The following is a 224,846-nucleotide window of genomic DNA, read 5'->3' on the forward strand; positions in this document are numbered from 1 at the left end:
CAGCAACTCCTCGCTGGTTGCGCCGTCGTCGGGGAAGATGCTGATGCCAATACTGGTGGTCATGACCATGCGCCGCCCGGCCAACTCGATGGGCTCTTTCATTTTCTGCATGATGCGCTGGGCCATATGCCGTGCTTCGTCGCGATGGTGAATGCTGATGAGGATGCAGAATTCGTCACCGCCGAAACGGGCGACCACATCGTTGTGGCTGCGCACCGAGCTTTTGATATGGCTGGCCAGCACGGTAAGCAATTGATCGCCGGCGTCATGGCCGAGGCTGTCGTTGATGCGCTTGAAGTGATCGATATCCAGGAAAATCACCGCCAGCATGCCTTCGTCCATGGTTTTTTCCGCCAGTTTCTCTGCGAAAATCTGGTTGAATCCACGGCGGTTGAGCAGGCTGGTCAAAGCGTCGTAATGGGCTACTTTCTGCAGGGACACCCGTGCCTGGTCCAGTTCGCTGAGCAATGCATTGACTCGGCGCAGATCGCGTTCCTTCTGTTCCAGTTTCTTGTCCGCCAGGGCGGCGCTGATGCTGCTGCCCACCACCAGCAGTGTGATGACGGCGACCGACAGGCCCAACTGCATCGGGTTATTGTCGATGGGCAGCGACGGAACAACGCCTGTGGGCACCAGCAACTGCATGGCGGCCATGGCCGTGAAATGCATGCTGATAATGCCCGCCCCGAGCACCAGGCTGGCGCCATACTTAAGCAGTTGGTGAAACCTCCCGCTGCCGTTACGCAGGTGATGGGACAACAACAATGCTGCGAGGCTGGCGCTGATGGCGATCATCACTGATAACACAAACAGTCCAGACTGAAAGTACACCTGTGCGTCAGAGCGCATCGCCGATATGCCGACGTAATGCATCAAGGCAATGCCCAGCCCCATCCACACGGACGCCCGCAGGTACTGGCGAAAATGCAGTTGCGCATGACTGAGGGTTTGCATGGCGAACAACGAGGCGATCATTGCGATCAGCAACGAGGCAAAGGTGATCATCAACTCGTAATGAATGATGATTGGTGCCTGGAAGGCCAGCATGCTGATGAAGTGGGTCGACCAGATCCCCCCCGCCAGGCAGCTGGCACCGACCCAACGCCAGCGTCGCTGGGACAGGGGATTGTCGACGTGGCCGACGCGTTCGGCCATCTCCAGGGTACCGAAGCTCGCCGCGCAGGCGACCAGATAAGCCAGTAGCACCAGAAAGGGGTTATGACTGCAATTGAGTAATAAATGCCCGTTCTCTGGAAGGTCGGTAAAAAAATGCAAACCAAGCCATTCCATAGCATATCCCGTCACAGAGTCGTTGCCTGACAATGAGCTTGAGTATAGAGAGAGTGGGAGGGTTGCAAGGCGTAATGGCAAAATGATACTGATCTTTTTGCGATGAGTTTATAAGCAACTAGAACCAAATGAACGGGATGACGTGAGGCGCTCGGGGCGGCAGCCCCATGGAGTGATATCAGACTTACGAATCATTACAGACAATCCCGGCGAGGCTGACTAGATTGCAGGTTCCGGGCTCAGGATGCGTCTGGCATTGCGGCTCATATAACAATAAAGAGACGGACCCATGCAGAACTCGACCCAAGCGGCGAATGCCTGGCGCATTCTGTTCCTGCTGTTCCTGGCGAACCTGTTCAATTTCTTCGATCGCACCATCCCGGCGATTATCATCGAACCGATTCGCATGGAATGGCACCTCAGTGACTTCCAACTCGGCATCATCGGTACCGCGTTCACCATCGTCTACGCCATTGCTGGCCTGCCGCTGGGACGCATGGCCGACACTGGTTCGCGCAGCAAGCTGATGGGCTGGGGCCTGGCGGCCTGGAGCGGGCTAACGGCGGTCAATGGCATGGTTGGCAGTTTCTGGACCTTCCTGCTGGTGCGCATGGGTATCGGCATTGGTGAAGCCAGCTACGCTCCGGCTGCCAACTCGCTGATTGGCGACTTGTTTCCGCCGCACCGCCGGGCGAGGGCCATGGGCATTTTCATGCTGGGCCTGCCGTTGGGCCTGTTGCTGGCGTTCTTTACCATCGGCGCGATGGTCAAGGCTTTCGACAGCTGGCGCGCGCCGTTCTTTATTGCCGCCGTGCCGGGGCTGATCCTCGCGGTGTTCATGTTCTACATCAAGGAACCCAAGCGAGGCGCCGCGGAAGCCGTGCAAGTCTCCCAGGAAAAGGTCGATCGGCCGATCCGTCGGGTGCTGGCGATACCGACCTTTCTCTGGCTGGTAATGGCCGGGCTGTGTTTCAACTTTGCTACCTACGCGTGCAACTCGTTCCTGGTGCCGATGCTGCAGCGCTACTTTCTGATGCCATTGCAGGAAGCGGCTGTCGCCACTGGGGTGATTGTCGGTGTGACCGGGTTGTTTGGTCTGACACTGGGTGGTTGGGTGGCCGACAAGATTCACCAACGTATCCCCAATGGGCGGCTGTTGTTCGCCGCCTTCAGCCTGATTATTTCGACGGTGTGTACGGCCTGGGCTCTGCACGCGGGGCGTATCGAGATTGGCGTGTTTGTTGCGGTGTTCAGCGTTGGCTGGCTGTTTGCCTATAACTTCTACACATGCGTCTACACCGCGATCCAGGACGTGGTGGAACCGCGTCTGCGGGCCACGGCCATGGCGCTGTTTTTTGCCGGGTTGTATTTGTTGGGTGGTGGCATGGGGCCGGTGGTGGTGGGTGGTCTGTCTGATCACTTTGCCCATACGGCGATGTACGCGGCGGGTGCTGAACAAATGAACGAAGCCTTTAAAGCCGTGGGCCTGCACGACGCTATGTATCTGATTCCGGTCGCGCTGTTTTTGACCATGCTGTTTCTGTTTCAGGCATCGCGGTGTTTTGTGAAGGATGCCCAGCGGATGAGGGATGGGTTGGGGGTGGTGGAGGTCGCGAGCCCGGCGGTCACGGCTTGATGAACTCAGATCAAAAGAAGGCCCGCATTGCGCGGGCCTTCTTGTTCAGCAGGGCAGGGCGGTAATCAACCCGCCACCAACACCCGAATCGCTTCCAGTCGCAGCGCCGCCTTGTCGAGCATGGCCAGGCCTTGCTCACGTTGCTGACGCAGGGCAATCAGCTCGCTGTCGCGCACGGTCGGGTTGACCGCTTGCAGGGCGGTCAGGCGTGCCAGTTCTTCGTCGGTGTCGGCGGCCAGACGGCGCTGGGCCTCGGCTACGCGCTCGGCGTGACGCGGGGCGATCTTCTCTTCACCGGCATTGATCCGTGGCGTCAGTTGATCGCGCTGGGCCTGTACGAACTTGTTGGCGCTGGCCCGTGGCACGCTTTCCAACTGATCGTTCAAGGTCTCGAATGACACCCGGCCTGACAGGTCATTGCCGTTGGCATCCAGCAGGCAGCGCAGCGCCGCCGGTGGCAGGTAGCGGCCCAGTTGCAGCGAACGCGGGGCAACCACTTCGCTGACGTAGAGCAGTTCCAGCAACACGGTGCCTGGCTTGAGGGCCTTGTTCTTGATCATCGCCACGGCGGTATTGCCCATGGAACCGGACAGTACCAAGTCCATGCCACCCTGGACCATCGGGTGTTCCCAGGTGATGAACTGCATGTCTTCGCGCGACAGCGCCTGGTTGCGGTCGTAGGTGATGGTCACGCCTTCGTCGTCACCCAGGGGGAAGCTGGCATCGAGCATTTTTTCGCTGGGCTTGAGGATCAGCGCGTTTTCCGAATGGTCTTCGCTGTCGATACCGAAGGCGTCGAACAGGGTTTCCATGTAGATCGGCAGGGCGAACTGGTCGTCCTGTTCCAGGATGTCTTCCACCAGCGCATCACCTTCGCCGGCGCCACCGGAGTTCAGCTCCAGCAAACGGTCGCGACCGGTGTGCAGCTCGGCTTCCAGGCGCACGCGCTCGGTGCGGGCTTCGTCGATCAGCCCTTGCCACTCGTCGTCATCGGCGTTTTCCAACAGCGGCAGCAGGCGCGGGCCAAACTGATGCTGCAAGGCGTTGCCGGTCGGGCAGGTGTTGAGGAAGGCGTTTAGCGCTTCGTGGTACCACTGGAACAGCCGCTGTTGGGGGCTGGTTTCCAGGTACGGGACATGCAGCTCGATTACATGCTTCTGGCCGATCCGGTCCAGACGGCCGATCCGCTGTTCCAGCAGGTCGGGGTGGGACGGCAGGTCGAAGAGCACCAGGTGGTGGGAGAACTGGAAGTTGCGGCCTTCACTGCCGATTTCCGAACAGATCAGTACCTGGGCACCGAACTCTTCATCAGCAAAGTAGGCAGCAGCGCGATCCCGTTCGAGGATGTTCATGCCCTCGTGGAACACCGTGGCCGGGATGCCGGAGCGTACGCGCAGGGCGTCTTCCAGGTCCATGGCGGTTTCGGCGTGGGCGCAGATCACCAGGACCTTGGTGCGCTTGAGCATTTTCAACTGATCGATCAGCCATTCGACCCGAGGGTCGAAGCGCCACCAGCGTTGTTCTTCCTCAACGTCCGGCAGGGCCTGGAAGCTGACTTCCGGGTACAGCTCGGCATGTTCGCCCAGCGGCAGTTCGAGGTATTCGTCCGGGCATGGCAGCGGGTAGGCATGCAGCTTGCGCTCCGGGAAACCCTGCACGGCGGCGCGAGTGTTGCGAAACAGCACGCGGCCGGTGCCGTGGCGGTCCAGCAGTTCGCGGACCAGGCGGGCACTGGCTTCGGTGTCGCCATCGTTGACGGCGGTCAGCAGGGCTTCGCCTTCGTTGCCGAGGAAGCTCTGGATGGTCTTGTGCGCAGTTGGCGAGAGACGGCCCTTGTCCAACAGCTCCTGGACGGCTTCGGCTACAGGGCGATAATTTTCGCTCTCTGCGCGAAAAGCGTGCAGGTCGTGGAAACGGTTTGGGTCCAGCAGGCGCAGACGGGCGAAGTGACTGTCCTGGCCCAGTTGTTCCGGGGTGGCCGTGAGCAGCAGCACGCCAGGAATGACTTCGGCAAGTTGCTCGACCAGCACGTATTCAGGGCTGGCATTTTCTTCGTGCCAGACCAGGTGGTGGGCTTCGTCTACTACCAGCAAGTCCCAGCCAGCGGCGAACAGTGCGTCCTGGGCTTTCTCGTCGTCTACCAGCCATTCCAAGGCTACCAGCGCGAGCTGGGTGTCTTCGAACGGGTTGGCGGCATCGCTTTCGATAAAGCGCTCTTCGTCGAACAGCGCCACTTGCAGGTTGAAGCGGCGGCGCATTTCTACCAGCCACTGGTGCTGCAGGTTTTCCGGCACCAGGATCAGCACGCGATTGGCACGACCGGACAGCAACTGGCGATGGATCACCAGGCCGGCTTCGATGGTCTTGCCCAGGCCTACTTCGTCTGCCAGCAAAACCCGGGGCGCGATACGGTCGGCCACTTCGCGGGCAATGTGCAGTTGGTGCGCAATCGGCTGCGCACGCACGCCGCCCAGGCCCCAGAGTGAGGATTGCAACTGGCGACTGGTGTGCTCCAAGGTGTTGTAGCGCAGGGAGAACCAGGCCAGTGGGTCGATCTGCCCGGCGAACAGACGGTCGCTGGCCAGGCGAAACTGGATAAAGTTCGACAGTTGGGTTTCTGGCAGGGTAACGACTTCGTTCTGCCCATTGAGGCCGTGATAGACCAGCAGGCCGTCGACGTCGTCGACTTCGCGCACGGTCATTTTCCAGTCTTCGAAATGGGTGATGGTGTCACCCGGCGAAAACCTCACGCGAGTGAGGGGCGCATTCCGTAGCGCATACTGGCGGGTCTCGCCAGTGGCCGGATAGAGCACGGTCAGCAAGCGACCGTCCTGTGCCAGAACGGTGCCTAACCCTAGCTCTGCTTCGCTGTCACTAATCCAGCGTTGCCCCGGTTGATACTGCTGCGCCATGCTGCCTGACTCCCACCGTGAAAAAGCCGACTATTCTAACGGAACAAGGCTCCCAGACCAAAAGGAATAGGAGCAGCTTCACGCTTTAAGCTACAAGCGGCAAGAAAAAGGGCGGTGCGTTTATCAGATAGATGACGATTGGTTCACACGTTGGCGACTCCAGATTCAAGTCGTCGTCCCGGCAGCCGACAGTCTGCTGACAGGAGACCAAAAATTATGCTGCCACCCATCTTGCCCTTGAGTGTTGTGCCGGTTACATCGCAACTCGACCCGGTGCGTCCAAAACCCGATATTCCGCCGGTAGTACCAGTGCAGCCGGGTTCTAACGAAAGTACTATCGACCTGAAGAAGCGCGATGCGGAGCAGTCGACCCTGCTGCTGCGCGAAGAGCAGCGGCGTCAGCAGGAACAGCAAAAGCGCCGGCGTGAGGCCGATGATGATCCCGAACAGCACTTGGCCATTCCTGGTGATGAACTCAATGCCGATAACACCGTGCCCGTGGCGCCGCTGATCGAAGATGCGCCCCGGCAAGGGTTGTGGGTGGATGTCGAGGTTTAAATGCGTAGCGACACATATTTTGTTTGCCGGTTATTTGCCGCAAGGCGGGCCAGGACGCATTATTGAACCCTTCCAGCCACCACGTAAGCCAAGCCATGAGTGATGACGACAAGCTGATCGACCTGAATGCCGAACGGGCCAAACGTGTCCACGACCTCAATGACAAGCGCCTGAATGAAGTACGCCAGGCCTTCGAGCAGGCCATGCCGATGCTCCTGGGCAAGGCAAAACCAAAGAAAAAGCAGAAAAACAAACCGAAAAAGCGTTGAAGAGCCCTACATCTATTGATGTAGGTCAGTTATTTCCCTTCTTTACGCCCCGTTGCAGGCGACATTGATCCTCGTCAATTTATCCCCCCGTCTTCTTGGTTAACTTAGCCCTATCGCAACAGGGCAAGAGCAGGAGGCCAGTCATGTTTTTCGATAATGTGGTGTTTGCCGGAGTGCTGACTGTAGGCCTCATGGTGTTGTTCTTCGTAGGATTTGGATTTTTTATCTGGAAAGACGCCAATAAGCGTAAAAAACCATAGGTTTTTCTGGATTACATGAGCACGCAAGGCATTTTGGGCGACTTCGGTCGCCCTTTTTTTTCGCCTGAAATAATCATTCCCAGGCCCCGCGTCGCGTCAATCACGGGCATAAAAAAAGGTGCGAACCTTGCGGATCGCACCTTTTTTATTACTGGCCGATTATCAGCTGCCGAGGGCCTTGGACGCCAGCCAGAACAGGCCGGCCGACAAGCCCACCGTTGCTGGCAGGGTCAGTATCCACGCCATCAGGATGGTTTTCACCGTCCCGCTTTGCAGGCCGCTCTTGTTGGCAACCATGGTGCCCGCTACGCCCGAGGACAGGACGTGAGTGGTGGACACCGGCAGGCTGAAGATGTTGGCCAGGCCAATCATGCTCGCGGTGGTGATCTGCGCCGACATGCCTTGGGCATAGGTCATGCCCTGCTTGCCAATCTTCTCACCGATGGTCAGCACCACACGTTTCCAGCCGACCATGGTGCCCAGGCCCAGGGCCAGGGCTACCGCCAGGATCACCCAGAACGGTGCGTATTCGGTAGTGGCTGTCAGGTCTTTGCGCAGTTTGTCCAGGTCGGACTTCTCGCGGGGATTGAGGCCAGGCAGCTTGCCGACTTTCTTCGCAGTGTCGTCCAGGCACAGCAGGTAGCGACGCACCTCAATGCGGTGCTCTGCGGTCAGCGAATGGTAGTCGGAGACACCCTTCAATGTGCCGAGAAGGGCAGTGATAGTCGGTTCGGTCTGCTGTGGGTTGCAACGGAACTTGCCAGGCAGGTCGTCTTTGACGCTCTTGCCCAGGGCGAGGAAGTCGCCGAGGGTTTCCTGGTTGCGCTGGTAGAACTGATTGAGGTGCAGGGTGGCGTCGCGGGTGCGCTCGATCTGGTAGGTGGTGCTGCCCAGGTCGAGTACGAACTGCGCGGGCACGATACCAATCAGCACCAGCATAATTAGGCCGATACCCTTCTGACCGTCATTGGAACCGTGTACGAAACTCACGGCCATGGCGGAAATTACCAGCACTAGGCGGTTCCAGAAAGGCGGGTGCTTCTTGTCGTCGATCTTGCGGCGCTGGTCCGGCGTCTTGTGCATCTTGGACAGCGGGCGCCACCATTTCAGGATGATCAGCACCAGGGCTGCGACCAGGAAGCCGGCTATGGGCGAGGCCACCAGTGATGCGCCGATATCGATCGCCTTCTGCCAGTTGACCCCGTCAGCCAGTGGGATGTCGTTGATCAGGGCGTTGGCCAGGCCGACACCGAGGATCGAACCGATCAGCGTGTGGGAGCTGGACGCAGGGATCCCGAAATACCAGGTACCCAGGTTCCAGGTGATCGCCGCTGCCAACAAGGAGAACACCATGGCCAGGCCATGGCCGGTGTTCACATTGATCAGCAGTTCCACCGGCAGCAAGTGCACGATGGCATAGGCGACGCCTACCCCGCCGAGCAACACGCCGAGGAAGTTGAACAACCCGGAAAAGAACACGGCCAGGTGCGGCGGCATGGCTTTGGTATAGATGACTGTGGCAACCGCGTTAGCGGTGTCATGAAAGCCATTGATGAACTCGAAGGCGAGGACAAAGGCCAGGGCGAGCAATAGGCTCACAAGAACCCAAGCATCCAGTCCGCTGAATAAATCGATCATGAAGGTTTTCTGACCCGGTCGTAAGGGGGCGCGATTATGCCAGAAAACCTTGGTAATCGATGCACTAGCTGCTCATCGGTAACATTCTTCAACGAAAAAGGTTGTGGGCAGGGCGCGCATCCCAGTCATTCCGGGGGTATGGCAAGTCACTGATTTATAAAGAGTAGGGCTGATGAGGTGGGGTGCGACAACGATGGTGGGGTGTCTGAAACAATCGTATGAAATTTCGGTAAGGCAGGCAGAAGGGGCGCCAGGATGGCTTTGCGCAGGTATGTGATTGGCGTCAGATGCACTGGCATGGACCGGGGAGCCCCCTGCCAACAGTGCGTTGGCAGGCGGAGGCAACCCTTGGCGACTCAGCACGAGCGGCTTAAGGCTCTTCGGCTTTGAGGTCCTTTTCAATCTTTTGAATTTCCTGGGCAAAAGCCTGATCGAGCAGACTTGCTCGTTTGCGCCATGGTTTGCGCTCAGGTTCTGGCTGGGCGGCGTAGGTGGTGACTTCCCCGCCGTAAACATCCTTGTAACGTTGTTCCTGGCGCTCAAGTTCCGCGCGCAGTTCGTCTTTCGTCACATTGATACCTTATTGAGTTGAGTTTAATTCCGGTGAAACGCGATGCGTGGAAGACGTCCATGGCATTACCTTCAAAGGGTACCGATAAAGCTGCTCGGTTTTTGAAGGTATACACAATAGATCACTTCTTTATTGCATGCGGCCACGGCACCGGAGAAGAACAGCTGCCGTAGCAACAGTTTTCTTTCAAGTCACAAGCAATTGGCAGGCATTTTAAATGGATGACAGGCACTTGCGACAAGGCACGGGCAAAGCATAGGGGAGGCTCAGCGAGATCTGAAATCGTTCTTGACGCTGGGCCGACCTCCTCACATAGCTCATTATAGCGATGCATTTGAATAACACTATCGCCAACAAGTTAAAAATCGTCAACTTGGCCTGCAGGTTTTTTCCCGAGAGTAGTGTCGAACTTTTGGCGTCACACTTGCTAAATATTCTACAAGTGCCAGTTGAGCTCAAAATATTGTTCGGCGTATAGCGGATTCAATGAGTCGATGCAGTGACCTTCATTCAAACGGGTGGACAGGGAGCATCACAAGCAGGCCGGGAAATTGCGATAATCGCATGCCTGTCCGATAATCGCCCAATGTTGCCGGCCTCGCCTTGTGTATCCGTTGCCAGACGGCTTGTAATAGCGGTTGAAAATAAGAGAAGGGACCAGAAATGAACGATCAATTGCGCAACTCCTTCGCATCAGTGGCGCCGCCGATCGTTGCGTCACCGGCCAAGCGTATCCAGGCGTTTACCGGTGATCCGGATTTCATGACCTCCCTGGCTCGCGGCTTGGCGGTGGTGCAGGCATTCCAGGAGCGCAAGCGCCACCTGACCATCGCGCAGATCAGCCATCGCACGGAAATTCCCCGCGCCGCCGTGCGCCGTTGCCTGCATACCCTGATCAAGCTCGGCTACGCCACCACCGACGGGCGTACCTATTCACTGCTGCCCAAGGTCCTGACCCTGGGCCATGCCTATTTGTCGTCCACACCCTTGGCGGTTTCTGCCCAGCCGTACCTGGACCGCATGAGCGAGCAACTCCACGAAGCCTGCAACATGGCCACCCTGGAAGGTGATGACATCCTTTATATCGCCCGCTCGGCCACCACCCAGCGCCTGATCTCCGTGGACCTTTCGGTGGGCGGGCGTCTTCCGGCCTATTGCACGTCCATGGGCCGGATACTGCTGGCGGCCCTCGACGATGTCTCGTTGCAGGACTATCTGGATCACGCCGACCTGCAAATCAAGACCAGTCGCACCCTGGCCACGCCCCAGGCGTTGCTCGAATGCCTGCAACAAGTGCGGCAACAGGGCTGGTGCATCGTCGACCAGGAGCTGGAGCAGGGCCTGCGCTCCATCGCCGTGCCGGTGTATGACGCCTCAGGCCAAGTGCTCGCTGCGCTCAACGTCAGCACCCATGCCGCACGGGTCAGCCGCAGTGAGCTGGAGCAACGTTTTCTGCCTAGCATGCTTAGCGCCAGCCAGGAGTTGAGTGCCCAGCTGTTTGCTTAAGCTGTTCGGTGACCGCACAGATCCCGGTTTGATGAATTGACGGTGTTTCCCCTGGCTCATTAATGTCGCGGCAGCGCAATTGACCGCAACGGCGCCTGCCGTCCAAGTCCCTGTGCCGCCCAATAATAATGACGAGATAACCCTCGTTCCCCCGCCCATAGGTGTGGAATAAAAATAATGAATCAGCCTTCGCCTTCTGTCGGGACTTGCCTGGATGTGCAGTCCTTCATCAACTCCCAGCCACTGTCGCGCTATCAGTGGCGTGTAGTGATCCTTTGTTTCCTGATTGTGTTTCTCGACGGCCTCGACACCGCGGCCATGGGTTTTATCGCCCCCGCGTTGTCCCAGGATTGGGGCATCGACCGTGCCAGCCTCGGCCCGGTGATGAGTGCCGCGTTGATCGGTATGGTGTTTGGCGCCCTGGGTTCTGGCCCCTTGGCCGACCGCTTTGGCCGCAAAGTGGTGTTGGTCGGCGCAGTGTTGGTGTTTGGCGCCTTTAGCCTGGCGTCGGCCTATAGCTCCAACGTTGATCAATTGCTGGTGCTGCGATTTCTTACCGGTCTTGGCCTGGGCGCTGGCATGCCAAATGCCACAACCTTGCTGTCCGAATACACCCCGGAGCGCCACAAGTCGCTGCTGGTGACCAGCATGTTCTGCGGTTTCAACCTGGGGATGGCCGGTGGCGGGTTTATCTCGGCCAAGCTGATCCCCGCGTTCGGCTGGCACAGTCTGCTGCTGATCGGTGGCATCTTGCCGTTGATTCTGGTGGTGGTGTTGCTGGTGTGGCTGCCGGAGTCGGCGCGTTACCTGGTGGTGCGCAATCGTGGCACCGACAAGGTGCGCAAGACCCTGGCGCCCATCGAACCGACCATTGTCGCCCAGGCCTCAAGCTTCAGCGTCCCCGAGCAGAAAACCGTCAAGGCACGCAACGTGTTTGCGGTGATTTTCTCAGGCACTTACAGCGCTGGCACCTTGCTGCTGTGGCTCACGTACTTCATGGGCCTGGTGATTGTGTACCTGCTGACCAGTTGGTTGCCCACACTGATGCGTGACAGCGGTGCCAGCATGGAGCAGGCCGCGTTTATCGGTGCCTTGTTCCAGTTTGGTGGTGTGCTCAGCGCTGTGGGCGTGGGTTGGGCGATGGATCGGTTCAATCCCCACAAGGTCATCGGTATCTTCTACCTGTTGGCCGGGGTGTTTGCCTACGCAGTCGGGCAGAGCCTGGGCAATATCACGGTGTTGGCGACGCTGGTGTTGATCGCCGGGATGTGTGTCAACGGTGCCCAGTCTGCCATGCCGTCCCTGGCCGCACGCTTCTACCCGACCCAAGGGCGCGCCACCGGTGTGTCGTGGATGCTGGGCATTGGTCGCTTCGGCGCGATTCTCGGTGCATGGATGGGCGCAACATTGCTTGGCCTGGGCTGGAACTTCGAACAAGTGCTGACAGCACTGGTGATCCCGGCTGCGCTGGCCGCGAGTGCGGTGGTGATCAAGGGCATGGTCAGCCATGCGGATGCGACCTGAGCGCAACCGATAGCTAGACAACAATCCGTTCGATAATCGAACACTCAGTCGATTATCGGATTGTTTGGCACATTTCCCCGGCTTAATCTTCAAGCACTTCGGCGCCGCCCTCAGCGCCTTTTTCGATCAACACCGGGAGCCCACCCCCATGGCTGAAATCCTCACCCTGCACGATGCGGTGAAGCAGTTCGTCAACGACGGCGATACCGTCGCGCTCGAAGGCTTTACCCACCTGATCCCTACGGCGGCAGGCCATGAAATCATTCGTCAGGGCAAGAAAGACCTGACGCTGGTACGAATGACGCCCGATTTGATCTACGACCAACTGATCGGTGCCGGCTGCGCGCGCAGGCTGATTTTCTCCTGGGGCGGCAATCCCGGTGTGGGTTCCCTGCATCGCCTGCGGGACGCGGTGGAGAAACAGTGGCCGCAGCCGTTGGAGATCGAAGAACACAGTCACGCCGACCTGGCCAATGCCTACGTCGCCGGAGCATCTGGCCTGCCGTTTGCGGTACTGCGAGCCTACGCAGGCTCTGACCTGCCCAAGGTCAACCCGCTGATCAAGACCGTGACCTGCCCGTTTACTGGTGAAGTGCTGGCGGCGGTGCCGGCGGTGCGCCCGGACATCACCGTGATCCACGCACAAAAGGCTGATCGCAAGGGCAACGTGCTGTTGTGGGGCATTCTCGGGGTGCAGAAAGAAGCGGCCCTGGCGGCCAAACGTTGCATTGTCACCGTCGAAGAAATCGTCGATGACCTCAATGCGCCGATGAACGCCTGTGTGCTGCCAACCTGGGCCCTGACTGCCGTTTGCCACGTACCCGGCGGCGCGCATCCGTCCTACGCCCTCGGTTACACCGAACGCGACAACCGTTTCTATCAAGCCTGGGACCCAATCGCCCGGGACCGTGGGACCTTTACCGCCTGGATTGACGAATACATTCACGGCACTGCCGATTTCAGCGAATTCCAGGCCAAGCTGGCCACCGCGCAGGAGGCCAAGTGATGGCTTACTCGACCAACGAAATGATGACCGTCGCCGCCGCCCGCCGCCTGAAGAACGGTTCGGTGTGCTTCGTCGGCATCGGCCTGCCCTCCAAGGCTGCCAACCTGGCTCGCCTGACCTCTTCGCCAGACGTGGTGCTGATCTACGAATCTGGCCCGATTGGCGCCAAGCCGTCGGTACTGCCACTGTCCATCGGTGACGGTGAGCTGGCGGAAACTGCCGACACCGTCGTGCCTACCGGTGAGATTTTTCGCTACTGGCTGCAGGGCGGGCGCATCGACGTCGGCTTTCTCGGTGCGGCCCAAGTCGATCGTTTCGGCAACATCAACACCACTGTGGTTGGTGATTATCACCAGCCCAAGGTTCGCCTTCCGGGTGCCGGCGGCGCGCCGGAGATTGCCGGTTCCGCCAAGAGCGTGCTGATCATCCTCAAGCAGTCGGCGCGTTCGTTTGTCGACAAACTGGACTTCATCACTTCGGTGGGCCACGGCGAGGGCGGCGATTCCCGTAAACGCCTCGGCCTGCCAGGCGCGGGTCCGGTCGGGATTATTACCGACCTGTGCATCATGGAGCCGGAGGAGGGCACTCACGAGTTTGTGGTCACCGCGCTGCACCCTGGCGTGACCCGCGAGCAAGTGGTCGCGGCCACGGGTTGGGCAATTCGCTTTGCTGAGCCGCTCAGTACCAGCGCTGAACCCACCGACATCGAACTGACCGCCCTGCGTGATCTTGAAGCCCGCACCGCCGTCGCCCATGGCCAAACCCCAGGAGAAGCCTGATGCGCGACGTATTTATCTGTGACGCCATTCGTACTCCCATCGGCCGTTTTGGCGGTGGCCTGTCCACCGTGCGTGCCGATGACCTGGCGGCGGTGCCGATCAAGGCGCTGATGGAACGCAACCCGTCCGTGGATTGGAACGCCGTCGACGAAGTATTTTTCGGCTGCGCGAACCAGGCCGGTGAAGACAACCGCAACGTGGCGCGCATGGCCTTGTTGCTGGCCGGCCTGCCGGAGAGCATTCCCGGCGTGACCCTCAATCGCCTGTGCGCTTCGGGCATGGACGCCATCGGCACCGCGTTTCGCGCCATTGCCAGTGGCGAGATGGAGCTGGCGATTGCCGGCGGCGTCGAGTCGATGTCCCGCGCACCGTTTGTGATGGGCAAGGCCGATGCGGCCTTCTCGCGCAACATGAAACTGGAAGACACCACCATTGGCTGGCGCTTTATCAACCCGTTGATGAAGGCTCAGTACGGCGTCGATGCGATGCCGCAGACCGCCGATAATGTCGCCGACGACTATAAGGTTTCTCGTGCCGACCAGGACGCCTTCGCCCTGCGCAGCCAGCAACGTACCGCAGCGGCTCAAACCGCTGGGTTCTTTGCTGAAGAAATCGTTCCGGTACACGTCGCCCATAAAAAAGGCGAAACCGTGGTCGAGCAGGACGAGCATCCACGGGCTGATACCACCCTGGAAGCCTTGACCAAACTAAAGCCGGTCAATGGCCCGGACAAAACGGTTACTGCCGGCAACGCGTCGGGCGTCAACGATGGCGCCGCCGCGCTGATCCTGGCTTCTGCCGAAGCGGTGAAAAAACACGGCTTGACCGCCCGCGCCCGCGTGCTGGGCATGGCCAGCGCCGGTGTTGCTCCTCGTGTGATGGGCATCGGCCCGGTGCCAGCGGTCCGCAAACTGGTGGAGCGCCTGGGTTTGGCTGTCAGCGACTTTGATGTGATTGAGCTCAACGAGGCCTTCGCCAGCCAAGGCCTGGCGGTGTTGCGTGAGCTGGGCCTGGCGGACGACGCGCCTCAGGTCAACCCCAACGGCGGCGCTATAGCGCTCGGCCATCCGCTGGGCATGAGCGGTGCGCGCCTGGTACTGACGGCGCTCCATCACCTGGAAAAAACCGGCGGCCACAAAGGCCTGGCGACCATGTGTGTCGGCGTCGGCCAAGGCCTGGCCCTGGCCATCGAACGCGTTGAATAACAATAAAGAGGATTGCTCCATGAGTGACAAGCCCGGTTACCGGCGCCCGCAAGCGGGTACTCAGCCTGATTACCTGCACCCGGCCTACCAGTCGACGAACCTGCGTTCGCCGTCCAAGCCGTTGGTGTTTCTGCCCCATTCCCTGTCGGAAATTACTGGCCCGACCATCGACGCCGAACTCGTTAACGAGAAAGACAACGACCTGACCGCCCAGCACGCCGGTGAACCCCAGGGCGAGCGCATCATCATTCACGGGCGAGTGCTCGATGAAAACGGCCTGCCGGTGCCGGGCATCCTCGTGGAAATCTGGCAGGCCAACGCGGCCGGCCGCTACAACCACGAACGCGACGTGCACGACGCGCCCCTGGACCCGAACTTCACCGGCACCGGTCGCACCGTCACCGACGCCGATGGCTGGTACCAGTTCCAGACCATCAAGCCCGGCGCCTACCCGTGGGGCAACCACCACAACGCCTGGCGCCCGGCGCACATTCACTTCTCGTTGTTTGGCCCCAGTGTGCTGACGCGCCTGGTGACCCAGATGTATTTCCCCGGCGACCCGTTGCTGGCCTACGACCCGATCTACAACTGCGTCCCGGACACGTCTGCCAAGGAACGCCTGATCGCCAGCTTTGACCTGGAAAAAACCATTCCTTCCTATGCCCTCGGTTACCGCTGGGACATCGTCCTGCGCGGCCGCGACGCCACGCCGATGGAGAAATGAGATGACCCTCAATGCGACCACGTCCCACACCGTTGGGCCCTATTACCACATCGGCCTGACCTGGCTGAACCGCGAAGACCTCGCCAATGCCCAAACCCTGGGCGAGCGCGTGGCGATCACCGGACGTGTGGTGGATGGCAACGGTGATGTCGTCAACGACGCCATGCTGGAAGTATGGCAAGCCAACGCCGCCGGAAAATATGACCACCCTGAAGATGAACAGGACAAGCCCCTGGACGCCAATTTCGAAGGGTTTGGCCGGGTGCCGGTAGATGCGCAAGGGCGCTTTCGGTTCAGCACCATCAAGCCGGGCAGCGTGCCGGGCTTGAAGGGTACGACACAGGCGCCGCATCTGGTGGTGTTGGTGTTTGCCCGTGGCTTGGTCAAGCACTTGCTGACGCGGATTTACTTTGATGGTGAGACGGCGAATGGCAACGATCCGTTGCTGGCCTGTGTGCCAGAAGAGCGGCGGGGCACCTTGATTGCCAAGGCTGATGCTCCGGGTGTGTATCAGTGGAATGTGATTTTGCAGGGCACAGACGAAGAGACGGTGTTCTTCGATTATTGAGTTCCTGTAGGAGCGAGCTTGCTCGCGAAGATCGTCAACGATAACGCGGGTTTTCTGGATAAACGCGGTGTCCTTGAGTTCTTCGCGAGCAAGCTCGCTCCTACAGGGATGAGGCCGGCCCAGGCAACCCATATCCCAGCGTCTGCTTGCGGAACGAGTTTGTTGCAAAGTATGTCTAGACTTCAAGCCGTTCCCAACGAGTGAAAAAAACATGACAACAACCACAAGTCACTACACCGGAGAAGAACGCCGCAAACGGATTTTTGCAATTGTCGGGGCTTCCTCCGGCAACCTGGTCGAATGGTTCGACTTCTACGTCTATGCCTTCTGCGCCATCTACTTCGCCCCGGCATTTTTTCCGTCGGACGACCCCACTGTGCAACTGCTCAACACCGCCGGTGTATTTGCCGCCGGCTTCCTGATGCGCCCGATCGGTGGCTGGCTATTCGGCCGGGTGGCCGACAAGCACGGGCGCAAGAACTCGATGATGATCTCGGTGCTGATGATGTGCGCCGGCTCCCTGGTCATCGCCTTTTTGCCAACCTATAAGGACATCGGCGCCTGGGCACCTGCCTTGCTGTTGGCGGCGCGATTGTTTCAGGGCCTGTCGGTGGGCGGCGAATACGGCACCACCGCGACCTACATGAGCGAAGTAGCCCTCAAGGGCCAGCGCGGTTTCTTCGCCTCGTTCCAGTACGTGACCCTGATCGGCGGGCAGTTGCTGGCGGTGTCGGTAGTGGTGATCCTGCAACAACTGCTTACCGAAGATGAACTGCGGGCCTGGGGCTGGCGGATACCGTTCGTGATCGGTGCCATCGCGGCGGTGATCTCGCTGTTGCTGCGCCGCTCCCTGAAAGAAACCAGCAGCAAGGAAATGCGGGAAAACAAGGACGCTGGCAGCATTGCCGCGCTGTTCCGTGACCACAAGGCGGCGTTTATCACCGTGCTCGGCTACACCGCCGGCGGCTCGCTGATTTTCTACACCTTCACCACGTACATGCAGAAGTACCTGGTGAATACCGCCGGCATGCACGCCAAGACCGCCAGCTACATCATGACCGGCGCATTGTTCCTCTATATGTGCATGCAGCCCTTGTTCGGCATGCTCTCGGACAAGATTGGCCGGCGTAATTCCATGCTGTGGTTCGGCGCCCTCGGTACGCTGTGCACGGTGCCGATCCTGATGACCCTGAAGACCGTTACCAATCCGTTCCTGGCCTTTGTGCTGATCACCCTGGCCCTGGCGATCGTCAGTTTCTACACCTCTATCAGTGGCCTGGTGAAAGCGGAAATGTTCCCGCCACAAGTGCGCGCCTTGGGTGTTGGCCTGGCTTACGCGGTGGCCAACGCGATCTTCGGCGGCTCGGCGGAATACGTCGCCTTGGGCCTGAAATCCATTGGCCTGGAAAATACCTTCTATTGGTACGTTACCGGCATGATGGCGGTGGCGTTTCTGTTCAGCTTGCGCCTGCCCAAACAGGCGGCGTACTTGCACCACGATCTGTAACCGGTTGGCGCGCGCCCGTTGCGGGCGTGCGCGACCTAGGGATGGTTTATGACGACGCGCACGAGCAATCAATTGTTCGACGCTTATTTCACGGCCGACAGCATGGCCGAGGTGTTCTGTGATCAGGGCCGGCTGCAGGGCATGCTCGACTTTGAAGCTGCGCTGGCCCGGGCCGAGGCCCAGGTCGGGTTGATCCCTCAAGCGGCGGTCGCACCCATTGCCCAGGCCTGCCTGGCATCTCTCTACGACACGGTGGCGCTGGGCGAGGCGATTGCCACGGCGGGTAACTCGGCGATTCCACTGGTCAAGGCCTTGGGCAAGCAGATTGCTCAAGACGACGGCGGTGCCGAGCGTTATGTGCACTTGGGCGCCACCAGTCAGGATGTGATGGACACCGGCCTGGTGCTGCAACTGCGCCGCGCCGTGGAACTGATCGAAAACGATTTGGCACGGTTGGGGGAAACCCTCGCCGTGCAGGCCCAGCGATATGCGGCCACACCGTTGGCGGGCCGCACCTGGTTGCAACACGCGACGCCCGTCACCCTAGGCATGAAAATCGCCGGCTGGCTTGGCGCGGTGACCCGCAGTCGACAACGACTGACGCAACTCAAACCGCGTTTGCTGGTGCTGCAATTTGGCGGCGCCTCTGGAACCCTTGCGGCGTTGGGTGACCAGGCCATGCCTGTAGCGTTGGCACTGGCCGTCGAGTTGCAGCTGACCTTGCCGGAGCAACCCTGGCACTCCCAGCGTGATCGCCTGGTGGAATTTGCCGCCGTGCTCGGTTTGATCGCCGGTAGCCTCGGCAAACTGGGCCGTGATATCAGCCTGCTGATGCAGACCGAGGCGGCGGAAGTATTCGAACCGTCGGCGCCGGGCAAGGGTGGCTCCTCTACTATGCCCCACAAGCGCAATCCGGTGGGTGCGGCCGTGCTTATCAGCGCCGCGACCCGCGTTCCCGGCCTGGTGGCGACGATGTTCAGCGCCATGCCCCAGGAGCACGAGCGCAGCCTGGGCCTGTGGCACGCCGAATGGGAAACCTTGCCTGAGATTTGCCGGTTGGTATCTGGCGCCTTGCATCAGGCCTTGCTAGTCAGCGAAGGCCTGGAAGTGGACGCCGAGCGCATGTCCCGTAACCTCGACCTGACCCAGGGGCTGGTGCTGGCCGAAGCGGTGAGCATCGTCCTTGCCCAGCGCCTGGGCCGCGAAACCGCCCATCATTTGTTGGAACAGTGCTGCAAACGTGCCGTCGCCCAGCGACGCCATCTGCGTGCGGTGCTGGCGGATGAGCCGCAAGTCACCACCGAATTATCGGCCGCTGAACTCGATCACCTACTGGACCCGGCGCACTACCTGGGCCAGGCACATACCTGGGTCGATCGCGCTGTGGCCGAACATGTTGCATTGACTGCTTGAGGAGGCTGCTGTGGGATTTGTACAACTCGCCGATGGCGAACTGAACTACCAACTCGATGGCCCCGACGATGCTCCGGTGCTGGTGCTGTCCAACTCCCTGGGCACTGACCTGCATATGTGGGATGCGCAGATACCGGCCTTTACCCAATATTTTCGAGTGCTGCGTTTCGATACCCGTGGGCACGGCAAATCCCTGGTCACCGAAGGGCCTTACAGCATCGAGCAACTGGGGCGAGACGTGTTGGCTCTGCTGGACTCACTGCACATTGACCGCGCGCATTTTTGCGGGCTGTCCATGGGCGGCCTGATCGGCCAGTGGTTGGGCATCAATGCCGGCCAGCGTTTGCGGCGGCTGGTGGTGTGCAATACAGCAGCGAAGATCGGCGAACCGGCAGTGTGGAACCCACGGATTGAAATGGTCCTGCGCGACGGTGCGGCAGCGATGGTTGCCTTGCGTGATGCGTCGATTGCCCGCTGGTTCACTGCCGATTTTGCCCAAGCCAACCCTTATCAGGCCAAGCTGATCACCGACATGCTGGCAGCGACATCACCGCAGGGTTATGCGGCCAATTGCGCTGCGGTGCGCGATGCCGATTTTCGAGAGCAGTTGTCGTCGATCAAGGTGCCGACCCTGGTAATCGCCGGGACTGAAGACGCCGTCACGCCACCGGCCGGTGGGCACTTTATCCAGGCTCATGTGCAGGGCGCCGAATACGCCGAATTCTATGCTGCGCACCTGTCCAATGTGCAGGCTGGCGCCGCGTTCAGCGACCGGGTGCTGGAATTTCTGTTAGCCCACTGAGGAGTTTTTTGTGGACGAGAAACAACGCTATGCCGACGGTCTGCAAGTGCGTCGCGAAGTGCTCGGCGACGCCCACGTCGACCGCAGTCTGGATGCCCTGACCGAGTTCAATTCGGAGTTCCAGGAAATGATTACCCGCCACGCCTGGGGTGATATCTGGACCCGTCCGGGTTTGCCTCGGCACACCCGAAGCCTGATCACTATCGCCATGCTGATCGGCATGAACCGCAGTGAGGAACTGAAACTGCACTTGCGTGCGGCAGCCAGCAATGGCGTGACCCGTGCCGAGATCAAGGAGGTGCTGATGCAGAGCGCGATCTACTGTGGGATTCCGGCGGCCAATGCGACCTTTCACCTGGCAGAGTCGGTGTGGGATGAGTTGGGTGTTGAGTCGCGGCAACTGTAGGAGCTGTCGAGCCCAGGCGAGGCTGCGATAGCGGTGGGTCAGGCACCCTCAATGTTGGCTGTGCTGACGCCATCGCAGCCTCGCCTGGGCTCGACAGCTCCTACGTTGGCTTGCTTGCTTAACTCAGAAGGAATCAGCGTTCCACAGCCAATTCCACACGCCTGGAAAATGCACCGCGTCGCTGGCATCACCCACTGTGCGAGCCATGGCGGCGCGTTGCAGTGTCGGGCGATCCGTGTAGAACGGCTCGGCAGCTGTCTTAAGGCCTGTGACTCGGGCGCTGTCCATCAGGATCTGCAGGTATTCCTGCAGATGCCGCGCGGTGTAGCGGTTGATGTCGTGAAAGGTCACCACCACCGGTATCACACCGTCCACTGTCGGCAACTGCCCCAGGGCGATCCGCTCGCGTACTTGCGACAGTTGCCGTAGCAGGTTGGCCCGCCGCTGCGGGCTGCCATTGAACCCCCAGATCTTGCCGTCATTGGCGCTCAGGTCCGTCAGCAGGATGTGCAAACCCTGTTTCTGATAGGCCGCGAAGGTGCGGCTGTCGTAGTTCCAGAAGGGCGGACGTACCAGCGATGGCGGTGCCCCAGTGATCGACTCAAGGGTTGCCGCGCCCAGGCTGAGGGACTGTTCCAGTTCTTCGGAGTCAAGGAGGCGGTGATTGGTGTGCCAGGCAGTGGCGGTGTGGAAACCCAGGATATGCCCGTCAGCGTGCTCGCGTTCCATGGTTTTACGACCACGCGCGCTGCCGCCGGACCGAGACGCCTCGGTCTGCAAAAAGAAGATCGCCTTGATCCCCGGTTGTACCGGGTTGCTGGCCAGGTCCGCGAGCACCGAACGGCTCGGGTTGTCGAAGCCCGAGGCGCTGGGGCCGTCATCGAAGGTCAGCAAAAAGCGGATCGGCGCCTGGGCACGCAGGTTGTGTTCAGTCTGCGGCGTCAGGGCAATGGGAGGGCCGATGCAGCCGCCCAGGCTCAATGCCAGGGCAAGTACGGCTGAGGCGATGGCAAGGGATTTCATGGTGTGGACCGTGCTCGAATGAAGGCCGCCGCTGATTTGGATCAGCCGCGGCAGGCGCGCACCATACAGCAAGGTTGTCGCGTGTTTACAGCAGACTTAGCGGATAGCTGACGATCAACCGGTTTTCATCAAATTCATTGTTGCTGTAGTCCCGACGCATGCTGGAATTGCGCCAGCGCACATTGAGGTTTTTCAACGTACCGCTCTGCACCGTGTAGGCCAGTTCGCTTTCCCGTCCCCATTCCTTGCCGTCGGTCACGGTGGCGGTGTGCACATTGCTGCCGCTGATGTAGCGGTTCATCACGGTCAGGCCTGGCACGCCAAGGGCGACGAAGTTGTAGTCGTGGCGCACCTGCCAGGATTTTTCCTGGGCGTTGTCGTAGCTGGCGTTGAAACTGTCGTTGGCCAGGGTGCCGCCGCTGGTGCCATTGACCCGCATCCAGGCGCTGTCGCCGGTAAGTTTTTGCAGGCCGACGTAGAAGGTGTTGCCGCCGTACTTGGCCGAGAACATCCCGGACCAGGTCTTGTTGTCCAGGTTGCCGGCACGGGCGCTGCCGTCTTCCTTGCCGTAGAAGAATCCGAGGTTGGCCCCCAGGGTCCAGCCGCCCAGGGGTTGGCTGTGGATCAGATTGAGGTACTGCTGGCTGTAGATATCCTTGAGTTGGGCATTCCACACGCCGACCTGCGTGCGTTTGTCGTTGAAGGCATATTCGCCGCCCTGGAAGCTGAACCGGTGGGAGGTGAAGGCGGTTTTTCCGAACATTGACATGTCGGTCATGCTGCTGTCGTCACGCGGGCTATTGGCGCGGAACTGGCCGCCGTAGAGGGTCAGGCCGTCGATTTCCTTGGAGGTGATCTGCCCTCCGCGCAGGGTTTGCGGCAGTGAGCGGCCGTCATCCGAGCGCAGGATCGGCAGCACCGGCATCCATTCGCCTACCTTCACCTCAGTCTTCGAGATGCGCGCCTTGAATGCTACGCCCAGGCGCCCGAAGTCATCGGCGGGCCGCCCATCGTGATCCAGTGGCAACAGTTGCGTGCCCCCGGTGCCACGTCCGCCATCGAGCTTCACCGAATACAAACCGAGCACGTCCACGCCAAAACCAACGGTGCCCTGGGTGAAGCCGGACTTGGCATCGAGGATGAAACTCTGGGTCCACTCCTGCGCACCGCCCTGGGCCTTGGTCGGGTTGGTGAAGTTACGGTTGAGGAAGAAATTACGCAGGTTGAGGTTGGCGCTGGCGTCTTCCAGAAAGCCGTGTTCTTCGGCCAGGGCCGGGAGGGCGAGGCTGGCGACGGCGGTGGCCAACAGTAGTTTGCGGGCGTGGAGGGTGCTCATGAAGTCGGGTCTCTCTAATTGTTAGGGATGAAACAAGGCAACGCCGCAACCTGGGGTCGCAGACAAAAAACGCGCTGGGAAAAGTCGGTGGAGCGATATCAGCCGGAGCGGACAGTCATGGTGGCCTACCTGTTGTTATTGGTTTTGCAGGTGCCAGCAATGGTGCGGGGGAGCGGTGGGGGGATTCAATCGGGTGGGGCGGGTTTTGGGCGGTGATCGAACGGAAGTCGTTGGAATGGTTTTTAGGGTGGCTTGACCACAATGTCCTCATTGCGCAAAGCAAAAAGCCCACCAAAAGGTGGGCTTCGTTTTAACTAGGTGCTATCAGAACAACTTCAACTTCGGCGCTTCTTCTTTCAACGGCTCACTCTTCGCCGTTTGTTCACTCCAGCCGCCACCGAGAGCCTTATACAACGTTACTTCGCTGGTCAGCTGCGCCAGGCGGTCGGTGATCAGCGATTGCTGGGCACTGAACAGCTGGCGCTGGGCGTCGAGGAAGGTCAGGTTGCTGTCGACACCAATGCGGTAGCGACGCTCGGCCAGACGGTAGTAGTCCTGGTTGGCGGTGACGAAGTCACGCTGGGCCTGCAACTGTTGGTTGTAGGTTTCACGTGCCGCCAGGCCATCAGAGACTTCCTGGAACGCGGTCTGGATCGACTTCTCGTAGTTCGCGACGTTGATCTCTTTCTGGATTTTCGAGTAATCCAGGCTGGCGCGCAGGCTGCCGGCGTTGAAGATCGGAATGTTGATCTGCGGTGCGAACGACCAGGTCCCCGAACCGCCCTTGAACAGTCCACCGAGATCCGGGCTCAGGGTGCCGGCATTGGCGGTCAGGCTGATGCTCGGGAAGAACGCAGCCCGTGCCGCACCGATGTTGGCGTTGGCGGCCTTGAGGTTGTACTCGGCCTGCAGGATGTCGGGACGACGTTGCAGCAGGTCCGAAGGCAGGCCTGCCGGTACTTCGCTCAACAGGTCGTCAGCCAATGGCTTGCTGACGAGGTTCGCCGGCAGGCCGGTGCCCAGCAGCAGGGTCAGGCTATTTTCGTCCTGGGCCACTTGGCGGGTGTAGCGCGCCAGTTGTACCCGGGCGTTTTCTACCGAGGTGCGCGACTGGCTCAGGTCCAGGGCCGAAGCCACACCGACTTCGTTGCTGCGGGAGGTGAGCTTGTAGCTCTCCTCGAACGCGCCGAGGGTGTCCTGGGTCAGTTTCAGCAGTTCCTTGTCGGCCTGCCAGGTCAGGTAGGCATTGGCCACGCTGGCCACCAGGCTGATCTGGGTTGTACGACGGGCTTCTTCGGTGGCGAAGTACTTCTGCAGCGCTTCTTCGCTCAGGCTGCGAACTCGACCGAACAGGTCCAGCTCGTAGGAACTGATGCCCAGGGTTGCCGAATACGAACTGGTGATGCCCGCTTCGCCAGTTTGCGAGGCCCGTGCTGGAACCCGCTGGCGGCTGCCGCTGCCATTGGCCGAAACCGCCGGGAACAGGTCGGCGCGCTGGATGCGGTACTGCGCGGCATAGGCGTCGATGTTCAGGGCCGCGACACGCAGGTCACGGTTGTTCACCAGCGCGGTCTGGATCAGCTGTTGCAGGGCAGGATCATGGAAAAACTGTTTCCAGCCCTGTTCGGCAGCGGCCTGGCTCGGCGCCTGGGCCGACGAATACGCCGGCCCTTGCGGGAACTGTGCGGCCACCGGCGCTTCGGGGCGCTGGTAGTCAGGTATCAGCGAGCAGCCACTGAGCACGAATGCCGTAACTGCCAGGGAAAGTAGCGACTTGCTCATTGGCCAGCCTCTTTAGAAGTTTGCGTAGTGTCAGTCTTTTTCCGACTGCCGATGGCTGACACGGTTACGAAGAACAGTGGCACCCAGAAGATCGCCAGGACAGTGGCGGTGATCATACCGCCAATTACCCCGGTACCGATGGCGTGTTGGCTGCCTGAACCGGCACCCGTGGAGATCGCCAGCGGCAGTACGCCGAGGACGAACGCCATGGAGGTCATGATGATCGGTCGCAGGCGCATCCGGGAGGCTTCGATAGCCGCCTCGACGATGCCTTTGCCTTGTTCGTGGAGTTCTTTGGCAAACTCGACAATCAAGATGGCGTTTTTCGCCGCCAGGCCCACCGTCACCAATAGCCCCACCTGGAAGAATACGTCGTTGGACAGCCCCCGCATGCTGGTTGCCATCAGTGCGCCGATAACCCCCAGCGGTACTACCAGTACCACTGCGATCGGGATCGACCAACTTTCGTACAGTGCAGCCAGGCAGAGGAACACTACCAGCAGCGACAGGGCATACAACGCAGGTGCCTGGGAGCCGGATAGACGTTCTTCATAAGACAGGCCGGTCCAGGCATAGCCGACACCCGCCGGCAGTTGCTTGGCGATACGCTCGACTTCCGCCATCGCGTCACCGGTACTGTAGCCCGGTGCCGGTGTACCGAGGATTTCCATCGCCGCTACACCGTTATAGCGCGAGAGTTTCGGTGAGCCGAAAATCCATTGGCCCGAGGCAATGGCCGACAACGGCACCATCTTCCCGGAGTCGCTGCGCACGTACCATTTGTTCAGGTCTTCAGGGGACATCCGGCCAGCGGCCTCACCCTGGATATAGACCTTCTTCACCCGACCACGGTCGATGAAGTCGTTGATGTAGCTACCACCCAGGGCAATCGACAGGGTCTGGTTGATGCTCGCCAGGCTGATGCCCTGGGCGCTGGCCTTCTCGTCGTCAACGGTCAGCTCATACTGCGGCTCATCGTTTACGCCGTTGGGACGTACGCCTGCAAGAATCTTGCTTTGCGAGGCCAGGCCGAGGAACTGGTTGCGTGCCGCCATCAACTTGTCGTGGCCGACGCCGCCCTGATCCTGCAGGAATACGTCGAAACCGGTGGCGTTACCCAACTCCAGTACCGACGGTGGCACGATGGCAAACACCATGGCGTCCTTGAAGGTTTGGGAGAAGTAGCCCTGGGCACGCTTGGCCACTTCGAACACCGACATCGATGCGTCGCGCTCATCCCATGACTTGAGCATGACGAACGCCAGGCCCGAGCTTTGGCCACGACCGGCAAAGTTGAAGCCGTTCACGGTGAACACCGACTTCACGGCCTTGCCTTCGCCAGGTTCGCCTTCCTTGTCGAGCAACAGGTAGGCACGCATGTCGTCGATGACGGTCTGGGTACGCTCGGCTGAAGAACCGACTGGCGTCTGCACCTGGGCAAAGATCACACCCTGGTCTTCCTCGGGCAGGAACGCGCTCGGAATACGGGTGAACAACCAGATCATGCCGGCGAGGATGAGAATGTAGACCAGGAACGATGGAAACTTGTGCTTGATCATGTTGCCGACGCCGCGCTCGTAGCTCAGTACGCCACGGTCGAAGGTACGGTTGAACCAGCCAAAGAAGCCGCTCTTGGGCTGGCCGTGTTTTTCCGGATCGATCGGCTTGAGCATGGTGGCGCACAAGGCCGGGGTGAAGATCAGGGCAACCAGTACCGACAACGCCATCGCCGAGACAATGGTGATGGAGAACTGTTTGTAGATCACACCAGTGGAGCCGCCGAAGAAGGCCATGGGCAGCAGTACCGCCGACAGCACCAGGGCAATACCCACCAGGGCGCCCTGGATCTGGCCCATGGACTTGACCGTCGCCTCCTTGGGCGACAGGTGTTCTTCGGCCATTACCCGCTCAACGTTCTCCACCACCACGATCGCATCGTCCACCAATAGACCGATGGCCAGGATCATGCCGAACATGGTCAGGGTGTTGATGGTGAAACCGAAGGCTGCGAGGATCCCGAAGGTACCCAGCAATACCACCGGCACCGTCATCGTGGTGATGATGGTGGCGCGGAAGTTTTGCAGGAACAGGAACATCACCAGGAACACCAGGACGATCGCCTCGACCAGGGTATCGACTACACCAGAGATCGATTCTGTCACCACAGGGGTGGTGTCATACGGGACCACGGCTTTCATGCCTGGCGGGAAGAACGGTTCCAGGGATGCAACCGTGGTGCGAATGGCCTTGGCGGTGTCCAGGGCGTTAGCGCCGGACGCCAGTTTGATCGCTATGCCGGAAGCCGGCTTGCCGTTGAACTGCGCACTGATGCTGTAGTTCTGGCCGCCCAGTTCAACACGAGCAACATCGCCCAGGCGAACCTGGGAGCCGTCGGAGTTAACGCGCAGCAGGATCTTTTCGAACTGCTCGGCGCTTTGCAGACGGGTCTTGCCGATGATGGTGGCGTTCAGTTGCGTGCCGGGCAGGGCAGGCAGGCCGCCCAGTTGACCGGTGGCCACCTGTACGTTCTGCGCCTGGACGGCGTTGCTGACATCCACTGGAGTCATCTTGAAGTTGTTCAGCTTGGCCGGGTCCAGCCAGATACGCATGGCGTACTGGGAGCCGAAGACCTGGAAGTCGCCCACGCCAGACGTCCGGGAAATCGGGTCCTGGATGTTGGAAACGATGTAGTTGGAGAGGTCGTCCTTGGTCATGCTGCCGTCTTCCGACACCAGACCGACCACCATCAGGAAGTTCTTCACCGACTTGGTTACACGGATACCCTGCTGCTGCACTTCTTGCGGCAGCAAAGGTGTCGCCAGGTTCAGCTTGTTCTGCACCTGAACCTGGGCGATGTCCGGGTTGGTACCCTGGTTGAACGTCGCGGTGATGGTCATGCTGCCGTCGGAGTTACTGTCCGAGGAGACATAGCGCAGGTTGTCGATACCGTTGAGCTGTTGCTCGATGACCTGCACCACGGTGTCCTGCACGGTTTGTGCAGAAGCGCCTGGGTAGGTGACCTGGATGTCGATCGCTGTTGGAGCGATAGCCGGGTACTGGTTGATGGGCAGCTTGAGGATCGATAGAGCGCCGACCAACATGATCACCAGGGCAATTACCCAGGCGAAAATGGGACGGTCGATAAAAAATTTCGACATGAATTACTCCCCTTTGCCAGCAGCGGCAGCAGGAGCAGCAGCAGTACCGGCGGCCGTGGCGTTTTTGGCGTCCGTGACCTTGACCTCGATGCCCGGCTTGATGAACTGCAAGCCTTCGGTGATCACGCGGTCACCGGCATTCAAGCCCTTTTCCACCAGCCAGTAGGCGCCGGCGGTACGGTTGGCGACCAGTACACGCTGTTCAACCTTATTGTCCTGGTTGACCACCAACGCGGTCGGGATGCCCCGCAGGTCACGGGTCACGCCTTGCTGCGGTGCCAGGATGGCCTTGCTGTTCACACCGGCCTGCAGTTGTGCGTGGACAAACATGCCCGGCAGCAGGGTGTGGTCAGGGTTAGGGAACACTGCGCGCAGGGTCACGGAACCGGTGCTTTCGTCCACCGAGACTTCGGAGAACTCCAGCTTGCCTTCCAGGCCGTAGTTGCTGCCGTCTTCCAGGGTCAACTTGACCTTGGCAGCGTTGTCACCGGCTTTCTCCAACTGACCGCTTTCCATGTCGCGACGCAGTTTCAGCAGCTCGGTGGAAGATTGCGTGACGTCGACGTAGATCGGGTCCAGTTGCTGGATCACTGCCATGGCGTCGGTCTGGCCGTTGCTGACCAGTGCGCCTTCGGTGACCGAAGAACGACCGATACGCCCGGAGATCGGGGCAAATACCTTGGTGTAGCGCACGTTGATCTGGGCCGATTGCAGGCTGGCTTCCGATTGCATGCGGTTGGAAACGGCAGTGTCGTACTCCTGGCGGCTGACCGCCTGCTCGTTGACCAATAGCTTGTAGCGGTCGGCAATCGATTTGGTCTGCGACAGGCTGGCCTGGGCGCTTTTGAGGGTGGCCTCATAGACCGACGGATCGATCTGATAGAGCTGCTGGCCTTCCTTGACGTCGCCGCCTTCCTTGAACAGACGCTTGAGAATGATGCCGTTGACCTGAGGCCGAACTTCCGCGATGCGGTAAGCCGTGGTGCGGCCCGGTAGTTCGGACGTCAGGGTGAAGGCTTGCGGTTGAATAGTGACCACGCCGACCTGAGGGGTTTGAGCGGGTGGAGCCGCCTCTTCCTTTTTACATCCGCTGAGCAGCGATGCCAGGGCGACGGCAGTGACCAGGGCGGTAACAGCTGGCTTAAGTTGCATGAAGATCCTCGGGTCAGGTACGCAGGATGCGCACAAGAAGTGTGGAAGGGTAAAAAACAGGCACTGAGTGGATAAGTAGCTTGCTACGCAATATACTTACGTTCATGGTTGTTTGTAAACTCTTGACAGGTTTCCCGGATTCGTCACAACTCTCCGTTGAAAGCCTCGATTCTAGTACGTTCGGCACCCATGACGGTGTTGTCCCATAATTATTCAGATGGTCGTTGTCGACCACCCCAAGTGTCCTGATTGAGGTTTTACTGCCATGGTTCGTCGTACCAAAGAGGAAGCTCAGGAAACGCGCAGCCAGATACTTGAGGCCGCCGAGCAGGCTTTTTACGAGCGCGGGGTTGCGCGAACCACGCTGGCGGATATCGCGGCGCTGGCAGGTGTGACGCGTGGTGCCATCTACTGGCACTTTAGCAACAAGGCCGACCTGGTGCAGGCGATGCTCGATACCCTGCATGAGCCGCTGGATGAAATGGCCAGGGCCAGCGAGAGCGAGGATGAAGTTGACCCGCTGGGCTGTATGCGCAAGTTGTTGATTCATCTGTTCCATCAAGTGGCCCTGGACCCGAAGACCCGGCGCATTAATGAGATTTTGTTTCATAAGTGCGAATTCACCGATGAAATGTGTGATCTGCGCCGTCAGCGTCAGACGGCCAGCCTGGAGTGCAACCTGCGCATCGGCCTGGCCCTGCGTAACGCGGTCCATCGCGGGCAACTTCCGGAGAATCTCGACACCGTACGCGCCGCGGTGTGCATGCATGCCTATATCGACGGAATCCTTGGCCAGTGGCTGCTGGTGCCTGACAGCTTTCAGTTGCACCAGGAGGCTGAGCGTTGGGTCGATATCGCGTTGGACATGCTACGTTTGAGCCCTAGCCTGCGCGATTAAGACAAAATGCGTAATTGCGTCCAGTTGTGTCAACAGTAAAGAACAGGGCGGGTCAATCGTCTCTTTGCCTGATTTTGTGGAATGACTTTATATATGGGCTGGCGCAGGGTTGATAGGAAGTCGACTAAGTATTTTGTAGCGATATTGTTGCAAGGCTGTGAAGGAATGTTTCCCGTCGCTCTGTGAGCGAGCTTGCTCGCGAAGGTCGTTAACGATAACGGACGTGCAAAAAAGCCCCGGCTCTCACAAACCGGGGCTTTTGCGCTTTAGCGGATCAGAGCGCCAGAGTCGGGTAGTCGATGTAACCGACCGGGCCCTTGGCGTAGAAGGTTTCCGGATGCGCTTCGTTTAGTGGTGCATCGGCCTTCAGGCGAGCCGGCAGGTCCGGGTTGGCGATGAACGGTACGCCGAAAGCCACCGCATCCGCTTTGCCTGAGGCCAGCCAGGCATTGGCGCTGTCCTTGGTGAAGCGTTCGTTGGCGATGTACGGGCCGCCGAACGCTGCTTTCAGTTGTGGGCCCAGGCTGTCGCCGGCTTCTTTTTCACGGGAGCAGATAAATGCGATGCCGCGTTTGCCCAGTTCCTTCGCCACGTAGGTGAAGGTCTGCGACAGGTTCTCGTCGCCCATATCATGGGAATCAGCACGCGGTGCCAAGTGCACCCCCACACGGCCGGCGCCCCAGACTTCAATCACTGCATCAGTTACTTCCAGCATCAGCCGTGCACGGTTTTCCAGGGAGCCGCCGTAGTTGTCGGTGCGCTGGTTGGTGCTGCTTTGCAGGAACTGGTCGAGCAGGTAGCCGTTGGCGCCGTGGACTTCCACGCCGTCAAAACCAGCGGCCTTGGCGTTTTCGGCACCGACGCGATAGGCGTCGACGATATCGGCAATTTCAGCGGTTTCCAGAGCGCGTGGCGTCGGGTAATCGGCCAGCGGACGCACCAGGCTGACGTGACCTTCTGGCTTGATCGCACTTGGTGCGACCGGTGTTTCACCGTTCAGGTACGACTCGTGGGAGATCCGGCCAACGTGCCACAGTTGCAGGAAGATCTTGCCGCCTGCGCCGTGAACGGCCTTGGTGATGTTGGACCAGCCGCGAACCTGGTCGTTGGACCAGATGCCCGGCGTGTCCGGGTAACCCACGCCCATCGGCGTCACCGAGGTGGCTTCGCTGAGGATCAGCCCGGCGGAGGCCCGTTGTACGTAGTATTCAGCCATCAGCGCATTGGGAACGCGGCCTTCATCGGCACGGCAGCGGGTCAGTGGCGCCATGATGATGCGGTTGGACAGTTCCAGGTCGCCCAGTTTGATTGGATCGAAAATAGTCGTCATGGGATACACCCTTCTCTTTAGTGATCAGTTGGTAGCAGGGGCCAGGTCGGCATCGCCGCCCTGACGGAAAGTAATCAGCGTTACCAGCAGCGCCAGCACCGCGAGGGCGGCTGCGGCCAAGGGCACGCTGGTCAGGCCAAAGCCATGGGCGATGACGCTGCCGCCGACCCAGGCGCCGAGGGCGTTGCCGATGTTGAAAGCGCCGATGTTCAGGGTCGACACCAGGTTTGGCGCGGCCTTGCCGAAGGTCACCACGTTGATCTGCAGCGCCGGCACGGCGGCAAACGAAGCGGTGGCCCAGAGGAACAGGGTGATTTCAGTCGGGATCAACGCGACGCTGGTCCAGGTCAGTACGGTGGAGATCACCGCCATGCTGATGAACACGCCGATCAGGGTGGCTGCCAGGCGCTTGTCCGCCAGCTTGCCGCCGATGATGTTGCCCACGGTCAGTCCCAGGCCAATCAGCAGCAGGGTCCAGGTCACGCCTTTGGGCGAAACCCCGGTGACATCACCCAGCAACGGTGCGACGTAGGTAAAGAGGGTGAACATTGACGCTGAAAACAGCGCGGTCATGGTCAGGGACAACCAGATGCCAGCGCCCTTGAGGGCCTTGAGTTCAGCACGCATGTCGAGTTTTTCCTCGTCACGCTTGGCCGGCAGAAAGCGGATCAGACCGATCAGCGCGATCACACCAATTACCGTCACGGCGAAGAAGGTCGAGCGCCAGCCGGCTTCCTGGCCCAGTGCGGTACCCAGCGGCACGCCGAGGACGTTGGCCAGGGTCAGGCCGGTGAACATCAGGGCCACGGCCGAGGCACGTTTGTTGGCTGGCACTAGGTTGGCCGCTACTACAGAACCGATACCAAAGAAGGCACCGTGGCACAGTGCGGTCACGACACGGGCAAACATCAGCACGTTGTAATCGCTGGCCAGGGCGCAGAGCAGGTTGCCGATGATGAAAATGCCCATTAACGCTACCAGCGCGGCCTTGCGTGGCAACTTGGCAGTAGCCAGTGCCATGAAAGGTGCGCCGATGGCCACGCCCAGGGCGTAACCGGTCACCAGCCAGCCGGCGCCGGGAATCGACACACCCAAGTCGGCCGCTACATCAGGCAGCAGGCCCATGATGACGAACTCGGTGGTGCCAATGGCAAAGGCGCTTAAGGCCAGTATGAGTAGCGAGAGAGGCATTGTCGGGTCCTGTTACAGCGGGGGGCTGAGTTCTTCGGTGATGGCTTGGATGACGGCTTGAATCACGTCTTCATTGCGTCGGAAAAAGTGCCACTGGCCGGCTTTCTGGCTGGAGATCAGTCCTGCCCGTTGCAGGGTGGCCAGGTGCGCCGAGACGGTGGACTGCGAGAGGCCGCAACGCTGGTCGATTTGTCCGGCGCAAATGCCGTACTCGTGGTTGTGCAGTTGTTCGGGGAATTGCACTTTCGGGTCTTTCAGCCAGTTGAGAATGTCTCGTCGTACTGGGTGCGCCAGGGCTTTTATTATTTCGTCGAGGTCAATGGACATGGCAGTGCTCGGGTTTTGTAAAACGTTATATCGCGATGAGGCGAACTTTAAATCGTTATATCACGATATACAAATATGTTTTTGGTCTTACTGAAGGCCAAATCGATATATCGGGTTATAACGATGCGTTGATGGCAGTGCTAAACTGCTCGGCATGAATTATCTCGCACATCTGCACCTTGGCGGCCAACTTCCTGCGCAACTGCTGGGCAGCCTCTATGGCGACTTCGTCAAAGGGCGCCTGCAAGGCCAGTTCAGCCCGCAAATCGAGTCGGCCATTGCACTGCATCGCAGCATTGACCGGTTTACCGACAGTCATCCGCTGATAGGGGCGGCGTTGTCGCGCTTCAGCCAGACCCGGCGACGCTATGCCGGTATCGTCCTCGACGTGTTTTTCGATCACTGCCTGGCGCGGGATTGGGCGTTGTACGCCGATCAACCCCTGGAGCACTTTACCACCGAGGTTTACCGGGTACTGGCCGCCGAGCCGCAATTGCCGGGGCGGCTGGCGCAAATTGCACCGTATATGGCGGCGGATGACTGGTTGGGCTCCTACCGCGAATTTGCGGTGATGGAGCAGGTGCTGCGGGGGATTTCCCGGCGCCTGACACGGCCCGAGGAACTGGGCCATGCCATGCAGGAATTACGGCTGTTGTATGAGCCGTTGAGTGAGGACTTCCGGGTGTTTTATCCCCAGTTGCAGGTGTTTGCCGCAGAGCACACTGTTTAGGCGGCGACCAATTCCCCCGCTCGCCGTGGTTTGGCCGGTTGTACCACCTCGCCAAACAACGCCTTCTGCACCGCCTGCTGCGCCTGGAACGCCAGCGCCGCCCGTTCCTGACCGGCACAGGCAATCGGCTTGAGCAGATGAATTTCCACATCGCCCTGGTCATTGCCGAACAGGCGTATCAGGTGCGACAGCAAATCATCGTCGCCAATAAAGGGGGCGAGTGGATCAATCTGCCCATCGCGCAGATAACGAATCGCCACTGGCTGCAGTGCCACGTCGGCATCAATGGCACTGGCCAGCAGCCGCCCATGAAAGGTGCGCAGGGCGCGGCCGTCGGTGGTGGTGCCTTCCGGGAACATCAGCAGCGGGTGCTTTTGCTCCAGATGCCGGGTCATTTGTTTGCGGACCAACTGGCTGTCGCCTGAACCACGGCGGATAAACAGGCTGCCCGCTTTTGCCGCCAGCCAACCCGCCACCGGCCAGGTGCGCACTTCGGCCTTGGACAGGAACGACAGCGGCGCCACCATGCCCAGCAAAGGAATGTCGGTCCAGGACACATGGTTGCTGACCCACAACATTGGCTGTTGCGGCAACTCACCCTGAATGGTGACACGAAAGGGCAGGGCATTACCCAGCCGCGCCATGAAAAACCGCGACCAGCGCTGACGCCGGACCATGGAATTGGCCACCCCCAGGCGCTCGAACAGGCCAAACACGCTGGCCATCGTCAAACCCAGCGCCACCACCAGCAGCACGCGGGCAATCCGCCCGTACACCCGAAGTCGGCCCATCACATGGCGGCCTTGAAGTGGCGGGCATAACGCGGGCACAACTCGTCGCGCTTGAGCAGGATAAATACGTCGGCCACCTGGAAATCCTCGTCCCAGCACGGTTCGCCGCAAATCTTCGCTCCCAGGCGCATATAAGCCTTGAGCAATGGCGGCATTTCAGCGATGACGTTGGACGGCAAGTCCATTGTTGGCAGCGGTTTTTTCGGCTCGGCCCGCAGGTGTTCGTTGCACAGATAGCGCTCGCGCAGGCGCTGCATGATCGCGTGGGCCTGGATGCCGCCGTCTTGCATCGGAATGCTCGCGCAGCCCATCAGGTAGCTGTAGCCACCCTGGTTGAGGACTTCGGCCAACTCGCCCCAGAGCACGGCGATGGTGCCGCCGTTGCGATAGGCCGGGTCGACACACGTGCGACCGATTTCCAGGATCGGCCCCTGCAAGTGGCGCAGGCCGTGGAGGCTGAACTCTTCTTCACTGTAGAACCGGCCCAAGGTGCTGGCGGCCTGGTGATCCAGCAGGCGAGTAGTGGCCACCAGTCGACCGCTGTTCAAGTCCCGCACGCCGATGTGGCTGCAGTGAACATCATAGTCATCCATGTCCAGACCCAGTTCAGCGCCTTTGAGCTTGGCATTGAACTCGCCGCTGAATACGTTGAAACGCAAGGCCTGGGCTTCCTGCAACGCCTGGGCGCCGATCAGGCGTTCGGCTTGCAGACGGCGTTCATTGCCGGTGTCGCTGATGCGGGCGATCTGAGTCATGGCGAGTCTCCAGGTGCCGGCCAGGGTTGCGGCCAGTCGACTTTGTTGTGCAAAGTCAGGCTATGTAACCCCGGTGTCATCTCCATGAAGTTACGGTGACGCTTAGATGACAGGGCTCTGGCCACGATTCTGATGGGGGGCTGTTGGGAGCATGGGTATCTATGTGACTGAGTACATATCCGTTACCGCAGCAACGGCGGCTTGGGGTTACGCCCTTATGGCGTGTCACTTTTTGGAAGAGCCCGGAATGCCGGCCCAGCCAAAAGTAACCAAAAGGGAACGGGCCCTACCTATCGGCGCCTCGCCTAGGCTCGGCGTGTTATCACTCCGGTTTTATGGGCAGACAGATCAAGAGCCAGCGCCCATCTGCTTTTCTGTGAGCGAGCTTGCTCGCAAAGAACCCTCGGGCTCCGAGGTGATTCAGGATGCCTGTGTCATCGTTAACGACCATCGCGAGCAAGCTAGCTCTTACAGGTGGCATGGGATCCGCTCTTGCTTCTCACCACTCAGGTCGGCTACCAGGCCGCCGTGCTCTTGCTTTTGATTTTGATCTAAGGCGCCCCGTTAACCACGATGGCAATGCCGGAGAGAGGGCATGCCGAGCCTAAGTGAGGCACCAAGTGGTGGGGCAAGAGCGTTTTGCTTACTTTTGCGCTCTTCAAAAGTGAGCCGCTGTAAGAGCGGAACCTTAGGCAGCCATTACCGCAGCAACGGATACACACACACAGTCCCCCCCAACTGGCCTGACGCAAAACCGTCATTTACCTCCGCTAGGCTCGCGGGTTCGAATGCCCCCCCCTGAGTCCCCGACCATGTTCAAAGGCCTGTTGTGCGCCGCCCTGTTGTTCGCCGTCACGGCTCACGCCGAAACCTGGCCTCTCAAAGACTGGTCCCAAGGCCCCCAACTCGCCGGCCCGGCCTCCCGTGCCCTCGACGACTACGCCTTCCCTCCGCGTGACGACACCACCCGCAAGGGCATCCGCACCGACGCACTGCTGGTCATTCGTGACGGTGAAGTGATCTACGAACGTTACGCAGCGCCCACCACGACAACGACCCCGCACCTGACCTGGTCCATCAGCAAAAGCCTGATGGCCACAGTGCTGGGCGTGGCCTATGGCGATAATCGCTTCAAATTGACCGACCCGGCCGCGCGTTTTTACCCGCCGATGAAACAGCATCCGGCTGTGACCATGGCCGACCTGCTGCACTGGGCCTCGGGCCTGGATTGGCAGGAAGACTATGAGTACGCACCGCTGAAGTCCTCGGTGGTTGCGATGCTCTACACCCGTGGCCGCGCCGACATGGCGACGTTCACCGCCGCCACCGGTACCTTCAGCGCGCCGGGTCAGGCCTTCCGTTACTCCAGCGGTGACAGCAACCTGCTGTCCGCCGCATTAAAAGGCATGCTCGGTCACAAGGCCTATGTCGATTACCCGTGGACCGCGCTGTTCGACCCCTTGGGCATCCGCAACGCCACTTGGGAAAGCGACGCCGACGAAACCTTTGTCGCCTCGTCCTACGCCTACCTCACCGCACGGGACCTGGCTCGGATCGGTCTGTTGATGGCGCGCGGCGGCCGTTGGCGTGAACGCCAGTTGCTGCCCCAGGAATGGCTAGCCTTCAACCGCCAGCCCTTTGACAAGTACACGCCCGGCCAGGACGAAGCCGTCCCCGGCGGTCACTGGTGGCTCAATCGCGAAGTCCAGGGCGCCGCGAGGCCTTGGCCGGATGCTCCCGCTGATACCTTAGCGGCCCTGGGTCACTGGGGGCAGGCGCTGTACGTGATGCCCGACGAACACCTGGTGATCGTGCGCTACGGTGACGACCGCGACGGCAGCTATCGCCATAACGAATTACTCAAACGTGTGCTCGCCGCCGTGGCCCAACAGGTGCAACCATGATTCGCCGTCGTCCGTTCAGCAGCCTGATGATCGTGCTCATGCTGGCCCTGTTGGGCTGGGTTTGGCACGAACGGGCCAACCTGCAAGCCTTCCCGGACATCATCGCGGCCTACACCGCCAAGGAGTACTGCTCCTGCCGTTATGTGCAAGGCAACCCGGCCGAGTATTGCCAGGGTTATGTAAAGCAATACGTGCCCACCAGCGCCTTCGTCGACAACACCGAAAAGCGCTTGGTCATCGTCAGCGGACTGGGCCGAACCCACAGCGCCCAATGGCTGGACGAACGCCAGGGTTGCCGACTGACACCTTGATGTTCCACAGGGTGGAACCACCTTTGATTGTCCTCGCGTGCCCATCGCGGTTATCTGACGGTGTGCCACGAACGCGCTGCTGCGCGCCGCGAAAAAGAACGGGAACACCCGCCTGCGAGGAGAATGACCATGAGCCCACACCAGCACATTCTGGATTGGCTGAGCGATGTCGCCAGCGACCTGCACGCTGTGCGCCAGGACATCCACGCGCACCCCGAATTGGGCTTTGAAGAAAACCGCACCTCGGCCCTCGTAGCGCAATCCCTTAGAGACTGGGGCTTTGAGGTCCACACTGGCATCGGCCAGACCGGCGTGGTCGGTGTGCTGCGCAACGGTAGCAGCTCGCGAAAACTGGGGATTCGCGCCGACATGGATGCACTGCCGATCATCGAAAACACCGGCGTCGCCTACAGCAGCCAACACAGCGGTTGCATGCACGCCTGCGGTCACGACGGCCACACCACCATGCTGCTGGGAGCCGCTCGTTACCTGGCCGCGACCCGTCAGTTCGACGGCACCCTGAACCTGATTTTCCAGCCCGCCGAAGAAGGCCAGGGCGGCGCCGAAGCGATGCTCTCCGACGGTTTGCTGGAGCGTTTTCCCTGCGATGCGCTGTTCGGCATGCACAATATGCCGGGCCTGCCCGCCGGCCATCTGGGCCTGCGGGTCGGGCCGATGATGGCGTCCCAGGACCTGCTGACCGTGACTCTCGAAGGTGTCGGCGGCCATGGCTCCATGCCGCACCTGACGGTGGACCCGCTGGTGGCGGCGGCCAGTATGGTCATGGCCCTGCAGACGGTGGTGTCGCGCAATATCAATGCCCAGGAAGCCGCAGTGGTAACGGTTGGCGCCTTGCAAGCGGGCCAGGCAGCCAACGTGATTCCCCAGCAAGCGGTGCTGCGCCTGAGCCTGCGGGCCCTTAACGCGCCGGTGCGCGAGCAAATGCTGGAGCGGGTCAAGGCGATCATCCTGACCCAGGCCGCCAGTTTTGGCTGTACTGCACAGATCGAACACCGCCCGGCCTACCCGGTGCTGGTCAACCACCCCGAGGAAACTGAATTCGCCCGCCAGGTCGGCGTCGCCTTGCTCGGCGAAGCCGCCGTCGACGCCAATACCCCCAAACTGATGGGCAGCGAAGACTTTGCCTGGATGCTGCAACGCTGCCCCGGCAGTTACCTGTTCATCGGCAACGGCGTGTCGCGGCCGATGGTTCACAACCCAGCCTATGACTTCAACGACGACATCCTGCTGACAGGCGCCGCCTACTGGGGCGCGCTGGCCGAGAGCTGGCTCAAGCCTGCCTGACGAAACATTTTTTTCTGCCGCTGGACCTTTCCCCAACAGGTTGAATGGAGTGTTCTCATGCAGACTTCAATAAAAAGTGTGTCCCGTACCCGGCAAGTGGTCGCGGCGGTGATCGGCAACGCTCTGGAATGGTACGACTTCATCGTCTACGGCTTTCTGGCCAGCATCATCGCTCGGCAGTTTTTCCCCTCTGGCGATGAATACGCGTCGTTATTGATGGCCCTGGCCACCTTCGGCGTCGGCTTCTTCATGCGCCCGGTGGGTGGGGTTCTGCTGGGCATGTATTCGGACCGCAAAGGTCGCAAGGCGGCGATGCAACTGATCATCCGCCTGATGACGGTGTCCATCGCGTTGATTGCCTTTGCGCCCAACTACGCCGCTATCGGCATGGGCGCGCCGCTGCTGATCGTCGTGGCGCGCATGCTCCAGGGTTTTGCCACGGGCGGCGAATATGCCAGTGCCACGGCGTTCCTGGTGGAAAGCGCACCGGCCCATCGCAAGGGTTTGTATGGCTCCTGGCAGTTGGTGGGGCAGTGCATGGCAGTGTTTGGCGGCGCGGCGATGGTGGCGCTGGTCACCCACTTCTTTTCTCCCGAAGCCCTCGACCTGTGGGGCTGGCGCTTGCCATTCATTTTTGGTCTGCTGATTGGCCCGGTGGGCTTGTGGATTCGCCGGCACATGGAAGACCCCGAAGAATTTATCGAGGCGCGCAAACAGGCCCGAGGCCCGGCGCCGACGCTGATGCAAGTCATCCGCGATCACCGTCGCAGCATTCTGGTGTCCATGGGCCTGGCGTGCGGGGCGACGGTGTCGTTCTACGTGGTACTGGTGAACATGCCGACGTTTGCCCACAAGAACCTTGGCCTGCCGCTGGATCAGGTGCTGATGGTGCAGATGTTCGCTGTGGCGCTGATGACCGTGGTCATTCCGCTGTCCGGCCTGCTCTCGGATCGGCTCGGACGTCGACCGGTATTGATGGCCTTCACCCTGGCGTTTTTTGTGATGGTCTATCCGCTGTATGTATGGGTCGCGGCGGCGCCGTCCATCGAGCGGTTGCTGGTGATGCAAGTGATGCTGTGCACGGCCATTGGCGGCTTTTTCGGCCCGGCGCCGACGGCCCTGGCCGAGCAGTTTCCTATTGAAGTGCGTTCCACCGGTGTGTCGGTGGCCTACAACGTGGCCGTGATGGTGTTTGGTGGCTTTGCGCCGCTGATCGTGACTTGGCTAAGCAAGGTCCTGGGCACTCCGGTGGCACCGGCGTTTTATGTGCTGTTCGCTTGCGTCCTGACACTGCTGGGCACTTACTGCATGCATGAGGCACCACGGGCTTCGAGACCGGTGCCATTCTCCAGCGAGGTCAAACCTTGAGTCCTGAGATTGTTGAACTGGATGCTGTGCAACTGTCACGGGCGATCCATGCCCGACAAGTGTCCTGCCATGAAGTGATGCAAGCGTACCTGGCGCAGATCGAACGCTTCAATCCGGCGGTCAATGCGCTGGTTTCATTGCGTTCCCACGAGGATGTGCTGGCCGAGGCTCAGGCCTGTGACCGGGAGCTGGACAAGGGCCAATCCCGTGGCTGGATGCACGGCATGCCCCAGGCGATCAAGGACCTGGCGGCCACCAAGGGCTTGCGCACCACCCTCGGCTCGCCGCTGTTTGCCGACCAAGTACCCACTGAAGATGCGATCAGCGTGGCGCGGGTGCGGGCCAGCGGCGCGATCATTATCGGCAAGACCAATGTCCCGGAATTCGGCCTGGGTTCGCAGACCTACAACACGCTGTTTGGCACCACTGGCAACGCCTACGACCCGACGCTTGTGGCGGGTGGCAGCAGCGGCGGGGCAGCAGTCGCCCTGGCGCTGCGCATGCTGCCTGTGGCCGATGGCAGCGACATGATGGGATCGCTGCGCAACCCGGCGGCGTTCAATAACGTGTTTGGTTTGCGCCCATCCCAGGGCCGCGTGCCCCATGGGCCGGCGCCAGAGTTGTTTGTCCAGCAACTGGCCACTGAAGGCCCGATGGGCCGCAGCGTGGCGGACGTGGCGCAGTTGTTGAGCACCCAGGCGGGCTACGACCCTCGGGTGCCGCTGTCCCTCAAGGATGATCCGGCAATATTTGGCCAACCCTTGCAGCGCGACTTCAAGGGGGCGCGCCTGGGCTGGCTGGGGGACTACAACGGCTATTTGCCGATGGAAGACGGCGTGCTGGATTTGTGCGAGTCGGCCCTTGGCGATTTCACTGCACTGGGTTGTGCTGTCGAAAACTGCCAGCCGGATTTTGCGATGGAGCGGTTGTGGCAGACCTGGCTGGTGCATCGCCACTGGCTGGTGCAGGGCAGCCTGGGCGCCGCTTATGCTGATCCGCAAAAGCGTCGTTTGCTCAAGCCCGAAGCGCAATGGGAAGTAGAGGGCGGCCTGCTCCTGAGTGCGGCGCAGGTGTACCAGGCGTCGGTCAATCGCAGCGACTGGTACCGCGCCCTCGGCAAATTGTTCGACCGTTACGACTTTCTGCTGTTGCCCACCGCCCAAGTGTTCCCTTTCGATGCACAACAACCTTGGCCGCGCATCGTTGGCGGGCGTGAAATGGACACCTATCACCGCTGGATGGAGGTGGTGATCGGCCCGACCCTGGCCGGTCTGCCGAGCATGAGCGTGCCGGTGGGGTTCAATCCCCGGGGCCTGCCCATGGGCCTGCAAATCATCGGCCCCGCCCAGGCAGATCGGGCGGTATTGCAGCTGGCTTATGCCCATGAACAGCTGACGCATTGGGTGCAACGGCGTCCTCCAGCCTGCCTGGTCTCGACCGGCTGAGTCGCAGTGGGCCTGTATCTTGCTGTGAAAAAAGATCATCCGCAGGCTAAAGGAGATCGACCTATGGGCAGCAACGCCGACACGGGCACCGTGCGTTCAGTGGAGCGGGCGCTGGCAATCATCGAATTGCTTGGCGAGCATCAGGCGCTGGGGCTGGAAGAGTTGCATTACCTGACCCACCTGCCCAAGGCCACGGTGTCGCGGATGTTGCTGACCTTGCAGGAACAGGGCTGGATTTTCCGTGGCTTGAGCGACCGGCGTTATCGCTTGAGCGCCCAGCGTTTGTTTGGTGATACCCAGCAACGCTTCAAGCGCCACCTGGTGGAAAGCGCGGCGCCCTGGCTGCTGGATCTCAGCGAGCGCACCGGGCTGGTGGTGGACTTGTCTAGCTTCGATGGCGAGCGCCTGGAGGTGATGGAGAGCGCGATCCCCACGGTGTTACGCAAGCTCTATCCGAACAACTGCCAGATCGTTGGCCAGCATGCCAGCCTGTTTCACTCGGCGATGGGCAAGGCGTGTCTGGCGCAACTGTCACACGATGAAGTGCAGCGCCTGGCTGGCCGTGATCAGGTGGCGGCGGATGAGCAGTACCGCGCTTGCGAGCAATCCCAGCATCAGGGCTTTGGCCAGCGCACCGAAGGTCATTGGGAATACCCGGTGCGCCTGCCGTTCCTGATTCGCGCCGTGGCCTTGCCGGTGCGCGCCGATGGCCGGCTGGTGGGCAGCATGGCGCTGCACTGGCCGATGCACCAGGCGCCGGTGGAGCGGGTGTTGAGTTTGCACCTGGCCAGCCTGGCATCGACGGTTCGGAATGTGCAGCAGGCGCTCTGTCTGTAGGAGCAAGCTCGCTCCTACACGGGGTCTTTGCTACTGTTCGCTCAGGTTTTTCGCCCCACGAGTCCTTATGTCCAACACGTCCCTGTTCAAACCCTTCGCCTTCTTGCTGCTGGCCGGTGCCGCTGTGCCTGCCCACGCCGACTGGTACCTGGACAACGAATCCTCACGTCTGTCGTTTGTCACCACCAAGAACACCAACATTGCTGAAGTCCACCGCTTCCTGGTGCTGCACGGCAAGGTCGACAGCAACGGCGCGGCGCAGCTTGAGGTTGAGTTGGAGTCGGTCAACAGCGGCATTCCCCTGCGTGACGAGCGCATGCGCAATGAGTTGTTCGAGATCAAGACCTTTCCCGACGCGCTGATCAGCGCCCAGATCAATCTGCAACCGATCAACGACCTGGCCGCCGGCGCGCAACTGGAACTGCGCCTGCCACTGTCGGTGACGTTGCACGGCAAGACCCAGACCTACGACAGCGAACTGCTGGCGACCCGCCTCGATGACCGGCGTTTCCAGGTGGTGACCCTGGAACCGCTGGTGCTCCACGCCGAAGATTTCGACCTGCTGCCAGGGGTAGCCGCCTTGCGTAAAGCGGCTGGCCTGGAAGCGATCAGCCTGTCGGTGCCGGTGGGTGCGGTGCTGATTTTCACGGCGCGTTGACATGAGCGGCGCGGTGTTCCCCTGGCGCAGCGCCAACCGTTTCGAGTTGTTGATCGACGGCCCCAATTTTTTCCCGCAGATGCTGGTGGGTATTGCCCGCGCCGAACAACAGGTGGAGCTGGAGCTGTACCTGGTGGAGGCGGGCGCTTGCGCCGAGGCCATGGTCCAGGCACTGGTCCAGGCAGCAGAACGCGGCGTACGAGTGCGTTGCCTGTTCGATGATTATGGCAGCCTGGCATTTACCCTTAGCCTGCGTCGGCGCTTGATCGATGCCGGTGTAGAGCTGCGTTTCTACAATCGCCTGAGTTGGCGCCGTTGGGTGCGCAACTTCTACCGCGATCACCGCAAATTGCTGTTGATCGACCAGACCATCGCCGTCGTTGGCGGTACGGGTGTGACCGACGAATTTTGGACGCCGGGGCAAGATACCTGCGACTGGCACGAGGTGATGGTGCAAATCACTGGCCCCCTGGTGCTGGACTGGCAGGCGTTGTTCGACCGGCAATGGCTAGCCAACGATGACCGCACCGCCTGGAAGCCTGCGACCAACTTTGGCCTGCCGCGTTTGCCCAAGGTGCCGGCCACCGGGGATGGTCTGGGCCGGGTGGCTTACGCTGACGCCCGTCAACATCGCGATATCCTGCAATCGTTAATCCGCGCGCTGAACAGCGGCCAGCAGCGCATCTGGCTGGCCACGCCGTACTTCCTGCCCACCTGGAGCGTGCGTCGTTCCCTGCGCCGAGCGGCGGGGCGTGGTGTCGATGTGCGTTTGCTGCTCACTGGGCCGCGTACCGATCACCCGTCGGTGCGCTACGCCGGGCACCGTTACTACCCGCGTCTGCTCAGGTCTGGGGTGAAGATCTTCGAATACCAGCCGTGCTTCCTGCACCTGAAGATGGTGCTGGTGGATGACTGGGTGAGTATCGGCTCGTGTAACTTCGATCACTGGAACCTGCGCTTCAACCTGGAAGCCAACCTGGAAGCGCTGGACCCTGCGTTGACGCTGGCGGTGGCGGGCAGTTTCGAGCGCGACTTTGCCCAGAGCCAGGCGGTGAGCCTGGAGGCATGGAAGGCGCGGCCGTTATGGCGACGGGTCAAGCAGCGGGTGTGGGGTTGGATTGACCGCTTGGTGGTCAATTTGCTGGACCGAAGAGGCTAAGAAACTGTTGTAGTGAGAAGGCTTATTGTGGCGGGCGGGCAAGCCCGCCCGCCACAAGGGAACACATCACTTTCTCTCTGTTAGAGCAATTCAAAGCTCTGTTGCTTCACATCCTGCGAGTCCAGCCCGATCTGCACATTGAACTCGCCCGGTTCTGCGGCGAATTTCAGCTGGGTGTTGTAGAACTTCAAGTCTTCCTCGGTGATGGTGAAGTGCACAACGCGCTCTTCCCCAGCCTTGAGCATGATCTTCTGGAAGTTCTTCAACTCCTTGATCGGGCGAATCATCGAGCCGGCCACATCCCGGATATACAACTGCACCACGGTTTCGCCATCCACCTTGCCGGTGTTTTGCACCGTCACGCTGGCGTCGAGCTTGCCGGTCTTGTTCAGGGTGGTGGACGACAGCGCCATGTCCGACAGGCTGAAGTTGGTGTAGCTCAGGCCATAACCGAACGGGAACAGCGGCCCGGTGGTGTCATCGAAGTACTGCGAGGTGTAGTTGCCCGGTTTGCCCGGCGTAAACGGCCGACCAATGCTCAGGTGGTTGTAGTAGGTGGGAATCTGCCCTACCGAGCGCGGGAAGGTGATTGGCAGCTTGCCCGAGGGGTTGTAGTCGCCGAACAGCACGTCGGCAATGGCGTTACCGCCTTCGGTACCGGCGAACCAGGTTTCCAGGATCGCGTCAGCCTGTTGGTTCTCTTCGAGAATCGATAGCGGACGGCCATTCATCAGCACCAATACCAGCGGTTTGCCGGTGGCTTTCAAGGCCTTGATCAGGTCCCGCTGGCTTTGCGGGATGTTCAGGTCGGTGCGGCTGGACGATTCGTGGGACATGCCACGGGACTCGCCCACGGCCGCAACGACAACGTCAGCCTGCTTGGCGGCCTTGACCGCTTCGTCGATCATCACCTGCGCCGAGCGCGGGTCGTCCACCACTTCCGGGGCGTCGAAGTTGAGGAAGTTCAGGTAGTCGACCACCGCTTTGTCAGCAGTGATGTTGGCGCCTCTGGCGTAGATCACCTTGCCTTTTTCGCCGATGACGGCGTTCATGCCGTCCAGCAGTGTCACCGATTGCGCGGGTTTGCCGGCGGCGGCCCAACTGCCCATCATGTCGATCGGCGCCTTGGCCAGCGGGCCCACCAGGGCGATAGTGGCGGATTTTTTCAGCGGCAGGGTGTCGTTCTGATTTTTCAGCAACACCAGGCTGCGGCGGGCTACGTCACGGGCTTCGGCGCGGTGCAGACGGCTTTCGGCGTAGGTGTCGACCGGGTCATCCTCGGCCTTGCCGATACGCAGGTACGGGTCGGCGAACAGGCCCATGTCGTACTTGGCGCCGAGCACTTCGCGCACAGCGTTGTCGATGTCGCTTTGTTCGATCTCGCCGGACTTCAGCAAAACGGGCAATTCCTTGCCGTAGAGCTGGTCGTTCATGCTCATGTGGATACCAGCCTTGATCGCCAGTTTGGCCGCTTCGCGACCGTCTTTCGCCACGCCGTGCTTGATCAGTTCGAAGATGGCGCCGTGATCGCTCACGGCCAGGCCCTTGAAGCCCCACTCCTTGCGCAGCAGGTCGTTCATCAACCAGGTGTTGGCGGTGGCGGGCACGCCGTTGATGGAGTTCAGGGCCACCATCACGCTGCCGGCACCGGCCTTGATCGCTGCGTGGTAGGGCGGCAGGTAATCCTGGTACATCTTCACCGGGCTCATGTCGACCACGTTGTAGTCGCGACCGCCTTCCACCGCGCCGTACAGGGCGAAGTGCTTGACGCTGGCCATGATGCTGTCGGCCTTGGCGGCACTGGTGCCCTGGAAGGCCTTGACCATCACCTCGGCAATGCGCGACACCAGGTAGGTGTCTTCGCCAAAACCTTCGGAAGTGCGGCCCCAGCGCGGGTCGCGGGAGATGTCGACCATCGGCGCGAAGGTGATGTCGAGGCTGTCGGCGGAGGCTTCCTGGGCAGCAACGCGCCCGGAGCGGCCAATAGCGTCCATGTCCCAGCTGGAAGCGAGGGCCAGGCTGATGGGGAAAATGGTCCGGTGGCCGTGGATCACGTCATAGGCGAAGAACATCGGGATCTTCAAGCGGCTGCGCATGGCTGCGTCCTGCATCGGACGGTTTTCCGGACGGGTGATCGAATTGAAAGTGCCACCGATGTTGCCCGCGGCGATTTCCTTGCGAATCATTTCCCGAGGCATTTCCGGGCCGATGCTGATCAGGCGCAACTGGCCGATCTTTTCATCGAGGGTCATCTGTTTCATCAGGTCGCTGACGAAGGCGTCCTTGTCCTTGAGCGCAGCGGGCTTTGTCTCGGCAAATACGGGGTGACTGGCTAGAGTGGCAACAAGGCCGAGCAAACACAGCTTCTTCATGGATATCCTTTTTTTGACTCGCTGTGCAGAGCTGACTGGGAGCGCTGCTCGGCCAAAATGTGGGGAGCGTCTATTGTTGTTCGGGTGTTGTTCAGATAAATGCAGCACACTTCTGAACACTTATACGCGCTGGGCATCTTTTAGCTGATTGGCTCGATGCAATCCAGTGGTGGCGGATTATGCCCCAAGCGCGTGATGAAAGGGTTAGTCGTCAAATTCCATAGGGTCGGCAGGAGAAACACCATGCAAGCAGCACAAGGTTTTCGATGGGGCTGGAAAGCCGCGGCATTGCTACTGATCAGCACGGTGCTGAGCGGTTGCGGCATCAACAAGATTCCCACTCTGGACGAACAGGCCAAGGCCGCCTGGGCCCAGGTGCAGAACCAGTATCAACGGCGCGCTGACCTGATCCCCAACCTGGTGGCAGTGGTCAAGGGCTACGCCGCCCATGAGCAGGACACCCTCACCGCCGTGATTGAAGCGCGGGCCAAGGCCACCTCGATCCAGGTCGATGCCAGCACCCTCGACAACCCGGAAAAACTCAAGCAGTTCCAGCAAGCCCAGGATGGTTTGAGCGGCGCCCTCAGCCGTTTGATGGTGGTGTCCGAGCGTTATCCGGACCTGAAGGCCAACCAGAACTTCCTGGCCCTGCAATCGCAGCTTGAAGGCACGGAAAACCGTATCAGCGTGGCCCGTCGCGACTTTATTGCTGCTGTGCAGGCCTACAACACCGAGATCCGTACCTTCCCCGGTCGCCTGTGGCACAGCGTGATGTACAGCGACTTGCCGATTCGCGCGAACTTCGAAGCTACCAGTGCCGATGCCGATAAAGCGCCGCAAGTGAAGTTCTGATCAGGCTTCAATGAGGTGTAGATGCGTGTACTAAGGATAGGCCTGGCGCTGTGGCTCCTGGCATGTGTGACCACCGCCCAGGCGGCGCTGACGTTTCCGGCGCTGACCGGGCGGGTGGTGGACAGCGCCCAGATGATCGACCCGGCGGTGCGCGAGCAACTGACCCAGCAATTGCAGGCGCTGGAGCAAACCAGCGGCGACCAGATCGTGGTCGTCACGGTGCCCGACCTGCAAGGCGTGCCTATTGAAGACTACGGTTATCAATTGGGACGCCACTGGGGCATTGGCCAGAAGGGCAAGGACAACGGCGCGCTGTTGATCGTTGCCCGGGATGAGCGCCAGTTGCGCATCGAAGTCGGCTACGGCCTGGAAGGCGTGCTCACCGATGCGCAGTCCTGGGTAATCATCAATCAGGTGATTGCTCCGGCGTTCAAGACCGGCAATTTCAGCAAGGGCATCAGTGACGGTGTCGCGGCAATGCTGCAGGTGGTGGGCGGCGACCCGCTGGCTGTGCCGGCCCACGTGGCGGACGCCAACTTTGCCAAGGACAATCCGGTGTTCTCCATCGGCTTGTTCATTATGCTGCTGGTGGTGTTGTGGCTGTGCAACCGCATGGGGCTGCCGGTAGGCGCGATCCTGCTGGCGATCCTTAGCAGCAGTGGACGTGGCGGCGGTGGCGGCGGCGGAGGGTTCCGAGGCGGCGGCGGTGGTTTCGGCGGTGGCGGGGCCTCGGGCGGCTGGTAATGACAATAACTAAAGAGCATCTACAACCATGGCATTACTGAGTGAACACGAGCAACGCCAGGTCGCCGAAGCGATTGCCAAGGTCGAGCAACAGACCGACGCGGAGCTGGTGACCGTACTGGCGGCCCGCGCCGACGACTATGCCTATATCCCGCTGTTGTGGGCCAGCCTGGTGGCGTTGGTGGTGCCGGGTATCGTGCATTACCTGTCCGGCTGGCTGACCATGCACACCTTGCTGCTGGCGCAATGGGCGACGTTCATCGTGCTGTGCCTGATCTTTCGCTTGCCGAAGATCACCACCCGGCTGATCCCTCGCTCGGTGCGTCATTGGCGGGCGTCGAACCTGGCACGACGGCAGTTCCTGGAGCAGAACCTGCACCACACCCTGGGCCGCACTGGCGTGCTGATCTTTGTCAGCGAGGCCGAGCGTTATGTGGAGATCCTGGTGGATGACGGCATTTCCAAACGCCTGGATAACAGCAGTTGGGACGCCATCGTCAGCGCCTTTACCCAACAGGTGAAACAAGGCCAGACCTTGGCCGGGTTTATCGCCTGTATTGAAGCCTGCGGGGAATTGCTCAAGGTGCATGTGCCAGTGACGCAGACGCGTAATGAGTTGCCCAATCGGTTGGTGGTGTTGGAGTAGCAACTGATCGTTCCCACTTTGTGGGAACGATCATCGGCGGTGTGTCACCGACCATTGGTCAAATAACCCCGTGCCCTAAAGCCCCATCCCCCCTAAAATGCCCGGCATTCCCAGCCCGAGGCGTTTTTGTTCATGTCTGTCACCGCTAAACCTGCCAGCCCCGCGCCGGATCATCACGCGCAGTTCCTTGAACTGCTGACCGCGAGCCTTGAGCAAAACGCCTTTATCAAACTGGTGCTGGCCAAGTACGTCGGTGAAGAAGCCGAGCTGCAACGGCTGATCATCAAGCAACTGACGGTCAAGGATCAGCCTTGCCTGTCCTTCGTCTACCGCTACAAGACCCGCGACATCACCAAGAACTTCTCCCTTGAAGAGGGCGTAGCGACGATTGCCGAGCTGTTGCCGGCCTCGTTCAAGAACGCGCACCTGCTGTCGGTCACCGACGAAGCCCAGCTGGAATACAGCAAGAAGAACAAAAGCTCGCTGTTCAAAAGTAAACCGCAACAGCTGCGCGAAGCACCGTCCGCCGAGCACAACCGCGAGAAAAACCGCTTCCTCGACCTGAGCCGGCCGTTCCTCGCCGACCTGGGCGTGACCAACGCCAAACACGAGCTGATCCCGGCGATGTCGCGCAAGTGGAAGCAGATCAACAAGTTCATCGAGGTGTTCAGCCATGCGCTGACCACGTCACCGTTGCAGCTGGATCAGCCAGTGCGGGTCGCAGATTTCGGTTCGGGCAAGGGCTACCTGACCTTCGCCATTCACGACTATCTGCGTAACACCCTCAAGGCCGACGGCCAGGTGACCGGCGTCGAGCTGCGCGAAGACATGGTGACGCTGTGTAATAACGCCGCTGCCCGCCTGGAGCACACGGGGCTGGTATTCAAGTGCGGTGACGTACGCACTGTGGCGCCCAGCGAATTGGACGTGATGATCGCCCTGCATGCCTGTGACATCGCCACCGACTACGCGATCCATACCGGTATCCGTTCCGGCGCGTCGATCATCATGTGTTCGCCGTGCTGCCATAAGCAGATCCGCTTGCAAATCCAGAGCCCGGTGTTGCTCAAGCCGATGCTGCAATACGGCCTGCACCTGGGCCAGCAGGCGGAAATGGTCACCGACAGCCTGCGGGCGCTGTTCCTGGAAGCCTGCGGCTACGAGACCAAGGTTTTCGAGTTTATCTCCCTGGAACACACCAACAAGAACAAGATGATCCTTGCCGTCAAACGCTCGGAGCCGGTGGACAATGCCCAGTTGCTGGTGAAAATCCAGGAGCTGAAGGCGTTCTACCACATCACTGAGCACTGCCTGGAAACCCTGCTGCGGGCGGATGGTTACTTGAACTGAACACGCCCCTTTGTAGGTGCGGGCGGGCTCATGCAAAGAGCGATGTAGTAGCGGGTCATTACCCCGCTCAAACGCCCGGGTCTATCTTGGCTACTTCTGTCTGCCCAACCGTTCTACCGGAGGAATGCCCCCATGGCCGCGAAAAAAATCCTGATGCTGGTCGGCGATTACGTCGAAGACTATGAAGTGATGGTGCCGTTCCAGGCGCTGCTGATGGTCGGTCACACTGTCCACGCCGTCTGCCCGGACAAGCGCGCCGGCCAGACGGTGCGCACAGCGATCCATGATTTTGAAGGCGACCAGACCTACAGCGAAAAACCCGGCCACCTGTTTGCCTTGAATGCCGACTTTGCCAACGTTGACGCCGCCGACTACGACGCGCTTCTGGTGCCCGGTGGTCGCGCTCCTGAATACCTGCGCCTGAATGAAAAAGTCCTGCAACTGGTGAAGGCTTTCGACCAGGCTGGCAAGCCCATTGCCGCCGTGTGCCACGGTGCGCAGTTGCTGGCGGCGGCGGGTATTCTTGACGGCCGCGAATGCAGCGCCTACCCGGCGTGCGCGCCGGAAGTGCGACTGGCGGGCGCTACGTTCATCGATATCCCGGTGACCGACAGTCATGTCCAGGGCAATCTGGTCACGGCCCCGGCCTGGCCAGCGCATCCGAGCTGGCTGGCGGGTTTCCTCGGCCTGCTGGGCACGAAAATCACCTTGTAAACCGGAGGTCATCGCCATGTGCGAGCTGTACGTCAAGGCCGACCCGATTCTCTACGAATCCCGCTCGCGCTCCCTGCGCATCTGCGGGGTAGTGACCACCCTGCGCCTGGAAAACCAGTTCTGGGACATCCTCGGCGAAATCTCCGCGGTGGATGGCATGACCACCAATCAGTTGATTACCAAGCTGTATGAAGAAGTGATGGATTACCGCGGGGAGGTGGTGAATTTTGCTTCGTTTCTGCGGGTGAGTTGTACCCGCTATTTGAGCAAGCAGCGCGCCCAGATACCGGGGTTGAGCCTGGTGAGTACCAAACCCGAAGCACTGAAGATTTAGTTGGGCAACGGGCCGGTCTTCACGCTGGCCCGTAGATACTCTGTTCCTCGGTGCTGGGGGCTGATCTGATGGCGGTGGTGTGGCCGACGTAGCCTCGCTGGGGCTCGACAACGGCTACGGCGATTTTTGTGCAGATATTCCCTCGTAGCAGCGGTCGAGTGAAACGAGGACGCAGTCCTTGTAAAATCCAGCTACGTAGCCTCGTTCCACTCCTCAACTGATATGGCTGTTGACGCGGTCCTGTATTTCAGAAAAACCGCGTCACGCTGATCTTGGCATTGCGTCCTACGCTGTAGGCACTGTCACCGCTCAACGCCGGCAGGTAGCTGCGGTTGAACAGGTTGTCGACGGTGAAGTTGACCTCGGTGCCTTTGAGATACGCCTGTTGCGGTTTCCAGTTGGCGAACAGGCCCTGGGTATCGTAGCTGTCGTTGGCGTATTGGTCATAGAACCTGTCACCGAGGGAGCTGCCGATGCCTTCTGAGTATTTGTCACTCGGCAGGCGGTCGGTCTTGCGCACGAACTGCCCTTGCCAGCCCACTTTCGCGTCCCAGCTCGGGATTTTGGTGCCCACCACGGCGACCCATTTGGCCGGTGGAATATCACGGGCCCAGACGTGGGTGCCCCATGGGTTGGTGTAAGGGTTTTCCCGTTTGCCGGTGGTCCACGAGTAGGTCAGAGAGCCGAACAGGTAGGTTGAGTCGTAGTAGCTTTCGACCTCGAAGCCCTTGATGGTCATGCTGCCGACGTTGCGGTAGTTGGACATGGCCGGCATGCCCTTGCACGACTCGGAAATCGTCCCACCGACAATTGTCTGATTCTCACAGCCCACGCCGGTGGCCTTGAAAATCTCGTCTTCGATCTTGTTATGGAACAGCGTGGTGCGCAGTTGCAGGTTGTCGCCTTTGGCGATGACGTTGGCGAAGTCGGTGATGTTGCCTACGGTGATGGCAGTAATGCGTTCCGGGTCGAGGTCGACGCTGGTGGCGGTGCGGTTGCCCAGGCCCTGAACTTCGTACTGTTCGTCGATCACTGGCGCGCGCCAGGTGCGGCTCCAGTTGGCGAACAACGCCACATCCGGCGTGACTTTCCAGAACGCCGCCAGGCGCGGCGACCAGCCGGTGTAGGTGCGGTCGCTGTAGTCGTGGCCGAAGGACGGATTGGTGCTGCTGTAATACGGCGCATCGTTTTCTTCGCCGCGATTGCGCACATGGTCATAGCGCAGCGACGGGGTGATGGTCACGTCGCCCAGGGTGACCGCGTCCTGGATGTAGAACGCATTGGTGTCGACCTTGCCGTGGGGCATGAAGGCCGGCTGGAAATGCCCGTAGTTGAATTTGGGGGTGTCGTAGGTTGCGCCTGGCATCCAGCTTTCGGTTTCGCGGATGTGCTTGCGGATCTGTACGCCGGTGGTCAGCGCATGCTCCAGCGGCCCGGTGGTAAACAGGCTGATGTTGCGCAGTTCGAGGATCTTGTCCTTGTAGGAGGTATCCATCTTGCGCCCACCGGTGGAGAGGCCGAAGAAGGCCGTGGCGTCGCGTTCGTCGGTCTGGTCGGTATTGGACTCCGAGTAGCTGAGCTTCATGTCCACCAGCGGATTGTCCAGGGGCTGGTATTCGTACTTGCCGGACCACGTGGTGTCGACGGTATCGCGGCTGGCCAAAAAGCGTTTCAGCGCGCCCTTGTAGCCATAGCGGTCGATGTTGGCCTGGCTCGGCGGGTCCGGGTAACTCTTGGCTGAGAACGGCGTCCAGCGCTGACTGTTGGCACGGGAATAGGACATGCCGACGCTGTGCTCGTCAGTGAGGTGCATGTTCAGCTTGAACAGTTTGCCGTCGACATCCTGGGCGCTGTTCGGCAGGCGCTTGGGGTTGATCGGAAACCGATTGCTGGGATCGGGACGGCTATCTGCCAGCTTCATATCGTCGCCGTCGCGCTTGGTCAGGTAGGCCAGGGCATCGAAGCGGCCGTCGTCGGTGCGGCCATAAGCGGCGCCGCTGTAGACCTGTTCGTGGTCGTTGCTGGAGTAACCGTACTTGAGCATGGCGCCGCTGTTGCGACCGTCCTTGAGCAGGTCGGGGGCATCCTTGGTGATCATGTTGACTGTACCGCCAAACCCGCCGTTACCGGTGAAGGCCGAGTGCGGGCCTTTTTCCACCTCGATGTTTTTGATCAGCTCAGGCTCGATAAACACCGTGCCCTGTTGATAGCGCTCGAAACCACTTTTGGTTGCGCCATCGACGGTCATCGGTACGTCCTCGGCTTCGCCCATGCCACGAATATTGATGGTCTGGCCGCCCGGCTTCATCGAGCCGCCCATGCTTACACCCGGCAGCGTCTGCAACAGGCTGGGAATGTTGTTGGGCTGGTAACGGTCGATATCGGCCTGGGTCAGGGTGGAACGGCCTACTGTGCTGGAGTCGACTTGATTGCCGGTGCCGATCACGCTCAAGGCGTCCAGTTGCACGATGCTGCTGCTGGAGGTCTTGCTTTCTTCGGGGCGCACGACATAGGTGCTGCCCACTTTGATCAGGGTAAATTCGCCATTTTTCAGCAGGGAGCGGATCGCCACTTCCGGGGTGAAATCGCCGTTGATGGCTGGCGCCTGGATGTTTTTCAACCGGTCTTCATCAAACAGCAGCTGGATTTTCGCCTGTTGCGCCACTTGGCTCAGGGACGTGGCCAGGGATTGGGCCGGCAATTGCAGTTTGAACGACTCGGCCTGGGCCGTGAGGCTGAAGGCCAGGCAGGTGGCGATCAGTGTCGGTCGAAGAAACAGGTGTTGAGCATGGCAAGGCGCGCGAAACATGAAATCCCCCAGAGCGGCTAAGTAGCCAAAAAGGCATGCGTATCAAACGCAGACCGGAGGAAGACGCGGCAGGAAAAAAAATCCACACATGCGAATGAAAAATATTCTCAAGTAGTGAGGGGAGGTCTTACTTGCGCGCTTCGATCCTGATTTTTCCGTCGCTCAGGGCCACGGTTTTTACTGGCAACAGCGCCGGCAGCGCATTGATCAGTGCGTCTGGGTCATTCACATCGAGATTGCCCGAGACTTTCAACTGCGCCACCGCGCCATCGGCCAGCAACACGGCTTTTGGTCGATAGAGCCCCAACTCGTCAATCAGGCTGGCCAGTTCGCGGTTGCGAAAGGACAAGTGCCCGCTGCGCCAGTCGGCAACCTCACCGGCGGCCAGGATTTGTTGTTGCAGGGTGCCCTTGGCATAGCTGTAGATGGCGCGCTGCTGTGCGCCCAGCAAAGTGGCGGTCGCCTTGCTGTCAGGTTCAAAGGCGACCTGGCCGTGAGCGACGCTGACCACCAATTGTTGCTGACTGCGCCGTACATCGAACCCGGTGCCCACCACCCGTATATTGGCATCACCGGCGCGCACGAACAGTGGTCGCTCTTTATCGGCGGCTACCTCTAGGTACAACTGGCCCTGGTCGAGGTAGACGATGCGCTGGTGTGCGTTGAAATCAACCCGCAACCGGGTGTTGGCGTTGACGTACAAGGTGCTGCCATCTGGCAAGTTCAGCGTACGCATGCCTTTGTCCTGGGCGGCGACCTCTGTCTGATAGACCCCGCGCGGTGCACCGATATTGCTCGCCAGCAGGGCACAGACCAACGCGGCCGCCACGGCCAGTGTCGGGCGCCAGGGTGCGGGTTTAGGAGTGGGCAGGGCAACGGGTTTATTCAGCTGTTGCAGCTCTGCAAGGTCGGCCCACAACTGTTCGAACTCGGTGTAGGCGCGGGCATGGGCCGGTACCGCCTGCCAACTGGCAAATGCCTTGCGGTCGGCGTGGCTGCTGCCGTTGCGGTTGCGCGCAAACCAGCCGGCGGCCTGGGCATCGATGGAGTCGTGCTCGTCAATTTCACGGCTATCGATGTCGCTCAAGCGGGTCATTCTGGCTGCTCCTTGCCGTGTTCTCGTTGAAGTCGCTGCTTGCAGTGCAGCAGGGCAAAGGCGATGTGCTTTTCCACCATGCTGATGGAAACGCCCATGCGCTCGGCGATCTGCGCCTGGCTCAAGCCTTCGAAGCGGTGCAGCATAAGGGCTTCTCGCCTGCGGGGCGAGAGTTCGGCGAGGACTTCTTTCAACTGTTCCAGGCGTTGGGTGCGTTGGGCGGCGGCCATGGGGTCGTTTTGCTCGTCAGTGACCGGCTCGGCGTCCCGTTCGGCCTGTTCGTTGTGAACGATGTGCCGCACCTTCTGTTTACGCCAATGATCACGCAGCAGATTGCGTGCCATCTGAAACAGAAATGCCCGTGGCTGCTCGACCTTGGCCCGGTCGTGGTAATCCAGCCATTGGGTAAAGACATCCTGGGTCATGTCTGCCGCGTCGCTGGCGTTGTCCGTGCGTTTGCGCAGGTAATGCAGGATGTCTGCATAGAACCCGCGAAAGGCATCGGCCGACAACGGGTCGGGCTTGAGACGAGGCATGGATATCCTTCTTGACGAAGCGCAGTGCAGTAAGGTCGCGAATGATATCGAGAATTATTGTTATTTGTCTCTAGGGAAATACACAGCCTCACCTGAGAAGATCGCTCCCATGCAGAGCGTAGGAACGATCGTTGGTTTATTTGAGCGTTGCCAACAACCCTTGCAACTGATCGACACCTGCTTCACCCAACGCAAATACCGGCAACCTTGGGTCACCCGCTTCCAACCCGGTCAGCCGCAGCCCCGCCTTGATCGTTGCCGGCAATCCACCTTTGAGGATGAAGTCCAGCAATGGCAACTGCCGATAAAACAGCTCCCGCGCCTTGCTCAGGTCATTGGCCAGTACCGCTTGGTACAAATCGAGATTGAGTTGTGGGATCAGGTTCGGTGCGGCGGTGCACCAACCTTTGGCACCCGCAGCAAAGGCTTCCAGGGCCAGCGGATTGCAGCCGTTGTAGAACGGCACCTGGCCGTTGCCGAGGCGTTGCAACTGGTGCATGCGCTGAATATCGCCGGTGCTTTCCTTGACCATGGTCACATTGTCGACAGCCTTGACGATGCGCAGGATCAACTCCACCGACATATCGGTGCCGCTGGTGGCCGGGTTGTTGTAGAGCATGATCGGCACGCCGATGCTGTCGCCGATGGCGCGGTAGTGGGCGAGGATTTCCGCTTCGCTGAGCTTCCAGTAAGAGGCGGGCAATACCATCACCACATCGGCGCCATGACTTTCGGAAAAACGCGCACGACGCACAGCCTTGGCGGTGGTCAGGTCGGAGACGCTGACGATGGTCGGTACCCGTTTGGCGACCTTTTGAATGCTGTAGGCGCTGACTTCATCCCACTCTGCATCGCTCAAGTAGGCGCCTTCGCCAGTGCTACCCAACGGCGCGATGGCATGCACGCCGCTGTCAATCAAGCGGTCGATGGAGCGGCCCAGGGCGTCGAGGTCAATGCGCTCGCCGCCTGCGCTGAACGGGGTGATGGTGTAGCCGATGATGCCGTGAATAGTTGGGCTGGACATGGAAAATCTCCGGTCGAAAAGGGCTTCAGTTCAGGCAGTCGGCGTGTTGACGCAGATTCTGTCGAGCGTAGTAGTTGAACGCAGCACCGTGGCGCTTTGGCTTGGAGATCCAGTCATGGGCTTCGCGTCCCAGTTCCGGCAGGATCGGCTTAACGGTGCCGGCGGCCATGGCCAGCAACTGCAACTTGGCCGCCCGTTCGATCAACTGCGCAATGACGCAGGCCTCTTCGATGGTTGTACCGGTGGACAATTGGCCGTGATGGGACAGCAGGATGGCGCGCTTGTCCCCCAGCGCCGTGGTGATGATTTCGCCTTCTTCGTTGCCCACCGGCACGCCGGGCCAGGCTTCAAGAAACGCGCAATCTTCGTACAGCGGGCAGAGGTCCATGTGGGAAACCTGCAGCGGCACTTCCAGCATCGATAGCGCGGCGATGTGGGTCGGGTGGGTGTGGATGATGCAGTTCACATCCGGCCGGCCACGGTAAACCCAACTGTGAAAGCGGTTGGCCGGGTTGGGCATGCCGTGGCCTTCGAGGACTTCAAGGTCTTCGTTGACCAGCAGCAGGTTGCTGGCGGTGATTTCATCAAAGCCCAAGCCCAGTTGCTGGGTGTAGTAGGTGCCGGGTTGCGGACCACGGGCAGTAATCTGCCCGGCCAGTCCCGAGTCGTGGCCGTTTTCGAAGAGAATACGGCAGGTCAGGGCCAGCTTTTGCCGGTCGGTCCACGTATTATCCGCCAGGGTGTTTTGCATCTGACTCAGCGCTTGCTTGACCAGTTGCTCTTTGGGGAGTGCTAATGTCTTGGCCATATCGGTGTCCTTTGGGTGGTTCAATGGACGTCGATTTGCTGGTTCCCGCTGCTCGCAAGGTCGTTGGGTTTGTGCAAATGACACTAAAGATGCTACATGACACTCTGTGTCATAGACAAGTAATAATCATCGTCTCCTGGCTGGATTAATCGCTGCGCATGTCTATCCGTTTGAAATTACTTAGAAAAAAACTGGGTGTAACCCTGGAGACCCTGGCCGAAAAAACGGGGATGACCAAAAGTTACCTGTCCAAAGTCGAACGCGGCCTCAACACCCCGTCGATTGCCGCTGCCCTGAAACTGGCCAAGGCCTTGAACGTGAAGGTCGAGGAGCTGTTCAGCGAAGACAACGTCAGCCTCGACAGCTACAGCCTGGTGCGCAGCCACGAACGTCAGCCGCTGTCCGGCACCGAGGCGTCCCCCGGTTACGCGGTGTTGGCCCATCAGGTCAGCGAGCGTAGCCTGTTGCCGTTCATCATTTATCCGCCGGCGGAGTTTTCCGACAAGACCTTCAAGGAGCATCTGGGGGAGGAGTTTCTGTTTGTTCATGAAGGCCGGGTTGAAGTGGACTTCATGACTGAACGAGTGATTCTGGAGCGTGGCGATGCGCTGCATTTCAATGCGCAAAAGCCCCACCGAATCAGGTCGGTGGGGGACGTTCAGGCGCAGTTGTTGGTGGTGGTTCACAGTATCGAAGAATGATCCGATCAGCGCTCGACCGGCACCGACAGCGCCGGATCGCCAAGCGCATGCGTGCGCGCATCAAAAAACCGCAGCTCCACCGCCATCCCCTCAAACAGCTCTGCATAACGCCGTTTCTGCTGCTGGATAAACCCTGCGCTGCGGCCAAACACCGAAATCGCCAGGGTCTTGACCTTCGACTGTCGGATCGCCTGCACCAGATGTGAGTCCTGCTGGCCCAGGTGATGACCGAAGATGCACAGTGCGCCGGTGTGGCTCAACAGCTGCTCGTAGCAAAACGACAGGTAATCCGAACTGCGGATGGTCTTGAGCTTGTCCTCAACCTTGCCCTCGCTGACAAACAGCGGCACATCGTCCAGGGTCTTGATCGTATTGTTGATAGCAAAACTGCTGAGCAAGGTGCTGTCGGTGGACGGCAATTTGCGTGCGGTGCCATCGAGGTTGCGCACCAGATGCAGGCCGCCGTGCAGGTACAGAATGCGTGTAGCGTCGGTGGCGGTATTGCGCAGGTCGAAGCTGGCATCGGCGCTGCGAAACAGGTCGTCGATGCCCGGGGTTTGCAGGATTGCCCAGTAGTTGAGCAAATCGTAGTTGCTGGCAAACACCGTTTGATAACTGGCCAGTTCCTGGTTGATTATCGCCAGCGTCGACGGCTGCACCAGGCGCCATGGAATGTGTACGCCATGGATGGTGTTGATCAACGCTTCCTTGATCGCATAGTAACGATTGCGCGGCGCGGCGGAGCTGACCGCCAGGGCCTTGTTGACCCGGCTGGTGGTTTTCAGCGCGCCCAGCACCTGCTCGAAACTACGGGTCTGCATTGCGTCGAACACGCTCAGTTCGGACTGGCTTAGGGGCTTTTCTTCCACTGTGCGGGCGTTTTCGAACAGCGAGTCGTAGGCGAAATCTTCCCACACCGCGCGACTGGCGCCGTTGCCGATCAGAATCCCGGTGAAGGCGGTGGTGCTGCGCAGGGCGTTCCAGTCTTCAAGCTGGACGTCAAAATCCTGGGAATCCTTCATTGCGGCGGGTCTACTCAAAAACGGCTGGACGGCGACTTTATCACGGGCTGGCGTTGATCCCGGTCAAGATGTCGCAGGTGGGCGCGGTTGATGCTGTAGGTATTGACACCCTCGTCACCGTCTCAAGAGGATTCGCCATGAGCAGTACTTTCTTCATCCCTGCCGTCAACATCATTGGCATCGACTGCCTCGACGAAGCCATGGCCGCCATCCGTAACTACGGTTTTCGCAAAGCGCTGATCGTCACCGACGCCGGCCTTGCCAAGGCGGGCGTGGCCAGCATGATCGCCGAGAAGCTGGCGATGCAGGACATCGACTCGGTGATCTACGACGGCGCCAAGCCCAACCCCAATGTCGACAATGTCGAAAAAGGCCTGGCGCTGCTGCAACTGAGCAAGTGTGATTTTGTGGTTTCGCTGGGCGGTGGCTCGCCCCATGACTGCGCCAAGGGTATTGCCCTGTGCGCCACCAACGGCGGGCACATCGGCGATTACGAAGGCGTCGATCAGTCGAGCAAGCCGCAACTGCCACTGGTAGCCATCAACACCACCGCCGGCACCGCCAGCGAAATGACCCGTTTTTGCATCATCACCGACGAAACCCGCCACATAAAAATGGCCATCGTTGACCGCAACGTCACACCGCTGCTGTCGGTCAACGACCCGGCGCTGATGGTCGCCATGCCCAAGGACTTGACTGCCGCCACCGGTATGGACGCGCTGACCCACGCCATTGAAGCCTACGTCTCCACTGCAGCAACGCCGATCACCGACGCCTGCGCGATCAAGGCCATCGAACTGATCAGCGCCAACCTGCGCCTGGCCGTACGTGATGGCAGCGACATGGCCGCGCGGGAAAACATGGCCTATGCGCAGTTCCTCGCGGGCATGGCCTTCAACAACGCATCCCTTGGCTTCGTCCACGCCATGGCCCACCAGTTGGGCGGTCTGTACGACTTGCCTCACGGCGTGTGCAATGCGGTGCTGCTGCCCCATGTGCAAATCTTCAACGCCAGCGTCAGTGCCCAGCGCTTGAGCGATGTCGGTCGCGCCCTCGGTGCCGACCTCAAGGGCACCACCCCGGAAGAGGGCGCCCAGGCCGCTATTGCCGCCATTCGCAGCTTGTCCCGGGACGTGGATATTCCCGCTGGCTTGCGCGAGCTAGGGGCCAAGTTGCAGGACATCCCGCTGTTGGCCACCAATGCCCTCAAGGACGCCTGCGGCCTGACCAACCCACGGCGTGCGGATCAGCGCCAGATTGAAGAGATTTTCCGTAGCGCGTTTTGATAGAGGCAGTTTCAAGCTGCAAGCGTCAAGCTTCAAGTGGTTGCTTTACTTGAGGCTTGACGCGTGTGGTTTACCGCTGCGCCTGCGGCCAGCACTACGTAAAGTACCGCCAACGGCCAAGCCTGCTGACTCGCCAGCAGGCTGGCGAACAGACTGCCCAGTAATATCATCGTGCTGCCGCACATCACCAACGCCATCCCCCGTGCCATCACCGACACGCCCCAAGTGCTGAACCAACCATAAAGACAGGAAGGCCGCGCTGCGAGCGATTGCCAGGGTAGTGGTGCTTTTCAAGGGGCAAAAATTCCTTTTGGCGGTAAGCTTCAAATCACACGCTACAAGTTGATCGGTTTTTCGTCTCTTACTGCTTCTAACTTGCAGCTTGAAGCTTACCGCTTGTCGCTAAGGAACCACCCTTATGAGAGTTCTGTTATTCGGTGCCACCGGTATGGTCGGCCAGGGCGTGTTGCGTGAATGCTTGTTGGCCAGCGACGTGCAGGAAGTGGTGGCGGTCGGCCGTACGTCGCTGATCCAGGAACACGGCAAGCTGCATCAAGTGCTGCATGCCGATATGTTCGACTTCCAGCCCCTTGAGCATCTGCTGCAAGGCTTTGATGCTTGCCTGTTTTGCCTGGGGGTGTCTTCCGTGGGCATGGACGAAGCCACCTACACGCGCCAGACCTATGATCTGACCCTGGTAGCCGCCAGCACCCTGGCCCGGCTCAATCCACACATGACCTTTGTCTACGTGTCCGGTGCCGGCACCGATAGCAGCGAGACAGGCAAGGTGATGTGGGGGCGGATCAAGGGCAAGACCGAGAATGCCTTGCTGCGCCTGCCGTTCAAGGCGGTGTATCTGTTTCGTCCGGGGATCATTCAGCCGTTGCATGGCGTGCGTTCGAAAACCCCGTTCTACCAATCGGTCTACAACGTGATTGGCCCATTGCTGTCGCTGATTCGCCGCGTGCGCCCGGCCTGGGTGGTGAGCACCGAGACCGTGGGTCGGGCAATGTTGGCGGTTGTTCGCCATGGCGCGCCACAAGCGGTGATCGAACCCAAGGACATCAATCGCCTGGCCGCCGAGCGCGCCTGATGCTGCAAATGCCGGTGAAACCTTGCTGCACCATAGTCGGTAGATGCCTCATCAAGCGGCTGCCAACGATTTAACCGGCACTGCGCTGAACTGAATCAACGCCACCCCACCCAGCAACATCAGCACCCCGATTAACCGGGGCGCTGTCAGTTGCCGCTCCACCAAACCGAACAGGCCAAAGTGATCCAGCAGCAACGAGGCGAGGATTTGCCCGGCCATTGCCAGGGCGATAAATCCAGATGCGCCCAGCTTGGGCAACAGCATCAGCGCCAGGGAAATAAAACATACGCCGAACGCGCCACCGGTCCACATCCACAGCGGTGCCTTGGTGATGAAGCCCAGGCTGGGCAACGGCAAGCGCAGGGCCAGGATCACCGGCAGCAGCACGGCGATGCTGACCAGCAGCGATGCCAGCGTCGCCCATAATGGATGCCCCAGCCCACGTCCCAGGTTGGCATTGATCGCGCTTTGAAACGGCACCACCGCCCCGGCAATCACCGCCAACAGCAACAAACCCAGCCAATGCAACGTCGTCATGAAGATTCTCCCAAAGGTTTCACTGGACTCTAAACTATTCGTCGCGCAAATTTAAATTCCAAGTTCTTATGCAGAACATGCACATAATGAATAGCCTTCGTCGCATCGACCTCAACCTGCTGGTGATCCTCGACGCCTTGCTCAGCGAGCAACACGTGACCCGTGCCGCCGAACGCCTGCACCTGAGCCAGCCAGCGGTAAGCCACGCGCTGGCGCGGTTGCGCGAAGTGCTGGGAGACCCGCTACTGGTGCGTCAGGGTGGCGGCCTGGTGCCCACCGCCCGCGCCCTTGAGTTGGCCGCGCCTTTGGCCGAAGCGCTGGCCCAGGTGCAATCGCTGCTGGCACCGAACCTTTTTGACCCGGCCTCGGCCAAGCGCACCTTTCGCCTGGCCATGTCGGACTACGGCGCAGCGATCCTGCTGCCGGGGTTGGTGCGCACCTTGCGTCGGGCAGCGCCCGGCATCGACCTGTTGATCATCCATGCCAGCCGCGAAGGTATGTTGGACGGCGTGCTCAACGGCGAGATCGACCTGGCGGCTGGGGTCTTTCCCGACTTGCCTGCTGAACTGCGCAGCACGCCCTTGTTCGAAGAGCATTACGCCTGTCTGGTGGACCGCAATAGCCTGCCGGAAGATGGCGTGCTCGACTTGCCCACCTACCTGGCACGCCCCCATGTGCTGCTGGAAATGCGCGGCAGTGGCACCCCGGAAATCGAACGGGCACTGACCGCCATCCGCGAACGTCGGCATGTCGCCATCAGCCTGCCTCACTGGAGTGTTGCGCCGCAGCTGATCGAAGGTACGGACCTGATTCTCACCGTGTCGTCTCGTGGCTTGCTTACTATCGATCAGCAAAAGCTTCTAGTTGTGCCGCCGCCGTTTCACATTCCGTCCTTTGAGTTTGTGCTGGCGTGGCACAAGCGGCGGGGCGGGGATACGGCGTTGCAGTGGTTGAATGAGCAGGTACGGGGAATGAAGTTTTACCCTGACTAACATTGCAGTGCCTTGCAGATTGTGCAGAATCAACCGGCCACCTTTTTTTGTCAGAGCATGTTACCCATGACCCCATCGTTGCTGTTTGCTGTTATCGCCTCGGGCTTTATTTATGGCATCACCCCAGGCCCCGGCGTGCTGGCAGTGTTCGGCATTGGTGCGGCCCGTGGCCGTCGCGCCGGTGCCGGGTTTTTATGCGGGCACTTGCTGGGTGACGTGGTGTGGTGCAGCACCGCGTTGATCGCCATCGTTGGTGCGCGGGAAATCGGCAGCAGCGCCTTTGATGTGTTGGGCGTGCTTAGCGCTCTCTATCTGTTCTGGCTGGGTGTGCGCGCCATCCGCACCCGTCGCAGCAGCGAGGAAACGCCCCAAGGCGCGGCGCGGCAACCGTTCTGGCACGGCATTCTGTTCGGCCTGACTAACCCCAAGGCCTACCCGGTGGCCGTGGCGACTTTTACCGCGCTGCTCTCCAGCCGCGCAGAGTTGCTCACCTGGTCGATGCTGCCGTGGCTGATCTTGCTAAGTTTTGTCGGCGGCCTCGTCGCTTACGCTATCCTCATTGGCATTGTCGGTGCCCGCCAGGTACGCGCGGTGTACCAGCGCCATGAGGTGATGATCACCCGTTTGTGCGGCGTGATGTTTATCGGTTTTGCCGTCAACGCCCTGGCTCACGCGTTGCCGGGCCTGTTGGGCAACAAGACGTAAGGGCGTTGCACGGAACAACCGCTTCACGGGTCGGCACCGCAGACGCCTGACCGGCCCATGGATTTTTTCAACGCTGGCATCGCACGGTTCCCCTATCTTGATGGAAACCAGAAACGCTGCACCGCTAGCCAGTTACATCGACCTGCTGCTGGACGCCGTTTGTGCGGTCGATGTGGACGGTCGCTTCGTTTTTGTCAGCGCAGCCTGTGAGCGCATTTTCGGCTATACCCCCGAAGAGCTTGTGGGACGGTCGATGATCGAACTGGTGTATCCCGCCGATCGGGCGCGCACCCTGGAGGCTGCGCGCGAGATCATGGCCGGCCAGGCCAAGCCCAGCTTCGAGAACCGCTATGTGCGCAAGGACGGTTCAGTGGTGTACATCATGTGGTCGGCGCGTTGGTCCGAAGTTGATCAACTGCGCATCGCCGTCGCCCGTGACGTCACTGAGCGCAAGCTGGCGCAATCCAAGCAGGCGGCGCTGTATGCCATTTCCGAAGCGGCCCATGGTGCCGAGGACTTGCTGACCCTGTTCAAGCGCATCCACCAGATTCTCGGTGAATGGTTGCCCGCCTCGAATTTTTCCGTGGCCTTGTACAACGAGGTCGAGGATGAGTTGAGCTTTCCCTATCACGTCGATGACCGTGAACCGCAGCCACAACTGCCTGGCACCGCTACGGGCAGTATCTGCGCCGAAGTGATCCGCAGTGGCCAGCCGCTGTTGCTGACACCCGGCAACCATGGGGCTCTGACGGACGTCCTGAAGGCGTTCAGCGGTCATGAGACGACATGCTGGCTGGGTGTGCCCCTTAACGCCCTGACCGGGACCGTCGGCGTGTTGCTCGTCAAAAGCGCGCCAGGGGATGCCCGCTACACTAAACAGGACCAGGAATTGCTGCAATACGTCTGCGCTCAGGTCACGGCGGCCATCGAGCGCAAGTTGTTGTTGGCTCGCTTGCAACACATGGCGCAATACGACCAACTGACCCACCTGCCCAATCGCGCCTTGCTCCATGAACGCCTGCACAGCGCTCTGGCCCGTGCCCGCCGGGAAGGCGGCCGCCTGGCGCTGTTGTATGTCGACCTTGATCACTTCAAACAGGTCAATGACACGTTTGGCCACGGCATTGGTGACTTGTTGCTGCAGGAAGTCGCTCATCGCCTGACGGCCTGTGTCCGGGAAACCGACACCGTGGCGCGGATCGGCGGCGATGAATTTGTGATCCTGCTGGACAGCGTCCAACGACCCGAAGACGCGGCTGTCGTCGCAGCCAATGTGGAGCGTTCGCTGCTACCTGCGTTGAACCTGGAAGGCCACTGCCTGACCATTCAAGCGAGCATCGGCGTTGCCCTGTACCCGGAGCACGGCACCGAGGAAAAACCGTTGTTCAAACATGCCGATGAGGCCATGTACGGCGTCAAGCGGGCGCGTCGAAGCGAGGTGATGACGCCACAGGTTTGATGACCGTTCGTCGCACCGAAAAGTTTTTTCTAAACCTTTGCCGCCCTGAAAATTCAGATTCAAGGCGGGGCTCGTTCCCCGGCACTTATTATTACCTGGAGGAACTCATCATGAGCCGCATGGCTATCCGGTTACGCACCGCCAGTTTCGCGATGCTGCTGGGCCTCGGCGCCAGCAATGCTTTCGCCCAGTCGACTGCCGATTTCATCGAGCAGGCTTCGGCCAAGGGTATGGCCGATATCGAAACCAGTCGCATGGCCCACGCCAAGACCTCGTCCAAGGAAATCAAGGATTACACCATCGAGGTCATCAACGAACGTACCCTGGCCAATCAGCACCTGGCGGCCATCGCCAAGAAGCTCGACTTGCCGGTGGCGCCTCGGGACAAGATCGTCGACAAGGCCGAAACCCTGATGCCCGACCTCAAGGATGGCGACTCCTTCGACGCTGCCTACACCGCCCAGCAGGTCAAGGCCAATGAAGACGCCATCGCGCTGTTCAAGCAGGAAGGCGCGGCGTCCGATGTTCCGGAAATAAAGGCCCTGGTCGATGAGACCCTGCCCACGCTGGAAACTCGCCTGGAAAAAGCCCGGGCGCTGGCTTCGACCTATGGCAAGAGCCGCCGAGGCGCAGGTTGATTGTTGCGGCATCGTTATTGACGCTGAAATGAAAAACGGCGGTGTGCAGCTACTGTTGAGGCTGACAGTGTTGCTTTCGCCGATGGTCGCTACTGCTTCAATCCCTCTACAGGAAGCGCAATCATGAACATCATCCGTAGCGTGTGTCTGGCCTGTTGTGTGTTTGCCCTGCAAGGTTGTTTTGACAGTTCGAACAACGAAACCCAGGACAACACCAGTGGCAGCAAATCATCGGTAAAAATGCAGGACTCGAAGGCGGATAAGTAGACCTTGGCGTTTTTCTCCAGGAATTTTCGGAGAGTGCTTACGGTGCAGTGACGGCGTGGCCGCAAGACTGGGCTTTTGCCGGACTTGCCCATGGATACGACAGTCGACTCCACCGTCATCGCGCTCTACCACCAGACCGAAGACTATTATTTCACCTCGACCTGCCCGTTGCACCGGCGCCTCAATGCCTGTGTGAGCGTCTATTTTTCCGACGAATACATCAATGAATGGAACCTGTTGTTTATCCGGGTAGGCAGTTCCCATCCCGGTGATGCCGTGGCCGCTTCTCTGGAGCTGATCCGCACGACTGCGTTGCCAATACGGATGGTGGTTCATCAGGACAAGGTCCAGGCGCTGCACAGCACCCTAGCGGGGCTGGACTTTATTGCTGCCGAAAGCAGCACGGCCATGGTTCTGGATTTATCGGTGTTTACATCGACATCAACCATGGACAGCCATCTGCACATCAACCAGACCCACAACCTCAATGACTGGTCCGGCCCAGTGGCCAGCGCGTTCGGGATGCTAGCCGAAGGCATGGCCCATTATCAGGCCCGGCATCAGGTTGCCATCGACAGTGGCAAGTTTCTCTACCACTTCATCCTGTCTGTGCAGGGAAGGACCGTCTGCTCACTGACCCTGTCGATGTGCGATGAGCTGGCCCGACTGAACGATATTGGCACTGAGGTCGATTGTCGTGGCAAAGGCTACGCGACGCAGTTGATCAACGCTGCGCTGGCACATGCTGCGATCCTGGGTGCGCGCTGGTGTTTCCTCGAAGCGTCGACTCAAGGCCTGCCGCTCTACCGCAAGCTCGGCTTCTCGCCGCTGTTCGACTATCAGGCTTTTGTACGCGGGCCTTTGCTTGCGCCGACTACATCCGCTAGCACTGGGCACCCTGGCGAAACTGCTGTGGGCTGACGCCGATCAGGTTGGGATCAGACGGCGATTTCCGTTTGATCTTCCCCCTCAAGGCTCAGCAAATATTGCTTGGCTTCAAGCCCACCGGCAAATCCTGTCAGCCCCCCGGATGCGCCAATCACACGATGGCACGGCGCAACAATCGAGATTGGATTTCGGCCATTGGCCGCGCCCACTGCACGCACGGCTTTTGGATTGCCGATCTGCAAGGCGATCTGGCTGTAGCTGCGGGTTTCGCCGAAGGGGATGGTCAGCAAGGCCTGCCAGACTTTTTTCTGAAAGTCAGTGCCGGCGAAGTCCAGTTCCAGCTCGAAATGGTTACGGGTACCGGCGAAGTATTCCTTCAACTGCCGCTGCGCTTCCAGCAACACCGGGCTGTCGTTGGCCTCCTGCAACGGGCCCAGGCGTACGCGATTGGCACGTTCGTTTTCCCACAGGATGGCGGCGAGTTTCCCGCTGCGGGCGACAAGGGTCAGTTGGCCGACGGGAGAAGGCATGAGTGTGTATTCATAAGACATGGGCTGACTCCTTGCTGGGCAGGTGTGAAAGGGTACGACGCCACTGTAGATTTGCGAGCCCATGGGGAAACTACGTTTCTTGCGGTTAAATTCGCGAAAGGCTTAAAAGCTCCAGTAAATCCAGTTGGAGTAAATGGGGTACCAGTAGAGCCAGGCAATGTAATAGAGACCTTTGAGTACCGAGGGCGTGCCCATGGCAATCAACGAGATAAGGTTGAGTAAGGCCATTGCCCCAGCGAAAGCCGCCAGCCACCGGCCAGCATTACGTACGGCAAACCAGCAGCCATAAAAGGACGATGCGATAGCAGTCAGGCTCATGGCTATAGCCAGGAAAAACGGCAGTTTTACCAACGTCAGCAACAGTGGGAGCAGCACCACCAAGCCCACTACCTTCCTGATTACAGGTCCTGAACTACGTTGGTTTGGAGAGCGCATTGCGGTTGTTCCTGATTCAGCGTTTGAACGACTGACGATCATTGTGGCCTGAGCCCGCCGCTGCATTTAGAGTTTGCTTAACTGCATTCACCGGTCTTGTTGCAACACTTTGAGTGCCGCTGAAGCGAGAAAGCCCGAGCGGCTTTTTTCTTCGGGGTGGTGCAGCACGTATTCATCAATACGGTTCAGCAGATAACCGGGTAGGGTGATGTTGAGCTTCTGCGCCTTGCCCAGGTACTTGGTGACATCAATGTCCACTACCGCCCAGGTGCAGCCGGCGTACTGCGGGTTGGCTGCGTGCAGGGTCACCTTCTGTGCATTGGGAATCGGCGAGCCGTCCTCCGCGAGGATCTCGAAGTGGCCTTCGATGGCTTCCCGGGCCATGGCCATGGCGTCGTCCAGGTCATCGCCGGCGGAGAAGCAGCCAGGGATGTCCGGGACTTCAACGCCCCAGGCGTGGTCTTGGTCACCGGTTGAAATTGCAATCGGGTACAGCATATTCGTTGTTCTCCAGGGATGGTTTAACTGAGCAGAGCTTGTTTCAAAATGCTCTTCGCGGTCTTGTCCAGCAGGTCTTTCTTGGGATGAGGAATCGTTACCAGTCCAGACTTCGTTGGATGCTTGAAATGGTGATGACTACCTCTGATCCGCACCAGGTACCAGCCGTCCGCGACGATATGACCTATCAAATATCGGCTGTCCACATCACCTCCTTGTGGTGTGTTAGTGGTGACTATAACCACTGCTAATAAATTATCAACACTCTACCTACCAACGGTCGATAACCGATGTTTCCGTGGGCGGTGCATGCAGTGTAAGAGTGCGCGGGGACGCCGCTGGAGAGAGTTATTGCGAGTTTTTGCAGGTGGCTCAGACGTGTTGGCGCGCCAGTAACACTTCATCAATCACCGTCATGAACGCCTCGACCAACAGGCTACGCCCTTGCATACGTGTAAGCACCAGCAGTTGCGCGCAAGCATCAGGATCTGTCAGTGGCCGATAGGTCACACCTTTGCTCATCAAACTTTGGGTGCACTCAGGCACCAGCGCGACCCCTTGTCCGGCGGCCACCAAGGCAATGATAGAGGTGATTTGCCGCCCAGACGGGCCTGTGCGCAGCGGCAAACCATTGCATCGGTAGAGTTGTTCGATGGACTGGTTAAGCCCCGAGCCGTAATCGTCGGGGAACAGAATCAACGGGTACGTGCTGAGTTGCGTCAGGCTGATCTGCGCCTGGCTGGCCAGCGGGTTGTCGCTGGAGACGGCGGCAACCAGCGGCTCCTCACCAAGAGACAGCGCCTGTACCTCGGTTTGCCCGCTTTGCGGCAATAACCGGCTCAGGCCGATATCCAGGCGACCGTCGGTTATTTGCGAGCCCATGCTACCGGACGCGCATTCCACCAGCGTCAACTGTACATCGGGAAAGCGTAGGGCAAAGGCCTGGATGGTCTGGCTGAACAAGTCCGAGAGGGCGATCGAACTGACGTAACCCAGCGCCAATTGCCCGGCGGAACCTGCGGCCAGCTTGCCGGCGATGACTTCGGCCAGGTCGACCTGCTCCAGGACAGCGCGGGCATAAGGCAAGAAGGAGCGACCCTGAGCGGTAAGGGAAACCGTGCGGCTGGTGCGATCAAATAGACGAAAACCCAGTTCAGTCTCCAGTGCCGAAATCTGTCGGGTCAACGGCGGCTGGGCCAGGTGCAGGCGCAGGGCGGCGCGACCGAAGTGCAATTCTTCGGCGACGGTCAGAAAGTAACGCAGCTTGCGTAGGTCGAGCATCCTGGCCCCTGGGTATTGATCGGTCGGAAATCGGTATTGGTCTTCATCGCGTCGCGCATTTTATAAAGTCTTCTCAAAATAGAACGAGAGGTTTCATGAAACCGCGCCTGCATTGTGCCCGTCTTGCCTTGTTCCTGTGTGGCTGCGCGGCTTTTCTCAACCTCTATGCAACCCAGAGCATTCTCCAGAGCTTTGCATTGGATTTTCAGGTGAGCGCCAAAGAGGCTGGCTGGAGCATTACCGTTACCACCTTGGCCGTGGCAATTACCGCACCGTTTGTCAGCCGCTTCACCGGTAGGTTTGAGCAACGCACAGTGATCGTCGTCGCAGCGTTGCTGTTGGCGGTGCCGTCGCTGATGACGGCCTATGTCGATAGCTTTGCCGAATTGCTGGTGTGGCGGTTTATCGAGGGGATGTTGATCCCGGTGGTATTCGCCATCAGCGTCGCCTACATCGGCGACCGCTGGAGCGGCGGCACCGTTACCGAAGTCACCAGCCTCTACGTGGCCGGGACCGTGCTGGGTGGTTTTGCCGGGCGCTTCGTGACCGGGGTAATGACCGAGTACGTAGGCTGGCGCGAAGCCTTCGAACTGCTGGCGGTGCTGAGCCTGGTGGTGGGCGGTTTTATCCAGTTCCTGTTACCGGCCAATCCGACCCGAGCCGTGCGAGTTGCGGCCATCCGTGCAGGCGTCTTCACCAAGCCGCTATTGGCCGCCTACGCCGTAGGCTTTTGTGTGCTGTTCTCTCAAGTGGCGACGTTTACCTACGCCGGCCTGTACCTCAGCCAACCGCCGTTCAACCTGGGCCCTGCGGCGCTGGGCACCATTTACATGGTGTTCCTGCTGGCACTGGTGGTGATCCCCATCGCCGGCCGCCTGAGCAAATCCCGCCCGCAATCCGAATTGCTGACGGTTGCTGCAGTGCTCGGCATCAGCGGCTCGGCCCTCACCTTGTTGCCTTCTCTGTGGAGCATCGTGTTGGGTCTGGCCCTGAGTTCCACCGGCGTATTCCTCGCCCAGGCCGCCGCCAGCGCATTCACCACCGCTACCGCACGACAGAACAAGGCCGGCGCTGTGGGGGTTTACCTGACCTGCTATTACCTGGGCGGCAGCTTCGGCGCCATCGCTCCGGCGATCATCTGGGGGCATTGGGGCTGGACCGGCTGCGTGGCGCTGATCATCGGTTTCCAACTGCTGTCAGTGTCGATCGCCCGGGTCGGCTGGAAGCCCGTCAGATTCCAAGCGATCAAAATGAAATGACCTTAAGTGCCCCCGATATAGTTGGAAAAGGGGAGGGATTTATTTACCCGTCACTGACGACGTCAAAAACTCAAGCCTCCAAATTTCACCTATAAAAAAACCGGCCACCAAGAGCCGGTTTTTTATGTCTCTACATCTCCCGTCAAAACCATCCTGACGCGAGACCAAAAATCTAAGTGGAGCGGGTGGCGGGAATCGAACCCGCGTGATCAGCTTGGGAAGCTGGAGTAATACCATTATACGACACCCGCTCAGAGCGGCTGACTTTGTACCAGATGTGCGCGTGGATTTGAAGTTTTTCTTTGGGGAATGTGCGGTTTACGATTTGTCGCCGGGCCGTCGGGCAGGCCGTTTGTAGGGGCGAGCTTGCTCGCGATGCACCCAATAGCGCTGCATTTATTCAGCAAACGCGCGGTATTGTTGGTGATCATCGCGAGCCAGCTCGCTCCACGTTCAAATGGCAAACGCATGGTGTGTCTGGCCCTGGTGATACCGAAGGCGATTCGGTTGCTGCTCCGGTTTGAGGAAGCTCATCAACGCCAGGCGACTGTCATTGCACGCCGCCTTGTGCTCCATATCCAGAAAATGCCCGGTGGCCTGGATGGTGCCGAAGCTGCTGTTGGCAATGTGCTGCGAGAACAACTTCGCATCCTGCGCACTGGTGTACTCGTCCCATTCCCCATTGAGGAACAACACCGGAATGTTGATCTGTTTGGCGGACTTGAGGTAGCACAGGCGGTCGCTGTTGAGGACGTGGCTCATGTGGTAGTGCATTTGCCCGTATTCGTGTTCGGCCAGGGTGCTGACGTGGCGGTAGTTGAAGCGTTTGAACAGGCTGGGCAGGTGTTTGCCGATGGTGCTGTTGACGAGGTGGCCGACGCTGTGGCGGTCGAGGTTGCCGAGGTAGCCGACGCCGCGTTCCAGGTAGTCGTGCATGGGGGCGTTGATCACTGGGGAGAACGAGCTGATCACGGCCTTTTCTACCCGGCGGGGGCGCTGGGCGAGGGCGACGAGGGTGGCGGCGCCGCCCCAGGAGAAGGACAGCACATGCTCTGCGGCGAAATGGTCGATGAGTTCCAGGAGGATCTGGCCTTCGACTTCTTTCGTCAGCATTTGCTCGTGGCGGTTGTGGGCTTTGGAGCGACCGGCGTAGGGCTGGTCGTACAGAACGACGTTGAATTGCGGGTGCAGGCTTTTCACGGTTTGGGCGAAGGATGCGGTGGTGGCCATGGAGCCGTTGACCAGGATGATGGTCTTTTCAGCAGCATCCGCGCGATAGAACTCCGTGTAAACCCGATACTGACCCTGTATATCCAGCACAGCGATTTCTGGCCTCATGTCGTAAGACTCCTGGCAAGCGGGTAGTGCGCACAGATAACTCTGCACGAGCTTTGTGACAGGTAGGCATACGCCTGAAAAAAGTGAGGGCCCATGTCGATCCGCTGATGCTGGCCGACGGGTATTGTTATGGCGGGCAATTTGCCGAAGATGCCCGCAGATCAAGCCGTGCGGGCGGGCAAAGTGTTTCTTGGAGGTTTGGGTGACTCGCCGGTCATATTGCGGCTGGCGTTTTGATTCAAGCAGGATAGGGGCCATGTCGCAAGTTGAGGGCATGGTTTTTTGCCATCAACGGCTGAACGGTCATCAGACCTGCTTTATTTCGTCGTTCGTCAGCGGGCGATACTGGCCTGGGGCGAGGTTTTCATCCAATACCAGCGGCCCCATGCGTTCGCGGTGCAGGCGCGTCACCTTGTTGTCGAAGTGCCCGAACATGCGTTTGACCTGGTGATAACGCCCCTCAATGATGCTCAGGCGCGCACTTCTGGGGCTCAATATCACCAAATCCGCCGGTTGGGTGGTGAGGTCTTCGAAGGCGAAGTACAGGCCGGCCATAAAGGTTGTCGCGTATTGCGGGCCAATCTCCTGTTCGGTCTCGACGTAGTAGACCTTGGGCAGTTTGGTTTGCGGCTGGGTGAGGCGCCGCGACCACTGGCCATCGTTGGTGATCAGCAAGAGGCCTGTGGTGTTGAAGTCCAGGCGACCGGCGATGTGCAACTCGCCTATGTCCGGTTCATCCAGCAAGTCGAGCACGGTGGGGTGTTGCGGGTCCGACGTGGCGCTGACGCAGCCCGGCGGTTTGTACAACATGAAGTAGCGCGCCGGTTTACCCGCCTGGAGGATGTCATCGTCGCACTCCACGCGGCTGAACTCGCGCACGTCGTGATGGGGATCGCTGACTACTTGGCCGTCGACTTTAATCCGCCGTTCTACCAGCAGCAGGCGCACCTGTTGGCGATTGAAGCGGGGCAGGCTGCTGAGGAAACGGTCGACACGCATTACGGCTGCTCGGCCTCACGCAACTGTTCGTCGACCTGGGCACAACGCGGGCAGAGGCAGGCCTTGTTGCGCAGCTCGTTGGGCAGCGCTTCAAGCACCGCGGGGTCGATACTGACGCTGTAGCACCAGCACGCCTGGTCGGCGGTACGCGGGTCGGCCAGGGCGCAATCGTTGCGGGCGCCGCAGGCCGGGCAAAGTGTTGGAATGGTCATCGGTCGGTTCAGGCTGTAGCGGATAAGTCCCGGCGGAACCCGGTGTGCCTTGCACGATACAGCGCCGAACCTTTGCAAGCTACCCAGGCTGGTCAGTCGCGCTCCACCATCACTCGTGCCCGGCACCACTTACACCTGCCAGAGATTGCCGGCGATATGGTTGTCGATGCTGTGTTGGTTATCCTGCAAGGGTGTGTCTTCGCACAGCGGTGCCGCGAACGTGTGATGACTCCTGCACGCAAGAGGTAGGGCGCGAGGTTGCACTGCAATGAGGTGATCGTTAGATGTATCAATCTATGTCCGGATCGCACCAGATTCGCTTTTTGATGTCAGATATTTCGTCATTCGGTGAAAGCTGATTGTCGCTCCCCAGCGTCGCTGGTGTGTGCTCTTCCGCGGTCCAGGAGGCCGCCATGTATCGTCGACTGCTCCTTATCGCTTTGCTCGGTTTGACCCTTTCTGCTTGCGCGCCCTATTACGATGGAGGAGGTCGCAGTTACTACCGCTCGGAAGTTTATACCTCGCCGGCGCCCGTCTATTACTACGGCGGCGGCCCGTCCTATCAGTACCGGCGCGACTACTATGCACCGCCGCCGCGTTACTACCCGGCGCCGCGTTATTACCAGCCTGCGCCCCATTACTACCCGGCAGGGCCGAGGGCTGGCTACCGGCCGTACCCCAATCGGGGCGGTGGGGATCACTGGGGCAACGGCGGCCGTGGCCGGGGAGACGGTCGTGGTTCGAATCATGGCGGCGGGCGCGGCGGGCACCGTTAATCAGACTTTCCTTAAAACGGCGCGTAATGCGCCGTTTTTTTGTGGGTGACCGCCTGTCGCCACTGTCATATTTCACAGCTACCTTATATGCCTCGCTTGTACTCCACTGAGGACCACGGCACTGCGTCTTGCCGCACTCAACGTGGGTTAACGGAACGGCATATGACTATCCGCGTACTCTTTTTGCTCTTTCTAGGGTTTTCCTCCATTGCCCACGCGGCTGCGGAGCGAGGTTGCCCCTATCCGTCTTCGGTCAAATACCGTGATGGCTACTTTCAAGGAACGGGCACCGACAGCCCCTGGAGAGGTTCAAGCGTGAAGGCCGGGGATTTCCTGGACACGTTTTCCGGCGCTGTCTTTATCCCCAGCGAGGGGCACGAGCGCAAACAGGGCTATCTGGAGAAATGCATCTACACGGCGGGAAGTGGTCGCTCAGTTGCCTTGAGGTACTGGGCACCTGATGGCCCTTTGAGTATGTCGCTGACCGATACCAGTCACTGGCGCCTTGCCACCGGCTCTTTTGATCAAGAGGTCTATCTGTGCGATGACAGCCAGCCGGACAATTGTTCGTTCATCATCGATAACCCCAGACACTGACAACCCACGGTAAATCCTCGATTCGCCGTGTCGATGTAAACCTGTCAGTAGTCAGATAAATCCGCCAGCGGATGCCGTCCTTCCCACACCTTGTGAAAGTGCGCCTCCACCACCGCCTCGGGAATGGCGTTGATATCTGGCCAATGCCAGCGCGGCTGCTGATCCTTGTCGATCAACCGGGCCCGCACCCCTTCGCTGAACTCCGGATGCCGGCAGCAATTGAGGCTCATGGTGTATTCCATCTGGAACACCTGGGCCAGGGAAAGATGCCGGGCGCGCAGGATCTGCTCCCACACCAGGTGCGCAGTCAGCGGGCAGCCGTCGCTCAGGGTCTTGCCGGCGCGGCTGAACAGCGGGTCTGCGTGCTCGCGCAGTTGACTCAAGGCACGCCACGCGCAGCGCACGTCACCCACATCCAGCCATTCGTCGATCTGCGACCGACGCGGCAGCCATTGCGCCTCGGGTAGTTGGCTTGCGGCTTCCTGGGCCATGGCCTTGAGCAGGCTGTTGAGTTGCATCGCCGTCTGCTCCTGCCAGTTCAGTTGCAGCAGGCCGTCGAGCAATTCGTCCTGTTGTTCATCGAGCAGGAAGCGGTCGGCGAGACCCAAGTCCAGGGCATCGCGGCCATTCATATGGGCACCGGTCAAGCCCAGGAACAGTCCCAGCTTGCCGGGCAGACGTGAGAGGAACCAGCTGGCGCCGACATCCGGGTACAGACCGATGCTGATTTCCGGCATCGCCAGGCGGCTGCTCGGGGTGACGATGCGCACGGACGCGCTTTGCAGCAGGCCCATGCCACCGCCGAGCACATAGCCATGGCCCCAGCAGATCAGCGGTTTTGGGTAGGTATGCAGGCGATAGTCGAGGCGGTATTCGGCCGCAAAGAACTGCGCGGCCAGAGGCGGTACTTCACCGGGATGTTCACGGCATGCCTGCACCAGGCTTCGCACTTCGCCACCTGCGCAAAACGCCTTGGGTCCGTTACCGCGCAGCAGCACACAGACAATTTGCGGGTCCTTGGCCCAGGTGTCCAGGCGTTCGCCGAGGGCCAGGATCATGGGTAAGGAGAGGGCGTTGAGGGACTTTTCAGCATCCAGGCTGGCGATGGCGATGCGGGCGCCGTCGGTGCCGGTCAGCTCTTCGAAGTGCAGGTTCATCGTGACCTCAATCCATAAATTGAACGTTGAGTATGATCCCTTCATGGGAAAGTGCCGCTTCTGCATCAGATCAATTGACAAGCGGAGTGGGCTTTCCTAGGGTTCGCCCCATTGTGTTTTCTCTGGATGTAACCATGACCTCCGACGACCGTATCAAACTCGAACCGAGCTGGAAACAGGCCCTGCGTGATGAGTTCGACCAGCCGTACATGACGCAGTTGCGCGAATTCCTGCGCCAGGAACACGCTGCTGGCAAGGAAATCTACCCGCCGGGACCGATGATTTTCAACGCGCTCAATTCCACGCCGCTGGACAAGGTCAAGGTGGTGATCCTCGGCCAGGACCCGTATCACGGCCCGGGCCAGGCCCATGGCCTGTGCTTCTCGGTGCAGCCTGGTGTGCCGGCGCCACCGTCTCTGGTCAACATCTATAAAGAGCTCAAGCGCGACCTGAACATCGACATCCCCAGCCACGGCCATTTGCAAAGCTGGGCCGACCAGGGCGTGCTGATGATCAACACGACCATGACCGTTGAACGGGCCAATGCCAACGCCCACGCGGGCAAGGGCTGGCAGTTCTTTACTGACCGGGTGATCGAGATTGTCAGCGAGCATCAGCCGCACCTGGTGTTTTTGTTGTGGGGCGCCCATGCCCAAGGCAAGCAGAAGCTGATCGACGCCACCAAGCATCTGGTGCTGACCTCGGTGCATCCGTCGCCGTTGTCGGCGTATCGGGGATTTATTGGCTGCGGGCATTTCAGTCGCACCAACAAGTTCCTTGAGCAGAACGGCGAGACGCCGATTGAGTGGCGGTTGCCGCCAGTGTGAGGGGGTAAAAAAGTGGCGAGGGCACAAGTGCCACTCGCCAAAAAGGGAAAATTCTAGGTTTTTTCCGGCTGCCGGTTCCAATGCCGAAACAACGGCTCTGCCAGAAACAACACAAACAACAGGCGCATTACCTGCATTGCCGTCACCAGCGGTACCGACAGTTGCAGGGTTTCTGCTGTCAGGCTCATCTCGGCAATACCGCCGGGCATCATGCCCAGGGTCAGCGAGCGTAGATCCAACTGGGTCAGGGCACTTAAACCCACCGCCGCCAGGGTCGCGATCGCCATGGTCAACGCCGTGCCGATTAAGGTACGGCCCATGAACGCCGGTGCACGTCGGAAGAACTGCCGGTTGAAGTGGCAGCCCAGGCCACTGCCGATCAGCCACTGGCCGATCTGGCTACCGCCATCGGGCAGGCCGATGTGCAGGTCCCAGGTAATACTGACGATGGCACTGACCAGCAATGGCCCGAACAACCACGGATTGGGCTGACGCAAACGCTGCCACCCCCAGGCCACCAATGCACCCAAGGGAAACAGCAGCGCCAGCCAGGCCCAGTTGACGGCTGCCGGATGAAATTGTGGGGTGCCTTCGCCCAGCAAATACTTGAAGGCCGCTGGCACGCACAGCACCACCACCAACACCCGCAAGCTTTGCCCCGCAGCCACCCGGCTGAGCACCGCACCATTGCGTGCACCGAGGTTGACCATCTCACCGGAGCCGCCGGGCATGCTGGAGAAAAACGCGGTGGCGCGATCTTCACCGCTACGGCGCATCAACCACACACCGACAATGCTCGACAGGCTGGTGACCAGCGCGCCAAAGAAGATCAGGCCGAAGTGGCTCATCACCTGCTCGATCACCACGGGGGTGAAGTGCAGGCCGATGCCGATGCCTACCACCCATTGGCCGCATTTGCGCCCGCCGGGGATTTCTGCCAATTGCCACGGCGTCAGGCAGCGCACCAGGATGATCGCCAGCAACGAGCCGACCATCCATGGCAGCGGCCAGCCGATCTGGCTGGCAAGGTAACCGCCTGCCAGGCCGACCAATGGTGTTCCCCACCAGTGTCTAAAGGTGGCCTCAGGCATCTGCCACGGCACGACGCTGCAGGGAACGCTTGCGCCAGATGCGGATCAGCGGGAACAACAGCATCAATGCAGTCAGCACCCAGACGCCAAAGGTGATCGGGCTCGACCAGAGGATTTGCAGTTCACCGTTGGAGATCGACAGTGCACGGCGCAGGTTCTGCTCCATCAGGCCGCCGAGAATAAAGCCCAGCAACACCGGCGACAGCGGGAAGTCCAGCTTGCGCAGGATGTAACCGAAGATGCCGATACCGATCATCAGGAACAGGTCGAAGGTAGTGGCGTGAACGGCGTAGACGCCAATCGCGGTGATGATGGCGATCACCGGCACCAGCGCCCAGTTTGGCACCGCAAGGATGCGGGTGAAGATGCGAATCATCGGAATGTTGAGGATCACCAGCATGAGGTTGGCGATAAACAGCGACGCGATCAGGCCCCAGACGATATCCGGTTGCTGTTGGAACAGCAGCGGGCCAGGGGTGATGTTGTACAGCGACAGGGCGCCGATCATTACCGCGGTGGTGCCGGAACCGGGGACGCCGAGGGTCAGCATCGGTACCAGGGCGCCGCACGCCGCCGCACCAATGGCGGTTTCCGGGGCCGCGAGGCCGCGCTTGTCACCTTGGCCGAATGTACCGCTGTCACCGGCGATACGTTTCTCGGTCATGTAGGCAACGGCGGACGCCAATGTCGCACCGGCACCCGGTAATACGCCCATGATGAAGCCCAACAGGCCGCAACGAATGTTCACCACGAACACCGCCGACGCTTCCTTGAAGTTGAACATCATCCGGCCGGTGGCTTTCACCGCTTCCTGGCCACGATGGGTTTTTTCCAACAGCAACAGGATCTCACTGATGGAGAACAGGCCCAGCACCAGCACCACGAATTGGATGCCGTCAGTCAGGTGAATGTTGTCACCGGTAAAACGGTACACGCCGCTGTTGGCGTCGATACCGACGGCTGACAGAAACAGGCCGATCAGCGCCGCGACAAAGGTTTTCAGCGGTTTGTCACCGGCCATGCCGCCCAGGCAGACAATGGCGAATACCATCAGTACGAAATATTCCGCCGGGCCGAAGGCGATCGCCCATTTGGCCAGCAATGGGGCGAACAGCACCATGCCGCAGGTGGCAATAAACGCACCGATGAACGAACTCCACGCCGACAGCGACAACGCCACGCCCGCCAGGCCTTTGCGGGCCATCGGGTAGCCGTCGAGAGTGGTCATCACGGTGGACGCCTCGCCCGGAATGTTCAGCAGGATCGAGCTGATCCGGCCGCCGTATTCGCAGCCCAGGTACACGGCTGCCAGCAGGATCAAGGCCGACTCTGGCGGCAGGCCCAAAGCGAAAGCGATGGGGATCAACAGTGCCACGCCGTTGATCGGGCCCAAGCCCGGCAGCAGGCCGACCACGGTGCCGATCAAGGTGCCGCATAGTGCGGTTATCAGGTTGTAGGGGGTCAGCGCGACGCCGAAGCCCTGGCCCAAATAGCCTAGCGTATCCATATCAGTTCTCCAAAACGTCGAGCAGACCGAGGGGCAGCGGCACATCCATGGCTTTATCGAACAGCAGATAAAGGCCGACGCTCATCAAGGTGATGATCACCACGCTGGGCAGCCAGCGACCGCCATACAGCCGTGCCATCGGAATGCCGATCAATATGCTGCTGAGAATGAAACCCAAGGATTCGAAGGTGCCAGCGAATACCAGCAACAGCACCACGCAGATTCCGATCTTGATCAGCGTTTCTTGATCCAACGGTGGTTCTTCGTCGCTGTGTTTGGTCGGCTGCGGGCGAATCAGCATGTAGATCAGGGCCAGGCTCATCAGCCCGAGCATCAGCAGCGGGAACGCACGTGGCCCTACGGGTTCGTAGGAAAAAGACGCTTGATATGGCCAAGCCATCAGTGCCAGGCCAGCACAGGCCAGCAATAGCACTGCAGCAAAAATGCGTTGTAAGAGCATGGAAAACTCCTGGGCCACGCCTTTGATGCACAAGGGCGTGGCCGCGCGAACAAGGGGCGATTACTGGATAAGGCCAAACTCTTTGGCCAGCACTTTGTAGTCAGCCACCTGTTTCTTCACGTAGGTGTCCAGCTCCGGGCCGGTCATGGCAAACGGGAACAGCTCGCGCTGATCACGCAGCTTGGCGAAATCTTCGGAAGCCAGCAGTTTGTCGAAGGCGTCTTTCCACCAGGCGTAGTCTTCGTCGCTGACTTTTGGCCCGAGGTAGAAACCACGGACCACTGGCCAGACGATGTCGTAGCCTTGCTCCTTGGCAGTCGGGATGTTCTTCTTTTCCGGCTCGTCCAGACGCTCCTCGGAGAACACCGCCAGCAGGCGCATGTCACCGCTCAAAATGTGGGGCATGGAGTCGGAGATGTCGGTGCTGCCCACCTGAATGTGGCCGCCGAGCAGGGCAGTGGCGATTTCACCGCCGCCTTCCAGTGCCACGTAACGCAGGTCGCGTGGGTTGATCCCTGCGGCCTTGGCGATCAGCGCGGTTTGCATCCAGTCCTGGCTGCCGACGGTGCCGCCGGAACCGATGACGACTTTGCTCGGGTCTTTCTTCAGCGCCTGGACCAGATCGTCGAGGTTTTTGTAGGGCGAATCGTTTTTCACTGCAATGGCGCCGTAGCTGGTGCCGACCGCCGCCAGCCAGCGCACGTTGGTTTCATCGAAGCGACCGAACTTGCCCTGGGCCAGGTTCAACAGCGAACCGCTGGACCAGGCCACCAGGGTGCCAGCATCGGCCGGGCGCTGTGCCACCACTGCGTTGTAGGCCACCGCGCCGACGCCGCCGGGCATGTAGGTCACGCGCATCGGCTTGCTCAGCAGCTTTTCGTTGACCAGCGCGCTTTGCACCAGTTTGCAGGTCAGGTCAAAGCCACCGCCTGGGGACGCCGGAGCAATACATTCCGGGCGCCTGGGCTCGGCGGTGGATGCGGCCAGCAACTGGCCGGCGAACAGCATGCAGCCAGCCGCCAAAACAAATTTGTGCAGTGATAAGGTCATGTGGATTTCCTTCATTGTTGTTATTGGGTGTGTCTATTACCAGGCACTCCAGCGCGCGAGGCCACTAGGCTGAGGCAATGTTTGCGATACACGTCGTCGAGTTGGGGGAAGTGGTAGCTGGCGGTGAGCTCGTAGCCCACGCCATCGAAGTCGAAGTGCTTGCCGGTGGCACCACTCAGGAAACGGCTGTTGTTGTTTTCGAAGAAGGCAGCCTGGGCAAGCGGCGAAAAGCCGGCAAGGACAGTCTGGGGCAGGCGAGAAGAACGAGCAGGCAGGCAAGCCTGGGGCTGTGTCGACAGCATCGTTGGTGCACTCCGTTATTGTTCTTATTTTGGCGAAAACGCTTCGAGGCGTTTTTCGGGCGCTATCGGTGAAATAGCTCGGCAAGTCGTAACCCACCGTAACTGGATGCTAATGGGCGAAGCTTTCACTAACCTTTCAGCTGCCTTTCAATGTTTTCGGGCTTCACAGCGTGGGGGACGCCTGTAAACTCCCCCGCAAAGTGTGGCGCCGGCCATCCCTGAATGAGGTAAGAATCCATGCGTGTCCTTCTGGTCGAAGACCATTTGCAGCTGGCTGAAAGTGTCGCCCAGGCGCTCAAGAGCACGGGTTTGACGGTGGATGTACTGCACGATGGCGTGGCGGCAGACCTGGCCTTGAGCAGCGAGGAATACGCGGTGGCAATCCTTGATGTGGGCCTGCCGCGCATGGACGGTTTTGAGGTGTTGGCGCGCTTGCGGGCCCGTGGAAAGAATCTTCCGGTATTGATGTTGACCGCCCGCAGTGACGTGAAGGACCGAGTGCATGGTTTGAACCTTGGCGCGGATGATTATCTGGCCAAGCCGTTCGAGCTGACGGAACTGGAAGCGCGGGTCAAGGCATTGCTGCGCCGCAGCGTATTGGGCGGCGAGCGCCAGCAGGCCTGTGGCGTGCTGGTCTACGACCTCGACACCCGGCGCTTTACCTTGGGCGGCGAACTGCTGACCCTGACTTCCCGCGAACAGGCGGTGCTGGAAGCGTTGATCGCCCGTCCAGGCCGGGTCATGAGCAAGGAGCAGTTGGCGTCCCAGGTGTTTGGCCTGGATGAAGAGGCCAGCCCGGACGCCATCGAAATCTACGTCCACCGCTTGCGCAAGAAACTCGATGGCCAACCGGTGGCTATCGTCACCTTCCGTGGCTTGGGGTACTTGCTGGAAGCGCGCGATGTATAAGCCCAGCAGCCTGCGCTGGCGCTTGCTGTGGAACCTGGCGTTGTTGCTGGTGGTGTTGATGTTGGCCAGCGGCTTGAGCGCTTACTGGAATGGTCGCGAAGCGGCCGACACGGCGTATGACCGCACCTTGCTGGCGTCGGCGCGAACCATTTCTGCCGGGCTGTCCCAACGCGATGGCACCCTCAGCGCCGACGTGCCCTATGTGGCGCTGGACACGTTCGCCTACGACAGCGCCGGGCGGATTTACTACCAGGTCAACGACATTCATCAGAAGCTGATTTCCGGCTACGAAAACCTGCCAGGCCCGCCACCGGGCACATTGCGCACGGATGATTACCCGGCCCTGGCGCGCTTTTACAACGCCCGCTATCAGGGACAGAACGTGCGGGTGGTGAGCCTGCTCAAGGCGGTGTCGGAGCCGAACATGAACGGCATGGCGGAAATTCGCGTGGCCGAAACCGACGAAGCACGGGTCAGTATGGCCCGCAGCCTGATGGCCGACACCTTGCTGCGCCTGGGGATGCTGGCCATCGGTGCCTTGCTGCTGGTGTGGTTTGCGGTGAGTGCGGCGCTGCGTCCGCTGGAGCGGTTGCGCACGGCAGTGGAGGAACGCCAGCCAGATGATTTGCGGCCCCTGCCGCTGGTGGAAGTACAGCACGAACTGGGTCCGCTGGTGCGGGCCTTGAACCATTTCACCGAACGCCTGCGCGGGCAGTTCGAGCGCCAGGCGCAGTTTATTGCCGATGCCGCTCATGAATTGCGCACCCCGTTAGCGGCGCTCAAGGCTCGCCTTGAACTGGGTTTGCGCGCCGAAGACCCGGCTACTTGGCGTACTACCCTGGAAACCGCCGCTCAAGGCACTGATCGCCTGACCCTTCTGGCTAATCAATTGTTGTCCTTGGCCCGTATCGAAAACGGCGCTCGGGCCATTGCCGAAGGTGGCGCGCAGTTGCTGGACTTGAGCCAGTTGGCCCGTGAGCTGGGTATGGCCATGGCGCCGCTGGCCCACGCCCGTGGCGTTGCCCTGGCATTGGAGGCGGACGAACCGGTGTGGTTGCGGGGCGAGCCAACCTTGTTAAATGAGTTGCTGAGCAATCTGGTGGACAACGCCCTGGCTCACACACCAGCGGGCGGCAATGTAATCCTGCGGGTCACGGCGCCGGCGGTGTTGGAAGTGGAAGATGACGGGCCGGGTATCCCGCTGGATGAGCGGGATCGGGTGTTTGAGCGGTTTTACCGGCGCAATCAGCAGGGTGCAGGTTCAGGGCTGGGGTTGGCGATTGTCGGGGAAATCTGCCGGGCCCATCTGGCGCAGATCAGCCTGCATGATGGTGAGTTGGCGGGACTGAAGGTTCGGGTGAGCTTCAACTCCTTGTAGGAGCGAGGGGGACGCCTGGTTCTTGCTCGCGGTGCCCTTGAGTGCTTCGCGAGCAAGCTCGCTCTCAGTAAAACATCGACCGCGCGTCATCCAGGTCGGCATTCAAGGTGCGATTGTGCGGATTGATCTTAAGTTTCTTGAATGCCGGCAAGTTCGACAACGGTACCGCGGCCAACGGGTGATCGGTGCCTTTGTGGCAGTACAGCGCTGCCACTTGCACCACGTCGACATAGTCCAGGCGTTCGGAGTCACGCCCTAGGTCCAGGTACTGCCCCGGCAGCTTGACCAGCATTTCCGGAAACTCCCAGACCCGTAGCAGTTTGTCCCCCAGCAGCGGGTGAATGCTTTCGATCACATGATTAAGGCTGACCGGGTCAGACAGCAGTTGATAGTGATCTTCGGCATAGGTGAGGATCGGCAGCACGCCAATCTGATGCACCAGGCCACCCAGCGCCGCCTGATCAGGCTTGAGTTGGCTGTGGCTACGACACAGCGCATAGCTGACACCTGCCACTTCCAGGCTACGGCGCCATACGTCGCGCATTTTTTGCGCGATCACTTCGGAGCGGGCGTGAAAAATTTGCTCCATCACCAGGCCAATGGCCAGGTTGCTGCTGTAGTTGGTGCCCAGGCGCGTGATGGCGGTGTGCAGGTCGGTGACTTCCTGGCTCGCCCGCAACAACGGGCTATTGACCACTTTGATCAGCCGCGCCGACAGGGCGGTATCGCGGCCGATCACTTTGCTCAAACGGCTGATGCTGATGTCCGGGTCTTCGGCGGCCTGACGAATTTCCAGGGCCACTTCCGGTAACGTTGGCAGAACCAGGTCATCGTTACCGATGGCCTTAACCAAAGCCTGTTGGACTTTTTCCGCCAGTTGGTTCATTTCTACTCTCTAGGGCGTTGCAAAAGGGTACGGCGATTAACGCTGGATCTCGCGATCTCGGTCCAGTTGGTAAGGAAGGTCGAGCAGGTGCAGCCCCGGTCCTTCCAAGGTACCTAAATGCACATCGCCACTATCTGCTGCTTCGGCTTGCAGCACCGCTAGAAGTTCAATCACTTGGTCAACTCGGGCAGCGATCACCACTTCGCCAATGGCGCTGTTGTGCGTCGGGGCAAACAGCGGTGTACCGGGCTCGGGCAATTCGCTGGCGTCCAGGCTCAGGCGGTACAGGCGGCGCTTGAGTTTGCCCAGGTATTGCATGCGGGCGACGATTTCCTGGCCGGTGTAGCAGCCTTTCTTGAAACTGACGCCGCCGACGGCCTGCAGGTTGAGCATCTGCGGGATGAATAGTTCGCGGGTCTGTGGCATGACCTGGCCGATACCGGCGCGGATCTGCCCCAGCAACCACTGGTTCAGGTCGCCTTCGGCCAGTAGGGCGGCCAGTTGGTTGTGCAGGGTTTCAGCGTTTGCCGCTGGCGCCCAGAGTTCGGCGCGGCCAGGGGAGACGCGAATGGCGATCAACTCGTCGGTGCGCGCAACACTATCGGTCTCGGGCGGCAGTTCAAGGCCGAGGCTGACAAGTGCCTGGTCGGCATCCGCCAGGCCGAAACGCACCCAGGCGGCGCTTTCGTCGGTCAGTTTGGATTTGGAGAAAACAGCGTATTTCTTCAGGTCTGCCAGTTGCGCTTCCAGCAGTTCGCTGGCCATCGCCAGCAGCACACCATCACCTTGCAACAGAATGCGAAAGCTGGACTGCATGCGCCCTTTTTGGGTGCAGCGGGCACCCAGGCTGGCCTGGGTGTCACTGAGGTAATTGAGGTTGCAGGTCAGTTGTCCCTGGAGGAACTTGGCAGCGTCAGCGCCGCGTACAGCCAGGACGCCTTCGTGGGATAGGGGGCAGAAGAAAGCAGAGTCAGCCATGGGTCATCGCAGGTTGAAAGTCATGGGTGCATCATAGAGGGGCGCCCGGTAAATGGGTAGTTTCCATGTGCTCGACCAAAGCCGGCTGTTCCAGGCGACGTCGGTCTGTATACTCGCGCTCTATTTGAGGAGCGCTCCATGGTCGAAGATGTAGAACTCAACCGCCTCTACTGGCACAGCCGTCGCGGCATGCTTGAGCTGGATGTATTGCTGGTGCCGTTCGTCAGGGAGGTCTACCCGCACCTCAACGATGTCGACCGCGACTGCTACCGAAAGCTGCTGGAATGCGAAGATCAGGACATGTTTGGCTGGTTCATGGAACGTGCCGAGTCTGAAGATCCGGAGCTGCAGCGCATGGTTCGGATGATTCTGGATCGTGTCCAGCCCAAATAATGCCTTTGAATGCCGCTGGCAGGCCTCCGGGCAATTGCTGGCGGCCTATCTCCTTGCCCAGGCGTTCGCGCTGGGTGCGCTGTTGTTTCTCGCTGTTCCCTTGTGGGTTACCGGTCTCGGTGCAGTCTTGTGCCTGGCCCATGCCGGCTGGGTCCTGCCGCGCCATATCCTGTTGACTCACCGTTCGTCGATCCGTGGCTTGCGTCGTGACGCCGACGGTTGGCAGTTGTGGAGCGAAGTGCGCGGCTGGCACAGCGTGCAACTGCGCCCCGACAGCCTGGCATTACCGCTTATTGTAGTACTGCGCTTTCGTTTGCCGGGCGACTGGCGGGTGCATTCGATCTGTGTACCGCAGGATTCGCAGGCTGGCGATGTGCATCGGCGCCTGCGGGTACGCTTGAAGTTCAGCCGCCGTAGGTGGTTGGCACCAGAATAGTATCGAGGGCCACCGGCAGCATGTTCGGGTAGTCGAGGGTGTAATGCAGGCCTCGGCTTTCCTTGCGTTCCATGGCCGAGCGGATCATCAGTTCAGCCACCTGGGCCAGGTTGCGCAACTCGATCAGGTCGCGGCTGACTTTATAGTTACTGTAGAACTCGTCGATCTCATCCAGCAACAATCGCACCCGATGCTGCGCCCGCTGCAGGCGCTTGTTGGTACGCACGATACCCACGTAGTCCCACATGAAGCGCCGCAACTCGTCCCAGTTGTGAGCGATGATCACGTCTTCGTCGGAATCGGTGACCTGGCTGGCGTCCCAGCGGGGCAGGGCGGCCGGCACCGGGATGCGCGGCAACTGTTCGAGGATGTCAGCGGCGGCGGAGCGTGCGTAGACAAAACATTCCAGCAGCGAGTTGCTGGCCATGCGGTTGGCGCCGTGCAGGCCGGTGAAGCTGGTTTCGCCGATGGCGTACAGGCCGGGTACGTCGGTGCGGCCCTGTTGGTCGACCATGACGCCGCCACAGGTGTAGTGCGCGGCTGGGACCACCGGGATCGGGCCTTTGGTGATGTCGATGTTGAATTGCAGGCAGCGCTCGTAGACCGTCGGGAAGTGGGTCTTGATAAAGTCTTCGGGCTTGTGGCTGATGTCCAGGTAGACGCAGTCGATGCCCAGGCGCTTCATTTCGTGGTCGATGGCGCGGGCCACGATATCCCGGGGCGCCAGTTCGGCTCGTGGGTCGAAGCGCTGCATGAAACGTTCGCCGTTGGGCAGTTTCAGGTGCGCGCCCTCGCCCCGCAGGGCTTCGGTGATCAGGAAACTCTTGGCTTGTGGGTGATACAGGCAGGTGGGGTGGAACTGGTTGAACTCCAGGTTCGCTACCCGGCAGCCCGAACGCCAGGCCATGGCAATGCCATCACCGCAGGCGCCGTCGGGGTTACTGGTATAGAGGTACACCTTGGCGGCACCGCCCGAGGCCAGGATGGTGAAGCGAGCGCCGTAGGTATCGACTTCGCCGCTGCCACGGTTGAGCACGTAGGCGCCGAGACAGCGTTCGCCGGGCAGGCCCAGGCGTTTCTCGGTGATCAGGTCGACGGCGACCCGTTGCTCCAGCAGTTCGATATTCGGTCGTTGCCGGGCCTGGGCGAGCAAGGTCTTGAAAATGGCGGCGCCGGTGGCATCGGCAGCGTGGATGATGCGCCGATGGCTGTGGCCGCCTTCACGGGTCAGGTGGAACTCGAAGCCGTTGTCTTCAGTGCCGGATTGTTCATCGCGGGTGAACGGCACGCCCTGGTCGATCAGCCACTGGATGGCTTCGCGACTGTGCTCGACGGTGAAGCGCACTGCGTCTTCGTTGCACAGACCGCCGCCGGCGTTAAGAGTGTCTTCGACATGGGATTGCACCGTATCGGTGTCATCCAGCACCGCGGCGACACCTCCTTGGGCCCAGAACGTCGAGCCGTTGGCCAGGTCGCCCTTGCTCAGTACGGCTATGCGCAGATGGCGCGGCAGGGTCAATGCAAGGCTCAAGCCTGCGGCGCCGCTGCCAATCACCAGGACATCGTGTTGAAACTGTTGGCTCATTTGAAGGATTCCGCAAAAAGCGATCCGAAGGGTTGGCGCAAACAGGACGCCTGGATCGGCGAATCAAAGGGTCACACGGCCCACTAGTATATAGAGGGGGGGATCGGCACAATAGCCAGGCATTCGTGGCATTGTGAGATTGCGGTCAACGAAGTGCACGGCTTTCACAAGCCTGCGGGTATTGGTGTGGGAACTTTTTGCATAAGCCCCGACTCAATAGCAGGTTGCCCGAAAGCTGGGAAAGCGTTGGAATTATTGATCGGCCTCTAACATGAGGCGCGTCAGAAATCCGGCGACAAGATTATTCGCGCAGCCGGCGTTGCCCGCGCTGCGTTTTTCGTGTGTGCCAAATCAGTGCGCGCCGGAAACTTGCTTGGAGGGGGAGAACTTTTGCGAAAAGTCCGAGTCTATGTTTGCAAGCCTGAACGTTCAGTTATGCAAGTCTCCTCCAAGTACAACGAGGAGTGTTCATGCTAACCCAGGAAGAGGATCAGCAGCTGGTCGAACGCGTTCAGCGCGGCGACAAGCGAGCATTTGATCTGCTAGTGCTGAAATACCAGCATAAGATTCTCGGGTTGATCGTGCGTTTTGTGCACGACACCCATGAAGCGCAGGACGTAGCACAGGAAGCCTTTATCAAGGCATACCGTGCGCTCGGTAATTTTCGCGGTGATAGTGCGTTTTACACGTGGCTTTACCGCATCGCCATTAACACGGCGAAGAACCATCTGGTTTCTCGCGGTCGCCGCCCGCCAGATAGTGATGTGAGTTCGGAAGATGCAGAGTTTTACGATGGTGATCACGGCCTCAAGGATCTCGAGTCGCCGGAGCGTGCATTGCTGCGCGACGAGATCGAAGGAACCGTCCATCGCACTATTCAGCAACTGCCAGAAGATTTACGTACGGCGTTAACTTTACGTGAATTCGATGGTCTGAGTTACGAGGACATTGCGAGTGTCATGCAGTGTCCGGTGGGGACCGTACGCTCCCGGATCTTCCGGGCTCGGGAAGCCATTGATAAAGCCCTGCAGCCGTTGTTGCAGGAAAACTGAGACAGCGGCGACAGCCAAGAGAGGAACCGCCATGAGTCGTGATGCCCTGCAGGAATCGCTGTCCGCAGTGATGGATAACGAAGCGGATGAACTGGAACTTCGTCGAGTGCTTAACGCATTTGATGACGCCGAAACCCGTGATACCTGGTCTCGTTACCAAGTCGCTCGGGCGGTGATGCACAAGGATCTACTAATCCCTCGTCTGGATATTGCTGCGGCCGTTTCTGCTGCGCTGGCTGATGAAGCCGTTCCGGCAAAAGCTGTTCGCGGTCCTTGGCGTAGCTTGGGTCGTCTGGCAGTTGCTGCTTCGGTGACTGTGGCCGTATTGGCCGGTGTGCGCCTGTACAATCAGGACGAGATCGCTGGTGCCGAGTTGGCCCAACAAACCCAGCAACCGGTCATGGCCGGTCCGCAGGTCAAGGGTCCAGCCGTACTGGCCGGTTACAAGGAAAGCTCCGACGCTACTGGCCCAATGGCCAACGGCGTGCTTCAGGGGCAGTCCGGCTGGCAGGATCAGCGTCTTCCGGGCTACCTGCGCCAACACGCACAGGAGTCGGCCTTGAAAGGCACTGAAAGTGCACTGCCATACGCTCGCGCTGCAAGCCTGGAAAACCGCTAAATCGTTAAGGAGCCTTATGCGCGCCATACCGCTCCTTGCGCTTTTGCTCAGTGGCTGGTCTGCAGTACCCGCCCATGCCGAGGAAGCCCAAGATTGGCTGATTCGTCTTGGGCGTGCCGAGCAGCAGCAAAGCTTCCAGGGCACCTTCATCTACGAGCGTAACGGTAGTTTTTCTACCCATGACATCTGGCATCGTGTTCAGAATGGTCAGGTTCGCGAGCGGCTGTTGCAGCTTGACGGCTCCGCCCAGGAAGTTGTTCGTGTCGATGGGCGTACCCAGTGCGTCAGCGGCACTCTCGTTGCCGGTCTCGGTGACTCTTCGGGCTCTCCTTCCCGTGCTTTTGACCCCCAAAAACTCGAAGCTTTCTACGACCTTGCCGTTATTGGCAAGTCGCGTGTGGCTGGCCGTAATGCGGTGATTGTGACGCTGACGCCCCGTGACCCGTACCGTTATGGCTTCGAGTTGCATCTGGATCGTGAAACCGCGCTGCCATTGAAGTCATTGCTGCTTAATGACAAGGGCCAGTTGCTGGAGCGATTCCAATTCACTCAGTTGAACACCTCAGATGTACCCGGTGAGCGCCAATTGCAGCCCAGTAATGACTGCAAGCCCGTAGTGCTCGCGAGTAATAAGGCGCCGCAAGTCGGGGACGCTCAGGCTTGGCATCTGGATTGGCTGCCGCCGGGCTTCCAGCTAAGTCGCAGCAGCGTCCGCAAAGACGCTCAGACCCACGTTGTGGTCAGCAGCCTGATGTACGAGGACGGGCTCGCACGCTTTTCGGTGTTTCTTGAGCCGCTTGATGATGCAACAGTGAGTGAGACCCGCGTTCAGTTAGGGCCGACGGTGGCGGTGTCGCGACGCTTGGATACGCCCGAAGGCCAGATGATGGCGACGGTTGTTGGCGAAATTCCGATTGGCACCGCTGAAAGGATTGCGTTGTCGGTTCGTAGTGGCGCGACACCCTCCAAGCAATGAGCTGTTAATACTATGTTCATCCTGACGTTTCACTGTTGTGCAGGAGTCAGTCGATGCCTGCCTTGCGGTTGAGAACATGAAATGTCTGGACAGTATTTTCACTTGCAAAATCCTACTATGTTTTTTATAGGTCAGAGTTTCTCGGCTCTGGCCTTGTTTTGTTCGCGGAACAAAAATGCCGGTGGCAGTCTTCGGCGTTTCTTGAACCCTGTCGCTCAACCCTGCTCGTCGTAACGGGAGCTGTATGTCGATACCACGTTTGAAGTCTTACCTATCCATAGTCGCCACGGTGCTGGTGCTGGGTCAGGTCGTTACCGCGCAAGCGGCCGAGCTGCCTGACTTCACCCAACTGGTGGAGCAGGCGTCGCCTGCCGTTGTGAACATCAGTACCACCCAGAAGCTACCGGATCGCAAAGTATCCAATCAGCAGATGCCAGACCTTGAAGGTCTGCCGCCGATGCTGCGGGAGTTTTTCGAGCGTGGCATGCCCCAGCCACGGTCACCCCGTGGCGGTGGTGGCGGTCAGCGCGAAGCCCAATCCCTGGGTTCGGGCTTCATCATTTCGCCCGATGGCTACATTCTCACTAACAATCACGTGATCGCTGATGCCGACGAAATTCTCGTGCGCCTGGCTGATCGCAGTGAACTCAAGGCCAAGCTTGTCGGCACTGATCCACGTTCCGACGTGGCTTTGCTGAAGATTGAAGGCAAGGGCCTGCCGGTCCTGAAACTGGGTAAATCCCAAGACTTGAAAGCAGGGCAATGGGTGGTCGCCATCGGTTCGCCGTTTGGCTTCGACCACACCGTGACCCAGGGCATCATCAGCGCCATCGGTCGCAGCCTGCCGAACGAAAACTACGTGCCGTTCATCCAGACCGACGTGCCGATCAACCCGGGCAACTCCGGCGGTCCGTTGTTCAACCTGGCGGGCGAAGTGGTAGGTATCAACTCGCAGATCTACACCCGTTCCGGTGGCTTCATGGGCGTGTCGTTCGCGATTCCAATCGACGTGGCCATGGACGTTTCCAACCAGTTGAAAGACGGTGGCAAGGTCAGTCGCGGCTGGTTGGGCGTGGTGATTCAGGAAGTGAACAAGGACCTGGCTGAGTCCTTCGGCCTGGACAAGCCAGCCGGTGCCTTGGTCGCGCAGATCCAGGATGACGGGCCGGCTGCCAAAGGTGGCCTGCAAGTGGGTGACGTGATTCTGAGCATGAACGGCCAGCCGATCGTAATGTCTGCTGACTTGCCGCACCTGGTAGGTGCGCTCAAGGCCGGTAGCAAGGCCAAGCTGGAAGTGATTCGCGAAGGAAAACGCCAGAACGTCGAGCTGACCGTAGGCGCCATCCCGGAGGAAGGCCAGGCGCTTGATGCCCTGGGCAGCAAGTCTGGCGCCGAACGTAGTAGCAATCGCCTGGGCATTGCCGTGGTCGAGCTGACCGATGAACAGAAAAAAAGCTTCGACTTGAAAAGTGGTGTGGTCATCAAGGAAGTTCAGGATGGCCCTGCGGCGTTGATCGGCCTGCAGCCGGGGGATGTCATTACTCATCTGAACAATCAGGCGATCAACTCCGCCAAGGAGTTCACCGACATCGCCAAGGCATTGCCGAAAAATCGCTCGGTGTCGATGCGCGTCCTGCGTCAGGGTCGTGCCAGCTTCATTACCTTCAAGCTGGCTGAGTAAACCCGCCCAGTAAAAAGCCCTGCTCTCGATGCAAGAGAGCGGGGCTTTTTATTGGGTGGAGGAGAGGGTTAGGGTGCGGGGCTGGTCATCAGCGACACCGCTAAAGCCGGTCCTGCAATGACTGTCTGACAGACCACTCTAGCCGCGAGGTAAATAAATATCGGTTTTCATGGTGGGAAGTTTCTGAATGTTACCCAGCCATCTAAATGTGTAACCCGCTGCCCAAGCATGAGGCAAAGTGCTACTCCGGCACCCCTTAAACGCCCATTTTAGATACACCCGAAAATAAGATTAAACGTCAGACTTGCCGGACTAGAAGGGTTTGCGAATAATGGGCCCGTAACTTGCAGTGTTAACAGGTTTAATATCTTTAGCCTCTGCACAAAATCAAGGGGCTGTCAATGCGCTTGAGCCGCTTTCTCGGTGCTTCTGTAAATTGTTGTCGCATTGAGGAAATATCGGCTTCCGCCCTGTCGTTAGAATGCCGATCACTCGCTCGCCGTCGCTGCTGTTGAATTTGCGTAGGACGAAGCGCCGCTATTCGGTTTCACTCAGTCGCATCGTGAGCCATGGCTCATACTGCTGTTTTTGCCCTATACCGATGGAGTCCCAAGATGAAGAAACTCGTGCTGTTGGGCGCCCTGGCGCTGTCCGTCCTGTCGATGCAGGCCTTCGCCGCCGATGAAAAACCCCTGAAGATTGGTATCGAAGCGGCTTACCCTCCGTTTGCCTCGAAGGCACCGGACGGCAGCATCGTTGGTTTTGACTACGACATCGGCAACGCCCTGTGCGAAGAGATGAAGGTCAAGTGCACGTGGGTCGAGCAAGAGTTCGACGGCCTGATCCCTGCGCTTAAAGTGCGCAAGATCGACGCGATCCTGTCGTCCATGTCCATCACTGACGACCGCAAGAAGTCTGTGGACTTCACTAACCGCTACTACCTGACCCCAGCGCGTCTGGCGTTGAAGGAAGGTACCGTTGTCAGCGACAGCCTGGATGAGTTGAAAGGCAAGAAAATCGGCGTGCAGCGCGGTTCGATCCACGACCGTTTCGCCAAGGAAGTCTTGGCACCTAAAGGCGCCACCGTGGTTCCTTACAGCTCGCAGAACGAAATCTACCTGGACGTGGAAGCTGGTCGCCTTGACGGTACCGTGGCAGACGCCACCCTGTTGCAGGAAGGTTTCCTCGATACGCCAGCCGGTAAAGGCTATGCGTTTGTCGGCCCAGCCTTCACCGACGCCAAATACTTCGGCGACGGTATAGGCATCGCAGTACGCAAGGGCGACAAGGCCAACCTGGACCGGATTAATGCTGCCATTGACGCGATCCGTGCCAACGGCAAATACAAGCTTATCCAGGACAAGTACTTCAACTTCGATATTTACGGCGCTGACACCAAAGCCGCCAACTAACTTATCGCAGCGGTCTGTCTTAAATGGCGCAAGCAACAGGGTCTCTGAAGTTTGCGCCATTTTTTCATCCCCCCTTTTCGAGGACCTGAATCATGTTGAAAGGCTACGGGGCTGTCATCCTCGATGGCGCATGGTTGACGCTTCAGCTCGCCTTGTCGTCCATGGCCTTGGCCATTGTTCTGGGTCTGATCGGGGTCGCGTTACGCCTGTCGCCGGTGCGTTGGTTGGCCTGGCTGGGCGATTTGTATTCGACGGTGATCCGTGGGATTCCCGACCTGGTGCTGATCCTGCTGATTTTCTACGGCGGTCAGGACCTGTTGAACCGCGTCGCGCCGCTGCTGGGCTACGACGACTATATTGACTTGAACCCCTTGGTCGCCGGTATTGGCACCCTGGGTTTCATCTTTGGCGCCTACCTCTCGGAGACTTTCCGTGGCGCCTTTATGGCAATCCCCAAGGGCCAGGCCGAAGCCGGTCTCGCCTACGGCATGAGCAGTTTTCAGGTGTTTTTCCGGGTGATGGTACCGCAGATGATTCGTCTGGCGATCCCCGGGTTCACCAACAACTGGCTGGTACTGACCAAGGCCACCGCGCTGATTTCCGTGGTGGGCCTGCAAGACATGATGTTCAAGGCCAAGCAGGCGGCCGATGCCACCCGCGAACCTTTTACCTTCTTCCTCGCAGTGGCGGCGATGTACCTGGTGATCACCAGCGTCTCGTTGCTGGCCCTGCGTTATCTTGAGAAGCGCTACTCGGTAGGCATAAGGGCGGCTGATCTATGATCTTCGACTACAACGTCATCTGGGAGGCTATGCCGCTGTACCTCGGCGGTTTGCTGACCACCCTGAAATTGCTGGCCATCTCGCTGTTCTTCGGTTTGCTCGCTGCCTTGCCCCTGGGCCTGATGCGTGTGTCCAAGCAGCCGATCATCAACGGCGCCGCCTGGCTCTACACCTACGTGATCCGCGGCACGCCGATGTTGGTGCAGCTGTTCTTGATCTACTACGGTCTGGCCCAGTTTGAAGCGGTGCGCGAAAGTTTCCTCTGGCCGTTGCTGTCCAGTGCGACCTTCTGCGCCTGCCTGGCCTTTGCCATCAACACCAGCGCCTACACCGCCGAGATCATCGCCGGCAGCCTCAAGTCCACGCCCAATGGCGAGATCGAAGCGGCCAAGGCCATGGGCATGTCGCGCTACAAGCTGTATCGCCGCATCCTGTTGCCGTCGGCCTTGCGCCGGGCACTGCCGCAGTACAGCAACGAAGTGATCATGATGCTGCAGACCACCAGCCTGGCCTCCATCGTCACGTTGATCGATATCACCGGTGCTGCGCGCACGGTGAACGCCCAGTATTACTTGCCGTTTGAAGCCTACATTACCGCAGGTGTGTTCTATCTGTGCCTGACCTTCATCCTGGTGCGCCTGTTCAAGTTGGCCGAGCGCCGCTGGCTCAGCTACCTGGCTCCACGGAAGCATTGATATGGAACGTATCGATCATCTGTTGCCCTGGGGGCACCTGGGTTGTGAGCGCCAACTGACGGTGTTCCGTTTCGGCAGCGGCGAGCGCAAGGCCTACATCCAGGCCAGCCTGCACGCCGATGAATTACCTGGCATGCGTGCCGCCTGGGAGCTGAAAAAGCGCCTGACCGAACTGGAACAGCAAGGCGCTCTTAACGGGGTGATTGAGTTGGTTCCAGTGGCTAACCCGATGGGGTTAGGCCAGTTGCTGCAGGGCGGTCATCAGGGGCGTTTCGAGGCGGGCACCGGCAAGAATTTCAACCGTGATTTCGTCGAGTTGAGTGAGCCGGTCGGGCGGTTGCTGGAGGGTCGTCTGGGTGATGACCCACACGCGAATGTCCGGCTGATCCGCCAGGCCATGACCGATGTGCTCAACGCTTTGCCGCCGGCTGCCAGCCAGTTACAGGGCATGCAGCGGCTGCTGCTCAGTCATGCCTGCACCGCCGATGTGGTCCTCGACCTGCATTGCGATTGTGAAGCCGCGTTGCACATGTACGCGCTGCCGCAACATTGGCCGCAGTGGCGTTCGTTGTCGGCGCATTTGAATGTGAAGGTCGGATTGCTGGCGGAAGACTCCGGTGGCAACTCCTTTGACGAAGCCTGCTCGGTGCCGTGGTTGCGTTTATCCCGGCAGTTCCCCGAGGCGCAGATTCCCCTGGCGTGCATGTCCACGACCCTGGAGCTGGGCGGCCAGTCCGACACCGGTCGAGACGAGGCGATCTTCCATGCTGAAGGCATCCTCGCGTTTCTCGCTGAGCAAGGCTTGATCAAAGGTGACTGGCCAGCGCCGCAGCACGAACCGTGTGAAGGCGTGCCGTTTGAAGGCACCGAAATGCTCTTCGCGCCCCACGCTGGCGTTATCAGCTTCCTGCTTGCGCCGGGTACTTGGGTGGAGGCGGGTGAGCCGCTGTTTGAAGTGATTGATCCCTTGTCCGATCAGGTCAGCATTGTTTGCGCTGGCACGTCCGGAGTGCTGTTTGCCGTTGAACGGCTACGTTATGCCCAAGCAGGTTTTTGGCTGGCCAAGGTGGCGGGGCGCGAAGCGCTGCGTCATGGGCCCTTGCTGAACGACTGACCCACTGTTTTTGTGAGAACCGACCGCATGTACAAACTTGAAGTCCAAGACCTGCATAAACGCTATGGCAGTCATGAAGTGCTCAAAGGTGTGTCCCTGGCCGCCTCGGCAGGTGATGTGATCAGCATCATCGGCTCTAGTGGCTCGGGTAAAAGTACCTTTTTGCGCTGCATCAACCTGCTGGAGCAACCCCACGCTGGCCGGATTCTGCTCAACAACGAAGAGCTCAAGCTGGTGGCCAATAAGGACGGCGCGATGAAGGCCGCAGACCCCAAACAGCTGCAACGCATGCGTTCGCGACTGTCGATGGTGTTCCAGCACTTCAATCTGTGGTCCCACATGACGGCGATGGAAAACGTCATGGAAGCGCCGGTCCACGTTCTTGGCATGTCGAAAAAAGACGCTCGGGAAAAGGCTGAGCATTACCTGGCCAAGGTTGGCGTGAGCCATCGCAAGGATGCTTTCCCCGGCCATATGTCCGGCGGCGAGCAGCAACGCGTGGCGATTGCCCGTGCCCTGGCGATGGAGCCCGAAGTGATGCTGTTCGACGAACCAACCTCGGCCCTCGACCCTGAATTGGTAGGCGAAGTGCTCAAGGTGATGAAGGACCTGGCCCAGGAAGGTCGGACCATGGTGGTGGTGACCCACGAAATGGGCTTTGCCCGCGAAGTTTCCAACCAGTTGGTGTTCTTGCACAAAGGCATCGTCGAAGAACGTGGCGACCCGCGCGAAGTGCTGGTCAATCCGCAATCGGAGCGTCTGCAACAGTTTCTTTCCGGTAGCTTGAAGTAATCAAGACTGCCGTTGTGCACCCATTTAGTGCATGCTTCGCGCTTTGCGCCACATGCACTATGTTGGTGGTTGCCGCTTTCGGCCTTTAACACTGTTTTTCGTTTCGGATAGCACTCCATGACCGCCCATCGCATTGGTTTCCTGATTTGGCCCAGCACTAAAGCACTGACGCTTGCGCTGGCTGAGGAGGCCTTGCGCGTTGCTCAGCGGGTGCATCCGGACGTGGTTTACGAGCTGTCGTTCCTGCAGGCCGAGCCGCCGGTCGACGGCGCCTGGCAATTGCCGGGTGAACCTTGGGCCGGCAAGCTGGAAGGCTTTCAAAAGCTGTTCCTGCTGGCCGATGAGCCGCCGACTGTTATCGCTTCACAGCTGAGTAGCGCCCTCAAGCAACTGGTTCGCGCCGGGTGTGTGATTGGTGGCTTGTCAGCGGGCGTCTATCCGTTGGCCCAGCTTGGTCTTCTTGATGGTTATCGCGCCGCCGTGCATTGGCGCTGGCAGGACGATTTTGCCGAACGTTTCCCCAAGGTTATCGCCACCAGCCATCTGTTTGACTGGGACCGTGATCGCCTGACCGCCTGTGGTGGCATGTCGGTACTCGATCTGTTGTTGGCTGTATTGGCCCGTGACCACGGGGCCGAACTGGCCGGTGCCGTCTCGGAAGAATTGGTGGTGGAGCGCATCCGCGAAGGCGGCGAGCGCCAACGTATTCCCCTGCAAAACCGCCTGGGTTCCAGCCATCCAAAGCTGACCCAGGCAGTGTTGTTGATGGAGGCCAACATCGAAGAGCCGCTGACCACCGACGAAATCGCCCAGCACGTATGCGTGTCGCGACGACAGCTGGAACGGATCTTCAAGCAATATCTCAACCGCGTCCCCAGCCAGTATTATCTGGAACTGCGCCTGAACAAGGCCCGGCAAATGTTGATGCAAACCAGCAAGTCGATCATCCAGATTGGCTTGTCCTGCGGCTTCTCCTCGGGGCCGCACTTCTCCAGCGCCTACCGCAACTTCTTTGGCGCCACCCCTCGCGAAGACCGCAACCATCGGCGCAGTAGCAGCCCGTTCGAGTTGTCGTCGGTACCGTCCGAACGCGCTTGATCACTCCTCCATTGGTTCCTGTTTGCCGGTAGTAGGCGCGCAACAGCTCAAGGCTTTGTGCTGACAGTGGATTGCCGCTCACGTTGGAGTCGTCATTGAGTGGCTATTTCCAGCAACTCGCGGGGCAGGGGCTCAATATCGTTGTTGCTGCCCACTAGACCCACACACGGTTTAAACTGCGCCATTGCGACGCTATTTGTCGCATTGGCGTAAACCCGTGTAAATCGCGGGTTGGCGCTATAAGAAGTTGTCGCTTGGCGGCAAGGCCGCGCTGAAAACTGTCCTTACAATCCCTGCATCGCCCGCCAGTTTCAGGCAGGCGTTCCTCTTCAGGAGACTCCGATGTCCGTTGAGCAAGCCCCGGTGCAACGTGCCGATTTCGACCAGGTCATGGTTCCCAACTACGCACCTGCCGCTTTTATCCCCGTGCGTGGCGCAGGTTCCCGTGTGTGGGACCAGGCGGGCCGAGAGCTGATCGACTTTGCCGGCGGCATCGCGGTCAACGTATTGGGCCATGCCCACCCGGCGCTGGTCGGTGCATTGACCGAACAGGCCAACAAGCTGTGGCACGTGTCCAACGTCTTCACTAATGAGCCGGCCCTGCGCCTGGCCCGCAAGCTGATCGACGCCACCTTTGCCGAGCGTGTGTTCTTCTGCAACTCCGGCGCCGAAGCCAACGAGGCCGCCTTCAAGCTGGCCCGTCGCGTGGCGTTCGACCGTTTCGGTACCGAAAAATACGAAATCATCGCGGCCCTGAACAGCTTTCACGGTCGTACCCTGTTCACCGTCAACGTCGGCGGCCAGTCGAAGTATTCCGACGGCTTCGGTCCGAAAATCATCGGTATCACCCACGTTCCGTTCAACGATCTGGAGGCCCTGAAAGCCGCCGTTTCGGACAAGACCTGCGCCGTGGTGCTGGAGCCGATCCAGGGCGAAGGCGGCGTATTGCCGGCTGAACTGGCTTACCTGCAAGGCGCCCGCGACCTGTGCGACGCCAACAACGCGTTGCTGGTGTTCGACGAAGTGCAGACTGGCATGGGCCGTAGCGGTGAGCTGTTCGCCTACCAGCATTACGGCGTGACTCCGGACATTCTTACCAGCGCCAAGAGCCTGGGCGGCGGTTTCCCGATCGCAGCCATGCTGACTCGCGAAGACTTGGCCAAGCACCTGGTGGTTGGCACCCACGGCACCACTTACGGCGGCAACCCGCTGGCGTGCGCAGTGGCGGAAGCAGTGATCGATGTGATCAATACTCCTGAAGTGCTGGCCGGTGTTAACGCCAAGCACGACTTGTTCGTTTCCCGCCTGGAGCAGATCGGCCAGCAATACGGCATCTTCACCCAAGTGCGCGGCCTGGGCCTGTTGCTCGGTTGTGTGCTGAGCGATGCCTGGAAAGGCCGTGCCAAGGACATCTTCAATGCCGCCGAGCGTGAAGGCCTGATGATTCTGCAAGCCGGTCCCGACGTGGTGCGTTTCGCCCCGAGCCTGGTGGTGGAAGATGCCGATATCCAGGAAGGCCTGGACCGTTTCGAACGTGCTGTGAAGAACCTGACGCAAGCCTGATTCATCCCCTGTAGGAGCGAGCTTGCTCACGATGGTCGTTAACGATAACGCGGGGTACCTGATGCCCTGTGGTGTTTTTGAGACCATCGCGAGCAAGCTCGCTCCTGCAGAGGTTTTGATCCCCCTATTTTGTATTTTCTGGAATTAAGGAGTGACACCATGCTGGTGATGCGCCCCGCGCAAATGGCTGATCTGGGCGAGGTACAGCGTCTGGCTGCGGACAGCCCGATTGGTGTCACCTCCTTGCCGGATGATGTCGAACGCCTGAGCGACAAGATCGCCGCAAGCGAAGCGTCCTTCGCTGCCGAAGTCAGTTTCAACGGCGAGGAAAGCTACTTCTTCGTCCTCGAAGACACCGTCGCCGGCAAGCTGGTGGGCTGCTCCGCCATCGTCGCCTCGGCCGGCTACTCGGAACCGTTCTACAGTTTTCGCAATGAAACCTTCGTTCACGCCTCCCGCGAGCTGAAGATTCACAACAAGATCCACGTGCTATCGCAGTGCCACGACCTGACTGGCAACAGCCTGCTGACCAGTTTCTACGTGGTGCCGGAATTGGTGGGTTCGGCCTGGTCGGAACTCAATTCCCGTGGTCGCCTGTTGTTCGTCGCCAGCCATCCCGAGCGGTTCGCCGATTCGGTGGTGACCGAAATTGTTGGCTATAGCGATGAGAACGGTGAATCGCCGTTCTGGGATGCCATCGGTCGCAATTTCTTTGACCTCAACTACGCCACCGCCGAGCGCCTGTGCGGGCTGAAAAGCCGCACCTTCCTCGCCGAACTGATGCCGCACTATCCGATCTACGTACCGCTGCTGCCGGACGAAGCCCAGGAAGCCATGGGCCAGGTGCACCCACGGGCGCAGGTCACCTTCGACATCTTGATGCGCGAAGGTTTTGAAACCGATCACTACATCGACATCTTCGACGGCGGGCCGACACTGCATGCGCGCGTCTCGGGCATTCGCTCGATTGCCCAGAGCCGCGTGGTGCCGGTGAAAATCGCTGAGATGGTCAAGGGTGTTGGCCGCCAGTACCTGGTCAGCAATGCGCAGTTGCAGGATTACCGCGCAGTGTTGCTGGAACTGGACTACGCGCCAGGAAAACCAGTGACCCTGGACCTGGAAACGGCCGAGGCCCTGGGCGTCGGCGAAGGTGCCAGCGTGCGCCTGGTTGCGGTTTAAAGTCTTACAGCAGCGAGTTTCGCGGGTGGCTGGAATCAGCGGCCCGTTTGAGGAGATAGCATGATCGTTCGTCCCGTACGCAGCAGCGATTTACCGGCCCTGATTGATCTGGCGCGCAGCACCGGCACCGGCCTCACCACTTTGCCGGCCAACGAAGAGCGCCTGGCCCATCGGGTTGGCTGGGCTGAAAAGACCTTTCGCGGCGAAGCCGGGCGCGGTGATGCCGACTACCTGTTCGTTCTCGAAAACGACGAAGGCCAGGTGGTGGGGATTTCCGCCATCGCTGGCGCCGTTGGCCTGCGTGAGCCTTGGTACAACTTCCGTGTAGGCCTGACCGTCAGCGCTTCCCAGGAATTGAGCATCTACCGCGAGATTCCGACGCTGTTCCTGGCCAACGACCTGACCGGCAACTCTGAGTTGTGCTCGCTGTTCCTCCAGGCCGATTACCGCACCGGCCTTAACGGTCGCATGTTGGCCAAGGCGCGGATGCTGTTTATCGCCGAATTCCCGCAACTGTTTGGCAACAAGATCATCGCAGAGATGCGCGGCATGTCCGACGAAGCTGGGCGTTCGCCGTTCTGGGAAAGCCTGGGCCGGCACTTCTTCAAGATGGAATTCAGCCAGGCCGATTACCTGACGGGCGTGGGCAACAAGGCGTTTATCGCTGAGTTGATGCCCAAGTTCCCGGTATATACCTGCTTCCTCTCCGAGGACGCGCGCAACGTGATCGGCAAGGTTCACACCGACACCGAGCCTGCGCTGAGCATGCTCAAGAGCGAAGGTTTCAGCTATCAGGGCTACGTCGACATCTTCGATGCAGGTCCTGCTGTGGAATGTGAAACCAGCAAGATCCGTGCGGTGCGCGACAGCGAGGCACTGGTGCTGGCCATCGGTACGCCGGGTGACGACGCCACGCCGTTCCTGATCCATAACCGCAAACGTGAAGAGTGCCGCATCACCGCTGCACCGGCACGGCTGGCGGCGGGCACCTTGGTGGTCGATCCAAAGACCGCCAAGCGTCTGCAACTGACAGCCGGTGATCAAGTACGTGCCGTACCGTTGTCTGCTGCCCGGGAGCCGAAATAATGAATTCGCTATACATCGCTGGTGTTTGGCTGGCCGGTCAGGGTGAGCGCGTTGAGTCGCTGAACCCGGTGACCCAGCAAGTGCTATGGGCTGGCAATGGCGCCACCGCCGAGCAGGTCGAGTCCGCCGTGCAGGCCGCGCGCCAGGCGTTCCCTGCATGGGCCAAGCGATCCCTGGACGAGCGCCTCGGTGTGCTCGAAGCCTTCGCCGCAAGCCTGAAAAATCGTGCCGACGAGCTCGCCCGCTGCATCGGTGAGGAAACCGGCAAGCCGCTGTGGGAGTCGGCGACAGAAGTCACCAGTATGGTCAACAAAATCGCGATCTCGGTGCAGAGTTACCGTGAGCGTACCGGCGAGAAGAGCGGCCCATTGGGCGATGCCACTGCTGTGTTGCGCCACAAGCCCCACGGCGTGGTGGCGGTGTTTGGCCCTTACAACTTCCCCGGTCACCTGCCTAACGGTCATATCGTGCCAGCCTTGCTGGCGGGCAATACCGTGCTGTTCAAACCCAGCGAACTGACGCCGAAAGTCGCCGAACTGACGGTGCAGTGCTGGATTGAGGCTGGCCTGCCGGATGGCGTCTTGAACCTGCTGCAAGGCGCGCGGGAAACCGGGATCGCCCTGGCGGCGAATCCGGGCATCGACGGTTTGTTCTTCACCGGTTCCAGCCGTACCGGCAATCACCTGCACCAGCAATTCTCCGGGCGCCCGGACAAGATCCTCGCCCTGGAGATGGGCGGCAACAACCCGCTGGTGGTGGATGAAGTGGCTGACGTGGATGCGGCGGTCTATACCATCATCCAGTCGGCGTTTATCTCTGCCGGCCAGCGTTGCACCTGTGCCCGTCGCCTGTTGGTGCCGCAAGGTGCCTGGGGCGATGCGTTGCTGGCGCGCCTGGTGTCGGTAAGCGCGACCATCGAAGTCGGCGCGTTCGACCAGCAGCCTGCGCCTTTCATGGGTTCGGTGATTTCCCTGGGAGCGGCCAAGGCCTTGATGGAGGCTCAGGAACTGTTGCTGGCTAATGGCGCAGTGGCACTGCTGGAAATGACTCAGCCAGAGGGTCAGGCCGCATTGCTGACGCCGGGCATTATTGATGTCACGCAAGTGGCCGAGCGTGCTGACGAAGAACTGTTCGGTCCGCTGTTGCAGGTGATCCGCTACGCTGATTTCGAAGCGGCGATTGTCGAGGCCAACAATACCCAATATGGGTTGGCGGCAGGTTTGCTGTCGGATTCCGAAGCGCGCTACCAGCAGTTCTGGCTGGAAAGCCGTGCCGGGATCGTCAACTGGAACAAACAACTGACCGGCGCTGCGAGCAGCGCGCCGTTTGGTGGGGTAGGAGCGTCGGGCAACCATCGCGCCAGTGCGTATTACGCGGCGGATTATTGCGCGTACCCGGTGGCCTCGCTTGAGACCCCGAGCCTGGTGTTACCGGCCACGCTGACGCCCGGTGTGCGGTTGTCGTAATCGATATTGATACCTATAAAAACAGATATTCGTGGAGCCTCGCCGATGAAATCCTATGAAGTCAATTTTGACGGTCTAGTGGGGCCGACCCATAACTACGGCGGTTTGTCCTACGGTAACGTCGCGTCCCAGAGCAATAGCCAGCAGTCTTCAAACCCCAAGGAAGCGGCGCTGCAAGGCCTGGCGAAAATGAAAGCGCTGATGGAGATGGGTTTTGTCCAAGGCGTACTGGCCCCTCAGGAACGCCCTGATGTGGCCGCCTTGCGCAACCTCGGTTTTGCCGGCACCGACGCGCAAGTGATCCAGCAAGCGGCCAAGCAAGCCATGCCATTGTTGGTGGCAAGCTGCTCGGCATCGAGCATGTGGGTGGCCAACGCCGCAACCGTCAGCCCAAGTGCCGACACCGCCGACGGCCGCGTGCATTTCACCGCTGCCAACCTTAACTGCAAATACCACCGCAGCATCGAACACCCGACCACCAGCCGAGTGCTTGGGGCCATGTTCGCTGACCAGAAGCACTTTGCCCACCACGCCGCGTTACCGGCCGTGGCGCAGTTCGGAGACGAGGGCGCGGCTAACCACACCCGTTTCTGTCGTGACTATGGCCAGGCCGGCGTGGAGTTTTTCGTGTTCGGTCGCAGTGCCTTCGACACCCGCTACCTGGCGCCGCAAAAGTACCCGGCGCGCCAGACCCTGGAAGCCTCCCAGGCGGTCGCCCGCTTGCACGGCCTGCGGGATGACGGCGTGGTCTTCGCCCAGCAGAACCCGGCGGTGATTGATGCAGGGGTGTTCCATAATGACGTGATCGCGGTGGGTAACGGCGAGGTGCTGTTCTATCACGAGGATGCGTTCCTCAATACTGAACAGATGCTTGCGGAGTTGCATGGCAAGCTCGGCAAATGTGGCGGCAACTTCCAGTCCATTTGCGTGCCCCGCGCCCAGGTCAGCGTCGAAGACGCGGTGCGTTCCTACCTGTTCAACAGCCAGTTGCTGACTCGTGCTGACGGCTCGATGCTGCTGATCGTGCCGGAAGAATGCCGCAGCAACGAACGTGTCTGGCAGTATCTGCAAGGCCTGACCAGCTCCGGAGGCCTGATCCGCGAAGTGAAAGTCTTCGACCTCAAGCAGAGTATGCAGAACGGCGGTGGCCCGGCGTGCCTGCGTTTGCGGGTGGCCTTGAATGAAACCGAACTGGCGGCGGTCAACCCAGGGGTTATCATGACGGCGCCGTTGTACGACACCCTGACCCAGTGGGTCGACAAGCACTATCGCGATGCCTTGCGGGAAACCGACCTGGCTGATCCGCAATTGCTGTTTGAGTGCCGCACGGCATTGGACGAACTGACGCAAATCCTTAAACTGGGCTCGGTTTATCCTTTCCAGATCAATTAAGACTCCAGATGAGAACGAAGCCATGAGCGACAAAAGCGACAACCTGAACGACACCCTCAAGCTGATCCTTGAAGACACCGACGGCACTCAACTGGAAACTTCCTGCACCCGCGTCGCCGTAATCTGGCAGGGCAAGGAAGTCTGGATTCAGCACGACGGCCGTGGCCAACTGCTGATCGGCGTTGACGTGGAGGAAGGCGATGTTGAATACGCCAACCTGCTGATGCGCCCGCTGGCCACCAACCTGATGAGCCTGCAACTGGAAATGGAACCAGCCGACGTCGGCGACGACGAAGACCACGTCCATGGTCCTGGCTGCAACCACTAAGGACGCCGCTCTATGCTCGCCCTCGGCAAACTGCTTGAACTGACCCTCGCCGGACGTGAACCGGCTTCGATTACTCAAACGACTGTCGACGGCGTGCGATTGCGCTGGCTCAGTGAGGGCGCGCTGGAAGTGCGGCCGCCCGAAGGCCGGGACAATGGCAGCGATGTGTTGCTGTCATCCGGCATCCACGGCAACGAAACCGCACCGATCGAATTGCTCGACCGGTTGCTGAACGACATTGCCCGGGGTGACTTGAAGCCTCGGGCGCGAATTTTGTTCCTGTTCGGCAACCCCGAAGCCATGCGTAGGGGGGAGCGTTACCTCGAACAAGACGTCAACCGGTTGTTCAACGGTCGTCACGAACACAGCAGCGGGCCCGAAGCCCTGCGGGCAGGCGAGTTGGAGCAACTGGCTAGAAACTTCTTCAGCCAGCCCGGACGCAGCCGGCTGCATTACGACCTGCACACCGCCATTCGTGGGTCGAAGATTGAACAGTTCGCCCTGTACCCGTGGAAAGACGGCCGCCAGCATTCGCGCCGCGAACTGGCGCGGCTGCGTGCCGCCGGCATGCAAGCGGTGCTATTGCAGAACAAGGCGTCGATCACCTTCACAGCCTTTACCTACGAGCAGTTGGGCGCCGAGTCCTTCACCCTGGAACTGGGCAAGGCCCGGCCGTTCGGACAGAACCAGGGCGTGGATGTGTCCCGCCTGGAAGTCCGCCTCAAGCAGATCATCGAAGGCAATGAACCGACCACCGAGAGCCTGGACGGCCTGCAACTGTTCAGTGTCGCCCGAGAAATCATCAAGCACAGCGATGCCTTCATCCTGCACCTGCCGGCGGATGTAGAAAACTTCTCGGAACTGAAAAAGGGCTACCTGCTGGCCGAGGACATCGCCAAGACGCGCTGGGTGATCGAGGAGGAGGGCGCACGCATCATCTTCCCCAACCCGAAGGTGAAGAATGGCTTGCGGGCAGGGATATTGATTGTGCCGACGACGGATAAAGGCCTGGCATAAATCCCGAGGTCGACTCGGTCAAATGTGGGAGCTGGCTTGCTCCCACACAACCCCAGCTCTGACACTGGGGTTTACAGTGTTCCTTAAACCGCCACAGCCCGTGGTTCATTGCGACGCAACGAACGAATCTTGTGCAGCGTATCCGCGCAGGTCTTCGCCGCTTCCTGGCCCTTGTGCACAAAGTGCTCCAAGAAGAAGGTGTGGTGTTCAACACCCGATTGGAAGTGGTGCGGGGTCAGGGACACCGAGAACACCGGCACTTCGGTTTCCAACTGAACCTGCATCAGGCCGCTGACCACCGATTGTGCGACGAACTCGTGACGATAGATCCCGCCGTCCACCACCAGGGCAGCCGCGACAATGCCGGCATAACGGCCGGACTTGGCCAGTAGCTTGGCGTGCAGGGGCATTTCAAAGGCGCCGCCGACTTCGTAGAAATCGATGTCCGATTCCTGGTAGCCCTGGGCGATCATTTCGGCGAGGAAACCTTTACGGCTCTGATCGACAATATCCTTGTGCCAGCAGGCCTGGATAAACGCGACACGCTCGCCGTGGTGGTTTTTGCTTTTGCTGTCAATTGCAGTGGGTTGCATGTTCTGACTCCTGTTTATGAAAAAAACAGGGCGTTATGAATCGAATGGGATTTAAGGGTACGGACAGAATGAGCATGTAAGGCATGGACGTTCTGCGCACGGCCCTTAGGCGCCAATCCCGTTCTCTCTTCATCCGGACTATGACCGTCGGCCCCGGGATCACACCGGGTCTGCTGACCTTGTCGCCGTCCTGCCTAGGCAGTTCGAGGCGCCAAGCGCTCGCGGGCTATACGCATTGCGCGTAATTACCGCCGGTGGGGAGTTACACCCCGCCCTGAGAACGTTGCCACCAGAACGCTGGTGGCGGTGAGTTTTTACCATATATTTCTGGAAACTGCATGGCTCCATTTTCGATATTCACTATTGGCTTTTTTGCTTGGTATTGAATGGGAAGCTGGGGCTGTCTGGCACTTTTCATGACCCGTTAGCTTGATATTCACTCTCCATGCCCGCAGTAACCTGTAATCAAAAAACAAATTCCAACCCGTTAGCCGGGACTTTTGTCCCTTCGCCGAGGCTTGTTTCATGACCATGATTGACCTGCGCAGCGACACCGTGACCCAACCGACCCCAGGCATGCTCGACGCGATGGCTAGCGCCGTCAGCGGTGATGATGTCTACGGTGAAGATCCTACCGTCAATCGCCTGGAAGCCGAACTGGCCAAGCGCCTGGGGTTTGCCGCCGCGTTGTTCGTACCCACCGGCACCATGAGCAACCTGCTGGCGTTGATGGCCCATTGTGAGCGGGGCGAGGAATATATCGTCGGCCAGCAGGCCCACACCTACAAATACGAAGGCGGCGGTGCGGCGGTGTTGGGCTCTATCCAGCCCCAGCCGCTGGAAGTCCAGGCCGATGGCTCGCTGGACCTGGATCAGGTGTTGGCGGCGATCAAGCCAGATGACTTCCACTTCGCGCGTACCCGGCTGTTGGCGTTGGAAAATACGATGCAGGGCCAGGTATTGCCGATGGAATACCTGGCTGCCGCGCGGGCGTTTACTCGCGAGCATGGCCTGGCCTTGCACCTGGACGGCGCGCGGATCTACAACGCGGCGGTCAAGCTGGGTGTCGATGCGCGAGAGATCGCCCAGTATTTCGATTCAGTGTCGGTGTGCCTGTCCAAGGGCCTAGGCGCGCCGATTGGCTCTGTGTTGTGTGGTTCGACTGCGCTGATCGCCAAGGCCCGCCGTTTGCGAAAAATGGTCGGTGGCGGCATGCGTCAGGCAGGTTCGTTGGCGGCGGCGGGGTTATATGCCCTCGATCATCAAGTCCAGCGTCTGGCCGAAGACCATGCCAACGCCCAATGGCTGGCGGATGGGTTGCGCCAGGCCGGGTACGAGGTAGAGCCAGTGCAGACCAATATGGTCTACGTGCAGGTGGGTAGCCTGGCCGAGGAGTTGAAGGCCTTTGCCGCGACGCGCGGGATCAAGTTGAGCGCCGCTCCTCGCCTGCGTATGGTCACGCACCTGGACGTCAGTCGGGCGCAGATCGAGCAGGTGGTCGCGACATTTGTCGAGTTTTCCCGGAAATGACAGTGCAGACCGTCTAATTGACTGTTTCTATCACATAAACACGCTGTGCCACGGGCAAAGGGCCGATATAATGCGGCCCTTTGCCGTCGCTCCGTCTGATGACGTTTAGCACTGGCCTTTGGCCGCAGCCTCCGTGGAAGAACCTAATGAAAAGCGCAGAAATCCGTGAAGCCTTCCTTCGCTTCTTCGAAGAGCAAGGTCACACCCGTGTTGCCTCCAGCTCTTTGATCCCAGGCAATGACCCCACCCTGCTGTTCACTAACGCGGGGATGAACCAGTTCAAAGACTGCTTCCTGGGCCAGGAAAAGCGCGCCTACACCCGCGCCACCAGCAGCCAGAAGTGCGTACGCGCCGGCGGCAAGAACAGTGACCTGGAGAACGTTGGTTACACCGCTCGCCATCACACTTTTTTCGAGATGCTGGGCAACTTCAGCTTCGGCGACTATTTCAAGCGTGACGCCATTACCTTTGCCTGGACCTTCCTGACCGGCGTGCTGAAGCTACCCAAGGAAAAACTCTGGGTCACTGTCTACGCCACCGATGACGAAGCCTACGAGATCTGGACCCAGCAAATCGGTGTGCCGGCCGAGCGCATGATTCGCATCGGCGACAACAAGGGCGCGCCTTACGCCTCCGACAACTTCTGGACCATGGGTGATACCGGCCCATGCGGTCCTTGCACCGAGATTTTCTACGATCACGGCGCCGACATCTGGGGCGGCCCACCCGGCTCGCCGGAAGAAGATGGCGACCGTTACATCGAAATCTGGAACAACGTGTTCATGCAGTTCAACCGCACCGCCGATGGCGTGTTGCATCCGCTGCCAGCTCCGTCGGTCGACACCGGCATGGGCCTGGAGCGGATCAGTGCGGTGATGCAGCACGTTCACTCCAACTACGAAATCGACCTGTTTACCAACCTGCTGAGCGCTTCGGCCGCGGCCATTGGTTGCGCCAACGACAGCCAGTCTTCGCTCAAGGTTGTGTCCGACCACATCCGTTCTTGCGGCTTCCTGATCGCCGACGGTGTGCTGCCGTCGAACGAAGGTCGCGGCTATGTACTGCGCCGGATCATCCGTCGCGCCTGCCGTCACGGTAACAAACTGGGCGCCAGCGGTAGCTTCTTCTACAAGATCGTTGCCGCGCTGGTGGCCGAGATGGGCGAAGCCTTCCCGGAACTCAAGCAGCAGCAAGCCAACATCGAGCGCGTGCTCAGGGCTGAAGAAGAGCAGTTCTCCAAGACCCTGGAGCACGGCCTGAAGATCCTGGAACAGGACCTGGCTGAGCTCAAAGGCACCGTGGTGCCGGGCGACGTGGTGTTCAAGCTGTACGACACCTACGGTTTCCCGATGGACCTGACTGCCGATATTGCCCGTGAGCGCGAGCTGACCGTCGATGAAGCCGGCTTTGAGCGGGAGATGGAAGCCCAGCGCGTGCGCGCCCGTTCCGCCAGTTCCTTTGGCCTGGACTACAACACCCTGGTCAAGGTTGACGTGGCCACCGAATTCACTGGTTACACCGCCACCGGCGGCTCGGCCAAAGTGATTGCCCTCTATAAAGAAGGGCAGTCGGTCGACATCCTGAACGAAGGCGACGAAGGTGTGGTGGTCCTGGACCAGACGCCGTTCTACGCCGAGTCCGGTGGCCAGATTGGCGACTGCGGTTTCCTCAAGGCGTCGTCCGGTCGTTTTGACGTGCGCGACACCACCAAGACCGGCGGCGCGTTCCTGCACCACGGTGTGTTGGCCTCGGGCAACCTGACCGTCGGCGCGCCGGTGGAGACTCAGGTCGACGCTGACGTGCGTCACGCCACCTCGCTGAACCACTCGGCCACTCACTTGCTGCACGCTGCCTTGCGCCAAGTGCTGGGCGAGCATGTACAGCAGAAAGGCTCGTTGGTCGACAGCCAGCGCCTGCGTTTTGACTTCAGCCACTTTGAAGCGATCAAGCCTGAGCAGATCAGGACGCTGGAAGATATCGTCAACGCCGAAGTGCGCAAGAACACCCCGGTTGAAACCGAAGAAACCGACATTGAGACCGCCAAGGCCAAAGGCGCCATGGCGCTGTTCGGCGAGAAGTACGGCGACAACGTGCGCGTGCTGAGCATGGGCGGCAGCTTCTCGGTGGAGCTGTGCGGCGGTATCCACGCCAAGCGCACCGGCGACATTGGCCTGCTGAAGATCATCAGCGAAGGCGGTGTGGCGTCCGGCGTGCGTCGTATTGAGGCGGTCACCGGTGCTGCGGCCCTGGCTTACCTCAATGCTGGCGAAGAACAACTCAAGGAAGCGGCCAGCCTGGTCAAGGGCAGTCGCGACAACCTGATCGACAAGCTCTCGGCAGTGCTGGAGCGCAACCGTCTGCTGGAGAAACAGCTGGAGCAGTTGCAGGCCAAGGCCGCCAGTGCGGCGGGCGACGATCTGTCGGCTTCTGCCCTGGACGTCAAAGGCGTGAAAGTCCTGGCCGTGCGCCTGGAGGGTCAGGACGGCAAGGCGCTGTTGGCGCTGGTGGATCAGTTGAAGAACAAGCTCGGTCGCGCAGTGATCCTGCTCGGCAGTGTCCATGAGGAAAAGGTCGTTCTGGTTGCCGGTGTAACCAAAGACCTGACTGGCCAACTCAAGGCCGGTGATTTGATGAAACAAGCCGCTGCGGCAGTGGGCGGGAAGGGCGGTGGTCGTCCGGACATGGCGCAAGGCGGCGGTATTGACGCTGGTGCTTTGGACGCGGCCCTTGCCCTGACCGTACCGTTTGTCGAGGCGGGTATCTAAGACGCTGCCTGGGTGTGTGGTCTAGTCACCTGCCCGGGCAGCGCAGTTTGATTGATTAATGGGCGCCCCTTTACGGGCTGAGGCGGCTTAGAAATGGCTTTGATCGTACAGAAATTTGGAGGCACCTCGGTCGGTTCCGTTGAACGAATCGAGCAGGTCGCCGACAAGGTTAAGAAGTTCCGCGATGCCGGCGATGACCTGGTGGTGGTGCTGTCGGCCATGAGCGGCGAGACCAATCGTCTGATCGAGTTGGCCAAACAAATCAGTGGTGATCAACAGCCGGTTCCCCGTGAGCTGGATGTGATCGTTTCCACTGGTGAGCAAGTGACTATTGCGCTGTTGGCCATGGCGCTGATCAAGCGTGGCGTGCCGGCAGTGTCGTACACCGGCACCCAGGTACGAATCCTGACGGATAGCGCGCACAATAAAGCGCGCATATTGCAGATCGATGATCAGAAAATTCGCGGTGATCTGAAGGCGGGTCGCGTGGTAGTCGTCGCTGGTTTCCAGGGCGTCGACGAACACGGCAACATCACCACTCTCGGTCGTGGCGGTTCCGACACCACCGGTGTGGCCCTGGCGGCAGCCCTGAAGGCTGACGAATGCCAGATCTACACTGATGTGGACGGCGTCTACACTACCGATCCGCGCGTTGTGCCCGTGGCTCAGCGACTGGACAAGATCACCTTCGAAGAGATGCTGGAAATGGCCAGCCTCGGGTCCAAGGTGTTGCAGATCCGTGCGGTGGAATTCGCCGGCAAGTACAACGTTCCGCTGCGCGTACTGCACAGCTTCAAGGAGGGTCCGGGCACCCTCATTACTATTGATGAAGAGGAATCCATGGAACAGCCGATCATTTCCGGCATCGCTTTTAACCGCGATGAAGCCAAGCTGACCATCCGTGGTGTGCCAGACACCCCGGGCGTGGCCTTCAAGATTCTCGGGCCGATCAGTGGCGCAAACATTGAAGTCGACATGATCGTGCAGAACGTTGCGCACGATAACACTACCGACTTCACCTTCACCGTGCACCGCAATGACTACGACGCAGCAGAGAAGGTCCTGTTGAAAACGGCGAGCGAGATTGGCGCCCGTGAAGTGGTCGGCGATACCAAGATTGCCAAGGTGTCGATCGTCGGTGTGGGCATGCGTTCCCATGCCGGTGTTGCCAGCCGCATGTTTGAGGCCCTGGCCAAGGAGACCATCAACATCCAGATGATCTCCACCTCGGAAATCAAAGTGTCGGTGGTCATCGAAGAGAAGTACCTGGAGCTGGCTGTACGCGCACTGCATACCGCATTTGAGCTGGACGCTCCGGCCCGACAGGGCGAGTGATGCGTGACTGGAGGGCGCGGTTGATCCTCGCCTTTCATTTTTCTGTCTGGCGCCTGTGGAGAGCTGTTCTTTTGCGTGTGCCCGACAATACTTAGGCGGGTAGAGCTATGGCCGTTGGGTTGTAGGTCGAATGCCTTTTTTTTGCAGACTGTTATCCCTGAACTGAAATGCGTGAGGAGAAAGGTATGTTGATTCTGACTCGTCGATGCGCAGAAAGCCTGATTATTGGTGATGGCGAAATCACCGTGACCGTGCTCGGCGTCAAAGGCAATCAAGTACGGATTGGGGTTGATGCCCCGAAAGAGGTGGCTGTCCACCGTGAGGAAATCTACCTGCGGATCAAGAAAGAGAAGGACGAAGAACCAAGCCATTAATTTTTATCGTTTTTTATGTTTGCAAACGGGGATGAAGCTGGTTAATATACGCCCCGTGTTGCGGAGAGCTGGCCGAGTGGCCGAAGGCGCTCCCCTGCTAAGGGAGTACACCTCAAAAGGGTGTCGGGGGTTCGAATCCCCCGTTCTCCGCCATTATTTGCTTAGTACGTTGCAATCTGGATTTTTTCGGTAAGTTGTTGAAGTTACTAGAAAAAATCGCTTTACATAGAGATTGAACGGGCTATAATGCGCGGCAACAAATGCACTCGTAGCTCAGCTGGATAGAGTACTCGGCTACGAACCGAGCGGTCACAGGTTCGAATCCTGTCGAGTGCACCATTTAAGAGTTAGTTGCAGCAATGCAGGTAGCTTGGCTCCAACCAGTTGTGATCTGGTCTAAAAACACAATCTGCACTCGTAGCTCAGCTGGATAGAGTACTCGGCTACGAACCGAGCGGTCACAGGTTCGAATCCTGTCGAGTGCACCAAACAACAAAAAGCCCGCCTAGCGCGGGCTTTTTGCCGTCTGGGGTTTTTATTTTTCTTGTCTGTGACCACGTGTGTAATCGCCCTCCGGGCTTTTCTACCTGCCCCCACGTGTTTTCTTTTCTGCCTGTGTCGTCGCAGTTTCATGAGTGTGCCCGATACTCGGCTTTGTCTCGCAAGCGCTTGTTCTTGCCAGTTTTTTAACGTTTTAAGCGGCTGGGCGGTGTATCATTGCGCCCGTCAGCCCCGCCGGGGCTTGTGGAATACCTCCATGGACTTACCCAGTAGTAACTCAGTACCCCGTTTTACCAATCATGAATTGACTGATTGATCCTTCCGGCGTGCCCCGCTGCTGGGAGTGGAGTTCGCCTATGACCGAAGTTGAAGTAAAGAAAACACAAGAAAGCCTGCAGGATCGCCTCGCTCAAGTTGTTGAGCTGCTGCAGCGCCAGCGCGTGGTCGAAGACCTGACTCACCGTCAGGAAGGCCCGAATCATGACCGGGTAGAGAGCCTGGTCCACCGGCAAAACCTCGTCGAGTTGCAACGCAAGCTCGATGACCTGCACTCCGCCGACGTAGCCTACATCCTTGAAGCTTTGCCCTTGGGTGATCGCCTGACCCTCTGGCAACTGGTCAAGGCTGATCGTGACGGCGACATCCTCCTCGAAGTATCCGATTCGGTTCGTGAAACCCTGATCGCCGACATGGACGATCAGGAGCTCCTGGCTGCGACCAAGGACATGGACGCCGACGAACTCGCTGACCTGGCCTCCGAGCTGCCGCGTGACGTCGTCCATGAGCTGATGGAGACCCTCGACGGCCAACAGCGTGAGCGTGTGCGCTCCGCGTTGTCCTACGACGAGGAGCAGGTCGGCGCGCTGATGGACTTCGAGATGGTGACTATTCGTGAAGACGTCAGCCTGGAAGTGGTGTTGCGTTACTTGCGCCGGCTAAAAGAGCTGCCAGGCCACACTGACAAACTGTTTGTGGTCGACTACGAGGGCATTCTCAAGGGCGTGCTGCCGATCAAGCGTCTGCTGGTCAATGATCCGGACAAGAAGGTCGCGGACGTCATGGCCAGCGACCCGGTCAGCTTTCATCCTGACGAAGACGCCTACGACGCCGCCCAGGCATTCGAGCGTTATGACTTGATCTCGGCCCCGGTGGTCGACAAGAAAGGCAAGCTGATCGGCCGCTTGACCATCGATGAGATGGTCGACCTGATTCGTGAAGAGAGTGAAAACGAAGTCCTCAACATGGCGGGTCTGCGTGAAGAGGAAGATATCTTTGCGTCAGTCTGGAAATCTCTGCGTAACCGTTGGGCCTGGTTGGCCGTCAACCTGATTACCGCGTTTATTGCCTCCCGGGTGATCGGCCTGTTTGAAGGCTCCATCGAGAAGCTGGTGGCGCTGGCGGCTCTTATGCCTATCGTGGCCGGGATTGGTGGTAACTCCGGTAACCAGACCATCACAATGATCGTGCGGGCCATGGCCCTGGATCAGGTGAGCACTGGCAACACCTCGCGGCTGATGCGCAAGGAGCTGGCAGTGGGCCTGATCAATGGTCTGGTGTGGGGTGGCGTGATTGGCGTGGTGGCTTACTTGCTCTATGGCAGTTGGTCCCTGGGGGTAGTGATGACCGCCGCCATGACCCTTAACCTGCTATTGGCTGCGCTGATGGGAGTATTGATCCCTATGACCTTGGTGCGCCTTGGTCGCGACCCTGCCATGGGCGCCAGTGTGATGATCACAGCCATGACTGACAGTGGTGGCTTTTTCATCTTCCTGGGGCTGGCGACCATCTTCCTACTCTGATTGTCTTCTCCCGAGGCAGATACCGCCGGGCCTTTAACCAAATTACAGGCAAAAAAAAGCCAGCATGCAGCTGGCTTCGGCTTTCAGTCGCCAATCAGTTGGCTTCGGCGGCTGCCTCAACATCATGAGCAATAAGTGAGACAAGAGCGTTTTGCTGGCGGTGGGAGAGCTGACGAAAACGCTGCAGCAGTTCGCGTTCGTGCAGTGACAGCTCAGGGCTGTCCAGGCGCATGCTCAACGCTTCACCCAACGCACCTTCCTGAATAAGGCTCTGTTCCAGGCGCGCGATGATTTCGGAGTTCATGCTGCGGTGATGATTGCGAGCCACCTCAGCAATGCGTTCCCGCATTCCGTCTGGCAGACGTACGACGAACTTGTCAGCCGTACGGCTGGAATAAATTGCCTGTTTCAATGGGCGCATATATTTAACCGGTTAGTTCAGGGGAGCGGTTTTTGGAATTGGCCGCAAGATGTGTGTTAGGACAAGGTCTGCAGCCAAATGTTCAACCTGAATTGCAAAGAGGCCGCATCATGCCTCAAACTTGCCAGTTCCTTGGCGTCAATTCTGTGACAAATATTGAACTGGCTACAGGCTTTATGCCAGCACTCATTTTCAAATTTGCGGACTGGTTGGAAAACTTTTCTGCAAGGCATCCATGCGAGTGTTCTACCCGCAAACCCAGTGCGCAAAGGGTTTTGGGCGCACATCCTCTAGTGGTGTGGCCTTTTGCCCTTAACTTTAAGACTAGTGGCAAACTGCCGATTTACTAGGGTAGGGCGACGTAAGGTAGGGCGGCTGGACAGCCGGGCTCGGAGCACAAACAGGCTGCCGGGGTCAGGAACAGCCACGCAAACTTGGTCATTGAATACTCCTGTGTTTGGTTCAGAAAACCCAGTGTTCAGAAGAGTGTGCGGCTTGGTTGCCTTGGGTCAGTTGAATCGGCGATTGCGCATCGGCCGTCATGACCGCCAGCTTTGGACGCTGTTGGTGTTGCAAATGATGGGGAACAGCTTGGCTGGCTTGTGCCACATCATCACCGGTAGCGGATTGAAAATGGAACATCACCAGCGTGGCCAATGCCACAGCATTGAGGGCTACTAGTAGAGGCGTGCTGTTCATGGGCATATTCTCCGCAGGTGGCGTGGCCAGACTGAATTTGTAGGATAAAGGATTGCAGGTGTCGTGCCAGTCTATATTTTGATTAAATCCTTTTTAAATCAAAGTCTTAAAGACTGATCGGCAGGCCGGCTTGTTGCAATTTGCAATGATGGCATTTTGGGTTAGTGCATTTTGCACGATAGTAATAGATGGCCCTTGGTTGTTGCCCTAAACACGACTAGGCATTGCAAGGCTCGGCCTACACTCAAAAAGCCTACGGACGACATGACAAAACGCACCTTGGCCGTTAACATGCACGCCGTCCGCCGCTGTGCCTTCGGTCCGATGGTTGTCATTTGTCCCAGTAGCTCAATTGGATAGAGCATCCCCCTCCTAAGGGGAAGGTTGGCCGTTCGAACCGGCCCTGGGACACCACATTAGAGTTGTGCTCCTTTAAAAGAGCCGCGATACGCAAAAGCCCTGTTCAGAACACTCTGGCGGGGCTTTTTTGTGGGCTGGCGTTGGCCGCAGAGGATGGGATGCGTCTGGAGGGGGGGCAGGTCTTTTTGATTGTATTGCGAACCTTGCCGGAGTTTGAGGTTCACAGGGGAGTGAGCGGTTGGGGCGCGAGTTTTTGTCACGGCCTTGTACCTTGTATGCCGTCGTCGAGCGTCTGAGAGGTAGCCAATTGGCTTGACGAAAATAATCCCCTGGTACAGCGCGTTTTGGCTGTCCGGACCTGACGCCGCCGGACTATCATGCTGATAGCCTGACACCCACTGCAAGGAGCCGCTCGGAACGCCGATGCGCCAAATCTGGAAATCTTTTCGAGCCCTTTATTTCGCCTCTTTGATGATGCTGATCGGTTCCGGTCTGCTCAGTACGTACCTGGCTTTGCGCCTGGCAGCCGATAATGTCGACAGCCTGTGGGTCGGTGCGTTGATGGCTGCCAACTACTTTGGTCTGGTGTTGGGTGGCAAGATCGGTCACCGCTTGATAGCCCGAGTCGGCCATATTCGCGCCTATGCCACCTGCGCCGGTATTGTCGGTGCGGCGGTGCTCGGCCATGGTTTGATCGACTGGCTGTCGGCCTGGATCGTACTGCGGATAATCGTCGGCCTCGGCATGATGTGCCAGTACATGGTCATCGAGAGCTGGCTCAACGAGCAGGCGGACGCCAAGCAGCGGGGCTTGGTCTTCAGTGGCTACATGATCGCTTCTTATCTGGGCCTGGTATTGGGCCAGCTTATTCTGGTCATGCATCCGCAGTTGGGCCTTGAGCTGCTGATGCTGGTTGCGCTGTGCTTTGCCCTGTGCCTGGTGCCGGTGGCGATGACTCGACGTATTCACCCGGCACCGTTGCATCCGGCGCCGATGGAGCCGCGCTTTTTTATCAAGCGAGTACCGCAGTCCCTCAGTACCGTGCTGGGCGCCGGGTTGATTGTTGGCTCGTTCTACGGTCTGGCGCCGCTTTACGCTTCTCAGCAAGGGCTGAGCACCGAACAGGTTGGTCTGTTCATGGGTAGCTGCATTTTCGCCGGGCTGGTGGTGCAGTGGCCTTTGGGCTGGCTCTCGGATCGGTATGACCGGGCACTGTTGATCCGCTGCTTCGCCTTGTGCCTTGCGGTGACGGCGCTGCCGTTGGCGATCATGACCCAGGTGCCGTTGGAAGTGCTGTTTGTGGTCGGGTTCTTCTGCTCCCTGGTGCAGTTCTGCCTTTACCCGTTGGCGGTGGCGTTTTCCAATGACCACGTTGAGGGGGATCGCCGCGTATCGCTGACAGCCATGCTGCTGGTGACTTACGGCGTCGGCGCCAGTATCGGGCCGCTGCTGGCCGGTGTGCTGATGAAGCTGTTTGGTAGCCAGATGCTCTATGCATTTTTCAGTTTATGCGCGGTGATCCTGGTTTGGCGCATCCGTCCCAAAGCCGTGACCAATCTGCACCAGGTGGACGATGCACCGCTGCATCACGTGGCGGTACCTGACAGCATGTCCAGCTCGCCGCTGGTGGCCGCCCTTGACCCACGGGTGGATGAACAGGTGGTTCAGGATCAGATGCAGACGCCGGTTCCCGAGCCGGACCCAGAGTCTGAAACCGATCCTGATTCGGTGGAGCAGGCGCCTGCAGAAGAGCCTCCAGAGCCTCCGGACCCGGATGATCATCCCCACGACCTGAGCAGGGCGCGCCCCTGAAACAAAAAAACGGGCAGTCCCATGAGGGGCTGCCCGTTTTTTATGCAGATTGTTACCGCTTAAAGATCATCATCCTTGTCAAACCGCCGCGCCTCGCGCTGCAGCTGGTAGACAAAGCGTTCAACCTGGCGCTGCACCAGCCCGCTCATGTTGTGAAAACGCACGCCGGCAAAGGTGGTGTCGATCCTTTCCTCGAAGTGCAGGTAACGCAGTTCTACGGCGGTGCTCATGTTGCCGAAGGGCAGGGCGGCAATAAAGCGATCGTAGACCTGGCCCAGTTGCAGGCGCTGGGAGATATCACCGTCAAAGCGCAGCTTGCAACCGGTGGCGGAAATATCCAGCAGTTTGCCGCCAATGGGCGACTTGAGTTTCTCTCCGCCCATGTCGACATTGACCAGTTGCGCCAATTTCAGTGCTGCGCGAAAAGCGTTGCGCCGCTGATGGTAAACCACCTCGTCAGGCATGCCGCCCCGATAGATGCGGTGGCCGTCCTTTTCGCTGATGGTCAGACTACCGTTACTCTCCCAGGCCACCCGCACGCCGTCGTGGAAGCCTTCGATACGGAAGGCTTCGCCATTCTCAAGGTAGCGTTCGCCTTCCCGTGGGATCATTTCGTCCAGGCTCAGCGTCTTGCTGTCCCGGTCGACTTCCACCAGATAGCTTTGAAAGCGCTGGTTGCGCTCATGGAAGGTAATGATCAGAGGATCGTGGCTCTCTTGCAGCAACCGCAAGGTGCCGGCAATTTCCAGAGGCGTAGTGAGGACCTTGGGTGGCTGCGGAGCATCTTCCGCGTTGAGGGCGTTGAACACGGTTCTTCCATCTCCAGACAAAATACGACTACACGCAAGAACCGGCATTTTGCCAGTATGTTACGCGCCTTGATAGGGCACGCAGTAAACCGGCGTCAGGCTTGGCTGATGGTGCTGGGCTTGACCAGTCGCGAGGTGGAGCCCTGGGCGTTATAGAGCGTCGGAGGTTCTCCGCCGTGAAGGATGCGCAGCTGGTTGGCGGTAGTGGCTTGCTGAAGCTGGATCGACTGGCCGTTGAGCGTGTTGGCTTCCTGGCAAGTGATCAGCAGCTGGTTGAGCTCCTGGCTCTGGGTCCGTAACTGGTCGCCTACCGACGAGTGGCTCGCCAGTTGCTCCAGGCCGTCGTGATCGGCAGGCAGTCCCAGGCTGACAAGAATCTGGCTGCGTTTCTTGCCATGCTGTTCCAGCAGGATGATCAGCGATTGCTTGCGCGCCAGAATATCTTCCAGCAGGCGCATGTCTCGGCCGTGCAGGGCGATCGACTCTTCCTGAAGCAGCCCAAGCAGATGCTGCGCTGGAGCCAGGTCTTCAATGATCAGTTGCAGTAAATTTTCGTCGTGCATGGCTGGCCTTGGGTTTTAAGCGTCCAAAAGCCTGGCGCAGGCCTTTGCCTAGCGCTCGGCTTCGAAGTTAAGCAGTTTGCTGGCTACACGGTTGCTGTCGACTTTGTAGCTGCCATCGGCAATCGCCTGTTTCAATTCGGCCACACGGGCTTTATTGACAACCGGTTGATCGCGCAGCGAGTCAGTGACCTTTTGCAACTGTTGAGCCTCATTGCTCAAATGTACCGATTCCCCGCTCTGGCTGGCGCCGGCCTGGTCTGCCTTGACGGGCAGTGGCTGGGACTTGCCGGCCTCAACGCTTTCCTTGGCACCGTTGGCGCGGGTGCTGACGAGCTGTGAGGGGGCGTTATTTAATCGACTGAAATCAATGACCATCATGAAAACCTCTGGGTATTTGGACGCTTGCCATGTTTTCGGCCATACCCGGACAAACTTTAGGCTCGATTGACAATAAACCTATACGTGATGACGTCTTGCGCACAGTGTAGGAAAAGCTGGCCTCCCGCGCCAGTGATCTATAACGCTACCTCGACCTGGCCGGGTGCAGTCACTCGCGCTCTGATCACCCGCTTGGAGTTGAGGTTCTTGACCCGAATCTGTTCGCTCATGCCGCCATTGGACAGAGCCTCTCCCGGCATTTTTACATTCAGGCCGCCGCTGCTGGCGGAAATCACCACTTGATCACCCTTGCGTATGACTTCCGCCTGTTCCATGTGAGCCAGGGTGATGACCTGATCTGTGACCATTGGTCGGGTAAGTTTCTGCCCGATCGCTTGATCCACGGAAGTAAGGTATCCCTGACTGATCTGGCCGATGTCCCGCTCGCGTAGGGCAACGTCCTCAAAGCCGATAATGCCCGTGCGTTTCAGCGGGCGAGTGACGGCGACCACTTCGCGAAACAGGCGGACTTGAGCCGGTACGAACACTGTCCAGGGCGAGGCGCCGTCGCAGCGCACGCGCACGGTCACACGGCCGATGGGTTGTGCGGGGCTTTCCAGGGTGGCTGTCAATTCCTTGTCACACATGGGCAGGCGCAGGCGTGGGTCCAATTGGTTGACCTGGATTTCATAGCGTCCTGGTGTCTGAGTAGTGGCCAGATAATCTTCTACAGTAAACTCAAGAAAGCCTTGAGTGACGCCGATAAGTAGATCAGGCAAGGTGATGTTGTCGGCACGGGCCTGTTGGCCTGCAGCCAAGGCAAGCATCGTTAGCAAGACGCAGAGCAATCTGCGGTACTGTTTAAAGTACGGCAGGGGGAGAAAGCGTCGGGAAACTGTCGTTTTGATGTCCATGGCCAATAAAAAAGCAAAGCTCGTGCCGTTTAGTGTTGGGTACGCGTCGTACCCGTAGGTTTTGTAGTGTAGGAGTCTGGGCATGGCGGGAGTAATGGATTCAGTGAACCAGCGCACGCAGCTGGTAGGGCAGAATCGCCTTGAGTTGCTGCTGTTTCGTTTGGATGGCAAACAGCTTTACGGCATCAACGTCTTCAAGGTGCGGGAGGTACTGCAATGTCCCAAGCTGACCGTATTGCCCAAGTCCAGCCCTGTGGTGTGTGGCGTGGCCAACATTCGCGGCTCGACCATTCCGATTCTTGACTTGGCGATGGCTACGGGCTCGTCCGGCTTGCAGGATCGCGAGAGTCCGTTCGTGATCATCACCGAGTACAACACCAAGACCCAGGGTTTCCTGGTGCGCTCGGTGGAGCGCATCGTCAACATGAACTGGGAAGAGATCCATCCGCCGCCCAAGGGCACCGGTCGCGATCACTACCTGACGGCAGTGACGCGGGTCGACAACCAGTTGGTGGAAATCATCGACGTGGAGAAAATCCTCGCGGAAGTGGCGCCGACTTCGGAAGCTATTTCGGTGGGCGTAGTAGACGCTGAGACGGCGCACAAGGCGATTTCCCTGCGGGTGCTAACGGTGGATGACTCCTCGGTAGCGCGCAAGCAGGTCTCCCGTTGCCTGCAGACCGTTGGCGTCGAAGTGGTGGCCCTCAACGATGGCCGCCAGGCCCTGGATTACCTGCGCAAACTGGTGGATGAAGGCAAGAAACCGGAAGAAGAATTCTTGATGATGATTTCCGACATCGAGATGCCGGAAATGGACGGTTACACCCTCACGGCCGAGATACGCAACGATCCACGCATGCAAAAATTACATATCATCCTGCATACTTCATTGTCCGGTGTATTCAATCAGGCGATGGTCAAGAAGGTCGGTGCCGATGACTTCCTGGCCAAATTCCGTCCTGATGACCTGGCATCCCGGGTAGTCGACCGGATCAAGGCAGCAGATCACGGCTAGGGGCTTTTTCCCTGGCGGTCACACGATTTAAGAGGCGGTACCATTGTCTACGGGTAATTTGGATTTTGAACAGTTCCGGGTCTTCCTGGAAAAAGCCTGTGGCATATTGCTCGGTGAAAACAAGCAGTACCTGGTATCAAGCCGTCTCAATAAACTGATGGAGCAGCAAGGGATCAAGTCCCTCGGCGAACTCGTTCAGCGGATACAGAGCCAGCCACGCAGCGGGCTCAAGGAAATGGTGGTCGATGCCATGACCACCAACGAAACCCTGTGGTTTCGTGACACCTATCCCTTTGAAGTGCTCAAGAACAAGGTCCTGCCAGAATCGATCAAGGCCAGCCCCGGCCAGCGCCTGCGCATCTGGTCGGCGGCCTGCTCTTCGGGGCAGGAACCGTACTCGCTGTCGATGTCTATCGACGAGTTCGAGCGGACCAATTTGGGCCAGTTGAAGGCCGGGGTGCAGATTGTTGCCACCGACTTGTCCGGCACCATGCTCACCAACTGCAAGACGGGTGAGTACGACAGCCTGGCCCTGGGGCGCGGCCTGTCTCCGGAACGCTTGCAGCGTTTCTTCGACCCCAAGGGCGCTGGTCGTTGGGCAGTCAAGGCGCCAATCAAGAGCCGGGTGGAGTTTCGTTCGTTCAACCTGCTGGACAGCTACGCTAGCCTGGGTAAGTTCGATATCGTGTTTTGCCGCAACGTACTGATCTACTTCTCGGCCGAAGTGAAGAAGGACATCCTGTTACGCATCCACAGCACGCTCAAACGCGGTGGGTATCTGTTTCTCGGCGCTTCTGAAGCGTTGAACGGGTTGCCGGATCATTACCAGATGGTGCAGTGCAGTCCTGGGATTATTTACCAGGCCAAGTGATAGATATGCGTCGCATAAAAACGGGAGGTCCTGCAAAGGCCTCCCGTTTTTTATGGGCGCAAAGCGGCAACGCTCATTGCCGCTTTACTGGCGGTTGGCGGAGACCCCTTGCCGCTTTTCTGGCATTGCCACCGGCAATCTCCCGGCAAGCCCTTGATTTAAAGGGCTTCGATGACTTGGCATGCCACTTGCTATATCCAGATTACGAAAAGCAGGTCAGCCCCTAAAGGTTTCCGCCATGAGCATCAGCTTCGATAAAGCGCTCGGTATCCACGAACAAGCCCTGGGCTTTCGCGCCCAGCGTGCCGAAGTCCTGGCTAACAACATCGCCAACGCCGACACCCCGAACTACAAGGCTCGGGACTTGGACTTTTCCGCCGTGCTCGCCGCACAGCAGGACAAGACCAAGAACGGCTCCTTCGCCTTGAACATGACCAATAACCGTCATATCGAAGCGCAAGGCATGGGCAATGGCGACGAGTCGCTGATGTACCGCACGCCGATGCAGCCATCGATCGACCAGAACACCGTCGACGCGCAGTTGGAGCAATCGAGCTACGCCGAGAACTCGGTGAACTTTCAGGCCAGCTTCACCCTGCTCAACAGCAAATTCAAAGGGCTGATGTCAGCCCTGCGCGGAGAGTAAGTCATGTCTCTATCCAGTGTTTTCAATATTGCCGGTAGTGGCATGAGCGCCCAGACCACCCGTCTGAACACCGTCGCCAGTAACATCGCCAACGCCGAGACCGTGTCGTCGAGCATTGACCAGACCTACCGCGCCCGTCACCCGGTGTTCGCCACCATGTTCCAGGGCGGCCAGAGTGGCGGCAGCGATTCGCTGTTCCAGGACCAGGATGCTGCGGGCCAGGGCGTTCAGGTGCTGGGTGTGGTCGAAGACCAGAGCAATCTCGACGCGCGCTACGAGCCGAACCATCCTGCCGCCGACGCCAAGGGTTATGTGTTCTACCCCAACGTTAATGTGGTCGAGGAAATGGCTGACATGATTTCCGCCAGTCGCTCGTTCCAGACCAACGCGGAAATGATGAACACCGCCAAAACCATGATGCAGAAGGTCCTGACCCTGGGTCAGTGATAAGGGGCGCCAAAGAATGTCCGTTACCAACGATGTGTCGAGTAACTCGACGATCCAGGACTTGTTCAACAACAAGGTCAAGGATGCCGCGGCCAACCAGGATAGCCTGGCGGGTGCTACCAAAGAGGCTTCTGGCAGCCAGGCCCTGGGCAAGGATGCGTTCCTGCAGTTGCTGGTCACCCAGCTGAAAAACCAGAACCCGCTGTCGCCCCAGGATAACGGCGCGTTTGTCGCGCAACTGGCGCAGTTCAGCAGCCTGGAAGGCATCAACACCCTGAACGACTCGGTGAATGCAATCTCCAGCAACTACAAGTCGTCGCAAGCGCTGCAAGCGTCGTCGCTGGTGGGTCGTTCGGTGATCATCGAGACCGACAAGGCCATGGTCGACACCAGCAAGAGCTTCACTGGTTCCGTGGCAGTCACCTCGTCGGTGGGCAACGTCACCATCAAGGTCTCTGACAAGGACGGCAAGCTGGTCAAGACCATCGACTTGGGCGCTCAGGCAGCCGGCAAGTCGGACTTTATCTGGGACGGCAAAAACGAAGCCGGCGAGAAAGTCGACTCCGGCAACTACACCTTCGCTGCCACCACCAAGAACGATGCCGGTGATGCGATAGCGTTGAAGACCTCACTACCAGCCACGGTCACTAGCGTGACTTTGAGCCAGACGGGCGGCGAAATGCTGCTCAATCTTTCTGGCGGCATGGGCAGCATCAAGCTGTCGCAAATTCAGACTATCGGTACATAGAGCCGCCTAAATACGGCAAGAGGAGAGAAACATGTCTTTTAATATCGGCCTTAGCGGCCTCTATGCGGCCAACAAACAGCTGGACGTGACTGGCAACAACATCGCCAACGTCGCGACCACCGGCTTCAAGTCGTCCCGTGCTGAATTCGCCGACGTCTACGCCGCCTCCAAACTGGGCAGCGGCCACAACGCTATTGGTAGCGGTGTGAGCCTGGCAGCGGTTTCCCAGCAATTCAGCCAAGGCGAAATCACCGGCACCGGTGGTTTGCTGGACATGGCGATCAAGGGCGGCGGCTTCTTCGTGCAGAAGGGCAGCGACGGTTCCCTGGAATACACCCGCTCTGGTACTTTCAAACCGGACAAGGATGGCTACGTCACCAACTCCACCGGCACCTCGCGCCTGCAAGGTTACGCGGCAGACGAAAACGGCAAGATCATCAAGGGTGGCCTGATAGACCTGCGCATAGATCAGTCGAACCTGTCACCCAAGGCGTCCACCAAGGTGGACTCCACCAGCAACCTGAAGTCCTCGGAGCCAGTGATCGACCAGGCGCTCAACCCGTTCGATCCGACCAAATCGGGCAGCTTTACCACCCAGTACACCACCATGTTGTACGACACCCAGGGCAACTCGCACCCTATGGTGCAGTACATGGTGAAGACCGACTCCAATACCTGGAAGTCCTACACCCTGATCGACGGCCGTAACCCCAACGGTACGCCTATCAGTGGCGCCGGTGCCGTCGCGCCTGTGGCGTCGACCGTGACCTTCGACACGGCCGGTACCCTCAAGGGCATCGTTACGCCGCCAAGTATTGTTTCCAATACCACCCTGACGATTGCCGACTGGAAACCGGGCGTCATGAAAGGTGGCGTGTGGGTAGATAACGGCGCAGCGGCCAACCCGACCGGTATTGCCATCAATATGGCCAGTATCACCCAGTACAACTCTGCCAGTTATCGCAACCCGCCGGTCACTGATGGTTACGCTACTGGCGAAATCACTGGGTTGAAAATCGACAGCAGCGGCGTCATGTTTGCCACGTTCAGTAACGAGCAGAGCAAGGCGATCGGCCAGATCTCCTTGGCCAGCTTCAACAATGAACAGGGTCTGCAGCCGAACGGCGGCACTACCTGGAAGGAGACCTTCGCGTCCGGCCAGCCAGGTTATGACTCGCCAGAGTCCGGCACTTTGGGTTCGATCATCGCCAACTCCCTGGAGAACTCCAACGTCAACCTGACCAGCGAGTTGGTGGAGCTTATCAAGGCTCAGAGCAACTTCCAGGCGAACTCCAAGACCATCTCCACCGAAAGCACCATCATGCAGACCATTATTCAGATGACCTGATGTTGTCGATTTAGCGCCTGCACCGAAAGCCCCTCAATGAGGGGCTTTTTTTGCGCGCTATTCGTCAAACGGGGTGCTTCTTGCCTTTCGTTTTGAGTGGCCGAGGCTGCTCTGCACTGACTGGAGGGGAAGCGTGTTGAGTCAGGCCTGGCGGACGTCATTTGCTCCGCGAAGCCCATATGAAAAAGCCCCCGATAAACCCAACTGCAGCCAGGGTCTATCGGGGGCTTTTCAGTCCTGGGTGATTAAGCCCAGGACCTGCTCAGCTTATTGGCAAGCTTCGCAATCCGGCTCGTCAATCGCACAGGCTTTTGGCACTGGTGCAGGGCCGGCCGGAGCCGCGAGAACCGAATCATCACCGTGGTTGCCGCTGGATACTGCGTTCAGCTTACCGGTATTGATGGTCGACTTCTCGGTGCTGGTCGCGGCCAGCGCACGGAGGTAGTAAGTGGTTTTCAGTCCACGGTACCAAGCCATGCGGTAGGTCACGTCCAGCTTCTTGCCCGAAGCGCTGGCGATGTACAGGTTCAGCGACTGAGCCTGGTCGATCCACTTCTGGCGACGGCTGGCGGCGTCAACGATCCACTTGGTGTCCACTTCGAAGGCAGTCGCGTAGAGCTCTTTGAGTTCTTGCGGGATGCGCTCGATCTGTTGCACCGAACCGTCGTAGTACTTGAGGTCGTTGATCATCACCGAGTCCCACAGGTCGCGGGCTTTCAGGTCGCGAACCAGGTACGGGTTGATCACGGTGAATTCGCCCGACAGGTTCGATTTCACATACAGGTTCTGGTAAGTCGGTTCGATCGACTGCGACACGCCAGTGATGTTGGCGATGGTGGCGGTCGGTGCGATGGCCATGATGTTGGAGTTACGAATGCCTTTCTGCACACGGGCACGTACCGGCGCCCAGTCCAGGGATTCGTTCAGGTCAACGTCGATGTACTTCTGGCCACGTTGCTCAATCAGGATCTGTTGCGAATCCAGCGGCAGGATGCCTTTGGACCACAGCGAACCCTGGAACGTCTCGTAGGCGCCGCGCTCGTCAGCCAGGTCGCAGGAAGCCTGGATCGCGTAGTAGCTGACCGCCTCCATGGACTTGTCGGCGAACTCGACGGCTGCGTCGGAGCCGTAAGGAATGTGCTGCAGGTACAAAGCGTCCTGGAAGCCCATGATGCCCAGTCCGACCGGACGGTGCTTGAAGTTGGAGTTCTGCGCCTGTGGCACCGAGTAGTAGTTGATGTCGATAACGTTATCGAGCATGCGTACTGCGGTGTTGACGGTGCGTTCCAGCTTGGCGGTGTCCAGCTTGCCGTCCTTGATGTGGTTCGGCAGGTTGATCGAACCCAGGTTGCAAACGGCGATCTCGTCCTTGTTGGTGTTCAAGGTGATCTCGGTGCACAGGTTCGAGCTGTGGACCACGCCCACGTGCTGCTGCGGGCTGCGCAGGTTGCACGGGTCTTTGAAGGTCAGCCATGGGTGGCCGGTTTCAAACAGCATGGAGAGCATTTTGCGCCACAGGTCTTTGGCCTGGATGGTCTTGAACAGCTTGATCTTGCCCGGGTACTGGGACAGGGCTTCGTAGTACTCGTAACGCTCTTCGAAGGCCTTGCCGGTCAGGTCGTGCAGGTCCGGTACTTCGGACGGCGAGAACAGGGTCCACTGGCCGTCATCGAAAACGCGCTTCATGAACAGGTCAGGGATCCAGTTGGCGGTGTTCATGTCGTGGGTACGACGACGGTCATCACCGGTGTTCTTGCGCAGCTCGATGAACTCTTCAATGTCCATGTGCCAGGTTTCCAGGTAGGCACAGACAGCGCCTTTGCGCTTGCCACCCTGGTTGACCGCTACGGCGGTGTCGTTCACGACTTTGAGGAACGGGACGACGCCCTGGGACTTGCCGTTGGTGCCCTTGATGTACGAACCCAAGGCGCGCACTGGCGTCCAGTCGTTGCCCAGGCCGCCTGCGAATTTGGACAGCATGGCGTTGTCGTGGATCGCGTGGTAGATGCCCGAGAGGTCATCCGGCACGGTGGTCAGGTAGCAGCTCGACAGCTGTGGACGCAGAGTGCCGGCGTTGAACAGGGTTGGCGTCGAGGACATGTAGTCGAAGGACGACAACAGGTTGTAGAACTCGATCGCACGGTCTTCCTTGTTCTTCTCTTCGATCGCCAGGCCCATGGCTACGCGCATGAAGAAGATCTGCGGCAGTTCGAAGCGGATACCGTCCTTGTGAATGAAGTAACGGTCGTACAGGGTTTGCAGGCCCAGGTAGGTGAACTGCTGGTCACGCTCGTGGTTGATCGCCTTGCCGAGTTTTTCCAGGTCGAAGGTGGCCAGGATCGGGTTCAACAATTCGTATTTGATTCCCTTGGCGATGTACGAAGGCAGGGCCTTGGCGTACAGGTCGACCATTTCGTGGTGGGTCGCGCTGTCGGCGACTTCCAGGAAGCTCAGGCCTTCGGCGCGCAGGGTGTCCATCAACAGGCGGGCGGTGACGAACGAGTAGTTCGGCTCACGCTCGACCAGGGTACGGGCAGTCATCACCAGGGCGGTGTTGACGTCGCTCAGGGCCACGCCGTCGTACAGGTTCTTCAGGGTTTCGCGCTGGATCAGGTCGCCGTCGACTTCTTCCAGGCCTTCACAGGCCTCGGTGACGATGGTGTTCAGGCGGCCCATGTCCAGCGGCGCGAAGGTACCGTCAGCGAGGGTGATGCGGATCGACGGGTGAGCGTTTACCGCTTCCTCGGTCGGAGCGCGGGTCGCACGTTCCTTGGAGCGACCGTCGCGGTAGATCACGTAGTCGCGAGCCACTTTCTGCTCGCCGGCACGCATCAGGGCCAGTTCGACCTGGTCCTGGATTTCTTCGATGTGGATGGTGCCGCCCGATGGCATGCGACGCTTGAAGGTTGCAGTGACTTGTTCGGTCAGGCGGGCAACGGTGTCGTGGATTCGCGACGAGGCAGCAGCGGTGCCGCCTTCAACTGCGAGAAACGCTTTGGTGATGGCGACGGTGATTTTGTCATCGGTGTAAGGAACGACAGTGCCGTTACGCTTGATCACGCGCAATTGGCCGGGTGCGGTGGCGGACAGATCCAGATTCGAATCGGCGGCCTGCTGCACGGAGCCCTGCGGGTTCTCGCGAGTTGTGTCGGTTTGCATGGGGGGTTGTCTCCACATTCTATATTTATTTGGGCACCATCACGGTGCCCACCGTTCCGTCCTGAAGCACTTACAGCAGGCCTGGGCCTGGCATAACAACTTCGGGACAGGAGGAAGGGAGCTGATCGCGCCGCTTCCATGCCGAAGTCTTCGGTGCAGAGCCTTGGCTCTAAACCGTATTTCTGATGGGTGACAGTTTCGTACTGCAACACCCGTACCGCTTCTCCCGGTGTGGGCTGAAACGGCTGCCATCCGCGTGCGCGGTTTGGTCTTCTGAAAACGTCTTAAGTTCAACCAAACAGGAGCAAGAAAGGGCTTGAGTTTCTTGTCTGATTTGTGTTTGGTCTTTTTGCCGAAAACCCTACATGTAGGGTTTTTTTGGCGACGAGCTACAAGATAATGCGTTTTGGGGGGCTTAGCAACGCACTACCTGTGGATAACGTTGTGGGTAAAATGTGTATGAAAGAGCGAATCGCCGTGTAGGCCGCAGTACTGCGGCATTACACCGCTTGTCACCGAATATTCCAAGGTGAAAACACCCGGTTGGTTTTTTGAGGGCGCGAACCCTATCACAAAAAAACGCGATTACCGAATGCATTTCCAGGCTTGTGTTCGAGGGCTGGCCCGTTGCTACAATCGGCTTGGATACACGCTGTGTTATGCACCCGCAACATGACAAAAAGAGCGGGGCATCTTCTTTTAATAGCTGATAATAGAGGTCACCCGTGGAGCATGAAGCCTGGCAGGTATTGATTGTCGAGGACGACCAGCGTCTGGCTGAATTGACCCGTGATTATCTGGAAGGCAACGGCCTGCGGGTGTCGATAGAAGGTAACGGTGCCCTGGCGGCGGCACGGATCATCGCCGAGCAGCCCGACCTGGTGATTCTCGACCTGATGCTGCCCGGCGAAGACGGCCTGAGCATCTGCCGCAAGGTGCGTGAGCGCTACGATGGGGTGATCCTGATGCTGACCGCCCGCACCGACGACATGGACCAAGTGCTGGGCCTGGACATGGGTGCTGACGACTACGTCTGCAAGCCGGTGCGCCCGCGGCTGTTGCTGGCGCGAATCCAGGCCTTGCTGCGGCGCAGCGAAAGCGTCGAGCCGGCGATCCCCGAAAAACAACGACGCCTGCAATTTGGCCCGTTAGTGGTGGACAACGCCCTGCGCGAAGCTTGGCTGCACGACGGTGGCATCGAGCTGACCAGCGCCGAATTCGACCTGTTGTGGCTGCTGGTCGCCAATGCCGGGCGCATCCTGTCTCGGGAAGAAATCTTCACCGCCTTGCGCGGTATCGGCTATGACGGTCAGGACCGCTCCATCGACGTGCGCATCTCGCGGATACGTCCGAAAATCGGCGATGACCCGATTCATCCACGCCTGATCAAAACCATCCGCAGCAAAGGTTATTTGTTCGTCCCCGAAGCTGCTGCCGACCTGCAGCCGTGAACTCGATCTTCCTGCGCATCTACGGCGGCATGTGTGCGGCGCTGATCCTGGTGGCGCTGCTCGGCGTTCTGGCATTGCACCTGCTCAACGAGGTGCGCAGTGACCAGTACCGCGAGCGCCTGGCCCACGGCACCTTTGCCCTGATGGGCGACAGCTTGCAACCGATGAGCGCCATCGAGCGCCGCCGAGCCCTGGCGGTGTGGGAGCGCTTGCTGGGGATACCCCTGCAATTGCAGGCCGTGGCCGATGCCCAGCTCGACTTGGGCCAGCGTAATCGCCTGCAACGGGGTCAGGTGTTGGTAGAGCAGACCGGACCCCATGCCGCCAAGGTCCTGCGACTGGTCAGTGAAAAAGAGCAATTGTTGCTCACTGGGGAAGTGCAGCAAATCAGCGAACAGCTGGCCCGGGCGACTATCTACCTGCTGGCCGATGAACTGGTGCGCTACCCGGTGGCCGAGCAGCCAAAACGCCTGGCGGACCTTAAAGACGCCAAGGGCTTTGGCTTCGAATTGCACCTGATTACCCTCGACCAGGCCGATATGGACGAAGACCAGCGCCGCCGAGTGGCGGAGGGCGATACGGTGATGGCGCTGGGCAAGGGGGGTGATTCGATCCGCGTGTTTGCCGGCATGGTTGGCACGCCGTGGGTCCTGGAAATCGGCCCGCTGTACCAGATGAATCCTTATCCGGCGCAATGGCTGATATTGATTGCGCTGATCGGCCTGACCCTGATCGGCTTGATTGTCTACCTGCTGGTGCGGCAACTGGAGCGTCGCCTGCACGGCCTTGAATCCGCCGCCACGCGCATCGCCAAAGGCAACCTGGAGGCGCGGGTGCCGGCGCGCGGTGCTGACTCGGTAGGGCGCCTGGCGGCGGCCTTCAACGGCATGGCCGAGCACCTGCAGCGGTTGCAGGCGATCCAGCGCGAATTGGTGCGCGCGGTGTCCCACGAGCTGCGCACCCCGGTGGCGCGCCTGCGCTTTGGCCTGGAGATGATCGGCGACGCCGCCACCCCTGAAGCCCGGCGTAAATACATGGAAGGCATGGACAGCGATATCCAGGACCTCGATGGCCTGGTGGACGAGATGCTCACCTACGCGCGGCTGGAGCAGGGTTCGCCGGCACTGAACTTCCAGCGGGTCGACCTCAATGCCTTGCTCGATCAGGTCATTGGTGAGTTAGCGCCGCTGCGACCGGCAATCAATGTGGCGCGAGGGATTTGCCTGTCATCGGCCCACTTGGATGACGCCTGGGTCGAGGCCGAGCCGCGCTACCTGCACCGGGCCCTGCAAAACCTGGTGAGCAATGCCATGCGTCACGCGCAGTCACAGGTGTTGATCAGTTATCAGGTGGGCCAGGTACGTTGTCGCATCGACGTCGAAGACGATGGCCCCGGCGTGCCGGAAAATGCCTGGGAGCGGGTCTTCACCCCGTTCCTGCGCCTGGACGACAGCCGTACCCGGGCGTCGGGTGGGCATGGCCTGGGGCTTTCGATTGTGCGCAGGATTATCAATTGGCACGGCGGGCGGGCGTTGATCAGCAAGAGCAACAACCTGGGCGGGGCCTGTTTCAGCTTGAGTTGGCCGAGGGATCAAGAGAAACCTTGAGACCTTGTGGCTATCCGACAAGCCCGCTTGCCACAGGGATCTGTCAGGCGTTGATCGCCACCAGGCTCAACAACTGCCCCTCATGCACGGCAAACTGCGCATCCAACTCGCTGCCGTGACGCCACTCGCTGGACAGGTCCGTCAGCAACCGCAATCGCGCATGGCCTGTCTCAGACCAATCCAAAAGCTCGGCATGTTCAAAGTAGAAGCGCTTTTGCACGATGGGGTAGAGCGCCTTGAACAAGCTCTCCTTGGCCGAAAAGGTCAGGGTCACCAGTTGCGCAATCTGTTCCCGAGGCCCTGCGGCCATGCGCTGCAACTCATTTGGCGTGAGGATTTCCCCTGCCAGGCGTTCGGCTCGCTCCAGCGCCAGCACATTCTCCAGATCCATCCCCAGCCCGCGCCACTGCGCCTTATGCGCGACGATGGCCGCCGCGTGGCCGGTGCTGTGAGTGATCGAGCCACTGATATGGCCCGGCCATACCGGCGCTCGATCTTCGCCAATGGCTGGAATGCAGTCCAGCCCTTCAAGCTGTTGCAAGGCAGCACGGGCACATAGCCGCCCGGCGAGAAACTCGGCCTGACGCTTGGCTACCGAACGCTGGATGCTGGCCGGGGGCGGCACGGCGCAGCGCTGGAAGTCGCCGGCGACCAGCAATGTCGGATCGAAGCGGGTGCTCAGAAATACCGTACCCGGCAAGGGGACGGGCAGCGGCCAATGGGCGTCGAGTGGGGTGCAGCAGGCGGGGAGCGGATTCATACCGGGTATTTTGCACCGGTTACCGCGAGCATGGGTAGCCTGGAGCAGGCTCGACTTAACCGACGTGTTACAGACTGGGCGATCCGGTTCAGCCCAGATTCAGAGAGTGTTCAGGAGCAGTTCAGGGGCGTCTGCGTAGTCTGGGACTACGAAAACATATCTGCCCGTTTTAACGGCGTTAAACTGCGCCAGCAAGACTTGCAGGGCCGCTATGATGTACCTGGCTGGAACGTTGATTTGCCTTGGAGAGCTTTATGAAACTGCTGGTTGTCGAAGATGAGGCGCTGCTGCGTCATCACTTGCTGACCCGACTCACCGACAGCGGTCACGTGGTTGAAGCCGTGGCCAATGCCGAAGAAGCGTTGTACCAGACCGGGCAATTCAACCATGACCTGGCGATCATCGACCTGGGCCTGCCGGGCATGGGCGGCCTGGACCTGATCCGCCAGTTGCGCACCCAGGCCAAGACCTTCCCGATCCTGATTCTCACCGCGCGCGGCAACTGGCAGGACAAGGTCGAAGGCCTGGCAGCCGGCGCCGACGACTACGTGGTCAAGCCGTTCCAGTTCGAAGAGCTGGAAGCACGGATGAATGCATTGTTGCGTCGTTCCAGCGGGTTTACCCAGTCGACCATTGTTGCGGGCCCTTTGCTGCTGGACCTCAATCGCAAACAGGCTTCCCTCGACGAACAACCCCTGGCGCTGACCGCCTATGAGTACCGAATCCTCGAATACCTGATGCGTCACCATCAACAAGTGGTGGCCAAGGACCGCTTGATGGAGCAGCTCTACCCCGATGACGACGAGCGCGATCCAAACGTGATCGAAGTGCTGGTGGGCCGCCTGCGCCGCAAGCTGGAAGGGCCTGCGGGATTCAAGCCGATCGACACCGTGCGAGGCCTGGGCTACCTGTTTAACGAGCGCTGCCGTTGATTCGCTCGTTACGTGTGCGCCTGATGCTGGCGGCCGCTACCCTGGCCGTCCTGTTTATGCTGGCGTTGCTACCGGCCATGCAGGGCGCGTTCAGCCTGGCCTTGCAGGACGCTATCGAACAGCGCCTGGCGTCAGACGTGACGACGCTGATCTCTGCGGCGCGGGTCGAAAACAACCGCCTGCAGATGCCGGCGCAATTGCCGGACGAGCGCTTCAACCTCACCGACAGCCGCCTGCTGGGCTACATCTATGACCGTGAAGGCCACCTGGTCTGGCGCTCGCGGGCGACCCAGGAAGAAAACATCAACTACACGCCGCGCTACGACGGGCGCGGCAACGAGTTCGCGAAAATTCGCGAGGCCAACGACCAGGAATTTTTTGTCTATGACGTCGAGGTCAAGCTGCTGGGGGGCAAGAGCGCGGCATTCAGTATTGTCGCCCTGCAACCGGTGCGCGAATACCAACTAACCCTCGAAGGCCTGCGGGAAAACCTCTACTTGGGCTTCGGTGCCGCCTTGCTGGTGCTGCTGACCCTGCTCTGGCTCGGCCTGACCTGGGGCCTACAAGCCCTGCGCCGCCTGAGCCAGGAACTGGACGAGATCGAAGGCGGCACCCGCGAAAGCCTCAGTGAACAACACCCGCGGGAGCTGCTTCGGCTGACCGGCTCCCTCAACCGTTTGCTCCACAGCGAGCGTGAGCAGCGCACCCGTTACCGCGACTCCCTCGACGACCTGGCCCACAGCCTGAAAACCCCGCTGGCGGTGTTGCAGGGCGTGAGCGAAGACATGGCCCAGCGCCCAGAGGACCGCGAGCAAGCCTGGGTGCTGCAATCGCAGATCGAGCGCATGAGCCAGCAAATCAGCTACCAGTTGCAGCGCGCCAGCCTGCGCAAAAGCGGCCTGGTGCGCCATCAGGTACGGTTGCGGCCGGTGCTGCAAAGCCTGTGCGACACCCTGGACAAGGTCTACCGCGACAAGCGCGTGCGGGTGTCCTTTGACCTGCCGGACGAATGCGACGTGCCCATCGAGCAGGGCGCCCTACTCGAATTACTCGGCAACCTGCTGGAAAACGCCTACCGCCTGTGCCTGAGCGAAGTGCGCATCACCCTGTATGAAAGCCTCGAAGGCACCCAGTTGTGCATTGAAGACGACGGCCCCGGAGTACCGCCGGACCAGCGTGCGCGGATTCTGCAAAGGGGCGAGCGGCTGGACCGTCAGCATCCGGGGCAGGGGATCGGGTTGGCAGTGGTCAAGGACATCATCGAAAGCTACGGCGCGCGGCTGACCCTGGGGGATTCACCCTTGGGAGGGGCGGCGTTCAAGATCCACTTTCCGGCAGTCTAAATACTTCTATGGTCAGTGAGTTTTCTGTGGTGAGAGAGCAAGCTCCCTCGCCACATTAATCACTATTATCTCAGGACAGTGTTCGGCCTTAGCTTTCTTGCGCTCTATAAGCGCCCGGCGTCAGCCCCGTCCACTTTTTGAACGCCCGATGAAACGCCGACGGCTCGGAAAACCCCAGTTGCTCGGCGATCTCCTGCAGTGACAAATCCGCTCGACCCAGATGAAAAATCGCAATATCTCGGCGCAGTTCATCCTTGAGCGCCTGAAAGCTGGTGCCTTCTTCGCGTAAATGCCGGCGCAGTGTTTGCGGGCTGATATGCAAATGCTGGGCGACCGCTTCCAGGTCCGGCCAGGGCGTGCGGTCGCGACTCAACAAACGGCGCAACTGGCTGCTCAAGCTGTCGCCTTCGTCCGGGCGTGACAGCAGGTCGGCGGGTGAACGCTCCAGGAAATACTTGAGGGTGCGCTCGTCCTGCAACAGCGGCAGGCTCAGGTAGCGGCTGTGGAACACCAGGCTGCTGACAGGTGCGGCAAATACGTGGGGGCAGGGGAACAGCAAATCGTATTCGCCACTGTGGGCCGGCATCGGGTAGCTGAACGTTGCCTGCTCCAGGCGAATACGCTGGCCGATCAGCCAACTGCCGAGGCGGTGCCAGATCACCAGTAGGCACTCACTCAAAAAGTGATCCGGGTCCCACAGTTGAGAATCGTCCAGGCTCAAGCGGGCCATATCGCCTTCCCGTGTCAGGTGCCAGCGCGGCCCTTGCGGGAATAGGCCATAAAATAACAAGCCGCGTTCCAGAGCCTTCTCCAGGGTGCGGCAGTGGATCAGCGCATGGCACATCATGGCGAAGGTGCCGCGTTTGCTCGGGCCATCGGCGAAGCCCAGGTATTCGTCGTCCAGCGCCAGCCACAGCATCTGCAACAGGCGGGTGAATTGTTCCGGCGCGATACGGGCGCGAGGTTCGCTAAGTAGTTCGGGGGTGATGCCCAGTTGCTGCAACAACCCCGAGTAATCGTAGCCGGCCCGGTGCGCACCACCCAAGGCGGCACGGGCATAGTGACTGGCAATGGTACGTTCACGCATGAAGGGGCCTCGTCCATTAAGTGGCGGATGGTAGCCATCGTACAGAGAAGCGACAAGGCGGATATCCGCCAAATTGTAGGACGAGGCTCGGGCAGTGGGCGGAAATCCGCCACCTGTACCAACGTTTGAATGGAGCCCGAAAACCACAGGGCCTTATGCCTAAAGGCCTTTAGCTGCTTTTAGCAAAGTGGCATGGCGTTTGCGATAGGAAACGCAGATCTGCCCAGCGCAGCTCGCCAAAACAAATCCCTCCAGTGCAGGAGGGTTCGCAATTCAAGTGTCGTGGGCAATGGCGGATATTTGCCACACGAGGCTCTTGAGGAAACTTTGCAATGACGACTCGTCAGCCGTTCTATAAAAGCCTGTATTTCCAGGTGATCGTTGCCATCGTTATCGGCATCCTGCTCGGTCACTTCTACCCGCAGACCGGTGTGGCCCTCAAGCCACTGGGTGACGGCTTTATCAAACTGATCAAAATGGTCATCGCACCGATCATCTTCTGTACAGTCGTCAGCGGTATCGCTGGCATGCAGAACATGAAATCGGTCGGCAAAACCGGCGGCTACGCGCTGCTGTACTTCGAAGTCGTTTCCACCATCGCCCTGCTGATCGGCCTGATCGTAGTCAACGTCGTGCAACCGGGCGCCGGCATGCACATCGACGTAGCGACCCTGGACGCTTCCAAAGTGGCGGCCTACGTCACTGCCGGTAAAGACCAGAGCATCGTCGGCTTTATCCTCAACGTCATTCCGAACACCATCGTCGGCGCCTTCGCCAACGGCGATATCCTGCAAGTGCTGATGTTCTCGGTGATCTTCGGTTTCGCCCTGCATCGCCTGGGTGCCTACGGCAAGCCGGTCCTGGACTTCATCGATCGCTTCGCCCACGTGATGTTCAACATCATCAACATGATCATGAAGCTCGCGCCAATCGGTGCCCTGGGCGCCATGGCGTTCACCATCGGTGCCTACGGCGTAGGTTCGCTGGTGCAGTTGGGCCAGTTGATGATCTGTTTCTACATCACCTGCCTGTTGTTCGTCCTGGTGGTATTGGGCGGCATCTGCCGCGCCCACGGTTTCAGCGTACTGAAACTGATCCGCTACATCCGTGAAGAACTGCTGATCGTACTGGGTACTTCCTCCTCGGAATCGGCCCTGCCACGCATGCTGATCAAGATGGAGCGCCTGGGGGCGAAGAAGTCGGTAGTAGGTCTGGTTATCCCGACTGGCTACTCCTTCAACCTCGACGGTACTTCGATCTACCTGACCATGGCTGCCGTGTTCATCGCCCAGGCGACTGACACTCACATGGACATCACCCACCAGATCACTCTGTTGCTGGTGTTGCTGCTGTCCTCCAAGGGCGCTGCAGGCGTGACTGGTAGTGGTTTCATCGTACTGGCCGCCACCCTGTCGGCTGTTGGCCACCTGCCGGTTGCCGGCCTGGCGCTGATCCTGGGTATCGACCGCTTCATGTCCGAAGCCCGCGCACTGACCAACCTGGTCGGTAACGCCGTAGCTACCCTGGTAGTTGCCAAGTGGGTCAAGGAACTGGACGAAGATACCCTGCAAACCGAGTTGGCTTCCGGTGGTCGCGGCATCTCCGACACCCGTGAAGAAGACGACCTGGGTGTGGCTGAAGGCCCGACACCATCTGGCGTCAAGTAACACTGCACCGCTCATGAAAAACCCATCTTCGGATGGGTTTTTTTTGTGGAGAGGGAGCTTGCTCCCGTTGGGCTGCGCAGCAGTCCCTGAAATCACAACGGTCACTGTCGATGATGGTTTATGTAATTGCCGCTTACCCCCAAGCCTGCCTACTCTGTGCCCAATCGAATCGGAATCGGAGTTCCCATGTCAGGTCCCTTGGCGTCCCTCAAAGTGCTGGATTTCTCCACCTTGCTGCCTGGCCCGTTTGCTTCATTGCTGCTGGCGGACATGGGCGCCGAAGTGCTGCGTATCGAATCCCCCACGCGTATGGATTTGCTGCGGGTGTTGCCGCCCCATGATCGGGGAATATCGGCCAGCCACGCCTACCTCAATCGCAACAAACGCAGCCTGGCCCTGGACCTCAAGCAGGCCGAGGCGCTGGAGATCGTCCGGCAGTTGGTGAAGGACTACGACATCGTTCTGGAGCAGTTTCGCCCTGGCGTCATGGACCGTCTGGGCCTGGGGTACGAGGCCTTGAAGGCCATCAATCCGAAGCTGATCTACGTTTCCATCACCGGCTACGGCCAGACCGGCCCCTACAAGGATCGCGCCGGCCACGACATCAACTACCTCGCCCTGGCAGGGGTCGCCAGCTACACCGGGCGCCAGGACAGTGGGCCGTTGCCGTTGGGCGTTCAACTGGCGGACGTCGGTGGCGGCTCATTGCACGCGGTGATCGGGCTGCTGGCGGCGGTCATCGCCAGGCAGCAGAGCGGGGTGGGTCAGTACCTGGACGTGAGCATGACCGACTGCGCCTTCAGCCTTAACGCCATGGCCGGTGCCGGTTACCTGGCTTGTGGTGTGGAGCCTGCGCGAGAAGACCAGATGCTCAATGGCGGCAGTTTTTACGATTACTATCGCTCGCGGGACGGGCGCTGGCTGTCGGTGGGCAGTCTGGAGCCAGGTTTTATGCAGCAGTTGTGTGCGGCCCTCGGGTGTCCGGAACTGGCGCCCCAGGGGTTGTCGCCCAAGCCTGAGCAGCAGAACGCGCTTAAGCAGGCACTGCAGGTCGAGTTTGAGAAGCGCAGCTTTGAGGAGTTGTGTGGGTTGTTTGCGGGGGTGGATGCTTGTGTCGAACCGGTTCTCAGCCTTGGTGAAGCGTTGAAACATCCACAGCTCAAGGCTCGGGATCTGGTCAGTCAAGTGCCATGGGGGGATGGTTCCAGTCAGGCGCAAATGGCCTGTCCGTTGAAGTTTTCAGAAGGGTTGCCGGCGCCCAGGCATATTGGGGTAGCGCTTGGAGCCCACAGTGATGAGGTGTTGGGGGAGTTGGGGTTCAGCGCCGCGCGGATTGCACAATTGCGGGGTGCCAAGGTGGTGGGTTAGGGGCTGGCCTGCCGTTATTGCGGTATGAGTATCTACATATTGTTGCGGGCAGGATTCTGGGGTTGTGGGCTGTGGCTGGGTTGGGTACATATCCGTTATTTTGGTCAGGGCGGATTAGGGTTACGCCCTTACGGCGTGTCACTTTGAAAAGCCCAAAGTAACCAAAGGCTCTTGCCCCACCACTTGGTGCCTCGCTTAGGCTCGGCATGCCCTCACTCCGGCATTGCTCCGTGGGCCGCCGCGATGGGCCATCCTTGGCCCAGCGCGGCTAAACCGGCGTCCTGCCGGTTTACCCACGGATCAATGCCTGCGTTCAGCCATCGTGGTTAACGGGGCGCCTTAGATCAAGATCAAGATCAAAAGCACGGCGGCCTGGTAGCCGACCTGAGTGGTGAGAAGCAAGAGCGGATCTACTGCCCACTACTGTAGGAGCGAGCTTGCTCGCGATGGTCGTTAACGATGACACGGGCTTCCTGGATGAATGCGGTGCCTGTGAGCCCATCGCAGGCAAGCCAGCCCCCACAGAAAAGCGGATTGTCACTGGCTTTGCTCTGCTTTTGATCTCGCTCTTGATCTGCCTGCCCATAAAACCAGAGGCCGAACGCAGGTGTTGGGCAGTGGGTAAACCGGCAAGGATGCCGGTTTAGCCGCGCTGGGCCAGGGATGGCCCATCGCGGCGGCCCACGGAGCAATGCCTTCGTTCGGGTACGCCGAGCCACAGCGGGGCGCCGATAGGTAGGGCAGGAGCGCTTTGCTTACTTTCGCGCCTTTCGAAAGTGAGTCGCTGTAAGAGCGAAACCGCCAGCAGCCGTTACCGCAACAACGGATATGTACTCAACAGCCCCCCTAGAACCTGCCCCCCCAGCCATCAGCAACCTCAAGAGATGTGTAGATACCTATGGTCATCGCAGGCACCTCACTACCTCACTCCACCCGAGTTTCCCCGGTAAACACCAACGTCTCCCGACACCGCCGGCACAAATACCGCCGCCCCTGACTCACCAGCCCATGGCGCTGGGACGAAAACGGGAAATCACTGCCCGCACAAGGGCAGCGGTAGATATACCGGGTTACCCGGCGCCGCTGGATCTCATAGGTGTGGCAGCGGTTGGGCGGCAGTTCGTAGACCCCGCGCATGATCAACTGCCATTCCTCGCCATGGGGCTGGATGCGCTCGCCGAATAATTGGTGGGCAATCAGGTGCGCCACTTCATGGGCGACGGTCTGCTTGAGGAAGTCTTCGCTATTTTCCCGGTACAGCTGCGGGTTGAAGCGCAACAGGTTCTCGTGCAAATGCGCGACACCGGCCTTCTGGCCACGCAGCTTGAGGCTGACGTGGGGGCGTTTGAAGCTTCGTTTGAAAAAGGATTCGGCTTGTTGGAAACAATCTTCGACGCGGGTATTGAGTTGCTCGGGCATGCTGTACATATCTCCAGAGACGCCCAGTATGCCGCAAACCTGGGTGTTTCCGAATCTGTCAGGCGCCGAATGGTCAGGCAGAACGCACAAAGCCACCTTGCGGTGGCTTTTCCTGCGATTTGGAGTGGGCTAGCTGGTGTAGATCGGGCCGACGCCCAGGCCCCAGACGATCACGGTAAAGGCCATGATCGCCACCAGCACCACCAGGCCCACGGCCAGCACCGAGCTGGAGAACAGAAAGCCTTCGTCCGGGTTGATGTTCATGAAGGTCGGCAACCCGACATACAGCAGGTACACCGTGTAGCTGATGGCGGTCGTGCCGACGACCATCCCCAGCCACATATGCGGGTAGAGCGCCGCCAGCCCGCCGACAAACAGCGGTGTCGCGGTGTAGGTGGCAAACGCCACGCAGCGCGCCATGCTCGGGTTGGCGTCGTAGGTGCGCGCCATCCAATGAATGAAGGCGCCCATCACCGCAACGCCGCCGAGCATCGCCAGGTACGACATGATGGTCATCCACAGCGCGCTTTCCTGGGTCAGCATGACCGGGGACCGATTGCCGATGACCCAGCCGACCTGGGTGGTACCGATAAAGGCTGCTACGGCGGGGATCGCCGCGAGAATCAGCGTGTGAGTGAGGTACATGTGGCTGATGCTTTCTTCTTTATCGCCACGAATTTCCCGCCATTCCTTATCGGGGTGGGTGAAAAGTCCCACGACGTGATGGATCATGCCAGTCACTCCTGTCGTTATTACCATCGCCCCCCAGCGGAGCGCCCACGGGCCAATTGGCCTGAAAGGTCTGGATATATGTGCGCGACCTTATGTCGGAGTATAGGAAGTGATGACCGGAAAAAGTGTGAGGCTTTAGAGCAAATCGCGCTGTAAACACAGGGGTTAATCGCAATGACTTCTGTAAATGGCTCGCCACACAAGCCCGCTCGCCACTGTGTCTGGATTTTTGCGTAAAATACCCCGCTTTTCGTCACACTCCTTTAACGGGTCCAAGCGCCATGGGCACTCTTACGGTCAACCAGAACAAATTGCAAAAACGCCTGCGTCGCCAGGTCGGTGAAGCAGTCGCCGATTTCAACATGATCGAGGAGGGCGACAAGGTCATGGTCTGCCTGTCCGGTGGCAAGGACAGCTACACCCTGCTCGACGTGTTGCTGCACCTGCAAAAGGTCGCACCGATCACGTTCGACATCGTTGCCGTGAACATGGACCAGAAACAGCCTGGTTTTCCCGAGGAAGTGCTGCCGGCCTACTTCAAGACACTGGGGGTCGAGTACCACATCGTCGAGAAAGACACCTATTCGCTGGTCAAGGAACTGATCCCGGAAGGCAAGACCACCTGTTCACTGTGTTCACGCCTGCGCCGTGGCACGCTCTATACCTTTGCCGACGAGATAGGCGCGACCAAGATGGCCCTCGGTCATCACCGTGATGACATCGTCGAAACCTTCTTTCTCAACATGTTCTTCAACGGTTCCCTCAAGGCCATGCCGCCCAAGCTGCGGGCCGATGACGGGCGCAACGTGGTGATTCGCCCGCTGGCGTATTGCAACGAGATGGACATCCAGGCTTACTCCGACTTCAAGCAATTCCCGATCATTCCCTGCAACCTCTGCGGCTCCCAGGAAAACCTGCAACGCCAGGTGGTCAAGGACATGCTTCAGGATTGGGAGCGTAAGACGCCGGGGCGCATTGATAGCATCTTCCGCAGTTTGCAGAACGTGCAGCCGTCGCAACTGGCCGACCGCAACCTGTTCGACTTCACCAGCCTGCGGATCGACGAAAGCGCCGCTTCGCGCTTCGTCAACGTAGTGAATCTCTGAGCATTTTCAACGCTCTGATTGACGGCGCTTGCGGGCGCCGTTTTCATTTCAATTCTTAGGAGAGGGCATGCGCGATTACAAGTGGCTGCACGAATACTGTCTGAACCGTTTCGGTTCGGCGGCCGAACTGGAAGCCCATCTGCCTGTCCCCAAGACCCCGGCGCAATTGCGCGAGATCAGCGATGACCGCTACCTGTCGACCTTGTCGCTGCGGGTGTTCCGCGCCGGGCTCAAACACAGCGTAGTGGACGCCAAGTGGCCAGCGTTCGAGCAGGTGTTCTTTGGTTTCGACCCGGAAAAAGTGGTGCTGATGGGGGCCGAGCACCTTGAGCGGCTGATGCAGGACACGCGAATCATCCGCCACCTGGGCAAACTTAAGAGCGTGCCGCGCAATGCGCAGATGATTCTGGATATCGAGAAAGAGAAGGGCAGCTTTGGCGAGTTGATCGCCGAGTGGCCAGTGACCGATATCGTTGGCCTGTGGAAGTATTTGAGCAAGCACGGCCACCAGTTGGGCGGGCTGTCGGCACCGCGCTTTTTGCGCATGGTCGGCAAGGACACCTTCGTGCCGAGCTATGACGTGGTGGCGGCGTTGAGTGCGCAGAAGATCGTCGACAAGGTGCCCACCAGCCTGCGAGACCTGGCAACGGTGCAGGACGCGTTCAACCAGTGGCACGCGGAGAGTGGGCGGCCGATGTGTCAGTTGTCGATGATGTTGGCCTACACAGTCAACCACTGACACTGTGGCGAGGGGGCAAGCCCCCTCGCTACAAAAAGCCTCTTCAGCCCGACAATTCCATCAGGCCGGCTGACCTTCCCCCGACAACCGCCGATCCAGCTGGAATCGCCAGCGCACATACAGCAGCGCCGTGCAGAACACCGCCAGGCTCGCCAGCATTTCCAGCACACCGAACCAATGCCGGTTCGGATCGTAGGCGGCCAATGCGCCTTTGATGAAATACAGGTTCACCACAAAACACATCCATGAATGCCCGCGAGCGCTGCCTACGATCATGCCCGGCGCCAGCAACAGCAACGGCACCAGTTCGATCAGCAGTATCACCCAGGGCCGGGCGCCGTGAAGGTCGGCAAACACCAGATAATAGGCGCACAGCAAGCCGATCAGGCCGAGGAAACTCACCAGGCTCAGTACCCGCGTCACTCTGACCCGAGGTTCCAGCCAGGCTTGGGGCGGCAGGACTTTAGGCTTCTTGGCCACGGCCACTCTCCAGTTTCAAGGCGGTTTTCGCCAGGCGCAGGCCAAGAGCTCGGCACAGGGCGATCTCATGTTGATCGAGGGCACGCTTGCCGTCGGCACCGGAATGATGGCTGGCGCCGTAAGGGGTGCCGCCGCCCTGGGTGTCGAGCAATGCCTGTTCGCTGTAGGGCAGGCCGGTGATCAGCATGCCGTGGTGCAACAGCGGCAACAGCATCGACATCAGCGTGGTTTCCTGGCCGCCGTGCAGGCTGGCGGTGGAGGTGAAGACGCCAGCCGGTTTGCCGACGAGGGCACCGGTCAGCCACAGGTTGCTGGTGCCATCGAGAAAGTACTTCAGCGGTGCCGCCATGTTGCCAAAGCGGGTCGGGCTGCCCAGCGCCAGGCCCGAGCAGTTTTTCAGGTCATCGAGGCTGGCGTACAACGCGCCTTCGGCCGGAATGCTCGGCGCCACGGCTTCGCATTCGGTGGAGATTGCCGGCACGGTGCGCAACCGCGCTTCCAGCCCACCTTGCTCGATGCCCCGGGCAATCTGCCGGGCCATTTCACTGACCGAGCCGTTGCGGCTGTAATACAGCACCAGTACGTACGGCGCGCTCACGGCAGAATCTCCAGGATTTTTTCCGGCGGACGGCCGATCACAGCCTTGTCAGCGGTTTCCAGGATCGGCCGTTCCATCAGCTTGGGATGAGCAGCGATGGCGGCAATCAACTGGGCTTCGCTGAGGCTGGCGTCAGCCAGGTTGAGGGCCTTGTACTCATCTTCGCCGGTGCGCAGCAGTTGCCGGGCGCGGATGCCCAGCTTGCCCAGCAATGCCTGCAATTGCGAGGCGTCCAGCGGAGTTTCCAGGTAGCGCACTACGGTCGGCGTCAGGCCGCGGGCTTGCAACAGTTCGAGCGCACCGCGGGATTTCGAGCAGCGCGGGTTGTGATAAAGCGTCAGATCGGTCATGTGCGGGTCGCATCTTGCGTAAGGTGGCGGGTATTCTACCCGCGCTGCGCCCAGTCCTGAACCTTGAGAGGCGATAGGCCGCAGCCAACGTTCACTTTTGCGAAGGATTACCCATGACAAGGCGACTGATCGGTGCATTGGCGATCATCACAACCCTGCTGCTCAGCGGCTGCGGCAATGACTATGGCGTTGACCAATACGGCCAGAAAGTGGCGTCCGAGCGCTTGGACAAGCAATGGCTGGTCATCAACTACTGGGCAGAATGGTGTGGCCCGTGCCGCACCGAGATTCCCGAGCTGAATGCCTTGGCCGAGCAGCTCAAAGGCCAGTCGGCGGGGGTGTTCGGGGTCAACTTCGATAATGTGCAGGGCGAAGAACTCAAGAGCGCCAGTGACAAACTGGGCATCAAGTTCACCGTGCTGGCGCAGAACCCGGACGGGATATTCGACATTCCGCGCAGCGAAGCCTTGCCGGTGACCTACATCATCGATGACAAGGGCAAGGTGCGTGAACAGTTGATGGGTGAGCAGACGGCAGAAGGGGTGTTGGCGAAGTTGAAGGCGTTGCGTGGCTGATTAATGTCGGAGCCGGTTAACCGGCTCCTGCAGGTCTTTCAGCCTTCTTCCAGCCATAACCGCAAAGGTTTGCCTTCAACTGGCCAGAAACGGGTTTGCTCGATGGGCGAAATATCCCAGCGCTCGACGGTTTCTAGGGCCTTGAAGAAGCGGTGTTCCTGCTCCATCAATGCTTCAGGGCACAGCTTGCGTGTGCTGCCGACCTTGCCGAAGCTGAGCTTGTCACCGTCCAGAGTGTAGGGCGCAAACCAATGGTTGCAGCCGCCATTACCGTAGGCCCGGCCGTCAGAGCCGAGGGTCACGGTTAGATGCGCGTAATCCATCAGCGGCCGTTCGCCGATCCACTCCAGCACGTAGCTGTGGTCCTGCTTGAGCTTGACGGGTTCACCGGCGCAGCCCGCGAGGCCTGCACCCAGGACGGCGAGCACAAGCAAGGCCTTCATTGAACGGCCTTCTGGCATTTCGGGCAGCGGTGTTTGTCGCCGTCAGTGGTCCAGCCCAACTCGGTGATCCGCGCGTTGGCGGCCGGTTGCAGCGGCGCCTTGGTCAGCTTGGTTTCTACCGCGAACTCAAACTCCAACACCGTGTCGCAGCTGTCGCAGCTGTCGCAGTTGGCTTTCCAAGTGTGGATCTCCAGTTCGCCAAACTTCGGGCCCTGGGCCATGGCGACCCATTGGCCGGCCGGACTGATGGAGTAGCGGGCGTCACCTTCGACAGTCAGGCGCATCGACAAGGTTTTACTGCCGCGCAGGGTGACGATCAGGACATCGCCGTTCTTGATCGAGCCGCCGTTGCCGGTGACTTGATAACGGCCCGGCACCAGGGCGCGGCATTCGATCAGGGTGTGTTGCGGGCTCAGCAAGCTGAAGCGGAAATCGTGTTCGGCCATGGATCCTCCAAATAGGCGCGGCATCCTATCACGGGCCGCAGCCCATCATGGACCCGGTATGTGACCGCTGATCAGCCTTGCACCTGGTTTTGCGGCCGATCGTCCGCCCACGCCGTGATATTGGCCAGGGTGGTTCCGGCAATCGATGCCAGTGCTTCCTGGGTCAGGAACGCCTGGTGAGCGGTGATGATCACGTTGGGGAAGGTCAACAAGCGCGCGAGCACATCGTCTTGCAGCGGCAAGTCCGAACGGTCTTCGAAAAACAGCTGCGCCTCTTCTTCGTAAACATCCAGCCCCAGGTAACCCAATTGCCCATCCTTGAGGGCTTCGATCAGCGCCGGTGTGTCTACTAGCCCACCGCGTCCGGTGTTGATCAGCATGGCGCCGGGCTGCATATGGGCCAGGGACTGCACATTGATCAGGTGTTTGCTTTCACTGGTCAGCGGGCAATGCAGGCTGATGATTTGTGCCTGGGCCAGCAACTCCTGAAGGCTCATGTAACGGGCGCCGAGGGCTTCGACCTGTGGGTTGGGGTACGGGTCGTAGGCCAATAGCGTGCAGCCGAAGCCGTTCATGATTTTGGCGAAGGTGGCGCCGATCTGCCCGGTGCCGACCACGCCGACGGTCTTGCCCACTAGGTCGAAGCCGGTCAGGCCATGCAAACTGAAATCGCCGTCGCGGGTACGGTTGTAGGCGCGGTGCAGGCAGCGGTTGAGGGCCAGGATCAGGGCGACGGCATGTTCGGCCACCGCATGGGGCGAGTAGGCAGGTACCCGCACGATGGTCAGGCCCAGGCGTTTGGCGGCAGTCAGGTCGACATGGTTGTAACCGGCCGAGCGCAGGGCAATCAGTCGCGTACCGCCTGCGGCCAGATGTTCCAGCACCGGGGCACTGAGATCGTCGTTGATGAAGGCACAGACCACTTCGTGGTTGTCGGCCAGAGCCACGGTGTCGAGGTTTAATCGAGCGGGCTGAAATTGCAGCTCCATGCCTGCCGGCAACGACGCGCCAAGAAAACTGTCGCGGTCGTAGGTCTGGCTGCTGAAGAGGATGACGCGCATCAAATTGTTCCTTTATTGATAGGGTTTAGGTGCTGACCCGGGCCTCACTGGCCAGCCGTGCAATCGCCATGTCCAGCTCATCTAGAGCCGCCATGGCCTTGGCGTCGCCCTGCTTAAGCAGGGTCTCGGCCCGTTGGCAGGTCGCCCGCAATTGCGGTACGCCGCAGTAGCGGGTCGCGCCGTGCAGACGGTGGACGCGTTCGATCAGGGCATGGTTGTCGTTGGCATCACGGGCGATACGAATGGCTTCGCGGTCGGCCTCCAGGGACGCGAGCAACATGGCGAGCATATCCGCCGCCAGGTCCGCCTTGCCGGCCGCCAGGCGTAAGCCTTCCTCGTGGTCCAGAACCAGCAGTTGCACGGCCTGGCCGATACCGTCGGCGCTCCGTTCCGGGCCTTGATTGCGCAAGGCCAGGCCGGTCCACTTCAACACCACCTGGGCCAGTTGCCGTTCGCTGATGGGCTTGGTCAGGTAGTCATCCATGCCGCTTTGCAGCAAGGCGCGTTTTTCGTTGGCCATGGCGTGGGCGGTAAGGGCGACGATCGGCAGCGGCGTGCCGTGGCGCTCGCTTTCCCATTGTCGAATCGCCTCGGTGCTCTGGCGACCGTCCATGCCTGGCATCTGCACGTCCATCAGCACCAGGTCGAAGGTTTCCTTTTTTACCGCCTCGATGGCGGTATAACCGCTGTCCACTGCCTGGACCTTTGCGCCCATATCCTCCAGCAGTGTCTGCACCAGCAACAGGTTCGCCGGGTTGTCGTCGACACACAGCACCCTTGGGGCACGGCTGGACAACGGCTCGCCGGGTTCGCTGCGTAAAGGACGCGGGCTGATCAGGTCGGACAGGGCACGACGCAGCTTGCGGGTGCAGGCCGGTTTGGCCTGCAACTGACTGTTAGGGTTGGGCACCGACAGGTTGAACAGCATCTGCTCGGTGGTCGGGCACAGCACCAGCACTTTGCAGCCCAGGTGTTCGAGGTCCCAGAGGTGCTGGTTCAGGCGCTCCGGCGGAATGTCATTGGCGGTGACGCCCAATACCGCCAAGTCAATCGCCTGCTCAGTTTGGTGGGCGCTGGTGATGCCGTTGGTCAGGCTCTCCAGGGTGTTGAACGGCGTGACTTCCAGGCCGCAGTCTTCCAACTGGTGTTGCAGGGCCTGGCGTGCCAGTTCGTGATTTTCCAGTACCGCGACACGGCGGCCCAGCAAAGGCGCAGAGGGCAGGTCTTCGACATCGTCGCGGGTTTTTGGCAGGTTCAGGCTGATCCAGAAATCCGAGCCTTCGCCTGGCGTGCTGTCGACGCCAATCTCGCCGCCCATCTGTTCGATCAGGCGCTTGGAAATCACCAACCCCAGACCGGTGCCGCCCGGCTGTCGTGACAGTGAGTTGTCGGCCTGGCTGAACGCCTGGAAAAGCGCCCGTACGTCCTGGCTGGACAAGCCGATTCCGGTGTCCTGGACGCTGATGCGCAGTTGCACGCTGTCCTCCTGTTCGTCTTCAAGCATGGCGCGGGCGACGATGGTGCCTTCGCGAGTGAACTTGATGGCGTTGCTGACCAGGTTGGTGAGGATCTGTTTGAGGCGCAGCGGGTCGCCCACCAGGGATAGCGGCGTATCGCGATAGACCAGGCTTACCAGTTCCAGCTGCTTGGCGTGGGCGGCCGGGGCGAGGATGGTCAAGGTGTCCTGCATCAGGTCTCGCAGGTTGAAGGGGATGCTGTCGAGCACCAGCTTGCCGGCTTCGATTTTCGAGAAGTCGAGAATTTCGTTGATGATGCCCAGCAGGTTGTCGGCGGATTTTTCGATGGTGCCCAAATAGTCCAGCTGACGGGGCGATAGCTCGCTTTTCTGCAGCAGGTGGGTGAAGCCGAGAATGCCGTTGAGTGGCGTGCGGATTTCATGGCTCATGTTGGCGAGGAATTCCGATTTGATGCGGCTGGCTTCCAGGGCTTCCTTGCGGGCCAGGTCGAGTTCGATGTTCTGGATTTCGATGGTTTCCAGGTTCTGCCGCACGTCTTCAGTGGCCTGGTCGATACTGTGCTGCAGTTCTTCCTGGGCGTTTTGCAGGGTCTCGGCCATGCGGTTGATGCCCGACGCCAGTTGGTCCAGCTCCTGGCTGCCCAAAGGTGGCAAGCGGGTTTCCAGGTTGCCGTCCTTGAGTTGCGCCACCGCTTGCTTGATCTGGCCGATGGGCGAGGTGATCGTGCGGCTTATGCGCAGGGCCAACGAGGCGGTGCAGATCAGGCCAATGGCGATCAGCAGCAGGCTGGCGAACAGGCTGCGATAGCCACGCAGCAGCATGCCGTTGTGGGACAGTTCCAACTCGACCCAGCCCAGCAGGCGATCGGATTCATCAGGGATCAGCTCGCCGGCGAGGTTGCGATGGCGGCCAAAGACCGGCAGCAGATAACGGGTAGCGTCATTGCCGGTACGCTGTAGCAGGTGGGAACTGTTACCGATGGGCGGCTGATTGAGCATGGTCGGGCCGGCATGGGCCAGGGGCGAGCGGTCCGGCGCCAGGAAAGACACGGCTCGTACGTCGGGTTGCTCCAGGTAATGGGTGGCAATGCGCTCCAGCAAGTCGGTATTCTTGTTACCCAACGCCGGTGCCACTAGTGGCGCCAGTTGCTCGGCAATCATCTCGCCGCGATTGAGCAGCTGGGTTTGCAGCTCCGACAGTTGCATCCAGGTGAAATAACCACCCAGCAGTAATGCCATCAAGCTGGTAGGTAATAATGTCAGCAACAGTACGCGGCCTTTTATCCCCATTCGTCTAAACACGCCACTCTCCTGCTACCACATTGTGATCGAAATTCTTCGCGGGCGTCCGGCTCGCGACACTTGCGCAGTGTAGCCATTCGCAGGGCCGGGAATCTTGCAAAATGAATATGCGAGACGAAGAACGAGCCATTGAAACTCGATGACGGTGCAGGGGTTGCGAGCGAATCGAGGAGAGATCGTTGCCTGGCTACAGGTTGCGCTGTTTGCGCTTTTTCCACTGCCGGCCAACCCACCACCGCCAATAGACCATGGTCAAACAATAGGCCAACGCTCCCAGTACCAACCCCAACACCACCGAGCCCAGCAGAAACGGTTGCCAAAGCGTCGATAACTGCCCGCTGATCCATTCCCAGGTCAACTCGTCGGGAAGGCCGCGGGGCGGTACGTTCATCAGCCAAGTACCGGTCATGTAGGTGCAGAAGAACACCACTGGCATAGTAATCGGGTTGGTCAGCCAAACAAGACTGACGGCGAGCGGCATATTGCCGCGCACGGCAATGGACAGGACCGCGGCCAGCAACATCTGCAAGGGAATGGGGATAAACGCGGCAAACAGGCCCACGGCCATGGCCCGGGCCACAGAGTGCCGATTGAGGTGCCAAAGGTTTGGGTCATGCAGCAGCGTGCCAAGAAAGCGTAAGGATTTGTGTTCCCTGATGCTGGTCGGGTCGGGCATGTACCGTTTGAATAAGCGCCGTGGCATAAGGGGTCCAGGTCAGTTCGAGGGGCAAGTATGCCCGTATTCCATGAACGGGAAATTCAGACTTTGTGACAAAAAATCATACTCCGCGTAGCCGGTTTGGCTAAGACTCAATGGGTCACTTTCAAGGAATGACTCATGCGCACAGGGATGTTCGCGCTCGCGTTGGGGCTACTTGCCTTGCGGTTCTTGCCGGCGTTGCCGCCGGTTGGCTGGCTGCTGGTCCTGCTGGTCCTGGCGTTGATGCTACTGCCATTTCGCACGTATCCATTGGCTTTTTTTCTGCTGGGGTTGAGTTGGGCCAGCTTCAGCGCACAGTGGGCGCTGGATGACCGGCTTGCACAGAAACTGGATGGCCAGACTCGTTGGCTGGAAGGTCGCGTCACCGGGCTGCCGCAACAAAATGGCGACGTAGTGCGCTTTGAACTGAGCGATAGCCGGTCGCGCAAGGACAAGCTGCCCAAGCTCATCCGTGTGGCCTGGCATGGAGGTCCCCCGGTTCACAGTGGCGAGCGTTGGCGCCTGGCTGTCACCCTCAAGCGTCCGTCCGGCTTGCTCAATGCCCATGGTTTTGACTATGAAGCCTGGCTATTGGCCCAGCGCATCGGCGCTACGGGTTCGGTCAAGGATGGCCAGCGCCTGGCGCCCGCCCGGCATGCCTGGCGCGATACGATTCGCCAGCGCCTGTTGGCCGTGGATGCCCAAGGCCGTGCAGCAGGGCTGGCTGCACTGGTACTGGGGGATGGTTCCGGGTTGGCGCCCGAGGATTGGCGCATATTGCAAGACACCGGCACTGTGCATTTGCTGGTGATCTCCGGCCAGCACATCGGGCTGTTGTCGGGGTTGATCTATGGACTGGTCGCCGGGCTGGCCCGTTACGGTTGTTGGCCGAGACGATTGCCGTGGTTGCCCTGGGCTTGTGTCCTGGCGTTCGCCGCAGCACTGGCCTATGGCTTGCTGGCGGGTTTTGAAGTGCCGGTGCAACGGGCCTGTGTGATGGTCGGCTTGGTATTGTTGTGGCGCCTGAGGTTTCGTCACCTGGGCATCTGGTGGCCGCTGTTGCTGGCGCTCAACGCTGTCTTGATCCTGGAACCATTGGCGAGCCTGCAACCGGGGTTCTGGTTATCCTTTGCCGCCGTGGCGGTGCTGGTTCTGGCGTTCAGCGGGCGGCTGGGTCCCTGGCGAGCCTGGCAGGCCTGGACCCGCGCCCAGTGGTTGATTGCTATCGGTCTGTTCCCATTGTTGCTGATACTCGGCTTACCCATCAGCTTGACTGCGCCCCTGGCTAATCTGTTTGCGGTGCCGTGGATCAGCGTGGTGGTGTTACCCCTGGCACTACTGGGTACGGTCTTGTTGCCAGTGCCTTATATTGGCGAATCCCTCTTGTGGCTGGCGGGCGGCACCCTTGATTGGCTATTCAGGGCCCTGGCGCTGTTGGCGGAGCATTTTGCGGCCTGGGTCCCTGTCGAGGTGTCTTTCGGGTATTGGCTGGTGAGCCTGGTGGGGGCGGTGTTGTTATTGATGCCCAAAGGTGTTCCGTTTCGCCTGCTGGGCTGGCCGATGCTGCTGTTGGCGGTGTTCCCACCCCGTGAATCGATCCCCAGCGGGCAGGTTGATGTGGTGCAACTGGATGTCGGGCAGGGGTTGGCGATCGTACTGCGTACCCGCAACCACGCCTTGGTGTATGACGCAGGGCCTCGGTTTGGCGAGTTCGACCTTGGCGCACGCGTAGTGTTGCCTTCCCTGCGCAAGATGGGTGTATCGCAGTTGGACTTGATGCTGCTCAGTCATGCCGATGCTGATCACTCCGGTGGTGCGGCGGCCGTTGCTCAGGGGTTACCCGTCAAGCGTGTGGTAGGCGGAGAAACTAACGGGTTGCCCGCTTTCCTGGGTACTCAACCTTGTGTCAGCGGTGAGCAATGGGAATGGGATGGGGTGAGGTTTGAGTTATGGCAGTGGCCGGATGCCCGCAGCGGCAACCAGAAATCCTGTGTGCTGCAGATAGTGGCCAACGGCGAGAGACTGCTGCTGACCGGAGATATCGACCGCGAGGCAGAGAGGGCGCTGCTGGCCACGTCACTGGCGGTCAGTACTGACTGGCTGCAAGCACCTCATCATGGTAGTCGCAGCTCTTCTTCATGGCCTCTATTGCAGCGGCTCGTGCCCAAGGCCGTACTGATCTCTCGTGGTCGCGGCAACGCGTTTGGCCATCCGCATCCTCAGGTGCTGGAGCGTTACCGGGCCTTGGGCAGTGCCATTTATGACAGTGCCGAAATGGGCGCCCTGCGCCTGCAATTGGGCACTTTTCAGAAGCCAGTAGCCGCTCGCGGCCAGCGCCGGTTCTGGCGAGAGGTTCCGACAATGCCAGCGGTAATCGACCGTAACCAAAGACCGGCGCCTGCGACATGATGGCCGCGGGCAGGTAGGCCCTTGCGCGCAACCCTATATGCTAAAGTGGCGCACTTTTTCGAAGGGGCGTTCACTGTGTGGGAATTGGTCAAGTCCGGCGGCTGGATGATGTTGCCGATCATTATGAGCTCCATCGCCGCACTCGGTATCATCGCCGAACGCTTGTGGACCCTGCGCGCCAGCCGCGTGACCCCGCCCCATCTGCTGGGGCAGGTCTGGCGCTGGATCAGGGACAAGCAACTGGGCAAGGACAAGCTCAAGGAGCTGCGGGCCAACTCCCCCTTGGGCGAGATCCTGGCCGCGGGGCTGGCCAACTCCAAGCATGGCCGCGAGATCATGAAGGAATGCATCGAAGAAGCTGCTGCCCGGGTCATCCATGAACTGGAGCGCTACATCAATGCCTTGGGCACCATCGCCGCCATGGCGCCGCTGCTTGGGTTGCTCGGCACGGTGCTGGGGATGATCGATATCTTCAGTTCCTTTATGGGCTCTGGCATGACCACCAACGCCGCTGTGCTGGCCGGGGGCATCTCCAAGGCCTTGATCACCACGGCCGCAGGCCTGATGGTCGGTATTCCGGCAGTGTTCTTTCACCGATTCCTGCAACGCCGGATCGATGAGCTGGTGGTGGGCATGGAGCAGGAAGCCATCAAGCTGGTGGAAGTGGTGCAGGGCGACCGTGATGTCGATCTGGTTGAGGGCAAAGCGTGAAATTTCGCCGCAAGCAACGGGAAAACGTCGATATCAACCTGGCGTCGTTGATCGACGTGGTGTTCATCCTGCTGCTGTTTTTTGTCGTGACCACCACCTTTACCCGGGAAACCCAACTGCGGGTCGATCTACCGGAAGCCGTCAGCGGCTCGCCGGCGCCAGACTCGCAGGCCAAGCAACTGGACATCGCCATTAGCGTCGATGGAGTGTTTTCGGTGAATAACCAATTGCTGGAGAAAAACGATCTGGCCAGCCTGATGGATGCACTCCAGAAAGAGTCCGGCGGTGATACGCAGCTGCCGCTGTCCATCAGCGCTGATGGCAAGACCCAGCACCAGGCCGTGATCACCGCGATGGACGCCGCCGGCAAGCTTGGCTTCAGCCATTTGCGCATGACCACCGTCGAGGCGGCGGGCCAACCCTGATGAGCATGTCTGATCGTTTGCTGCGCGCCTGGTACACCGGCCATCCCGCCCTCAAGCTCTTGCAGCCGCTGGAATGGCTGTATCGCCGGGTTGTGCGGCGCAAGCGTGAACGCTTCCTGGCGGGCGAGGGCGAGATCTATCAGTCGCCGGTGCCGCTGGTGGTGGTCGGTAATATCACCGTCGGTGGCACGGGCAAGACGCCGTTGATTCTCTGGTTGATCGACCACTGCCAGCGCAGCGGTTTGCGGGTCGGCGTGGTCAGCCGCGGTTACGGCGCCAAGCCGCCGCAGTTACCCTGGCGGGTTGAAGCTAGCCACAGCGCCGAGGTCTCGGGCGACGAACCACTGTTGATCGTGCAGCGCAGCGGCGTCCCGCTGATGATCGACCCCGACCGTAGTCGCGCCGTGCAGGCGCTGTTGGCCAGCGAAACACTGGACCTGATTCTTTCCGACGATGGTCTGCAGCACTACCGATTGGCCCGTGACCTGGAACTGGTGCTGATCGACGCGGCCCGAGGCCTGGGCAATCGCCGGTGCCTGCCGGCGGGGCCGTTGCGCGAGCCGGTGGAACGCTTGCAAAGCGTCGATGCGCTTCTTTATAACGGCGCAGGCTCGGATCGTGATGATGGTTTTGCCTTCCGTCTGCTGCCCACCGCGCTGGTCAATTTGCAAACCGGCGAGCGCAAGCCTCTGGATCATTTTCCGCTGGGCCAGCGCGTCCACGCTGTCGCTGGCATTGGTAACCCGCAACGTTTCTTCAATACCCTTGAAACGCTACACTGGCTGCCGATACCCCATGCTTTTGCTGACCATGCGTCCTACAGCGCTGAGGTTCTGAGTTTCACGCCGTCACTGCCGCTGGTCATGACCGAGAAGGACGCGGTGAAGTGCCGCGCCTTTGCGCAAGCCCACTGGTGGTACCTTGCGGTGGATGCGGCACCGTCACCGGCGTTCGTCGCCTGGTTCAATACGCAATTGATGCGTCTGCTGCCTGCTCGCCTTTTGCCTTAAAACGCTTTTATCCAGGAAACATTCATGGACACCAAACTGCTCGACATCCTCGCTTGCCCGATCTGCAAAGGCCCGCTCAAGCTCAGCGCCGACAAAACCGAGCTGATCAGCAAGGGTGCCGGCCTGGCTTACCCGATCCGTGATGGCATCCCGGTGATGCTGGAAAGCGAAGCCCGCACCTTGACCACCGACGAGCGCCTGGATAAATGACCACCGCCTTCACCGTTGTCATCCCGTCCCGTTACTCCTCCACCCGTCTGCCGGGCAAGCCGCTGCAGATGATCGGCAGCAAGCCGATGATCCAGCTTGTCTGGGAACAGGCCTGCAAAAGCAGCGCCGAACGGGTGGTGGTGGCCACTGATGACGTGCGCATCATTGAAGCTTGCAAAGCGTTTGGCGCTGAAGCGGTGCTGACCCGTGAAGATCACAACTCCGGCACTGACCGCTTGGCCGAAGTGGCCACGCACCTGGGGCTGGCGCCTGACGCCATTGTGGTCAACGTGCAAGGTGACGAGCCGTTGATTCCCCCTGGTGTCATCGATCAGGTGGCGGCCAACCTGGCGGCCCACGCTGAAGCACGTATGGCGACCTTGGCCGAGCCGATCGAAGACATTGAAACGCTGTTCAACCCGAACGTGGTGAAAGTGGTCAGCGACATTAATGGCCTGGCGCTGACGTTCAGTCGTGCCATCTTGCCGTGGGCGCGCGATGATTTCGCCAAAAGCCGTGACGTATTGCCGGCGGGCGTGCCGTATCGCCGCCATATCGGTATCTACGCTTACCGCGCCGGTTTCCTCCATGACTTCGTCAGTTGGGGCCCATGCTGGCTGGAGAACACCGAATCCCTGGAGCAACTGCGTGCACTATGGCACGGCGTGCGTATTCACGTGGGTGATGCCCTGGAAGCGCCGCCGGCCGGTGTCGATACCTTTGAAGACCTTGAGCGCGTCCGTCGCCTGCTGGGGGCCTGATGGAGGTTTTGTTCGTCTGCCTGGGCAATATCTGCCGCTCGCCCACCGCAGAAGGTGTACTGCGCCACAAATTGCGCGAAGCCGGGCTGGCTGGGCAGGTTGAAGTCGCCTCGGCTGGCACTGGCGAATGGCACATTGGCAAGGCGCCGGACAAGCGCAGCCAGCGCGCGGCGCTACAGCGGGGCTACGACCTGTCGGCCCAGCGCGCGCAGCAGGTGTCGCGTGCCGATTTTGCCCGCTATGACCTGATCCTCGCCATGGACGAGAGCAACCTGCGTAACCTCAAGGCCATGCAGCCTGCTCAAGGCAAGGCGGATCTGGACCTGTTTCTGCGCCGTTACGACTCGGCGGTGGACGAGGTGCCAGACCCGTACTACGAGGGCGAGCAAGGCTTCGAACGGGTCCTGGACCTGATCGAGCACGCCTGTGATTTGTTGGTGATTGAATTGAAGGGGCGGTTATGACCTTGCAAGTGCAGGCGCAGGTTTCGCTCAAGGCATTCAACAGCTTTGGTATCGATGTGCGTGCCCAGTTGTTTGCCGAGGCCCGCAGTGATGCCGATGTTCGTGAAGCCCTGGCCTACGCTGCCGGGCAACAATTGCCGTTGCTGGTGATTGGCGGCGGCAGCAACCTGCTGCTGACCCAGGACATTAAGGCCATGGTGTTGCGCATGGCTACCCAGGGTATTCGGGTGGTGCACGATGATGGCGTTCATGTGGTTGTCGAAGCCGAAGCTGGCGAAGCCTGGCATCCGTTTGTGTTGTGGACCCTGGAGCACGGTTTTTCCGGCCTGGAAAACCTCAGCCTGATTCCTGGTACGGTCGGCGCGGCGCCGATGCAGAACATTGGCGCCTACGGTGTGGAGATCAAGGACATGTTTGCCGGCCTCACCGCGCTGGATCGCCAGACCGGCGAGCTGCGGGATTTCAGCCTGGACGAATGTAACTTTGCCTACCGCGATAGCTTGTTCAAACATGAAGTCGGGCGCTGGTTGATCTTGCGGGTGCGTTTTGCCTTGAGTCGCGCTGTGCACTTGAAGCTCGAATATGGTCCGGTGCAACAGCGTTTGGCCGAGCAGGGGATTACCCAAGCGACGCCAAGCGATGTCAGTCGGGCGATTTGCAGCATTCGCAGCGAGAAACTGCCTGACCCGGCGGTGCTGGGCAATGCCGGCAGCTTTTTCAAGAACCCCTTGGTTTCCCAGGCCTTGGCTGCCCGGCTGCAGGCACTGTACCCGGATCTGGTGGCCTACCCTCAGGCGGGCGGGCAGATGAAGTTGGCAGCTGGCTGGTTGATTGATAAGGCCGGTTGGAAAGGCTTTCGCGACGGCGATGCCGGCGTGCATCGCTTGCAGGCCCTGGTGCTGGTCAATTACGGCGCGGCAACGGGCCTGGAAATTTCCAATCTGGCGCAACGAATCCAGCAGGACATTGCCCAGCGCTTCCAGGTTGATCTGGAAATGGAGCCCAATCGCTATTGAGCTACGCTTCTTCAAGAATGAATCAAGCCCTGCATTGCAGGGCTTTTTTTTACTCTTCACACCGCTCTGCTTGCTGGGTTAACTTAGCTGGCTAACGATGTTTGTTTATCGTTCTATAGACGCTGTTTATCAAAGGCCCGGTGAAGATCCGTCTTCACAAGAGAGCCCGACTAGCCTGAGTCAATCTGCGTGTACCAACTCTACTCTACCCCTGGCGGCAGATTGCTCGACCCCATAACCCATAAATATGCGGGCGTGCCCATGATTACCCTGAAGCTCAACGGTCAAGACCATCAACTGGACGTCACCGAGGATATGCCGCTGCTGTGGGCCATCCGCGATGTGGCCGGTTACAACGGCACCAAGTTTGGCTGCGGCATGGGCCTGTGTGGCGCGTGCACCATTCATATCGACGGCTCGCCCGCCCGCAGTTGCATCACCCCGATTGGCGCGGTCAAGGGCCAGAACATCAGCACCATCGATAACCTGCACACTGACCCTGTCGGCCAAGTGGTTCAACAAGCCTGGCTGGACACCGCCGTGGCCCAATGCGGCTACTGCCAGGGCGGCCAAATCATGTCCGCCACCGCGTTGCTGAAAACCAACCCCAATCCCAGCGACGAGCAGATTGAAGAGGCGATGGTCGGCAATATCTGCCGTTGTGGCACTTACAACCGGATCAAGACCGCGATCCGCCAGGCCGCCACGCACCTGCAGGGGATCAAGGCATGAGCCAGTTGCCCAATGATTTCAAACTGAACAACCTCAGCCGCCGTGGCTTCCTCGCAGGCGTTGGCGTTACCGGTGCTCTGGTTATCGCCGCCAGTTGGGGTTTGCCCGATGCATTTGCCGAAGACGCGGTGAAGAAATACGGCGGCGACGCCATGCCCAATGGCGTGATCGACGATCCCAAGGTCTACGTCAGTATTGCCACCGACGGCACCGTTACCGTGATCTGTAACCGCTCGGAAATGGGCCAGGGCGTGCGCACCAGCCTGACCCTGGTAGTGGCCGATGAATTGGATGCCGATTGGGCGCTCGTAAAGGTTCAGCAGGCCCCGGGTGACGAAGTGCGTTTCGGCAACCAGGACACCGATGGCTCACGCAGCATGCGTCACTGGTATGAGCCGATGCGTCGGTGCGGTGCTGCCGTGCGGACCATGCTGGAGCAGGCCGCTGCCGAGCAGTGGAAAGTTCCGGTGGGCGAGTGCCGCGCGCAATTGCATAAAGTCATTCACCAGCCCAGCGGCCGCGAACTGGGCTATGGCGCCCTGGCCGCTGCCGCCGGTGCGCTGGCGGTGCCGGCTCGCGACGGTTTGCGGCTCAAGCAGCCGTCGGAGTTTCGCTACATCGGCAAGGAAGGCACCAAAGCCATCGACGGTGCCGACATCGTCAACGGCCGCGCGGTGTATGGCGCCGACGTGCATTTCGATGGCATGTTGTTCGCCACCATTGCCCGTCCGAAGGTCTATGGCGGGAAGGTCAAATCCTTCGATGCCAGCGCGGCATTGAAGATCCCGGGTGTGCTCAACGTGCTGGAAATCGAAAGCCGGCCTTTGCCGTCGGAATTCCAGCCTTTGGGCGGCGTAGCAGTTGTCGCCAGCAATACCTGGGCGGCGATCAAGGGTCGCGAAGCCTTGCAGATTGTTTGGGATGACGGCATCAACGCCGGCTACAACTCCATCGACTACCGCAAGGAACTGGAAGCTGCCGCGTTGAAACCCGGCAAAGTGGTGCGCAACACCGGCAGTATCGATCAGGCCCTGAGCGACGCCGACAGCACCCTCGAAGCCGCTTACTACTTGCCGCACCTGGCTCAGTCGCCGATGGAACCGATGGTGGCCATCGCCCGATTCGACAAGGGGCAGTGCGAAGCCTGGGCGCCAAGCCAGGCACCACAAGTCAGTCGTGAGCGAATCGCTGAGCGGCTAGGGCTGCCTTTCGATAACGTCACGCTGAATGTCACGCTGTTGGGCGGCGGTTTTGGTCGCAAGTCCAAACCCGACTTCATCGTCGAAGCGGCAATCCTGGCCAAGGCGTTTCCTGGCAAGGCGGTGCGCGTGCAGTGGACGCGTGAGGACGATATCCACAATTCCTACTTCCATACCGTGTCCGCTGAGTACCTCAAGGCCGGCCTGAACAAGGACGGCATGCCGTCGGGCTGGCTGCACCGCACGGTGGCGCCGAGCATCACCGCGCTGTTTGCCCCCGGCATGAACCATGAGGCCGCATTCGAGCTGGGCATGGGATTTACCAACATGGCCTACGCGATTCCCAATGTGCGCCTGGAAAACCCTGAAGCGGTGGCCCATACCCGGGTTGGCTGGTACCGCTCGGTATCGAATATTCCCCACGGCTTTGCAATTCAGAGCTTTGTAGATGAATTGGCCCACAAGGCAGGTCAAGACCCGTTGAAGTACCAGCTGAAATTGCTGGGCCCGGATCGTCAGATCGATCCCAAAACCTTGAGCGATGAGTGGAACTATGGCGAATCGCCAGAGCGCTATCCCATCGACACCGCACGCTTGCGTGGCGTACTGGAAACCGCTGCCAAAGCCGCTGGTTGGGGTCGCAAGCTACCCAAGGGTCGTGGGCTGGGTCTGGCGGTGCACTACAGTTTTGTCACCTACGTGGCAGCGGTGATCGAGGTGGAAGTCAAAGACGACGGCACCCTGATCGTGCACAAGGCGGACATTGCCGTTGACTGCGGCCCGCAGATCAATCCGGAGCGCATCCGCTCGCAGTTCGAGGGTGCTTGCGTGATGGGGCTGGGCAATGCGGTGCTGGGAGAAATCAGCTTCAAGGACGGCAAGGTCCAGCAGGACAACTTCCATATGTACGAAGTGGCTCGGATGTCCCTGGCGCCCAAGGAAATCGCCGTGCACCTGGTCACGCCAAAAGGCGATGTACCGTTGGGCGGTGTCGGTGAGCCGGGTGTGCCGCCGATTGCACCGGCGCTGTGCAATGCAATCTTCGCCGCTACGGGCAAGCGTATCCGTAATTTGCCGGTCCGTTATCAATTGCAGGGTTGGCAGCAGGAGGCGAAGGGCTGATGGACAGTGTCGATCTGAACGTCTTGCGCAGTGTGCTGGAGTGGCGCCGGGCTGGGCAGCAGGTGGTGCTGTACAGCGTGGTCCAGACCTGGGGCAGTGCGCCGCGCCCACCGGGGGCCATGTTGGCCTTGCGGGGCGATGGGGTGGTGATTGGTTCGGTCTCTGGCGGGTGCATTGAAGACGACTTGATCGCCCGTTCGCAGGACGGACGCTTGCCCGACGATGGGCCGCCAGTGCAACTGGTGACGTATGGCGTCACGCGAGATGACGCGGCGCGTTTTGGTTTGCCTTGTGGCGGAACCTTGCGTCTCACGGAGGAACGGGTGACCGATGCGGGTTGGGTGGCCGAGTTGCTGGCACGCTGTGAGGCCCATGAGGTCGTCGCCAGAGAGTTGGACCTGGCGACCGGCGAAGTCATCTTGAGCCCCGCAGACAAGACCGACACCGTGAGTTTTGACGGTGAGCGCCTGCGGGCCATTTACGGTCCTCGCTGGCGCTTGCTGTTGATCGGTGCCGGTCAGTTGTCGCGCTACGTGGCAGAAATGGCTCGGTTGCTGGATTTCGAAGTGCTGATCTGCGATCCGCGCAAGGAGTTCGTCTACGGTTGGGAAGAACAGCACGGGCGCTTCGTGCCGGGTATGCCCGATGACGCGGTGCTCAATATCCAGACTGACGAGCGCACGGCCATTGTCGCGTTGACCCACGATCCGCGCCTGGACGATATGGCGCTGCTCACGGCGCTGAACTCCAGGGCGTTCTACATTGGTGCTTTGGGTTCGCGGGTCAACACTCAAAAACGTCGGGACAACTTGGCAGCCCTGGGGTTGACGACGGATGCGATCGCTCGTCTGCATGGCCCTATCGGTTTGCATATCGGTAGCCATACCCCGGCGGAGATCGCTTTGTCGTTGATGGCGGAGATCGTCTCCATCAAGAACGGGATTGATTTGTTGCAAAAGAAACCGTTGCAGGTGGCAGTCAGTTGACGGGCTCAATCACAGCCATTGTCCTGGCAGCAGGACAAGGCAGCCGATTTCGGGCTGTGGCGGATCAGGACAAGTTGCTGGCGCCTTGCGTGGGTCGTGATGGGGTGATGCGACCGATGATTGAGCAGGTGCTGGTAAATCTACCGCCCAGCGTTGCAAAGCGTTGGGTGGTGACGTCGCCGGATCGAAGCGAGGTTATTCGTCTGGCACAGGCTTATGGTTGTGAGGTGCTCCTTTTGCGTTCAGCAGGCATGGGCGACAGCATCGCAGCGGCGGTGTCGGCCAGTGCTTCAGCCACTGGCTGGCTGGTGGTGTTGGGGGATATGCCATTTATCCTGCCGTCGAGCATCGAGCAGGTGGTTGCGGGACTTGGGCAAGATGGCATCAGCGTTCCCGTTCAGGGCGGTGAGTACGGTCACCCGGTTGGCTTTGGTCTCTCCTTTGGCCCTGCATTAATGGCATTGACTGGCGATCGTGGGGCGAAGCCGCTGTTTGCCCAGGCATTAGTGCGAGAAGTGCCAGTCGATGATCCTGGGGTATTGTGGGATGTAGATGTGCCAGGGTTGCTGCATTTCCGGTAACAATCGTCAGACATAAAAAAGCCCCGCCTGATCACTCAGGCGGGGCTTTTTAGTGGCCGATGGAATCAGGCGAGGGGTTTAGGCTCGTGCTCTTCTTCCAGGGCTTCTACCACTTCCTCAGCGGAACGCAGGTTCTCGTCGATGGCGGGGGCAGTGTGCTCAACCACGGCTTCGGCTGCCGGGGCAGGAGCCTCGACCACTTCAGCGACAACCGGTGCAGCTACTGGAGCAGCAGCGGCAGCCAGTTCGGCTTCCTTGCGGCGACGACGCACTTCACGCGGGTCGTTTGGTGCGCGGCCATTTTCGGTCAGGGCGCTGGCCGGAGCTTCAATTACCGGAGCGGCAACTTCGGCAACCACTGGCGCTTCTTCGACGACCGGAGCTGCAACAACTACTGGCTCGGCGGTGATGACTTCAGCAACTGGCGCTGGAGTTTCTTCTACCGGGGCAGGCGCTGGTGCTTCGAAAGCGGCGGCGGGTTCGGCAGTCCATTGGAAGGCAGTCTGTTCTTCGCGAACTTCACGCACTTCTGGGGTTGCTTCGACCACTGGCGTTTCGACAGCGGTTTCAACGGCCGGCTGTTGTTCAACAACAACGGTAGGCTCGGATACCACTTCGGCTTCAGGCTGAGGCTCGCGAACTTCGCGAATTGGCGCAACTTCCACTTCAGTAGTTGCTGGCGTCGAGGCTTCAACAACTGGCGTCTCAACTACAGCGTTTTCCTGTATAGCAGCAGTGGCGCGTTCAGCCTGCTCGTTGGCTTGGGCTTCAGCGGGTGCGCTGATGACCGAGCGGGCAACGGCAGCGGTAACGGCCAGGCCAGCGGCCAGTTCGGCACTGGTTGGTTCGCTGTCGTCGTCGTTGGCTTCGCCGGTCTCTTCGGAGCCTTCGATCACGTTGCCGTTGGCATCACGTTGACGCTCGCGACGGTTGCTGCGACGACGCTGGCCACGGGAGCGGCGGCGTGGACGATCGCCTTCGGCGTTGTCCTGACCGTCTTCCTGCAGTTGTTCTTCGTTGGACAGCAGTTCTTCTTCTTCGCTGGCGGTAACAGCCTGTTCGGCGTGAGGTTGACGCTCTTCACGCGGTGCACGTGGAGCACGTTCTTCACGCGGCTGGCGAGCTGGGCGTTCTTCGGTCGAAGCAACAGCGGCGACGGTCGGAGCGGCATCCAGCGGTTCGCGCAGTTCACGCACACGTTCTTCACGCTCGCCACGAGGCTTGCGGTCTTCACGAGGTGCACGAGGTGCGCGTGGTGCACGTTCTTCACGAGGCGCACGTTCTTCGCGGGCTACGACCGGAGTTTCTTCACGGGCTTCACGTGGCTGGCGCTCTTCACGTGGTGCGCGTTCTTCACGCGGAGCACGTTCTTCGCGAGGCTTGCGCTCTTCGTCACGGCGACCGTTACGGTTGCGGCTCTGCTGGCGACCGTTGCGACGCTCTTCATTGCGAGCAGGGCGTTCGGTGGCTGGCTTCTCGACGACAACTGGAGCAGCAGGCTCTTCCTTGGTGGCGAACAGGCTGACCAGCGACTTCACCAGACCCTTGAACAGGCTTGGCTCCGGCAGGGCGGCAGGTGCTGCAACCGGGGCGACATCTTCAACCGGAACCGGTGCGTTGGCACGGGCCGGTGCGGTCTTGACGGCCGCTTCCTGACGAACCAGGGTGCGGGTCGCGGCGGCTGGCTGGACTTCTTCCACTTCGGCAGCGGCAGCAGCGATTTCGTAGCTGGACAGATTGACGTGGGCTTCCGGGCTGTCATCACGCAGGCGCTGCACTTCGAAGTGCGGCGTTTCGAGGTGATCGTTCGGCAGGATGACGATGCGGGCACGGGTGCGCAGTTCGATCTTGGTGATCGAGTTGCGTTTTTCGTTGAGCAGGAAGGCTGCAACCGGAATCGGCACCTGGGCGCGGACTTCGGCGGTGCGGTCTTTCAGGGCTTCTTCTTCGATCAGGCGCAGGATCGCCAGGGAGAGCGATTCAACGTCACGGATGATGCCGGTGCCGTTGCAACGTGGGCAAACGATGCCGCTGCTTTCGCCGAGCGAAGGACGCAGGCGCTGACGGGACATTTCCAGCAGGCCGAAGCGCGAGATGCGGCCAACCTGTACGCGGGCACGGTCGGCTTCCAGGCATTCGCGGACTTTCTCTTCCACGGCGCGCTGGTTCTTGGCAGGGGTCATGTCGATGAAGTCGATGACGATCAGGCCGCCGATGTCGCGCAGGCGCAACTGACGGGCGATTTCTTCGGCGGCTTCAAGGTTGGTCTGCAGTGCGGTTTCTTCGATGTCGCTGCCTTTAGTGGCGCGCGCCGAGTTGATGTCGATGGACACCAGGGCTTCGGTCGGATCGATAACGATGGAGCCACCGGAAGGCAGTTCAACGACGCGCTGAAAAGCGGTCTCGATCTGGCTTTCGATCTGGAAACGGTTGAACAGCGGGACGCTGTCTTCGTACAGCTTGATCTTGCTGGCGTACTGCGGCATCACCTGGCGGATGAAGGTCAGAGCTTCGTCCTGGGCTTCAACGCTGTCGATCAGCACTTCGCCGATATCCTGGCGCAGGTAATCGCGGATGGCGCGGATGATCACGTTGCTTTCCTGATAGATCAGGAAAGGCGCGGAACGATCCAGGGACGCTTCTTTGATAGCGGTCCACAGTTGCAGCAGGTAATCGAGGTCCCACTGCATTTCTTCGCTGCTGCGGCCCAGGCCGGCAGTGCGCACGATCAAGCCCATGTCGGCCGGAGCGATCAAGCCGTTCAGCGCTTCACGCAGTTCGTTGCGCTCTTCACCTTCGATGCGGCGGGAAATACCACCGGCACGTGGGTTGTTCGGCATCAGAACCAGATAGCGGCCAGCCAGGCTGATGAAGGTGGTCAGGGCGGCGCCCTTGTTGCCACGTTCTTCTTTTTCCACCTGAACGATGACTTCCTGGCCTTCGCTCAGGACGTCCTTGATGTTCACGCGGCCTTCAGGAGCTTTCTTGAAGTATTCGCGGGAGATTTCTTTGAGGGGCAGAAAGCCGTGGCGCTCGGAGCCGAAATCGACAAAGGCAGCCTCAAGGCTTGGTTCGATACGAGTAATCCGGCCTTTATAGATGTTGGCCTTCTTTTGCTCGCGTGCACCGGACTCAATATCCAGGTCGTAGAGGCGTTGGCCGTCTACCAGTGCAACACGCAACTCTTCGGGTTGAGTTGCGTTAATCAGCATTCTTTTCATGTTATACCGTCGGTTTCCGGGCTGCCGGAAACGGCGTTCGGCACACACGACTTCTCACGGTCGGTGTCAGGTGCGTCAAGAGTGGTTGGCCACTCCAGTGTCCAGCGACATCTGTCCAATGGGACAAAGTCGCGACGGACGCGTCCTGCTTGTTTGCTGTGGTGACTAACGCACCACTTAAACAAAAGCTAAGGTCAGGAGGAGGAATCAACCGGCGACTGTGGACGAGATGAAGCGTCTAAATATAAGCCTAGTGCTACACAGTCCGACGGTTGTGCATCTCCACCCTACACGTATCCCTGATAATTCGGGTGCTGCCGCGCGCAGAATCCGCAGCGGGTTGGCATTTACCGTGTTCTCCAATGGGGAGACCACGCTCATGGCTAAACAAGACCGGGTGTGGGCAACTGTGCTCTCACTCAGCTCGTAACAGGCGTTGTTTCCGAAGCATTCGCCGTGGTCTGGTTCAAGACTGACTGCACTTTGTGAACTGGCCGTAAATATCGGCGCAAAAGGCGAGTAATTGCTCTGCTCTTTGCACTCGCTTCAGGCCTCATGTCACCTGCGCTTGTTACAATCTTGAGCCTTCCAAGGTGGCGAAAGCCCCGTAGGACGGCCTCGCGTCCTGATGAATTGCGATGGTCAGGGCCGGCTGTTTACCGTTAGTCCTCTGTCCAGGCCGCTTTTGGCGACGTTCGCGACTATAGCAGCAATGATTAAGTGCTTCAATTCCATAAAAAATTGTTATCATTCCCGCCATGACGACTACCGCCCCCCAGACCCCCAGCGTCCAGCTGCTTGAGGTCTCGCCGGAATATGCCGGCCAACGCATCGACAACTTTCTTCTTGCCAGGCTCAAAGGCGTGCCCAAGACCTTGATTTATCGCATTTTGCGTAAGGGCGAAGTGCGCGTGAACAAGGGCCGGATCAAGCCCGAGTACAAGTTGCAGGCGGGCGATATCATCCGTGTGCCCCCGGTACGGGTGCCTGAGCGCGACGAGCCCGTTCCCCTGGCTCAGGGGCTGTTGCAGCGCCTTGAGGCGTCGATTATCTTCGAAGATAAGGCGCTGATCGTGATCAACAAGCCTGCCGGCATTGCCGTGCACGGGGGCAGCGGCCTCAACTACGGGGTGATCGAAGCCTTCCGTCAGTTGCGCCCTGATACCAAGGAGCTGGAGTTGGTCCATCGCCTGGACCGTGATACCTCCGGCCTGCTGATGATCGCGAAAAAGCGCAGCATGTTGCGCCATCTGCACGCCGCCCTGCGCGGTGACGGTATCGATAAACGCTATATGGCCCTGGTCCGTGGCAACTGGGCGACGTCGATCAAGAGCGTGCGAGCGCCGTTGCAGAAGAGCAACCTGCGCTCCGGCGAGCGCATGGTCGAGGTGAACGAGGAGGGCAAGGAAGCGCTGACCCTGTTCAAGGTGCTGCGTCGCTTTGGTGACTTCGCAACGATGGTTGAGGCCAAGCCCATTACGGGTCGTACCCACCAGATTCGCGTTCATACCCTGCATGCGGGTCACTGCATTGCCGGTGATACCAAGTACGGTGACGAGGGTTTCTCCAAGGAAATCCGCGACCTGGGCGGCAAGCGCTTGTTCCTGCACGCCTATATGCTGACTGTGCCGCTGCCCGATGGTGGCGAACTGAAGCTACAAGCGCCTGTCGATGAAATGTGGGCCAAGACCGTGGAGCGCCTGAGTGTCGCGCCTTGACTACAAGCTGCTGATCTTTGATTGGGATGGCACCCTGTGCGATTCCATTGGTCGGATTGTGGAATCGATGCATGCGGCTTCGACGCGTTCTGGGTACGAGCTGTGCAGCGACCTGGCAGTCAAGGGCATTATCGGCCTGGGCTTGCCGGAAGCAATCCGCACCCTGTATCCGCAGATTGGCGACGATGAGCTGGTAGCGTTTCGTCAGTGCTATGCCGATCACTACATGGCTCTGGATGCCCTGCCTTCGCCGCTGTTTGAGGGGGTGGTGCAGTCCATGGAAACGTTCCGTGCCGAGGGCTATCACTTGGCGGTGGCCACCGGCAAGGCCCGTCGCGGGCTGGACCGGGTGCTCAAGGCGCATGGCTGGGAAGATTATTTTGATGTCACTCGTGCTGCGGATGAAACCACCAGCAAGCCTCATCCTCTGATGCTTGAGCAGATCCTCGCTCATTGTGGCGTGTCGCCCCGTCAGGCGTTGATGGTGGGTGATGCGTCGTTCGATCTGATGATGGCGCGCAATGCCGGAATGGACTCCGTGGCGGTCGGCTACGGCGCTCAGTCTGGCCAAGCCTTGCAGGCGTATGAGCCAAGGCTGACGATTGACCGTTTTGCTGAATTGCAGGCCTGGCTCAGCCGGGATAGTTAAGTATTTGCTGGGGTGGATGGAATGACCGATGAGTGGAAAGCGCCTGAGAAGGCCAGTGCCGATAGCGGCGATGACAAAAGTTGGAAGCTGCTGGAGAAAACCTTGCTGGCCAGTGTTCAGGAGCAGCGTCGCTCCCGGCGTTGGGGGATCTTTTTCAAGTTCCTGACCTTTATTTACCTGTTGGGAATGCTGGCGCTGTTCAGTCCGCTGGTGGATATGGAGAAAAGCGCCACCCGTAGCGGTAATTACACGGCATTGATCGAAGTGCGCGGGGTGATTGCCGACAAGGAGTCTGCCAGCGCCGACAATATCGTCAGCAGCCTGCGGACGGCTTTTGAGGACTCCAAGGTCAAGGGCGTGATTCTGCGCATCAATAGCCCGGGCGGCAGCCCGGTGCAGTCGGGTTACGTGTATGACGAGATTCGTCGCCTGCGCGCCTTGCACCCGGACATCAAGCTGTACGCGGTTATTTCCGACCTGGGGGCTTCTGGTGCCTACTACATCGCCAGTGCCGCTGATCAGATTTACGCCGACAAGGCCAGCCTGGTGGGTTCCATTGGTGTGACGGCGGCCGGCTACGGCTTTGTTGGCACCATGGAGAAGCTGGGTGTTGAGCGCCGCACCTACACGTCTGGCGAGCACAAGTCGTTCCTGGATCCGTTCCAGCCGCAAAAGGCTGACGAAACCCAGTTCTGGCAGGGCGTGCTGGATACCACTCATCGGCAGTTCATTGCCAGCGTCAAGCAAGGGCGCGGTGATCGGCTCAAGGATAAAGATCATCCGGAGCTGTTCTCCGGGTTGGTCTGGTCGGGTGAGCAAGCGCTACCGCTGGGCTTGATCGATGGCCTGGGCAGTGCCAGTTCAGTAGCGCGCGATGTGATTGGCGAGAAAGAGCTAGTGGATTTCACGGTCCAGGAATCGCCGTTTGATCGCTTCTCGAAAAAGCTCGGCGCTAGTGTGGCCGAGCAGTTGGCGATGTGGATGGGCTTTCAAGGGCCGACCTTGCGCTGATTGCCACCGCTCAATAGAGGCCGGCCCTTGTGGCCGGTTTTCTGTTTTGGCGGGTTACGGAATCTGTATGCCTTCGGCCAGCAACATATCTACCAGTCGAATCAGCGGCAAGCCCACCAGGCTGGTCGCGTCAGGGCCTTCAGTGCTTTGAAACAGGCTCACCCCCAAGCCTTCGGCCTTGAAGCTGCCTGCGCAGTCGTAGGGCTGTTCAATGCGCAGGTAGCGCTCGATGCGTGTGGCGTCGAGCGTGCGCATGTGCACGGTAAAGGGGATGCAGTCGACCTGACAGTGCCCGGTGTTGCTGTTCAGTACGGCCAGGCCGGTGAGAAAACTGACGCGCTTGCCACTGGCTGCCAGCAGTTGCTCGCGGGCGTTTTCGAAGGTGTGGGGCTTGCCGATGATTTTTCCGTCGAGTGCGGCTACCTGATCCGATCCGATGATCAAGTGGCCTGGATGGCTGTCAGCAAGGGCGCGGGCTTTTTCTTCGGCCAGGCGCTTGACCAGCTCTATGGCGGACTCGTCCGGTCGGTGGCTTTCGTCGATATTGGGCGAACTGCAGATGAACGGCAGGTGCAAGCGGTTCAACAATTCCCGACGATAAATCGAGCTTGAAGCAAGTAATAACGGCAGCATGGGCGTCTCCTCAAGGCAGTCGCGGATTCTAGCGAGGTGGTCGGGTGACGGACAGGGCTGAATTTCCTTTGACATGGCTGGGTGCATCCCTATAATGCTGCGCCTATGTTGAATGACCCGATTCCACCTCACGTTGACCCGCGCAAATTGGCTGATCGTGGCACCACCCTTCAAGGTGAACTGCTGCTGGCCGATTTGGAGAGACTCTGCGACCCGCTTTCCGACACTGTCGGTACGGTGCAGGCTAAATTTATTTTTGAGCGAGATGAACGTAAGTCTGTGGTAATCCACAGCTTTATCGACACCGAGGTTAAAATGGTTTGCCAGCGTTGTCTTGAGCTGGTCACCCTGCCGATCCACAGCGAATGCAGTTATGTTGTGGTGAAAGAGGGTGCGAATACCCAGTCGTTGCCGAAAGGTTATGACGTTCTGGAACTGGGCGAAGATCCTTTGGATCTGCAGTCACTGGTCGAGGAGGAGCTTTTGCTTGCCTTGCCCATTGTGCCTGCTCATCATCCGGAAGAATGCCAGCAGCCGGCGGGTCTCGATGAGCCCGAACCGAGCGAGGACGAGGTAACGCGGTCCAACCCGTTCAGTGTATTGGCGCAGTTAAAGCGTGACCCAAACGTTTAGGAGTTAATCAATTATGGCTGTTCAGCAGAACAAAAAATCCCGCTCTGCCCGTGACATGCGTCGTTCGCACGACGCCCTGACGGCTAGCACTCTGTCTGTAGAAAAAACCACCGGTGAAATTCACCTGCGTCACCACGTATCGCCAGAAGGCGTATACCGTGGCCGTAAAGTGATCGACAAGGGCGCTGACGAGTAATCACTTGTCTGCTCAAGTCATCGCGATTGACGCAATGGGCGGGGACTTCGGTCCCCGCAGCATTGTTCAGGCCAGCATTGCTTGCCTGTCTGCCACACCCTCGCTGCACCTGACCCTCGTCGGTCAACCCTCCCTACTTGAAGAACTGATTGCCAGCCATCCGCCTGTGGATCGCGTGCGCCTGACGATTACGGCCGCCAGCGAAACCATCGGTATGGATGAAAAGCCTGCGCAGGCCTTGCGTGGCAAGCCGGACTCTTCCATGCGCGTAGCGCTTGAGTTGTTGCGCGATGGCAAGGTCCAGGCCGTGGTCAGCGCCGGCAATACCGGGGCCTTGATGGCCTTGTCGCGCTATGTGCTGAAGACCCTGCCAGGGATTGACCGACCGGCGATGGTGGCGGCGATTCCGACTCAGCGTGGCTATTGCCAATTGCTGGACCTGGGGGCAAATGTCGATTGCAGTGCCGAGAATCTGTTGCAGTTTGCTGTGATGGGCTCCGTGGCGGCCGAAGCGTTGGGTGTTGTCCGGCCTCGGGTTGCCTTGCTGAATATCGGCACAGAGGACATCAAGGGCAATCAGCAAGTCAAGCTGGCCGCCAGCCTCCTGCAAGGTGCGCGGGGCTTGAACTACATCGGGTTTATCGAAGGTGACGGTTTGTATCGCGGCGAAGCGGATGTGGTGGTGTGCGACGGTTTTGTCGGCAATATCCTGCTCAAGTCCAGCGAGGGGCTGGCCACCATGATTGCCGCGCGCATCGAGACGTTGTTCAGGAAGAACCTGGCTTCGCGTCTGGTGGGCGCCTTGGCGCTGCCGTTGATGCGGCGTCTGCAGGCCGACCTGGCGCCAGCGCGGCATAATGGCGCGAGTTTTCTCGGCTTGCAGGGGATAGTGGTGAAAAGTCACGGTTCAGCGGGGGTGCAGGGCTTTCAAAGTGCCATTCAGCGTGCATTGATCGAAATCCAGGAAAGCCTGCCGCAACGCTTGCACGGCCGTCTTGAGGATCTGTTGCCTTAGGTGAATTGGTCCGGGAATGCTTACAATGTGACCGGCCAGTTCAATTGACCATCCAATTTGTCAGTTTCTTGCGCTCCCACCTGTGGGGCGTCAATTCACCGACGACCAGATCATTAGGGGCTTGTTACATGTCTACATCCCTCGCATTCGTCTTTCCAGGGCAGGGTTCGCAGTCCCTCGGCATGTTGGCCGAGTTGGGCGCGCAATATCCGCTGATTCTGGAAACCTTCAAGGAAGCTTCCGACGCCCTGGGTTACGACCTTTGGGCGCTGACCCAGCAGGGGCCGGAAGAACAGCTCAATCAAACTGACAAGACCCAGCCGGCCATTCTCACCGCCTCTATCGCGCTGTGGCGTCTTTGGCTGGCTGAGGGTGGTGTGCGCCCGGCCTACGTTGCTGGCCATAGCCTGGGCGAATACAGCGCCCTGGTGGCGGCTGGAAGCCTGACCCTCGGTGAAGCGGTCAAGCTGGTAGAGCGTCGCGGCCAACTGATGCAAGAGGCTGTTCCAGCCGGGCAGGGTGGCATGGCTGCCATTCTCGGTCTGGAAGATGCTGACGTGATTGCAGCCTGCGCCGAAGCGGCCCAGGGCGAAGTGGTCAGCGCCGTCAACTTCAACTCGCCAGGCCAGGTGGTGATCGCCGGTGCCAAGGCCGCTGTCGAGCGCGCCATTGAAGGCTGCAAGGCCCGTGGTGCCAAGCGTGCGCTGCCGCTGCCAGTCAGTGTGCCGTCCCACTGCGAACTGATGCGCCCGGCTGCCGAGCGCTTTGCGCAGGCGGTCGCCGCGATCAACTGGCAGGCGCCGCAGATCCCGCTGGTGCAAAACGTTAGCGCTGCCGTTGCCCCAGACCTGGAAGCCCTCACGCGTGATTTGCTTGAGCAGCTGTACAAGCCAGTCCGTTGGGTCGAATCGATCCAGGCCTTGGCTGCTCAAGGTGCCACCCAGTTGGTCGAATGTGGTCCAGGCAAAGTCCTGGCCGGCCTGAACAAGCGCTGCGCCGAAGGCGTGTCGACTTCCAATCTCAATACCCCGGATGCCTTCGCTGCCGCTCTTGCGGCACAGGCCTGAAATAAGGAGAAGCCTGCATGAGTCTGCAAGGTAAAGTTGCACTGGTGACCGGCGCAAGCCGCGGGATTGGCCAGGCTATCGCCCTGGAACTGGGGCGCCTGGGCGCTGTAGTCATCGGCACCGCGACCTCCGCCGCCGGCGCCGAGCGTATCGCCGCGACCTTGAAGGAAAACGGCGTTCAAGGCACGGGCCTTGAGCTCAATGTGACCAGTGACGAATCAGTCGCAGCGGTATTGGCCGAAATATCGGCGCAATTCGGCGTGCCGGCTATTCTGGTCAACAATGCCGGTATCACCCGCGATAACCTGATGATGCGCATGAAAGACGACGAGTGGCATGACGTTGTCGACACCAACTTGAACAGTCTGTTTCGCCTGTCCAAGGGGGTTTTACGTGGCATGACCAAGGCGCGTTGGGGGCGAATTATCAATATTGGCTCGGTAGTAGGTGCCATGGGCAACGCAGGCCAAGTAAACTACGCAGCCGCCAAGGCAGGTCTGGAAGGTTTCAGTCGTGCATTGGCGCGTGAAGTCGGCTCGCGGTCGATTACGGTCAACTCGGTGGCCCCTGGGTTCATCGATACCGATATGACCCGCGAATTGCCTGAAGCACAGCGTGAAGCCTTGCTGACGCAGATTCCGCTGGGCCGTCTGGGCCAGGCTCAAGAGATCGCGAATGTGGTCGCTTTCCTGGCATCCGACGGTGCGGCATACGTGACTGGGGCTACAATCCCGGTTAACGGCGGGATGTACATGAGTTAAATTGTGACGGATCGCTTCAAAAAAATGTCATACGAGCTGTCTAAAATCCGTTATAAAGCTGCAATCTATTTATAGGCAGATGGCCAATAGGGTACGAGGGTGAAGCTTTCAGTTGAAAAGCTGAAAAGTCTTTCTATACACTTACCCACTGGCCAGCTGCCTGAATTTGTCCATTAGGAGTGAAAACAAGGTATGAGCACCATCGAAGAGCGCGTCAAGAAAATCGTTGCTGAGCAACTGGGCGTTAAAGAAGAAGAAGTGGTAAACACTGCTTCCTTCGTTGAAGACCTGGGTGCCGACTCCCTTGACACCGTTGAGCTGGTGATGGCTCTGGAAGAGGAATTCGAGACCGAAATCCCTGACGATGAAGCTGAAAAAATCACTACCGTTCAAGCTGCTATCGATTACGTTACTGGCCACCAGGCGTAATAGTTTGTAATCGTCGCTTGCTGTGATGGAAAAACCGCACTGCCCTATGGCGTGCGGTTTTTTCCTTTAAGCCTGATGCAAAGTGTCGTCATTAGAAAAAGGAGAGTGCTGTGTCGCGTAGACGCGTCGTAGTCACCGGTATGGGTATGTTGTCGCCACTGGGCACGGATGTGCCGAGCAGTTGGCAGGGCATTCTGGCTGGCCGCAGTGGTATTGGTCTGATTGAACATAGGGACCTTTCTGCCTATTCCACCCGTTTTGGCGGCTCGGTAAAGGGCTTCAATGTCGAGGAATATCTCTCGATCAAGGAGTCCCGTAAACTCGACCTGTTCATTCAATACGGTTTGGCAGCAGGTTTTCAGGCGGTGCAAAATGCCGGCCTGGAAGTAACCGACGCCAACCGTGAGCGCATCGGCGTGGCTATGGGTTCGGGTATTGGTGGTCTGACCAATATCGAAGAAACCAGCCGCACCCTGCACGAATCCGGGCCTCGTCGAATTTCACCGTTCTTCGTGCCAGGTTCGATCATCAATATGATTTCTGGTTTCCTGTCCATCCACCTGGGTGCGCAGGGGCCTAACTACGCCATTTCCACAGCCTGTACCACAGGTACTCACTGCATCGGCATGGCGGCGCGCAATATTGCCTATGACGAGGCCGACGTGATGATCGCCGGTGGCGCCGAGATGGCCGCCTGCGGGCTGGGCATGGGCGGCTTTGGTGCTTCCCGTGCGCTGTCGACTCGTAATGACGAGCCGGACCGTGCCAGCCGTCCGTGGGACAAGGGCCGTGATGGGTTCGTGCTGTCCGACGGTGCCGGTGCGCTGGTCCTCGAAGAGCTGGAGCACGCCAAGGCCCGTGGCGCTACCATCTACGCCGAGCTGATCGGATTCGGCATGAGCGGTGACGCCTACCACATGACGTCGCCACCGGCTGACGGTGCGGGTGCAGCACGCTGCATCACCAATGCGCTGCGGGATGCGAAGATCAACGTCGACCAGGTGCAATACATCAACGCCCACGGCACTTCGACGCTGACTGGCGACTTGGCGGAGGCTGAGGCCATCAAGTCGGTGTTCGGCGATCACGCCTACAACCTGGCGGTCAGTTCCACCAAGTCCATGACCGGTCACCTTTTAGGTGCGGCGGGCGCGGTCGAGGCGATCTTCAGCGTGCTGGCGATCAAGGATCAGGTCGCGCCGCCGACCATTAACCTTGATGAGCCAGACGAAGGCTGTGACTTGAACTTCGTGCCTCACGAGCCGCAGAAGATGCCGATCGACGTGGTGTTGTCCAACTCGTTCGGTTTTGGTGGCACCAACGGTTCCCTGGTGTTCCGCCGGTTCGCCGAGTGATGCACAGCTGGGTCGACGGTCAGCCAGCGGACACAGTGCCTCTGAAAGATCGCGGCCTGGCATACGGCGATGGCTTGTTTGAAACCATTGCCGTCAAGGCCGGGCGCCCCGTGCTGCTCGACCGCCACCTGCAGCGCCTCGCCGAAGGCTGCAGGCGTTTGGCGATTGTTGCGGATCAGAACCTGATCCGCAGCGAATTGCTGAGCTATGCCGCCGCACTGGGCGATGGTGTACTCAAGCTGATCCTGACCCGAGGCGACAGCCAGCGCGGTTATGGCATTCAACCTGGCGCAACTGCGCGCCGTATTCTGCAGGGCAATCCGCCCGCTACTTATCCAGAGACGCATGCTTTATCGGGCATACGCCTGTTTCCGTGCGCCACCCGTTTGTCCGAGCAACCCGTGCTCGCGGGTCTCAAACATCTCAACCGTCTGGAACAGGTGATTGCCCGTTCCGAGTGGCAGGATGCCGATCACGCCGAAGGTTTGATGCTGGATATTTCCGGTCGAGTCATCGAAGGCGTCTTCAGCAATCTGTTCCTGGTTCGTGACGGCATGTTGCTGACCGCTGATTTGAATCGCTGTGGCGTCGCCGGCGTCATGCGGGCCGAGGTGTTGGCCCAGGCGGGTACGTTGGGTATCCCGGTGAACGTCACCGATATCAGCCTTGAACAGTTGCAGCAGGCGGACGAAGTCTTTGTTTGCAACAGCGTATATGGCATTTGGCCGGTGCATGGATGTGGGGTGATGAGCTGGTCGATTGGGCCACTCACCCGTAAACTGCAAGGCATTGTTCGCGCGCTATTGGATATTTGATTTGAGACGTAAATTTGTACTGCTGCTGGAGATTGGTCTGGTCCTGGCAGGTTTGCTGCTGGGTGCTTCGGCCTGGAAGCTCAATAGCGCCCTTGAGCAGCCCTTGAGCCTGACGCAAGAGCAGTTGCTGGATGTGCCCGCCGGATCGACACCGACAGGCACCTTCAATCGCCTGCAAGCTGATGGTGTGATCCAGGACGCGTTCTGGTTGCGTCTCTACTGGCGCTTCAACCTTGATGGTCAGCCACTGCACAGCGGTGAGTACCGCATGTCTCCCGGCATGACTGCGCAGGGCCTGATCGGCCTGTGGCAGCGCGGTGAGGTGGTGCAATACAGCTTGACCCTGGTGGAGGGCTGGAACTTCCGCCAAGTGCGCGCCGCCCTGGCCAAGCATGAAAAGATCGAGCAGACCCTGGCAGGCTTGAGTGACAGCGAGGTGATGGACAAACTCGGTCATCCGGGCGTCTTTCCGGAAGGGCGCTTCTTCCCCGATACCTACCGCTTCGTGCGTGGTATGACTGACGCCGAACTGCTGAAGAAGGCCTACAACCGTCTGGACGATGTCCTTGCCCAGGAGTGGAGCAAGCGTGCCCCGGCTGTTCCCTACACCGAACCTTATCAAGCGCTGATCATGGCTTCCCTGGTGGAAAAAGAGACCGGAGTGCCTGAAGAGCGCGGGCAGATTGCTGGAGTGTTTGTGCGACGCATGAAAATCGGCATGCCGCTGCAAACCGACCCGACCGTGATCTACGGCATGGGCGAGCAGTACAACGGTAAGCTGACCCGCGCTCATCTCAAGGAGCCTACGCCCTACAATACTTATACGATTCCCGGTTTGCCGCCGACGCCGATTGCCATGGTCGGCCGCGAGGCGATTCATGCTGCACTGAATCCGGTGCCTGGCAGCAGCCTGTATTTTGTTGCCCGTGGCGACGGTAGCCATATTTTCTCCGACAACCTGGATGCGCATAATTCTGCTGTGCGTGAGTACCAGATCAAGCGCCGCGCCGATTATCGTTCCAGCCCTGCGCCGGCTGCGAAGCCGGCGGACAGCACGCCGCTCCCGGCTGACGCACCGCCCGAAGTGCCGGCGGAGCAATCCCCGGCACCTGACGCCGCTGCGCCACAAAGCCCGCAATGACTCTGACTAAGGACTGCCTGTGACTGGCTTGTTTATTACCCTGGAAGGCCCGGAAGGCGCAGGCAAAAGCACCAACCGCGAATACTTGGCCGAACGCCTGCGGGCCGAGGGCATCGAGGTATTGCTGACTCGCGAGCCGGGCGGTACGCCCCTGGCCGAGCGGATCCGCGAGGTGTTGCTGGCTCCGGGCGACGAGCAGATGAACCCGGACACCGAGCTGCTGTTGGTGTTTGCCGCCCGCGCCCAGCACCTGGCCGAAGTGATTTGCCCGGCCCTGGCCCGTGGTGCAGTGGTGATCTGTGACCGTTTTACCGATTCCACTTACGCCTATCAGGGTGGCGGCCGTGGCTTGTCCCTTGAGCGTATCGCGACGTTGGAAACCTTTGTCCAGGGCGACTTGCGCCCACACTTGACCCTGGTGTTCGACCTGCCGGTGGAAGTCGGCCTGGCCCGAGCCAGCGCTCGTGGGCGCCTTGACCGCTTCGAGCTGGAAGGCCGGGTATTTTTCGACGCCGTGCGCAGTGCCTACCTCAAGCGCGCCAAGGCAGACCCGGCGCGCTATTGCCTGGTGGACGCGGCGCAGCCTCTGACTCAGGTTCAGCAGGCACTGGATGCCCTGATGCCGAAACTGTTGGAGCTTTACCGTGGCTGAAGCCTACCCATGGCAGGACAGTCTGTGGCAGCAACTGGCCGGTCGTGCCCAGCACGCCCATGCCTATTTGCTCCATGGGCCGGTGGGTATCGGCAAGCGGGCGTTGGCCGAGCGCTTGATGGCCAGCCTGCTGTGCCAGCGTCCGCACGGCCTGGAAGCCTGCGGCGAGTGCAAATCGTGCATGCTGCTCAAGGCCGGCAGTCATCCGGACAACTACGTGCTGGAACCGGAAGAGGCCGACAAGGCCATCAAGGTCGATCAGGTTCGTGACCTGGTCAGCTTTGTGGTGCAGACCGCACAGATGGGCGGGCGCAAGGTGGTGTTGATCGAGCCGGTAGAGTCGATGAACATCAACGCTGCCAACGCCTTGCTCAAAAGCCTGGAGGAGCCGTCTGGCGACACCGTGCTGCTGTTGGTCAGTCACCAGTCCAGCCGCTTGCTGGCGACCATTCGCAGTCGCTGCGTGCAACAGGCTTGCCCGTTGCCGAGCGAGGCCATGAGTTTGCAGTGGTTGGGCCAAGCGTTGCCGGAGTGCAGTGCAGAGGCGCGTATCGAGTTGCTGACCCTGGCTGCCGGCTCGCCATTGGCCGCAGTCAAGTTGCAGGCTCAGGGCGTGCGCGAGCAGCGGGCGTTGGTGGTTGATGGCGTGAAAAAACTGCTCAAGCAAGAGCTATCCGCCACACAACTGGCCGAAACAGCCTGGAAAGATATTCCACTGCTGCTGCTGTTCGACTGGTTCTGCGACTGGTCCAGCCTGATTCTGCGCTACCAGCTGACCCAGGACGAAAGCGGTCTGGGCTTGATGGATATGCGCAAGGTTTTGCAATACCTGGCGCAAAAGAGCGCTCAGGACAAGGTCTTGAATATTCAGGACTGGATACTCGCCCAGCGCCAGAAAGTCCTGGGCAAGGCCAACCTCAATCGGGTGCTGCTGCTTGAGGCGTTGCTGGTGCAATGGGTCGGGTTGCTCGGCCGCCGCTGATCTTTTCGGGGCCCACGGGTTTACCGTTGGCCAGACACTCCCTGTGACGCAAGTTGTAACTTCCTATGCTCGTAGATTCCCATTGTCACCTTGACCGTCTCGACCTTACTGCACACAACGGTTCCCTGGATGCCGCTCTCGACGCTGCTCGCCAGCGCGGGGTAGGGCACTTCCTGTGCATTGGCGTCAGCGCCGAAAACGCCGCCGACGTCAAAGCCCTGGCCGAGCGCTATGCCGATGTCGATTGCTCGGTGGGCATCCATCCCCTGGACCTCAAACCTGGCGAAGCGCCTGCTCTGGACTGGCTGCTGGGTGAGCTCAATCACCCCCGAGTAGTCGCGATCGGCGAGACCGGCCTGGATTATCACTACGAACCGGAAGCGGCCGAGTTGCAGCAAGCGTCGTTTCGTCTGCACCTGCAAGCCGCGCAACAGACCGGTAAACCGGTGATCGTTCACACCCGTGGCGCCCGTGCCGATACCTTGGCACTGCTTCGGGAAGCCGCGCTGCCCCAGGCCGGTGTGCTGCATTGCTTCACTGAAGATTGGGACATGGCCAAGGCTGCCCTAGACCTGGGCTTCTACATCTCCTTGTCGGGTATCGTTACTTTTCGCAATGCCGACGCCCTACGGGATGTGGCACGCCAAGTACCGGCGGACCGCCTGCTGGTGGAAACCGACTCGCCTTACCTGGCGCCTATCCCTCATCGTGGCAAGCCGAACCTGCCGGAATACGTGCGCGATGTGGCGGACTATCTGGCGATGTTGCGGGGCGAGTCCTACGAGCGCTTTGCCGAGCAGACCACAGAGAACTTCAAGCGCCTGTTTGCGCAGGCTCACGTTGGTTAATGAGCGCGGGTTAAATCCCAGGCAAAAAAAACCCGGGTTCTGGGGGGTGAATCCGGGTTAAGACCATTAGGAGTAAAACAAGGGCACGCAGTCCGTCGGTGCCCATATCGGCGCGTCACTTGGGGGAGATGTCACGCCGACATTTCAAGTATTGATCAGTATCCCGTTCAGTCCAGCCGCATCTGATCGTTTTTTAAACAGATTTGGAATACGCCCGCTTCGGTTGAGTTCTCATTGAGACGATGCACGCTGCAGGGTGGTACGTATTATTTCTGACCCATATAGCTCCAATCGTTGGCGGGCTGTAAGTTAAGTGCAAGGGTTGTTCATATAGACGTTGCCCAACGACCGTACAGTCCGGATAATCCCTCGGACCGGGTAAAACGTTCCGTCACGCATCTCCAATCGAAGCATGCGGTACGTAACCCTTCCATTACTGACCTCTGCAGACCTTTTTCTTATGCACAAAGAACCCCGTAAGGTCCGTGAGTTTCGCCGCCGCGAGCAGGAAATTCTCGACATCGCACTCAAGCTGTTTCTCGAACAGGGTGAAGACAGCGTCACTGTCGAGATGATTGCGGATGCCGTGGGTATCGGCAAAGGCACGATCTACAAGCACTTCAAGTCCAAGGCCGAGATCTATTTGCGCCTGATGCTCGACTACGAGCGGGATTTGAATGAGTTGCTGCACTCGGCCGATGTCGACAAGGACAAGGAAGCCTTGTCCCGTGCCTATTTCGAATTCCGCATGCGCGACCCGCAACGCTACCGCTTGTTTGATCGCCTGGAAGAGAAGGTGGTCAAGGGCAACCAGGTGCCCGAGATGGTCGAGGAACTGCACAAGATTCGTGCCTCGAACTTCGAACGCCTGACCCAGTTGATCAAGGGCCGCATCAGCGAAGGCAAGCTCGAAGACGTGCCGCCATATTTCCATTACTGCGCCGCTTGGGCGTTGGTGCACGGCGCCGTGGCGCTGTACCACTCGCCGTTCTGGAGCAACGTGCTGGAAGATCAGGAAGGGTTCTTCCAGTTCCTGATGGACATCGGCGTGCGCATGGGCAACAAGCGCAAGCACAGCACCGAGCTGCCGAGTGCCGAAACGCCTGCCGCCTAAGTCAATTGCCAGATAATTTACTGCTGGGTGCAGTAACCCAGGAATATACTCAGGTAAGGATCTTGCTAAAATCTGATTTATCAGTCAGGTTTTAGTGCGCCCGAATTATCCTCTGCCGGAGTGATCCATGATCGTTGATCGTCAAGGCAGGCGTTTTCGCAATTTGCGAATCAGCCTGACCTCAGCCTGCAACTACGCCTGTACCTACTGCGTGCCAAACGGCAAGCGGCTGGTGGCTGCGCAGGACGAGCTCTCGGCCGAGGCCATGGCGCGGGGCGTCGCCTATCTGATCGAGGCTGCCGGCATCGATCGCCTGCGTATTACCGGTGGCGAGCCGCTGGTCAGCCCCAAGCTTGAAGCCTTTATGGGCGCGGTAGGCAAGATGGGCCTGAGCGATATCAGCCTGACCACCAACGGCCAACTGCTGGCCCGCAAGCTGCCGTTGTTGGTGGATGCAGGGATTCGCCGGATCAACGTTTCTCTCGATACCCTGGACGCTGATGCCTTTCGCAGTATCGCCCGTGGCGGCGACTTGGCCACCGTGCTCGATGGCATGGACCAGGCGCGCGCCGCAGGGATCAAAATCAAGGTCAATATGGTGCCGTTGCGCGGGCAGAACCTGGACCAGGTTCTGCCGCTGCTCGACTATTGCCTGGAGCGTGGCTACGAGCTGCGCTTTATCGAATTGATGCGCATGGGCCACCTGGCCAGCGACTCCAATGCCTTCCTCCAGCAGTTCGTCAGCCTGCAGCAGTTGCTGAGCCTGATTGGCGCCCATCACGACTACCTGCAAGCCGATGCCCCGGTGGATGCCACTGCGGTACGTTATGAAGTGCCCGGCAAGGGCTTCTTCGGCGTGATCGCCAACGAAAGCGTGCCGTTCTGCCGTACCTGCTCACGGTTGCGCCTGTCGTCCACCGGTTGGCTGCATGGCTGCCTGTCGTCGAGCAATCGCCACTATGTCGGCGACCTGCTGGACAAGCCGCGTCACCAGGCTTTGCCGGCCTTGCAGCGCTTGCTGGTCAAGGCCTTGGGTGACAAGCAGGAAGTGGCGTTTTCCGGTGGGGCCACGATCATGAAGATCATTGGCGGCTAGTCGCTCAAGCTGGCGCAAAATCTGCATCTCGTGCCTATTCGCCGGTTTTCCGTCACCGGCCTCTGGAGGATAGGATGCGTAGTCTGGTTTTGTTGCTGGCGTCGTTAGCGCTGGGCGGCTGCATGACAGTCAGCGATATGGCCGAAGGCACTCGCTATCAGATGAGCGATGCCGGGTTGCTGGATCACAGTAATACCCGCCGTTCCAACTCGATCCGCATACAGCCGGACTCCTTTATCTTTATCGCCCAAGGCGCATTCACCCCGCCGGGCAGCGCCTATCCACGTCCCAACGTGGTGGCCGAAGAAGCATTCAACGGCTTTATCGAATACTTCCCCATGGTCCGCCGCGCCCGCTCGCCGGAAGGCCTGGAGGAGGCGATGGCCGAAGCCCGCAGCGTCGGCGCCCATTACCTGTTGTATACGCGCTTTGCCAAGGCCGACGACCGGATCGGCAATGCCGACGAATGGACCGACCAGCAGGCCGTGGACCGGCTGGGGATCGACAGCGGCGTCATCCAGATCATGTTGATCGAGACCAGCACCCAGTATTTGATTGATACTGCACGGATTCGCAGTCGTGGCGGTTTACTGACGTTCCACGACAACAAACCCGAAGATCTGCTTGGGCCGCCGCTTGCGCAATACGCTCGCAGCCTGTTGGGCATGAGCGATCAGTAAGTCAAAGGAGGCAGCATGAGCGATTCGGCCAAGGCCAACGACCTGTTGGCACAACTGCCCAAGGGCAAGGGACCGGCGCCGGTTCACCTGTGGAACCCGGATTTTTGTGGCGATATCGACATGCGAATTGCCCGTGACGGGACTTGGTTCTACATGGGCACGCCCATCGGCCGTAAACCCATGGTCAAGCTGTTCTCCAACATCATCCGCCGCGATGGCGATGATTACTTCCTGATTACCCCGGTGGAAAAGGTTGGGATCAAGGTCGACGACGCACCCTTCATCGCCTTGACCCTGGAAGTTGAAGGGCAGGGCGAAAGCCAGGTCCTGCGCTTTACCACCAACGTTGAAGATCAGGTCGAGGCTGGCCTAGAGCATCCGCTGCGGGTGGTGATTGATCCAGATACTCAAGAGCCAGCGCCTTATTTGCGGGTGCGCACCAACCTCGAAGCCTTGGTTCATCGCAACGTTTTCTACCAGTTGGTGGAGCTGGCGGTGTCTCGTCCGATCAACGGTCAGAACTGGCTTGGCGTATGGAGCTGCGGGGTGTTTTTCCCCATCGGCCTGGAACCCTGAGACCGATTTCCCCTTTCCCCTGAAATAATTTGCTTGCTGTAGCGAGGCGCTTTCGGTTATCAATTTGTACATGATTAGACATGTTCGATTTGATAAGAAAAAACGCGTCGTTGACGAACTGATCCGCCGTATCGAGGGCGGAGTCATGGCCGACGGTTTCCTGCTGCCAGGTGAACATCAACTGGCCGAAGAGTTTTCGGTCAGTCGCGGCACGCTACGTGAGGCCCTCGCCGAGCTCAAGCGTCGCAACTACATCGCCACCCAGAGTGGTGTCGGCTCCATCGTCACCTTTGACGGCATGGTACTTGACCAACGCAGTGGCTGGGCCCAGGGCCTGGCTGATACCGGCGCCCTGGTGACCACCGACGTCCTGCGCCTGGAAGCGGTAACCCGCCCGGATTTGCTCAGCCGCTACGGTAGCGATCAGTTCATCGCCCTCGACCGCCGCCGGCGCACCACCGACGGCACTGCCGTGTCTCTGGAGCGCTCGCTGATGCCCGCCTCCGGTGACCTGGAAAGCCTTCCTCGGGTCGGCCTGATCGACAACTCCCTGACTATCACCCTCGCGGCTTACGGCTATGTGGGTGCTGGCGGCGATCAATGGATCGGCGCCGAGCCCTTGAGCGACATCGACGCCCAGTTACTGGGTCGTCCTGCTGGCACGGTTTTCCTCAAGGCCCTGCGTACTACCTATGACCGTCAGGACCGTTTCATGGAGTACGTCGAAAGCTGGCTCGACCCTCTGCACTTTCGCTTGCACCTTCAATTTTGAAGCTCGTAATAACCCCGCATACTCGCGCTCTCGGTGCTTTCTATGGCCTGGCATTGGGCGATGCCTTGGGCATGCCTACCCAGTCCCTGAGCCGTGAACAGGTCAAGGCCCGCTTCGGAGCAATCACTGCCCTGGAAGATGCCGGCGCTGATCAGCCGATTGCGCCGAACATGCCCAAGGGCTCAATCACCGATGACACCGAGCAGGCGATTCTGGTAGGTCAACTGCTGGTGGACGGCCAGGGCAAAATCGACCCGACCGAACTCGCTCAACGCTTGATCGACTGGGAAGCGGTGATGCGCGCCAAAGGCTCCCAGGACCTTCTGGGCCCGTCGACCAAGCGGGCCATCGATATGATCCTGGCCGGCCACACCCCGCAAGAGTCCGGACGCTACGGCACCACCAATGGCGCGGCGATGCGCATCACGCCGGTGGGCATTGCCGCGGATGTCACTGACCCGCAAGCCTTTATCCAGTCGGTGATCCAGGCATGCCAGGTCACGCACAACACCACCTTGGGTATCGCCAGTGCAGCCGCAGTGGCAGCGGTGGTTTCGGCCGGCATCAACGGCGTTGATTTGGGTGAGGCACTGAACATCGGCACGCAGATCGCGCAACAGGCCGAAAGTCACGGTAACTGGGTCGCCGGCGGACGTATCGCCACCCGCATCAGTTGGGCGCGGACGTTGAGTGTCGGCAGCAGCGACAAGGCCCTGTTCGCCGACTTGCTCTACGAATTGATAGGCACCTCCGTTGCCTCCCAGGAATCGGTGGTGGTGTCCTTTGCTCTCGCACAGCAAGTGGCAGTGGGCGAGATGGATGCTTTCGAAGCCCTGTGCATGGCCGCCAGCCTCGGCGGCGACACCGACACGATTGCCGCGATTCTCGGCGCGATGCTTGGCGCTTGCCTGGGGATGCAGTGTTGGCCTGAGTCGCTGATTGAGCAGGTCAAACAGGTTAACGGCCTGGACTTGCAGCTGTTGGTCCAGGGGCTGCTGGCGTTGCGCTGAGCGCCACAGATCTCAATACAGTATCCGGTTCCACAGGAATGCCGGGGTGTTGATTCAACTTGCGAAACTGCCACAACCACAACAAAACAGGCACCAGGAGCACCCCGTCATGAGTTCGACATCTTCCGGCCAAAGCGTCGGGCAGTTGGAAACACGCGGCATCGAGCCGGTCCCGGAAGGCGAGTGCAACGGTCATCCGCTGCAACTGTTTTGGGTCTGGTTCGCCGCTAATATCAGCATCCTCGGCTTGCCGCTGGGAGCGACTCTGGTGGCGTTTCGCGGCCTGGCCATCTGGCAGGCAATCATCGTCGCGATCCTCGGCGCTGCTGGCTCGTTTGCGGTGGTGGGCATCATCTCCATCGCCGGCCGTCGTGGTCGCGCACCGAGCCTGACTCTGTCCCGGGCGATCTTTGGTGTACGCGGCAATATCGGCCCGACCCTGGTGTCGCTGATGTCGCGCCTGGGCTGGGAAACCGTCAACACCACCACCGCCGCGTTCGTGCTGCTGTCGTTGTGCTCAATCTTGTTCAACTCGCCGGTGGCCGCAAAAAGCGCACCGCTGCTGACCTTGCTGTTTATCGGCATTTTCGTACTGCTGACCCTGGCTGTCTCGGGCCTGGGCCATGCCACCTTGCTGGTGATCCAGAAGTGGGCGACCTACGTGTTCGGCGCGCTGAATATCCTGGTGGGTGGTTTCCTCTGCGCGACCATCGACTGGAGCGCCGTGTTCAACGCCACCCCGGCACCGCTGAGCGCGATGATCATCGGCGTCGGCACCATGGCCGCCGGCACCGGGATTGGTTGGGCCAACGCCGGTGCCGACATGTCCCGCTACCAGCATCGCAGCGTCAAGGCCGTGCGCCTGGTGGCGTCCGCAGCCTTCGGTGCAGGGATTCCGCTGGTGCTGCTGATTACCCTCGGTGGCTTGCTGTCGGTGGGCAACAATGACCTGGCCTCGGCCACTGACCCGATCATCGTGATCCGCGACATGCTGCCGACCTGGATGGCCGTGCCGTACCTGATCACCGCGTTTGGCGGGCTATTGCTGTCCAACAACCTATCGGTGTATTCGGCAGGCCTGACCACATTGACCCTCGGCTTGAAGGTCAAGCGCGTGCATGCCGTGATTGTCGACATCGTCGCGATTTTCGCCGGTTCGATTTACTTCATGCTGATCGCCGACAGCTTCTACGGCCCGTTCATCACCTTCATCTCGTTGCTGGCAGTGCCGATCACCGCCTGGGTGGGGATCTTTGTCGTCGATCTGATCCATCGCCATTACTACAGCCCCAAGGATTTGTTGGACGTCACACCCAGCAGTGCCTACTGGTATCGCGGCGGTATCGAATGGCGCGCATTTGGTGCCTGGGTGATCGCGATTGTGCTGGGCTTCAGCTTCACCACCATCGGCACCACTGCCGAGAACATCTGGTTCGCCGGGCCGCTGTCCGATTCCTGGTTGGGGCATAACGGCCTGGGCTGGATCGTCACCTTCCTGGTGGCCGGCGGGATTTATGCGGTATTGGGTGGCGCTGCGGATCGTCGCTCTGCTTTGTTAGAGAACGCTAATGTCTAGATTGCTTCACACAGGCCAGGTCATCGTCGACCTGGTCATGTCCCTCGACAAGCTGCCCGCGTCAGGCGGCGATGTGCTGGCGCAATCCGCCAGTTTCGAAGCCGGTGGCGGCTTTAACGTGATGGCAGCCGCCCAGCGCAACGGCTTGCCGGTGGTGTATCTGGGACGGCACGGCAAGGGGCGTTTCGGCGACCTGGCCCGTGCGGCGATGCAGGTGGAAGGCATCGAAATGGCCCTGGCCGCCAGCGAGGGTGAGGACACCGGCCTGTGTGTGGCACTGACCGAAGCGACCACTGAGCGCACCTTCATTTCCCATATGGGCGCCGAAGGTGAGCTGAGCGCCGAGGACTTGGCCCGTACGGTCCCCCGCACCGACGACTATGTTTACGTCAGCGGCTATAGCCTGTTGCTTGAGGGCAAGGCTCAGCCTTTGCTCGATTGGTTGCTGGGGTTGCCGAGGGAGATCGCTGTGGTGTTCGATCCGGGCCCGTTGGTCAATGCGCCGGGCTCATCGCTGATGGCCGTCTTGCTGCCCCGCATCGATATCTGGACCAGCAACGGTCCAGAGGCACTGGCCTTTACCGGCACCGGGGCTATCGCCGACGCGCTGCTCAAACTCAACGACCACCTGCCTGCGCAAACGCTGCTGGTGGTGCGCGATGGGCCCAACGGCTGCTGGATCGGCCGTAACGGGCAGACCGAGCATGTGTCAGGGTTCAAGGTTAAGGCGGTGGACAGCAACGGTGCGGGCGATGCTCATGCCGGGGTGTTTATCGCCGGCCTGGCTAATGGATTGACGCCAGCCGCGGCGGCGCTCCGAGCGAATGCGGCGGCGGCACTGGCGGTCACGCGTTGGGGGCCGGCAACTTCACCGGGTAGCGCTGAAGTGAATGCGTTGTTGGCGGGGGCCTGAGTCGGCAGAATAGGCACCACTCAGCACGGAGCGATCCCATGACCCAGAACATCTACGACACCCCGGCCTTCTTCGAGGGCTACAGCAAAATGGGGCGCTCAGTGGAAGGCCTCGCCGGCGCGCCGGAGTGGCCCGCCTTGCAGGCATTGCTGCCGCCCATGCCAGGCTTGAAAGTGGTGGATCTGGGATGCGGCTATGGCTGGTTCAGCCGATGGGCCCAGGAGCAGGGCGCTGGTCAGGTATTGGGGCTGGATGTCTCGCAAAAGATGCTGGCGCGGGCAACCGAGATGACCTCATCGCCAGTCATTACTTACGCCATTGCCGACCTTGAGCAACTGGACCTTCCTGCCGCCACCTTCGACCTGGCCTATAGCTCGCTGGCCTTGCACTATATCGTCGACCTCAAGGGCCTGTTCGCTCGTGTCCATGAGTCGCTGGTTCCTGGTGGTCGGCTGGTGTTTTCCATCGAACACCCGATCTTCATGGCGCCTCGTGAGCCGGGTTGGCTGATTGATGACCAGGGGCGCAAGAGCTGGCCAGTGAACGGCTATCAGCAGGAAGGGCCGCGGGTCACCAATTGGCTGGCGGAGGGTGTGATCAAGCAGCACCGCACCTTGGGCACCTTGATCAACCTGTTGATCCAGGCAGGTTTTACCTTGAGTCATGTCGATGAGTGGGGGCCAAGTGAGGCGGACCTCAAGATCCGCTCGGAGTTGGCGCAAGAGCAGGAGCGGCCGATGATGTTGATTGTGGCTGCGCAGCGCTTGGGCAACTGACCTGATAAAGATCAAAGTGTGTGGGCGGACTTGTCTGCACTTTACCTCTCGTCCCCTTTATTATTTATCCAAAGTAATTGGTTCTCGGATTTGGTTATATCTTTTCAGCGTCATAGTCACCTGCCACTACTATTAAGATCACTTCTCCTCTGCGACTCGAAGTGAAGCAGTAGTTTTTTCCAGTCTCATTGGAATTAATTCTCATCGCTTCTCCAGAGAGACTTGTCTCGGATGCTTCGTACATTTCAGATATTTCAGAACCAACGGCGCCAATACCTTGGAAGGCAATCAAATCTTGAAAAGATATGATCCATGATTGCTCTTGCCAATCTGTAAACTCCATTAGCAATGTGTTTCGGTTGCACGTTATTTTTTCGATTGTTCCGTCTGAAACGGGAAATTTTTTCATTTTGAGTTCCTGGGTGCTTTTCGCCTGGCAAGAAACCAGTTCCATGTCCGGGTTGATAGTTTTCGGGTTTTACTTTCAAGAGCAGTTTTTGTTTTTCGGCTTGCTTCCAGCTCAAATTATTTGGCTTAAGTTCGATGTGATAGTGCTCCCCGTGATGTCTTGGACTGAAAGGGCCTAAGTCTCCTGGATGGCTTTCAAAGCGTATTAGAGTATCGGTATTAGGCCGCCATTCCATTCTTTGGGTGCCATATTTTGTGTAGAGGCTTTGGGGGGGCACCTAAAGCCTTTGTTAAATCATTGGGGGCGTTTGGGAAGGGGCCTTACTGAAGGTCTGCGTAATTCATGTAGCCCTCAAATGCCAAACAGCCTATCCAGCATAGATTTTCAGGGAAGATATACGTGTGTTGAGGGATCTCTGAAAAAACCTCAATTGCTTTTCTGATGTCGGTGATGTTGATGGAGTAAGCGTGATCAATAGTTGCGTCACCCAAGAAAATCACATTCTGGATAGCCAGGCTGCTCAGTCTTTTTGATATTTCGGTTAAAGCGCTGTCTTTTTCTAAGGCGCTAAGGCTGATTGGATTTTGCAGAGTTTCCCAGTTGATTTTATTTCCGATAAAAGTGACTTTTTTTTGTAGTTCATTGACAAAGAACTCCTGGTCACTGCTCGACAGCTGTACATGGTGAATGCATTCTTTTTTTAGCGTGCATATCAAATAGTCATCGAAGTAACTCATTTTTTTGAAAACCTTCTATTTATCCTAAGCACAAGCTCTGGTGAGCCTTCGAAAAGGTAGTGAGATCCTTTTTTCTTCCCAGACCAAACGTTTATGTGAGCTCCACTTGAACGCACGTTGCGAGCCGAGGTGCATCAACAGGCGCTTGCATTGGGGTAGATTTGTTGGGGGGGCAGGATCCGTCCCCTTTGTTTTTATGGTGTCACTTGTTTTTGGCCTTGTAGAGCTTCCTGCGCTTGGTTGAGGAAGTTGTCTTTGTCAGGAAAAGAAAAATCTTCCTGTGTTGTTTTTAATTGCTGCTTCGTTTAGCTTTATTAGCTTGTTTAATGGTTCGGAATTTTCAGGGGTTTTTGTGGAGTTAAGTATTTCCAGTGTTTTTCTCAGGTTCTCGGTACCTTGAATATTTTCATTCTCATAATCATCAATTATTTTTTTGAGTTTCAGGTTTATTGTCTCAATTGCTCCTGAACTTTTTAATTGCTCGTATTCTTCCTCATTCAAGTGTAGGTGCTCAAGCTCGGATTCAGGGCATGCGTCAAGGTCCAGAAGGCTCAAAGCTTGTGTGGTCAACGGAACACATATCAGTTTCGTTTTTTTATTCCTTGTTGAAGTGTGTTATTTCGTTGTATTCGCTTTGCGTTCTTCCCATTTGCTTTCCTGAAGGTGAAACCTTATTGTTCGGAGTTGTACCGTTCAAGCTTAGGTATTGCCTGGTTTCGGGTAAGGAAGGGGCATGGATTCTGAAGTAGCTGCCATTGCTGCTTCTTAGAGGTGGTCTATGCCCAGCTTACGCAGTCATGGTCATCCATGTGGACTAAGAACGTTAGGTCTCGGTCAGTTACCCAGAAAGGATAGCCCGTTGTTTCAGATAAAATGCGAGCAAGATTTTTGGAGCCACATATCTCCCAAGCTCTGTGGGCTGAATCGAAAACAATAAAAATCAGTCTCTCACTATGTATATGGGCTTGTATCTCTTTCCAAAAATTTGGATTGTGTTCCTCGCTTTTTATGTTGAGATCAATAGGGTTAAGTGCTTTTTGTTTGGTTTTAAAAAATCTCTCACTAAGAGATGTGATCAGGGCGCTGAGCTCGTTCGAGTCTAGCTTTCTGCCCTCAATGTCTAAAGCTATTAAAGCTTCATCGATTTCTTCTTCTAAATAATTCATTGAGATGTGCCAATTTTCGAACGGCTAACAGGAAGTAGTTCAAGCAATATATGCCCTCTTTTGGCTCCGCCATAGCCTCTTTTTCCTGCTGTCTGGTAACCAGCATGTGGTGAGGCAGGACCTTTAGTGGTTGGAACCAGCGACGGATCGTCGATGTTTACCTCTGCTCCCTTGTTTGGACCTCTTAATACTCTCCACTCTGCCGGCCACGACTTACCATATTGGTCTTTTCCCCACTTAGTCACGGTGTAATCATCCATGCCCAGCAACGACGGCAAATCTGCGGCATGGCTTACCTTGTCCACCGCCTGCGAGTACCAGGCGCCCACTTGCTGGCGATACACAGCCAGGCTCTGATGAAAGCCATCCAGCTCATGTTCGATAAAGGCAATGTGCGACGAGGCCGCAGTGGCAGGAACAGGCATCCGTGACGTCTCTGCAAGGGAAAGGCGTCGGAGTCTGCAACAGCAAAAGAGGGGCTGGACGAGTGGTCCGGAAAATCAGATTGGGCTTACGGGGAGGGAAAGTTTTCTGCGTAGCGCCGCTGCCAGGGCTACATGAAGCGGCGACTCAGCTTATTGACTACCTACGACCCGCATTTGCCGTAAGCGGCATAACTCCGCCGTTTTTTCGACTTATCGCAAATCCCCGTTTTCCTTCATTTACCCGCAAACCCTTGCTCCGCCTGGACTTTCCTCCGTTTTTAAAAGTTGGTGCGCAAATTGCTAAAGACTCTTCAGTACAGCGGTGGACGGCAAGCGTCCGTCAGAGAGAGGAATGAGCGTGGACAAGTACCTTTATGTGGCAATGACCGGCGCCAGCCAGAATGCACTGGCTCAGAAGGCTCATGCCAACAATCTGGCGAACATTTCCACCAACGGTTTTCAGCGTGACCTGGAACAGGCCCGCTCGATGCCGGTATTTGGCGACAGCTTTCCGGCGCGGGCATTTGCCTTGACCGAGCGGCCGGCGACGGATTTCTCCGCCGGCTCCATGCTCGAAACCGGCCGCGACCTCGACGTCACCGTCGGCGGTGACGGCTGGATTGCCGTGCAAACCCCAGACGGCGGCGAAGCCTACGTGCGCACTGCCAGCATGAACGTCGATGCCCTCGGCATGCTGCGGGCCGGCAACGGGATGCCGATCATGGGCAACGGCGGGCCGATCTCCGTGCCGCCTGAGCAGAAGATCGAAGTAGGCCAAGACGGCACCATCAGCATCCGCGCCATGGGCGAAGGCCCGCGGGTGATGGCTGAAGTGGACCGGATCAAGCTGGTCAACCCTGATTTAAAGACCATGAGTAAAGGCCTGGACGGCGCGATCCACACCAATGACGGCCAGCCTGCCGTAGCGGATGCCAGCGTCAAACTGGTGTCGGGCTTCCTGCAGTCGAGCAACGTCAATGCTGTCGAAGAAATGACGGCGGTGCTGGCCCTGTCCAAGCAGTTCGAGCTGCACATCAAAATGATGAACAGCGCCAAGGAAGACGACCAGGCAATGACTCGCGTCCTGCAGATGACCTGATCGCCACCCACTGATTACTAATTTCGTAACGCGGCGCCATAAAACAGGCGCACGAAGGAGAACAGCATGCTTCCGGCTCTATGGGTTGCCAAAACAGGTCTGTCCGCCCAGGACACCAACCTGACCACGATCTCCAACAACCTGGCGAACGTTTCGACCACGGGTTTCAAACGTGATCGCGCCGAGTTCCAGGACTTGCTCTACCAGATCAAGCGTCAGCCTGGCGCCCAGTCGACCCAGGACAGCGCCTTGCCGTCGGGTCTGCAAGTGGGTACTGGTGTGTCCATTGTTGGCACCCAGAAAAACTTCAGCGCCGGCAACCTGCAGCAAACTGGCCAGCCTTTGGACTTGGCGCTCAACGGTCGCGGCTTCTTCCAGATTCTGCAACCGGACGGCACCACCTCCTACACCCGTGACGGTACGTTCCACCTGGACTCCAATGGCCAGGTTGTCACCGCCAACGGTTTTGCCCTGGAGCCGGCGATTGTCGTGCCCAACGATGCCCAGACCTTCACGGTCGGCACCGACGGCACCGTGTCCGTCACCATCGCCGGCAACCCGGCGTCGCAAGTGATCGGCAACCTGCAGACCGCTGACTTCATCAACCCGGCCGGCCTGCAAGCCTCCGGTAACAACCTGTTCCTGGAAACCGCCTCCAGCGGCGCGCCGCAAGTGGGTACGCCGGGGCTCAACGGCTTTGGTACCACCCTGCAAAACACTTTGGAAACGTCCAACGTCAGCACCGTTGAAGAGATGGTCAACATGATCACCACTCAGCGTGCCTACGAGATGAACTCCAAGGTGATTTCCACCGCCGACCAGATGCTTTCGTTCGTAACGCAGAATCTGTAATCAAGTCTATGGGGCGGCCTGATGGCGCCTGCAACACCGTGAGGTAAGGGTCATGAATCACTTTGTTTCTGTTTTGGCATTGAGTGGGATCGCCGTGCTCGCGGGCTGTGTCGCGCCGACGCCAAAGCCCAATGACCCGTACTACGCGCCGGTGCTGCCGCGCACGCCGCTGCCTGCGGCCGCCAACAATGGCTCGATCTACCAGGCCGGCTTCGAACAGAACCTGTACAGCGACCGCAAGGCGTTCCGTGTGGGCGACATCATCACCATCACCCTGAACGAGCGCACTACGGCCAGCAAGAATGCCAACTCCCAGGTGGCGAAAAACAGCAAGACCGGTATCGGCCTGAGCTCGTTGTTCGGCGGCGGCTTGAACACCAACAACCCGTTGGGCAGTGGTGATTTGAGCCTGGACGTCGGCTACAGCGGCGACCGCGCCACCAATGGCAGCAGCAAGGCCGGGCAGGGCAACAGCCTGGTCGGCTCGATCACTGTGACCGTCGCTGACGTGTTGCCCAACGGCATCATTGCTGTGCGCGGCGAGAAGTGGATGACCCTCAACACCGGTGACGAACTGGTGCGTATTGCCGGCATGGTGCGGGCGGACGATATTGCCACCGACAACACTGTGCCATCGACGCGGATTGCCGATGCACGCATTACCTACTCGGGTACGGGTTCGTTTGCTGACGCCAGTCAGCCGGGCTGGTTTGACCGTTTCTTCCTTAGCCCGCTGTTCCCTTTCTAGGTGGTCCTCAAGGTGAATGCTTTGAAACTCAAACAGCTGATGGCGGCGGTGTTGTTACTGGCCCTGAGCGCAGGCGTCCAGGCTGAGCGGCTCAAGGATATCGCCAGTATTTCCGGCGTGCGCACCAATCAGTTGATCGGCTACGGCCTGGTGGTGGGGCTCAACGGTACCGGTGACCAGACCACCCAGACCCCGTTCACCCTGCAGACCTTCAACAACATGCTTTCGCAGTTCGGCATCAAGGTGCCGGCAGGTTCGGGCAACGTGCAGTTGAAAAACGTCGCGGCCGTGTCGATCAGTGCCGACTTGCCGGCGTTCGCCAAGCCGGGCCAGGTGGTGGATATCACCGTGTCCTCCATCGGTAACTCGAAAAGCCTGCGGGGTGGCACCTTGCTGATGACGCCGTTGAAAGGTATCGACGGCAACGTCTACGCGATTGCCCAGGGCAACCTGGTGGTGGGCGGTTTTGACGCCGAAGGCCGCGACGGTTCGAAGATCACCGTCAACGTGCCCTCGGCCGGACGGATTCCTGGCGGTGCTTCGGTGGAACGCACCGTGCCCAGCGGTTTCAACCAGGGCAATAGCCTGACCCTGAACCTCAACCGCTCCGATTTCACCACCGCCAAGCGCGTGGTGGACAAAATCAATGACCTGCTCGGCCCAGGCGTGGCTCAGGCCATTGACGGCGGCTCGATTCGCGTTACCGCGCCACTGGACCCGAGCCAGCGCGTCGACTATTTGTCGATCCTGGAAAACCTCGAAGTCGATCCGGGCCAGGCAGTGGCCAAGGTCATCATCAATTCGCGCACCGGTACCATCGTGATCGGCCAGAACGTCAAGGTCTCGCCGGCAGCGGTGACCCACGGCAGCCTGACCGTGACCATTACCGAAGACCCGATTGTCAGCCAGCCGGGGGCGCTGTCCAACGGCCAGACCGCTGTGGTTCCGCGCTCGCGCGTGAATGCCCAGCAAGAAGCCAAGCCGATGTTCAAGTTCGGCCCCGGCACCACCCTGGATGAAATTGTCCGTGCGGTGAACCAGGTGGGCGCAGCCCCAGGCGACTTGATGGCGATCCTCGAAGCCCTGAAACAGGCCGGCGCCTTACAAGCCGACCTGATCGTGATTTGAGGCCGTAACCATGGACATGCGCAAGAGCGGTTTAACCAGTACGGCGGACTCGGGTTCCTATTCCGACCTCAACCGGCTTAACCAGCTCAAGGTCGGCGACAAGAACAGCGAAGGCAACATGCGCAAGGTTGCGCAGGAATTCGAGTCGCTGTTCCTCAACGAGATGCTCAAGTCCATGCGCTCGGCCACCGAGGCGTTGGGCAAAGATAACCCGATGAATACCCCGGCGGCCAAGCAGTACCAGGAAATGTACGACCAGCAACTGGCGGTGTCACTGTCCCGGGAGGGCGGTGGTATTGGCCTGGCGGACGTGCTGATGCGCCAGATGCAGAAGAACAAACCGGTGGAGGCTGCTGCTGCCTCGACCTTGCAAGGCCCGGAGCAGGCGCCGAAGAAAGTCGACGTGCCCACCCCGATTGCTGCCGGCACCCTGGCGGACGGTCCGCTGGGTCGCTCCAATGGCCAGCGTCCATTGTGGGCCTCTCGCGTGGCGGTAGCGGAACGGGTCGACGACGGCACCGTGCGCAACGACATGGCCCTGATGAACCAGCGGCGCATCTCGTTGCCGAGCAAACTGACCGACCGACTGCTGGCCGGCATCGTGCCTGGCGCGGACGTCGCCAGCACCGCCAAGGCCGCGCCACTGCGTAACAGTGCCGCCGAAGATGGTGTGATCAATGGCGCGGCTCGCACCTTTGCCGTGCCGAGCAGCCGTATGCAGGTCTACGGCCGTGCCATGGCCCAGCCACCGCTGGCGCCGGCGAAGAAAACCTTCAGTTCACAGGATGAATTTGTTGCCACCATGCTGCCGATGGCCAAGCAGGCCGCCGAGCGCATTGGCATCGACCCACGTTATCTGGTGGCCCAGGCGGCCCTGGAAACCGGTTGGGGTAAATCGGTGATGCGTCAGCAAGACGGCACCAGCAGCCACAACCTGTTCGGCATCAAGGCCGGTCAGAGTTGGCAGGGTGCTCAGGCGCGGGCGATCACCAGCGAGTTTCGTAATGGCGAGATGGTCAAGGAAACGGCGCAATTCCGCTCCTACGATTCTTACCAGGACAGCTTCCATGACCTCGTAACATTGCTGCAAAGCAATGAAAGATATAAAGAAGTCCTGAAGTCGGCCGATAAGCCGGAACAGTTTGTGCGCGAATTGCAAAAAGCCGGTTATGCAACCGATCCGGACTACGCCAGCAAGATTTCGCAGATAGCCAAAACGATGAACAGCTACCAGAACTACGCTGCCGCGGGCGCTTCCACTCATTTATAAGGTCTGAACCATGGGTTTGCTCAATATCGGGATGTCGGGGCTCAATGCGTCCCAAGGGTCGCTAGCGACCTTGAGTAACAACATTGCCAACGCCAAGACCCCGGGATACTCGCGTCAGCAGACCACCCAGAATGCCAACGGCAGCACGGGGTTCGATGGCGTGTTTGTCGGTACCGGCACGACCCTGGCGGATGTACGCCGGGTCTACAACCAGTACCTGGACACCCAGTTGCAGACCACCACCTCGCTCAACAGCGACGCCAAGGCGTATCTGGATCAGATCGGTTCGGTGGACAAGCTGCTGTCGGACAAGACCACCGGTGTCGGCGCTGCCCTCAGCAGCTTCTTTGCCGCGTTGCAGACCTCGTCCTCCAACCCGAGCGACAACTCTGCGCGCCAACTGGTGCTGACCATCGCCCAAACCTTGGGCAACCGCTTCAATTCCATTGCTTCCGAGTTGAATAAACAGAAGGAAGGCATCAACAGTCAGTTGGGAACCCTGACCGGCCAGGTCAACCAGCTGACGTCCTCCATCGCCTCCCTCAACCAGCAGATCAGCCAGGCCAAGGGCATGGGCAACGCCGAACCTGCGAACCTGCTGGATGCGCGCAATGAAGCAGTGCGTTCGCTTAATGAACTGGTGGGTGTGAGGGTTACTGAGGCCAATGGTCATTTCGACGTCAGCCTGGGCACCGGTCAGTCCCTGGTGTCGGACGGTATTTCCAACAAGTTGTCGGCGGTGCCGAGCCAGGACGACAAGAGCCAGTACTCGGTCATGCTGGCCAGCGGCTCGCAGCAGATGGACGTCAGTTCGGTCATCAGCGGCGGCACCATCGGTGGCTTGCTGCGTTATCGCAGCGATGTACTGATGCCGGCCATCAACGACCTAGGCCGAACCGCCCTGGTGGTCTCCGAAAGCATCAACAGTCAGTTGGGCCAGGGCCTGGACGCCAACGGCCAGTTCGGTAACTTGCTGTTCAATAACATTAACAGCGCGACGGCTATTAGCCAGCGCAGTGTCGGCGGCCCGAACAACAGCAGCGCCGGCAACCTGAATGTGACCATCGCCGACGCCAGCAAGCTGTCGACACTCGATTACAAAGTGACCTTCTCCGACGCCAACAATTACACCGTGGTGCGCTCGGACGGCAAGGCCATGGGCCCTTTCAACACCACCACGACGCCGCCTCCGGTGATCGACGGTATCACCCTGGCCCTGGACGGCAAGGGCGCCATGGCCAACGGGGACACGTTCAAGGTCAGCCCCACCGCCAATGGTGCGACGGATCTCAAGGTCGTGATGACCGACCCGAACAAGTTGGCGTTCTCGGGGCCGTTGCTGGCCGAAGGCAATAAAAACAACAGCGGCACCGGTGTGTTCGGCGCACCGACCCTGTCCTTGCCTCTGGACATCCACGGTGGCGCCACCACGGCCCAGTTGGAAGCGGCGATCAAGCAGTCGATGCCGGTGAAAATGGTCTTCGGTAAACCGGCCGCCGACGGCACCCAGAGCTATGTGGTTAACGACGCTAAAGGCAATGTCATCGGCAACGGCACCGTCATTCCGGGTCAGGACAACAAACTGACGATCAAGGTGCCGATGCTGGATTCGGCCGGCAACGTGATCAAGGACGCTGCCAACAATCCCATGACCTTTGGCGTCGACACCGTCATCAGTGGCGCGCCGAAAGATGGCGACAGCTTCAGCGTGTCGTTCAATGCCGGAGCTGCCCTGGACAACCGCAATGCCCTGCAACTGCTTGGCCTGCAAACCAAGAAAACCGTGGGTGCTACCGACGACAACGCAGGCGTGAGCATGACCACCGCCTACAGCCAGTTGGTGTCCGCGGTGGGCGGCAAGGCCAGCCAGGCCAATGTCGACAACAGCGCCACCGGCGCCATGCTGGACGCCGCCAAGGCCAGTCGCAGTTCGGTGTCCCAGGTCAACCTGGATGAAGAGGCGGGCGACATGATCAGATTCCAGCAGTACTACACCGCGTCGTCGCAGATCATCAAGGCTGCGCAAGAAACCTTCAGCACGCTGATTAACAGTCTTTAAGGGAGATTGAGACGATGCGCATCTCGACTGAACAGTATTTCAATACCAGTGCTTCGCGCTATTCGAGCAACTTTTCCAACGTCACCAATACCCAGCAAAAGATCGACTCTAGCGTGCGTATCCAGACTGCCGCGGATGATCCGGTGGGCGCTGCGCGCTTGCTGCTGTTGCAACAACAGCAAGACATGCTGGGCCAGTACGCCGGCAATATGAGCAGCATGAAGAACTCGCTCAACAGCGAGGAAAGTGTGCTCGAGGGCATCAATACGGCCTTGCAGCGTGCCAGTGAATTGGCGCTCAAAGTGGCCGGTAAAGGCGGTGGCGGTATCAGCGATGATGACCGCAAGGCAGTGGCTTCGGAGATCGGCGAGATTGAAAAGCAGGTGTTTAGCCTGCTCAACAGCAAGGATTCGTCCGGCCACTACCTGTTTGCTGGTGGCAAGAGCGATACGCCGCCGTATGCCCGCAACAGCGATGGTACCTACAGCTATCAGGGTGATGAAACGCCGTTGAGCCTGAAGATATCCGACACGTTGTCGATGGTGGCGAACGACACCGGCAAGAGCGTCCTGGAAGGCACGGCCAACGCTGGACGTACCCAGGCGACGTTGCAACCGCCAGCAGTCAATGATGGCAAGGTTTGGGTGTCGGCCGGCGCGGTGACGTCGCAGTCAAAATATGACAGCAGCTTCACCGAGGGCCAGCCGTACAAACTGACCTTCATCAGCAGCACCCAGTACACCGTGAGCGATTCGGCGGGCAAGGACATTACCTCCGAGACCGCCGGTAACGGCGTGTTCGATGCGACCAAGGAAGGCCGTTCGTCCATCAGCCTGCGGGGCGTGAGCTTCGATGTCAGCCAGAACCTCAAGGACATCAAGCCCGGCGCCGACACTGATGCAGTGTACAAGGACCGGGTCTACACCCTGGAAGGCAAGCCGGACAGCTTCAACGTGTCGCGCACGCCGAGTAATACCTCCACCGCGCAGTTGGCGGCGGGCCAAGTCACCAGCCAGGCGGATTACTCAAGCACCTTCCCGAACAAAGGGGCGGTGATCAAGTTCACCTCGGCGACCGATTACGAGGTGTACGCCCAGCCAATAAATGCCGACAGCAAGCCGGTGTCCAACGGCACCATGGTTCCTGGTACGCCGGCTATTCCCGGCCCTCCGGTCATCCCCGCAATCCCCGCCAAAATCACCGCCGCTGGGGTGACCTTTGAGGTCAGCGGCGCACCGGGCATAGGCGATCAGTTTGCAGTGGGTTCCAGCACCCACAAGACCCAAAGCGCGCTGGATACCCTCAGCCAGTTGCGTCAGGCCCTGGAAACACCGTCCGATGGCGATCCGGTCGCCCAGGGCAAGCTGACCGATGTGGCCAACGCCACCATCACCAACCTGCAGGCCTCTTATGCCCAGGTGGACATGGTGCGTGGCTCCATTGGTGCGCGACTGAACTCACTGCAGATACAGGAATCGGAAAACACCAGCATGGTCCTGGCCAACAAGTCGACCATCTCGTCCATTGCCGACACGGACATAGCCACGGTGTCGATTGAGCTGGCCTTCCAGAAGGCGATGCTGGAAGCCTCGCAACTGGCGTTCGTGAAAATCTCCCAGTTGAGCCTGTTCAGCAAGATGTAATGGGTGCTGTGACAAAGCGGCCTACCCTGGAAACAGGGTGGGCCGTTGTCGTTTTAGGCGTGCGCAACTTCCAGGGTTTTGCACAAAGCGCACGAAATTGAGTGACCTATGAGTCATAAAGCGCATCTTCACTGTATCGTGTGAAAAGGATAGGCCACCGCCAGACCTCCGCCGAGCCGGATTCAGCGGCTTTGACCAGTGAATGGATGGCCGCTTTCGGCATGTTTTTTGCGGGGTTATCCCCTTTATTGTCAGCACTCCTGAATGCATTCAGGGGTGTTCTCCAGCTATTTAGTATTGGGAAGCCACAATGATTGGCATAAAAAGCATCGCCAGTTACGTGCCAGTAGATGGGCTTGATAACTACGCCCAGGGTGCCAAATTCGCCAAGGATGAAGAGTTCATCATTGGCAAGATCGGTTCAGCTTTTCTGCCGCGCAAGGATGCCGCGCAGGAAACCTCCGATCTGTGTGTCGAGGCCGTCAATGCCTTGTTTGCCAACAACCCAGATTTGAAGCGCGAATCCATCGACGTGCTGATTGTCGTCACCCAGAACGGTGATGAAGAAGGCCTGCCTCATACCGCCGCCATCGTCCAGGACAAGCTGGGCCTGCCGACTCACGTGGCGGCCTTTGACATTTCCCTGGGTTGCTCCGGCTACGTCTACGGCATCTACGCCATGAAAGGTTTTATGGAAGCCACCGGCCTGAAAAACGGCCTGCTGGTGACCTCCGACCCATACTCGAAGATCGTCGATCCCGAAGACCGCAACACCACCATGCTCTTCGGCGACGCCGCCACCGCCACCTGGATGGGCGAAGACGCGCCGTGGCAGCTGGGCAAGGCCAAGTTCGGCACCGATGGCTCCGGCGCACCGCATCTGAAGGTCAGCGACGGTGTGTTCTTCATGAATGGCCGCCAGGTCTTCAACTTCGCCCTGCTCAAGGTGCCGGCGCACCTGCACGAGCTGCTCAACGAGTCGGACCTCAAGGCCGACGAGATTGATGCGTTCTGCATCCACCAAGGCAGTGCGGCGATTGTCGACGCCGTGGCTCGGCGTTTCGAAGACGCGCCGGTAGAGAAGTTCATCAAAGACATGGTCGAGACTGGTAATACCGTGTCGTCGAGCATTCCTCTGTTGCTGGAAAAGCATGCGATGGACTCCGACTGGAAGCGCGTGGCCATCAGTGGCTTCGGCGTGGGCCTGTCATGGGGCTCGGCGATTATCTATCGGCCGTGATGCCTTAATAGAGCTGCACAAAAAACGCCCAGGCTCGAAAGAGCCTGGGCGTTTTTTTGTGCACACCTGGAGCGAGCTTGCTCGCGAAAAACGTTAACAATGACGCGGGCATTCAGAATGCGCGCGGCGCCCTCAGGTTTTTCGCGAGCAAGCTCGCTCCTACAATAATTGACGGCGTGTCTTGGGGCGGAGTTCTGACGCCAGTAACCCGTGATTGCTGGCAATTCGCGCCTCTGTAAGGCCTTGAATTGCAAGGAGTGGCACGGGGCTAGTAAAAAATTTCAAAAAAAACCTCAAGCAACCTGCATTCACGACGATAACTATTACGAAGGTTCTCTAGGCCACACCCGGCGGTTGCCAGGGCCGGAAGCCGCAGTATCCAACTCACGAGGATTTCGTCATGGCAATGTCCGTAAACACCAACATCACTTCCCTGGGCGTCCAGAAGAACCTGAACAAAGCATCCGACGCTTTGAGCCAGTCGATGAACCGTCTGTCTTCCGGCCTGAAAATCAACAGCGCCAAAGACGACGCTGCCGGCATGCAGATCGCTAACCGTCTGAACAACCAGGTCAAAGGCCTGAACGTTGCCATCGCCAACGCCAACAACGGTGTTTCCATCGCCCAGACTGCTGAAGGCGCGATGCAAGAATCCACCAACACCTTGCAGCGTCTGCGTGAACTCGCCCTGCAAGCAGCCAACGGTGATAAAAGCGACGCTGACCGTGTTTCCCTGCAACAAGAATTCACCGCTAAAGTGGGTGAGCTGAACCGTATCGCCAGCACCACCACCTTCGGTGGTCGTAACCTGCTCGACGGTTCGTTCAGCAACGTAGCATTCCAGATCGGCGCCAACGCTAACGAAACTATCTCGTTCGGCATGACCGACATCAGCTCTACTGCCCTGAAAGGCAACTACAAAGAAGCTAGCGTTGACAGCACCGCGCTGAAAGGCCTGGCTGCTACTGCTACTGGCTCGGTACTCATTGATAAAGCCACTACGACAGGTACCGCTGCTGCCGGCGCCACTGTGGCTAGCGATAATTTCAAAATAAATGGCACAACAATCACCCTCGGTGTTGGCGACGGTTCTGACAAGGGTGCGGCTGCAGTTGAGGCTATCAACAAACAGACAGCTACTACCGGTGTTACTGCCAGTGCCGACGCTACTGGCATCCTGACACTGACATCCACCAAAGCTATCAAGCTTGAAGCTGGTGCTGTTGTAGCTTACAGCGCAGGCCCCCCTGAAGTCCTTGCCAGCACTGATGGCTTGGCCAGCCTCAAACTCACTCCTGCAGCTAACATTGCCACTACCAGCAATTTGACCGCTGCCGGTTCCATCTCTGTGAATGGTACTGAGGTAAAGTGGGCTAAAAACGCTCCCATGGCGGGCGTTCTCACTGCCCTGACTGCCGCTGCTGGCGGCACTGCCGCTGGTGCCTCGGCCACCTTCACTGAAGGTCGAGTCAAGTTGACCTCGGGTGACGGTGCAGACATCAAGCTGTCTAACACCACAAGCGGTTCTCTGTCGCTGTTGGGCCTGTCGGCTGGCACTACTCAAGCCAAGCTGACCGCTGACACCTCCATTGATGTGAATGGCGTTGAAGTCAAGTTCAAGAAAGGTGACACCGCTGACGCAATCGTTGCTTCGATCAACAGCGCCAGCACCGGTGTAAACGCCACCAAAAACGCTGATGGCACCCTGAATCTGTTTGCTGACAAAGACATCACCATCAAGGACGGCAGCGCCGGTACTGGTCTGGTCGCACTGGGTCTGAAAACCGTTTCCGATGCCGGCACCAAAACTGCCGTCACCATGGAAACCAGCGTTTCCGACCTGAACATCCTGTCCGCAGCTTCTTCCCAGCAAGCCATCCAGGCTCTGGACGACGCCATGCAGCAGATCGACAGCCAGCGTTCGCAGCTGGGTGCGGTGCAAAACCGTTTTGCCAGCACCGTGGCTAACCTGCAGAGCATTTCGCAGAACTCCACTGCCGCCAAAGGCCGTGTAGAAGACGCTGACTTCGCTTCCGAAGCCGCTGAACTGACCAAGCAACAAACCCTGCAACAGGCTTCCACCGCGATCCTGTCCCAGGCCAACCAACTGCCATCCGCTGTTCTGAAGCTGCTTCAGTAATATCGGCTAGCGGTTAAATAACGGAAGGGCGCGTATACGTGCCCTTTCGTTTTTTCAGTTTGGAGGTGATGAAATGGACATGAGCATCAAGCTGAACGCGACTTACCCGGCTGGCGCAACCCAGGCCAATCAGGCCAATAATGCCTCTACTGCTCAGGCCAAGCCTGCGGTTGAGACGGAGCCGGCCTCCGCCGAGGAGCCGCAGCGCATGGCACTGGAAAAGGCTGTAACCGATATTCGTGAGTTTGTGCAGGCAACCCAACGTAACCTGGACTTCTCCATCGATGACACCACCGGCAAAGTGGTCGTCAAAGTTATCGCCACCGACAGCGGTGAAGTGATTCGACAGATTCCATCGGAGACCGCGCTGAAGCTGGCGCAGAACCTGAGCGATGCCAGCAGCCTGCTGTTTGAAGCAAAGGCTTGAGTTGGCACGAAACATGTTTCTGATTGCTGCTTGGGCGTTAGTGCGCCAATAAAGCGGCAGCCGCAGGACAAGGAGAATAGCAAATGGCTAGTTCAACGATTTCCGGCCCAGGCTCGGGCTACGACACGCAAGCCATCGTCAAGGCGTTGGTGGGTGCTGAACAGGCGCCCAAGCTGGCCCAGATCACCGCTCAGCAAAAAGACACGACCGTCAAGCTGTCGGCTGTAGGCTCGGTGAAAACGGCGTTGGAAGCTTACCAGGCGGCGATCACCAAGTTGAACAACGTGGCCTCGTTCAACGGGCTGGCTGCTACTACCTCTGAAGAAAAAAACGTCAAGGTCACCCTGGGTGACGGCGCGTCCAGCGGTAAATACACCGTGAAGGTCACGGATCTGGCAACCTCTTCGAAAGTCACCAGCAAGATGATCGAGGGTGGTGCTTCGGGCAAGGCCAATGCCAGCGATGAAACCCAGACGCTGACCATTACCCAGTCGGGCAAAAGTTACGACGTGCTGGTTCCGGGTGGTGCGACGCTGCAGCAGCTGCGCGAATCCATCAATACCCAGCTTTCCGCCCAGGGCATCAGTGCCAACGTGCTGAGTGACGCCAATGGTGCGCGTCTGGTCATCGGCTCCAACACCAGTGGCGTAGGCACCGACATCACCCTTAGCGGTGACTCGGACCTGGCCACCGGTTATGACGCGGGTAAGCCGGCGCAGAACGCCAAGTACACCATCGACGACATCGCGATGGAGTCCACCAGCAACAAGGTGACATCCGCCATCAGTGGCGTGACCCTGGATTTGGTGGCAGCTGACAGCACCAAGTCGATCACCATCACCGTGGCCAGCAACACCGACACGCTGAAGACCTCGGTGCAGTCGTTCGTCACCGCTTACAACGCGCTGATGACCTCCATCAACACCCAGACCAAGGTCACCGCCACGGGCGATGCCTCCACCACCACGGCGGGCGCCTTGACCGGCGATGCGTCGATGCGTCAGCTGGTTGCCAGCCTGCGCAGTGAGCTGGTCAACGGTTCGGGTGCTGGCAGCATGACCAGTCTGGCCCAGATGGGCATCACCACTGACCAGAAAACCGGGCTGCTGAGCCTGGAAGACAAGGCGTGGGACAAGGCGGTGGTCAAGGGCGCCGGCGACATCGCCAAGCTGTTCACCGGCGACACCGGTCTGGTCACCCGCATGAACAAGGCGACCGCGAGTTATGTAGGCACCACCGGGACGCTGGCCACGCGGGCGACGGACCTCAACACCAAGTTGACCGACCTGACCACCCAGAAGGCCGACCTGGATCGGCGCATGGAGGCCTTGCAGAAGTCCCTGACCGCCAAGTACACGGCGATGGACACCATGATCGCGCAGATCAACGCCAGCAGCTCCAGCATCATGACCACCCTTAACTCGCTGAACAATCCGAAGTCGAGCTGATTTTTAGGGGCGTTCAACGCCCCGAAAAAGCATGTGCCGGTGGTCCGGGTCTTGAAGTCTGGATTAAAGTTTTTTGCGGTGCGGTCGAAAAACTGGTTAAGCAAACCTATTCGACTGTGGCCTGTAACTGAGGTAGCAACATGAACCCTATGAGAGCCCTTCGCCAATACCAGAAGGTCAATTCCCACGCTCAGGTCTCCGAAGCCAGCCCGCACCGTCTGGTGCAGATGCTGATGGAAGGTGGTCTCGATCGTATGGCTCAAGCCAAGGGCGCGTTGAGTCGTGGTGATATCGCACAAAAAGGGCTAATGCTGGGCAAGGCGATTGAAATCATCACCGGTCTGCGCGACGGCCTGGAGCCGGAAAAGGCTGAAGATCCGGCAGCGGTGCATCAGTTGGACGCCCTGTATGGCTACATGAGTAACCGCCTGGTGGAAGCCAATCGTGTGAATGATGCTGACTTGATCGACGAAGTCGCTCGTCTGCTGATTACCGTAAAAGAAGGCTGGGATGCCATCGCAACACAATAAGGCCTGAGGCCTTGAGGGACACGTCATGAGCCATGCACTGCAACGCATTGATGAAACCCGCGAAGCCTTGATCGGCGCGTTGGCAGAACGTAACTGGGACGCCATCGGCGAACTGGACCTGGGCTGCCGTAACGTGATTGACGATGTGCTCAGCGAGGCGCCGGTCGACGAGGATGCCCTGCGGGAAAAGCTGGAGAGCCTGTTGGTGGTTTACCAGCAGTTGCTTGAGGTGACGACCGGGGAGCGCCAGGCGATTTTCGAAGAGATGTCGCAGATCAATCGAGCGAAGAGTGCGTCAAAGGTTTACCATCTGTTCGGCTGATCTGGCTCAGTTAATCCGAACGGGCGCGTCATAAATTTGACTGTGCACATTTTTTTGACTTAACTAGTGCTATTTTCAGACGTCAGGTGGCCGTAGCGCAGAAAATGCCTACAGCTATCTAGATTGCCCCGAATCGAGGGCATTAGAGTTTTACTAGGGAAGTTGTTATTGCATGTGGCGTGAAACCAAAATTCTGCTGATCGATGACGATAGCGTTCGCCGCCGCGATCTGGCGGTGATCTTGAATTTTCTTGGCGAAGAAAATCTGCCCTGCGGCAGCCACGATTGGCAGCAGGCGGTCAGCTCTTTGTCGTCGAGCCGTGAAGTCATCTGTGTGCTGATCGGGACGGTAAACGCTCCTGGCGCAGTTCTGGGCTTGTTAAAGACACTCTCAACCTGGGATGAGTTCCTTCCAGTGTTGCTAATGGGCGATATTTCTTCTGTCGAGCTTCCGGAAGACCAGCGCCGCCGCGTCCTTTCCACCCTGGAAATGCCCCCCAGCTACAGCAAATTGCTCGACTCCCTGCACCGTGCCCAGGTCTATCGCGAGATGTACGACCAGGCCCGCGAGCGCGGACGTCACCGCGAACCCAACCTGTTCCGCAGTCTCGTCGGCACCAGCCGCGCCATCCAGCACGTGCGCCAGATGATGCAGCAAGTGGCTGATACCGATGCCAGCGTACTGATCCTCGGCGAGTCGGGCACTGGCAAGGAAGTGGTCGCGCGAAACCTGCATTACCATTCCAAGCGCCGCGACGGGCCTTTTGTGCCGGTCAACTGTGGGGCGATTCCTGCAGAGTTGCTGGAAAGCGAACTGTTCGGCCACGAAAAGGGCGCCTTTACCGGGGCGATCACCAGCCGTGCCGGGCGTTTTGAGCTGGCCAATGGTGGCACCCTGTTTCTTGACGAAATCGGCGACATGCCGCTGCCGATGCAGGTCAAGCTGTTGCGAGTCCTGCAAGAGCGCACCTTCGAGCGCGTGGGCAGCAACAAGACCCAGAGTGCCGACGTGCGCATCATCGCCGCGACCCACAAGAACCTCGAAAGCATGATCGAGGTCGGCAGCTTCCGCGAAGACCTGTACTACCGCCTCAACGTATTCCCCATCGAGATGGCACCCCTGCGTGAGCGCGTGGAAGACATCCCGTTGTTGATGAACGAGCTGATCTCGCGCATGGAGCACGAAAAGCGCGGCTCAATCCGTTTCAACTCGGCGGCGATCATGTCCCTGTGCCGTCACGGCTGGCCGGGCAACGTCCGCGAGTTGGCCAACCTGGTGGAGCGCATGGCGATCATGCACCCGTACGGGGTCATTGGCGTGGTCGAGTTGCCGAAGAAATTTCGCTACGTCGACGACGAAGACGAGCAACTGGTGGACAGCCTGCGCAGTGACCTGGAAGAACGGGTGGCCATCAACGGCCACACCCCGGACTTCGGCGCCACTGCCATGCTGCCGCCCGAAGGCCTGGACTTGAAGGACTACCTCGGCAGCCTGGAACAAGGGCTGATCCAGCAGGCTCTGGACGACGCCAATGGCATCGTTGCCCGTGCCGCCGAGCGTCTGCGCATCCGTCGTACCACCCTGGTGGAGAAGATGCGCAAGTACGGCATGAGCCGTCGTGAAGGTGATGAACAGGCGGATGATTGACGCCTGTTTTTCAACTCACTGATATATAGGTAGTTTTTTTTAGGCACGGGTATTGCTACAGCTCTCGCAACGTTCCGTTTAACTGACGGTCAGCCAAGCGAGAGAGCACGATGCCCCACGTCGCCCAACTATCTTCAGTCCCTGACACTCAGGGGCCTTCCGTAGAGCAGATCAGCCGGCTTGGGCTTGAGCAGGCGTTCTCGCTGTTCAGTCAGATGTCCAGTCAGTTGACCGATTCCTACAGCCTGCTGGAAGCCCGGGTTTCTGAGCTCAAAGGCGAGTTGGCGGTGGTCAGTGCCCAGCGCATGGCAGAGCTGGCCGAGAAAGAACGCTTGGCCAACCGTCTGCAAAACCTCCTCGACCTGTTGCCCGGTGGCGTTATCGTCATCGACGATCAGGGCCGCGTGCGCGAAGCCAACCCGGCGGCCTGCGACTTGCTGGGCTTGCCACTGGAAGGCGAGTTGTGGCGCCATGTCATTGCCCGCTGCTTTGCGCCACGCGAAGACGACGGTCACGAAATCTCCCTCAAGGACGGTCGTCGGCTGTCCATCGCCACCCGTTCCCTGGACGCCGAGCCCGGCCAATTGGTCTTGCTCAACGACCTGACTGAAACCCGTCACCTACAGGATCAACTGGCGCGCCATGAACGCCTGTCGTCCCTGGGGCGCATGGTCGCTTCTCTGGCGCATCAGATTCGTACCCCGCTGTCGGCCGCGCTGATCTACGCCAGTCATTTGACTGACGAGCAATTGCCGGCGGCCACTCATCAGCGTTTTGCCGGCCGGCTCAAGGAGCGTCTGCACGAGCTTGAGCACCAGGTGCGCGACATGCTGGTGTTTGCCCGCGGCGAGTTGCCGCTGACCGACCGCGTCACGCCGTCGGCGCTGATGCAGTCCCTGCAAGCCGCTGCGGCCACCCATATTCAAGACGTGTCGGTACGTTGGCAGTGCGACAGCCATCTGGGGGAGTTGCTGTGCAATCGCGACACGCTGGTGGGTGCGCTGCTCAACTTGATTGAAAACGCGACCCAGGCCAGCGGCCCCGGTGCGCAGCTCAAGGTGCACCTGTACACCCGCGCCGATACCCTGCGGCTGTGCATCAGCGACAGCGGCAGCGGGATCGAGCCGCTGGTGTTGCAGCGCCTGGGCGAACCCTTTTTTACCACTAAAACCAACGGGACCGGCCTGGGCCTGACCGTGGTCAAGGCAGTGGCGCGGGCACATCAGGGAGAATTGCAGTTGCGTTCCCGGTTGGGTCGCGGCACCTGTGCGCTGATGACGCTACCGCTGTTTTCAAGCGCGCCAAGCGCGGAGTAAAGGTAATGGCTATCAAGGTTTTATTGGTTGAAGACGATCGCGCCTTGCGTGAAGCATTGGCTGACACGCTGCTGTTGGCGGGCCATGACTACCGGGCGGTCGGTTCTGCCGAGGAGGCCTTGGAGGCTGTAGAGCACGAATCCTTTAGCCTGGTGGTTAGTGACGTCAACATGCCGGGCATGGATGGCCACCAGCTGCTCGGCCTGTTGCGCGCCCGCCAGCCGCAATTGCCGGTGCTGCTGATGACCGCCCACGGCGCCGTCGAGCGCGCTGTGGAGGCCATGCGTCAGGGCGCGGCGGACTATCTGGTAAAACCCTTCGAGCCCAAGGCCTTGATCGAACTGGTCGCCCGTCACGCCCTTGGCACTCTCGGTGCCGCCGATGGCGAAGGCCCGATTGCCTTTGAACCGGCCAGTGCTCAATTGCTGGAGCTGGCGGCCCGTGTGGCACGCAGTGATTCCACGGTGCTGATCTCTGGCGAGTCCGGCACTGGCAAAGAAGTGCTGGCGCGTTATATCCACCAGCAATCCCACCGCGCCAGCCAGCCGTTTATCGCCATCAACTGCGCGGCGATCCCCGACAACATGCTCGAAGCCACCTTGTTCGGCCATGAAAAAGGTTCCTTCACCGGTGCTATCGCTGCGCAAGCCGGCAAGTTTGAACAGGCCGACGGCGGCACCATCCTGCTCGATGAAATTTCGGAAATGCCCCTGGGCCTGCAAGCCAAGTTGCTGCGGGTGCTGCAGGAACGCGAAGTGGAGAGGGTCGGCGCACGCAAGCCGATTCAGCTGGATATCCGCGTGGTCGCCACCACCAACCGTGACCTGGCGGGTGAAGTGGCGGCGGGGCGCTTCCGTGAAGACTTGTTCTACCGGCTCTCGGTGTTCCCTCTGGCCTGGCGCCCTTTGCGTGAGCGCCCGGCGGATATCATCCCGCTGGCCGAGCGCCTGCTGAGCAAGTACGTCAATAAAATGAAGCATGCCCAGGCGCGGTTATCGGCCGACGCCCAGGCGTGCCTGATCAGCTATCCGTGGCCAGGCAATGTGCGCGAGCTGGACAATGCGATCCAGCGTGCGTTGATTTTGCAGCAGGGTGGCTTGATCCAGCCTCAGGACTTTTGCCTGGTGTTGGGTAACAGCAGCAGCGGCGCTGCGCCGCTACCCAGCCTGGCTGCCCCGCAGGTTGAAGCCGCTCCCGCCGAAGCGGCTGGCGCATTGGGCGACGACCTGCGCCGCCGCGAATTCCAGATGATCATCGACACCCTGCGCTCCGAGCGCGGCCGTCGCAAAGAGGCTGCCGAGCGGCTGGGCATCAGCCCGCGGACCTTGCGCTACAAGCTGGCGCAAATGCGCGATGCCGGGATGGACGTGGAAGCCTACCTTTTCGCCACCTGAAAATTTCCCACGTGAAAACCTTAGGGGTGACAGGATCAGTCGCCTTTTCTTACAAGCAGCCACGGAGCTGGCACCCTTGTTGCTACCACCCTATTAACCGCAGACGTAGTGTCAAAAAATTGCGGGTCGTCGGAGAGAGAAGTTCATGAGCCAAGGTGTTGAGTTCAATCGGTTGATGTTGGATATGCGCTCCATGCAAATGGATGCCATGGCTAGCTCGAAATCCGTCACGCAAGTGCCGGAATTGGGCAAGAGCAACTTTGCCGACATGCTTGGTCAAGCCATCAACAAGGTCAGCGATACCCAGCAGGCTTCCAGCCAATTGGCGACTGCCTTCGAGATCGGCAAGAGCGGCGTGGACCTGACCGACGTGATGATCGCCTCGCAAAAGGCCAGCGTTTCCTTCCAGGCCTTGACCCAGGTGCGCAACAAGCTGGTTCAGGCCTATCAAGACATCATGCAGATGCCGGTTTAAGGACGATTTGAGTCATGGCAGAAGCAGTCGTGGATAACGCACCCGCTAAGACAGATGGCAAACCGCCGCTGTTTGGCCTGTCGTTCCTGGAAAACCTTTCCGAGATGACCATGTTGCGTCAGGTAGGCCTGATGGTCGGCCTGGCTGCCAGCGTGGCGATTGGTTTTGCCGTGGTGCTGTGGTCCCAGCAACCCGATTACCGGCCGCTCTACGGCAGCCTGGCGGGTATGGACGCCAAGCAGATCATGGAAACCCTGGCCACCGCCGACATCGCCTACACCGTCGAGCCCAATTCCGGCGCGTTGCTGGTAAAGGCCGATGACGTATCCCGTGCGCGGATGAAACTGGCGGCAGCCGGTGTCACCCCCACCGACGGCAATATCGGTTTTGAAATCCTCGACAAGGACCAGGGCCTGGGTACCAGCCAGTTTATGGAAGCCACCCGCTACCGTCGTGGCCTGGAAGGCGAACTGGCACGCACTATCTCCAGCCTGAATAACGTCAAGGGTGCCCGCGTGCACCTGGCGATTCCGAAAAGCTCGGTGTTTGTGCGCGATGAACGCAAACCCAGCGCCTCGGTCTTGGTTGAGCTGTTTTCCGGCCGCTCCCTTGAGCCTGGCCAGGTCCTGGCGATCATCAACCTGGTGGCCACCAGCGTTCCCGAGTTGAGCAAGTCGCAAATCACCGTGGTCGACCAGAAGGGCAACCTGCTCTCCGACCAGGCGGAAAACTCCGCACTGACCATGGCCGGCAAGCAGTTCGACTACAGCCGTCGTATGGAAAGCATGCTGACCCAGCGGGTGCATAACATCCTGCAACCGGTACTGGGCAATGATCGCTACAAGGCTGAAGTGTCTGCCGACGTGGACTTCAGCGCGATCGAGTCGACGTCCGAGCAGTTCAATCCGGACCAGCCGGCGCTGCGCAGTGAGCAATCGACCAGCGAACAACGCACCGCCAGCAGTGGCCCGCAAGGCGTGCCCGGCGCCCTGAGCAATCAGCCGCCAGCCCCGGCTTCGGCCCCGCAAACCACAGGTGGTGCTGCGGCTACCGCTGCCGCGATCCAGCCCGGCCAGCCGCTGCTCGACGCCAACGGCCAGCAGATTATGGACCCAGCCACCGGCCAGCCGATGCTTGCGCCGTACCCTGCGGACAAACGTCAACAGTCCACCAAGAACTTCGAGCTGGACCGTTCCATCAGCCACACCAAGCAGCAACAAGGCCGCTTGAATCGCCTGTCGGTGTCGGTGGTGGTGGATGATCAGGTCAAGATCAACGCCGCCAACGGCGAAACCAGCCGCGCACCGTGGAGCGCCGACGAATTGGCGCGCTTCACCCGCCTGGTGCAGGACGCCGTGGGCTTTGATGCCAGCCGTGGCGACAGCGTCAGCGTGATCAACATGCCGTTCTCCCTGGAGCGCGGTGAGGTGATCGCTGAGACCCCGTTCTACTCGATGCCATGGTTCTGGGATATCGTCAAACAAGTGCTGGGTGTGCTGTTCATCCTGGTGCTGGTGTTCGGCGTGCTGCGCCCGGTGCTTAACAACATCACCGGCCACGGCAAGAAGCAACTGGCACCCTTTGGCGGCAGCGATGTCGAGTTGGGTGGCATGGGCGGCCTGGATGGCGAACTGGCCAACGACCGTGTCAGCCTCGGCGGCCCACAAAGCATCTTGCTGCCTAGCCCGAGCGAAGGCTATGACGCACAGTTGAACGCAATCAAGAGTTTGGTGGCAGAAGATCCGGGTCGTGTGGCCCAGGTCGTGAAAGAGTGGATCAACGCAGATGAGTGATAGTCGAGCTGCTGTAGCCAAACTCTCCAAGGTCGACAAAGCCGCCGTGCTGCTGCTGTCCCTGGGGGAAACCGACGCCGCCCAAGTGCTGCGCCACATGGGCCCCAAAGAGGTTCAGCGTGTTGGTGTGGCCATGGCGCAAATGCGCAATGTGCACCGCGAGCAGGTCGAACAGGTGATGAGCGAGTTCGTCGAGATCGTCGGCGACCAGACCAGCCTGGGCGTCGGTTCCGACAGCTACATTCGCAAGATGCTCACCTCCGCCCTCGGCGAGGACAAGGCCAACGGCCTGATCGACCGCATCCTGCTGGGCGGCAACACCAGCGGCCTCGACAGCCTGAAATGGATGGAACCCCGTGCCGTGGCGGACGTGATCCGCTACGAACACCCGCAGATCCAGGCCATTGTCGTGGCGTACCTGGACCCGGACCAGGCTGGCGAAGTGCTTGGTCATTTCGACCACAAGGTGCGCCTGGACATCATCCTGCGGGTCTCGTCGTTGAACACTGTGCAACCGGCGGCCTTGAAAGAACTGAACACCATTCTTGAGAAGCAATTCTCGGGCAACTCCAACGCCTCGCGCACCACCCTGGGTGGCATCAAGCGTGCGGCGGACATCATGAACTTCCTCGACAGCTCCATCGAGGGCCAGTTGATGGACTCGATCCGTGAGATCGACGACACCCTGTCCGTGCAGATCGAAGACCTTATGTTCGTCTTCAACAACCTGTCGGATGTCGACGACCGTGGCATCCAGGCGCTGCTGCGCGAAGTCTCCTCCGATGTGCTGGTACTTGCCCTTAAAGGCTCGGATGAGGGCGTCAAGGAAAAGATCTTCAAGAACATGTCCAAGCGGGCATCCGAACTGTTGCGCGACGACCTGGAGGCCAAGGGCCCGGTACGCGTCAGCGATGTGGAAACCGCGCAGAAGGAAATCCTCACCATTGCCCGCCGTATGGCCGAAGCCGGAGAAATCGTTCTCGGCGGGAAGGGCGGCGAAGAAATGATTTAAGGCGCCGCACATGTCGAACAAAGATGAGACGCCCAGCGATTTGATTCGCGCCCGTGACGTCGGCGGGTTCGACGTCTGGTCGCTGCCCAGCTTCGACCCGCACCGGCCCGAGCCCGAGCCGGAACCTGTTGAAGAAACCCCGGTGGAAATGGAAGAAGTGCCCCTGGACGAAGTCCAGCCACTGACTCTGGAAGAGCTGGAAAGCATCCGTCAGGAGGCTTACAACGAAGGCTTTGCCACCGGCGAGAAAGAAGGCTTCCATAGCGCCACTCTCAAGGTCCGCCAGGAAGCTGACGCGGCCCTGAGCGCCAAGCTGGTCAGTCTGGAGCGGTTGATGGGCAACTTGTTTGCACCCATCGCCGACCAGGATTCGCAGATCGAAAAGGCCATGGTCGGCCTGGTGGAACACATCACTCGCCAGGTGATCCAGCGCGAGCTGAAGATGGACTCGACCCAGATCGAAAGCGTCATGCGCGAAGCCCTCAAGCTGCTGCCGTTGGGCGTGGGCAATGTGCGCCTGTACATCAACCCCCAGGATTTCGAGCAGGTCAAAGGCCTGCGCGAACGCCATGAGGAAACCTGGCGTATCGTTGAAGATGCCGCGCTGCAGCCGGGCGGTTGCCGGGTCGAGACCGAACACAGTCGTATCGATGCTACCGTCGAGACGCGCATCAGCCAGATCATGGCCAAACTTTTTGACCAGTTGCACGAGCAGGCACTGCACCCGGCAGCAGCTGATCTGCATCTTGAATTAAGCGACGACCTGGACGCTCCTGATGCGCCTTGATCGCACCAGCTTCGCCAAGCGCCTGGGCGGCTATGCCGAAGTCGCCGAATTGCCGGGCCAGCCAATCCTCGAAGGTCGGCTGCTGCGCATGGTCGGCCTGACCCTGGAAGCCGAAGGCCTGCGCGCTGCCATGGGCAGCCGCTGCATGGTGATCAACGACGACAGCTATCACCCGGTGCAGGTCGAAGCGGAAGTGATGGGCTTCTCCGGCAACAAGATTTTCCTGATGCCCGTTGGCAGTCTCGCCGGTATCGCTCCCGGTGCGCGGGTCGTGCCATTGGCCGACACCGGCCGCTTGCCCATGGGCATGAGCATGCTTGGCCGGGTACTCGACGGCGCCGGGCGCGCCCTAGACGGCAAGGGCGGGATGAAAGCCGAAGACTGGGTGCCGATGGACGGCCCCACCATCAACCCCCTCAAGCGCAACCCCATCAGCCAGCCGCTGGACGTGGGCATTCGCTGCATCAACGGTTTATTGACGGTGGGCCGCGGCCAGCGCCTGGGCCTGTTCGCCGGTACCGGCGTGGGCAAGAGTGTGCTGCTGGGCATGATGACTCGCTTTACCGAGGCGGACATTATCGTGGTCGGGCTGATCGGCGAGCGGGGCCGCGAGGTCAAGGAATTCATCGAACACATTCTCGGCGAGGAAGGCCTCAAGCGCTCCGTGGTGGTTGCTTCGCCGGCGGATGATGCGCCGCTGATGCGCTTGCGCGCAGCGATGTACTGCACGCGTATTGCCGAATATTTTCGCGACAAGGGCAAGAATGTCCTGTTACTGATGGACTCCCTCACGCGTTTCGCCCAGGCCCAGCGGGAAATCGCCCTGGCCATCGGCGAACCGCCGGCCACCAAGGGTTATCCGCCGTCGGTATTCGCCAAGCTGCCCAAGCTGGTGGAGCGCGCCGGTAATGCCGAGGCCGGTGGTGGTTCGATCACGGCGTTCTACACGGTGCTGTCCGAAGGCGATGACCAGCAGGACCCAATAGCCGACTCGGCCCGGGGCGTGCTCGACGGCCACATCGTGTTGTCCCGGCGCTTGGCCGAGGAAGGACACTACCCGGCTATCGACATCGAAGCGTCCATCAGTCGGGTGATGCCGTCGGTGGTCAGCCCTGAACACATGGCCCGCGCCCAGCAGTTCAAGCAATTGTGGTCGCGCTATCAGCAGAGTCGCGACCTGATCAGCGTTGGCGCCTACGTGCCCGGCGGTGATCGTGAGACTGACCTGGCGATTGCCCTGCAACCGCAGTTGGTCACCTACCTGCGCCAGGGCCTCAACGACAACATCAGCATGGCCGAGAGCGAAGGGCACCTGGCGTCGGTGTTCGCACCTGCGCCCGGCGGTTAAGCCGTGGCCACAAGTCGCGCAGCCCGCCTGGCGCCAGTGGTGGAGATGGCCGAAAGCGCCGAACGCACCGCCGTCCAACGGTTGGGGCATTTCCAGGGCCAGGTGCGCCTGGCGGAAAGCAAGCTGGGCGACCTGGAGCGCTTTCGCGGCGAATACCAGCAGCAATGGATCGACCGCGGCAGCCACGGCGTTTCCGGGCAGTGGCTGATGAATTACCAGCACTTCCTCAACCAGCTGGAGACGGCTGTCGGCCAGCAGCGCCAAAGCCTGGCCTGGCACCAGAACAACCTCGACAAGGCCCGCGAAGGCTGGCAACAGGCCTATGCCCGGGTCGAAGGCCTGCGCAAGCTGGTGCGGCGCTACATCGAAGAAGCCCGCACCCTGGAAGACAAGCGCGAGCAGAAGTTGCTGGATGAATTGTCCCAGCGCTTGCCGCGCCAAGACCAATACTGATAGCAGCTGTTCCTGCATCTTTTTCAGTGTGTTGCCATAGGCGCAGTTGCCCACCCCCTCTTCACCTGCTAAACCTTGTTGCACATTGCCAATGACAAGGAAGCAGTTGTATGTCAGTTGCTACAGAAGTATCCGCAGACGGGCAAAAGGTGACGATTTCGATCAAGGGGCGATTCGATTTCGGCAAACATCAAGAGTTTCGCGATTCCTACGAACGCCTCGTCAAGAAGCCCGAGACTTACGTCGTGGACTTGAAGGAAGCCACCTACCTCGACAGCTCTGCGCTGGGCATGCTTCTGCTGCTGCGCGACTACGCCGATGGCCAGGGCCGGGAGCCTGACGTGCGTGTAATCAATAGCAGCTCCGACGTACGTAAAATTCTCGCCATCTCCAACTTCGACAAACTGTTCGACATCAGTTGAGCACCTTGGCCCCGGTGCTCGAAGCCCTGACCGTCCTGATCGCCGAAGACAGCGCCGCCGATCGTCTGTTGCTGTCGACCATCGTCCGCCGCCAGGGCCATTTGGTGCTGACTGCCAGCAATGGTCAGGAAGCCGTGGAGGTGTTCGCTCGCGAGCGCCCGCAATTAGTATTGATGGACGCGCTGATGCCGGTGATGGACGGCTTTGAGGCTGCCCGGCAGATCAAGCACCTGGCGGGGGAGGCGCTGGTGCCGATTATCTTCCTCACCTCCCTGCGCGAGAACGAAGCCCTGGCCCGGTGCCTGGACGCCGGTGGTGACGACTTCCTGGCCAAGCCTTACAGCCAAGTGATCCTGGCGGCGAAGATCAACGCCATGGATCGTCTGCGCCGCTTGCAGGCCACGGTGTTGCAGCAGCGCGACCTGATCGCCCGGCACAACGACTACCTGCTCCATGAGCAGCGGGCGGCCAAGGCAGTGTTCGACAAGGTTGCCCATTCCGGCTGCCTCAATGCAGCGTCGAATATTCGTTATCTGCAATCACCCTATGCCTTGTTCAACGGTGACCTGTTGCTGGCGGCCTATACGCCCTCTGGCGATATGCACGTTTTGCTGGGCGACTTTACCGGCCATGGCCTTCCTGCAGCTATCGGCGCGATGCCGCTCGCAGAAGTGTTCTACGGCATGACCGCCAAGGGCTACGGCCTGGCGCAAACCCTGCGGGAAATGAACGCCAAGCTCAAACGTATCCTGCCGGTGGATATGTTCTGCTGCGCGACGTTGTTGTGCCTGAGCGCCCAGCGCCGGATGGTGGAAGTATGGAACGGCGGCATGCCCGACGGCTATGTGCATGAGGTCGCCAGCGGCCGGCGCACGCCGCTGGTGTCGCGGCATTTACCCTTGGGGGTGTTGGCGGCCGAGTCCTTTAGTGATCGCACCGACGTCTGGCCGATGGCGTTGGGCGACCGGGTCTTCTTGTTGTCCGATGGTGTGCTCGATACCGCGGACGCCAATGAACAGTTGTTTGGTGCCGGGCGGTTACTGCAGGTGTTTGCTGCCAATCGCCAGCCTGAACAGCTGTTCGAAGAAATCGAACGGGCGCTCGCCGGCTTTCGCGGCCAGGTGCGGGACGACATCAGCATGGTGGAAGTCAGCCTGCTGCCCGACCAGCCTCTGCGGTCGCCGGCCATGGTCTACTCCGACAGCGGTCAGTCGTGCCCGCTGGATTGGTCGGTGAGCTTCGAGTTTCGCGCCGAGACCCTCAAGCGTTACAACCCGTTGCCGTACTTGCTGCAGTTGTTGCTGGAAATCCACGGCTTGCGGGGGCAGAGCGGGGCGCTGTACAGCGTAATGGCCGAGCTGTATTCCAACGCTCTGGAGCACGGCGTGCTGGGCCTGGACTCGCGCCTCAAGCGTGACGCCCAGGGTTTCGCCAACTATTACCGCCAGCGCAATGAGCGCCTGGGACAGTTGGACAGCGGCTTTGTGCGAGTGCATGTCAACGTGGTGCCGACGCCGGTGGGTGGTTGCCTGACCCTGCGTATCGACGACAGTGGGCCAGGCTTTGACGTGGAGCAGGTGCTGGCGCGGCCGCTGGACGTCGACCGTCTGTCCGGACGCGGCCTGAGCCTGGTCCGCCAGCTCAGTAGCGATGTACGCTGGTCGGACGGTGGGCGCAGTGTCTGCGTAGAGTTTTCCTGGGAGGCTCTGGCATAATCGCGCCGATTCTTGATCAAGGAGCGAACAAGTGGCAGAGATTCATTTGGACCCTGATGTGTTGATGGGCTTGCAGGACGTAATGGAAGGCGAGTATCCGAAACTGCTGGATACGTTTCTGGATGACTCGCAAAAACGCGTGCAAGCGCTGCGTGATGCTCGCAATGATGCCAACACCTTGGGCAAGATTGCCCATAGTTTCAAGGGCAGCAGTGGCAACCTCGGGGCTTTGCGCCTGGCGGAACTGTGTCGGCGATTGGAAGACGAATCGGCGAAGCAGGCGCAGGTTGGCCTGGGGGCGCTGGTGGACGAGATTGATCATGAGTTTGCCTTTATACGGCCGTTGTATGAGCACGAGCGCCAGCGCTTCCAGCTTTGATCCCCGCGAGAGTCGAAGCCTTCCATAAACCTGGCCCGACTCTTGCTCTACCTCTTCTTACTGCGCCCTCGACCCTGTGCAGTGGAGACTCACTTATGCCTCTCGCCCCGAACTCGCTCCTTCAGGCTGCCCCTGCGGTCAAGCCTAAAGCTTCCTCCGCCAATGCTCCGGCAGTGGTCGCGGACCCGCGTGCCAAGGGGCCGGGCTTCGCTCAGGTGTACGCCAAGGAGTCGCAGGTGATGCCGACCAAGTCCACGGACATGGCGCCCAAACCAAGCCGCGACAAGCCTGCCGACACCAGCGCCAAGAAAGATTCCAGTAATGACAAGCCTGCCGCTGGCACTCCAGCGGTTGCCGATAGCGGCAAGAACTTGCCTGGCTCGCCGAGCAAGACCGACGCAGCGGCCAGCACTGATGACGATACGACCAAGGACCCTGCGCTGGTTCAGCAGCCACCGGTCGACCCGGTTGTTGACCCGGCGCTGACGGCCGCAGTCACGCCAGTGCCGCTTCCCGCTCCAGTACCTGTGGACGACGCTGCCACGCCGGTTGCCGTTGTTGCGCTGCCGGTTGCCACTGAAGAGGTCAAGTCGGCCTTCGATCCAGAAGCGGATCCACTGGATGCATTGCCGGCCGTACGCCTGGCGATGGAGCAGGGTGGGCACGTCTCGGCCAGCAGCCAGGCCTCACAAAAAACCGCTCCAACCCAGGCTGAGCCCACCGCCGCACAAAGTTTCGCCAACGGCCTGGCGGCCATGGTGGATCAACAGGCGGCCAAGGACAGCACTGACCAGGGCGGTGACAAGGCTTTCAGTGGCTTGATCGAAGACGGCCTCAAAGACCTTAAGAACGCCAGCAGTGACACCCGTGTCGACGACTTCGCCAATCGCCTGGCGGCATTGACCCAGGCAGCGACGCCGAAAACCGCCAATGCCTTGCCCCTCAACAATCAGCCGTTGGCTATGCACCAGGGCGGCTGGACCGAGGAAGTGGTGAACCGGGTCATGTACCTGTCCAGCGCCAACCTCAAGTCGGCAGAAATTCAGCTGCAACCAGCGGAACTGGGTCGCCTGGATATTCGCGTGAACATCACGGCGGACCAGCAGGCCCAGGTCAACTTCATGAGCAGTCATGCGGTGGTGCGTGAAGCCCTGGAAAGCCAGTCGGGGCGGCTGCGGGAAATGTTCGCCCAACAGGGTATGGGCCAAGTGGACGTCAATGTTTCCGACCAGTCTCGCGGTTGGCAGGGACAGGGTCAGGAGCAACAGCAGAACCAGAGCCGTGGCGTCAGTGGCAGCGGCGAGCGCGGTGATGGGCGTGAGGGGGGCGGGGCTGGTGACGTGGCCGAAGTCGCCGCGCCGGCTGTCCGTACAGTGATCGGCTCCAGTGCCGTGGATTACTACGCCTGATCTGGCTGGAAAAGCTTCCTCTGTGGCGAGCCCGCTCGCCACAATAAGCCCGTACCCACACTCTTCAGTTTGATCAGACAACTCTGGCATAACACTTGCTCTTGCCTTGCCGTAGATCTGTGAAAACCCGAATAGTGACGGATTATTGGCATGGCGAAGACTGACGACGCAGCAACAGCAGCACCCGCACCGGCAGGCAAGGGCAAGCTCAAGCTTATCCTGCTGATTGTCCTGGCCTTGTTCCTGGCGATCGGCTTGTCGGTGGGCGCGACCTGGTACTTCATGCACAGCGCCCAGAGCAAACCGGCGCCTGTCGTCGAGGCCAACAGCAACGTCAAGCAACCGGCAATCTTCGAGCAGATGCTCCCGGCCTTTGTCGCCAACTTCAACCAGAACGGCCGTCAACGCTACTTGCAGGTGAGCATTACCCTGCTGGCGCGTAACCAGGCGGACCTGGATGCCCTCAAAGTGCACATGCCGGTTATCCGTAATAACCTGGTGATGCTGTTCTCCGCACAGAGCTTCGACAGCCTGACCACTCCGGTGGGCCAGGAGATGTTGCGCCAGAAAGCGACTGCCAGCGTGCAGGAAGTGGCTCAGAAGGAAATCGGCAAAGTCGTGGTCGAGCAGTTGCTCTTCACTAATTTCGTATTGCAGTAGGATCACGACATGGCCGTGCAGGACCTGCTGTCCCAGGATGAAATCGATGCGTTGCTCCACGGCGTCGACGACGGTCTGGTACAGACCGAAATGGTTGCCGAACCCGGCAGCGTCAAAAGCTACGACCTGACCAGCCAGGATCGCATCGTCCGTGGACGCATGCCGACCCTGGAAATGATCAACGAACGTTTCGCCCGTTACACTCGTATCAGCATGTTCAACATGTTGCGCCGCTCGGCGGACGTGGCGGTGGGCGGCGTGCAGGTGATGAAGTTCGGCGAATACGTGCACTCGCTGTACGTGCCCACCAGCCTCAACCTGGTGAAGATCAAGCCGTTGCGCGGTACCGCGCTGTTTATCCTCGACGCCAAGCTGGTATTCAAGCTGGTGGATAACTTCTTCGGTGGCGACGGCCGTCACGCCAAGATCGAAGGCCGCGAATTCACCCCCACCGAATTGCGGGTGGTGCGCATGGTGCTGGAGCAGGCTTTCATCGATTTGAAAGAAGCCTGGCAGGCGATCATGGAAGTCAATTTCGAGTACATCAACTCGGAAGTGAACCCGGCCATGGCCAACATCGTCGGCCCCAGCGAAGCCATTGTGGTTTCCACCTTCCACATCGAACTCGATGGCGGTGGCGGCGACCTGCACGTGACCATGCCGTACTCGATGATCGAGCCGGTACGGGAAATGCTCGACGCCGGTTTCCAGTCCGACCTGGACGACCAGGACGAACGCTGGGTCAAGGCCCTGCGCGAAGACCTGCTGGACGTCGACGTGCCGTTAAGCGCTACGGTAGCCCGACGTCAGTTGCGCCTGCGGGACATTTTGCACATGCAGCCGGGGGATGTGATTCCCGTCGAGCTGCCGGAAGAATTGATCATGCGCGCCAATGGCGTGCCGTCGTTCAAGGTCAAGCTCGGTTCCCACAAGGGCAACCTGGCGTTGCAAGTGATCGAACCGATCAACCGTCGCTGATCCACCCTAATTTATGAATGTTTGCTTCGCCGAGGACATGTAATGGCTACCGAACACGAGAACACTTCCGCCGAAGACCAGGCCCTGGCTGACGAATGGGCAGCGGCCCTGGAAGAAACCGGTGATGTCGGCCAGGACGATATCGACGCGCTGCTGGCCGCCGATGCCGCCACCGCACCGGCGGGCAATCGCCTGCCCCTGGAAGAGTTCGGCAGCGTGCCGAAGAACCACGAGCCGGTGACCCTGGACGGTCCGAACCTGGACGTGATCCTCGATATCCCGGTGTCGATTTCCATGGAAGTGGGCAGCACCGAAATCAACATCCGCAACCTGCTGCAACTCAACCAGGGTTCGGTGATCGAACTCGACCGCCTGGCCGGCGAGCCGCTGGATGTGCTGGTCAACGGCACGCTGATCGCCCATGGCGAAGTGGTGGTGGTCAACGAAAAGTTCGGCATCCGCCTGACGGACGTGATCAGCCCAAGCGAACGCATCAAGAAGTTGCGCTGACATGAAGCGCTTGGTGGTGGGACTGTTGTGGGCGCTGCCATTAAGCGCCTTGGCGGCTGAACCGGTGGTTCAAGCGGCAGCGCCTGCTGTCAGCAGCGGCATGGCCGGGCAACTGACCCAGTTGGTACTGGGCTTGTTGCTGGTGGTCGGGCTGATTTTCGTCCTGGCTTGGCTATTGCGCCGGGTGCAGCGCATTGGTCCGGGTAATGCCCAGGTCATTGAAGTGGTGGGTTCGCGAGCCCTTGGCCCGCGTGACCGGCTGGTGCTGGTGCAAGTGGGTGAAGAACAGATTCTGCTGGGCATCACTCCCGGGCGCATCACCCCGCTGCATGTACTCAAGCAGCCGGTGCACGTGGCCCAGACCCAAACGGCTACGCCGGAGTTCGCCCAGCGCCTGATGGAGTTGTTGGGCAAGGACCAGAAGGATAAGAAGTGATGCGCGTTTTATTGACGCTCATGCTGTTGCTGGCTGCGCCTCTGGCACTGGGGGCCGACCCGTTGTCGATCCCGGCGATCACCCTGGGCACCAACGCGGCCGGGGCGCAGGAGTATTCGGTCAGCCTGCAGATATTGTTGATCATGACTGCGCTGAGCTTTATCCCAGCGTTCGTCATGCTGATGACCAGCTTCACCCGCATCATCATCGTCTTCTCGATCCTGCGTCAGGCCCTGGGCCTGCAGCAGACGCCGTCGAACCAGATCCTCACCGGCATGGCGTTGTTTTTGACGCTGTTCATCATGGCCCCGGTGTTTGACAAGGTGAACCAGCAAGCCCTGCAACCGTACCTGGCCGAGAAAATGACGGCCCAGGACGCGATCGACAAGGCCCAGGGCCCGATCAAGGATTTCATGCTGTCCCAGACCCGCTCCAGCGACCTTGAGCTGTTCGTGCGCCTGTCCAAGCGCACCGACATTACCAGCCCTGACCAGGCGCCGCTGACCATCCTGGTGCCGGCGTTCGTCACCTCGGAACTGAAGACTGCATTCCAGATAGGCTTCATGATTTTTATCCCGTTCCTGATCATCGACCTGGTGGTGGCCAGTGTGCTCATGGCGATGGGTATGATGATGCTGTCGCCGCTGATCATTTCTTTGCCGTTCAAGATCATGCTGTTTGTGCTGGTGGATGGTTGGGCGCTGATTATCGGCACCCTGGCTGGCAGTTTTGGTGGTGTTTAGTTCGATAGGTAACGCCTCATGACCCCAGAAGTCGCAGTCGACCTGTTTCGCGAAGCGTTATGGCTGACCACCATGATGGTGGCTGTGCTGGTGGTGCCCAGCCTATTGGTGGGCCTGGTGGTGGCGATGTTCCAGGCCGCGACCCAGATCAACGAACAAACCTTGAGCTTCCTCCCGCGTCTGCTGGTGATGCTGGTCACCCTGATCGTCGCAGGTCCCTGGCTGGTGCAAACCTTCATGGAATACATCCTGCAGCTGTATGGCAGTATTCCGCAGCTGATCGGCTGATGAGCCCGCTGCTGGAGTTGACCAACGCGCAGATCGGCACCTGGGTGGCCTCATTCATGCTGCCGCTGTTTCGCATCGCCGCAGTGCTGATGACCATGCCGGTGTTCGGTACTACCCTGGTTCCAACGCGAGTGCGCCTGTTTTTTGCGGTAGCGATCGCAGTGGTGCTTGTCCCTGGCTTGCCGCCGATGCCCACCGTCAATGCCCTGGACCTGAGTGCGTTGCTGCTGATTGCCGAGCAGATCCTGATCGGCGCGCTGCTGGGTTTTTCCCTGCAACTGTTTTTCCAGGCCTTTGTGATCGCCGGGCAAGTGATCTCGATCCAGATGGGCATGGGCTTCGCCTCCATGGTCGACCCCACCAACGGCGTGTCGGTGGCGGTAATCGGGCAATTTCTGACCATGCTGGTGACCTTGCTGTTTTTGGCCATGAACGGCCACCTGGTGGTATTCGAAGTGCTCACCGAAAGTTTCACCACCTTGCCGGTGGGTGAGGGGCTGGTGGTCAGTCATTTCTGGGAGCTGGTGGGTCGCCTCAGTTGGGTGCTGGGCGCCGCCTTGCTGTTGGTGCTGCCGGCGATCACCGCGCTGCTGGTGGTCAACATTGCCTTTGGCGTGATGACCCGGGCGGCGCCGCAGTTGAACATCTTCTCCATCGGTTTCCCCCTGACCCTGGTGCTGGGCATGGGGATTTTCTGGGTCGGCATGGCCGACATTCTCAATCAGTATCAACCGCTGGCCAGTGACGCCTTGCAGTTTTTACGTGATCTGGCACGGGCGCGCTGAGCCATGGCCGAGAGCGAGAGTGGTCAGGACAAGACAGAAGACCCCACGGACAAACGAAAAAAGGACTCCAGGGAAAAGGGCGAGATTGCCCGCTCCAAAGAGCTCAATACTCTCGCGGTGATGCTTGCCGGTGCCGGTGGCCTGCTGATCTACGGCGGTGGCCTGGCCCTAGATCTGATGGAGTTGATGCGTCTGAACTTCTCCTTGCCTCGCGAGGTGCTGCTGGATCAGCGCTCCATGGGCATCTACCTGCTGCACTCGGGGAAAATTGCCATCCTGGCGATGCAGCCGGTGCTGGTCACATTGCTGCTGGCAGCAATCATTGGGCCGATTTCCCTCGGTGGCTGGCTGTTTGCCGCCGGCAGCCTGGCGCCCAAATTCAGCCGGATGAACCCCGGTGCCGGGATCAAGCGGATGTTTTCGGCCAAGGCGCTGATTGAGTTGCTCAAGGCCCTGGCCAAGTTCTTCATTATTTTGTTTGTGGCGCTGGCGGTGTTGTCAGCGGATATCGACGATCTGCAGCGCATCGCCCATGAACCGCTGGAGCTGGCAATCATCCACAGCGTCCAGGTGGTGGGCTGGAGTTCACTGTG

General features: G+C 59.6%; 222 protein-coding genes, 5 tRNA genes, 2 pseudogenes and 1 riboswitch (2 of these 230 running past the window's edge). Of the genes and pseudogenes, 161 read left to right on the forward strand and 68 right to left on the reverse strand.

Annotation, left to right across the window (positions count from 1 at the left end; all coding sequences use genetic code 11):
- Nucleotides 1-1,290 carry the 5' portion of a putative bifunctional diguanylate cyclase/phosphodiesterase gene (locus ACZRKZ_RS02180; protein ID WP_463980578.1) on the reverse strand. It extends 975 nt beyond the left edge of the window, so only the first 1,290 of its 2,265 coding nucleotides appear in the window; its start codon is at nt 1,288-1,290; its stop codon lies beyond the left edge, outside the window.
- Between the two features lie 289 nt (nt 1,291-1,579).
- Between ACZRKZ_RS02180 and ACZRKZ_RS02185 the strand changes: the two genes are divergently transcribed.
- A complete protein-coding gene (locus tag ACZRKZ_RS02185) occupies nt 1,580-2,926 on the forward strand; it encodes a spinster family MFS transporter (RefSeq protein ID WP_463980579.1) in 1,347 nt (448 codons plus the stop codon).
- Between the two features lie 65 nt (nt 2,927-2,991).
- On the opposite strand, the gene rapA is transcribed toward ACZRKZ_RS02185, so the two are convergent.
- On the reverse strand, nt 2,992-5,838 hold the full coding sequence (rapA, locus tag ACZRKZ_RS02190) for an RNA polymerase-associated protein RapA (protein WP_463980580.1): 2,847 nt from the start codon (nt 5,836-5,838) through the stop codon (nt 2,992-2,994).
- A gap of 216 nt (nt 5,839-6,054) precedes the next feature.
- Between rapA and ACZRKZ_RS02195 the strand changes: the two genes are divergently transcribed.
- From ACZRKZ_RS02195 to ccoM, 3 genes are all read left to right on the forward strand, one after another.
- Nucleotides 6,055-6,396, forward strand: a complete 342-nt coding sequence (locus ACZRKZ_RS02195) for an aspartate-semialdehyde dehydrogenase (protein WP_463968272.1) — start codon at nt 6,055-6,057, stop codon at nt 6,394-6,396.
- A 62-nt stretch (nt 6,397-6,458) separates the two neighbouring features.
- Entirely contained in the window at nt 6,459-6,665 is a 207-nt protein-coding gene (locus ACZRKZ_RS02200; protein ID WP_149413059.1) for a hypothetical protein, read from the forward strand.
- Nucleotides 6,666-6,808: 143 nt separating this feature from the next.
- Nucleotides 6,809-6,925 carry a cytochrome c oxidase subunit CcoM gene (ccoM, locus tag ACZRKZ_RS02205; RefSeq protein WP_029297086.1) on the forward strand — a complete coding sequence of 39 codons (117 nt, stop codon included), beginning with the start codon at nt 6,809-6,811 and terminating at the stop codon, nt 6,923-6,925.
- A gap of 162 nt (nt 6,926-7,087) precedes the next feature.
- Here ccoM and ACZRKZ_RS02210 read toward each other — a convergent pair whose 3' ends face one another.
- Together ACZRKZ_RS02210 and ACZRKZ_RS02215 are read right to left on the reverse strand one after the other, a co-directional pair.
- Nucleotides 7,088-8,563: an inorganic phosphate transporter gene (locus ACZRKZ_RS02210; protein ID WP_149413060.1), complete on the reverse strand. Its 1,476-nt coding sequence runs from the start codon at nt 8,561-8,563 to the stop codon at nt 7,088-7,090.
- Nucleotides 8,564-8,933: 370 nt separating this feature from the next.
- Nucleotides 8,934-9,134: a hypothetical protein gene (locus ACZRKZ_RS02215; protein WP_029297082.1), complete on the reverse strand. Its 201-nt coding sequence runs from the start codon at nt 9,132-9,134 to the stop codon at nt 8,934-8,936.
- A gap of 663 nt (nt 9,135-9,797) precedes the next feature.
- Between ACZRKZ_RS02215 and pcaR the strand changes: the two genes are divergently transcribed.
- From pcaR to pcaC, 11 genes are all read left to right on the forward strand, one after another.
- A complete protein-coding gene (gene pcaR / locus ACZRKZ_RS02220) occupies nt 9,798-10,640 on the forward strand; it encodes a pca regulon transcriptional regulator PcaR (RefSeq protein ID WP_463968273.1) in 843 nt (280 codons plus the stop codon).
- Between the two features lie 177 nt (nt 10,641-10,817).
- Nucleotides 10,818-12,164 (forward strand): 4-hydroxybenzoate transporter PcaK, encoded by a 1,347-nt coding sequence (pcaK, locus tag ACZRKZ_RS02225; RefSeq protein ID WP_463980581.1) that lies wholly within the window; start codon nt 10,818-10,820, stop codon nt 12,162-12,164.
- A gap of 148 nt (nt 12,165-12,312) precedes the next feature.
- Nucleotides 12,313-13,170 carry a CoA transferase subunit A gene (locus ACZRKZ_RS02230; protein WP_463980582.1) on the forward strand — a complete coding sequence of 286 codons (858 nt, stop codon included), beginning with the start codon at nt 12,313-12,315 and terminating at the stop codon, nt 13,168-13,170.
- Nucleotides 13,167-13,949, forward strand: coding sequence for a CoA-transferase subunit beta (locus ACZRKZ_RS02235; RefSeq protein WP_463980583.1), 783 nt, complete (start codon nt 13,167-13,169; stop codon nt 13,947-13,949). The genes ACZRKZ_RS02230 and ACZRKZ_RS02235 overlap by 4 nt, the downstream gene beginning before the upstream one ends.
- Nucleotides 13,946-15,154 (forward strand): 3-oxoadipyl-CoA thiolase, encoded by a 1,209-nt coding sequence (gene pcaF / locus ACZRKZ_RS02240; RefSeq protein WP_463980871.1) that lies wholly within the window; start codon nt 13,946-13,948, stop codon nt 15,152-15,154. Before ACZRKZ_RS02235 ends, pcaF begins: the two co-directional genes overlap by 4 nt.
- Before the next feature lie 19 nt (nt 15,155-15,173).
- Entirely contained in the window at nt 15,174-15,878 is a 705-nt protein-coding gene (pcaH, locus tag ACZRKZ_RS02245) for a protocatechuate 3,4-dioxygenase subunit beta (protein WP_463968277.1), read from the forward strand.
- A 1-nt stretch (nt 15,879) separates the two neighbouring features.
- Entirely contained in the window at nt 15,880-16,446 is a 567-nt protein-coding gene (gene pcaG, locus ACZRKZ_RS02250; RefSeq protein ID WP_463980584.1) for a protocatechuate 3,4-dioxygenase subunit alpha, read from the forward strand.
- 211 nt (nt 16,447-16,657) lie between these two features.
- The gene (locus ACZRKZ_RS02255) at nt 16,658-17,953 is read left to right on the forward strand and encodes an MFS family transporter (RefSeq protein ID WP_133099335.1); all 1,296 of its coding nucleotides are present in this window, start codon (nt 16,658-16,660) and stop codon (nt 17,951-17,953) included.
- A gap of 48 nt (nt 17,954-18,001) precedes the next feature.
- Nucleotides 18,002-19,366, forward strand: coding sequence for a 3-carboxy-cis,cis-muconate cycloisomerase (locus ACZRKZ_RS02260; RefSeq protein WP_463980585.1), 1,365 nt, complete (start codon nt 18,002-18,004; stop codon nt 19,364-19,366).
- A 10-nt stretch (nt 19,367-19,376) separates the two neighbouring features.
- On the forward strand, nt 19,377-20,168 hold the full coding sequence (gene pcaD, locus ACZRKZ_RS02265) for a 3-oxoadipate enol-lactonase (protein ID WP_463980586.1): 792 nt from the start codon (nt 19,377-19,379) through the stop codon (nt 20,166-20,168).
- A gap of 10 nt (nt 20,169-20,178) precedes the next feature.
- Nucleotides 20,179-20,574: a 4-carboxymuconolactone decarboxylase gene (gene pcaC, locus ACZRKZ_RS02270; protein ID WP_463980587.1), complete on the forward strand. Its 396-nt coding sequence runs from the start codon at nt 20,179-20,181 to the stop codon at nt 20,572-20,574.
- A 123-nt stretch (nt 20,575-20,697) separates the two neighbouring features.
- On the opposite strand, the gene ACZRKZ_RS02275 is transcribed toward pcaC, so the two are convergent.
- The 5 genes from ACZRKZ_RS02275 to ACZRKZ_RS02295 form a co-directional block, all read right to left on the reverse strand.
- Entirely contained in the window at nt 20,698-21,597 is a 900-nt protein-coding gene (locus tag ACZRKZ_RS02275; RefSeq protein ID WP_463980588.1) for a polysaccharide deacetylase family protein, read from the reverse strand.
- 85 nt (nt 21,598-21,682) lie between these two features.
- Complete coding sequence (locus ACZRKZ_RS02280) at nt 21,683-22,933, reverse strand: OprD family porin (protein ID WP_463980589.1); 1,251 nt, start codon at nt 22,931-22,933, stop codon at nt 21,683-21,685.
- Nucleotides 22,934-23,257: 324 nt separating this feature from the next.
- Complete coding sequence (gene emhC, locus ACZRKZ_RS02285) at nt 23,258-24,715, reverse strand: efflux RND transporter outer membrane subunit EmhC (RefSeq protein WP_463980590.1); 1,458 nt, start codon at nt 24,713-24,715, stop codon at nt 23,258-23,260.
- Nucleotides 24,712-27,873 (reverse strand): efflux RND transporter permease subunit, encoded by a 3,162-nt coding sequence (locus ACZRKZ_RS02290; protein WP_463980591.1) that lies wholly within the window; start codon nt 27,871-27,873, stop codon nt 24,712-24,714. Before ACZRKZ_RS02290 ends, emhC begins: the two co-directional genes overlap by 4 nt.
- A gap of 3 nt (nt 27,874-27,876) precedes the next feature.
- On the reverse strand, nt 27,877-29,025 hold the full coding sequence (locus tag ACZRKZ_RS02295) for an efflux RND transporter periplasmic adaptor subunit (protein WP_463980592.1): 1,149 nt from the start codon (nt 29,023-29,025) through the stop codon (nt 27,877-27,879).
- 265 nt (nt 29,026-29,290) lie between these two features.
- On the opposite strand from ACZRKZ_RS02295, the gene emhR reads away from it, so the two are divergent.
- Nucleotides 29,291-29,923 carry an efflux system transcriptional repressor EmhR gene (emhR, locus tag ACZRKZ_RS02300; protein WP_463980593.1) on the forward strand — a complete coding sequence of 211 codons (633 nt, stop codon included), beginning with the start codon at nt 29,291-29,293 and terminating at the stop codon, nt 29,921-29,923.
- A 274-nt stretch (nt 29,924-30,197) separates the two neighbouring features.
- On the opposite strand, the gene ACZRKZ_RS02305 is transcribed toward emhR, so the two are convergent.
- The 3 genes from ACZRKZ_RS02305 to ACZRKZ_RS02315 are packed head-to-tail and all read right to left on the reverse strand — an operon-like array spanning nt 30,198 to nt 32,771.
- Entirely contained in the window at nt 30,198-31,253 is a 1,056-nt protein-coding gene (locus tag ACZRKZ_RS02305) for an alkene reductase (protein ID WP_350613530.1), read from the reverse strand.
- 24 nt (nt 31,254-31,277) lie between these two features.
- Complete coding sequence (locus tag ACZRKZ_RS02310; protein WP_149414272.1) at nt 31,278-32,444, reverse strand: MFS transporter; 1,167 nt, start codon at nt 32,442-32,444, stop codon at nt 31,278-31,280.
- 12 nt (nt 32,445-32,456) lie between these two features.
- Entirely contained in the window at nt 32,457-32,771 is a 315-nt protein-coding gene (locus tag ACZRKZ_RS02315) for an ArsR/SmtB family transcription factor (protein ID WP_133099323.1), read from the reverse strand.
- A 154-nt stretch (nt 32,772-32,925) separates the two neighbouring features.
- Between ACZRKZ_RS02315 and ACZRKZ_RS02320 the strand changes: the two genes are divergently transcribed.
- Entirely contained in the window at nt 32,926-33,501 is a 576-nt protein-coding gene (locus tag ACZRKZ_RS02320) for an acyl carrier protein phosphodiesterase (protein WP_463980594.1), read from the forward strand.
- Here the strand turns inward: ACZRKZ_RS02320 and ACZRKZ_RS02325 are convergent.
- Both ACZRKZ_RS02325 and olsB read right to left on the reverse strand, forming a co-directional pair.
- Complete coding sequence (locus ACZRKZ_RS02325) at nt 33,498-34,292, reverse strand: lysophospholipid acyltransferase family protein (protein ID WP_463980595.1); 795 nt, start codon at nt 34,290-34,292, stop codon at nt 33,498-33,500. The genes ACZRKZ_RS02320 and ACZRKZ_RS02325 overlap by 4 nt on opposite strands.
- Complete coding sequence (gene olsB / locus ACZRKZ_RS02330) at nt 34,292-35,047, reverse strand: L-ornithine N(alpha)-acyltransferase (protein ID WP_463968293.1); 756 nt, start codon at nt 35,045-35,047, stop codon at nt 34,292-34,294. Before olsB ends, ACZRKZ_RS02325 begins: the two co-directional genes overlap by 1 nt.
- A gap of 812 nt (nt 35,048-35,859) precedes the next feature.
- On the opposite strand from olsB, the gene ACZRKZ_RS02335 reads away from it, so the two are divergent.
- The 8 genes from ACZRKZ_RS02335 (at nt 35,860) to ACZRKZ_RS02370 (ending at nt 44,034) form a co-directional block, all read left to right on the forward strand.
- Nucleotides 35,860-36,951, forward strand: a complete 1,092-nt coding sequence (locus ACZRKZ_RS02335) for a serine hydrolase domain-containing protein (RefSeq protein ID WP_463980596.1) — start codon at nt 35,860-35,862, stop codon at nt 36,949-36,951.
- On the forward strand, nt 36,948-37,262 hold the full coding sequence (locus ACZRKZ_RS02340; protein ID WP_149414277.1) for an amidase: 315 nt from the start codon (nt 36,948-36,950) through the stop codon (nt 37,260-37,262). Before ACZRKZ_RS02335 ends, ACZRKZ_RS02340 begins: the two co-directional genes overlap by 4 nt.
- 129 nt (nt 37,263-37,391) lie before the next feature.
- Nucleotides 37,392-38,567 (forward strand): M20 aminoacylase family protein, encoded by a 1,176-nt coding sequence (locus tag ACZRKZ_RS02345; RefSeq protein WP_463980597.1) that lies wholly within the window; start codon nt 37,392-37,394, stop codon nt 38,565-38,567.
- Between the two features lie 57 nt (nt 38,568-38,624).
- Nucleotides 38,625-39,935, forward strand: coding sequence for a citrate-proton symporter (locus ACZRKZ_RS02350; protein ID WP_463980598.1), 1,311 nt, complete (start codon nt 38,625-38,627; stop codon nt 39,933-39,935).
- Nucleotides 39,932-41,380, forward strand: a complete 1,449-nt coding sequence (locus ACZRKZ_RS02355) for an amidase (RefSeq protein WP_463980599.1) — start codon at nt 39,932-39,934, stop codon at nt 41,378-41,380. Before ACZRKZ_RS02350 ends, ACZRKZ_RS02355 begins: the two co-directional genes overlap by 4 nt.
- A 63-nt stretch (nt 41,381-41,443) precedes the next feature.
- On the forward strand, nt 41,444-42,217 hold the full coding sequence (locus ACZRKZ_RS02360; RefSeq protein ID WP_463968299.1) for an IclR family transcriptional regulator: 774 nt from the start codon (nt 41,444-41,446) through the stop codon (nt 42,215-42,217).
- Nucleotides 42,218-42,284: 67 nt separating this feature from the next.
- Nucleotides 42,285-42,875, forward strand: coding sequence for a YceI family protein (locus ACZRKZ_RS02365; protein WP_463980600.1), 591 nt, complete (start codon nt 42,285-42,287; stop codon nt 42,873-42,875).
- 1 nt (nt 42,876) lies between these two features.
- Nucleotides 42,877-44,034 carry a phospholipase D-like domain-containing protein gene (locus tag ACZRKZ_RS02370; RefSeq protein WP_463968301.1) on the forward strand — a complete coding sequence of 386 codons (1,158 nt, stop codon included), beginning with the start codon at nt 42,877-42,879 and terminating at the stop codon, nt 44,032-44,034.
- 80 nt (nt 44,035-44,114) lie between these two features.
- Here the strand turns inward: ACZRKZ_RS02370 and bglX are convergent, their stop codons facing one another.
- Nucleotides 44,115-46,406, reverse strand: a complete 2,292-nt coding sequence (gene bglX, locus ACZRKZ_RS02375) for a beta-glucosidase BglX (protein ID WP_463980601.1) — start codon at nt 46,404-46,406, stop codon at nt 44,115-44,117.
- A gap of 243 nt (nt 46,407-46,649) precedes the next feature.
- Between bglX and ACZRKZ_RS02380 the strand changes: the two genes are divergently transcribed.
- The 6 genes from ACZRKZ_RS02380 to ACZRKZ_RS02405 all read left to right on the forward strand — a co-directional run bounded on the left by ACZRKZ_RS02380 (nt 46,650) and on the right by ACZRKZ_RS02405 (nt 51,046).
- Nucleotides 46,650-47,258 carry a LemA family protein gene (locus ACZRKZ_RS02380; RefSeq protein WP_133099310.1) on the forward strand — a complete coding sequence of 203 codons (609 nt, stop codon included), beginning with the start codon at nt 46,650-46,652 and terminating at the stop codon, nt 47,256-47,258.
- Nucleotides 47,259-47,279: 21 nt separating this feature from the next.
- Nucleotides 47,280-48,002, forward strand: coding sequence for a TPM domain-containing protein (locus ACZRKZ_RS02385; RefSeq protein ID WP_463968304.1), 723 nt, complete (start codon nt 47,280-47,282; stop codon nt 48,000-48,002).
- A 28-nt stretch (nt 48,003-48,030) separates the two neighbouring features.
- Entirely contained in the window at nt 48,031-48,648 is a 618-nt protein-coding gene (locus ACZRKZ_RS02390; RefSeq protein ID WP_463980602.1) for a TPM domain-containing protein, read from the forward strand.
- 132 nt (nt 48,649-48,780) lie between these two features.
- Nucleotides 48,781-49,998 carry a class I SAM-dependent methyltransferase gene (locus ACZRKZ_RS02395; RefSeq protein ID WP_463968306.1) on the forward strand — a complete coding sequence of 406 codons (1,218 nt, stop codon included), beginning with the start codon at nt 48,781-48,783 and terminating at the stop codon, nt 49,996-49,998.
- Nucleotides 49,999-50,130: 132 nt separating this feature from the next.
- Nucleotides 50,131-50,712: a DJ-1/PfpI family protein gene (locus ACZRKZ_RS02400; RefSeq protein WP_463980603.1), complete on the forward strand. Its 582-nt coding sequence runs from the start codon at nt 50,131-50,133 to the stop codon at nt 50,710-50,712.
- 16 nt (nt 50,713-50,728) lie between these two features.
- The gene (locus tag ACZRKZ_RS02405; protein ID WP_463980604.1) at nt 50,729-51,046 is read left to right on the forward strand and encodes a ribbon-helix-helix domain-containing protein; all 318 of its coding nucleotides are present in this window, start codon (nt 50,729-50,731) and stop codon (nt 51,044-51,046) included.
- Between the two features lie 247 nt (nt 51,047-51,293).
- Here the strand turns inward: ACZRKZ_RS02405 and ACZRKZ_RS02410 are convergent, their stop codons facing one another.
- The 5 genes from ACZRKZ_RS02410 to ACZRKZ_RS02430 form a co-directional block, all read right to left on the reverse strand.
- Entirely contained in the window at nt 51,294-53,855 is a 2,562-nt protein-coding gene (locus ACZRKZ_RS02410) for a TonB-dependent receptor (protein ID WP_463980605.1), read from the reverse strand.
- A 127-nt stretch (nt 53,856-53,982) separates the two neighbouring features.
- A complete protein-coding gene (locus ACZRKZ_RS02415) occupies nt 53,983-54,951 on the reverse strand; it encodes a FecR family protein (RefSeq protein WP_463980606.1) in 969 nt (322 codons plus the stop codon).
- Nucleotides 54,948-55,487: an RNA polymerase sigma factor gene (locus tag ACZRKZ_RS02420; protein ID WP_463980607.1), complete on the reverse strand. Its 540-nt coding sequence runs from the start codon at nt 55,485-55,487 to the stop codon at nt 54,948-54,950. The genes ACZRKZ_RS02415 and ACZRKZ_RS02420 overlap by 4 nt, the downstream gene beginning before the upstream one ends.
- A gap of 136 nt (nt 55,488-55,623) precedes the next feature.
- Nucleotides 55,624-56,511 (reverse strand): dihydrodipicolinate synthase family protein, encoded by an 888-nt coding sequence (locus ACZRKZ_RS02425; protein WP_463980608.1) that lies wholly within the window; start codon nt 56,509-56,511, stop codon nt 55,624-55,626.
- A 25-nt stretch (nt 56,512-56,536) separates the two neighbouring features.
- Nucleotides 56,537-57,319: an aldolase gene (locus tag ACZRKZ_RS02430; protein ID WP_463980609.1), complete on the reverse strand. Its 783-nt coding sequence runs from the start codon at nt 57,317-57,319 to the stop codon at nt 56,537-56,539.
- 158 nt (nt 57,320-57,477) lie between these two features.
- Between ACZRKZ_RS02430 and ACZRKZ_RS02435 the strand changes: the two genes are divergently transcribed.
- Nucleotides 57,478-58,020: a helix-turn-helix domain-containing protein gene (locus ACZRKZ_RS02435; protein WP_463968313.1), complete on the forward strand. Its 543-nt coding sequence runs from the start codon at nt 57,478-57,480 to the stop codon at nt 58,018-58,020.
- Between the two features lie 5 nt (nt 58,021-58,025).
- Here the strand turns inward: ACZRKZ_RS02435 and ACZRKZ_RS02440 are convergent, their stop codons facing one another.
- Entirely contained in the window at nt 58,026-59,042 is a 1,017-nt protein-coding gene (locus ACZRKZ_RS02440) for a DUF4917 family protein (RefSeq protein WP_463980610.1), read from the reverse strand.
- 137 nt (nt 59,043-59,179) lie between these two features.
- Between ACZRKZ_RS02440 and yiaY the strand changes: the two genes are divergently transcribed.
- Nucleotides 59,180-60,328, forward strand: a complete 1,149-nt coding sequence (gene yiaY, locus ACZRKZ_RS02445) for an L-threonine dehydrogenase (RefSeq protein ID WP_463980611.1) — start codon at nt 59,180-59,182, stop codon at nt 60,326-60,328.
- Between the two features lie 45 nt (nt 60,329-60,373).
- Here yiaY and ACZRKZ_RS02450 read toward each other — a convergent pair whose 3' ends face one another.
- On the reverse strand, nt 60,374-60,622 hold the full coding sequence (locus tag ACZRKZ_RS02450) for a hypothetical protein (RefSeq protein ID WP_463980612.1): 249 nt from the start codon (nt 60,620-60,622) through the stop codon (nt 60,374-60,376).
- 124 nt (nt 60,623-60,746) lie between these two features.
- Between ACZRKZ_RS02450 and ACZRKZ_RS02455 the strand changes: the two genes are divergently transcribed.
- A complete protein-coding gene (locus ACZRKZ_RS02455; protein ID WP_463980613.1) occupies nt 60,747-61,421 on the forward strand; it encodes an NAD-dependent epimerase/dehydratase family protein in 675 nt (224 codons plus the stop codon).
- A gap of 51 nt (nt 61,422-61,472) precedes the next feature.
- Here ACZRKZ_RS02455 and ACZRKZ_RS02460 read toward each other — a convergent pair whose 3' ends face one another.
- Nucleotides 61,473-61,958 (reverse strand): DMT family transporter, encoded by a 486-nt coding sequence (locus ACZRKZ_RS02460; RefSeq protein WP_463980614.1) that lies wholly within the window; start codon nt 61,956-61,958, stop codon nt 61,473-61,475.
- A gap of 77 nt (nt 61,959-62,035) precedes the next feature.
- On the opposite strand from ACZRKZ_RS02460, the gene ACZRKZ_RS02465 reads away from it, so the two are divergent.
- The 6 genes from ACZRKZ_RS02465 to ACZRKZ_RS02490 all read left to right on the forward strand — a co-directional run bounded on the left by ACZRKZ_RS02465 (nt 62,036) and on the right by ACZRKZ_RS02490 (nt 66,940).
- Nucleotides 62,036-62,950: a LysR family transcriptional regulator gene (locus tag ACZRKZ_RS02465; protein ID WP_463980615.1), complete on the forward strand. Its 915-nt coding sequence runs from the start codon at nt 62,036-62,038 to the stop codon at nt 62,948-62,950.
- Between the two features lie 66 nt (nt 62,951-63,016).
- A complete protein-coding gene (locus ACZRKZ_RS02470) occupies nt 63,017-63,655 on the forward strand; it encodes a LysE family translocator (protein WP_463968319.1) in 639 nt (212 codons plus the stop codon).
- A gap of 100 nt (nt 63,656-63,755) precedes the next feature.
- Entirely contained in the window at nt 63,756-65,114 is a 1,359-nt protein-coding gene (locus tag ACZRKZ_RS02475; protein WP_463980616.1) for a sensor domain-containing protein, read from the forward strand.
- 110 nt (nt 65,115-65,224) lie between these two features.
- The gene (locus tag ACZRKZ_RS02480) at nt 65,225-65,752 is read left to right on the forward strand and encodes a DUF4142 domain-containing protein (protein ID WP_463980617.1); all 528 of its coding nucleotides are present in this window, start codon (nt 65,225-65,227) and stop codon (nt 65,750-65,752) included.
- 123 nt (nt 65,753-65,875) lie between these two features.
- Entirely contained in the window at nt 65,876-66,019 is a 144-nt protein-coding gene (locus ACZRKZ_RS02485) for a hypothetical protein (protein WP_178114527.1), read from the forward strand.
- 90 nt (nt 66,020-66,109) lie between these two features.
- Nucleotides 66,110-66,940: a GNAT family N-acetyltransferase gene (locus ACZRKZ_RS02490; protein ID WP_463980618.1), complete on the forward strand. Its 831-nt coding sequence runs from the start codon at nt 66,110-66,112 to the stop codon at nt 66,938-66,940.
- A 17-nt stretch (nt 66,941-66,957) separates the two neighbouring features.
- Here the strand turns inward: ACZRKZ_RS02490 and ACZRKZ_RS02495 are convergent, their stop codons facing one another.
- The 5 genes from ACZRKZ_RS02495 to ACZRKZ_RS02515 all read right to left on the reverse strand — a co-directional run bounded on the left by ACZRKZ_RS02495 (nt 66,958) and on the right by ACZRKZ_RS02515 (nt 69,672).
- Nucleotides 66,958-67,458, reverse strand: a complete 501-nt coding sequence (locus ACZRKZ_RS02495) for a methylated-DNA--[protein]-cysteine S-methyltransferase (RefSeq protein WP_463968323.1) — start codon at nt 67,456-67,458, stop codon at nt 66,958-66,960.
- 102 nt (nt 67,459-67,560) lie between these two features.
- Nucleotides 67,561-67,935, reverse strand: a complete 375-nt coding sequence (locus ACZRKZ_RS02500; protein WP_463980619.1) for a hypothetical protein — start codon at nt 67,933-67,935, stop codon at nt 67,561-67,563.
- A gap of 45 nt (nt 67,936-67,980) precedes the next feature.
- The gene (locus ACZRKZ_RS02505; RefSeq protein WP_133099288.1) at nt 67,981-68,391 is read right to left on the reverse strand and encodes a type II toxin-antitoxin system HicB family antitoxin; all 411 of its coding nucleotides are present in this window, start codon (nt 68,389-68,391) and stop codon (nt 67,981-67,983) included.
- 23 nt (nt 68,392-68,414) lie between these two features.
- On the reverse strand, nt 68,415-68,597 hold the full coding sequence (locus ACZRKZ_RS02510; protein ID WP_463980620.1) for a type II toxin-antitoxin system HicA family toxin: 183 nt from the start codon (nt 68,595-68,597) through the stop codon (nt 68,415-68,417).
- A gap of 166 nt (nt 68,598-68,763) precedes the next feature.
- Nucleotides 68,764-69,672 carry a LysR family transcriptional regulator gene (locus tag ACZRKZ_RS02515; protein WP_463980621.1) on the reverse strand — a complete coding sequence of 303 codons (909 nt, stop codon included), beginning with the start codon at nt 69,670-69,672 and terminating at the stop codon, nt 68,764-68,766.
- Between the two features lie 95 nt (nt 69,673-69,767).
- Here ACZRKZ_RS02515 and ACZRKZ_RS02520 point away from each other — a divergent pair, with 95 nt between their 5' ends.
- Nucleotides 69,768-70,931, forward strand: coding sequence for an MFS transporter (locus tag ACZRKZ_RS02520; RefSeq protein ID WP_463980622.1), 1,164 nt, complete (start codon nt 69,768-69,770; stop codon nt 70,929-70,931).
- Nucleotides 70,932-71,108: 177 nt separating this feature from the next.
- Here ACZRKZ_RS02520 and ACZRKZ_RS02525 read toward each other — a convergent pair.
- The 4 genes from ACZRKZ_RS02525 to ACZRKZ_RS02540 all read right to left on the reverse strand — a co-directional run bounded on the left by ACZRKZ_RS02525 (nt 71,109) and on the right by ACZRKZ_RS02540 (nt 73,480).
- Nucleotides 71,109-71,182: transfer RNA gene (locus tag ACZRKZ_RS02525), tRNA-Gly, on the reverse strand.
- 202 nt (nt 71,183-71,384) lie between these two features.
- Nucleotides 71,385-72,269 (reverse strand): alpha/beta fold hydrolase, encoded by an 885-nt coding sequence (locus tag ACZRKZ_RS02530; protein ID WP_463980623.1) that lies wholly within the window; start codon nt 72,267-72,269, stop codon nt 71,385-71,387.
- A gap of 306 nt (nt 72,270-72,575) precedes the next feature.
- A complete protein-coding gene (locus tag ACZRKZ_RS02535; RefSeq protein ID WP_463980624.1) occupies nt 72,576-73,268 on the reverse strand; it encodes a 16S rRNA pseudouridine(516) synthase in 693 nt (230 codons plus the stop codon).
- Entirely contained in the window at nt 73,268-73,480 is a 213-nt protein-coding gene (locus ACZRKZ_RS02540) for a cysteine-rich CWC family protein (protein WP_463980625.1), read from the reverse strand. Before ACZRKZ_RS02540 ends, ACZRKZ_RS02535 begins: the two co-directional genes overlap by 1 nt.
- 413 nt (nt 73,481-73,893) lie before the next feature.
- Here ACZRKZ_RS02540 and ACZRKZ_RS02545 point away from each other — a divergent pair, with 413 nt between their 5' ends.
- Both ACZRKZ_RS02545 and ACZRKZ_RS02550 read left to right on the forward strand, forming a co-directional pair.
- Entirely contained in the window at nt 73,894-74,256 is a 363-nt protein-coding gene (locus ACZRKZ_RS02545; RefSeq protein ID WP_463980626.1) for a hypothetical protein, read from the forward strand.
- Nucleotides 74,257-74,418: 162 nt separating this feature from the next.
- Nucleotides 74,419-74,853 carry a DUF3757 domain-containing protein gene (locus tag ACZRKZ_RS02550; RefSeq protein ID WP_463980627.1) on the forward strand — a complete coding sequence of 145 codons (435 nt, stop codon included), beginning with the start codon at nt 74,419-74,421 and terminating at the stop codon, nt 74,851-74,853.
- 44 nt (nt 74,854-74,897) lie between these two features.
- Here ACZRKZ_RS02550 and ACZRKZ_RS02555 read toward each other — a convergent pair whose 3' ends face one another.
- Nucleotides 74,898-76,010 carry an enoyl-CoA hydratase/isomerase family protein gene (locus ACZRKZ_RS02555; protein ID WP_463968332.1) on the reverse strand — a complete coding sequence of 371 codons (1,113 nt, stop codon included), beginning with the start codon at nt 76,008-76,010 and terminating at the stop codon, nt 74,898-74,900.
- A 134-nt stretch (nt 76,011-76,144) separates the two neighbouring features.
- Here ACZRKZ_RS02555 and ung point away from each other — a divergent pair, with 134 nt between their 5' ends.
- A complete protein-coding gene (gene ung / locus ACZRKZ_RS02560) occupies nt 76,145-76,837 on the forward strand; it encodes a uracil-DNA glycosylase (RefSeq protein WP_133099277.1) in 693 nt (230 codons plus the stop codon).
- 53 nt (nt 76,838-76,890) lie between these two features.
- On the opposite strand, the gene ACZRKZ_RS02565 is transcribed toward ung, so the two are convergent.
- From ACZRKZ_RS02565 to ACZRKZ_RS02585, 5 genes and pseudogenes are all read right to left on the reverse strand, one after another.
- Nucleotides 76,891-77,928, reverse strand: a complete 1,038-nt coding sequence (locus tag ACZRKZ_RS02565) for an AbrB family transcriptional regulator (protein WP_463968333.1) — start codon at nt 77,926-77,928, stop codon at nt 76,891-76,893.
- Complete coding sequence (locus tag ACZRKZ_RS02570) at nt 77,921-79,435, reverse strand: tripartite tricarboxylate transporter permease (protein ID WP_463980628.1); 1,515 nt, start codon at nt 79,433-79,435, stop codon at nt 77,921-77,923. Before ACZRKZ_RS02570 ends, ACZRKZ_RS02565 begins: the two co-directional genes overlap by 8 nt.
- Nucleotide 79,436: 1 nt before the next feature.
- On the reverse strand, nt 79,437-79,895 hold the full coding sequence (locus ACZRKZ_RS02575; protein ID WP_463968335.1) for a tripartite tricarboxylate transporter TctB family protein: 459 nt from the start codon (nt 79,893-79,895) through the stop codon (nt 79,437-79,439).
- A gap of 60 nt (nt 79,896-79,955) precedes the next feature.
- Complete coding sequence (locus ACZRKZ_RS02580; RefSeq protein WP_463980872.1) at nt 79,956-80,951, reverse strand: Bug family tripartite tricarboxylate transporter substrate binding protein; 996 nt, start codon at nt 80,949-80,951, stop codon at nt 79,956-79,958.
- A gap of 32 nt (nt 80,952-80,983) precedes the next feature.
- A pseudogene (locus ACZRKZ_RS02585) lies at nt 80,984-81,247 on the reverse strand (hypothetical protein); the annotation flags it as partial.
- Between the two features lie 237 nt (nt 81,248-81,484).
- On the opposite strand from ACZRKZ_RS02585, the gene ACZRKZ_RS02590 reads away from it, so the two are divergent.
- Together ACZRKZ_RS02590 and ACZRKZ_RS02595 are read left to right on the forward strand one after the other, a co-directional pair.
- Nucleotides 81,485-82,156: a response regulator gene (locus ACZRKZ_RS02590; RefSeq protein ID WP_463980629.1), complete on the forward strand. Its 672-nt coding sequence runs from the start codon at nt 81,485-81,487 to the stop codon at nt 82,154-82,156.
- Entirely contained in the window at nt 82,149-83,534 is a 1,386-nt protein-coding gene (locus tag ACZRKZ_RS02595) for a sensor histidine kinase (protein ID WP_463980630.1), read from the forward strand. Before ACZRKZ_RS02590 ends, ACZRKZ_RS02595 begins: the two co-directional genes overlap by 8 nt.
- Nucleotides 83,535-83,598: 64 nt before the next feature.
- Here ACZRKZ_RS02595 and ACZRKZ_RS02600 read toward each other — a convergent pair whose 3' ends face one another.
- Together ACZRKZ_RS02600 and ygfZ are read right to left on the reverse strand one after the other, a co-directional pair.
- On the reverse strand, nt 83,599-84,420 hold the full coding sequence (locus tag ACZRKZ_RS02600; protein WP_463980631.1) for an HDOD domain-containing protein: 822 nt from the start codon (nt 84,418-84,420) through the stop codon (nt 83,599-83,601).
- A gap of 36 nt (nt 84,421-84,456) precedes the next feature.
- Nucleotides 84,457-85,398, reverse strand: coding sequence for a CAF17-like 4Fe-4S cluster assembly/insertion protein YgfZ (gene ygfZ, locus ACZRKZ_RS02605; RefSeq protein WP_463968338.1), 942 nt, complete (start codon nt 85,396-85,398; stop codon nt 84,457-84,459).
- Nucleotides 85,399-85,536: 138 nt separating this feature from the next.
- Between ygfZ and ACZRKZ_RS02610 the strand changes: the two genes are divergently transcribed.
- Nucleotides 85,537-85,791, forward strand: a complete 255-nt coding sequence (locus tag ACZRKZ_RS02610; RefSeq protein ID WP_003212000.1) for an FAD assembly factor SdhE — start codon at nt 85,537-85,539, stop codon at nt 85,789-85,791.
- Entirely contained in the window at nt 85,775-86,227 is a 453-nt protein-coding gene (locus tag ACZRKZ_RS02615; RefSeq protein WP_463968339.1) for a protein YgfX, read from the forward strand. The genes ACZRKZ_RS02610 and ACZRKZ_RS02615 overlap by 17 nt, the downstream gene beginning before the upstream one ends.
- Here ACZRKZ_RS02615 and nadB read toward each other — a convergent pair.
- Nucleotides 86,196-87,812: an L-aspartate oxidase gene (nadB, locus tag ACZRKZ_RS02620; RefSeq protein ID WP_463980632.1), complete on the reverse strand. Its 1,617-nt coding sequence runs from the start codon at nt 87,810-87,812 to the stop codon at nt 86,196-86,198. The genes ACZRKZ_RS02615 and nadB overlap by 32 nt on opposite strands.
- 470 nt (nt 87,813-88,282) lie before the next feature.
- Here nadB and rpoE point away from each other — a divergent pair, with 470 nt between their 5' ends.
- From rpoE to astE, 17 genes are all read left to right on the forward strand, one after another.
- Nucleotides 88,283-88,864, forward strand: coding sequence for an RNA polymerase sigma factor RpoE (gene rpoE / locus ACZRKZ_RS02625; RefSeq protein WP_133099265.1), 582 nt, complete (start codon nt 88,283-88,285; stop codon nt 88,862-88,864).
- Between the two features lie 31 nt (nt 88,865-88,895).
- The gene (locus ACZRKZ_RS02630) at nt 88,896-89,483 is read left to right on the forward strand and encodes a sigma-E factor negative regulatory protein (protein ID WP_003233921.1); all 588 of its coding nucleotides are present in this window, start codon (nt 88,896-88,898) and stop codon (nt 89,481-89,483) included.
- 16 nt (nt 89,484-89,499) lie between these two features.
- Nucleotides 89,500-90,459 (forward strand): MucB/RseB C-terminal domain-containing protein, encoded by a 960-nt coding sequence (locus ACZRKZ_RS02635; protein ID WP_463980633.1) that lies wholly within the window; start codon nt 89,500-89,502, stop codon nt 90,457-90,459.
- 244 nt (nt 90,460-90,703) lie between these two features.
- Entirely contained in the window at nt 90,704-92,140 is a 1,437-nt protein-coding gene (locus ACZRKZ_RS02640) for a DegQ family serine endoprotease (RefSeq protein WP_463980634.1), read from the forward strand.
- A 614-nt stretch (nt 92,141-92,754) separates the two neighbouring features.
- Entirely contained in the window at nt 92,755-93,552 is a 798-nt protein-coding gene (locus ACZRKZ_RS02645) for an ABC transporter substrate-binding protein (protein ID WP_463968343.1), read from the forward strand.
- 92 nt (nt 93,553-93,644) lie between these two features.
- Nucleotides 93,645-94,334 carry an ABC transporter permease gene (locus ACZRKZ_RS02650; protein ID WP_463968344.1) on the forward strand — a complete coding sequence of 230 codons (690 nt, stop codon included), beginning with the start codon at nt 93,645-93,647 and terminating at the stop codon, nt 94,332-94,334.
- Nucleotides 94,331-95,029: an ABC transporter permease gene (locus ACZRKZ_RS02655; RefSeq protein ID WP_463980635.1), complete on the forward strand. Its 699-nt coding sequence runs from the start codon at nt 94,331-94,333 to the stop codon at nt 95,027-95,029. The genes ACZRKZ_RS02650 and ACZRKZ_RS02655 overlap by 4 nt, the downstream gene beginning before the upstream one ends.
- A 1-nt stretch (nt 95,030) precedes the next feature.
- The gene (locus ACZRKZ_RS02660) at nt 95,031-96,143 is read left to right on the forward strand and encodes a succinylglutamate desuccinylase/aspartoacylase family protein (protein WP_463968346.1); all 1,113 of its coding nucleotides are present in this window, start codon (nt 95,031-95,033) and stop codon (nt 96,141-96,143) included.
- 27 nt (nt 96,144-96,170) lie between these two features.
- A complete protein-coding gene (locus ACZRKZ_RS02665) occupies nt 96,171-96,935 on the forward strand; it encodes an ABC transporter ATP-binding protein (protein ID WP_463968347.1) in 765 nt (254 codons plus the stop codon).
- Between the two features lie 117 nt (nt 96,936-97,052).
- The gene (locus ACZRKZ_RS02670; protein ID WP_463968348.1) at nt 97,053-98,033 is read left to right on the forward strand and encodes a GlxA family transcriptional regulator; all 981 of its coding nucleotides are present in this window, start codon (nt 97,053-97,055) and stop codon (nt 98,031-98,033) included.
- 342 nt (nt 98,034-98,375) lie between these two features.
- Nucleotides 98,376-99,596, forward strand: coding sequence for an aspartate aminotransferase family protein (locus tag ACZRKZ_RS02675; protein WP_463968349.1), 1,221 nt, complete (start codon nt 98,376-98,378; stop codon nt 99,594-99,596).
- A 159-nt stretch (nt 99,597-99,755) separates the two neighbouring features.
- On the forward strand, nt 99,756-100,775 hold the full coding sequence (gene aruF, locus ACZRKZ_RS02680) for an arginine/ornithine succinyltransferase subunit alpha (RefSeq protein WP_463980636.1): 1,020 nt from the start codon (nt 99,756-99,758) through the stop codon (nt 100,773-100,775).
- A gap of 60 nt (nt 100,776-100,835) precedes the next feature.
- Nucleotides 100,836-101,861, forward strand: a complete 1,026-nt coding sequence (astA, locus tag ACZRKZ_RS02685; RefSeq protein ID WP_463968351.1) for an arginine N-succinyltransferase — start codon at nt 100,836-100,838, stop codon at nt 101,859-101,861.
- The gene (astD, locus tag ACZRKZ_RS02690; RefSeq protein ID WP_463980873.1) at nt 101,858-103,327 is read left to right on the forward strand and encodes a succinylglutamate-semialdehyde dehydrogenase; all 1,470 of its coding nucleotides are present in this window, start codon (nt 101,858-101,860) and stop codon (nt 103,325-103,327) included. The genes astA and astD overlap by 4 nt, the downstream gene beginning before the upstream one ends.
- Nucleotides 103,328-103,372: 45 nt before the next feature.
- Nucleotides 103,373-104,719 (forward strand): N-succinylarginine dihydrolase, encoded by a 1,347-nt coding sequence (astB, locus tag ACZRKZ_RS02695; RefSeq protein WP_463980637.1) that lies wholly within the window; start codon nt 103,373-103,375, stop codon nt 104,717-104,719.
- A 43-nt stretch (nt 104,720-104,762) separates the two neighbouring features.
- The gene (locus tag ACZRKZ_RS02700; protein WP_463968428.1) at nt 104,763-105,047 is read left to right on the forward strand and encodes a topoisomerase II; all 285 of its coding nucleotides are present in this window, start codon (nt 104,763-104,765) and stop codon (nt 105,045-105,047) included.
- Nucleotides 105,048-105,059: 12 nt separating this feature from the next.
- Nucleotides 105,060-106,064, forward strand: coding sequence for a succinylglutamate desuccinylase (gene astE / locus ACZRKZ_RS02705; RefSeq protein ID WP_463968353.1), 1,005 nt, complete (start codon nt 105,060-105,062; stop codon nt 106,062-106,064).
- An 83-nt stretch (nt 106,065-106,147) separates the two neighbouring features.
- Here the strand turns inward: astE and ACZRKZ_RS02710 are convergent, their stop codons facing one another.
- A complete protein-coding gene (locus tag ACZRKZ_RS02710; protein WP_463980638.1) occupies nt 106,148-106,657 on the reverse strand; it encodes a 6,7-dimethyl-8-ribityllumazine synthase in 510 nt (169 codons plus the stop codon).
- A gap of 116 nt (nt 106,658-106,773) precedes the next feature.
- A riboswitch (FMN riboswitch) is annotated at nt 106,774-106,943 on the reverse strand.
- Between the two features lie 239 nt (nt 106,944-107,182).
- Here ACZRKZ_RS02710 and ltaE point away from each other — a divergent pair.
- From ltaE to mgtE, 8 genes are all read left to right on the forward strand, one after another.
- Nucleotides 107,183-108,187, forward strand: a complete 1,005-nt coding sequence (ltaE, locus tag ACZRKZ_RS02715) for a low-specificity L-threonine aldolase (protein WP_463968355.1) — start codon at nt 107,183-107,185, stop codon at nt 108,185-108,187.
- Between the two features lie 146 nt (nt 108,188-108,333).
- Nucleotides 108,334-110,952, forward strand: coding sequence for an alanine--tRNA ligase (alaS, locus tag ACZRKZ_RS02720; protein ID WP_463980639.1), 2,619 nt, complete (start codon nt 108,334-108,336; stop codon nt 110,950-110,952).
- Nucleotides 110,953-111,045: 93 nt separating this feature from the next.
- The gene (locus ACZRKZ_RS02725; protein ID WP_463968357.1) at nt 111,046-112,287 is read left to right on the forward strand and encodes an aspartate kinase; all 1,242 of its coding nucleotides are present in this window, start codon (nt 111,046-111,048) and stop codon (nt 112,285-112,287) included.
- 185 nt (nt 112,288-112,472) lie between these two features.
- Nucleotides 112,473-112,661, forward strand: coding sequence for a carbon storage regulator CsrA (csrA, locus tag ACZRKZ_RS02730; protein ID WP_133099245.1), 189 nt, complete (start codon nt 112,473-112,475; stop codon nt 112,659-112,661).
- A gap of 62 nt (nt 112,662-112,723) precedes the next feature.
- Nucleotides 112,724-112,814, forward strand: a tRNA-Ser gene (locus ACZRKZ_RS02735).
- Nucleotides 112,815-112,923: 109 nt separating this feature from the next.
- Nucleotides 112,924-113,000: transfer RNA gene (locus ACZRKZ_RS02740), tRNA-Arg, on the forward strand.
- 72 nt (nt 113,001-113,072) lie between these two features.
- Nucleotides 113,073-113,149 (forward strand) — tRNA-Arg (locus tag ACZRKZ_RS02745).
- A 369-nt stretch (nt 113,150-113,518) separates the two neighbouring features.
- Entirely contained in the window at nt 113,519-114,961 is a 1,443-nt protein-coding gene (gene mgtE, locus ACZRKZ_RS02750; RefSeq protein ID WP_463980640.1) for a magnesium transporter, read from the forward strand.
- Between the two features lie 94 nt (nt 114,962-115,055).
- Here mgtE and ACZRKZ_RS02755 read toward each other — a convergent pair whose 3' ends face one another.
- Nucleotides 115,056-115,382 (reverse strand): Arc family DNA-binding protein, encoded by a 327-nt coding sequence (locus ACZRKZ_RS02755; RefSeq protein ID WP_133099243.1) that lies wholly within the window; start codon nt 115,380-115,382, stop codon nt 115,056-115,058.
- Nucleotides 115,383-115,844: 462 nt separating this feature from the next.
- Complete coding sequence (locus tag ACZRKZ_RS02760) at nt 115,845-116,081, reverse strand: hypothetical protein (RefSeq protein WP_463980641.1); 237 nt, start codon at nt 116,079-116,081, stop codon at nt 115,845-115,847.
- A 337-nt stretch (nt 116,082-116,418) separates the two neighbouring features.
- Between ACZRKZ_RS02760 and ACZRKZ_RS02765 the strand changes: the two genes are divergently transcribed.
- Together ACZRKZ_RS02765 and ACZRKZ_RS02770 are read left to right on the forward strand one after the other, a co-directional pair.
- Nucleotides 116,419-116,495: transfer RNA gene (locus tag ACZRKZ_RS02765), tRNA-Arg, on the forward strand.
- 369 nt (nt 116,496-116,864) lie between these two features.
- Nucleotides 116,865-118,253, forward strand: coding sequence for an MFS transporter (locus ACZRKZ_RS02770; RefSeq protein WP_463980642.1), 1,389 nt, complete (start codon nt 116,865-116,867; stop codon nt 118,251-118,253).
- A gap of 59 nt (nt 118,254-118,312) precedes the next feature.
- Here ACZRKZ_RS02770 and ACZRKZ_RS02775 read toward each other — a convergent pair whose 3' ends face one another.
- From ACZRKZ_RS02775 to flgA, 4 genes are all read right to left on the reverse strand, one after another.
- Nucleotides 118,313-119,062 carry a flagellar brake protein gene (locus tag ACZRKZ_RS02775; protein WP_463968360.1) on the reverse strand — a complete coding sequence of 250 codons (750 nt, stop codon included), beginning with the start codon at nt 119,060-119,062 and terminating at the stop codon, nt 118,313-118,315.
- Nucleotides 119,063-119,157: 95 nt separating this feature from the next.
- On the reverse strand, nt 119,158-119,625 hold the full coding sequence (locus ACZRKZ_RS02780; RefSeq protein ID WP_463968361.1) for a flagella synthesis protein FlgN: 468 nt from the start codon (nt 119,623-119,625) through the stop codon (nt 119,158-119,160).
- Between the two features lie 48 nt (nt 119,626-119,673).
- Entirely contained in the window at nt 119,674-120,000 is a 327-nt protein-coding gene (gene flgM, locus ACZRKZ_RS02785; RefSeq protein WP_133099456.1) for a flagellar biosynthesis anti-sigma factor FlgM, read from the reverse strand.
- Between the two features lie 140 nt (nt 120,001-120,140).
- Nucleotides 120,141-120,917: a flagellar basal body P-ring formation chaperone FlgA gene (gene flgA / locus ACZRKZ_RS02790; RefSeq protein ID WP_463968362.1), complete on the reverse strand. Its 777-nt coding sequence runs from the start codon at nt 120,915-120,917 to the stop codon at nt 120,141-120,143.
- Between the two features lie 82 nt (nt 120,918-120,999).
- Between flgA and ACZRKZ_RS02795 the strand changes: the two genes are divergently transcribed.
- The 6 genes from ACZRKZ_RS02795 to flgE all read left to right on the forward strand — a co-directional run bounded on the left by ACZRKZ_RS02795 (nt 121,000) and on the right by flgE (nt 125,992).
- Nucleotides 121,000-121,932 carry a chemotaxis protein CheV gene (locus ACZRKZ_RS02795; RefSeq protein WP_463968363.1) on the forward strand — a complete coding sequence of 311 codons (933 nt, stop codon included), beginning with the start codon at nt 121,000-121,002 and terminating at the stop codon, nt 121,930-121,932.
- 43 nt (nt 121,933-121,975) lie between these two features.
- Complete coding sequence (cheR, locus tag ACZRKZ_RS02800; RefSeq protein ID WP_463968364.1) at nt 121,976-122,803, forward strand: protein-glutamate O-methyltransferase CheR; 828 nt, start codon at nt 121,976-121,978, stop codon at nt 122,801-122,803.
- 238 nt (nt 122,804-123,041) lie between these two features.
- Nucleotides 123,042-123,449 carry a flagellar basal body rod protein FlgB gene (gene flgB / locus ACZRKZ_RS02805; protein ID WP_463980643.1) on the forward strand — a complete coding sequence of 136 codons (408 nt, stop codon included), beginning with the start codon at nt 123,042-123,044 and terminating at the stop codon, nt 123,447-123,449.
- A gap of 3 nt (nt 123,450-123,452) precedes the next feature.
- Nucleotides 123,453-123,896, forward strand: coding sequence for a flagellar basal body rod protein FlgC (gene flgC / locus ACZRKZ_RS02810; RefSeq protein ID WP_133099232.1), 444 nt, complete (start codon nt 123,453-123,455; stop codon nt 123,894-123,896).
- A gap of 16 nt (nt 123,897-123,912) precedes the next feature.
- Entirely contained in the window at nt 123,913-124,644 is a 732-nt protein-coding gene (flgD, locus tag ACZRKZ_RS02815) for a flagellar hook assembly protein FlgD (protein WP_463968366.1), read from the forward strand.
- Nucleotides 124,645-124,675: 31 nt separating this feature from the next.
- Nucleotides 124,676-125,992, forward strand: a complete 1,317-nt coding sequence (flgE, locus tag ACZRKZ_RS02820) for a flagellar hook protein FlgE (protein ID WP_463980644.1) — start codon at nt 124,676-124,678, stop codon at nt 125,990-125,992.
- A gap of 267 nt (nt 125,993-126,259) precedes the next feature.
- On the opposite strand, the gene ACZRKZ_RS02825 is transcribed toward flgE, so the two are convergent.
- Nucleotides 126,260-129,151 (reverse strand): ribonucleoside-diphosphate reductase subunit alpha, encoded by a 2,892-nt coding sequence (locus tag ACZRKZ_RS02825; protein ID WP_133099226.1) that lies wholly within the window; start codon nt 129,149-129,151, stop codon nt 126,260-126,262.
- A 725-nt stretch (nt 129,152-129,876) separates the two neighbouring features.
- Between ACZRKZ_RS02825 and ACZRKZ_RS02830 the strand changes: the two genes are divergently transcribed.
- Both ACZRKZ_RS02830 and ACZRKZ_RS02835 read left to right on the forward strand, forming a co-directional pair.
- Nucleotides 129,877-130,602: a response regulator gene (locus ACZRKZ_RS02830; protein WP_463980645.1), complete on the forward strand. Its 726-nt coding sequence runs from the start codon at nt 129,877-129,879 to the stop codon at nt 130,600-130,602.
- Nucleotides 130,599-132,209 (forward strand): ATP-binding protein, encoded by a 1,611-nt coding sequence (locus ACZRKZ_RS02835; protein ID WP_463980646.1) that lies wholly within the window; start codon nt 130,599-130,601, stop codon nt 132,207-132,209. The genes ACZRKZ_RS02830 and ACZRKZ_RS02835 overlap by 4 nt, the downstream gene beginning before the upstream one ends.
- Nucleotides 132,210-132,252: 43 nt before the next feature.
- Here ACZRKZ_RS02835 and ACZRKZ_RS02840 read toward each other — a convergent pair whose 3' ends face one another.
- Complete coding sequence (locus ACZRKZ_RS02840; RefSeq protein WP_463980647.1) at nt 132,253-132,969, reverse strand: 4'-phosphopantetheinyl transferase family protein; 717 nt, start codon at nt 132,967-132,969, stop codon at nt 132,253-132,255.
- A 254-nt stretch (nt 132,970-133,223) separates the two neighbouring features.
- On the opposite strand from ACZRKZ_RS02840, the gene ACZRKZ_RS02845 reads away from it, so the two are divergent.
- Together ACZRKZ_RS02845 and ACZRKZ_RS02850 are read left to right on the forward strand one after the other, a co-directional pair.
- The gene (locus tag ACZRKZ_RS02845) at nt 133,224-133,901 is read left to right on the forward strand and encodes a response regulator transcription factor (protein WP_016973689.1); all 678 of its coding nucleotides are present in this window, start codon (nt 133,224-133,226) and stop codon (nt 133,899-133,901) included.
- On the forward strand, nt 133,898-135,244 hold the full coding sequence (locus ACZRKZ_RS02850) for an ATP-binding protein (protein ID WP_463980648.1): 1,347 nt from the start codon (nt 133,898-133,900) through the stop codon (nt 135,242-135,244). The genes ACZRKZ_RS02845 and ACZRKZ_RS02850 overlap by 4 nt, the downstream gene beginning before the upstream one ends.
- An 88-nt stretch (nt 135,245-135,332) precedes the next feature.
- Here ACZRKZ_RS02850 and ACZRKZ_RS02855 read toward each other — a convergent pair whose 3' ends face one another.
- Entirely contained in the window at nt 135,333-136,331 is a 999-nt protein-coding gene (locus tag ACZRKZ_RS02855; protein WP_463968373.1) for an AraC family transcriptional regulator, read from the reverse strand.
- Nucleotides 136,332-136,663: 332 nt separating this feature from the next.
- Here ACZRKZ_RS02855 and ACZRKZ_RS02860 point away from each other — a divergent pair, with 332 nt between their 5' ends.
- The gene (locus tag ACZRKZ_RS02860; protein WP_463968374.1) at nt 136,664-137,998 is read left to right on the forward strand and encodes a dicarboxylate/amino acid:cation symporter; all 1,335 of its coding nucleotides are present in this window, start codon (nt 136,664-136,666) and stop codon (nt 137,996-137,998) included.
- 186 nt (nt 137,999-138,184) lie between these two features.
- Nucleotides 138,185-139,366 (forward strand): CaiB/BaiF CoA transferase family protein, encoded by a 1,182-nt coding sequence (locus tag ACZRKZ_RS02865; RefSeq protein ID WP_463980649.1) that lies wholly within the window; start codon nt 138,185-138,187, stop codon nt 139,364-139,366.
- A gap of 924 nt (nt 139,367-140,290) precedes the next feature.
- On the opposite strand, the gene ACZRKZ_RS02870 is transcribed toward ACZRKZ_RS02865, so the two are convergent.
- Together ACZRKZ_RS02870 and ACZRKZ_RS02875 are read right to left on the reverse strand one after the other, a co-directional pair.
- Nucleotides 140,291-140,785 carry a SprT family zinc-dependent metalloprotease gene (locus ACZRKZ_RS02870; protein ID WP_133099214.1) on the reverse strand — a complete coding sequence of 165 codons (495 nt, stop codon included), beginning with the start codon at nt 140,783-140,785 and terminating at the stop codon, nt 140,291-140,293.
- A gap of 129 nt (nt 140,786-140,914) precedes the next feature.
- A complete protein-coding gene (locus ACZRKZ_RS02875) occupies nt 140,915-141,517 on the reverse strand; it encodes a Yip1 family protein (protein WP_463968376.1) in 603 nt (200 codons plus the stop codon).
- Between the two features lie 281 nt (nt 141,518-141,798).
- Between ACZRKZ_RS02875 and ttcA the strand changes: the two genes are divergently transcribed.
- Both ttcA and ACZRKZ_RS02885 read left to right on the forward strand, forming a co-directional pair.
- The gene (gene ttcA, locus ACZRKZ_RS02880) at nt 141,799-142,623 is read left to right on the forward strand and encodes a tRNA 2-thiocytidine(32) synthetase TtcA (protein ID WP_463980650.1); all 825 of its coding nucleotides are present in this window, start codon (nt 141,799-141,801) and stop codon (nt 142,621-142,623) included.
- Between the two features lie 67 nt (nt 142,624-142,690).
- Nucleotides 142,691-143,362 carry a DNA-3-methyladenine glycosylase I gene (locus ACZRKZ_RS02885; RefSeq protein WP_463980651.1) on the forward strand — a complete coding sequence of 224 codons (672 nt, stop codon included), beginning with the start codon at nt 142,691-142,693 and terminating at the stop codon, nt 143,360-143,362.
- 60 nt (nt 143,363-143,422) lie between these two features.
- Here the strand turns inward: ACZRKZ_RS02885 and ACZRKZ_RS02890 are convergent, their stop codons facing one another.
- Genes ACZRKZ_RS02890 through arsC form a run of 3 tightly spaced genes read right to left on the reverse strand, consistent with a single transcriptional unit; the run spans nt 143,423 to nt 144,790 of the window.
- Complete coding sequence (locus ACZRKZ_RS02890) at nt 143,423-143,842, reverse strand: DUF2069 domain-containing protein (protein ID WP_463980652.1); 420 nt, start codon at nt 143,840-143,842, stop codon at nt 143,423-143,425.
- The gene (gene wrbA / locus ACZRKZ_RS02895) at nt 143,826-144,440 is read right to left on the reverse strand and encodes an NAD(P)H:quinone oxidoreductase (RefSeq protein WP_463980653.1); all 615 of its coding nucleotides are present in this window, start codon (nt 144,438-144,440) and stop codon (nt 143,826-143,828) included. The genes ACZRKZ_RS02890 and wrbA overlap by 17 nt, the downstream gene beginning before the upstream one ends.
- Nucleotides 144,437-144,790, reverse strand: coding sequence for an arsenate reductase (glutaredoxin) (gene arsC / locus ACZRKZ_RS02900; protein ID WP_463968381.1), 354 nt, complete (start codon nt 144,788-144,790; stop codon nt 144,437-144,439). The genes wrbA and arsC overlap by 4 nt, the downstream gene beginning before the upstream one ends.
- Nucleotides 144,791-144,903: 113 nt before the next feature.
- On the opposite strand from arsC, the gene ACZRKZ_RS02905 reads away from it, so the two are divergent.
- Nucleotides 144,904-145,365 (forward strand): TlpA disulfide reductase family protein, encoded by a 462-nt coding sequence (locus tag ACZRKZ_RS02905; protein ID WP_149413523.1) that lies wholly within the window; start codon nt 144,904-144,906, stop codon nt 145,363-145,365.
- A gap of 38 nt (nt 145,366-145,403) precedes the next feature.
- Here the strand turns inward: ACZRKZ_RS02905 and ACZRKZ_RS02910 are convergent, their stop codons facing one another.
- The 5 genes from ACZRKZ_RS02910 to ACZRKZ_RS02930 all read right to left on the reverse strand — a co-directional run bounded on the left by ACZRKZ_RS02910 (nt 145,404) and on the right by ACZRKZ_RS02930 (nt 150,797).
- Entirely contained in the window at nt 145,404-145,808 is a 405-nt protein-coding gene (locus ACZRKZ_RS02910) for an META domain-containing protein (protein ID WP_463980654.1), read from the reverse strand.
- Entirely contained in the window at nt 145,805-146,254 is a 450-nt protein-coding gene (locus tag ACZRKZ_RS02915) for a hypothetical protein (RefSeq protein WP_463980655.1), read from the reverse strand. The genes ACZRKZ_RS02910 and ACZRKZ_RS02915 overlap by 4 nt, the downstream gene beginning before the upstream one ends.
- Nucleotides 146,255-146,325: 71 nt before the next feature.
- Complete coding sequence (locus ACZRKZ_RS02920) at nt 146,326-147,315, reverse strand: 2-hydroxyacid dehydrogenase (protein ID WP_463980656.1); 990 nt, start codon at nt 147,313-147,315, stop codon at nt 146,326-146,328.
- A 25-nt stretch (nt 147,316-147,340) separates the two neighbouring features.
- Nucleotides 147,341-150,082, reverse strand: coding sequence for a response regulator (locus ACZRKZ_RS02925; protein ID WP_463980874.1), 2,742 nt, complete (start codon nt 150,080-150,082; stop codon nt 147,341-147,343).
- Nucleotides 150,083-150,281: 199 nt separating this feature from the next.
- The gene (locus ACZRKZ_RS02930; protein WP_463968385.1) at nt 150,282-150,797 is read right to left on the reverse strand and encodes a DUF2062 domain-containing protein; all 516 of its coding nucleotides are present in this window, start codon (nt 150,795-150,797) and stop codon (nt 150,282-150,284) included.
- Nucleotides 150,798-150,932: 135 nt separating this feature from the next.
- Between ACZRKZ_RS02930 and ACZRKZ_RS02935 the strand changes: the two genes are divergently transcribed.
- The 12 genes from ACZRKZ_RS02935 (at nt 150,933) to ACZRKZ_RS02990 (ending at nt 162,420) form a co-directional block, all read left to right on the forward strand.
- Nucleotides 150,933-153,203, forward strand: a complete 2,271-nt coding sequence (locus tag ACZRKZ_RS02935; RefSeq protein ID WP_463980657.1) for a DNA internalization-related competence protein ComEC/Rec2 — start codon at nt 150,933-150,935, stop codon at nt 153,201-153,203.
- A gap of 75 nt (nt 153,204-153,278) precedes the next feature.
- Entirely contained in the window at nt 153,279-153,914 is a 636-nt protein-coding gene (locus tag ACZRKZ_RS02940) for a MotA/TolQ/ExbB proton channel family protein (RefSeq protein WP_178114498.1), read from the forward strand.
- Entirely contained in the window at nt 153,911-154,339 is a 429-nt protein-coding gene (locus tag ACZRKZ_RS02945) for an ExbD/TolR family protein (protein ID WP_463968387.1), read from the forward strand. Before ACZRKZ_RS02940 ends, ACZRKZ_RS02945 begins: the two co-directional genes overlap by 4 nt.
- Complete coding sequence (gene lpxK, locus ACZRKZ_RS02950; protein WP_463980658.1) at nt 154,339-155,349, forward strand: tetraacyldisaccharide 4'-kinase; 1,011 nt, start codon at nt 154,339-154,341, stop codon at nt 155,347-155,349. Before ACZRKZ_RS02945 ends, lpxK begins: the two co-directional genes overlap by 1 nt.
- Before the next feature lie 24 nt (nt 155,350-155,373).
- The gene (locus tag ACZRKZ_RS02955; protein WP_003174668.1) at nt 155,374-155,559 is read left to right on the forward strand and encodes a Trm112 family protein; all 186 of its coding nucleotides are present in this window, start codon (nt 155,374-155,376) and stop codon (nt 155,557-155,559) included.
- The gene (gene kdsB / locus ACZRKZ_RS02960) at nt 155,556-156,320 is read left to right on the forward strand and encodes a 3-deoxy-manno-octulosonate cytidylyltransferase (protein WP_463980659.1); all 765 of its coding nucleotides are present in this window, start codon (nt 155,556-155,558) and stop codon (nt 156,318-156,320) included. Before ACZRKZ_RS02955 ends, kdsB begins: the two co-directional genes overlap by 4 nt.
- Nucleotides 156,320-156,784 carry a low molecular weight protein-tyrosine-phosphatase gene (locus ACZRKZ_RS02965; protein ID WP_463968389.1) on the forward strand — a complete coding sequence of 155 codons (465 nt, stop codon included), beginning with the start codon at nt 156,320-156,322 and terminating at the stop codon, nt 156,782-156,784. Before kdsB ends, ACZRKZ_RS02965 begins: the two co-directional genes overlap by 1 nt.
- Nucleotides 156,781-157,800 carry a UDP-N-acetylmuramate dehydrogenase gene (gene murB / locus ACZRKZ_RS02970; RefSeq protein ID WP_463980660.1) on the forward strand — a complete coding sequence of 340 codons (1,020 nt, stop codon included), beginning with the start codon at nt 156,781-156,783 and terminating at the stop codon, nt 157,798-157,800. Before ACZRKZ_RS02965 ends, murB begins: the two co-directional genes overlap by 4 nt.
- A gap of 261 nt (nt 157,801-158,061) precedes the next feature.
- The gene (locus ACZRKZ_RS02975) at nt 158,062-158,532 is read left to right on the forward strand and encodes a (2Fe-2S)-binding protein (RefSeq protein WP_463980661.1); all 471 of its coding nucleotides are present in this window, start codon (nt 158,062-158,064) and stop codon (nt 158,530-158,532) included.
- On the forward strand, nt 158,529-160,853 hold the full coding sequence (locus ACZRKZ_RS02980; RefSeq protein WP_463980662.1) for a xanthine dehydrogenase family protein molybdopterin-binding subunit: 2,325 nt from the start codon (nt 158,529-158,531) through the stop codon (nt 160,851-160,853). The genes ACZRKZ_RS02975 and ACZRKZ_RS02980 overlap by 4 nt, the downstream gene beginning before the upstream one ends.
- Nucleotides 160,853-161,839 carry an XdhC family protein gene (locus tag ACZRKZ_RS02985; RefSeq protein WP_463980663.1) on the forward strand — a complete coding sequence of 329 codons (987 nt, stop codon included), beginning with the start codon at nt 160,853-160,855 and terminating at the stop codon, nt 161,837-161,839. The genes ACZRKZ_RS02980 and ACZRKZ_RS02985 overlap by 1 nt, the downstream gene beginning before the upstream one ends.
- Nucleotides 161,836-162,420, forward strand: coding sequence for a nucleotidyltransferase family protein (locus ACZRKZ_RS02990; protein ID WP_463968393.1), 585 nt, complete (start codon nt 161,836-161,838; stop codon nt 162,418-162,420). The genes ACZRKZ_RS02985 and ACZRKZ_RS02990 overlap by 4 nt, the downstream gene beginning before the upstream one ends.
- Before the next feature lie 65 nt (nt 162,421-162,485).
- Here ACZRKZ_RS02990 and rne read toward each other — a convergent pair whose 3' ends face one another.
- Entirely contained in the window at nt 162,486-165,641 is a 3,156-nt protein-coding gene (gene rne, locus ACZRKZ_RS02995; RefSeq protein ID WP_463980664.1) for a ribonuclease E, read from the reverse strand.
- 758 nt (nt 165,642-166,399) lie between these two features.
- On the opposite strand from rne, the gene rluC reads away from it, so the two are divergent.
- Genes rluC through ACZRKZ_RS03010 form a run of 3 tightly spaced genes read left to right on the forward strand, consistent with a single transcriptional unit; the run spans nt 166,400 to nt 169,019 of the window.
- Nucleotides 166,400-167,359, forward strand: a complete 960-nt coding sequence (gene rluC / locus ACZRKZ_RS03000; RefSeq protein ID WP_149413507.1) for a 23S rRNA pseudouridine(955/2504/2580) synthase RluC — start codon at nt 166,400-166,402, stop codon at nt 167,357-167,359.
- Nucleotides 167,346-168,008 carry an HAD-IA family hydrolase gene (locus ACZRKZ_RS03005; RefSeq protein ID WP_463980665.1) on the forward strand — a complete coding sequence of 221 codons (663 nt, stop codon included), beginning with the start codon at nt 167,346-167,348 and terminating at the stop codon, nt 168,006-168,008. The genes rluC and ACZRKZ_RS03005 overlap by 14 nt, the downstream gene beginning before the upstream one ends.
- Nucleotides 168,009-168,029: 21 nt before the next feature.
- Nucleotides 168,030-169,019 carry a S49 family peptidase gene (locus ACZRKZ_RS03010; RefSeq protein ID WP_463980666.1) on the forward strand — a complete coding sequence of 330 codons (990 nt, stop codon included), beginning with the start codon at nt 168,030-168,032 and terminating at the stop codon, nt 169,017-169,019.
- Nucleotides 169,020-169,073: 54 nt separating this feature from the next.
- Here ACZRKZ_RS03010 and ACZRKZ_RS03015 read toward each other — a convergent pair whose 3' ends face one another.
- A complete protein-coding gene (locus ACZRKZ_RS03015) occupies nt 169,074-169,652 on the reverse strand; it encodes a Maf family protein (protein WP_463980667.1) in 579 nt (192 codons plus the stop codon).
- A gap of 105 nt (nt 169,653-169,757) precedes the next feature.
- Here ACZRKZ_RS03015 and ACZRKZ_RS03020 point away from each other — a divergent pair, with 105 nt between their 5' ends.
- The 21 genes from ACZRKZ_RS03020 (at nt 169,758) to ACZRKZ_RS03120 (ending at nt 188,059) form a co-directional block, all read left to right on the forward strand.
- Nucleotides 169,758-170,285: a YceD family protein gene (locus ACZRKZ_RS03020; protein ID WP_133099186.1), complete on the forward strand. Its 528-nt coding sequence runs from the start codon at nt 169,758-169,760 to the stop codon at nt 170,283-170,285.
- A 13-nt stretch (nt 170,286-170,298) separates the two neighbouring features.
- The gene (gene rpmF, locus ACZRKZ_RS03025) at nt 170,299-170,481 is read left to right on the forward strand and encodes a 50S ribosomal protein L32 (protein WP_008152339.1); all 183 of its coding nucleotides are present in this window, start codon (nt 170,299-170,301) and stop codon (nt 170,479-170,481) included.
- 4 nt (nt 170,482-170,485) lie between these two features.
- Nucleotides 170,486-171,496, forward strand: a complete 1,011-nt coding sequence (gene plsX / locus ACZRKZ_RS03030; RefSeq protein ID WP_463980668.1) for a phosphate acyltransferase PlsX — start codon at nt 170,486-170,488, stop codon at nt 171,494-171,496.
- A gap of 128 nt (nt 171,497-171,624) precedes the next feature.
- Nucleotides 171,625-172,563: an ACP S-malonyltransferase gene (fabD, locus tag ACZRKZ_RS03035; protein WP_463968399.1), complete on the forward strand. Its 939-nt coding sequence runs from the start codon at nt 171,625-171,627 to the stop codon at nt 172,561-172,563.
- 17 nt (nt 172,564-172,580) lie between these two features.
- Nucleotides 172,581-173,324: a 3-oxoacyl-ACP reductase FabG gene (fabG, locus tag ACZRKZ_RS03040; RefSeq protein ID WP_133099183.1), complete on the forward strand. Its 744-nt coding sequence runs from the start codon at nt 172,581-172,583 to the stop codon at nt 173,322-173,324.
- Between the two features lie 192 nt (nt 173,325-173,516).
- On the forward strand, nt 173,517-173,753 hold the full coding sequence (gene acpP / locus ACZRKZ_RS03045) for an acyl carrier protein (protein WP_463980669.1): 237 nt from the start codon (nt 173,517-173,519) through the stop codon (nt 173,751-173,753).
- 110 nt (nt 173,754-173,863) lie between these two features.
- Complete coding sequence (fabF, locus tag ACZRKZ_RS03050; RefSeq protein WP_463980670.1) at nt 173,864-175,108, forward strand: beta-ketoacyl-ACP synthase II; 1,245 nt, start codon at nt 173,864-173,866, stop codon at nt 175,106-175,108.
- Complete coding sequence (gene pabC / locus ACZRKZ_RS03055) at nt 175,108-175,923, forward strand: aminodeoxychorismate lyase (RefSeq protein ID WP_463980671.1); 816 nt, start codon at nt 175,108-175,110, stop codon at nt 175,921-175,923. The genes fabF and pabC overlap by 1 nt, the downstream gene beginning before the upstream one ends.
- Before the next feature lies 1 nt (nt 175,924).
- A complete protein-coding gene (gene mltG, locus ACZRKZ_RS03060; protein WP_463968402.1) occupies nt 175,925-177,064 on the forward strand; it encodes an endolytic transglycosylase MltG in 1,140 nt (379 codons plus the stop codon).
- Nucleotides 177,065-177,083: 19 nt separating this feature from the next.
- Nucleotides 177,084-177,716 (forward strand): dTMP kinase, encoded by a 633-nt coding sequence (gene tmk, locus ACZRKZ_RS03065; protein WP_463968403.1) that lies wholly within the window; start codon nt 177,084-177,086, stop codon nt 177,714-177,716.
- A complete protein-coding gene (locus ACZRKZ_RS03070) occupies nt 177,709-178,698 on the forward strand; it encodes a DNA polymerase III subunit delta' (protein ID WP_463968404.1) in 990 nt (329 codons plus the stop codon). The genes tmk and ACZRKZ_RS03070 overlap by 8 nt, the downstream gene beginning before the upstream one ends.
- Before the next feature lie 65 nt (nt 178,699-178,763).
- Nucleotides 178,764-179,546, forward strand: a complete 783-nt coding sequence (locus tag ACZRKZ_RS03075; RefSeq protein ID WP_133099176.1) for a TatD family hydrolase — start codon at nt 178,764-178,766, stop codon at nt 179,544-179,546.
- 460 nt (nt 179,547-180,006) lie between these two features.
- Nucleotides 180,007-180,660, forward strand: coding sequence for a TetR/AcrR family transcriptional regulator (locus ACZRKZ_RS03080; protein ID WP_463980672.1), 654 nt, complete (start codon nt 180,007-180,009; stop codon nt 180,658-180,660).
- Between the two features lie 127 nt (nt 180,661-180,787).
- On the forward strand, nt 180,788-181,756 hold the full coding sequence (locus ACZRKZ_RS03085; RefSeq protein WP_149413495.1) for a GTP 3',8-cyclase MoaA: 969 nt from the start codon (nt 180,788-180,790) through the stop codon (nt 181,754-181,756).
- Between the two features lie 74 nt (nt 181,757-181,830).
- Nucleotides 181,831-182,436 (forward strand): DUF4823 domain-containing protein, encoded by a 606-nt coding sequence (locus ACZRKZ_RS03090; protein ID WP_463968405.1) that lies wholly within the window; start codon nt 181,831-181,833, stop codon nt 182,434-182,436.
- A gap of 15 nt (nt 182,437-182,451) precedes the next feature.
- The gene (locus ACZRKZ_RS03095; RefSeq protein ID WP_463980673.1) at nt 182,452-183,012 is read left to right on the forward strand and encodes a DUF1285 domain-containing protein; all 561 of its coding nucleotides are present in this window, start codon (nt 182,452-182,454) and stop codon (nt 183,010-183,012) included.
- Between the two features lie 70 nt (nt 183,013-183,082).
- Nucleotides 183,083-183,784, forward strand: coding sequence for a GntR family transcriptional regulator (locus ACZRKZ_RS03100; protein ID WP_463968407.1), 702 nt, complete (start codon nt 183,083-183,085; stop codon nt 183,782-183,784).
- A gap of 8 nt (nt 183,785-183,792) precedes the next feature.
- Nucleotides 183,793-184,794: an ADP-ribosylglycohydrolase family protein gene (locus ACZRKZ_RS03105; protein WP_463980875.1), complete on the forward strand. Its 1,002-nt coding sequence runs from the start codon at nt 183,793-183,795 to the stop codon at nt 184,792-184,794.
- A 109-nt stretch (nt 184,795-184,903) separates the two neighbouring features.
- Nucleotides 184,904-186,370, forward strand: coding sequence for a purine-cytosine permease family protein (locus ACZRKZ_RS03110; RefSeq protein ID WP_463980674.1), 1,467 nt, complete (start codon nt 184,904-184,906; stop codon nt 186,368-186,370).
- Complete coding sequence (locus ACZRKZ_RS03115; protein ID WP_463980675.1) at nt 186,363-187,283, forward strand: PfkB family carbohydrate kinase; 921 nt, start codon at nt 186,363-186,365, stop codon at nt 187,281-187,283. The genes ACZRKZ_RS03110 and ACZRKZ_RS03115 overlap by 8 nt, the downstream gene beginning before the upstream one ends.
- A gap of 38 nt (nt 187,284-187,321) precedes the next feature.
- Nucleotides 187,322-188,059 carry a class I SAM-dependent methyltransferase gene (locus tag ACZRKZ_RS03120; protein WP_463980676.1) on the forward strand — a complete coding sequence of 246 codons (738 nt, stop codon included), beginning with the start codon at nt 187,322-187,324 and terminating at the stop codon, nt 188,057-188,059.
- Between the two features lie 94 nt (nt 188,060-188,153).
- On the opposite strand, the gene ACZRKZ_RS03125 is transcribed toward ACZRKZ_RS03120, so the two are convergent.
- The 5 genes from ACZRKZ_RS03125 to ACZRKZ_RS03145 all read right to left on the reverse strand — a co-directional run bounded on the left by ACZRKZ_RS03125 (nt 188,154) and on the right by ACZRKZ_RS03145 (nt 190,796).
- The gene (locus ACZRKZ_RS03125; protein ID WP_463980677.1) at nt 188,154-188,468 is read right to left on the reverse strand and encodes a hypothetical protein; all 315 of its coding nucleotides are present in this window, start codon (nt 188,466-188,468) and stop codon (nt 188,154-188,156) included.
- A 320-nt stretch (nt 188,469-188,788) separates the two neighbouring features.
- Nucleotides 188,789-189,205, reverse strand: coding sequence for a hypothetical protein (locus tag ACZRKZ_RS03130; RefSeq protein WP_463980678.1), 417 nt, complete (start codon nt 189,203-189,205; stop codon nt 188,789-188,791).
- 258 nt (nt 189,206-189,463) lie between these two features.
- Nucleotides 189,464-189,775, reverse strand: a complete 312-nt coding sequence (locus ACZRKZ_RS03135) for a hypothetical protein (RefSeq protein WP_463980679.1) — start codon at nt 189,773-189,775, stop codon at nt 189,464-189,466.
- A 206-nt stretch (nt 189,776-189,981) separates the two neighbouring features.
- Complete coding sequence (locus ACZRKZ_RS03140; protein ID WP_463980680.1) at nt 189,982-190,371, reverse strand: hypothetical protein; 390 nt, start codon at nt 190,369-190,371, stop codon at nt 189,982-189,984.
- Nucleotides 190,368-190,796 (reverse strand): polymorphic toxin type 47 domain-containing protein, encoded by a 429-nt coding sequence (locus tag ACZRKZ_RS03145; protein ID WP_463980681.1) that lies wholly within the window; start codon nt 190,794-190,796, stop codon nt 190,368-190,370. The genes ACZRKZ_RS03140 and ACZRKZ_RS03145 overlap by 4 nt, the downstream gene beginning before the upstream one ends.
- Before the next feature lie 358 nt (nt 190,797-191,154).
- On the opposite strand from ACZRKZ_RS03145, the gene ACZRKZ_RS03150 reads away from it, so the two are divergent.
- From ACZRKZ_RS03150 to flhB, 35 genes and pseudogenes are all read left to right on the forward strand, one after another.
- Nucleotides 191,155-191,895 (forward strand): flagellar basal body rod protein FlgF, encoded by a 741-nt coding sequence (locus ACZRKZ_RS03150; protein WP_133099166.1) that lies wholly within the window; start codon nt 191,155-191,157, stop codon nt 191,893-191,895.
- A 66-nt stretch (nt 191,896-191,961) separates the two neighbouring features.
- Entirely contained in the window at nt 191,962-192,747 is a 786-nt protein-coding gene (flgG, locus tag ACZRKZ_RS03155; protein ID WP_133099165.1) for a flagellar basal-body rod protein FlgG, read from the forward strand.
- A 52-nt stretch (nt 192,748-192,799) separates the two neighbouring features.
- Nucleotides 192,800-193,495, forward strand: coding sequence for a flagellar basal body L-ring protein FlgH (gene flgH / locus ACZRKZ_RS03160; RefSeq protein WP_463980682.1), 696 nt, complete (start codon nt 192,800-192,802; stop codon nt 193,493-193,495).
- A 39-nt stretch (nt 193,496-193,534) separates the two neighbouring features.
- Nucleotides 193,535-194,623 (forward strand): flagellar basal body P-ring protein FlgI, encoded by a 1,089-nt coding sequence (locus tag ACZRKZ_RS03165; RefSeq protein WP_133099453.1) that lies wholly within the window; start codon nt 193,535-193,537, stop codon nt 194,621-194,623.
- A gap of 10 nt (nt 194,624-194,633) precedes the next feature.
- Entirely contained in the window at nt 194,634-195,893 is a 1,260-nt protein-coding gene (gene flgJ, locus ACZRKZ_RS03170) for a flagellar assembly peptidoglycan hydrolase FlgJ (RefSeq protein WP_463980683.1), read from the forward strand.
- Between the two features lie 10 nt (nt 195,894-195,903).
- The gene (flgK, locus tag ACZRKZ_RS03175; RefSeq protein WP_463980684.1) at nt 195,904-197,952 is read left to right on the forward strand and encodes a flagellar hook-associated protein FlgK; all 2,049 of its coding nucleotides are present in this window, start codon (nt 195,904-195,906) and stop codon (nt 197,950-197,952) included.
- A 14-nt stretch (nt 197,953-197,966) separates the two neighbouring features.
- The gene (locus tag ACZRKZ_RS03180; RefSeq protein ID WP_463980685.1) at nt 197,967-199,595 is read left to right on the forward strand and encodes a flagellar hook-associated protein 3; all 1,629 of its coding nucleotides are present in this window, start codon (nt 197,967-197,969) and stop codon (nt 199,593-199,595) included.
- Between the two features lie 310 nt (nt 199,596-199,905).
- On the forward strand, nt 199,906-200,835 hold the full coding sequence (locus ACZRKZ_RS03185; protein ID WP_463980686.1) for a ketoacyl-ACP synthase III: 930 nt from the start codon (nt 199,906-199,908) through the stop codon (nt 200,833-200,835).
- 44 nt (nt 200,836-200,879) lie between these two features.
- Nucleotides 200,880-201,002 (forward strand): annotated as a pseudogene (locus ACZRKZ_RS03190) (outer membrane lipoprotein carrier protein LolA); the annotation flags it as partial.
- Nucleotides 201,003-201,235: 233 nt separating this feature from the next.
- Entirely contained in the window at nt 201,236-202,975 is a 1,740-nt protein-coding gene (locus ACZRKZ_RS03195; RefSeq protein WP_463980687.1) for a flagellin N-terminal helical domain-containing protein, read from the forward strand.
- 73 nt (nt 202,976-203,048) lie between these two features.
- Nucleotides 203,049-203,402, forward strand: coding sequence for a flagellar protein FlaG (locus ACZRKZ_RS03200; RefSeq protein ID WP_463980688.1), 354 nt, complete (start codon nt 203,049-203,051; stop codon nt 203,400-203,402).
- 83 nt (nt 203,403-203,485) lie between these two features.
- Entirely contained in the window at nt 203,486-204,850 is a 1,365-nt protein-coding gene (gene fliD / locus ACZRKZ_RS03205) for a flagellar filament capping protein FliD (RefSeq protein WP_463980689.1), read from the forward strand.
- Between the two features lie 140 nt (nt 204,851-204,990).
- Nucleotides 204,991-205,380: a flagellar export chaperone FliS gene (fliS, locus tag ACZRKZ_RS03210; RefSeq protein WP_133099156.1), complete on the forward strand. Its 390-nt coding sequence runs from the start codon at nt 204,991-204,993 to the stop codon at nt 205,378-205,380.
- A gap of 25 nt (nt 205,381-205,405) precedes the next feature.
- Nucleotides 205,406-205,702: a flagellar protein FliT gene (gene fliT, locus ACZRKZ_RS03215; protein WP_463980690.1), complete on the forward strand. Its 297-nt coding sequence runs from the start codon at nt 205,406-205,408 to the stop codon at nt 205,700-205,702.
- Between the two features lie 172 nt (nt 205,703-205,874).
- A complete protein-coding gene (locus tag ACZRKZ_RS03220) occupies nt 205,875-207,350 on the forward strand; it encodes a sigma 54-interacting transcriptional regulator (RefSeq protein ID WP_133099154.1) in 1,476 nt (491 codons plus the stop codon).
- A 110-nt stretch (nt 207,351-207,460) separates the two neighbouring features.
- A complete protein-coding gene (locus tag ACZRKZ_RS03225; RefSeq protein ID WP_463980691.1) occupies nt 207,461-208,666 on the forward strand; it encodes a sensor histidine kinase in 1,206 nt (401 codons plus the stop codon).
- A 5-nt stretch (nt 208,667-208,671) separates the two neighbouring features.
- Nucleotides 208,672-210,060 (forward strand): sigma-54-dependent transcriptional regulator, encoded by a 1,389-nt coding sequence (locus tag ACZRKZ_RS03230; protein ID WP_463980692.1) that lies wholly within the window; start codon nt 208,672-208,674, stop codon nt 210,058-210,060.
- A 145-nt stretch (nt 210,061-210,205) separates the two neighbouring features.
- Nucleotides 210,206-210,535, forward strand: coding sequence for a flagellar hook-basal body complex protein FliE (fliE, locus tag ACZRKZ_RS03235; protein WP_133099151.1), 330 nt, complete (start codon nt 210,206-210,208; stop codon nt 210,533-210,535).
- Nucleotides 210,536-210,549: 14 nt separating this feature from the next.
- Nucleotides 210,550-212,328, forward strand: a complete 1,779-nt coding sequence (gene fliF / locus ACZRKZ_RS03240) for a flagellar basal-body MS-ring/collar protein FliF (protein ID WP_463969615.1) — start codon at nt 210,550-210,552, stop codon at nt 212,326-212,328.
- Nucleotides 212,321-213,340, forward strand: a complete 1,020-nt coding sequence (gene fliG, locus ACZRKZ_RS03245; RefSeq protein WP_133099149.1) for a flagellar motor switch protein FliG — start codon at nt 212,321-212,323, stop codon at nt 213,338-213,340. The genes fliF and fliG overlap by 8 nt, the downstream gene beginning before the upstream one ends.
- Before the next feature lie 10 nt (nt 213,341-213,350).
- Nucleotides 213,351-214,127, forward strand: coding sequence for a flagellar assembly protein FliH (gene fliH / locus ACZRKZ_RS03250; protein WP_463980693.1), 777 nt, complete (start codon nt 213,351-213,353; stop codon nt 214,125-214,127).
- Nucleotides 214,117-215,475 carry a flagellar protein export ATPase FliI gene (gene fliI, locus ACZRKZ_RS03255; protein WP_463969618.1) on the forward strand — a complete coding sequence of 453 codons (1,359 nt, stop codon included), beginning with the start codon at nt 214,117-214,119 and terminating at the stop codon, nt 215,473-215,475. The genes fliH and fliI overlap by 11 nt, the downstream gene beginning before the upstream one ends.
- 3 nt (nt 215,476-215,478) lie before the next feature.
- A complete protein-coding gene (fliJ, locus tag ACZRKZ_RS03260) occupies nt 215,479-215,928 on the forward strand; it encodes a flagellar export protein FliJ (protein WP_463980694.1) in 450 nt (149 codons plus the stop codon).
- A gap of 110 nt (nt 215,929-216,038) precedes the next feature.
- Nucleotides 216,039-216,350, forward strand: a complete 312-nt coding sequence (locus ACZRKZ_RS03265) for an STAS domain-containing protein (protein WP_463969620.1) — start codon at nt 216,039-216,041, stop codon at nt 216,348-216,350.
- Entirely contained in the window at nt 216,347-218,065 is a 1,719-nt protein-coding gene (locus tag ACZRKZ_RS03270) for an ATP-binding SpoIIE family protein phosphatase (RefSeq protein ID WP_463980695.1), read from the forward strand. Before ACZRKZ_RS03265 ends, ACZRKZ_RS03270 begins: the two co-directional genes overlap by 4 nt.
- Nucleotides 218,066-218,096: 31 nt before the next feature.
- Nucleotides 218,097-218,444 carry an Hpt domain-containing protein gene (locus ACZRKZ_RS03275; RefSeq protein WP_463969622.1) on the forward strand — a complete coding sequence of 116 codons (348 nt, stop codon included), beginning with the start codon at nt 218,097-218,099 and terminating at the stop codon, nt 218,442-218,444.
- Between the two features lie 95 nt (nt 218,445-218,539).
- Complete coding sequence (locus ACZRKZ_RS03280; RefSeq protein WP_463980696.1) at nt 218,540-219,853, forward strand: flagellar hook-length control protein FliK; 1,314 nt, start codon at nt 218,540-218,542, stop codon at nt 219,851-219,853.
- Nucleotides 219,854-220,003: 150 nt separating this feature from the next.
- Nucleotides 220,004-220,513: a flagellar basal body-associated protein FliL gene (gene fliL, locus ACZRKZ_RS03285; RefSeq protein WP_463969624.1), complete on the forward strand. Its 510-nt coding sequence runs from the start codon at nt 220,004-220,006 to the stop codon at nt 220,511-220,513.
- Nucleotides 220,514-220,522: 9 nt separating this feature from the next.
- Nucleotides 220,523-221,491 carry a flagellar motor switch protein FliM gene (gene fliM / locus ACZRKZ_RS03290; RefSeq protein WP_463980697.1) on the forward strand — a complete coding sequence of 323 codons (969 nt, stop codon included), beginning with the start codon at nt 220,523-220,525 and terminating at the stop codon, nt 221,489-221,491.
- A 42-nt stretch (nt 221,492-221,533) separates the two neighbouring features.
- Nucleotides 221,534-222,001, forward strand: coding sequence for a flagellar motor switch protein FliN (gene fliN / locus ACZRKZ_RS03295; protein ID WP_133099140.1), 468 nt, complete (start codon nt 221,534-221,536; stop codon nt 221,999-222,001).
- A gap of 1 nt (nt 222,002) precedes the next feature.
- Nucleotides 222,003-222,437 carry a flagellar biosynthetic protein FliO gene (gene fliO / locus ACZRKZ_RS03300; protein WP_149411393.1) on the forward strand — a complete coding sequence of 145 codons (435 nt, stop codon included), beginning with the start codon at nt 222,003-222,005 and terminating at the stop codon, nt 222,435-222,437.
- Nucleotides 222,437-223,180: a flagellar type III secretion system pore protein FliP gene (gene fliP, locus ACZRKZ_RS03305; protein WP_463980698.1), complete on the forward strand. Its 744-nt coding sequence runs from the start codon at nt 222,437-222,439 to the stop codon at nt 223,178-223,180. The genes fliO and fliP overlap by 1 nt, the downstream gene beginning before the upstream one ends.
- An 18-nt stretch (nt 223,181-223,198) precedes the next feature.
- Nucleotides 223,199-223,468 (forward strand): flagellar biosynthesis protein FliQ, encoded by a 270-nt coding sequence (fliQ, locus tag ACZRKZ_RS03310; protein WP_463969626.1) that lies wholly within the window; start codon nt 223,199-223,201, stop codon nt 223,466-223,468.
- A gap of 8 nt (nt 223,469-223,476) precedes the next feature.
- On the forward strand, nt 223,477-224,253 hold the full coding sequence (gene fliR / locus ACZRKZ_RS03315; protein ID WP_463980876.1) for a flagellar biosynthetic protein FliR: 777 nt from the start codon (nt 223,477-223,479) through the stop codon (nt 224,251-224,253).
- 3 nt (nt 224,254-224,256) lie between these two features.
- On the forward strand, nt 224,257-224,846 hold the 5' portion of the coding sequence (gene flhB, locus ACZRKZ_RS03320) for a flagellar biosynthesis protein FlhB (protein ID WP_463980699.1). The gene runs 547 nt beyond the window's last position; 590 of the gene's 1,137 nt are visible here — the first part of the coding sequence; it begins with the start codon at nt 224,257-224,259; the stop codon falls past the right edge of the window.

It is taken from the genome of Pseudomonas sp. c313, assembly GCF_055407145.1.

Bases quoted from the DNA above. Each gene is read 5' to 3' on its own strand.
- ACZRKZ_RS02515 (WP_463980621.1), bottom strand. From the start codon at position 69,672: ATGCTCGACCTACGCAAGCTGCGTTACTTTCTGACCGTCGCCGAAGAA.
- ACZRKZ_RS03110 (WP_463980674.1), top strand. From the start codon at position 184,904: ATGAGTTCGACATCTTCCGGCCAAAGCGTCGGGCAGTTGGAAACACGC.
- astB (WP_463980637.1), top strand. From the start codon at position 103,373: ATGAAATCCTATGAAGTCAATTTTGACGGTCTAGTGGGGCCGACCCAT.
- ACZRKZ_RS02590 (WP_463980629.1), top strand. From the start codon at position 81,485: ATGCGTGTCCTTCTGGTCGAAGACCATTTGCAGCTGGCTGAAAGTGTC.
- ACZRKZ_RS02425 (WP_463980608.1), bottom strand. From the start codon at position 56,511: ATGTCCAGCCCAACTATTCACGGCATCATCGGCTACACCATCACCCCG.
- ACZRKZ_RS02855 (WP_463968373.1), bottom strand. From the start codon at position 136,331: ATGCGTGAACGTACCATTGCCAGTCACTATGCCCGTGCCGCCTTGGGT.
- ACZRKZ_RS02405 (WP_463980604.1), top strand. From the start codon at position 50,729: ATGTGCGAGCTGTACGTCAAGGCCGACCCGATTCTCTACGAATCCCGC.
- emhR (WP_463980593.1), top strand. From the start codon at position 29,291: ATGGTTCGTCGTACCAAAGAGGAAGCTCAGGAAACGCGCAGCCAGATA.
- fliI (WP_463969618.1), top strand. From the start codon at position 214,117: ATGCGCCTTGATCGCACCAGCTTCGCCAAGCGCCTGGGCGGCTATGCC.
- ACZRKZ_RS02530 (WP_463980623.1), bottom strand. From the start codon at position 72,269: ATGAGGCCAGAAATCGCTGTGCTGGATATACAGGGTCAGTATCGGGTT.
- ACZRKZ_RS02295 (WP_463980592.1), bottom strand. From the start codon at position 29,025: ATGCAACTTAAGCCAGCTGTTACCGCCCTGGTCACTGCCGTCGCCCTG.
- fliF (WP_463969615.1), top strand. From the start codon at position 210,550: ATGGCAGAAGCAGTCGTGGATAACGCACCCGCTAAGACAGATGGCAAA.
- flgH (WP_463980682.1), top strand. From the start codon at position 192,800: ATGAATCACTTTGTTTCTGTTTTGGCATTGAGTGGGATCGCCGTGCTC.
- ACZRKZ_RS03140 (WP_463980680.1), bottom strand. From the start codon at position 190,371: ATGAATTATTTAGAAGAAGAAATCGATGAAGCTTTAATAGCTTTAGAC.
- flgK (WP_463980684.1), top strand. From the start codon at position 195,904: ATGGGTTTGCTCAATATCGGGATGTCGGGGCTCAATGCGTCCCAAGGG.
- ACZRKZ_RS02430 (WP_463980609.1), bottom strand. From the start codon at position 57,319: ATGGCCAAGACATTAGCACTCCCCAAAGAGCAACTGGTCAAGCAAGCG.
- astA (WP_463968351.1), top strand. From the start codon at position 100,836: ATGATCGTTCGTCCCGTACGCAGCAGCGATTTACCGGCCCTGATTGAT.
- pcaG (WP_463980584.1), top strand. From the start codon at position 15,880: ATGACCCTCAATGCGACCACGTCCCACACCGTTGGGCCCTATTACCAC.
- ACZRKZ_RS03090 (WP_463968405.1), top strand. From the start codon at position 181,831: ATGCGTAGTCTGGTTTTGTTGCTGGCGTCGTTAGCGCTGGGCGGCTGC.
- ACZRKZ_RS03075 (WP_133099176.1), top strand. From the start codon at position 178,764: ATGCTCGTAGATTCCCATTGTCACCTTGACCGTCTCGACCTTACTGCA.
- ACZRKZ_RS02780 (WP_463968361.1), bottom strand. From the start codon at position 119,625: ATGCACGACGAAAATTTACTGCAACTGATCATTGAAGACCTGGCTCCA.
- nadB (WP_463980632.1), bottom strand. From the start codon at position 87,812: ATGAGCCAACAGTTTCAACACGATGTCCTGGTGATTGGCAGCGGCGCC.
- acpP (WP_463980669.1), top strand. From the start codon at position 173,517: ATGAGCACCATCGAAGAGCGCGTCAAGAAAATCGTTGCTGAGCAACTG.
- flgG (WP_133099165.1), top strand. From the start codon at position 191,962: ATGCTTCCGGCTCTATGGGTTGCCAAAACAGGTCTGTCCGCCCAGGAC.
- ACZRKZ_RS03015 (WP_463980667.1), bottom strand. From the start codon at position 169,652: ATGCTGCCGTTATTACTTGCTTCAAGCTCGATTTATCGTCGGGAATTG.
- ACZRKZ_RS02640 (WP_463980634.1), top strand. From the start codon at position 90,704: ATGTCGATACCACGTTTGAAGTCTTACCTATCCATAGTCGCCACGGTG.
- ACZRKZ_RS03130 (WP_463980678.1), bottom strand. From the start codon at position 189,205: ATGAGTTACTTCGATGACTATTTGATATGCACGCTAAAAAAAGAATGC.
- ACZRKZ_RS02520 (WP_463980622.1), top strand. From the start codon at position 69,768: ATGAAACCGCGCCTGCATTGTGCCCGTCTTGCCTTGTTCCTGTGTGGC.
- fliT (WP_463980690.1), top strand. From the start codon at position 205,406: ATGAGCCATGCACTGCAACGCATTGATGAAACCCGCGAAGCCTTGATC.
- ACZRKZ_RS02420 (WP_463980607.1), bottom strand. From the start codon at position 55,487: ATGCCTCGTCTCAAGCCCGACCCGTTGTCGGCCGATGCCTTTCGCGGG.
- emhC (WP_463980590.1), bottom strand. From the start codon at position 24,715: ATGAGCAAGTCGCTACTTTCCCTGGCAGTTACGGCATTCGTGCTCAGT.
- ACZRKZ_RS02345 (WP_463980597.1), top strand. From the start codon at position 37,392: ATGAGCCCACACCAGCACATTCTGGATTGGCTGAGCGATGTCGCCAGC.
- ACZRKZ_RS02465 (WP_463980615.1), top strand. From the start codon at position 62,036: ATGCACATAATGAATAGCCTTCGTCGCATCGACCTCAACCTGCTGGTG.
- ACZRKZ_RS02210 (WP_149413060.1), bottom strand. From the start codon at position 8,563: ATGATCGATTTATTCAGCGGACTGGATGCTTGGGTTCTTGTGAGCCTA.
- ACZRKZ_RS02360 (WP_463968299.1), top strand. From the start codon at position 41,444: ATGGGCAGCAACGCCGACACGGGCACCGTGCGTTCAGTGGAGCGGGCG.
- ACZRKZ_RS03220 (WP_133099154.1), top strand. From the start codon at position 205,875: ATGTGGCGTGAAACCAAAATTCTGCTGATCGATGACGATAGCGTTCGC.
- ACZRKZ_RS03120 (WP_463980676.1), top strand. From the start codon at position 187,322: ATGACCCAGAACATCTACGACACCCCGGCCTTCTTCGAGGGCTACAGC.
- ACZRKZ_RS02665 (WP_463968347.1), top strand. From the start codon at position 96,171: ATGTACAAACTTGAAGTCCAAGACCTGCATAAACGCTATGGCAGTCAT.
- ACZRKZ_RS02575 (WP_463968335.1), bottom strand. From the start codon at position 79,895: ATGCTCTTACAACGCATTTTTGCTGCAGTGCTATTGCTGGCCTGTGCT.
- ACZRKZ_RS02610 (WP_003212000.1), top strand. From the start codon at position 85,537: ATGGTCGAAGATGTAGAACTCAACCGCCTCTACTGGCACAGCCGTCGC.
- ACZRKZ_RS03115 (WP_463980675.1), top strand. From the start codon at position 186,363: ATGTCTAGATTGCTTCACACAGGCCAGGTCATCGTCGACCTGGTCATG.
- ACZRKZ_RS02505 (WP_133099288.1), bottom strand. From the start codon at position 68,391: ATGCTGTACCCGATTGCAATTTCAACCGGTGACCAAGACCACGCCTGG.
- fabD (WP_463968399.1), top strand. From the start codon at position 171,625: ATGTCTACATCCCTCGCATTCGTCTTTCCAGGGCAGGGTTCGCAGTCC.
- ACZRKZ_RS02435 (WP_463968313.1), top strand. From the start codon at position 57,478: ATGTCTATCCGTTTGAAATTACTTAGAAAAAAACTGGGTGTAACCCTG.
- aruF (WP_463980636.1), top strand. From the start codon at position 99,756: ATGCTGGTGATGCGCCCCGCGCAAATGGCTGATCTGGGCGAGGTACAG.
- ung (WP_133099277.1), top strand. From the start codon at position 76,145: ATGACCTCCGACGACCGTATCAAACTCGAACCGAGCTGGAAACAGGCC.
- fliG (WP_133099149.1), top strand. From the start codon at position 212,321: ATGAGTGATAGTCGAGCTGCTGTAGCCAAACTCTCCAAGGTCGACAAA.
- ACZRKZ_RS02490 (WP_463980618.1), top strand. From the start codon at position 66,110: ATGGATACGACAGTCGACTCCACCGTCATCGCGCTCTACCACCAGACC.
- flgE (WP_463980644.1), top strand. From the start codon at position 124,676: ATGTCTTTTAATATCGGCCTTAGCGGCCTCTATGCGGCCAACAAACAG.
- ACZRKZ_RS02770 (WP_463980642.1), top strand. From the start codon at position 116,865: ATGCGCCAAATCTGGAAATCTTTTCGAGCCCTTTATTTCGCCTCTTTG.
- ACZRKZ_RS02310 (WP_149414272.1), bottom strand. From the start codon at position 32,444: ATGCCTCTCTCGCTACTCATACTGGCCTTAAGCGCCTTTGCCATTGGC.
- ACZRKZ_RS02875 (WP_463968376.1), bottom strand. From the start codon at position 141,517: ATGATCCATCACGTCGTGGGACTTTTCACCCACCCCGATAAGGAATGG.
- ACZRKZ_RS02370 (WP_463968301.1), top strand. From the start codon at position 42,877: ATGAGCGGCGCGGTGTTCCCCTGGCGCAGCGCCAACCGTTTCGAGTTG.
- ACZRKZ_RS03280 (WP_463980696.1), top strand. From the start codon at position 218,540: ATGCCTCTCGCCCCGAACTCGCTCCTTCAGGCTGCCCCTGCGGTCAAG.
- ACZRKZ_RS03195 (WP_463980687.1), top strand. From the start codon at position 201,236: ATGGCAATGTCCGTAAACACCAACATCACTTCCCTGGGCGTCCAGAAG.
- rapA (WP_463980580.1), bottom strand. From the start codon at position 5,838: ATGGCGCAGCAGTATCAACCGGGGCAACGCTGGATTAGTGACAGCGAA.
- ACZRKZ_RS02600 (WP_463980631.1), bottom strand. From the start codon at position 84,420: ATGAACCAACTGGCGGAAAAAGTCCAACAGGCTTTGGTTAAGGCCATC.
- ACZRKZ_RS02670 (WP_463968348.1), top strand. From the start codon at position 97,053: ATGACCGCCCATCGCATTGGTTTCCTGATTTGGCCCAGCACTAAAGCA.
- ACZRKZ_RS02400 (WP_463980603.1), top strand. From the start codon at position 50,131: ATGGCCGCGAAAAAAATCCTGATGCTGGTCGGCGATTACGTCGAAGAC.
- ACZRKZ_RS03200 (WP_463980688.1), top strand. From the start codon at position 203,049: ATGGACATGAGCATCAAGCTGAACGCGACTTACCCGGCTGGCGCAACC.
- rne (WP_463980664.1), bottom strand. From the start codon at position 165,641: ATGAAAAGAATGCTGATTAACGCAACTCAACCCGAAGAGTTGCGTGTT.
- ACZRKZ_RS02470 (WP_463968319.1), top strand. From the start codon at position 63,017: ATGACCCCATCGTTGCTGTTTGCTGTTATCGCCTCGGGCTTTATTTAT.
- ACZRKZ_RS02865 (WP_463980649.1), top strand. From the start codon at position 138,185: ATGTCAGGTCCCTTGGCGTCCCTCAAAGTGCTGGATTTCTCCACCTTG.
- ACZRKZ_RS02795 (WP_463968363.1), top strand. From the start codon at position 121,000: ATGGCGGGAGTAATGGATTCAGTGAACCAGCGCACGCAGCTGGTAGGG.
- rpmF (WP_008152339.1), top strand. From the start codon at position 170,299: ATGGCTGTTCAGCAGAACAAAAAATCCCGCTCTGCCCGTGACATGCGT.
- ACZRKZ_RS02495 (WP_463968323.1), bottom strand. From the start codon at position 67,458: ATGTCTTATGAATACACACTCATGCCTTCTCCCGTCGGCCAACTGACC.
- ACZRKZ_RS02710 (WP_463980638.1), bottom strand. From the start codon at position 106,657: ATGCAACCCACTGCAATTGACAGCAAAAGCAAAAACCACCACGGCGAG.
- ACZRKZ_RS03085 (WP_149413495.1), top strand. From the start codon at position 180,788: ATGATCGTTGATCGTCAAGGCAGGCGTTTTCGCAATTTGCGAATCAGC.
- ACZRKZ_RS02845 (WP_016973689.1), top strand. From the start codon at position 133,224: ATGAAACTGCTGGTTGTCGAAGATGAGGCGCTGCTGCGTCATCACTTG.
- ACZRKZ_RS02395 (WP_463968306.1), top strand. From the start codon at position 48,781: ATGTCTGTCACCGCTAAACCTGCCAGCCCCGCGCCGGATCATCACGCG.
- ACZRKZ_RS02915 (WP_463980655.1), bottom strand. From the start codon at position 146,254: ATGGCCGAACACGATTTCCGCTTCAGCTTGCTGAGCCCGCAACACACC.
- ACZRKZ_RS02840 (WP_463980647.1), bottom strand. From the start codon at position 132,969: ATGAATCCGCTCCCCGCCTGCTGCACCCCACTCGACGCCCATTGGCCG.
- flgC (WP_133099232.1), top strand. From the start codon at position 123,453: ATGTCTCTATCCAGTGTTTTCAATATTGCCGGTAGTGGCATGAGCGCC.
- fliL (WP_463969624.1), top strand. From the start codon at position 220,004: ATGGCGAAGACTGACGACGCAGCAACAGCAGCACCCGCACCGGCAGGC.
- fliP (WP_463980698.1), top strand. From the start codon at position 222,437: ATGCGCGTTTTATTGACGCTCATGCTGTTGCTGGCTGCGCCTCTGGCA.
- ACZRKZ_RS02390 (WP_463980602.1), top strand. From the start codon at position 48,031: ATGGCATTACTGAGTGAACACGAGCAACGCCAGGTCGCCGAAGCGATT.
- ccoM (WP_029297086.1), top strand. From the start codon at position 6,809: ATGTTTTTCGATAATGTGGTGTTTGCCGGAGTGCTGACTGTAGGCCTC.
- ACZRKZ_RS02985 (WP_463980663.1), top strand. From the start codon at position 160,853: ATGGACAGTGTCGATCTGAACGTCTTGCGCAGTGTGCTGGAGTGGCGC.
- mgtE (WP_463980640.1), top strand. From the start codon at position 113,519: ATGACCGAAGTTGAAGTAAAGAAAACACAAGAAAGCCTGCAGGATCGC.
- fliQ (WP_463969626.1), top strand. From the start codon at position 223,199: ATGACCCCAGAAGTCGCAGTCGACCTGTTTCGCGAAGCGTTATGGCTG.
- ttcA (WP_463980650.1), top strand. From the start codon at position 141,799: ATGGGCACTCTTACGGTCAACCAGAACAAATTGCAAAAACGCCTGCGT.
- pabC (WP_463980671.1), top strand. From the start codon at position 175,108: ATGCACAGCTGGGTCGACGGTCAGCCAGCGGACACAGTGCCTCTGAAA.
- ACZRKZ_RS02675 (WP_463968349.1), top strand. From the start codon at position 98,376: ATGTCCGTTGAGCAAGCCCCGGTGCAACGTGCCGATTTCGACCAGGTC.
- flgD (WP_463968366.1), top strand. From the start codon at position 123,913: ATGTCCGTTACCAACGATGTGTCGAGTAACTCGACGATCCAGGACTTG.
- ACZRKZ_RS02440 (WP_463980610.1), bottom strand. From the start codon at position 59,042: ATGAAGGATTCCCAGGATTTTGACGTCCAGCTTGAAGACTGGAACGCC.
- ACZRKZ_RS02485 (WP_178114527.1), top strand. From the start codon at position 65,876: ATGAACATCATCCGTAGCGTGTGTCTGGCCTGTTGTGTGTTTGCCCTG.
- ACZRKZ_RS02565 (WP_463968333.1), bottom strand. From the start codon at position 77,928: ATGCCTGAGGCCACCTTTAGACACTGGTGGGGAACACCATTGGTCGGC.
- ACZRKZ_RS02480 (WP_463980617.1), top strand. From the start codon at position 65,225: ATGAGCCGCATGGCTATCCGGTTACGCACCGCCAGTTTCGCGATGCTG.
- ACZRKZ_RS02860 (WP_463968374.1), top strand. From the start codon at position 136,664: ATGACGACTCGTCAGCCGTTCTATAAAAGCCTGTATTTCCAGGTGATC.
- yiaY (WP_463980611.1), top strand. From the start codon at position 59,180: ATGAGCAGTACTTTCTTCATCCCTGCCGTCAACATCATTGGCATCGAC.
- ACZRKZ_RS02725 (WP_463968357.1), top strand. From the start codon at position 111,046: ATGGCTTTGATCGTACAGAAATTTGGAGGCACCTCGGTCGGTTCCGTT.
- ACZRKZ_RS02365 (WP_463980600.1), top strand. From the start codon at position 42,285: ATGTCCAACACGTCCCTGTTCAAACCCTTCGCCTTCTTGCTGCTGGCC.
- ACZRKZ_RS02905 (WP_149413523.1), top strand. From the start codon at position 144,904: ATGACAAGGCGACTGATCGGTGCATTGGCGATCATCACAACCCTGCTG.
- ACZRKZ_RS02965 (WP_463968389.1), top strand. From the start codon at position 156,320: ATGGAGGTTTTGTTCGTCTGCCTGGGCAATATCTGCCGCTCGCCCACC.
- ACZRKZ_RS02760 (WP_463980641.1), bottom strand. From the start codon at position 116,081: ATGAACAGCACGCCTCTACTAGTAGCCCTCAATGCTGTGGCATTGGCC.
- ACZRKZ_RS02645 (WP_463968343.1), top strand. From the start codon at position 92,755: ATGAAGAAACTCGTGCTGTTGGGCGCCCTGGCGCTGTCCGTCCTGTCG.
- ACZRKZ_RS02260 (WP_463980585.1), top strand. From the start codon at position 18,002: ATGACGACGCGCACGAGCAATCAATTGTTCGACGCTTATTTCACGGCC.
- fliS (WP_133099156.1), top strand. From the start codon at position 204,991: ATGAACCCTATGAGAGCCCTTCGCCAATACCAGAAGGTCAATTCCCAC.
- ACZRKZ_RS02570 (WP_463980628.1), bottom strand. From the start codon at position 79,435: ATGGATACGCTAGGCTATTTGGGCCAGGGCTTCGGCGTCGCGCTGACC.
- lpxK (WP_463980658.1), top strand. From the start codon at position 154,339: ATGAGCATGTCTGATCGTTTGCTGCGCGCCTGGTACACCGGCCATCCC.
- ACZRKZ_RS02635 (WP_463980633.1), top strand. From the start codon at position 89,500: ATGCGCGCCATACCGCTCCTTGCGCTTTTGCTCAGTGGCTGGTCTGCA.
- ACZRKZ_RS02275 (WP_463980588.1), bottom strand. From the start codon at position 21,597: ATGAAATCCCTTGCCATCGCCTCAGCCGTACTTGCCCTGGCATTGAGC.
- ACZRKZ_RS02340 (WP_149414277.1), top strand. From the start codon at position 36,948: ATGATTCGCCGTCGTCCGTTCAGCAGCCTGATGATCGTGCTCATGCTG.
- ACZRKZ_RS03100 (WP_463968407.1), top strand. From the start codon at position 183,083: ATGATTAGACATGTTCGATTTGATAAGAAAAAACGCGTCGTTGACGAA.
- ACZRKZ_RS03265 (WP_463969620.1), top strand. From the start codon at position 216,039: ATGTCAGTTGCTACAGAAGTATCCGCAGACGGGCAAAAGGTGACGATT.
- pcaH (WP_463968277.1), top strand. From the start codon at position 15,174: ATGAGTGACAAGCCCGGTTACCGGCGCCCGCAAGCGGGTACTCAGCCT.
- ACZRKZ_RS02460 (WP_463980614.1), bottom strand. From the start codon at position 61,958: ATGACGACGTTGCATTGGCTGGGTTTGTTGCTGTTGGCGGTGATTGCC.
- ACZRKZ_RS02825 (WP_133099226.1), bottom strand. From the start codon at position 129,151: ATGCAAACCGACACAACTCGCGAGAACCCGCAGGGCTCCGTGCAGCAG.
- ACZRKZ_RS02630 (WP_003233921.1), top strand. From the start codon at position 88,896: ATGAGTCGTGATGCCCTGCAGGAATCGCTGTCCGCAGTGATGGATAAC.
- ACZRKZ_RS03010 (WP_463980666.1), top strand. From the start codon at position 168,030: ATGACCGATGAGTGGAAAGCGCCTGAGAAGGCCAGTGCCGATAGCGGC.
- ACZRKZ_RS02925 (WP_463980874.1), bottom strand. From the start codon at position 150,082: ATGGGGATAAAAGGCCGCGTACTGTTGCTGACATTATTACCTACCAGC.
- ACZRKZ_RS02650 (WP_463968344.1), top strand. From the start codon at position 93,645: ATGTTGAAAGGCTACGGGGCTGTCATCCTCGATGGCGCATGGTTGACG.
- ACZRKZ_RS03145 (WP_463980681.1), bottom strand. From the start codon at position 190,796: ATGCCTGTTCCTGCCACTGCGGCCTCGTCGCACATTGCCTTTATCGAA.
- ACZRKZ_RS02305 (WP_350613530.1), bottom strand. From the start codon at position 31,253: ATGACGACTATTTTCGATCCAATCAAACTGGGCGACCTGGAACTGTCC.
- rpoE (WP_133099265.1), top strand. From the start codon at position 88,283: ATGCTAACCCAGGAAGAGGATCAGCAGCTGGTCGAACGCGTTCAGCGC.
- ACZRKZ_RS02975 (WP_463980661.1), top strand. From the start codon at position 158,062: ATGATTACCCTGAAGCTCAACGGTCAAGACCATCAACTGGACGTCACC.
- ACZRKZ_RS02475 (WP_463980616.1), top strand. From the start codon at position 63,756: ATGGAAACCAGAAACGCTGCACCGCTAGCCAGTTACATCGACCTGCTG.
- ACZRKZ_RS02655 (WP_463980635.1), top strand. From the start codon at position 94,331: ATGATCTTCGACTACAACGTCATCTGGGAGGCTATGCCGCTGTACCTC.
- bglX (WP_463980601.1), bottom strand. From the start codon at position 46,406: ATGAAGAAGCTGTGTTTGCTCGGCCTTGTTGCCACTCTAGCCAGTCAC.
- astE (WP_463968353.1), top strand. From the start codon at position 105,060: ATGCTCGCCCTCGGCAAACTGCTTGAACTGACCCTCGCCGGACGTGAA.
- ACZRKZ_RS02870 (WP_133099214.1), bottom strand. From the start codon at position 140,785: ATGCCCGAGCAACTCAATACCCGCGTCGAAGATTGTTTCCAACAAGCC.
- fabG (WP_133099183.1), top strand. From the start codon at position 172,581: ATGAGTCTGCAAGGTAAAGTTGCACTGGTGACCGGCGCAAGCCGCGGG.
- fliE (WP_133099151.1), top strand. From the start codon at position 210,206: ATGAGCCAAGGTGTTGAGTTCAATCGGTTGATGTTGGATATGCGCTCC.
- ACZRKZ_RS02550 (WP_463980627.1), top strand. From the start codon at position 74,419: ATGACTATCCGCGTACTCTTTTTGCTCTTTCTAGGGTTTTCCTCCATT.
- ACZRKZ_RS02335 (WP_463980596.1), top strand. From the start codon at position 35,860: ATGTTCAAAGGCCTGTTGTGCGCCGCCCTGTTGTTCGCCGTCACGGCT.
- ACZRKZ_RS02555 (WP_463968332.1), bottom strand. From the start codon at position 76,010: ATGAACCTGCACTTCGAAGAGCTGACCGGCACCGACGGCGCCCGCATC.
- ACZRKZ_RS02255 (WP_133099335.1), top strand. From the start codon at position 16,658: ATGACAACAACCACAAGTCACTACACCGGAGAAGAACGCCGCAAACGG.
- ACZRKZ_RS02280 (WP_463980589.1), bottom strand. From the start codon at position 22,933: ATGAGCACCCTCCACGCCCGCAAACTACTGTTGGCCACCGCCGTCGCC.
- ACZRKZ_RS02320 (WP_463980594.1), top strand. From the start codon at position 32,926: ATGAATTATCTCGCACATCTGCACCTTGGCGGCCAACTTCCTGCGCAA.
- ACZRKZ_RS02350 (WP_463980598.1), top strand. From the start codon at position 38,625: ATGCAGACTTCAATAAAAAGTGTGTCCCGTACCCGGCAAGTGGTCGCG.
- flgJ (WP_463980683.1), top strand. From the start codon at position 194,634: ATGGACATGCGCAAGAGCGGTTTAACCAGTACGGCGGACTCGGGTTCC.
- fliH (WP_463980693.1), top strand. From the start codon at position 213,351: ATGTCGAACAAAGATGAGACGCCCAGCGATTTGATTCGCGCCCGTGAC.
- alaS (WP_463980639.1), top strand. From the start codon at position 108,334: ATGAAAAGCGCAGAAATCCGTGAAGCCTTCCTTCGCTTCTTCGAAGAG.
- ACZRKZ_RS02540 (WP_463980625.1), bottom strand. From the start codon at position 73,480: ATGACCATTCCAACACTTTGCCCGGCCTGCGGCGCCCGCAACGATTGC.
- ACZRKZ_RS02660 (WP_463968346.1), top strand. From the start codon at position 95,031: ATGGAACGTATCGATCATCTGTTGCCCTGGGGGCACCTGGGTTGTGAG.
- fliN (WP_133099140.1), top strand. From the start codon at position 221,534: ATGGCTACCGAACACGAGAACACTTCCGCCGAAGACCAGGCCCTGGCT.
- flgA (WP_463968362.1), bottom strand. From the start codon at position 120,917: ATGGACATCAAAACGACAGTTTCCCGACGCTTTCTCCCCCTGCCGTAC.
- ACZRKZ_RS02885 (WP_463980651.1), top strand. From the start codon at position 142,691: ATGCGCGATTACAAGTGGCTGCACGAATACTGTCTGAACCGTTTCGGT.
- ACZRKZ_RS02955 (WP_003174668.1), top strand. From the start codon at position 155,374: ATGGACACCAAACTGCTCGACATCCTCGCTTGCCCGATCTGCAAAGGC.
- ACZRKZ_RS02595 (WP_463980630.1), top strand. From the start codon at position 82,149: ATGTATAAGCCCAGCAGCCTGCGCTGGCGCTTGCTGTGGAACCTGGCG.
- ACZRKZ_RS02500 (WP_463980619.1), bottom strand. From the start codon at position 67,935: ATGATCGTCAGTCGTTCAAACGCTGAATCAGGAACAACCGCAATGCGC.
- ACZRKZ_RS02290 (WP_463980591.1), bottom strand. From the start codon at position 27,873: ATGTCGAAATTTTTTATCGACCGTCCCATTTTCGCCTGGGTAATTGCC.
- ACZRKZ_RS02755 (WP_133099243.1), bottom strand. From the start codon at position 115,382: ATGCGCCCATTGAAACAGGCAATTTATTCCAGCCGTACGGCTGACAAG.
- ACZRKZ_RS02315 (WP_133099323.1), bottom strand. From the start codon at position 32,771: ATGTCCATTGACCTCGACGAAATAATAAAAGCCCTGGCGCACCCAGTA.
- ygfZ (WP_463968338.1), bottom strand. From the start codon at position 85,398: ATGGCTGACTCTGCTTTCTTCTGCCCCCTATCCCACGAAGGCGTCCTG.
- ACZRKZ_RS03225 (WP_463980691.1), top strand. From the start codon at position 207,461: ATGCCCCACGTCGCCCAACTATCTTCAGTCCCTGACACTCAGGGGCCT.
- flgM (WP_133099456.1), bottom strand. From the start codon at position 120,000: ATGGTCATTGATTTCAGTCGATTAAATAACGCCCCCTCACAGCTCGTC.
- ACZRKZ_RS03230 (WP_463980692.1), top strand. From the start codon at position 208,672: ATGGCTATCAAGGTTTTATTGGTTGAAGACGATCGCGCCTTGCGTGAA.
- pcaK (WP_463980581.1), top strand. From the start codon at position 10,818: ATGAATCAGCCTTCGCCTTCTGTCGGGACTTGCCTGGATGTGCAGTCC.
- ACZRKZ_RS03125 (WP_463980677.1), bottom strand. From the start codon at position 188,468: ATGAAAAAATTTCCCGTTTCAGACGGAACAATCGAAAAAATAACGTGC.
- kdsB (WP_463980659.1), top strand. From the start codon at position 155,556: ATGACCACCGCCTTCACCGTTGTCATCCCGTCCCGTTACTCCTCCACC.
- ACZRKZ_RS02230 (WP_463980582.1), top strand. From the start codon at position 12,313: ATGGCTGAAATCCTCACCCTGCACGATGCGGTGAAGCAGTTCGTCAAC.
- murB (WP_463980660.1), top strand. From the start codon at position 156,781: ATGACCTTGCAAGTGCAGGCGCAGGTTTCGCTCAAGGCATTCAACAGC.
- flgB (WP_463980643.1), top strand. From the start codon at position 123,042: ATGAGCATCAGCTTCGATAAAGCGCTCGGTATCCACGAACAAGCCCTG.
- olsB (WP_463968293.1), bottom strand. From the start codon at position 35,047: ATGACTCAGATCGCCCGCATCAGCGACACCGGCAATGAACGCCGTCTG.
- ACZRKZ_RS03165 (WP_133099453.1), top strand. From the start codon at position 193,535: ATGGCGGCGGTGTTGTTACTGGCCCTGAGCGCAGGCGTCCAGGCTGAG.
- rluC (WP_149413507.1), top strand. From the start codon at position 166,400: ATGACGACTACCGCCCCCCAGACCCCCAGCGTCCAGCTGCTTGAGGTC.
- arsC (WP_463968381.1), bottom strand. From the start codon at position 144,790: ATGACCGATCTGACGCTTTATCACAACCCGCGCTGCTCGAAATCCCGC.
- fliO (WP_149411393.1), top strand. From the start codon at position 222,003: ATGAAGCGCTTGGTGGTGGGACTGTTGTGGGCGCTGCCATTAAGCGCC.
- ACZRKZ_RS02935 (WP_463980657.1), top strand. From the start codon at position 150,933: ATGCGCACAGGGATGTTCGCGCTCGCGTTGGGGCTACTTGCCTTGCGG.
- ACZRKZ_RS03180 (WP_463980685.1), top strand. From the start codon at position 197,967: ATGCGCATCTCGACTGAACAGTATTTCAATACCAGTGCTTCGCGCTAT.
- ACZRKZ_RS02545 (WP_463980626.1), top strand. From the start codon at position 73,894: ATGTATCGTCGACTGCTCCTTATCGCTTTGCTCGGTTTGACCCTTTCT.
- ACZRKZ_RS02410 (WP_463980605.1), bottom strand. From the start codon at position 53,855: ATGTTTCGCGCGCCTTGCCATGCTCAACACCTGTTTCTTCGACCGACA.
- ACZRKZ_RS02455 (WP_463980613.1), top strand. From the start codon at position 60,747: ATGAGAGTTCTGTTATTCGGTGCCACCGGTATGGTCGGCCAGGGCGTG.
- ACZRKZ_RS03185 (WP_463980686.1), top strand. From the start codon at position 199,906: ATGATTGGCATAAAAAGCATCGCCAGTTACGTGCCAGTAGATGGGCTT.
- ACZRKZ_RS02980 (WP_463980662.1), top strand. From the start codon at position 158,529: ATGAGCCAGTTGCCCAATGATTTCAAACTGAACAACCTCAGCCGCCGT.
- ACZRKZ_RS02380 (WP_133099310.1), top strand. From the start codon at position 46,650: ATGCAAGCAGCACAAGGTTTTCGATGGGGCTGGAAAGCCGCGGCATTG.
- fliM (WP_463980697.1), top strand. From the start codon at position 220,523: ATGGCCGTGCAGGACCTGCTGTCCCAGGATGAAATCGATGCGTTGCTC.
- ACZRKZ_RS02415 (WP_463980606.1), bottom strand. From the start codon at position 54,951: ATGACCCGCTTGAGCGACATCGATAGCCGTGAAATTGACGAGCACGAC.
- csrA (WP_133099245.1), top strand. From the start codon at position 112,473: ATGTTGATTCTGACTCGTCGATGCGCAGAAAGCCTGATTATTGGTGAT.
- ACZRKZ_RS02930 (WP_463968385.1), bottom strand. From the start codon at position 150,797: ATGCCACGGCGCTTATTCAAACGGTACATGCCCGACCCGACCAGCATC.
- ACZRKZ_RS03020 (WP_133099186.1), top strand. From the start codon at position 169,758: ATGTTGAATGACCCGATTCCACCTCACGTTGACCCGCGCAAATTGGCT.
- ACZRKZ_RS03095 (WP_463980673.1), top strand. From the start codon at position 182,452: ATGAGCGATTCGGCCAAGGCCAACGACCTGTTGGCACAACTGCCCAAG.
- fliD (WP_463980689.1), top strand. From the start codon at position 203,486: ATGGCTAGTTCAACGATTTCCGGCCCAGGCTCGGGCTACGACACGCAA.
- ACZRKZ_RS02195 (WP_463968272.1), top strand. From the start codon at position 6,055: ATGCTGCCACCCATCTTGCCCTTGAGTGTTGTGCCGGTTACATCGCAA.
- ACZRKZ_RS02535 (WP_463980624.1), bottom strand. From the start codon at position 73,268: ATGCGTGTCGACCGTTTCCTCAGCAGCCTGCCCCGCTTCAATCGCCAA.
- ACZRKZ_RS02385 (WP_463968304.1), top strand. From the start codon at position 47,280: ATGCGTGTACTAAGGATAGGCCTGGCGCTGTGGCTCCTGGCATGTGTG.
- ACZRKZ_RS03080 (WP_463980672.1), top strand. From the start codon at position 180,007: ATGCACAAAGAACCCCGTAAGGTCCGTGAGTTTCGCCGCCGCGAGCAG.
- ACZRKZ_RS02325 (WP_463980595.1), bottom strand. From the start codon at position 34,292: ATGGGCCGACTTCGGGTGTACGGGCGGATTGCCCGCGTGCTGCTGGTG.
- ACZRKZ_RS02185 (WP_463980579.1), top strand. From the start codon at position 1,580: ATGCAGAACTCGACCCAAGCGGCGAATGCCTGGCGCATTCTGTTCCTG.
- ACZRKZ_RS02910 (WP_463980654.1), bottom strand. From the start codon at position 145,808: ATGAAGGCCTTGCTTGTGCTCGCCGTCCTGGGTGCAGGCCTCGCGGGC.
- ACZRKZ_RS02920 (WP_463980656.1), bottom strand. From the start codon at position 147,315: ATGCGCGTCATCCTCTTCAGCAGCCAGACCTACGACCGCGACAGTTTT.
- pcaR (WP_463968273.1), top strand. From the start codon at position 9,798: ATGAACGATCAATTGCGCAACTCCTTCGCATCAGTGGCGCCGCCGATC.
- ltaE (WP_463968355.1), top strand. From the start codon at position 107,183: ATGACCATGATTGACCTGCGCAGCGACACCGTGACCCAACCGACCCCA.